Here is a 223,739-nt window from a genome sequence, read left to right on the forward strand (position 1 = left end):
CGCGCCCAGGCCGGAATCGCCCGGCGCGAACATGCGGCCGAGCATGCTGCCCCGGTGCTCCTGCGCCGCCACCAGCAGGTTGTCGCGCACGGTCATCTTGCCGAACACCTGCAAGGTCTGGAACGTGCGCCCGACGCCCTTGCGGTTGAGCGCCAGCGGCCCCAGCCGCGTCACGTCCTCGCCGTTGAGCTCGATGCGCCCGGCATCGGCCGTGATCTGGCCCAGCATGCTGTTGAACAGCGTGGTCTTGCCCGAACCGTTGGGACCGATGACACCGAAGATCTCTCCCGGAAAGACCTCGAAGTCCAGGCCGCCCACGGCCTGGATCGCGCCGTAGCGCTTCGCAAGTCCGCTGACCTTGAGCAGCGGCGTGCGCGCTGCGGCGGTGTTCTGCGTGCTCATGCATTCGCTCCCGAGGTGCGGGGCTCGACCGGCCCGCGCGCGGCAGCGGCGCGTGCGGCCGATGCCTCGCGCGACTGGCGGCGCGCCTTGATGCGGTCCGGCAGCGAGAGCAGGCCGTCGGGCAGCCAGATCATCAGCACCACCACCGCTGCGCCGAACACGCACAGGTACCAGGCCTGGGCGAAGCGCAGCCACTCTGGCAGGATGACGCCCACCGCGGCGCCGAGCACCGGACCGAAGAAGTAGCCAGGGCCGCCGACGACGACCATCAGGTACATCATGATCGAGGCCAGCACCGTGAACGGCGCCGGCTCGATGAACTGCACCAGGCTGGCGAACAGCGCGCCGGCCACGCCGGCGTAGGCGGCGCCGATGGCGAAGCTCAGCAGCGTGTAGCTGCGGATGTCCACGCCCAGGCTTTCGGCGCGGATCGGGTTGTCGCGCAGCGCGGTGAAGGCCTTGCCCCAGGGCGAGCGCAACAGGCCCCACAGCAGCACGGCCAGCAGCACGGCCACCGCCAGCACGAAGTGGTAGTAGGCCAGGTTGCTCTCCAGGCTGAAGCCGAACAGGCTGGGCCGCGCGATGTTGTTGATGCCGAAGGTGCCGCCGGTCAGCCATTCCTCGTTGCGCATGACGAGCCAGACCGCGGTGTTGAAGCCCAGCGTCGCGAAGGCGAGGTAGATGGTCTGCACGCGCAGCGCCGGAAAGCCCAGGATCAGGCCGACCACGAAGCAGACCGTGGCCGCCATCGGCAGGCCGATCCAGAAGCTGATGCCGGCCTTCATGAGGATCGCCACCGTGTAGGCGCCGATGCCGAAGAATGCGGCGTGGCCCAGCGACTTCTGGCCGGCGTAGCCCACCGTGAGGTTCAGCCCCATGGTGGCGATGATGTAGACCAGCCAGGACGTCAGCAGATAGATGCCGTAGCTGCGCAGGAAGTGCGGCGTCAGCAACAGGGCGAGCGCCACGGCAGCGGCAATGGCGAGCTTCTTCATACCTTGCGCTCCACTTGTCTGCCCAGCAGGCCTTGCGGCTTGAACAGGATCACGACCATGAAGATCACCAGCGCGACGGCATCCTTGTACGCCGGCGAGATGTAGGCCGCGGCCAGGTTCTCGCAGACGCCGACGATGAGCCCGCCCAGCAGGGCGCCGCGGCTGTTGTTGAAGCCGCCGATGATGGCGGCGAAGAAGGCCTTGGTTCCCAGGCTCTCGCCCATGTCGAACTTGGCCAGGTAGGTGGGTGTGACCAGCAGCGCGGCCGCCGTGGCGAGCACCGCATTGATCGCGAAGGTGTAGAAGATCATGCGCGGCACGTTGATGCCCAGCACCGAGGCGCTCTCGGTGTTCTGCGCGACGGCCTGCATGGCCCGGCCCGTGACGGTCCTGGCCAGGAAGGCCTGGACCACCAGGACCAGCGCCAGCGCAAATGCGAAGGTGCCGATGTCAGTGGCAGAGACCGAGACACCGAAGACATTGAACACGGTATCGGGGAACAGGCCGGGAAATGCATGCGCCTCGGCGCTGTAACCCGCCCGCACCCCGTTGCGCATGGCGATCGACAGGCCGATGGTCGCGACCACGATGGGCATCATCCCGAACTTGAACAGGGGGTCGACGATGCCGCGCTTGAAGGCCCAGCCGAGCACGAAGATCGCCACAAAGCACGACAGCACGAACCCCAGCCAGAGCGGGACGCCCGCCGCCAGGAAGACCAGCATGGTGAACGCCGGCAGCATGACGAACTCGCCCTGCGCGAAGTTGATGGTGCCGCTGGCCTGCCAGAGCAAGGTGAAGCCGAGCGCAGCCAGGGCGTAGATCGCGCCCGTGGACAGGCCACTGAAGAAGAGTTGGATGAAGTCGGTCATGTGGGTTGAAGCCCGCCAGTGCGCGCGCTGCGGCCTGGCCCGGTCGGGCGAGCGGGCGCGGAGGAGATGCTGTGCAGGAAGCGGCGCCCAGGAGCGGCGCCGAACGGAAAGCGGGCGGATCCCGCCCTACCTGGCTGGCTTGAGCGTCTCGATGACCTGCGTCTTGCCGTTCGCAACACGCACGAAGAAGCTCTCGCGGTCCAGGTCGCCCTTGTCGTCGTAGGTGACGTCGAAGAGCACGCCGGGGTATTTGTCGGCCGAGATCGAGATGCCGTGCATGGTCTTCGCGAAGGCCTTGGGGTCGATCTTGCCGACCTTCTCGAAGCCGGCGCGGGCCACGTGCATGCCGATGTAGCCCTTCATGGCGTTGTGGTCGGCCTTGATCTTGTACTCGGCCTGGTAGCGCTGCGCGAACGCCTGGACCGTGGGGTTGGGCGCATCGGCCGTCAGGCCCACATGCGCGATCACGCCGTTGGCAGCCTCGCCGGCCAGTTCGATCACCTTGTCGTTGGCCAGCGTGGTCTCGCCGACGATGGGCTTGTCGTAGCCCTGCTTGCGCAACTCCTTCAACAGGCGCGCGGACTCTTCTTCGTTCGAGTAGACGAACAGCGCGTCCGCGTTGGACTGCCTGGCCTTGAGCACGGCGCTGGAAAAGTCCACCTGGCCCTGGTCGGTCGAAATGTCCGCGGCCACCTTGATGCCCTTGGCGTCCACCGCCTTGCCGATCATGTCCCGGCCGCCCTTGCCGAAGTCGTTGTTGACGTAGATGACCGCCAGCGTCTTGACCTTCAGGCTCTCGCTCAGGTAGCGCGCCACCTTGGGCATCGCCGCGGCCTGGGTGAACGAAGCGCGGAACACGTAGGGGTTGCCCTGCTGGGTGATGGCCGCGGCTTCGCCGCCGATGATGTTCGGCACCTCGGCACGCCGCGTCTCGTTCATCGACACCAGGATGGAGCCGGAGAAGACAGGCCCGATCACGAGCGGAACGTCCTGGTCGACGGCCTTGGCCGCCAGGCCCTTGGCGACGCCAGGCTGGGTCTGCGAGTCGAGTGCGGTGTACTGGATCTTCTTGCCCAGGATGCCACCGGCTGCGTTGATCTCCTTGACGGCCAGCTTCACGCCGTTGTCGAAGTTCACGCCCGCCGTGGCGCCGGGGCCCGACAGTTCGACGATGCCGACGATGGGCACGGTCTGCGCCACGGCCATCGCACCGATGCCCGCCATCGCCATTGCGGCGGCCATCTTCTTCACGCGCTTGTTCATGGTGTCTCCTGGTTGCTCGCGGCGACTCTAGGAGAACGGGCCACATTTGAAAATTGGCGCACGGACATAGCGCCCATGTGAGGAGAACATAGTGGGTGCAGGGCAAACCTGGGTCGTTCTGCCCTGCGCATGTCGATTCGTGATGAGGCCCATGCCGCGCACGGCATGGACATGCCCTTGCGGCCGTTCCCACAATCGGGAACGGGCCGCCCGGCCCGGCTTGCCGACGACTTCCGAGGAGACACCTTGCGCAACATCGCGTACCGCCACTGCCTGTACGAGACCGAGGGTCCGCTGCTGGTCCTGACCTTGAACCGACCCCAGGTGCTGAACGCCTTGCACCCTGACGCCCACCGCGAGTTGGCCGACGCTTTCGACCGCTATGCAGCCGACCCCGGACTGCGCGTGTGCATCGTCACCGGCGCAGGCGACCGGGCGTTCTGCGTCGGCACCGATCTCAAGGAACTGGCGGCGACGGGCGACCATGCCAAGCCCTCGACCGGCTTCGCGGGGATCACCCACCGCTTCGACCTGTGGAAGCCGCTGATCGCGGCCATCAACGGCCACTGCCTGGGCGGAGGCATGGAAATCCTCGCCGCCTGCGACATCGGCGTGGCGTCCCGCAGCGCGAAGTTCGGCTTGCCGGAGCCGCGTGTCGGGCTGGCGGCATTGGGCGGTGGCCTGCTGCAACGGCTGCCACGCCAGATCGGCACCAAGGACGCCATGGCGCTCGTGTTGACCGGCGCCTCGATCAGCGCCGACGAGGCCAAGCGGATCGGCTTGCTCAACGACGTGGTGCCCGCCGAGTCCGTCATGGCGCGGGCCAGGCAGTACGCGGCGGACATCCTGGCCTGCGCGCCGCTGGCGGTGCAGGCGTCCAAGCAGATCATGCTGCAGAGCCTCGCCGTCGCGAACCTGCAGGAGACCATGCACGAGAACTACCCGGCGGCCGCGCGCATGCTGGGCAGCGACGACGCCATCGAAGGACCGCTGGCGTTTGCAGAAAAACGCCGACCGAACTGGTCGGGGCAGTGAAGCTGCGACCTGCTGGCCCAGCGGGTGGAAGCGGTGCGCCTACCTGTGGCAGCAGCAGCTCTTGAACACGCCAGCTCCCCGCTGAGAGCCCGCACCCGAAAAGCACCGGGTTTTCAAGGCTGCCCGTGCGATGCCAGCACCGGGTAGGCCTCGGCCAACGGTGTCACCGCCCCCGCGGCCGCCGGGTCGTAGCCAGGCAGCGCGGCCAGCAGTTGCCGGAAGGCCGGATCGTGCAAGGCCTGCAGCACCGCCTGCAGCGCGGGCGTGGCCATGACGCCGCTGCGGCACAGCAGGAAATAACGCTCGGTCGCCACCGGAACGAAATCGAGCTTGAACTGGCGGGCGGGTGGCTCCAGACCGAAGCCCGCATCGGCCATGCCGCTGGCCACGTGCGCGGCCACGGCCGCATGGGTGTACTCGCCTTGCTCGAAGCCGGCAATCGCCGTCGACGCGAGCTGCTGGCCTGCCAGCAGCTGCTCCAGCAGGAAACGCGTGCCCGAGCCGGGTTGGCGGTTGACGAAGCGCACGCCGGGACGCGCGAGATCGGCCAGGGCGAACAGTTCCTTGGGATTGCCCGCACGCACCATGAGCCCCTGGCGGCGCACGGCAATGTCGACCAGCTGCAGGTCCTGCCCGCGCAGCCAGCGCCCGTAGTGCGCCAAGGCCGCCGCCTGCGTCGCTCCGATGGGAATGTGCAGGCCGGCCACGTCGCAGTCGCCGTCGCGCAGCGCCGCGGCGGCGGCCGAGCTGCTCGCGTACGAGAACGCGAGCGGGAGCCCGTCCGCGGCCAGCCGGTCGATCAGGCGCTCGATGGCGAAGCCGTGGCTGGCATGGATGCGCAGCGCCGCCGGCGCTTCCGCCAACGCGCCGCGCAGCTCCTGCGCCAGTTCGGACGACAGTGTCTCCAGCACCGGCCGCAGCCGGGCCTGGATGCGCCGGTCGGCCCAGGCGATGCGTGCGCCCAGCTCGGTCAGCGTCGAGCCCTTGCCGCGCGCCATGCGCATGAGTGGTGCCTGGAACAGCGCCTCGCCCTGCCGCACCAGCGCCCAGGCATGGCGGTACGACAGGCCCAGCACGCGGGCGGCGCTCTGCAGGCTGCCGGTCTCCGCCACCTGGACCAGCAGGTCGATGAGGCGCGCCGGCAGCGGCGCGCCCTGCGCGCCCTGGATGGTCCAGACCGGAACGATGGAGACCTGCTGCATCTGCGCTTGCCCTTTATGAACTCGACTTCCTATGCACCGGAGGCGTTGCCTCATATTGCCGCGCCGAGCGTTCGGCGCGAGGATGGCCGCCCGCACTCGGCCTGCGGCATTGTCGGTGCCGCCGCGGGCGGCGCTGGCACCACCGGGCCCACCACCCAATGAGCGAACAGAAGATCGAGTTCTACAAGGGCCCCGCCGGCGGCTGGGGCGCCCTGAACAGCGTGAAGAACGCGCTGCTGCGGCAGGACATCCCGATCAAGGGTGCCAGGACGCTGCTGTCGGCCAACCAGCCCGATGGCTTCGACTGCCCGGGCTGCGCCTGGCCCGACCGCAACCATGCCTCGACCTTCGAGTTCTGCGAGAACGGCGTGAAGGCCGTGGCGGCCGAGGCCACGGCCCGGCGCGCCGGCCCTGAACTGTTCGCGCGCCACACGGTGGCCGAGCTGCTGCAGCAAAGCGACTTCTGGCTCGAGGACCAGGGGCGGCTCACCCACCCCATGGTCTACGACGCCGCCAGCGACAAGTACCAGCCGATCGAATGGGACGCGGCCTTCGCGCTGATCGCACGCCACCTGAACGCCCTGCCCGACCCCGATCAGGCCATCTTCTACACCTCCGGCCGGGCCAGCAATGAGGCCGCCTTCCTGTACCAGCTGTTCGTGCGCGAGTACGGCACCAACAACTTCCCCGACTGCTCCAACATGTGCCACGAGCCCAGCGGCAGCGGCATGAAGCCACAGATCGGCGTGGGCAAGGGCACGGTGACACTCGACGACTTCGAGCAGGCCGACGCGATCTTCATCTTCGGCCAGAACCCGGGCACCAACCACCCGCGCATGCTGGGCGAGCTGCGCCACGCCTCCAGGCGCGGCGCACGCATCGTGAGCTTCAACCCGCTGCGCGAGCGCGGGCTGGAGCGCTTCCAGGATCCGCAGAGCAAGATCGAGATGGCGACGCTGGGCTCCACGCCGATCAGCTCGCACTACTTCCAGCTGCAGAGCGGCGGCGACTTCGCCACCATCAAGGGCATGCTCAAGCGGCTCATCGAACGGCAGGATGCGGGTGAGGATGTGCTGGACAGCCGCTTCATCGCCGAGCACACCGTGGGCTTCGAAGCCCTGGCCGCAGACGTGCGCGCCGAGTCCTGGGACGTGATCGTCCAGGAGGCCGGGCTCACGCTGGCCCAGATCCACCAGGCTGCCGACATCTACATCGCCGCCGAGAGCGCGATCTTCTGCTGGGGCATGGGCATCACCCAGCACCAGAACTCCGTGGCCACCATCCAGATGATGGGCAACCTGCTCATGGCGCGCGGCAACGTGGGCCGGCCCGGCGCCGGCTTCTGCCCCGTGCGCGGCCACAGCAACGTGCAGGGCGACCGCACCATGGGCATCTGGGAGAAGCCGCCGGCCGCGCTGCTGGACCGCCTGGGCCAGGTGTTCGGTTTCGAGCCGCCGCGCCGCAACGGCTACGACACGGTGGAAGCCATCCGGGCCATGCTCGCTGGCCAAGGCAAGGTGTTCTTCGCACTCGGCGGCAACTTCGCGGCCGCCACGCCCGACACCTACGCCACCTGGCGCGGCCTGCGCCAGTGCGCGCTGACCGTGCACGTGACCACCAAGCTCAACCGCAGCCATGTGGTGCACGGCAAGGAGGCGCTGATCCTGCCCTGCCTGGGCCGCACCGAGATCGACATGCAGGCCGCAGGCCCGCAGGGCGTGACCGTGGAAGACTCGATGAGCATGGTGCACATCTCCATGGGCATCAACCCGCCGGCCTCCGAGCAGCTGCTGTCCGAGCCGGCCATCGTGGCACGCTTGGCCGCGGCCACGCTGGCCGGGCGCAGCAGCACGCCCTGGCTCTGGTTGCTGGAGGACTACGCGCGCATCCGCGACAAGATCGAAGCCGTGTTCGACGACTTCAAGGACTTCAACCAGCGTGTGGCGCACCCGGGCGGCTTCCGCCTGCGCAACACGGCCAGCGAGCGGGTGTGGAACACGCCCACGGGCAAGGCCACCTTCTTCCCGCACGCCGTGCCGCGGGACACGCCCGTGCACCGCGCACGCCGCAGCGAGAAGGCGCGTGACACCATCGTCTTCACGCTGCTGACCACGCGCTCGCACGACCAGTACAACACCACCATCTACGGCATGGACGACCGCTACCGCGGCGTCTTCGGCCAGCGCCGCGTGGTGTTCATCCACGCCGAGGACATCCGCGCGCTGGGCTTCCAGGACGGCGACTGGGTCGACATCCACACGGTGTGGGACGACGGCAAGGAGCGCCGCGCCGACAAGTTCAAGCTGGTGGCCTACGACATCCCGCGCGGCACGCTCGCGGCCTACTACCCCGAGACCAACCCGCTGGTGCCGCTGTCGGCCACGGCCATCGTGGCCGGCACGCCGACCTCCAAGGCCATTCCGGTGCTGCTGACGCCGCATGCGCTGGCCGAGGCCGAACTGGCCGGCGCCACAACCGCCGCAGCCTGATGCACGACGACGCACCGCTGTCCACCCGCATCCTGCAGGAACTGGCCACCGCGCCCGAGGGCGGCGGCATGTCGCTGCCGCGCCTGGGAAAGCGCCTGGGCCTGGGCGCCAGCGTGCTGATGCGCGAACTCACGCTGATGGGCGACGCCACCATCGGCGGCGTGCGCGGTCCCGGCTGGGCCCGCGTGGTGCAGTTGGACGAGCGCTGGGTCGCTTACATCACGCCCGTGGGGCGCGAGCAACTCAGCGCAGACCCGCGTTGATCCTGTCCAGGGCCTTGGCGCCGGGGCACAGGTCCAGCGCGTCGAGCCGGTTCAAGGGGGTCTGGCTGGTCTGCAGCATGGCGTGCAGGTCCTCGGCCTCGCGGTCCACATAGAGCAGCCCGGTCAGCAGCTCGCCGCGCGCCTGCTGCGCGACCACGTGCTGCAACGCCGCGGCGCGGTCGCCCGGGTCGTGGTCGTCGCGCAGCTTGCGCAGGCGCAGCACCGACCCATCGGCCTGCGGCAGCGTGAGCAGCTCCCCGGGGCCAGGCTCGGCCTGGATCTCGTCGGCCAGGCGGATGAAGTCGATGCGGTTCACGGCCTCGTTGTGGCCACGCACGTAGTCGTAGCTCTTGGTGCTGCCGGCGTGGTTGTTGAAGGCCACGCAAGGGCTCACCACGTCGATGAAGGCCGCGCCGCGGTGGCCGATGGCGCCACGGATCAGCGGCACCAGCTGCGCCTTGTCGCCCGAGAAGCCGCGCGCCACGTAGCTTGCACCCAGCTGCAGCGCCAGGCCCACGAGGTCGATCGGGCTGTCGTGGTTGACCGCACCCTTCTTGCTCTTCGATCCCTGGTCGGCCGTGGCCGAGAACTGCCCCTTGGTCAGGCCGTAGACGCCGTTGTTCTCGACGATGTAGACCATGTTCACGCCGCGCCGCATGGCGTGCGCGAACTGGCCCAGGCCGATGGACGCCGAATCGCCGTCGCCCGACACGCCCAGGTACAGCAGCTCGCGGTTGGCCAGCTGCGCGCCGGTCAGCACCGAGGGCATGCGGCCGTGCACGGTGTTGAAACCGTGCGAGGCGCCCAGGAAATAGTCCGGCGTCTTGGAGCTGCAGCCGATGCCCGAGAGCTTGGCCACGCGGTGCGGCTCCACGTCGAGCTCCCAGCAGGCCTGGATGATCGCGGCCGAGATCGAGTCGTGGCCGCAGCCGGCGCACAGCGTGGAGATCTTGCCTTCGTAGTCGCGCCGCGTGTAGCCGACCTTGTTGGGGGCCAGCGAGGGATGGTGCAGGCGGGGCTTGGCCAGGTAGGTCATGCGGAGGTCTCCGGCTGGCGGTTCAGGGCGTTCTGGATGGCACCGGCAATGAAGCGCGCCGTGATCGGCGTGCCGTCGAAATGCAGCACGCGCACCAGGCGTGCAGGGTCGGCGTCGAGCTCGTTGACGAGCAGGCTGCGCATCTGCGCGTCGCGGTTCTGCTCGACCACGAACACGCGTTCATGCGCGGCGATGAAGCGGCGGACTGCGGCCGGGAACGGGAAGGCGCGCAGGCGCATCGCGTCCACGTGCACGCCGGCGGCAGCCAGCTGCTGCAGGGCCTCGTCCATGGCCGGGCTGGTGGAGCCGAAGTAGATGACGCCGAGCTTTGTCGCCTGTGCGGCCGCGCGCTCCACGGGCGCGGGCACGAGGTCGGCCGCCGTGGCGAACTTGCGCAGCAGCCGCTCGACGTTGTAGACGTAATCCGGCCCGCGCTCGGAGTAGCGCGCGTAGGCGTCGCGCGTGGTGCCGCGCGTGAAGTAGGCGCCTTTGCTTTCGTGCGTGCCCGGCAGCGTGCGCCAGGGAATGCCGTCGCCATCCACATCCTTGTAGCGGCCGAAGTCACGGCCGGCCTCCAGCATCTCGGCCGTCATGATCTTGCCGCGGTCGTAGCTGCGGCCCTCCTCCCATGCGAAGGGTTCGCACAGGCGCTGGTTCATGCCGATGTCCAGGTCGGTCATCACGAAAACGGGCGTCTGCAGCCGGTCCGCCAGGTCCAGCGCGGCGGCCGCGTGCTCGAAGCACTCGCGCGGGTCTTCGGGCAGCAGCAGCACATGCTTGGTGTCGCCGTGCGAGGCGTAGGCGCAGGCCAGGATGTCGGCCTGCTGCGTGCGTGTCGGCATGCCGGTGGAGGGGCCGCCGCGCTGCACGTTGACGATGGTGACGGGGATCTCGGCGAAGTAGGCCAGGCCGATGAACTCGGTCATCAGCGAGACACCGGGCCCCGAGGTGGCCGTGAACGCGCGCGCGCCGTTCCAGCCCGCGCCCACCACCATGCCGATGGAGGCGATCTCGTCCTCGGCCTGCACGATGGCGTAACTGCGTTCGCCGGTTTCCTTGTCCTCGCGGAACTTCGTGCAGTAGGACTGGAAGGCCTCGGCCACCGAGGACGAAGGCGTGATCGGGTACCAGGCCGCCACCGTGGCGCCGCCGTACACGCAGCCCAGCGCGGCGGCGCTGTTGCCGTCCACGAAGATGCGCTGGCCCACCTTGTCGGCCCGGCGCACGCGGATCGGCAGCGGCGCCTGCAGGTGCTCCTGCGCGAAGTCGCGGCCCAGGTGCAGCGCACGCACGTTGGAGGCCAGCAGCTTCTCCTTGCCCTTGTACTGCTCGCCGAACAGGTCGACGATGGCCTGGGCCTCGATGTCCAGCAGCACCGAGAGCGCGCCCACGTAGATGATGTTCTTGAACAGCTGGCGCTGGCGCGGGTCGCTGTAGACCGCATTGGCGATCTCGGTCAGCGGCATGCCGATCACCGTGATGTCGCTGCGCAGCTGCTCGGGCGGCACGGGCCGCGTGCTGTCGTAGAACAAATAGCCGCCCGGCTCGATCTCGGCCAGGTCGTCGGCCCAGGTCTGCGGGTTCATCGCGACCATCATGTCGATGCCGCCGCGCCGGCCCAGGTGGCTCTCCTCGCTGACGCGCACCTCGTACCAGGTCGGCAGGCCCTGGATGTTGCTCGGGAAGATGTTGCGCGGGCTCACGGGCACGCCCATGCGCAGGATGGCCTTGGCGAACAGCTCGTTGGCAGAGGCCGAGCCCGAGCCGTTGACGTTGGCGAACTTGACGACGAAGTCGTTGACGGCGGTGATCTGCGTCATGCATGCGCTCCCTGGCAGCCACCTGCCTGCGCGGTCTTGAACTGGAACTTCTGCATGTCCCAGGCCCCCGTCGGGCAGCGCTCCGCGCACAGGCCGCAGTGCAGGCACAGGTCCTCGTCCTTGGCCATCACGCGGCCGGTCTTGAGCGGGTCCGAGACGTAGAGGTCCTGGTCCGGGTGCAGGGCCGGTGCCTTGAGGCGCTCGCGCAGCTCGGCCTCCTCGCCCGGCGCCGTGAAGCTGATGCAGTCCATCGGGCAGATGTCCATGCAGGCGTCGCACTCGATGCAGGCCTCCTGCGCGAACACGGTCTGCACGTCGCAGTTCAGGCAGCGCTGGGCCTCCTTGAAGGCCGTGGCGGCGTCGAAGCCCAGCTCCACCTCCACGCGGATGCTGGCCAGCGCGACCTCGGCCTGCGCCCACGGCACCTTGAAGCGCGCCTCCGGCGCCACGGCGTTGTCGTAGCTCCACTCGTGGATGCCCATCTTGGTGGACATGAGGTTGCTGGTGGCGGCTGGGCGGGCCTGCACCGGCTCGCCCTGCAGGAAGCGGTCGATGGAAATGGCCGCCTCGTGGCCATGGGCGACGGCCGTGATGATGTTCTTGGGGCCGAAAGCCGCGTCGCCACCGAAGAACACCCGGGGCAGCGAGGACTGGAAGGTCTGCTGGTCGAGTTGGGGCAGGCCGTTCTCCTGGAAGGCGATGCCGCAGCTGCGCTCGATCCACGGGAAGGCGTTCTCCTGGCCGACCGCGATCAGCACCTCGTCGCAGGGCAGCAGCACCTCGGGCTCGCCGGTCGGCACCAGCTGGCGCCGGCCGCGCGCGTCGACCTCGGCACGCACGATCTGAAAGCGCATGCCGGTCAGTCGCCCGCCTTCGTGCACGAAGGCCACGGGCACGTGGTAGTTCAAGATCGGGATGCCCTCGTGCTGCGCGTCCTCCTTCTCCCAGGGCGAGGCCTTCATCTCCTCGAAGCCGCTGCGCACCACGACCTTGACCTCCTCGCCGCCCAGGCGCCGCGCCGAGCGGCAGCAGTCCATGGCCGTGTTGCCGCCGCCCAGCACCAGCACGCGCCGGCCCGTGCGCGTGACATGGCCGAACGAGACCGAGGCCAGCCAGTCGATGCCGATGTGGATGTGCGCTGCCGCTTCCTGGCGGCCCGGCAGGTCCAGGTCGCGGCCGCGCGGTGCGCCGCAGCCGACGAAGACCGCATCGAAGTCCTGCGCCAGCAGCGCGGCCATGGAGCCGATGCGCTCGCCGCCGCGGAATTCCACGCCCAGGTCCAGCACATAGCCGGTCTCCTCGTCGATGACCTCCTCGGGCAGGCGGAAGCGCGGAATCTGCGTGCGGATGAAGCCGCCGGCCTTGGCCTCGCCGTCGAACACCGCCACCGCATAGCCCAGCGGCGCCAGGTCGCGTGCCACGGTCAGTGCGGCCGGGCCGGCGCCGATACAGGCCACGCGCTTGCCGTTGCGCGGCGCCAGCTGCGGCATGCGGCCGCCCACCTCGCCCTTCATGTCGGCCGCCACGCGCTTCAAGCGGCAGATCGCCACCGGCTCAGGCTGCTCCTGGCTGGCCTCCTCGACGCGGCCGCGCCGGCAGGCCGGCTCGCAGGGCCGATCGCAGGTGCGGCCCAGGATGCCGGGGAACACGTTGGAAGCCCAGTTCACCATGTAGGCGTCGGCGTAGCGGCCTTGGCCAATCAGGCGGATGTACTCGGGAACGGGGGTGTGGGCGGGGCAGGCCCATTGGCAGTCGACGACCTTGTGGAAATAAGACGGACTGGCTACTTGCGTTGGCTGCAATCTTTGGTCTCCTTGCCCAGCGGTGCCGGTGGCCCACTGGTCATACCAGTCTAAGCGCGGGGCCAGCGGCGGGCCTACGGTGAATCCCGCACCCGTGTCACCTGTGCAAACGCACGCGCAGCGCGCCAATTCAGCCCGGCATTCGCTATAGTTGTGCACGGTAACGCCTTGAAACGCCAAGGCGCCGCCGCCCCAACCGTTCTGCACGAGGTTCACCATGACCGAGTCCCTGGCCCAGCTGTTTCGCATCCTCGCGGTCCTTGTGGCCTGTCTGGCCCCGGGCTGGGCCGCGGCACTGGACAAGCCTGCCGGCGAGGTGGTGCTGACCATCAGCGGCAAGGTCGCCCAGCCCAATGCCGGCCAGCGCGCCGTGTTCGACATGGCCATGCTGGAGAAGCTGCCGCAGCACAGCTTCTCGACCAGCACGCCCTGGCACTCCGGCCCTACGCGCTTCACCGGCCCGCTGCTGCGCGACGTGCTGGCCGCCGCTGGCGCCAACGGCAGCAAGCTCGTGGCCGTGGCGCTCAACGACTACAAGACCGACATCCCGTTCACCGACGCCGCCCGCTATGAGGTGATCGTCGCCCGGCTGCTCAACGACAAGCCCATGCCGGTGCGCGAGAAGGGCCCGCTGTTCATCGTCTACCCTTTCGACAGCAAGGCCGAACTCAAGGCCGAGACCTTCTACAACCGTTCGGCCTGGCAGCTGCACCAGTTGCAGGTGCAGTGACGCCGCCGAACGCTCCAGCGACCACCGGGCGCCGCCCGGCCCCTCGCCCCTCCGCATGCCGCGCAGCCAACGCCTCCTGCGCCTGTTGATCGCCAGCCTGGTGCTGGTCTACATCGCCATCGGTGTGCTGCAGTACCGGCAGTACCGGGCGCTGGACGACGTGATGCGCCGCGGCGACATCAATGCGCTGTGGACCTTCGCGCAGCTCAATGTCGAGTACGAGCGCCTGGACCATGCGCTGAACGCCCACCTGCTCGATGCGGCCGCCATGTCGCACAGCCAGCTGCAGCTGCGCTACGACGTGTTCATCAGCCGCGTCGGCGCGGTCGACAAGGGCACGGCCTACGAACTCATGCGCGCGGACCCCGCCTACCAGCAGGGCATGGACGAGCTGCGCCGCTTCATCACCGCGGGCGACCAGGTGCTGGGGCCGAACGCCGCGGCGAGCCAGCCACGCGCGGCACTGGAAGCGCTGCGCGAGCAGTACCTGGCGATCCGCTCGCCGGTGCGCGACATGTCGCTGGCCGCCACCCAGTCCTCGGGCGAGCTGACCGACCAGCGCAACCGCGAGGTGCAGGCCCAGACCCTGCAGACCGGCATCCTGACCGCCTTCCAGTGCGTGCTGACGCTGCTGCTGGCCGGCGCCATGGCACGCCAGTTCGCGGCCCGCCAGCGCGCCAGCGCCGAGGCGCTGAAGGCCCAGGGCGAACTCGTGGCCTCGCTCAAGCGCAGCGAGGAGGCGCTGGAACTGCGCGTGCAGGAGCGCACGGCCGCGCTGGGCGAGGCCAACGACAGCCTGCGCGCCCAGGAAGGCGCACTGCGCCAGGCCCAGGCGCGTGCCGAGCAGGCCTCGCAGATGAAGTCCGATTTCCTGGCCAACATGAGCCACGAGATCCGCACGCCGCTCAACGCCGTGATCGGCATGAGCCATCTGATGCTGCGCACCGAGCTCACGGCGCGCCAACGCGACTACGTGCGCAAGACCCAGCGCTCCGGCCAGCACCTGCTGGACCTCATCAACGACATCCTGGACTTCAGCAAGATCGAGGCCGGCAAGCTGGAGGTGGAGAGCGTCGATTTCGACCTGCAGAACGTGCTGGACGGCGTGGCCGACCTGGTCGGCGAGAAGGCCACGGCCAAGGGCCTGGAGCTGGTGTTCGACACCGAAGGCGCGCTGCTGCCGCGCCGGCTGCGCGGCGACCCGCTGCGCCTGGGCCAGATCCTCATCAACTACGCCAGCAACGCCATCAAGTTCACCGAGCAGGGCGAGGTCGTGGTGCGGGTGCGGCACAAGGTGCTGGCCGATGGCGCCGTGCTGCTGCGCGCCGAGGTGCAGGACACCGGCATCGGCATGAGCGAAGAGCAGAGCGCGCGGCTGTTCCAGTCCTTCCAGCAGGCCGACAGCTCGACCACGCGCAAGCACGGCGGCACCGGCCTGGGCCTGGCGATTTCCAAGAAGCTGGCCGAGCTCATGGGCGGCGAGGTGGGCGTGGAAAGCCGCGAGGGCCAGGGCAGCACCTTCTGGTTCACCGCCAGGCTGCTGTTCGGCCAGCAGACGGAGGCGCCGCGGCTGTCGGTTCCCGACCTGCGCGGCCGCCCCGTGCTCGTGGTGGACGACAGCCCGACCGCGCGCGAGATCCTGGGCACCATGCTCGAGCAGATGCACTGCAGCGTGGCGCAGGCCGCGGGCGGCGCCGAGGCGCTGTCCCTCGCGCACGCGGCGGAGCAGGCCGGCCGGCCGTTCGAGGTGGCCTTCCTGGATTGGCGCATGCCGGACATGGACGGCATCGAACTGGCCGAGAAGCTGGCCCTGCTCCCCTCCCCGCCCACGCCCGTGATCGTGACCGCCCATGGCCGCGAAGAGGTGCTGCAGGACGCGCAGCGCGTGGGCGTGGAGTTGCTGCTGGTCAAGCCGGTCAACCCCTCGCTGCTGTTCGAGACCGCGATGCGTGCGCTGGCGGTGACCCAGCCTGCCGCCGAACCCGTGCCGCGCGCGGCGCTGCAGTCCGACGCGCCCCACCTGGCGCCATTGCGCGGCGCGCTGGTGCTGCTGGTGGACGACAACGACCTCAACCGCCAGATCGGCACCGAGCTGCTGGAAGCCGTGGGCATCCAGGTCGAGGTGGCAGAAGACGGCCAGCAGGCGCTGGACCGGCTGGCCGCCAAGGACTACGAACTGGTGCTCATGGACATGCAGATGCCGGTCATGGACGGCCTGGAAGCCACGCGCGCGATCCGCCGCAACCCGCTGTGGCAGCAGCTGCCGGTGCTGGCCATGACGGCCAATGCCATGGCCATCGACCGCCAGCGCTGCCTGGACGCCGGCATGAACAGCCACATCGCCAAACCGATCAATCCCAACGAGCTCTACGCCCAGCTGCTGCAGTGGCTGCCCCGGCGCGAGCGCACGGCATCGGCGGTGCCGGCGGCTGCCGCTGCGGCCCCCCAGGAGACGGCACTCACCGACGGCGACGCGCTGTTGCGCATCCCCGGCCTGGATGCCGCCTCCGGCCTGCGCCGCGTGCTGCAGCGGCGCAGCACCTACGACGGCCTGCTGCGCCGTTTCGTCGACGGCCAGGCCCAGGCCGTCGCCACGGCGCGCACGGTGCTGGCCGCGGGCGACCGCACGCAGGCCCAACGCCTGCTGCACACGCTGAAGGGCACAGCGGCCACCATCGGTGCCGGCCCGCTGGCGCAGGCGGCACAGGCGGCCGAAACCATGTTCAGCCAGCCGCTGCGGGACGCAGCCGAGGAAGAGCGCCTGTTGGCCGCATGCGAGACGCTCTGCGGTCCGCTAGTGATGGCGCTGCGCCAGGTGCTGACGGCCAACGAGGCCGCTCCCGCCCCTGCCGCAGCCCAGGAAGTGGACTGGGCTGCCGTGCGCCCGCTGGCCGACCGGCTGCAGGCCCTGCTGGAGCAAGACGACGCCGATGCCATCGAGCTGTTCCAGAGCAATGCCGCTGTGTTGCGCCCGGCCCTGGGCGAGCGCTATGACAGCATCGCGAACGCCATCGGCGACTTCGACTTCGGCGGTGCCGCGCAGCAACTGCAGGGCGCCTTGCCCGTCGCCGTACGGACTTAGGACGGCAGCGCCAGCGCGGCCGCCACTTCGGGCGGCGCCTGCACCAGTTCGATCAGCACGCCCTCGCCCGCGATCGGGAAGGCCTCGTTGGCCTTGGGGTGCAGGAAGCAGATGTCGTAGCCGGCCGCGCCCTTGCGGATGCCGCCCGGCGCAAAGCGCACGCCCTGGGCCGTGAGCCATTCCACGGCCTTGGGCAGGTCGTCGATCCACAGGCCCACGTGGTTCAGCGGCGTGGTGTGCACGGCCGGCTTCTTCTCGGGGTCCAGCGGCTGCATGAGGTCGACCTCGACCTTGAACGGGCCGCTGCCGATGGCGCAGATGTCCTCGTCCACGTTCTCGCTCTCGCTGCGGAAGTTGCCGGTGACCGTGAGGCCCAGCATCTCGACCCAGAGCTTTTGCAGGCGCTGCTTGTCGGGGCCGCCGATGGCGATCTGCTGGATGCCCAGCACGCGGAAGGGGCGGTGGTTCGTGCTCATGCGTGTTCTCCCTGTGCGATGGAAATGGAGCGGGTGGCGTAGCCCAGCTTGTCCAGCAGCCGGCGGTCGGCATCCGCATCGGGGTTGCCGGTCACGAGCAGCTTGTCGCCGTAGAAGATGGAATTGGCGCCGGCCAGGAAGCACAGCGCCTGCACCGGCTCGCCCAGCTGCTGGCGGCCGGCCGACAGGCGCACGCGCGCGGTCGGCATGGTGATGCGCGCGACCGCGATCACGCGCACGAAGTCCAGCGGGTCGATGGGCGGCGCGTCGGCCAGCGGCGTGCCGGGCACGCGCACCAGGCTGTTGATGGGCACGGACTCGGGGTACGGGTCGAGGTTGGCCAGCTGCGCGATGAGGCCGGCGCGGTGCACGGGCGTCTCGCCCATGCCCACGATGCCGCCGCAGCACACTTTGACGCCAGCCGCGCGCACATGGGCCAGCGTGTCGAGCCGGTCCTGGTAGCTGCGCGTGTCGACGATGTCGGCGTAGTACTCGGGCGCCGTGTCCAGGTTGTGGTTGTAGTAGTCCAGCCCCGCGTCGCGCAGGGCCACGGCCTGGTGCTTCTCCAGCATGCCCAGCGTGGCGCAGGACTGCAGGCCCAGGTCCTTCACGGTGCGCACGAGTTCGGCCACCTTCTCGATGTCGCGGTCCTTGGGCGCGCGCCAGGCCGCGCCCATGCAAAAGCGCGTGGCGCCCGCGTCCTTGGCCGCCTGGGCCGCGTGGCGCACCTCGGCCACCGACATGAGCTTTTGCGCCTGCACGCCCGTGTCGAATTCGGCCGACTGCGGACAGTAGCCACAGTTCTCGGGGCAGCCGCCGGTCTTGACCGACAGCAGCGTCGCCAGTTCGATGTCGCCCGCGGGCCAGTGCGCGCGGTGCACGGTCTGGGCGCGGAACAGCAGTTCGTTGAACGGCAGATCCAGCAGGGCCTGCACGTCCTCGACGCGCCAGCGCTGCGGTGCCGGGGGCACCGCCCGGCGCGGCGGCGCGAAATGCAGGGGCTGCGCTTGCGCATCCGGAGCGGTGGGGGTCGACAGGGATTCTTGAGGCATCGCGTCCTTCCGGGTTTCAACGGGATCTGCAGCGATTGTGGGAGGCTGGCGCAGCGTCTGAGAAGCCTTGCGCCGTAGAAAGTCCGCCTGTTTTCCATGCCGCCAAGATCGTCCAACTCCGCCGCAGCGATGGCCGACGATGCACGGCGTTGCGCCCTCGTTTGCCGAACTTGGACGTTGGCAGTCCGGCGCCACATCGTTCTGCCGCGAACGTGCGGCGAACCGCACCGAATCCGGGGCAGCGGCCGCCGGACGATGGGTGCACTTGTGCGCGCCCACCGGCCCGGCTTCAGGCGAACTCGACGATGGGCTGGTCCACCGCCAGGCTTTCGCCCTTGGTGGCCAGCACCTTGCCGACCACGCCGTCGGCCGCGGCGAACAGCACGTTCTCCATCTTCATGGCCTCGATCACGGCCACGCGTTCGCCGGCCTGCACCTTCTGGCCCGGCTGCACCGCCACTTCGACCAGGAGGCCCGGCATGGGCGACAGCACAAAGCGGCTCATGTCCGGCGGCGCCTTGTAGGGCATCAGCGCGAACAGCTCGGCACCACGCGGCGACAGCACCAGCGCATCGAGTTGCGTGCCGTTGTGCGCCACGCGGATCGCCAGAGGGTTCTTGGGCGTGCCGCGTTCGACCTGGGCACTGAAGGGCTCGCCATTGCTGGTGCCGGCCAGCCGGATCGCACCGAGCCGGCTGTCGCTGACCAGCGCATAGCTGCGCGCGCCCACCTGCACGGTGCTGCTGCCGGTCTGGCCTTCGTAGCTGGTCACGCGCACGGGCGTGGCCTTGTGGTGGCCGTCCGCCCCCAGCGCCACGACCACGAAGTCCTGGCCCACCTTCACGCCGTGGCCGGCCATCTGGCCGCTGATGCCGCTCGCGCGGCCCAGGTAGCGCCGGTTGGCGAAGGCCGCCAGCGCGAGCAGGAACTCGGGCTCGTCGTGCGGCACGTCCTCGGCATGGAAGCCGTGGCCGTAGTGCTCGGCGATGAAGCCGGTGTTGAAATCGCCCGCGACGAACCTGGGGTGCGCCAGCAACGCGGCCTGGAACGGGATGTTGCTGCTGATGCCGCGGATGATGAAGCCGTTGAGCGCTTCGCGCATCTTGGCGATCGCCTCATTGCGGTCGCGCCCGTGCACGATGAGCTTGGCGATCATCGAGTCGTAGTACATCGGAATCTCGCCGCCGTCCTGCACGCCGGTGTCCACGCGCACGCCTTGCAGGTGCTCGGTGTCGGCCGAGAACATGGTCTCCTGCGGCGGCGCGAAGCGCACGAGGCGGCCGGTGGACGGCAGGAAGTTGCGGAACGGGTCCTCGGCGTTGATGCGGCACTCCATCGCCCAGCCGTCGCGCTTCACATCCGCCTGCGTGAGCGGCAGCTTCTCGCCGGCGGCCACGCGGATCATGAGTTCCACGAGGTCCAGGCCCGTGATGCACTCGGTCACCGGGTGCTCCACCTGCAGGCGCGTGTTCATCTCCAGGAAATAGAAGTCCTGGTTCTTGCCGACCACGAACTCCACCGTACCGGCGCTCTGGTACTTCACGGCCTTGGCCAGCTGCACGGCCTGCTCGCCCATGGCCTTGCGCGTGGCGTCGCTGATGAAGGGGGAAGGCGCCTCCTCGATGACCTTCTGGTGGCGGCGCTGGATCGAGCATTCGCGCTCGTTCAGGTAGATCACGTTGCCGTGGGCATCGCCCAGCACCTGGATCTCGATGTGGCGCGGCTGCTCGACGAACTTCTCGATGAAGATGCGGTCGTCGCCGAAGCTGTTGCGGGCCTCGTTCTGGCAGGCCGTGAAGCCCTCCAAGGCCTCCTTGTCGTTGAAGGCCACGCGCAGGCCCTTGCCGCCGCCGCCGGCGCTGGCCTTGATCATGACCGGGTAGCCGATGTCCCTGGCGATCTGCACCGCGCGCTCGGCCGATTCGATGGCGTCGTTCCAGCCCGGGATGGTGTTGACCTTGGCTTCGTTCGCCAGCTTCTTGGAGGCGATCTTGTCGCCCATGGCCGCGATGGAGTAGTGCTTGGGACCGATGAAGGCGATGCCCTCTTCTTCCACGCGCTTGGCGAAGGCCTCGTTCTCCGACAGGAAGCCATAGCCCGGGTGCACGGCCTCGGCGCCGGTCTGCTTGCAGGCTTCGATGATCTTGTCGGCCAGCAGGTAGCTCTCACGCGAGGGCGCGGGCCCCAGGCGCACGGCCTCGTCGGCCAGCTCCACGTGGCGCGCGTCCTTGTCGGCGTCGGAATAGACGGCGACGGTCGCGATGCCCATCTTCTTCGCGGTCTTGATCACCCGGCAGGCGATCTCACCACGGTTCGCAATCAGGATCTTCTTGAACATGCTTACCTCTTCTCGATGAATCAAAGCCGCTGCCATACCCGCGCCAGCGTTGCGCGCACGGTGCGCAGCGTCGCCTGCCGGATCGGCAGGCCAGTCAACAATTCAGGTTGCGGCTGCAGCACCTGCAGCCAGTGGTCGATGCAGGCCTGTGCGTCGCGGGGCTTGACGCCGCCACGCTGTGCCACTTGCATCAGCTCGGCGCGGCCCGGCACAGCGCCTTCACCCGCGACGCTGGTGCTGTGCTGGCCGCCCGGGCCGTGGCTGTAGCTCAGGTCGAACGCGGGCGACAGCCGCCAGCGGCCGTCCACCTCCATGCGGAAGGCGAAGTTCTTGGCGTGGTCGTCACGGTTGTGCGTGAGCACGTTGAACACGCAGCGCCCGAAGGCCTTGAGCGTCTCGCGGTAGTCACCGGTCAGCCGGGCAGTGGCCAGCAGCAAGGTTTCATAGTCGAGCGCAGGAAGGCGGTAGTCGGCATCGAGCAGTGCCGCCAGGCTCAGCAGCGGTACACGGTGTTCACCTGCATCGGTCGGCATGCGGTCGAAACGCTGCACGCCGAAGGCTGCGTGGCCCGGACCCAGCGGAAAGTAGGCCGCCTCGGGCATGTCCATGCCACCGGAACGCGCCAGACGGGCGTAGAAGGTCTCGAGCGCACAGACTTCGGCATGCTCGCCGCGCGCGGGAAATTTCAGCAGCCAGGGCTCGCCCGCTGTCGCACTGGCTGGCGCAAACAGGTTGGCATCACGCTGCCAGCGCAACAAGGCCTTGGGCCGTGCGCCCTGGGGCGAACCACCCAGCAGCAACAGGCGCCGCAGCTGCGCGCTGCTGCTGCGCTCCTGGTCGTCGGTGGCGACCGCCTGCACCTCGCGCGCCAGTTCTGCCATCTGCACAATGCCCGCCTGCTCGGCCTCCAGTGGATCGGCCGGCTCGAACGCGAGAGCACCGATGGCCGAATGGCCGACGATGGCCAACCGCTCCAGCACCGACACGGCCTGCGGATTGCGGCCCGCCTTGCGCAGCGCGCGGTCCATCAGCAGCATGCCCCAGCCGTCGGGCAGGCAGTCGGCGATGAAGCCGGGAAGGCCGTGGAAGTGCACCGGGCCGCTGTAAGCCTGCTGCACGGCACCGGGCCGGGGCAGCGGCACACGCAGGGGCGAAAACGCCAGGCCTTGTTCGATGGCCTGCGGCGAATATTCGAACAGCAGGCGGCCCTGCACTTCGGACAACAGGCCGAGCGGCCAGTCCTGGCCCCAGCCCAGGTAGCGGATGTTCAGGCGCGTGATGCCGGCCATGGACGTCATCCGCCCGAACGCTGCGCCACGCGCGGCTTGCGCGCGCGCTGGCGTGCTGACAACTGCACCGCGGCCTCGGCCTCGGCAATGCTGCGGGCGGGCAACGCGAACAGCGTCTGAAGCCCCTGCGCCGCGTGCAGTGCCTGCGCCACCTGCACCACGAGCTGCAGGCTGCCCTGCCCCGTGGCTTCCAGCCGCCGCACGGTGGACAGCGAGGCGCCACCCATGTCCGCCAGTTCCTGCTGCGAGAGATTGCGCGCCAGACGCAGCGCGCGGATGCGCTCGCCCAGCATGCGGCAGACGACCTGAGGGGATTGAAGCTCCAGCACTCAATGGCTCCAAAAAGAACAATTAAACACCGAAATCAGGTTTTATGGTTCAAATAAGAACGATTGATGGGTGGCATCAAAGTGGGATGTTGCCGTGCTTGCGCCACGGGTTCTCGAGCTTCTTGTCCTTGAGCATCACGAGCGAACGGCAGATGCGCTTGCGCGTCTCGTGCGGCAGGATCACGTCGTCGATGAAGCCGCGTGCGCCGGCCACGAAGGGGTTGGCGAAGCGGGCCTTGTACTCGGCCTCGCGTGCGGCCAGCTTCACGGGATCGCTCTTGTCCTCGCGGAAGATGATCTCGACCGCGCCCTTGGCGCCCATCACCGCGATCTCGGCATTGGGCCAGGCGAAGTTCACGTCGCCGCGCAGGTGCTTGGAGCTCATCACGTCGTAGGCGCCGCCGTAGGCCTTGCGCGTGATGACGGTGATCTTGGGCACCGTGCACTCCGCATACGCGTAGAGCAGCTTGGCACCGTGCTTGATGATGCCGCCGTACTCCTGGCTGGTGCCCGGCATGAAGCCCGGCACGTCGACGAAGGTGACCACGGGGATGTTGAAGGCATCGCAGAAGCGCACGAAGCGCGCGGCCTTGATCGAGCTCTTGATGTCCAGGCAGCCGGCCAGCACCAGCGGCTGGTTGGCGACGATGCCCACCGTCTGGCCTTCCATGCGCGCGAAACCCACCACGATGTTCTTGGCGTACTCGGGCTGGATCTCGAAGAAGTCGCCGTCGTCCACGGTCTTCGTGATCAGCTCCTTCATGTCGTAGGGCTTGTTCGGGTTCTCGGGCACCAGCGTATCCAGGCTCATGTCCTGGCGGTCGGCCGGGTCGTTGCTGGGCCGCACCGGCGGCTTCTCGCGGTTGTTGAGCGGCAGGTAGTTGTACAGGCGGCGCAGCATCATCAGCGCCTCCACGTCGTTCTCGAAGGCTAGGTCGGCCACGCCCGAACGCGTGGTGTGCGTGATGCCGCCGCCCAGTTCCTCGGCCGTGACCTCCTCGTGCGTGACGGTCTTCACCACCTCGGGGCCTGTCACGAACATGTAGCTCGAATCCTTGACCATGAAGATGAAGTCGGTCATGGCCGGCGAGTACACGGCGCCGCCGGCGCAGGGGCCCATGATCATGCTGATCTGCGGCACCACGCCCGAAGCCATCACGTTGCGCTGGAACACGTCGGCATAGCCACCCAGCGAGGCCACACCTTCCTGGATGCGCGCGCCGCCCGAATCGTTCAGGCCGATCACGGGTGCGCCGACCTTCATGGCCTGGTCCATGACCTTGCAGATCTTCTCGGCATGGGCCTCGGACAGCGCACCGCCGAACACCGTGAAGTCCTGGCTGAACACGAACACCAGGCGGCCGCTGATCATGCCGTAGCCCGTGACCACGCCGTCGCCCGGGATCTTGTTGTCCTGCATGCCGAAGTCGTGCGAGCGGTGCTCGACGAACATGTCCCATTCCTCGAAGGTGCCGTCGTCCAGCAGCAGCTCGATGCGTTCGCGCGCGGTCAGCTTGCCCTTCTTGTGCTGGGCGTCGATGCGCTTTTGCCCACCACCCAGGTGCGCCTGCGCGCGCTTCTTTTCCAGTTGTTCCAGGATGTCCTGCATGTCACTCCTCTAGCGGTTGTGTCTGTTCACGTCGATACGGATGCGCTGGCCAGCAGCTGGCGCGCGGCGGTGGATGCGGCGATGCGGCCTTCGCTGACGGCCTGCACCATGTCGGGCAGTTGCCCGCGCACGGCGGGGTGGGCGCGGAAGGCCTGCTTGAGGCCGGTCTCGATGCGTTCCCACATCCAGGCCAGGGCCTGCTTCTGGCGCCGCGTCTCCAGCCGGCCATTGGCGGTTTGCAGCGTGCGAAAGTGTTCGACCTTCTCCCAGAAGCGGTCGACGCCCTCGTTGCGCAGGGCGCTCAGCTGCATGGCCCGCGGGCGCCACTGGCTTTCGTCGTGGAGCGAATGGCCGGCATTGCCGTGCATGCCCAGCAGCCGCAGCGACGAGGTGATCTGCGCCTGCGCGCGCGTGGCGGCGTCGGGGTCGATGTCGGCCTTGTTGATGACCACCAGGTCGGCGATCTCCATCACGCCCTTCTTGATGGCCTGCAGTTCGTCGCCCGCGTTGGGCAGCTGCAGCAGCACGAACATGTCGGTCATGCCGGCCACGGCCGTCTCGCTCTGGCCCACGCCCACGGTCTCGACGATGACCACGTCGTAGCCGGCGGCCTCGCAGACCAGCATGGCCTCGCGCGTCTTCTCGGCCACGCCGCCCAGCGTGCCCGAGGACGGGCTGGGCCGGATGTAGGCGCGCTCGTGCACGGAGAGATGCTCCATGCGCGTCTTGTCGCCCAGGATGGAGCCGCCCGAGACGGTGGACGAAGGGTCGATGGTGAGCACGGCGACGCGGTGGCCCCGGCCGATCAGGAACAGGCCCAGGGCTTCGATGAAGGTGCTCTTGCCGACGCCGGGCACACCCGAGATGCCCAGGCGGAAGGCACGGCCGGTGTACGGCAGCAGCGCGGTCAGCAGATCGTCGGCCTGCGCGCGGTGGTCGGCACGGGTCGACTCCAGCAGCGTGATGGCCTTGGCGATGGCGCGGCGCTGGGCGGTGCCTTCGCCGCGCAGCAGCGGCTCGGCCCAGGGGATGGAAGGCATGTTCACAGGATCTCGAAGGCACGCCCGTCGGGCAGGCGGTAGCGGGAGAAGTCGCGCACGTCAGTGGTCATGATCCGGGTCACCCCGGTCTCGCCCGCCAGCCAGACCAAGGATGCATCGGCCAGGTCCATCTCGCTGCGCGGTGCAGTGGTGTAGCGCTGCATCAGCGGCACGAAATCCGTCAGTGCCTCCTGGCCGAACGGAAAGACGGCCACGGCCCCCTGCCCCAGCCACTGCAACAAGGTGTAGCGCTGCGGCGGCGAAACGAGGTAGCTGGCTTCGACGACGCAGGGCCAGGTGGTTGACAAAGCCCAGCGCTCGAGGGAAGCCAGTTGCAGCAGATCGTGGTAGCGCTCGGCATGCGGCTGCTGCCGGCCGAAGGCCGCCACCATCGCGCTGGCGTCAATCAGCGCTGAGGCCATGCTTGGCGCGGAGCTTGGCCACCAGTGCGGCGCGCGAGGCTTCCGTGTCGTAGGGCTGCTCGCTGCCTTCGAAGGCCTGGGCCACCGACAGGTACTCGGCGCGCTGCTCCTCCACCTTGAGCTGCTGCATCAAGGCGTAGGGGTCCTTTCGGTTCAGCGCGCGCTCGACCGCGTCGATGATGAACTGCGACTTGGTGATGCCCTGGCGCTTGGCGGCAAGCTCCAGTTCCTTTTCCAGCAAGGGGTCCATGCGGACAGATACGGCCATGGCAAACTCCGAAAATACGGTATTACCGTATCACAAAACAGCGGTTGTCGCCTTGCGGATCTGCTCCAGCACGTCCTTGGCGCTGGCCGGGATCGGCGTGCCGGGGCCATAGATGCCCTTCACGCCGGCCTCGTACAGCATCTCGTAGTCCTGCCGCGGAATCACGCCGCCGACGAACACGATGATGTCGTCCGCGCCCTGCTTCTTGAGCTCCTCGATGATGGCCGGCACCAGCGTCTTGTGGCCGGCCGCCAGCGTGGAGACGCCCACCGCGTGCACGTCGTTCTCGATGGCCTGGCGCGCGCATTCCTCGGGGGTCTGGAACAGCGGGCCCATGTCCACGTCGAAGCCCAGGTCGGCGAAGGCCGTGGCGACCACCTTGGCACCGCGGTCGTGGCCGTCCTGGCCGAGCTTGGAGATCATCACGCGCGGGCGGCGGCCCTGCTCTTCGGCGAAGGTGTCGATTTCCTTCTTGAGCGCGTCCCAGCCTTCGGCAGAGTCATAGGCCGCGGCGTAGACGCCCGTGACCTTCTGCGTGTCGGCGCGGTGGCGGCCGAAGGACTTCTCCAGCGCGTCGCTGATCTCGCCCACCGTGGCGCGTGCGCGCACGGCGTCGATCGACAGCGCCAGCAGGTTGCCGGTGTTGCTCTCGGCCGCCGCGGTCAGCGCGTCCAGCGCGGCCTGCACCTTGGCCGCATCGCGGGTGGCGCGGATCTTTTCCAGCCGCGCGATCTGGCCGTCGCGCACCTTCATGTTGTCGATGGACAGGCTGTCGATCGCGTCTTCGGTCTTGAGCTTGTACTTGTTGACGCCGACGATCACGTCCTTGCCCGAGTCGATGCGCGCCTGCTTGTCGGCCGCGGCGGCCTCGATCTTGAGCTTGGCCCAGCCCGAATCCACGGCGCGCGTCATGCCGCCCATGGCCTCGACCTCCTCGATGATCTTCCAGGCCGCGTCGGCCATGTCCTGGGTGAGCTTCTCCATCATGTAGCTGCCGGCCCAGGGGTCGATCACGCTGGTGATGTGGGTCTCTTCCTGGATGATGAGCTGGGTGTTGCGCGCGATGCGCGAACTGAACTCCGTGGGCAGCGCGATGGCTTCGTCCAGCGCATTGGTGTGCAGGCTCTGCGTGCCGCCGAACACCGCGGCCATGGCCTCGATGGTGGTGCGCACCACGTTGTTGTAGGGGTCCTGCTCCGTGAGGCTCCAGCCCGAGGTCTGGCAGTGCGTGCGCAGCATCAGGCTCTTGGGGTTCTTGGGCTCGAACTCCTTCATGATGCGGTGCCACAGCAGGCGCGCGGCGCGCATCTTGGCCACTTCCAGATAGAAGTTCATGCCGATGGCCCAGAAGAAGGAGAGCCGACCCGCGAAGTCGTCCACGTTCAGGCCCTTGGCCAGCGCGGTCTTCACGTATTCCTTGCCGTCGGCCAGCGTGAAGGCCAGCTCCAGCGCCTGGTTGGCGCCGGCTTCCTGCATGTGGTAACCGGAGATCGAGATCGAGTTGAACTTCGGCATGTGCTTGGCCGTGTACTCGATGATGTCGCCGATGATCCGCATGCTCGGCTCGGGCGGGAAGATGTAGGTGTTGCGGACCATGAACTCCTTGAGGATGTCGTTCTGGATGGTTCCGCTGAGCTTGTCCTGGCTCACGCCCTGCTCTTCCGCCGCCACCACGTAGCCGGCCAGCACCGGCAGCACGGCGCCGTTCATGGTCATGGACACGCTGACCTTGTCCAGCGGGATCTGGTCGAACAGGATCTTCATGTCCTCGACCGAATCGATGGCCACGCCGGCCTTGCCCACGTCGCCCGTCACGCGCGGATGGTCGCTGTCGTAGCCGCGGTGCGTGGCCAGGTCGAACGCCACCGACACGCCCTGCCCGCCGGCCGCCAGCGCCTTGCGGTAGAAGGCGTTGGATTCCTCGGCCGTGGAGAAGCCCGCGTACTGGCGGATGGTCCAGGGGCGCACGGCGTACATGGTGGCCTGCGGCCCGCGGATGTAGGGCGCGAAACCTGGCAAGGTGTCCGTGTACTGCAAACCTTGCAGGTCGGCCGCGGTGTAGAGCGGCTTGACGGTGATGCCGTCCGGCGTGAGCCAGTTCAGCGCGGCCAGATCGCCACCCGGCGCGGATTTGGCGGCCGCCTGTGCCCACTTTTGCAGATCGCCCGGATCCAGTGCCATGTTGCTTGTCCTCTCGTATTGCAGCCTCGCAATGTTCGCAAAACAACCACGCTTTCGCAAGCAGTGAAAGTGCAATCATTGCAAACATGACCTGCAATAGTGCAAACTTTGCAAACATGGCAAAAGCATTCATGGGTGTGCACCTGAAGACGCTGCGCGAGCAGCGCGGCCTCACGCAGGCCGCGCTGGCGCAGGCACTGAAGGTGTCGTCAAGCTACCTGAACCAGATCGAAAACAACCAGCGGCCGCTGACCGTCAACGTGCTGCTGCGCCTGCAATCGGCCTTCGGCATCGATTTGCAACTGTTCTCCGAGGACGCGCAGACGCGCCAGCTGGCCGAGCTGCGTGCCGTGCTGGCCGAGGGGCCGGACGCCGGCACCGTGCCGCAGGCCGAGGCGCAGATGCTGGCCCAGCAGCTGCCGGCCGTCTCCAAGGCCATCCTGGCGCTGCACAAGCGCGTGCGCTCGGCCGAGGAACGGCTGGGGCTGATCGCCGAGAGCAGCGGCAGCGAGGGCGCTGCGGCCGGCACGCCCCTGCAGCCCTATGAAGAGGTGCGCGAGTTCTTCTACGCGCGCCACGAGCCGCTGGCACAGCTGGACGAGCGCGCCGAGCAGGTCTACGCGCAGCTGCAGGACAGCTTCCCGCCACCGCGCACACCCAGCCCCGGCAACCTGTTCGCCGCACTGGAGCAACGCCTGCGCCGGCTGCATGGCATCGCGGTGCGCTGCGAATCGGGCTCGTCCATGGCCGAGCAGCCGCTGCGCAGCTACGACCCTGCCAGCCGCACGATCACGCTGGCGGCCGGCCTGGGTGCCGCGCAGCAGGCCTTCCAGCTCGGCGTGCAACTCGCGTTCTTCGAGATGGGGCCGACGATCGACACCTTCATCCAGGCCAGCGAGTTCAGCACCGGCGAGGCGCGCGCACTCGCGCGCATCGGCTTCGCCAACCACTTCGCCGGCGCGCTGGTGCTGCCCAACCGCATCTTCCAGGAGAGCGCCGAGGAGCTGCGCTACGACATCGACCTGCTCAGCGAGCGCTTCGGCGTGGGCTTCGAGACCGTCGGCCACCGCCTGTCCACCATGCGGCACCCGCATGCGCAGAGCATCCCGTTCTTCTTCGTGCGCGTGGACCGGGCCGGCAACATGTCCAAGCGCCAGTCCTCGGCCGACTTCCACTTCTCGCGCACGGGCGGCACCTGCCCGCTGTGGAACGTGTACGAGGCCTTCTCGCAGCCCGGCAAGATCCTCACGCAGCTCGCGCGCATGCCGGACGGCCGCACCTATTTGTGGATCGCGCGCACCGTGGAGCACCGGCGCGGCGGCTACGGCACGCCGCACCGCATCTTCTCGGTGGCGCTGGGCTGCGACGTGCGCCATGCCAGCCGCCTGGTCTACGGCGACGGCCTGACGGCGGACGCGGCCGACCGCGCCGTGCCGATCGGCTCGGGCTGCAAGGTCTGCGACCGCGAGAACTGCGTGCAGCGCGCGTTCCCGGCCATGGGCCGGCCGCTCAGCATCGACCCGAACGCACGGCGCTTCGCACCCTACGCACCGGCAGGCTGAAACGGCCGCCGCATCTGGCCCGGATGCGGGTTTTTCATAATTATGAATTCAGAATAATGTTTTCCAATCCCGCACAGACCATGTCCGCCGTCCTCTCGCCCCGCCCCCTGTACGAAGACGCCGCCGAGTTGTTGCGCCAGCGCATCCTGGGCGGCGACCTGCCGCCCGGCAGCTGGATCGACGAGTTGCGGCTGGCCGAGCAGTACGGCATCAGCCGCACGCCGCTGCGCGAGGCGCTCAAGGTGCTCGCGGCCGAAGGCTTGGTCACGATGAAGCCGCGCCGCGGCGCCTACGTGACCGAGGTGCCCGCCGCCGACCTCGACAAGCTGTTCCATCTGCTGGCGCTGCTGGAAGGCGATGCCGCGGCCGCCGTGGCGCGCCTGGCGACACCGGCCGAGCTCGACGAGCTGGATGCGCTGAACGCCGGGCTGGAGCAGGCGGTGGACGACGGTGCGGCCTTCTACACGCTGAACGTCCAGTTCCACGCCCGCCTGCTGGCCCTGACCGGCAACCCCTGGCAGACCCAGTTGGTCAACGACCTGCGCCGGCTGATCCAGCTGGCCCTGGTCGGCTCTCTCGGCACGGCGGGTCGCATCCAGGATTCGCTGCGCGAGCACCGCGCACTGCTGGCCGCCCTGCGCCAGCGCGACGCCGACGGCGCGACAGCGCTCATGCGTGACCACATGCGCGGTGCCCTCGCGGCGGCGCGCCAACGTTCCTCCCAATGAAAGAAGCCATGTCCCCTCCTTCGTTCCTCGGTGCCGACGAACTGCCGCTGCGCGGCATCAAGGTGCTCGAACTGTCCCACATGATCATGGGCCCGATCACCGGCATGGTGCTGGCCGACCTGGGCGCCGAGGTCATCAAGGTCGAGCCGCTGGAGGGCGACAACACGCGGCGCCTGAAGGGCTCGGGCATCGGCTACTTCCCGGTGTTCAACCGCAACAAGCAGAGCCTGGCCGTGGACCTCAAGTCCGCCGACGGCCAGGCCGTCGTGCGCCAACTCGCGCTGCAGGCCGACATGCTGCTGGAGAACTTCCGCGACGGCGGCCTCGCCCAGTACGGGCTGGACTACGCCGCGCTCGCAGCCGAGAACCCGGGCCTGATCTACGTCTCGCTCAAGGGTTTCCTGTCCGGCCCCTACAAGCAGCGCACGGCGCTCGACGAGGTGGTGCAGATGATGGGCGGCCTGGCCTACATCAACGGCGCACCGGGCCAGCCGCGCCGCGTCGCACCCTCGGCCAACGACATCCTGGGCGGCACCTTCGGCGTGGTCGGCGCGCTGGCCGCACTGCACGACCGTGCGCGCAGTGGCCGTGGCCGCCACATCCGCTCGGGCCTGTTCGAGAACAACCTGCTGCTGGTGGCCCAGTTCGTCGCGCAGTACCAGCTGACCGGCCAGGCGCCCCAGCCCCAGGGCGGGGAGCGCAAGCCGCCATGGGGCGTGTACGACATCTTCGACACCACCGACGGCCGCGTGTTCGTGGCCGCCGTCAGCGACGCGCAGTGGCGCGCCTTCGCCCGCCGCTTCATGCCGCCGCAATGGGGCGAGGACCAGCGCCTGGCCACGGCCGTAGGCCGCGAGGCCGCGCGCGCCTGGCTGGTGCCCGGCATCGCCGAAGTGCTCAAGGACTGGAACACGGCCGACCTGTGCCGTGCGCTGGAGGAAGCGCAGATCTCGTTTGGCCCCGTGCGCGCGCCGCACGACATGGTCGACGACGTGCACCTGCGCCAGGGCGGCGCCCTGCTGCCCACCGACCTGCCCGACGGCGGCCACATCGATGCCGCGGCGCTGCCGATCGAATTCGACGGCATGAAGGCCGGCAAGCGCCACGACCCACCCGGCATCGGCGCGCACACGCGCGCCGTGCTGCGCACGCTCGGCTACAACGAAAACCAGATCGAGGCCATGCTGGCCGCCGGCACCGTGCGCGGCTGAGCCCTGCTGAACCACCAACGGAAAAAGAGGAGACAAACCATGCAACGCCGTTCCCTGAACCTGCTCGCCACCGCCGCCGCACTGGCCACCGCGCTGGGCGCCGCCGCGCCCGCCATCGCGCAGACGCCCGGCTACCCGAGCAAGCCGATCCGCATGATCATCCCGTCCACGCCCGGCGGCGGCACCGACTTCATCGGCCGCCTGCTCTCCACCAAGCTGGCCGAGATGAACGGCTGGTCCGTGGTGCCGGACAACAAGCCCGGTGCCGGCACCGCGCTGGGCCTGGCCGAAGCCGCGCGCGCCAGCCCGGCCGGCTACGACCTTGTGGTCGGCCAAACCGACAACGTCTCGCTGATCCCGCTGCTGCTCAAGGTGGCCTACGACCCCATCAGGGACCTCACGCCGGTGGCTCTGGTCGCCACCACGCCCATGATGCTGGTCGTGCCCGAGAACTCGCCCTACAAGACCCTGAACGACCTCATCCAGGCCGCCAAGGCCGCGCCCGGCACCATCAGCTACGGCACCTCGGGCACGGGCGGCGGTGCCCACATCAGCATGGAGCTGCTGCAGGGTGCAGCCAACTTCAAGGTCCAGCACGTGCCGTACAAGGGTTCCACGCCGGCGCTGGCCGACGTGATGGGCGGCCACCTCGCGATGGCCGCCACCTCGATCTCCTCGGCCACCACGCTGCTCAAGTCCGGCAAGATGCGCGCGCTGGCCGTGACCTCGCCCAAGCGCGTGGCCGCCGTGCCCGAGGTGCCCACCGTCTCGGAGGCCGGCCTGCAGCACGCCGACTTCGTGACCTTCTACGGCATCTTCGCGCCGGCCGGGCTGCCCCAGCCGCTGCTGCAGCGCCTGAACGCCGACTTCAACAAGATCCTGGCCCTGCCCGACGTGCGCAGCGCACTGCAGGGCAACGGCCTGGAGCCGCAGCCCATCTCCGCCGAGGAGTTCGCGGCCATGGTCAAGGCCGACATCCAGAAGAACCGCGCCGTGATCCAGAGCGCCCACATCAAGGTCGAGTGAACACCATGGCAAACGACACCGTCACAGTCTGCGAAGTCGGCCCGCGCGATGGCCTGCAGATGGCACGCGACACCCTGCCCACCGCCGTCAAGCTGCGCTGGATCCGCCAGCTCGCACAGGCCGGCCTGCGCGAGATCGAGGTCGGCAGCTTCGTCTCGCCCAAGCTGGTGCCGCAGATGGCCGACACCGACGCCGTGGTGCGCGGCGCGCTGGAAATCGAGGGCCTCACGGTCTGCGCGCTGGCCGGCAACCTGCGCGGCGTGGTGGCGGCCCACGCGGCCGGCGCCCATGTGGTGGCGATCCCGATCTCGGTCAGCGACACGCACAGCCGCGCCAACGTCAACAAGGGCACGGACGCCCAGATCGAGATGGTGCGTTCGGCCGTGGACTGGGTGCGCGCGCAGGCGCGGCCCATGCGCATCGACGTGGCCGCCGCCACCGCGTTCGGCTGCTCCATGGAGGGCCATGTGCCCCTGCAGCGCGTGGTGGACGTGGCGGGCGCCCTGGCCGCAACCGGCGCCGACACGATCGCGCTGGCCGACACCGTGGGCTATGCCCAGCCGGCCCAGGTGCGCGCCACGGTGCGTGCCGTGCGTGCCGAGATCGGCGCGCGGCTGACCAAGCTGCACCTGCACGACACCATGGGGCTGGGCCTGGCCAACGCCCTGGCCGGCCTGGACGAGGGCATCCGCGCCTTCGACAGCTGCCTGGGCGGCCTGGGCGGCTGCCCGTTCGCGCCGGGCGCCTCGGGCAACATCGTGACGGAGGATCTGGTCTTCATGCTGGCCTCCATGGGCTACGGCACCGGCGTCGACCTGCCGCAGCTGATCGCGGCCCGCCGCCTGCTGGCCGAGTCCCTGCCTGGCGAAACGTTGCGCGGCGCGGTGGCCACGGCAGGCCTGCCCAGGAACTTCTGCGCGGCGTGACCGGGCCAGCCCCTGCCCAGGCCGGGCGCATGCTCTGAATCCGAACTAATCTTTCACCGTTTTAGCAACATCTGCGTACACTCAGCCGCCGGAGCAAGGGCGGCTGATGCGCTTTTGCGCCGCTGACGCGTCCGCGTCCCCACCGCTGCCGCCCCGCATCGCTGTCCAGGAGCGCTTGCATGCCAACCACGCGCAGTTCAGTTGCCGACGGCCATGCGCCGGTGCCGACCTGGCGAGGCGCGGCCAGCGGCGTCTGGCCGCTGGCCATGGTGGCCGCGGCGCTGCTGGCCGGGGCCGCGGCGCTGGCCTGCTGGCAGCTGCTGCAGCAGGCACGCGGTGGCGCCGCAGCTGCCTGGGCCGCAGCTGCCCTGGCCGGCGCGGCTGGAGCCCTGCTGGCCTGGCGCGACCGGCGCCAGCAACGCCTGATCGCGCGGCTGGGTGCCAGCGAAAGCAGCCTGCGCGAGATGAGCGACAGCCTGCCCTGCGCCGTCTGCCTGCTGCTGCAGCCTGCGCAGGGCGTGCCGCAGGTGATCTTCGCCGGCCAGCCCGTGCGCGACATCCTGGGCGTGGAGGTCGCCGAGCTTCTGGCCAACCATGCCGTGCACACGCGCCACGTGGTCACCGCCGACGTGGAGCGCGTGCGCCGCAGCCTGCGCGAGGCGGGGCGCTCGCACGGCCGGATCGCACTGGAGTACCGCGTGCACTGGGACGGCCGCGAGCGCTGGGTCAAGTTCGAAGCCGCATGCGCACCGCACGCGCAAGGCATGCTCTGGACCGGCTACTGGCTGGACATCACCGCGCAGCAGCTGGCGCTGCGCCGCATGGCGGACCAGCTCGAGTTCCAGGACAGGCTGATCGACGCCATGCCGAACCCCGTCTTCATCAAGGACGTGCAGGCGCGCTACATCACGGTCAACCGCGCATTCGAAGCCGCCTTCGGCAAGCGCCGCGCCGACCTCATCGGCAAGAGCCTGCTCGACGGCGGGCCGGTCCTGCCGGCGTTGCGCCAACAGGTGCATGACGAGCAGCTGCGCATCATCCAAAGCGGAGACACGCAGCACGAGCAGCACACCAGCATCTGGGCCGACGGCCAGGAGCACCAGGAGCTGTACTGGGGCTGCGGCATCCGCCTGGCCGATGGCACGCCCGCCGGCCTGGTGGGCGTGATCCTGGACGTGACGGAGCAGGCCATCGCCCAGAAGACGCTGCAGGAACGCGAGGGACAGCTGCGCACCATCCTCGAATCGGCGCCCGCGGCCTTGCTGGTCACCACGCCGGACGGCCGCATCGTGTTCCACAACCAACATGCTCTGGACGCCTTCCAGATCGATGCCGACGCACTGCACGCGCGCGGCATCAAGGCCATGTACGCGCACCCGGAGCAGCGCGCCGACATCCTCGCCACGCTGGAGCGCGACGGTGGCTTCCGCAACCGCGAGATCGAGTTCCTGCGCGGCGACGGCACGCCGTTCTGGGCCATGCTCTCGTCCAGCCGCGGCAGCTTCGGCAGCGAGCCGGCCTCGTTCGGCTGGTTCGACGACATCACCGCGCGCAAGCATGCGGCGCTGGCGCTGCAGCAGGCCAAGGACGCGGCCGAAGCCGCCACCCAGGCCAAGTCGGCCTTCCTGGCCAACATGAGCCACGAGATCCGCACGCCGATGAACGCCATCATCGGCCTGGCGCACCTGGCGCTGCGCACCCAGCTCGACGCCCAGCAGCGCGACTACGTGCAGAAGGTGCACGGCGCCGGCCAGGCCCTGCTGGGCATCCTCAACGACATCCTGGACTTCTCCAAGATCGAGGCCGGACGGCTGGAGATCGAGACCATCGACTTCGACCTGGACGAGATGCTGGCCCGCGTCACCACGCTGACCGGCGAGAAGGCCTGGGGCAAGGAGCTGGAGTTGCTGTTCGACGTGCCGGCCGGCATCCCGCGCCAGCTGCGCGGCGACCCGCTGCGCCTGGGCCAGGTGCTGACCAACCTGATCAACAACGCCGTCAAGTTCACCGAGCGCGGCCAGGTCGCGGTGCGCTGCCGCCAGCGCGCGCTGGACGGCGAGGCCTTCGAGCTGGCTTTCGAGGTGCAGGACACCGGCATCGGCATGACGCCCGAGCAGGCCGCGCGCCTGTTCACCGCGTTCAGCCAGGCCGACGAGTCCACCACGCGCCGCTTCGGCGGCACCGGGCTGGGCCTGTCGATCAGCAAGCGGCTGGTCGAGCTCATGGGCGGCAGCATCGGCGTGCGCAGCACACCCGGGGTCGGCTCGGTGTTCCACTTCACCTGGATCGGCGCGCCCGCCCGGCAGGACGCCAGACCGCGCACCCTGCCCGGCGCGCTGCACGCGCTGCGCGTGCTGGTGGTGGACGACAACGCCGATGCGCGCGAGATCCTGAGCCGGGCGCTGGCGCCCTTCGGCTGCCGCGTGGACACCGCCGCCAGCGGCGCCGAGGCGCTCACGGCCCTGCAGGATCGGGAAGGCCAGGGCCGCTACGGCGTGGTCTTCACCGACTGGAAGATGCCCGGCATGGACGGGCTGGAATTGGCCCGGCGCATCAAGCAGACGGGCGGCACCGCGACGCCGCCCGCCGTGGTGCTGGTCACCGCCTTCGGCCACGAGGAGGTGCGCCGCCTGGCCGGCACCTCACCCATCGACAGCCTGCTGCACAAGCCGGTCCACCAGTCCATGCTGGTCGACACCCTGGTCGGACTGTTCGCGCAGGACGTGCCGGCCGAGCTCGCGGCCTATGGCAGCAGCGAGCAGGTGCCGCGGCTGGACGGCCTGCGCGTGCTGCTCAACGAGGACAACGAGATCAACCAGCAGATCGCACTGGAACTGATGCAGGCCGCCGGCGTGGCAGTCGAGCTGGCGGGCAACGGCCGCATCGGCGTGGACAAGCTGCTGGCCGCCGGCCCCGGCGGCTACGACCTGGTCTTCATGGACCTGCAGATGCCGGTCATGGACGGCCACCAGGCCACCGCGCTGATCCGCGCCGACGCCCGCTTCGCCCACCTGCCCATCATCGCCATGACGGCGCATGCCATGGTCGAGGAGCGCGAGCGCTGCCTCGCCGAAGGCATGGACGACCACATCACCAAGCCCATCGATCCGGCGCTGCTCTACCAGAAGCTGCGCCAATGGGGTGGCGCCGCGCTGGCGGCCCGGCCACCGGCCCCTGCGGCACCTGCGGCCGACCAGCGCCCGCCCGTGCAGGCCATCGCCGCGGACGGCGCCGACGCAGCACGGCGCACGGCGCCAGCCACCCTGCCGCCCCTGCAGGCCGACGGCCTGGACAGCGCCGCCGGGCTGCGCCGCGTCAACGGCAACCGTCCGCTGTATGCCAGCCTGCTGCGCCGCTTCTGCGAGCACCAGGCGCAGGCACCGGCGCGCATCGCCGAACTGCTGGCCAGCGGCGCGCGGCACGAGGCCGAGATCATGGCCCACACGCTCAAGGGCGTCGCCGCCAACATCGGCGCCGAACGCGTTGCCGCCGCGGCCGGGCAACTCGAGCACGAGCTGCGCGCCGATGCCGGCGCCGCACAGGTGCAGGCCAGCCTCGCGCAGGTCGGGCAGGTGCTGCAGCCCCTGGTGCACCAGCTGGCGCAAGGGTTCGGCTCGGCCACCTCCGCGCGGCCGGTGCCTGCCGCTGCCGCGCCGCCGGCTGCGCTGCGCGCCGACCTGCAGCGCCTGGGCGCGCTGCTGGAGGCCATGGATGGCGACACCCAGGAGCTGCTGGACCGCCTGCAGCCCGACCTGGCCACGCTGATGCCCGCCGACACGCTGGCCACGCTGGGCGCACATGTGGACCGGTACGACTTCGACGAGGCGCTCTCCCTGCTGCGTGCCTCTGCCGCGTGGACCTGGGCCACGCAGGGCGCGCAAGCAGCGCCGGTGCGCTGACACCGCCGCGCAGCCCCCGCCGGCGGACCGGCACAGGCGTCTGCTACAAACGGTGCCACCCGCAGGCTGCGCGGTCGCCGTGTGCACAAGGCCTTGAGGCAAGATGGCGTCCACGCACAGGCCGGCCTCGGGCATCCTGTCCCTCGCCTGCCATTGGAGCTGCAGCATGCCGCCACCGCCCGGGCCAGCGCCCGCCGACGCACCGCCCCCCCTGCGGCCGATCCGCCTGTGGACGGCTGCTGCAGCGCTGGCCTGGCTGCTGGCGACGGGCCTGGCCGGGCACCTGCTGTCCGACCGCATCGTCACGGCCCAGGTGGACTCGCTGGCCGACGGTGCGCGGCTGGACGCCAGCGCCACGGGCCGGCTGATCGACCGCATGTTCGTGGAGCTCGGCGCCGTGTCCAACATGGCAGCGCATCAGGTGGACGTGATCGAGGCATCGCGCCGCTTCGTCGTCAACACGCCGATCGAGACCGCCCAGACGCCGGCCGAACGCGCGGCCACGCTGTCGCAGGATCCGCAGGTGCGCAACGTGGGCAACTACCTGCGCCGGCTGATCCAGGACCTGAGCTACGACCAGATGTTCGTCGTCAACCGCTCCGGCACCGTGATCGCCAGCGGCGACTGGACCGAGCCCAGCGGCCTGCTCGGCGACAGCTACGGCGACCGCGACTACTTCTACCAGGTGCTGCTCGAAGGCGTGGGACGCCGCTTCGACATGGGCAGCGACGGCCGGCACCCCGGCTTCTACGTGGCCAGCCGCGTCGACTCGAACGATGGCACCTTCGGCGCCGTGGTCGTGCGGCTGGACACCAGCACCATGAACGAGATGCTGGCCGGCCAGCGCGTGGCCGCCGTCATCGACGGCGACGGCATGGTGCTGGCCTCGTCGCGGCCGGACTTCGTGCTGCACCGGGTCGGCCCATTGGCCGGCGAGGCGGCCGACACGCAGGCGGCACCTGCGTCCAGCTCCGCGCCCGCAGCCCTGGCGGTGCACCGGCCGCCGCAGCTGCTGCACGCCAACCACTGGCTGGTCGGCGACACGCCCTACGTGGTCGAGCGGGCCGACCTCTCCGAGCCCGGCTACCGGCTGCTCACGCTCAGCGCGCTGGACGCGGTCGCGCCCATGCGCCAGCTGCACCGCACGGTCACCGGCATCGTGGCGGCACTGGGCCTGCTGCTGATCCTGCTGGGCAGCCGCATCCTGGTCCAGAAGGCGCGACACCGCCACGCGGCCCAGCGCAGCGGTGCCGAGCAGACGGCCTTCCTGCAGTCGGTGCTCGATGCCGTGCCCATGCCCATGTTCTACAAGGACGCGCAGGCGCGCTTCCTGGGCATCAACACGGCATTCGGCCAGGCCTTCGGTGCCGACCCGGCGCAGCTGCTGAGCCAGGACGGATTGGCGCTCGGCGCCATGGACGAGGACCGCGCCCGCCAGCTGCAGCAGGAACAGCTGGCGTTCGTGCACGGCCGCGGCACCTTCCAGCGCGAGGAGGAGTTCCGCTTCGCCGACGGCAAGCTGCACCCCACGCTCTACTCGGCCAGTGCCATCGCGCGGCCGGACGGCTCGTCTGCCGGCATGGTGGGCGTGGTGGTCGACATGATGGACCAGAACAAGACCCAGGAAGCCTTGCACAAGGCCAGTGCCCGGCTCAACGTGGCACAGGACGCAGGTGGCATCGGCCTGTTCGACCTGGATCTCGTCACCAACGAACACTACTGGAGCCCGCAGCTCGAGCGCCTGTGGGGCCTGGAAGGCACGACCGACCGCAGCTACTGGAACTGGAACAAGCGCCTGGTCGAGCAGGACCAGGAGCGCACCGGCAAGAGCTTCTTCGGCGCGCTGAACGACCCCGCGGCTTCGACCCACCGCGACGAGTTCAGCATCCTGCTGCCCGACGGCAGCATCCGTGTCCTGCAGACCCACAGCCGCATCGAGCGCGACGCCCAGGGCCGCGCCATCCGCATGACCGGCGCGCAGATGGACGTGACCGCCCTGGTGCGCGCGCGCGACGACGCCGGCGCCGCCAGCCGCGCCAAGAGCGACTTCCTGGCCAACATGAGCCACGAGATCCGCACGCCGATGAACGCCATCATCGGCATGTCGCACCTGGCGCTGCGCACCGAGCTGACACCGCGCCAGCGCGACTACGTCGCCAAGATCCAGCAGTCGGGCCAGCACCTGCTGGGCATCCTCAACGACATCCTGGACTTCTCCAAGGTCGAGGCCGGCAAGCTGGACGTGGAGTCCACGCCTTTCGACCTGGACGGCATGATGGCCACCGTCTCCGGCGTGGTGGCCGACAAGGCCACGGCCAAGAACCTGGAGCTGGTGTTCGACGTGGCGCCCGACGTGCCGCAGCAGCTCATTGGCGACCCCTTGCGGCTGGGCCAGATCCTCATCAACTACGTCAACAACGCCATCAAGTTCACCGAACAGGGCGAGGTCGGCATCGTGGTGCGCGTGGACAGCCTGCACAGCGCGCAGGGCGGCACCGGGCCGCAGGCGGTGCTGCGCTTCGAGGTGCGCGACACCGGCATCGGCCTGTCGGAAGAACAGATGGCCCGCCTGTTTCGCAGTTTCGAGCAGGCCGACACCTCCACCACCCGCCGCTACGGCGGCACCGGCCTGGGCCTGGCCATCAGCAAGCAGCTGGCTGTGCTGATGGGCGGCGAGGTCGGCGTGCGCAGCGAACTGGGCCAGGGTTCGGTGTTCTGGTTCACGGCCAGGCTGGGCCTGGGCGAGCGCCGCGCGGCGGCGGCGCCGCCGCTGGTCGATCTGCGTGGCCAGCGCGCGCTCGTGGTGGACGACAACGAGCATGCCGCCGCCGTGCTGGGCGAGATGCTCGAGCACATGTCGCTCAAGGTCACCACCGCGCACTCGGGCGCACAGGCCGTTCTGGCCGCGCGCGACGCGGCCGATGCCGGCCAGCCCTTCGACTTCGCCATGCTGGACTGGCGCATGCCCGGCATGGACGGCCTGCAGACCGCCGAGGCCATCCGCGCGCTGGCGCTCAGCCGCCAGCCCGAGTTCATGATCGTGACCGCCTACGGCCGCGAGGAAATCATCCAGGGCGCCCAGCAGGCCGGCATCCGGCACCTGGTGCACAAGCCGGTCAGCGCGTCCGTGCTGCTGGACACCATGATGCGTGCCAGCCGTGGCGCCGCGCTCCCCGCCGCCAGCCCGGTGGCCGCCAGCCGCAGCAGCGCGCTCGACGCACTGCGCGGCATGCGCGGCGCACGCATCCTGCTGGTGGAGGACAACGACCTCAACCAGCAGGTCGCAGGCGAACTGCTGCGCGACGCCGGCTTCGTCGTCGACATCGCCGACAACGGCCGCGTGGCCCTGGACATGGTGCAGGCCCAGGCCGCGCGCACGCCGCCCTACGACCTCGTGCTCATGGACATGCAGATGCCGGTCATGGACGGCGTGACCGCCACGCGGCTGCTGCGCGAGGATCCAGGCCACGACGGCATGCCGGTCCTGGCCATGACGGCCAACGCCATGCAGGCCGACCGCGACCGCTGCCTGCAGGCGGGCATGCAGGACTTCATCGCCAAGCCCATCGAACCCGATGCCATGTGGCTGGCGCTGGCGCGCTGGCTCAAGCCGCGCGCCGGGCTGGGCCGCGATGCCGCCGCCGGCCCCGCGCCCGTCCCCACGCCCTCCGCCGAGCCACCCGGCCTGCCCGTGGTCGCCGGACTGGATGTCGCATCGGGCCTGCGCCGCGTGATGGGCAAGCAGGCGCTGTACCGCCAACTGCTGGAAAAGTTCGCTGCGGGCCAGGCCCTGGTGCCCGAGGCCATCGTGCAAGCGCTGCAGGACGACGACCCGGCCACGGCCGAGCGCCTGGCGCACACGCTCAAGGGCGTGGCCGGCAACATCGGCGCGCACGACCTGCAGCAGCATGCCGCCGCGCTCGAGGAGGCACTGCGCGAGCGCCAGCCGCGTCCCGCCGTCGACGCCACGCTCGCGGCGGCCGCCGCCAGCCTGCACGCGCTGCTCGACGCGCTGCGCCCGCACCTGGTGCCGGTCGCGGTGTCCGGCGCCGACCTGCCCGCGCCCGCTGCGGGCGCCGATCAGCAAGCGTTGCTGCAGCGCCTGGCCCAACTGCTGGAGCAGGACGATGCCGAGGCGGCCGAGTTGCTGGCCGAGCACCAGGCCGCGCTGGGTGCAGCGCTCGGGCCGCACTACGCCGCGGTGTCCCAGGCCGTGGCCGACTACGACTTCGAGGCCGCGCTGGCCGCGCTGCGCCAGGCCACCGGGTAGCGCCGCCTTCAGTCGGCCGGCTGGGCCCGCGGCCCCTTGTTCACATAGCTGGCGTTGCCCAGGCCGGTGCCGATGGTCAGCACGGCCCAGCGCTTCACATCGCGCATGAACGGCAGTTCCGACAGGCCCTGCACCACGGCGTCGTTGTGCATGAGCACCTGGGTCGCTTCCTTGCCGACCACGGGCAGCTTCTCGCGCAACGCGGTGGGCAGGTGAAAGGTGTCGGCCGCCCAGTTGCCGGGCAGGTTCTGCGCGCCGCGCGCGATGCTGCCGTCCTCGCGGATCAGGCCGGGGCAGGCGATGCCGACGAAGGGCGCGAGCCGGATGCGCCGGCGCCCGGCCCAGGCGATCATGTCCGTGAGCATGGCCACCAGCCCGTCGACGAGCGCCGTACGGCTGGGCTCGTCGTCCGCATGGCGCCACTTGGCACGGCGCACGACCTTGGCACGCGAGAGGTCCGCCGCCTTGTCGCGCCGGAACTTCACGATGCCGCAGCGCACGTTGGTTCCGCCGATGTCCAGTGCCAGCAGCGCATCGGCGTGCTGGACAAAATGCGGCGGCGCCAGGTGCACCCAGCCGATCAGACCGCCATCGTCAGGCTCGTGGCGCAGGCGCGCCAACTCCACCGGGATCTCGGCCACCTGGCACAGCGCTGCCGCCTGCAGGATCGCGAGCTCACCGACCTCGCTCTCGGGAAAGCCGCCGCCGATCACGATGCGCTGCACGCCGCTCCAGGCCTTCTGGCGCATGAAGCGCTCGATCACGTCCGTCAGTTCGACCGCGAACTCCTCGATCGCACCGCGCACGATGTCGCCGGCCTCCGAGGCCGCCGGGCCATGCAGGGCGCGGTCGAGCGTCTTCTTGCTGAGCTGGGCCGAAGGCAGCTTGCCGAGCGGATCGTCGCGGCCCTTGTCGCGGCAACGCTTGCGCCACACGTCCAGCAGCTTGCGGAAGGCGGTCTGGCTCGCGCGGTCGCCCACGAAGCCGTCCTCGTCCGACACCTCCAGGTTGTAGCCCGCGATGTCGAGCGCCTCCAGGCTCGCCGTGCCATGGTGGGCCCCCACCACGCTGGGCATGTGGCGTTTCTTGGGCTTTCCAGCGGGCTTGGGCTTGCGGGTCTCCTTCTTGCTCATGGATGCGGTTCCTTGTCTATACCTTGTGGATGCGGCGCGCCACGATCTTGCAGCGCACCAGCAAGCGCGGCCGCGGGAAGGCGCGCGCGCCGCACATGGGCCGGGCGCGCATTCGTGCGTAGGACGCGCGCCCATGACGCGCACGAGGTCCACCACTACACTGGCCCGATGCCTGCTGCACGCCGCGTGTTCTCTGCTGTCTGGGTCGTGCTGGTGTTGCTCTTCGCATCCAGCGCAGCGTCCGCCACCGACGAAGGCGCACTGCGCGTCGGCTCCAAACGCTTCACCGAGTCCTACATCCTGGCCGAGATCCTGGCGCAGACGGCCGCGCCGCAACTGCGCAGCGCGCCCACCGTGCGCCAGGGCCTGGGCAACACCGCCATCGTCTACGAGGCACTGCGCTCGGGCGCCATCGACCTCTACGCCGAGTACACCGGCACTATCTCGGCGGAAATCCTGCGCAGCCCCAAGCCGCTCGCGCGCGAGGCCATGCAGGCCGCGCTGGCGCCGCTGGGCCTGGGCGTGGCCATCCCGCTCGGCTTCAACGACGGCTACGCGTTCGCCATGCGCGCCAGCGAGGCCGAGCGCCTGGGCATCCGCCGGCTCAGCGACCTGGCGCGCCACCCGGCGCTGAAGTTCGGGCTGTCCAACGAGTTCATCGGCCGTGCCGACGGCTGGCGCGGCGTGGCGAAGCACTACGCGTTGCCGCAGCAGCCCACGGGACTGGACCACGGGCTGGCCTACGACGCCGTGACGGCCGGCCAGGTCGACGTGATCGACATCTACACCACCGACGCCAAGATCGACCACCTGGGCCTTCGGGTGCTGGAGGACGACCGCGGCTACTTCCCGCGCTACGACGCGGTGGTGCTGTACCGGCTCGACGTGCCGCAGCGCCTGCCGCAGGCCTGGGCCGCGCTGCAGACCCTGGAAGGCCGCATCGACGAGCGCGCGATGATCGCGATGAACGCGCGCGCCGAGCTGCAGGGCCAGGCCTTCGACCGCATCGCGCGCGATTTCCTCGCCGGCGGCGCGGCGGCAGCGGACCACGCCAGCGGCTTCATGGCCCGCCTGTTCGGCCCCGACCTGGCCCGCCTCGCGCGCCAGCACCTGGTGCTCGTGGCCGTGTCGGTCGGCCTGGCGACCTTGATCGGCGTGCCGGTCGCCATCTGGGTGTTCCCGCACCTGCGGCTGCGCGCGCTGGTGCTGGGTGCGGCCGGCCTCTTGCAGACCGTGCCCTCGCTTGCGCTGCTGGCCGTGCTGATCTCGGCGATCGGCGCCATCGGCACGCTGCCCGCGCTGATCGCGCTGACCCTGTACTCGCTGCTGCCCATCATGCGCAACGCCGTGACGGGGCTGGCGGACGTGTCCGACGGGCTCAAGCAGGCCGGCACGGCCCTGGGCATGACGCCAGGGCAGAACCTGCGGCTGGTGCAGTTGCCGCTGGCCCTGCCCACCCTGGTCGCGGGCGTGCGCACCGCCACCACGATCGCCATCGGCACCGCCACCATCGCTGCCTTCATCGGCGCAGGCGGTTTCGGCGAGCGCATCGTGACGGGCCTGGCGCTCAACGACAAGCAGCTGCTGCTGGCCGGCGCCCTGCCCGCCGCGGGGCTGGCGCTGCTGAGCGAGGCGGTGTTCGAGCTGCTGGAGTGGGTGCTGCGCCGCTGGCGGCGCTGAGCCTGCATCCGATGGTCCGGCCCCGCGCGGGCCCGTGACGGCAAGCACACCGAACGCACACCACAGCACGCTTCTTCGCAAAGCTATACACGCGCCACACAGGGGCAGCACACCGGCTGCCCAGAATGCGGCGCTCGCCGTTCCGACGGTTCTTTGCGCGCCTGCCTCATCCCATGAGATCTCTTTCCGGCCTCCCTTGCCTCGGGGCCTTGCTGCTGCTGTGCGGCCTGGGCCTGCCACCCGCCCTGGCCGGCGACAACACGGTCACCCTGGACTTCACCGACGCCGACATCGCCGGCGTGGCGCGCACGCTGAGCGTGATCACCGGGCGCAACATCGTGGTGGACGCGCGCGTCCAGGGCACGCTGTCGCTGCATTCGGAAACATCGGTCACGCCGGCCCGGGCCTGGGAGCAGTTCCAGGCCGCCGTGCGCCTGCGCGGCTACACCGTGGTGGAGGCGGCAGGCCTGTACAAGATCGTCCCCGAGGCCGAGGGCAAGCTGCAGTCCGCCGCGGTCCAGGTGGGGGCGGGCCCGCTGCGCGGCGACCAGATCGTGACCGAGGTCTTCCGGCTCAGCCATGAGAACGCGAACAACCTGGTCCCGACCCTGCGGCCACTCATCAGCCCGAACAATGTGCTGAGCGTCAACGCCGGCAACAACGCGCTGGTGGTCACCGACTACGCCAGCAACCTGGCACGGCTGCGCACCCTCATCGCTGCGCTGGACACGCCCAGCGCCACCGATGTGGAAGTCATGCCCCTGCAGCATGCGGTGGCGGCCGACCTGGCGGCCACCGTGCAACGCCTGACCGAGACCGCCGGCACCGCGGCCAGTGCGAACGCCACCGCCACGGGCACGGCGGTGGCCACGCCTGCCAGTGCGGGCGGATCCGCAGGCGCAGGCACCGGCGCGTCCATCCTTGCCGATCCCCAGAGCAACAGCCTGTTGGTGCGCGCGTCCAACCCGGTGCAGCTGGCCTTCATCCGCGCGCTGGTGGCGCGGCTCGACCACCCGCGCAAGAACGCCAACGTCCACGTGGTCTACCTGAAGAACACCGACGCCACCCGCCTGGCCCAGGTGCTGCGGGCGGCATTCCCGGCGGACACCGGGGGCGGCAACCGCGCCAGCGCGTCGACCGCGCCGGCGGCGGCGACCAGGACCACCGCCAGCATCCCGGCCAGCAGCACCGAGGGCAGCACCGGCACATCGCAGTCCACGGCCGCGGTGACCGCCACCGCCCAGCCGTCCACCGGCGGCGAGGTCCAGGCCGACCCCGCCAGCAACGCGCTGATCATCAGCGCGCCCGAGCCCCGCTTCCAGGAGATGCGCCTGGTCATCGAACAGCTGGACGCGCGCCGCGCCCAGCTCTACGTGGAGTCGCTGGTGGTGGAGGTGGACGCCAGCAGGAGCGTGGACCTGGGCGTGCAGTGGAGCAAGCTCTTCGACATCAGCAGCAGCACCTCGCTGACGCTGGGGACGGTGGCGGTCGCGCTGGAGTCGATGGCGGGCACCAACATCCTGTCCACCGCCAACCTGGTCACGCTGGACAACGAGGAAGCCAAGATCGTGGTGGGCCAGAACGTGCCCTTCGTCACGGGCTCGTACACCAGCACCAGCAGCAGCAACCCGTTCCAGACCGTGGAGCGCAAGGACGTGGGCATCACGCTGCGCATCCGGCCGCAGATCGGGCAGAACGGCAACATCCGCATGGCGATCTACCAGGAGTCCTCGTCGGTGGTGTCCACCAGCAGCACGCTCGGGCCAACCACCAACAAGCGCTCCATCGAATCCAACGTGGTGGTCAACAACGGCAAGATCATCGTGCTGGGCGGCCTGATCGAGGACAGCACCACCGACAGCGCTGCACAGGTACCCGCGGTGGCCGACATCCCGGTGCTCGGTGCCCTGTTCCGCAGCATCAGCCGCTCGCGCAAGAAGACCAACCTGATCGTCTTCCTGCGGCCGATCGTGATGGCCGACGCGGGCGCCGCCAGCGCGCTGTCGCTGGACCGCTACGACTACATCCGCGCCCAGCAGCAGGCCTTGCCGGCGGACATCCACCTGTTGCCCCAGGAGTCCGGCCCGCCATTGCTGCCGCGCGCGCCCAGCAACTGACGCTGGTGGCGCCCGCCAGTGTCGCCCTTGAACCAGGCAAAGGCAGGACCGGTGGTTTGAACCATCACCGGCACTTTCTGTGCCATCGGCATTGGCGCGCTTGCCAGCTTGTTCTCCGTACACTTTGGCATCGGCAGCCCCCCAATGAACCCGCTTCAGGTACCGGCATGGAACCCACCACCCCGTCACGCGAGCGCCTCGACGCCCGGCAACTCACCACCTTCGCCCACGACCTGCTGGTCCGCGCCGGAATGCCGCACGACAAGGCAGATGCCGTCGCCACCGTGCTGGTGGATGGCGATCTCATGGGCCACACCACGCATGGCCTGCAACTGCTCGCGCCGTATCTGGCCGAGATCGAGAAGGGCAGCATGCGCCTGGAGGGCGAGCCCAGGGTCCTGTCGTCGCACCCTGCCGCCCAACTGTGGGACGGGCTTCGACTGCCGGGGCCCTGGCTCGTGCTGCAGGCACTGGAGCACGCCGCACGGACAGCCAGGGCGCAGGGCACCGGCACGGTCGTCATCCGGCGCAGCCACCACATCGCCAGCCTGGCGAGCTACCACCGCCGCGCCGCAGAACAGGGCCTGGTGCTGGTGCTGACCTGTTCCGATCCGAACTCGGCCAGCGTGGCGCCGTTCGGCGGCCTGGACCCGGTGTTCACGCCGAACCCGATCTCGGCGGGCTTTCCGACCGGCGGCACGCCCGTCTCGGTGGACATCTCCACCTCCACCACCACGAACGGCCTCACGAACCGCTTGCACCAGGAAGGCGGCAAGCTGCCAGCCCCCTGGCTGCTGGACGGGCACGGCCAAGCGTCCGACGACCCCGGCGTGCTGTTCACCGAACCCAAGGGCACCATCCTGCCGCTGGGTGGCCTGGACTCGGGCCACAAGGGCTACGGACTGTCGCTGCTGGTCGAGGCCCTGACCGGCGGCCTGGCTGGCCATGGCCGGGCCGATCCGCGCGAGGGCTGGGGCGCCACCGTCTTCCTGCAGGTCATCGACCCCGCGGCATTCGCCGGGCAGGCCGCGTTCACGCAGCAGATGGACGAGGTCGCGCGCCAATGCCGGGCGTCCAGGCCAGCCGATGCGCAGCGGCCGGTGCGCCTGCCCGGCGAACGCGCCTACCGGCTGGCGCAGAGCCACGTGGAACAAGGCGTGGTGCTGCAGGAAAGCATCCTGCCCGCGCTCGTGCCCTGGGCGGCGAAGTACGGCGTTGCGCTGCCGAGCAGCTGAGCACCGAGCGGCAAGCAGCCGCGCCGTGCATGCGCAGGCGGGGGATCAGGCCAGCGTGTAGGCCGTCTTCACCGTGGTGAAGAACTCCTGCGCGTACTTGCCCTGCTCGCGCGGGCCGTAGCTCGAACCCTTGCGCCCGCCGAACGGCACGTGGTAGTCCACACCCGCCGTCGGCAGGTTCACCATCACCATGCCGGCCTGGCTGTGGCGCTTGAAGTGCGTGGCGTACTTCAGGCTGGTGGTGGCGATGCCGGCCGACAGACCGAACTCGGTGTCGTTGGCCGTGGCCAGCGCCTCCTCGTAGTCCTTCACGCGGATCACGCTGGCCACCGGGCCGAAGATCTCTTCCTTGTTGATGCGCATGGTCTTGGCGCTTTCGCTGAACAGCGCGGGGCTCATGTAGAAGCCGTCGGTGGAAAGCTTCAGGCGTTCGCCGCCGGCTGCCAAGGTTGCGCCTTCGCCCTTGCCGATCTGGATGTACTCCAGGTCCTGGTCGAGCTGGCTCTGGCTGGAGACCGGGCCGATGTCGGTGCCCTGCGCCAGCGCGTCGCCGACCTTGATCTTGGCCATGCGCAGCTTCATCGCCTCGATGAACCTGGGGTAGATGCCGTCGGTGACGATCAACCGGCTCGATGCCGTGCAGCGCTGGCCGGTGGAGTAGAACGCGCTTTGCACGCTGAGTTCGACGGCCTGGTCCAGGTCGGCATCGTCCAGCACGACCTGCGGGTTCTTGCCGCCCATCTCCAGCTGCACCTTCTTGCCGCTCTTGACGCATTCCAGCGCAATGGCGCGGCCCACGCCGGTGGAGCCCGTGAAGCTGATGGCATGGATGCCGGCATGGCCGACCAGCGCATTGCCGATCACGCTGCCGCGGCCCATGACCAGGTTGAACACGCCCGCCGGGATGCCCGAGCGGCTGATGATCTCCGCGAGCGCCCAGGCGCAGCCCGGCACCAGGTCGGCGGGCTTGAGCACCACGCAGTTGCCGAAGGCCAGGGCCGGGGCGATCTTCCAGGCCGGGATGGCGATGGGGAAGTTCCACGGCGTGATGAGGCCGACCACGCCGACCGGCTCGCGCGTGATCTCCACGCCGATGCCGGGACGCACCGAGGGCAGCGTCTCGCCAGCCAGGCGCAGGCATTCGCCGGCGAAGAACTTGAAGATCTGGCCGGCGCGGGCGGCCTCGCCCATGCCTTCGGCCTTGGTCTTGCCCTCCTCGCGCGCCAGCAACGTACCCAGCTCTTCCTTGCGCGCCAGGATCTCGGTGCCGATCTTGTCCAGCGCGTCGCTGCGGGCCTGCACCGAGCCGGTGGCCCAGGCCGGGAAGGCTGCGGTGGCGGCGGCCACGGCCGCGTCCACCTGCGCCGCGTCGCCCTGGGTGTACTGGCCCAGCACGTCGGCCAGGTTGCTGGGGTTCAGGTTGGGGCTGTAGCTCTTGCCCGCAACCCATTCGCCGTTGATCAGGTTGTCGAACTGCTGCACGGTGCGCCTCACTTCTTCATGTCGATGGTGCCCGCGATCTGCCGCAGCGCGGCGCTTTCGCGGGCCATGCTGGCCTGGAAGGCCGCGGCATCCTCGTAGGTGTCGGTCGTGAAGTACTGCTTCTCCATGGTTTCGCGCAGCGCGGGCTCCTGCATGGCCTTGGCCGTCGCGGCCTTGAGCACGTCCACCGCCTCGGGCGGCGTGCCGCGCGGCACCGCCAGCCCGCGCCAGGTGCCCAGCACCAGGTCGATGTTGCGCTCGCGCAGCGTGGGTACCTGCTCGAAGCCCTTGATGCGCTTCTCGGACATCACGCCCAGCGCGCGCAGCTTGCCCGCCAGCACGTTCGGCGTCACCTCCGGCGCGCTGGCGATCACCGCGTCGATGTGCCCACCCAGCAGCGCCAGGATGGCCGGCGCGCCACCGGCGAAGGGAATGTGGTTGAAGCTGGCGCCACCCTTGTCGGCGAGGGCCGCGGCCGCGAGGTTCCACATCGAGCCCTGGCCGGCGTTGCCGATGCGCGTGTTGGCGTCCGCCGCGCGTGCCGCGGCCAGGAAGTCCTCGACCGTGCGGTAAGGCGCGTCGGCGCGCACCACGAGCACGGCAGGGTCGGCGTTGAGCTTGGCGATCGGCACCAGGCTCTCGTGGTTGAACTTTGCCAGGCCCAGGTACTGCAGGAAGGTGATCTCCACGGTGGTCAGTGCCATCTTGTAGCCATCGGGCTTGGCGCCGATCACGTCGGTCCAGCCCACCACACCGGCGGCGCCGGCCTTGTTCAGCACGATCACGCTCTGCGGCAGGTGGCGTGCCACGGCGTGCGCATAGGCGCGCGCCATCACGTCGGCACCGCCGCCGGCCTGGTAGGGCACGATCAGCTCGATGGGCCGCTGGGGATAGCCCGCGGCCTGCGCTGTCGCGGCCGCCAGGCCCATGGCGGCCATGCCTGCGAGCAGGGTTCTGCGGTGGATGGTCATGCAAAGTCTCCTTGTGGGTCGTTGAAAAAGGAAGGGGATCGGTCGGCCGGCAGCAGCACGCTGTGGTCGACCTCGCGGATGTCGGTGCGCCCGCAGAAGGCCATGCTCAGGTCGAGCTCCTTGTGGATGATCTGCAGCGCCTGCTGCACGCCGCGTTCGCCCAGCGCGCCCAGCCCGTACAGCATGGAGCGGCCGATGTAGGTACCGCGCGCGCCGAGCGCCAAGGCCTTGAGCACGTCCTGGCCGGAGCGGATGCCGCCGTCCATGTGCACCTCCATGCGCCCGCCCACGGCCTGCACGATGGCCGGCAGCGCGCGGATCGACGAGGGTGCGCCGTCGAGCTGCCGCCCGCCGTGGTTGGACACGACCAGGGCGTCGGCCCCGGAGGCCAGCGCATGGCGCGCGTCCTCGGCGTCCTGGATGCCCTTGAGCACGAGCTTGCGGTCCCACAGGCGCCGGATCCAGGCCACGTCGTCCCAGCTCAGCGTGGGGTCGTACTGCTGCGCCGTCCACTCCGCCAGCGACTGCATGTTCTCCACGCCCTGCACGTGGCCGACGATGTTGCCGAAGGTGCGGCGCCGCGTGCCCAGCATGCCCAGGCCCCAGCGCGGCTTGGTCGCCATGTCCAGCAGGTTGCGCAAGGTCAGCCGTGGTGGCGCGGACAGGCCGTTCTTGAGGTCCTTGTGCCGCTGCCCGCTGATCTGCAGGTCCAGTGTCAGCACCAGCGCCGAGCAGTTGGCCTCGTACGCGCGGCGCACGAGCCGCTCGACGAAGCCGCGGTCGCGCATCACGTAGAGCTGGAACCAGAACGGGTGCCCCTGCGTGCCTTCGGCCACGTCCTCGATCGAGCAGATGCTCACCGTGGAGAGCGTGAACGGCACGCCGAAGGCCTTGGCCGCGCGCGCCGCCAGGATCTCGCCGTCGGCGCACTGCATGCCCGTCAGGCCTGTCGGCGCGATCGCCACGGGCATGGCCACCTCCTGGCCCAGCATGGTGCTGCGCGTGCTGCGCTGCGCCAGGTTCACGGCCACGCGCTGGCGCAGCAGGATGCGCTGGAAGTCGCGCTCGTTGGCGCGGTAGGTGCCCTCGGTCCACGAGCCCACGTCGACGTAGTCGTAGAACATGCGGGGCACGCGCTTGCGCGCCAGGATGCGCAGGTCTTCGATGCAGGTGATCACGGTCATGGCAAGGGGGCGTCCGGCGGGGTGCTGCGGTACATCGCGATGAGGGAGGTGGAGTCGGCCATGGCGCCACCGGCCGCCACGTAGGCGGCATAGCGCTCGGCAGCCTCCTCCACGAGTGGCAGCGCGCAGCCATGTGCGTGCGCGAAGGAACGCACCATCTGCAGGTCCTTGGACAGCTGGCGCGCGTAGCCGATGGGCGGATCGAAGGCGCGCGCGTGGATGCGCGGGTAGATCTTCTGCAGCAGCACGCTGTCCGCCAGCCCGCCCGCCAGGCAGGCCGGCAGGCGCGCCGCATCGATGCCAGCCGCCTCGGCGAGCAAGACCACCTCGCTCATCAGCGCAAACCCAGCACCGACGATGGCCTGGTTCAGCACCTTGGCCGTCTGCCCGGCGCCCACAGGCCCCATGTGCGTGACGTTGTGCCCCAGGCTGCGCAGGAGGGGCAGCGCGCGGCCCACGTCGGCGTCCGCGCCGCCCACCATGATGGCCAGGCCGCCTTCGCGCGCAGCGGTCGGCCCACCGGAAACCGGCGCGTCGACCCAGCACAGCCCTGGCGCACGGCCGGCCAGTGCGCGCGTATCGGCCGGCGGGATGGTGGACAGGTCGACCAGCAGGCGGCTGGCACCAACCGCTTGCGCGACGCCACGCGGACCGAACACGCAGTCCTCGACCGCCTGCGCGTCCAGCACGCACAGCAGCACCACATCGCTGGCGGTCGCCACCTCCGCGGGCGAGGCCGCCGCGACCGCACCGAAGGACAGCACGGTTTCCAGGCGTTCGGGCTCGCGGTTCCACACGGTGACGGCGTGGCCCTGGTCGAGCAGACGCAGCACCATGGCCTCGCCCATGAGGCCGATGCCGATGAAGCCGATCCGCAGCGCAGGCATGCCGGTGGTCCTCATGCGACCGCCTCGGCCGCAGGCCGGACGCTGGACGGCACGCCGAGCAGGCCACGCGCCGCCAGGTTGCCCATCAGCGCGCCGATGCCGAAGCGCCAAGGCGGCACCTGGTCGCTGCGGCCCACGCGGTTGACCAGGCCACCCAGCCGCGCGCTGCGGATCGCCACGCGGTCGCCCTCGTGGTGGGTGAAGCCCTGGCCGGGCGCACCGCGGTCCTGCGTGGGCGCGAACATGGTGCCGCAGAACAGCATGATGCCGTCGGGGTACTGGTGGTGCGCACCCATGGCGTGCGCCACCAGTTCGCTCGGGCTTCGGCTGATCCGGGCCATGGAACTGCTGCCGGCCAGCACGAAGCCGTCCGCACCGTCCACGCGCAGCTCCACCACCGCGGACGCGACATCCTGCAAGCCGTAGTGCGCGTCGAACAGGCGCACGAACGGCCCGACCGCGCAGGAGGCGTTGTTGTCCTTGGCCTTGCCCAATAGCAGCGCACTGCGGCCTTCGAAGTCGCGCAGGTTGACGTCGTTGCCAAGCGCTGCGCCGACGATCTCGCCCGCGGGCGTGACCACCAGCACGACCTCGGGTTCGGGGTTGTTCCAGTGCGACCCGGGATGCAGGCCCACGCCCACACCCGTGCCGACCGAGGCCAGCGGCGCGGCCTTGGTGAAGATCTCGGCGTCCGGCCCGATGCCCACTTCCAGGTACTGCGACCACAGGCCCTGCGCCACGAGCACGCGTCGCAGTTCCTGCGCCTGCGCCGAGCCCGGCCGCACCGCGGCCAGGTCCGCACCGATGACGGTGGTGATCGATGCGCGGACCGCATGTGCGCGCATGGCATCGCCGCGCGCCTGCTCCTCGATCAGGCGCTCCAGCATGCTGGCCGCGAACGTGACCCCGGCCGCCTTGACGACCTGCAGGTCGCACGGCGCCAGCAGGTGGCGCTGCGCTGCATCAGGCCCGTGGGTCTCGGTGCTCGCCAACCATTCGGCGAGCGGCCCCAGCGCCGGGCCCTGCGCTTCACGCGCCAGCGCGAGCCGGTCGGGCCGCGCCACCAGCGCCGCCATCGTCGGCACATGGGCCGTGATGTCGACCAGTTGCGCGCCGCGCACCGCGACGACACAGGGTCCGCCCTGCGGGCCAGGCAGCCAGGCCCGGCCGACCAGGGTCGCGTCCGCGGCGTCCTCGGGCAGCGTCTGCGCCAACGTCAATCCAAGCACGGGCGCCATCACTTCGCTCCGGGATGCAGGCCCAGCACGTTGGCGCCGATGGCCGGGTCCACGAAGCGCTCCAGCCGCGACGGATGCAGCAGCACCGTGATCTCGCACGAACCGGTGCCCACGGTCAGGCCCAGCAGGTGCCCACCGGCGCCGTTGAAGGTGGCGTCGGTCACGATGCCGTGGGCATGGATGGACGGCTTGCCCCCCTTCCAGGCGATGCTGCCCGTCAGGTTGGCCAGTTCCACGTCCTTGAAGGTCTTGGGGTCGAAGGCCTTCTTGGCGAAGTCGTAGAAGCCGAAGGTCGCCTCGCGCATGAAGCCGATGCCCACGATGCTCGCGCTCGGGATCTGTTCGACCACGGCCAGCCGCTCCAGATGGGCGAGCACGTCGTCGCCATGGCGCAGCACCATCAGGTAGCCGGTGGGCGTGCGCGTGTACTTGCCGGTGAGGTCCTGCGCCGGAGCCGCGCAGGCGAAGCCGGCCAGCAGCGCGGACACGATCAATGCGTTCTTCTTGAACATGGGTCTGTCTCCATTTCTTCGAGGGAATGCGCGGCGAACGCCGCAAGGTGGCCGTCGGCGTGCCGGCCGGCCAGGTGAATGCGTCAAGCCGCGGCGCTGGCCTGCACCTTGGCGCGCAGCCGCTCGACATCGACGACGAAGCGGCTGTGCGTGCCACTCGCGACCTCACGGCCACCTTCGCGCACACTGAAGTCGAAGTGCACGCTGCGTCCGTCGACGCCGGCCACGCGGGCCTCGATCTCGACCTGCCGACCCAGCAGCGTGGCGCCGCCGTGCCGCAGCGCGACCGCCGAGCCCACCGAGTTCTCGCCCTCTTCCACGTGGGCCAGCAGGAAGTCCAGGCAGGTCTGCTCCACGTCGCGCACCAGCTCCGGGGTCGCGTAAATGCGCAGCGCTTCGCCGAGAAAATCGATGGTGCGCGCGCGGTCCACCGTGAGCGTTCGGCGGGTTGCGGCACCAGGTTCCAAGTCGTTCTTCATGCAGGCCTTCCAGGGCGTTGACGTTGCGAAAGCGCGCAAGTCTAGGAAGGCGTCCACGCGCCGGCAAACGAGTATTTCTAGGGCGACTGCGGAGAAAAACTTGAAGCACTTTCCCGCATACTCGGCCCGGTCCGGACCACAGTGCACAGCCTACAGGAGACACGGTGTCACGCCCCATTCCGCCGCTGAACGCCTTGCGCGCCTTCGAGGTCGCCGCGCGGCATCTGAGCTTCACGCGCGCAGCCGACGAACTGTTCGTCACGCCCTCGGCCGTCAGCCACCAGATCAAGACCCTGGAAGAGAACCTGGGCATGCCGCTGTTCCTGCGCGATTCGAAGTCGCTGACGCTCACGGCAGCGGGCAAGGCCTACCTGCCCGGCGTGCAGGAGGCGTTCAAGCAGCTCGTGTTCGCCACGCACCAGCTGCACCAGTCGCAGGGCGTGCCCTCGCTCAAGATCAACCTGCCGCCGACCTTCGCGGTCAAGTGGCTCACGCCGCGCATGCAGCGCTTCATGCAGGCGCACCCCGACATCGACCTCAAGATCTCCACCGCCAAGGAGATGGTGGACTTCACGCGCGAGGACTTCGACATGGCCGTGCGCTACGGCCGCGGCACCTATCCAGGCCTGTACTCCGAACTGTGCCTGCCGGTCGAGGTGTTCCCTGTGTGCAGCCCTGCACTGCTGCAAGACCCTGCGCGGCCCCTCAAAACGCCTCAGGACCTGCGCCGGCACACGCTGCTGCACGACGAAAGCACCTACCCGGACGTCAGCAACCCGAACTGGGCGATGTGGCTGGAACAGGTTGGCGCCACGGACGTGGACAGCACCCGCGGCCCTTCGTTCTGGCCCAGCCACCTGGTGATCGGCGCGGCACTGGACGGGCTGGGCGTTGCCCTGGCCAAGAAGCACTGGGTGGTCGACGACATCGCCAGGGGCCGACTCGTTCGGCCGTTCGAAGGCAGCATGCAGGTCGAGTTCGCCTACTACCTCATCTTTCCCGAGGACCGCGCGGCAGACCCGCGCATCAACGCCTTTCTGGCGTGGGTGCGCGAGGAGCTGGCACGGGACGCCGCGGCTCAGGCCGCGCCGACGGACGGCGCGAGCCGGTAGCAGCGCACGGCGTTGTCGTGCAGCAGCGCCCGGCGCTCGTGCGCTGGGCGGTCGGCGATGGCGGCGCGAAAGCCCGCGATCAGCGTGCCGTAGTCCGCCACCAGGCTGTCCACCGGAAAGTTGCTCGCGAACATGCAGCGCGCGGGGCCGAAGATCGCGATGGCGTCCCGCATCAGCTGCACGTTCTCCTGCACTGGCCAGCCACGCCCGCGCAGGCCAAGTCCCGAGATCTTGACCGCCGTGTTGGGCTGCGCGGCCAAAACCGACAGTGCCGTCCGCCAGCCGCGCAGGCCGGCCTCGCTGCGGTCCGCGGGCAGGCCGGTGTGGTTGAGCACCAGCAGGGTCCGCGGGAAATCGCACGCCAGCTCGGCCGCCTGGTCCAGGTTCCACCACGGCGCCTGCAGGTCGAACGACAGGCCATGCGCCTGCAGCAGCGCGTAACCGCGTCGCCAGAGCGCGTCGTCCATCGATCCGGGCAGCCCGCGCCGAGCCTCGGCGGCCGACGCCGCAGTCACGGGCTTGTGCCGGATGCCGCGCACGAGCGCGAAGGACGCCTGGCCCGCGAGCACCTCTGCCACGTCCTCCCGGTCCAGCGCCGCATGCGCCACGATGGCCGTGGGGCGCCCGCGCGCCTGCGCCAGGGCGCTGAGCCAGCGCGTCTCGGCCACGGGATCAGCGCGGTCCCACTCGGCCTCGATGTGGACCGAGGCGACCGGCGCGTCCGCGCCCGTGTCGCGCAGGAAATCATCCACCAGGTAGTCGCGCTGCAGCGCCGAGTAGTCGCCGTAGCGGAAGCCGGGCACCGTCTCGCCCTGCAACCAGGGGTAGGAATTGGCGCGCAGGTCCCAGAAATGGTGGTGCGCGTCGACGAAGGGTTCGGCGGGGAAGGTCATGTTCGGATGATGGCCGGCTTCAGCTGGTCAGCTTCAGCCGGCCGGCCAGGTCCTTGAAGAATGCGCTCTCGCGCGCCATCGCATCGGCGAGCACGCTGTCGTTGGCATAGGTGTCGGTGCTGAAGTGCAACTTGCGCAGCGAGTCGAGCCAGGCCGGCTCGCGCACGGCCTTGGCCACGGCGGCCTTGAGTACGGCCATCACCTCGTCCGGCGTCTCGCGCGGGGCCGACAGGCCGCGCCAGATGCCGATGGACAGGTCCACACCGCGCTCCTTGAGCGTGGGCACGCGCTCGAACCCATCGGACACGCGCTGGTCGGCCATCACCGCCAGCGCCTTGAGCTTGCCCGCCGCGATGTGGCCGGAGACCTCGGCCGTGCTCACGGTCACCGCGTCGATGTGCCCGCCGAGCAGCGCCAGCACGGCGGGCGCTCCACCGGGATAGGGGATATGGTTGAACGGTGCACCGGTCTTCTCGGACAGCGCCGCCGCCGCCATGTGCCAGGTCGAGCCATGGCCTGCGTTGCCCACGCGGATGTTGGCGTCGGGCTTGCGTGCGGCGTCCAGGAACTGCTCGAGCGTGGCGTAGGGCGCGTCGGCGCGGACCACCACCGCGGCCGGGTCGGCGTTCAGCCGGGCGATGGGCCGCAGGTCCCGGTACGAGAACTTGGCCAGGCCCAGGTGGTTCAGGAACGTCAGCTCGGTCGACGACAGCACGATCCTGTAGCCGTCGGCCCTGGCGTTGACCACCTCGCCCAGGCCCAGCGCGCCGCTGGCACCCGGCCGGTTGACCACGACGACCGGCTGCGGCAGGTGCCGGGCAACGGCAGCGCCGAACGCGCGGCCGACCACGTCGGCGCCGCCACCGGCCTGCCAGGGCACGACCAGTTCGATCGGCCGGGACGGATAGGGGCCGGCCTGGCTCCAGGCCGGCAGGGCCAGCGCGGCGGTGCCGGCGATCGCGCCGCGCAGTACCTGGCGGCGGCCTGTGCTCAAGGATGCTGGGGTCATGGTTTGTCTCCTGTCGTGCTTCAGATGAAATCAGGCGGCCGGCGCTGCCGTGGCCTGCACCGTGCCGAAGGCGCCGGCCTGGCGCAAGGCGTCGACCGTCTCCGCGCTCATGCCGATCTCGTGCATCACCTCGTCGGTGTGCTGGCCCAGCAGCGGCGCGGGATGCCGCACCTGCTGCGGCGTGCTGCCAAGCTTGACCGGAAAGCCCAAAGCCCGGGTCTCGCCTTCGACCGGATGCTGGATCTTCAGCACCATGTTGCGCGCCACCGCCTGTTCGCTGGACAGCGCTTCGGCGTAGTCGTAGATGGGCGCGGCGGGCACCCCCGCTGCCAGCAGCGCGTCGACCCATTCGGCGGCGGTGCGTTGCGCGAACGCGCGCTCGAGTTCGGCGATCAGCGCCTCGCGGTTGCGGATGCGTAGCACGTTGTCGGAGAAGCGCGGATCCTCGAGCAGGTCGGGCCGCTCCACCACGCCGCACAAGGCCTTCCAGAGCTTGGGGTTGGCCGCGCCGATGACGAAGTTGCGGTCGGACGCTCGCACGGCCTGGTACGGCGCGCTCATGCGGTTGGCGCTGCCGATGGGCACCGGCACCTGCCCCGTTCCCCAGTACTCGGCCGACTCCCAAACCGACAGGCCCAGCGCGGTTTCGAACAGCGAGGCATCGACGAACTGGCCTTCGCCCGTGATGCCGCGGCCGATCACCGCACTCAGGATGCCGTAGGCGGCGAACAGGCCCGCGCCCAGGTCGGCGATCGGCACGCTGGCCTTGACCGGCGCCTGCCCGGGATGCCCCATGACGCTCATCACGCCGCTCATGGCCTGGGCGATCAGGTCCAGGCCCGGCCGCCTGGACCACGGGCCGGTCTGGCCGAAGCCGGAGATGCTGGCGTAGACCAGCCGCGGGTTGATCTCGCGCAGCGTGGCGTAGTCGATCTTCAGCCGCGCGGCCACGCCGGGGCGGTTGTTCTCGACCAGCACGTCCGCCTCCTTCACGAGCGCGTAGAAGGCCTGCAGGCCGGCCGGACTCTTCAGGTCGATCTCCACGCTGCGCTTGTTGCGGTTCAGCGCCAGGAAGCCGCCGCTGTCGGCGCCCTTCAGGCGAAAGCCCATGGACTTGCGGGTCTGGTCGCCGATGCCGGGCGTCTCGACCTTGATCACGTCCGCGCCCATGTCGCCGAGCAGCATGCAGCAGAAGGGGCCGGCCATGATCTGGCTGACGTCGAGGACCTTGATGCGGGAAAGGGGCAGTGTCACCTGGTGGCTCCGTCGTGTTGCTTGGATGCGGGCACGCTCAGCGGCCCGTGAAGACCGGCTTGGCCTTGGCCAGGAAGGCCTGGAAGCCGATGCGGAAGTCCTCGGTGTCGAAGCAGGCGTAGGCCTCGTCCTCCTCCTGCGCCGTGAGCGGTGCGGGCTGGGCCAGGCGGCGCACGAAGGCCTTGTGCCAGCGCGCCACCAGGGGCGCGCCCGCGGCGATGCGGCGTGCCGTGGCCTCGCCGTGCGCCAGCACCTCGGCGTCGTCGACGACGCGGTTCACCAGGCCCTTGGCCAGCGCCTCCTGCGCGTCGAACACGCGCCCTTCGAGCACGATCTCCAGCGCCACCGGGCCGCCGACCAGGTCGACCAGGCCGCCCAGCTCGCCGTACGACATGACCAGGCCGAGCTTGTTGACAGGCACGCCGAAGCGGCTGGAACTGCCGCAGATGCGCATGTCGCAGACCGACGCGACCTCCAGCCCGCCGCCCACGCAGGCGCCCTCGATCACGGCCAGCGTCGGATGCCGGCTGTCGCGGATGGCCTGCATCGCCCGGCCGGTGATTTGCGCGTAGTCGCGCGCCTGCGCGGCGTTGGCGCGCAGGCGGGTGAATTCCTCGATGTCCGCGCCAGCCGAGAAGGCCTTTCCGCCCGCGCCGCGCAGCACCACGCAGCGCAGGCTGTCGTCGGCCGAGGTCTGCGCCAGCAGCTCGGTGATCCCCTGCCACATGCCGAAGTCCATGGCGTTCATCTTGGCGGGGTTGTTCAGCGTGATGGTGGCGATGTTCTGGTCGCGCTCTAGCAGCAGGAAGGGGCTCATGGCGGCTTGTCTCTTTCGTCGGGATGGAGCCGCGGCAACGGCGCAGCGGCGGTGGATCGGGGAGGAAAACGCTGCGCAGTCTAGGTTTCGGGCCCCACCAGGCCAAGCGAGAAAAACTGGTCCTGTCTTCAAGAAAAAATCAGCGTCGGCCTTGTGAAATTTTCTCGTCGCGGCTTCAAGTAAATCCACGTTGTTGCGGCCGGACACGCTTCCTAGACTTGCGCCCCACATCGGCAAGCCGCCGCCCGGCGGCCACCCGGTCGATGCACCGACAGGCACGACAACGGAGACCCCATGGCCCTCATCCAGTACATCACCCAGATCCAGATCGACTTCGGCGCAGTCGCCCTGCTCGCGCAGGAGTGCGATCGCATCGGCATCCGCCGACCACTGCTGGTCACCGACGCGGGCGTGCGCGCGGCGGGCCTGCTCGACCGCGTCAGCGCGCAGCTCGGCGACCGCGCATTCGCCGTGTTCGACGGCACCCCGTCCAACCCGACCGAGGCCGCGCTGCGTGCCGCCGTCGCCGTCTACCAGGAGAACGGCTGCGACGGCATCGTCGCGGTCGGCGGCGGCTCGCCGATCGACCTGGCCAAGGGCGTGGCGGTGTGCGCCACGCACGAGGGCCCGCTCAGGTCGTTCGCGGCCATCGAGGGCGGGGTGGCACGCATCACGGCCGCCACCGCGCCCGTGATCGCCGTGCCGACCACGGCCGGCACTGGCAGCGAAGTCGGCCGCGGCGCCGTGCTGATCCTGGACGACGGCCGCAAGGTCGGCGTGCTCTCGCCCTTCCTGGTGCCGCGCGTGGCGCTGTGCGATCCGGAGCTCACGCTGGGCCTGCCCTCCTCCCTGACCGCCGCGACCGGCATGGACGCCATCGCGCATTGCATGGAGACCTTCATGGCGCCGGCCTTCAACCCGCCGGCCGACGGCATCGCGCTGGACGGCTTGCGCCGCGCCTGGCGGAACATCGAGGCCGCCACCGCCACGCCGGGCGACCGCGAGGCGCGTCTGAACATGATGAGCGCGTCCATGCAGGGCGCGCTGGCATTCCAGAAGGGCCTGGGCTGCGTGCACAGCCTGAGCCACGCGCTGGGCGGCCTGCTGCCGCGGCTGCACCACGGCACGCTCAACGCCATCCTGCTGCCCGCGGTGATCCGCTTCAATGCCGACGCGCCGTCCATGCGCAAGAACGAGCGGCTCGCGCGCATGGCGCAGGCCATGGGCCTGGACGGCGCGGACGACGTGGCGCCAGCCGTCGCCGCCATGAGCCGCCGGCTCGGCCTGCCCGGCGGGCTGGGCGCGCTCGACGTGGGCCCGGAGATCTTCCCGCGCGTCATCGCCGGTGCACTGAACGACCACTGCCACAAGACCAACCCGCGCGAGGCCAGCGCGTCGGACTACGACGCCATGCTGCGCGCGTCCCTCTGATCCCGAAACCCACAAAAGGAGACAAGACACCATGCAAAGACGCCACTTCATTGCCTGCGGCATCGCGGCCTGCAGCCTGCCGCTGGTCCACGCACAGGCACCGCTGCCCACCGGGCCGGTGCGCATCGTCGTGGGCTTCTCGCCCGGCGGCGGCACCGACGTGATGGCCCGCGTGATCGCGCAGAAGCTCGCGACCCTGTGGGGTGTGCCCGTCACGGTCGAGAACAAGGCCGGCGCGGGCGGCGTGATCGCCGCCGACTACGTGGCCAAGCAGCCCGGCGACGGCAGCACGCTGCTGATGACCAACATCAGCAACCACGCCATCGCGCCTGCGCTCTACCCGTCCCTGCCCTACGTGGTGGAGCGCGACTTCACGCCGCTGATGCTGGTCGGCGTGACACCCAACCTGCTGATCTGCAACACCAGCCAGCCCGCGCGCACGCTGCCCGACATCGTCGCGCTGTGCCGGGCCAAGCCGGGCGCGGTGACCTTCGGGTCGGCCGGCGCCGGGGCTTCGCAGCACATGGCCACGGAGCTGTTCAAGCTGCGCGCCAACGTCGACGCGCTGCACATCCCCTACAAGGGCTCAGCGCCCATGCTGACCGACCTGATCGGCGGCCAGATCCACTACAGCTTCGAGACCATGACCTCGGCCACGCCGCACGTGGCCAGCGGCAAGCTGGTCGCCATCGCGCAGACGCGGCCGCAGCGCTCCAGGGCCCAGCCCAACGTGCCGACCGTCGCCGAGCTGGGCTACCCGGGATTCGACGCCAGCACCTGGTACGGCCTGGTCGGCCCCGCGCGCATGCCGGCCGCCACCGTGCAGCGCATGAACGAGGACTTCAACAAGGTGCTCGCCATGCCCGACGTGGCGGAAAAGCTGGCCAGCTACGGTGCCGAGGACGGCGGTGGCACGGCCGCGAAGTTCGCCGAGTTCATCGCCACCGAGAAGGACAAGTGGGCCAAGGTGGTGAAGGACGCCAAGGTCACCGTCTGAACAGCGCGCAGGCCGGCGCCGCCACCGGCCGGAATCGACAACAGGAGACAACACATGCACACGCACATCCACCGCATCGCGGCCGGCACGCTGGCCGCGCTGCTCGCCCTGGGCAGCGGCGCAGCCGCTGCCCAGCAGGCCGTCAAGCTGCGCTTCAGCCACACCGTGCCGGAGAGCGATTCGCAGCACAAGGCCGCGCTGGAGTTCAGCAAACGGGTCAAGGAACGCACCCAGGGCGGCGTCGAGATCCAGGTCTTCGCCAACAGCCAGCTCGGCAACGACACCACGCTGGTGACCGGCGTGCGCAGCGGCACCATCGACATCGGCGCCACCGGCAACCCCTTCGTCACCGGCCTGGCGCCCAAGCTCAATGCGCTGGACCTGCCCTACCAGTTCGCCGATGCGCAGCAGGCCTACCGCACGCTGGACGGCCCGGTCGGCCGGTCGCTGCTCGACGAGCTGGGCGCGCACCAGATCAAGGGCCTGGCGTTCTGGGAGATCGGCTTTCGCAGCCTGGGCAACAACAAGCGGCCGATCAACACGGCTGTCGACATCAAGGGCCTGAAGATCCGCACCACGCCCAACCCCTCGCACCTGAAGGCCTTCCAGCTGCTGGGCGCGAACCCACAGCCGATGCCGTTCGCCGAGGTCTTCGGCGCGCTGGAGTCGGGTGCCGTCGACGGGCAGGAGAACCCACCCACGCTGATGCTGTCGTCCAAGATGTACGAGGTGCAGAAGCACCTCTCGCTGACACGGCACGCCTACACGCCGCTCGTGGTGATCATGAACAAGGCGCGCTTCGAGTCGCTCAAGCCCGCGTTCCAGAAGGTGGTTCTCGAAGAGGCCGCGGCGGCCGCGAACTTCCAGCGCAAGCTCAACAACGAAGGCGAGAAGGACGCCATCGCGCAGCTGCGCGCCAAGGGCATGCAGATCAACGAGACGCCCGACGTGGACAGCATCCGCCGCGTCGTGCGCGAGGAGACGCGCAAGCTGTACATCGAGAAGAACGGCGACGCCGTGCTCAAGGCCATGGACGCGCTGCTTTGACGGCACCGGACACGGGCATGCTGCCGACCGCGATCGTCGACGCGCACCACCACCTCTGGCAGCTGTCGGAGGGCAGCTTCCCCTGGCTGCAGGAAGGGTACGACGCCAGCGCCTTCTTCCTGGGCGACTACGGCAGCCTGCGCCAGGACTTCGGCGCCGCCGCCTACCGCGCCGCCACGCAGGGCCTGCCCATCGTGGCGACCGTGCACGTGGAGGCCGAGCGCGCACGCGCCGAAGCACTGGCCGAGACGCGCTGGCTGCACGCCGTGCACGCCCAGGAGGGCTTTCCGAACGCGGTGGTGGCGCATGTGGACCTTCTCGCCCCCGATGCAGACGCGCAGCTGCGCGCGCACGCCGCATGGCCGCTGGTGCGCGGCGTGCGCTGCAAGCCGCGCACCGCGCGCAGCCCCGCCGACAGCGTGCGCGGCCAGCCGGGCAGCCTGCAGGACCCGCGCTGGCTGGCCGGGCTTGGCCTGCTCCCGGCCCACGGCTTGCTGTGGGATGCACGCGTGCCCTACTGGCACCTGCACGAGCTGGCCGAGGCCATCACCGGTGTCGCCGGCCTGCAGGTGGTGCTGGAGCACACGGGCCTGCCCTGGGACCGCAGCGAAGCGGGCCTGGCGCACTGGCGCAGCGGCATGGCCGCACTCGCCGCGTTGCCCGGCGTGCACGTGAAGCTCTCTGAGTTCGGCCTGCCCGGCGCGCCCTGGGACGCGGCCAGCAACGTGCGCGTCATGCGCGAGGCGCTGGAACTGTTCGGTTGGCAGCGCTGCATGTTCGCCAGCAACCTGCCGGTCTCCGGCCTGCGCGCGCCGATCGCCGAGGTGGTGCGCACCGTGGCCGAAGCGCTGGCGCCGCTCGATGCGCCGGCACGCGACGCGGTCTGGCAGGGCAACGCGTCGCGCGTGTACCGGCTGGCCCCCACGGTCGGCTGAAGCCGACCTCCCCTTTCCCGTTTCCAAAGGAAACCCCATGTCTTCCCGCCTCTTCGAGCGTGCGGCCAACCTGTCGATGGTCGCGATGATGGCCACCATGGTCGTGCTCGTGTTCGGCAATGTCGTGCTGCGCTATGCCTTCAACTCCGGCATCGTCTTTTCCGAGGAAGCCTCGCGCTTCGTCTTCATGTGGCTCACGCTGGTCGGGGCCTTGCTCGTGATGAAGGACAACATGCACCTGGGCATGTCGACCATCGTCGCGCGGCTGGGCGAGGCCGGGCAGCGCTTTTGCCGTGGCGTGGCGGACCTGGGCGCGCTCGGCTGCTGCCTGCTGCTCGTGCACGGCAGCTGGAAGCTGGTCGTGATCGGCATGGACGACCGGGCTCCGGTGACGGGCGTGCCGATCGGCCTGGTCTATGCATGTCTGCTGGTGAGCAGCGCGGGCATGTCGCTGCTCCTCGTGCACGCGCTGTGGCGGCTGTTCAGCGGCCGCATGGGACGCGACGAACTGGTCCGCGACACCGGCGGCGCGGGCGAATGAGCGCCATGGGAACTTCGGGAGACAACGCATGACCATCTTCGTCTTCATCTCGTCGCTGCTGGGGGCCATGGCCTTCGGCATGCCCATCGCGTTCGCGCTGCTGGTCTGCGGCGTCGCGCTGATGGTGCACCTGGGCAACTTCGACACGCAGATCCTCGCGCAGAACATGCTCGAGGGCGTCAACAACTACCCCCTCATGGCGGTGCCCTTCTTCATGCTGGCCGGGGAGCTGATGAATGCCGGCGGGCTGTCGGCGCGCATCGTCAAGGTCGCCGACGCCCTGGTCGGCCACGTGCGCGGCGGACTGGGCTACGTGGCCATCATCGCGGCCACGGTGGTGGCGAGCATCTCGGGCTCGGCCGTGGCCGACACGGCAGCGGTCGCGGCACTGCTCATCCCGATGATGCGCAAGGCCGGCTACAACGTGCCGCGCGCGGCCGGCCTCATCGCCTCGGGCGGCATCATCGCGCCGGTCATCCCGCCGTCCATCGCCATCGTGGTGTTCGGCGTGGTGGCGCAGGTGTCCATCACCAAGCTGTTCCTGGCCGGACTGTTCCCCGGGATCATGATGGCGCTGACATTGACCGCCACCTGGTGGCTCTGCGCGAAGAAGGAAACCAATGTCGCCAAGCGCCAGTTCAGCAGGCGCGAACTGGGCCGCGCGCTGTTCGACGGCCTGTGGGCGCTGGTGCTGCCGTTCGTGATCATCGGCGGCATGAAGTTCGGCGTGTTCACACCGACCGAAGCGGCGGTGGTGGCCGTGGTCTATGCCCTCGGCGTCGGCCGCTTCGTCTACGGCGAACTGGCGATCGCGCGCCTGCCCGCCCTGGTGCTGAGCGCGGCCAAGACCTCCAGCACCGTGCTCTTCCTGGTGGCCTGCGCATTGGTGTCGGCCTGGCTGATCACCATCGCCAACATTCCCGCGCAGGTGGCCGATCTGCTGGAGCCCTTCATCGACCGACCGATCCTGCTGATGTTCGTGATCATGGTGCTGGTGGTCATCGTGGGCACGGCGCTGGACCTGATGCCGACAGTGCTCATCATGACGCCCATCCTGATGCCGGTGGTCACCAAGGCCGGCATCGACCCGGTGTACTTCGGCGTCATGTTCATCATGAACAACGCCATCGGTCTGCTGACGCCCCCGGTGGGCACCGTGCTCAACGTGGTCGCGGGCACAGCCAAGGTGAGCCTGGACAGCGTCATCCAGGGCGTGTGGCCGTTCCTGCTGTCGCTGACCGGGCTGATGTTCCTGTTCGTGCTGTTCCCGCAGCTGGTGCTGGTGCCGGCCGGGTGGTTGCGCTGAGGCGGGCCACCCTGTCGTCGCCGTTCCCGTCTCGCGCGCTCAGGCCAGCGTGTAGGCCGTCTTCACCGTGGTGAAGAACTCCTGCGCGTACTTGCCCTGCTCGCGCGGGCCGTAGCTCGAACCCTTACGGCCACCAAAGGGCACGTGGTAGTCCACACCCGCCGTCGGCAGGTTCACCATCACCATGCCGGCCTGGCTGTGGCGCTTGAAGTGCGTGGCGTACTTCAGGCTGGTGGTGGCAATGCCCGCGGACAGGCCGAACTCGGTGTCGTTGGCCGTGGCCAGGGCCTCCTCGTAGTCCTTCACGCGGATCACGCTGGCCACCGGGCCGAAGATCTCTTCCTGGTTGATGCGCATGGTCTTGGCGCTTTCGCTGAACAGCGCGGGGCTCATGTAGAAGCCGTCGGTGGAAAGCTTCAGGCGTTCGCCGCCGGCTGCCAGCGTGGCGCCTTCGCCCTTGCCGATCGCGATGTACTCCAGGTCCTGGTCGAGCTGGCTCTGGCTGGAGACCGGGCCGATGTCCGTGCCCTGCGCCAGCGCGTCGCCGACCTTGATCTTGGCCATGCGCAGCTTCATCGCCTCGATGAACCTGGGGTAGATGCCGTCGGTGACGATCAACCGGCTCGATGCGGTGCAGCGCTGGCCGGTGGAGTAGAACGCGCTCTGCACGCTCAGTTCGACGGCCTGGTTCAGGTCGGCATCGTCCAGCACGACCTGCGGGTTCTTGCCGCCCATCTCCAGCTGCACCTTCTTGCCAGCCTTCACGCACTCCAGCGCGATGTTGCGGCCCACGCCGGTGGAGCCCGTGAAGCTGATGGCATGGATGCCGGCATGGCCGACCAGCGCATTGCCGATCACGCTGCCGCGGCCCATGACCAGGTTGAACACGCCGGCCGGAATGCCCGAGCGGCTGATGATCTCCGCGAGCGCCCAGGCGCAGCCCGGCACCAGGTCGGCGGGCTTGAGCACCACGCAGTTGCCGAAGGCCAGGGCCGGGGCGATCTTCCAGGCCGGGATGGCGATGGGGAAGTTCCACGGCGTGATGAGGCCGACCACGCCGACCGGCTCGCGCGTGATCTCCACGCCGATGCCGGGGCGCACCGAGGGCAGCGTCTCGCCAGCCAGGCGCAGGCATTCGCCGGCGAAGAACTTGAAGATCTGGCCGGCGCGGGCGGCCTCGCCCATGCCTTCGGCCTTGGTCTTGCCCTCCTCGCGCGCCAGCAACGTACCCAGCTCTTCCTTGCGGGCCAGGATCTCGGTGCCGATCTTGTCCAGCGCGTCGCTGCGGGCCTGCACCGAGCCGGTGGCCCAGGTCGGGAAGGCTGCGGTGGCGGCGGCCACGGCCGCGTCCACCTGGGCCGCATCGCCCTGGGTGTACTGGCCCAGCACATCGGCCAGGTTGCTGGGGTTCAGGTTGGGGCTGTAGCTCTTGCCCGCGACCCATTCTCCGTTGATCAGGTTGTCATGGTTTTGCATCGATTGACTCCAGGTTCAGCGGACCATGCAGGGCCGCTTGTTGTCGAACTTCCAGTTCGGGATCAGGTACTGCATGGCCACGCCGTCGTCGCGCGACCCGAGGCCGTGCTGCAGGTACAGCTGGTGCGCCTTCTCCACCTCGGCCATGTCCAGCTCCACGCCCAGGCCCGGCTTCTTGGGAACCTGCACGTAGCCGCCTTCGATCTTGAAGGGCTCCTTCGTGAGGCGCTGGCCGTCCTGCCAGATCCAGTGCGTGTCGATGGCCGTGACCTTGCCAGGAGCTGCCGCGCCCACGTGCGTGAACATGGCCAGCGAGACGTCGAAGTGGTTGTTGCTGTGCGAGCCCCAGGTCAGGCCGAAGGCCTGGCACAGCTGGGCCACGCGCACCGAGCCGGCCATGGTCCAGAAGTGCGGGTCCGCGAGCGGGATGTCGACCGACTGCAGCGACAGGCTGTGCGCCATCTCGCGCCAGTCGGTGGCGACCATGTTGGTGGCCGTGGGCAGGCCGGTGGCGCGGCGGAACTCGGCCATGACTTCGCGGCCGCTGAACACGCCTTCGGCGCCGCAGGGGTCTTCCGCATACGCGACGACGCCGCGCATGCGCTGGCCCAGGCGGATCGCGTCCTTGAGCAGCCAGCCGCCGTTGGGGTCCAGCGTGACGCGGGCCTCGGGGAAGCGTTCGTGCAGAGCGACGACGGCCTCGACCTCCTCGTCGCCGCGCAACACTCCTCCTTTGAGCTTGAAGTCCTGAAAGCCGTAGCGCTCCTGGGCCGCTTCGGCCAAACGCACGATGGCCTCGGGCGTCATGGCCTTCTCGTGGCGCAGGCGGAACCAGGCGTTGTCGGCCTCGGGCTCACGGCGGTAGGCGAGATCGGTCTTGTCGCGGTCGCCCACGTAGAACAGATAGCCCAGCATCTGCACGGCATCGCGCTGCTGGCCTTCGCCGAGCAGGGCCGCGACCGGCACCTCCAGGTGCTGGCCCAGCAGGTCGAGCAAGGCGGACTCGGCAGCGGTGACGGCGTGGATGGCCACGCGCAGGTCGAAGGTCTGCAGGCCACGCCCGCCGCTGTCGCGCTCGGCGAACTGCGTGCGCATGGCGTTCAGCACGGCCTGGTAGTTGCCGATGGGCTGGCCGACGATGAGCGCGCGGGCGTCTTCCAGCGTCTGGCGGATCTTCTCGCCGCCGGGCACTTCGCCCACGCCGGTGTGGCCGGCGTTGTCGGTCAGGATCAACAGGTTGCGCGTGAAGTACGGGCCGTGCGCGCCCGACAGGTTCATGAGCATGTCGTCGTGGCCCGCCACGGGCACGACACGCAGGTCTTTGACGATGGGGGTGGACACGAGGGTCTCCTGAAAGGGCGCGGGGCCCGTCACTGTGGCGGGCCCCGGGAGGCTCCGAGCTTACTGCGGGCCGAGCTTCTTGATCAGCGCAGCCAGCTCTTCCATCTCGTTCGGCTTCAGATCGGACAGCGGAGCGCGCACCGGGCCGCCGTCGTGGCCGACGATCCTGGCGCCGGCCTTGATGATGGAGACGCCGTAGCCTTCCACGCGGTTGCGGATGGCCAGGTAGGGCATGAAGAACTCCTTGAGCAGCTTGTGCTGCGTGGGCAGGTCGTCGGCCGCCACGGCCTTGTAAAAGTCCATCGCCGTCTTCGGGATGAAGTTGAAGACAGCAGACGAATAGACGGGCGTGCCCAGCGCCTTGTAGGCCGCGGCATAGACCTCGGCCGTCGGCAGGCCACCCAGGTAGGAGAAGCGGTCGCCCATGGCCATGAAGATGGAGGACATGGTCTCGATGTTGCCCACGCCGTCCTTGAAGCCGATGAGGTTGGGGCAGCGGTCGGCCAGGATGCGCAGCGATTGCGGCGTGAGCTTGGTGCGGTCGCGGTTGTAGACGATGACGCCGAAGTCCACGCTGTTGCAGACCTGGGCCACGTGCTCGATCAGGCCTTCCTGGCCGGCTTCGGTCAGGTAGTGCGGCAGCAGCAGGATGCCGTGGGCGCCCAGGCGCTCGGCTTCCTGGGCATGGGCGATGGCGGTGCGGGTCGGGCCGCCGGCGCCAGCGATGATGGGCACCTTGCCGCGGCAGGTGTCCACGGCCGTCTTGATGACCTGGCTGTATTCCTCGCCGGCCAGCGAGAAGTACTCGCCCGTGCCACCGGCCGCGAACAGCGCGCTGGCGCCGTAGGGGGTCAGCCATTCCAGGCGCTCGATGTAGGTCTTGGGGCGGAAGTTGCCCTGCTCGTCGAAGTCCGTGATCGGGAACGACAGCAGGCCGGAGCCCATGATGGATTTGAGTTCTTGCGGGTTCATGTCGGTGTCCTCGTTGTCGGGTGGGTCAAAAAATCAGTCGAGCTTGATGTTGGCGGCCTGCACCACGGTGGCCCAGCGGGCGCGTTCCTTGGCGAAGAACTGCTCTTCCTCGGCCGGGGCCATGGTCACCACCTCGGCGCCCTGCCCGGCCAGGCGCGAGCGGATGTCGGCCGAGCGGATCACGGTGATCAGTTCCTTGTTCAGGCGCTGCACGATGGCGTCCGGCGTGCCCTTGGCCACGCGGATGCCCTGCCAGGTGCCCGATTCGTAGCCCGGCACGCCCTGCTCGGCAATCGTCGGCGTCTCGCCCACCAGCGGCATGCGCGTGCCCTTGGACACGGCCAAGAGCTTGAGCTTGCCGCTCTGCACATGCGGCAGCGTGGCCAGCATGCCGTTCATGAGCACCTGGGTCTGGCCGCCAACGGTGTCCTGGATCGCCTGCACGCCGCCCTTGTAGGGCACGTAGACCCACTTGGCGCCGGTGGCGCGCTCCAGCGCCACGCCGGCCAGGTGCGGCGCGCTGCCGGTGGCGGTGACGGCGAAGTTCAGGTCCGTGGTCTTGGACAGCGCCACGAGTTCCTTGAGGTTGTTGGCCTTCACGGACGGGTGCACCACCAGCAGGTGCGGCGAGTAGGCCAGCATGGTCACGCCACGCAGGTCTTTGGACGGATCGAACGCGAGCTTGGTGTAGACCGAGGGGCTGATCGCCAGCGCACCCACGTCGCACAGCAGCAGCGTGTAGCCGTCGGGTTGGGACTTGGCGACGAAGTCGGCGCCCAGGTTGCCGTTGGCGCCGGCCTTGTTCTCCACGATCACCGTTTGCTTGAGCGCGTCGGCCAGCGGCACGCTGATGGCGCGCGCGATGATGTCCGACGACCCACCCGGCGGGTAGGGCACGACGATGCGGATTGGCTTGCTCGGCCAGTTGTCCTTGCCCTGGCCGAAGCTCGGCAGGGCGACGGAGGCGGCAGCGGCGGCCAACAGTTCACGGCGTTTCAGTTGCATCAAAGGTCTCCTCGGGATCGGGCGGGTGCGATGAAGTCAGTCATCGTACAACCAAAGACGAGCCACTGCCAAGTTTTTTATTGCAAGGGCTCAGGCCGGTGCGCCGGCCGAGCGCTGGGCAGCTTCCTGCGCCAGGCGCAGCCGCTCGCGGCTGTTGGTCAGGTGGATGCGCATGGCGGCGCGCGCCGCATCGGGATCGCGGCGGGCGATGGCGGCGTAGATCTCCTCGTGCTCGCGGTTCACGCGCACCAGGTATTCGCCACGCCGGTCGTGGTTGCGGATCGCGCTCACGCGGGTGCGCGGAATCAGCGTGGTGCCCAGATGGCCCATGATGTCGGCGAAGTACGGATTGCCCGTGGCCTGGGCGATCTGCAGGTGGAAGCTGAAGTCGTGCTGGACGGTGTCGCCGCCGGCCACCACGTTGGTCTCGAACGCGTCGAGCGCCTCGCGCAGCCCGCGCAGCTGCTCCTCGGTGCGGCGCAGCGCGGCCAGCCCCGCCGACTCGGTCTCCAGGCTGATGCGCAGCTCCAGCACGGCCAGCACATCGACCGTGGTGGCGATGTCCGAACCCTCCAGCCGGAACATGCCGGCCGCGCGCGGCGGCAGCACGAAGGTGCCCACGCCGTGGTGCGTCTCCACGAGGCCGGAGGCCTGCAGCTTGGACAGCGCCTCGCGCACCACGGTGCGGCTCACGCCATAGGCCTGCATGATGGCCGACTCGGTCGGCAGCTTGTCGCCGGTGCGCAGCTGCTGGCTGCGGATCTTCTCCGAGAGATCGTCCACCAGGCCATGGGCCAGGCCGCGGCCGCGGCGGCGCACCACCGGCGCCGCGAACGGCGCTGCGGTGGCAGTGTCGGGCGCAGCGGTCGGCCCGGTTGACAGCGTGGACATGGGCGCATCATAGTTCGTCTGAATGTTGTACGACAACAGACCATGGGTGGACCCGCATTTCCCGCGACCGCCCTTCTGTGGCATGGTTCGCGCCCTGCGTCACTTCCCGGTCGATCCATCCATGACAGTCCCGCGCAAGCGCGCCGCCACCATCCGCGACGTGGCCGAGGCAGCCCAGGTCTCCACCGCCACGGTCTCCAAGTTCGTCAACGGCAACCAGCGCTTCACGGCCGAGGTGGAGGCCCGCATCGCCCAGGCCGTGCGCCAGCTGGGCTATTCGCTGAACCCGATGGCGCGCGGCATGATCACGGGCCAGACCGGCAACGTCGGCATCGTGATCCTGGACATCCGCAACCCCTACTTCACCAGCCTCGTGAAGGGCGCCGCGCGCCAGGCCGCCAGCGCCGGGCTCAACCTGATCATCGCGGACGCGGAGGAAAGCACCTCGCCCGAACTCGGTGTGCTGCAGTCGCTGCGCCGGCGCGTGGACGGCCTCATCGTCAGCGCGCGGCTGCCGGCGCCGGCCATCGAGTCGCTGTTCGACAGCGGCACGCCCGTGGTGTTCTACGGCCGGCCCTCGCCCTACGAGAAGAACCACAACGTGGGCTGCGACAACTATGCCGCCGCGCTGATGCTGGGCCGCCATCTGCGCGAGCTGGGCCACCGCCGCATCAGCTACCTGGGCTTCTCGGGCGCGCGCTGGAGCTTCGAGCGCGAGCGCGGGCTCAAGGACGCCTTCAAGGGCGTGGACGCGCACTTCCGCACCTTCGACGCCACGGCGCCATCGGCCGAGGAAGGCGAGCGCCTGGCCTCCACGGTGCTGCTGTCGCAGGAGCTGGACGACGCCATCGTCACCTACAACGACCTCCTGGCCATGGGCCTGCTGGTGGAGGCCAAGTCGCTGGGCATCCGCGTGCCCGAGCAGGTCTCGGTGGCCGGCTTCGACAACCTGGCCTACGGTCGGCTCGTGAGCCCGGCCCTCACGAGCGTGGACATGATGGGCGAGGCCACGGGCGAGCTGGCCATGCGCAAGCTGGTCGGCGTGATCAAGGGGCAGCCCTCCTTGCATGAGGACGACGTGCTGCAGAGCCGCATCGTCGCGCGCGAGTCCACCGGGCCACGACGGACTAGGGTAAACGATTAGCTTGCAGGGATTGACGGCATCGCACCGCTGCAGGACGATCACCCTCATTCGCCTATTGGCGTATTTTTTTCAAGACTAGTTAAACGTTTACCTTTCTTATCGTGTTTCCCTGCCCTGGTGCAACACGAAACTTCTGGAAAGCCCGCTCTGGTCGCCCGCTGAATCCACGTCCCATCTTTTGCTGTCATGCCCACTTCGACCTCTTCCGATGCGCCCCGCCTCCCGCGCCTGCTCCTGACCGGGGCCGCCGGCGGCCTGGGCAAGGTGCTGCGCGAGCGCCTGGTGCGCTATGCGCAGGTGCTGCGCGTGTCCGACATCGCCGCCCTCGGCGAGGCCCGCGGTGCGCACGAGGAAGTCGTGCCCTGCGACCTGGCCGACAAGCAGGCCGTCGATGCGCTGCTGGCCGGCTGTGACGCCATCGTGCACCTGGGCGGTGTGTCGGTGGAGCGGCCGTTCGAGGAGATCCTGGAGGCCAACATCAAGGGCATCTTCAACGTCTACGAGGCGGCCCGCCGCCATGGCGTCCGCCGCGTGGTGTTCGCCAGTTCCAACCACGTGATCGGCTTTTACAAGCAGACCGATCCGCTGGACGCCAACGTGCTGCGCCGGCCCGACGGCTATTACGGCCTGTCCAAGTCCTTCGGCGAGGACATGGCGCAGTTCTACTTCGACCGCTACGGCATCGAGACCGTCAGCATCCGCATCGGCTCCTCGTTCCCCGAGCCGCTGAACCGCCGCATGATGAGCACCTGGCTCAGCTACGACGACCTCACGGCCCTGGTCGAGAAGGCCTTGTTCACGCCGGGCGTGGGCCACACCGTGGTCTACGGCGCCTCGGCCAACAAGGAAGTCTGGTGGGACAACCACGCCGCCGCCAAGCTCGGCTGGACGCCCAAGGACAGCTCGGAGCCCTTCCGCGCCAAGGTGGAAGCCCAGCCGCCCGTGGCCGCGAACGACCCCAACGCCATCTACCAGGGCGGCGCGTTCACGGCCCAGGGCCCGTTCGGTGATTGAGATGGCAGAGTTGATCCTCGACGCCCGCAACGGCACCGGCGAAAGCCCGGTCTGGCACGTGGGCGAGCAGACGCTGTACTGGGTCGACATCCCGGGCAAGGCCATCCACCGCTGGTCGCCGTCGCAAGGCCACCGCCACTGGGCCACGGCCGAGATGCCGGCCTGCATCGCCGCCACGGCCACGCCGGGCCGCTGGCTCGCGGGCATGGAGACCGGCCTGTTCGCACTGCAGCTGCAGGACGACGGCCAGGTCCGCGCCGAACGCCTGGCCGCCGTGCAGCACGGCGCCCCCGCCATGCGCTTCAACGACGGCCGCTGCGACCGCCAGGGCCGCTTCTGGGCCGGCACCATGTGCCTGGACATGGCGGCCGCCATCCGCGCCGGCGCCTGGTACCGCTACGGCACCGGCGACACCGCCCTGCCCGCCCAGCTGACCGACTTCATCGTGCCCAACGGCCTGGCCTTCAGCCCCGACGGCAGGACCATGTACCTGTCGGACTCGCATCCCCAGGTACAAAGCATCTGGGCCTTCGACTACGACACCGCCAGTGGCACGCCTTCCAACCGCCGCCTGTTCGTCGACATGACCGCACTGCCGGGCCGCCCGGACGGCGCCGCCATCGACGTGGACGGCTGCTACTGGATCTGCGGCAACGACGCCGGCCTCGTGCACCGCTTCACGCCCAACGGCCGGCTCGACAAGTCGCTCGCTGTGCCGGTCAAGAAGCCTGCGATGTGCGCCTTCGGCGGCCCGCGGCTGGACACCTTGTATGTGACCTCGATCCGGCCGGGTGGCGACCTGTCGGACCAGCCGCTGGCCGGCGGCGTGTTCGCGTTGACCCCGGGCACCCAGGGCATCGCGGAACCGGCTTTCGCCACCTGATCCCCTTCCCCTTCACCACCACCACAGAGGACGACAAATGACCCGCACCAAAACCCTTCTCGCGCTGGCCGCCAGCGCCTTCGCCCTGTCGGCCCAGGCCGTCGAGTTCCGCTCGGCCGACGTGCACAACAGCGACGACTACCCCACCGTGGCGGCCGTCAAGCACATGAGCCAGGTGCTGGCCAAGGAAAGCGGCGGCAAGTACACCATCAAGGTCTTCAACAAGAGCGCACTGGGCTCGGAGAAGGAGACGCTGGACCAGGTCAAGATCGGCGCGCTGGAGATGAACCGCGTCAACATCAGCTCGCTGAACTCGATCTGCCCGAAGACGCTGGTGCCCACCATGCCCTTCCTGTTCGACTCGATCGCCCACATGCGCAAGACGCTGGACGGCCCCATCGGCGAAGAAATCCTCAAGGGCTGCGAGAGCCAGGGCCTGGTCGGCCTGGCCTTCTACGACTCGGGCGCGCGCTCCATCTACGCCAAGAAGCCCGTCAAGACCCTGGCAGACGCCAAGGGCCTGAAGATCCGCGTGCAGCAGTCCGACCTGTGGGTCGCCCTGGTCGGCGCCATGGGTGCCAACGCCACGCCCATGCCCACCGGCGAGGTCTACACCGCGCTGAAGACCGGCCTGATCGATGCGGCCGAGAACAACATCCCCTCGTACGAAGGCTTCAAGCACTACGAGGCGGTCAAGTTCTACTCGCACACCGAGCACTCCATGGCGCCTGAGATGCTGGTCATCTCCAAGGCCATCTTCGACAAGATGAGCCCGGCCGACCAGGCCCTGTTCCGCAAGGCCGCCAAGGAATCCGTGACCTTCCAGCGCCAGAAGTGGGACGAGCAGGAAGCCAAGGCGCTGGACATCGTCGTCAAGGCCGGCTCCACCATTGTCAAGGACGTGGACAAGGCCTCCTTCAAGGCCGCCATGCAGCCCGTCTACGCCAAGTTCATCACCACGCCCGATCTGCAGCGCCTGGTGAAGGCCGTGCAGGACAACAAGTAAGACGCGCCGCGTGCCGCCACTGCATCCCGTGCAGTGGCGGCACGCCCCTCACCGGAAGCTGCCATGAACACCCCCCTGCCGTCGGCCACCGCCGCCGCCACCAGCGCGGCCGCCGCGCCGGTCGCCCTCGCCATCGACCCCACGCACGACCGTCCGCCGTCCACCCACTGGTACTCGCGCCTGTGCGGCGCGCTCAGCAAGGCCAGCCTGGTCCTGGCCATCTTCGGCCTGGTCGGCATCATCGTCAGCGTGCAGGTCCAGGTGGTCGGCCGCTACGTCTTCAACGACACGCCGACCTGGGCCGAAGCGCTGGCGCTGCAGCTCGTGCTGTACGTGACCGCGCTGGGCGTGGCCGTGGGCGTGCGCGACGCCGGCCACATCGGCCTGGAGTCGCTGGTCTCGCTGCTGCCCGAAGGCTTGCGGCTCAAGATCGAGATCCTGATCCACGCGCTCGTGGCGCTGTTCGGCGGCATCATGGTGCAGAGCGGCTGGCTCTGGACCCGCCTCAAGTGGGACGAGCTCGATCCCATGCTGCAGATGCCCGTGGGCATCGACTACCTCTCGCTGGTCATCGCCGGCGTGCTGATCGTGATGTTCAGCATCGAACACATCGTCGCGCTGTTGCGCCACGAAGAAGTCGTGCCGTCCTGGTACTGACCGAAAGAACAACATGGAACTGACCGTTCTCTCCATCGTCTTCGCGGTGCTGCTCGTGCTGGGCGTGCCCGTGGCCTTCTCCATCGGCCTGGCCTCGGTGGCCACCGTGCTGTATTCGGGCATGCCGATTGCCATCGTCTTCCAGAAGATGGTGGGCGGCATGCAGATCTTCTCGTTCCTGGCGATCCCGTTCTTCGTGTTCGCCGGCGAACTGATGCTGTACGGCGGCATCGCCGACCGCATCGTGCGCTTCGCCAACAGCCTGGTCGGCCATGTGCGCGGCGGCCTGGGCATGAGCAACGTGCTGGGCTGCACGCTGTTCGGCGGCGTCGCCGGCTCGCCGCTGGCGGACGTCTCGGCCATGGGCTCGGTGATGATCCCGCTCATGAAGAAGGAAGGCTACGACGCCGACTACGCGGTGAACGTGACCACCCACGCCGCCCTCGTCGGCGCGCTGATGCCGACCTCGCACAACCTGATCATCTTCACGCTGGCGACCACGGGCATCGCCTCGGTCAGCGTGTTCAGCCTGATCCTGGCGGGCGTGATCCCGGCGCTGCTGCTGACCATCTGCAACCTGATCGCTGCCTACTACGTGGCCGTCAAGCGCGGCTACCCCACGCGCGGCAAGTTCCCGGGCTGGAAGGAAGTGATCGTGTCCTTCCTGGGCGCCATGCCGGGCCTCTTGATCGTCGTGATCATCCTGGCCGGCATCCTGTCGGGCATCTTCACGGCCACCGAATCGGCCGCCACGGCCGTGCTGTGGGCACTGCTGGTCACGGTGCTGGTCTACCGCTCGCTGTCGTGGAAGGACTTCCTCAAGGCCTGCGCCAAGGCCTGCAAGACCACCGGCGTGGTGCTGCTCCTGATCGGCATCAGCTCGGCCTTCGGCTACTTCATGGCGCTGTACGAGGTGCCGCAGAAGACCGGCGAGCTGATGCAGTCGGTCACCACCAGCCCGTGGATGATCTTCCTGATGATCAACGTGCTGCTGTTCGTGCTGGGCACCTTCCTGGACATGGCCGCCACCATCCTGATCTGCACGCCGATCTTCCTGCCCATCGCCCAGCATTTCGGCATGGACCCGGTGCAGTTCGGCATCGTGATGCTGATCAACTGCGCGCTCGGCCTGAACACGCCACCCGTGGGGGTCACACAGTTCGTGGGGTGTGCCATCGGCGGGGTATCGGTAGGGCAGGTGATGAAGTCCATCCTGCCCTTCTACGGCGCGTTGACGGCCTGCCTGATGCTGGTCACCTACGTGCCCGCGTTCTCGCTGTGGCTGCCCAACCTGCTGAACGCACCGAAGTAAGCCACGGCCGGCAGCGCAACGGCCACCAGGACACCCAGCTGCCAGCCGCACCATGAACACCTGCAGAGACAAGGAACCGCATGCAAGACCTCAAAGGCAAGACCGCGCTCGTGACGGGCGCCAGCACCGGCATCGGCGCCGCCGTGGCGGCTGCGCTCGGCGCGCAGGGCTGCAAGGTGGTGGTGCACTACAACCAGAGCGAAGGGCCGGCGCAGGCCGTGGTCGCACAGATCGTGCAGGGCGGCGGCCAGGCCGTGGCGCTGCGCGCCGACGTGCGCGACAGCGCGGCCATCCAGGCCTGCGTGGCGGCCACGGTGCAGGCCTTCGGCGGTATCGACATCCTCGTCAACAACGCAGGCAGCCTGGTGCAGCGCGCGCCCATCGCCGAGTTCACCGATGCGCTGTTCGACGAGGTGCTGCACGTCAACGCGCTGTCGGCGCTGGTGTTCTGCCGCGAGGTGGTGCCGCTGATGCGCCAGCAGGGCCGCGGCGGCAGCATCATCAACGTGACATCGGTGGCCGCGCGCAATGGCGGCGGGCCCGGCGCCTACCTGTACGCCGGCTCCAAGGGCTTCATCAGCACCGCCACGCGTGGCCTGGCCAAGGAATTGGTGCCCGACCGCATCCGCGTCAACGCGGTCGCGCCGGGCGTGATCGCCACGCCGTTCCAGGACCGCTTCTCCACGGCCCAGATGCTGGAGAACTTCAAGGCCAGCATTCCCATGGGCCGGCTCGGCACGGCCGAGGAATGCGTCGGCGCCTTCCTGTACCTCGCTTCGGAACAACTCTCGGGCTACGTGACCGGCCAGATCCTGGAAGTCAACGGCGGCCAGTACATGCCGTGATGCGCATCGCCGTGATCGGCGCGGGCGTGGCCGCGCCACCGCATCTGCGCAGCCTGCACGACCTGCGCGGCGAAGCTGAGGTGGCCTGGGTCTGGGGCCGCGACCTGGCGCGCCTGGCTGCTGCCGGGCTGCCGGCCAGCGCGCGCACCACCACGCGCCTGGACGACGTGCTGGCCGACACCAGCGTGCAGGCGGCGCTGGTGCTGACACCGCCGCACACGCACCTGGCCATCGTCGAGCAGCTCGCCGCAGCGGGCAAGCATGTGCTGGTCGAAAAGCCGCTGGAACTCACGCTGGCGCAGTCCGAACGCCTGGTCGCCATCTGCGCGCACCACAGCGTGCAGCTGGCCGTGATGCTGCAGCACCGTGCCAGCCCGGCGGCGCGCCATCTGGCCGCGATGCTGCAGGCCGGGGAACTGGGCACGCTGCTGGGCGCATCGGCCTCCATCCGCTGGTGGCGCCCGCAAAGCTACTACGACGTGCCCGGCCGCGGCACGCTGGCGCGCGACGGCGGCGGCGTGCTGATGACGCAGGCCATCCACACGCTGGACCTGCTGCTGCACCTGACCGGCCTGCCCGCGCGCGTGACCGGCCTGGTCGGCACACGCCTGCACCGCATGGAGACCGAGGACACGGCGGGCGCGCTGCTGCAATGGGCCGGCGGCGCCATCGGCGTGATCGACGCGACCACGGCGGCCTACCCCGGCTACCCCGAACGCATCGCGCTGAACTGCACCCGCGGCACCGCCACGCTGGAAGCGGGCGGGCTGCGTGTGGAGCGGGCCGGCGCCGAGCCGCTGCTGGTCGGCCAGGCCCAGGCATCGGGCGCGGGCGCCAACCTCATGGGCTTCGACCACGCGGGCCACCGCGCAGTGATCCAGGACTTCCTGGCCGCGATCGCCGCGCAGCGCACGCCGCTGACGGACGGCGCCTCGGCCCTGGAGGTGCACCGGCTGATCGACGCCGTGCTGCGCTCCTCGCACGCGGGCGCGCCGGTCACGCTGTAGGGCGTCATTCCTGCGGGGCATGGCGGTGTTGCCGCAATGCCATTGGTCAACGGGGCCTGCGGTGCCTAGAGTCGCCGCATCTGCCACCCACCGACCCGGATGCCCCGCCCCATGCGACGCCAACGCCACGGAAAAATCATTGCCACGCTCGGTCCCGCCAGCTCGGACCGCGCCACCATCGCCGCGCTGTTCGAGGCCGGGGCCGATGTGTTCCGCCTCAACTTCAGCCACGGCAGCCACACCGACCACCAGGCGCGCTACGACCAGATCCGCGCCGTCGAGCGCGAGGTCGGCCGGCCCATCGCCGTGCTGCTGGACCTGCAAGGCCCCAAGCTGCGCGTCGGCCGCTTCGCCGCCGGGCCGGTCACGCTGGCCGAAGGCGCGCGCTTCCGGCTCGACCTGGACCCCACGCCCGGCGACGCCACGCGCGCCCCGCTGCCCCACCCCGAGATCTTCGCGGCCTTGCAGACCGGTCACGACCTGCTGCTGGACGACGGCAAGCTGCGCCTGCGCGTGCTGGCCTGCGGCGCCGACTTCGCCGAAACCGAGGTCATCGCGGGCGGTGCGCTGTCCGAGCGCAAGGGCGTCAACGTGCCCTCGGTGCTGCTGCCGATCTCGGCGCTCACGGCCAAGGACCGCGCCGACCTGGCCTTCGGCCTGGAGCTGGGCGTGGACTGGGTTGCGCTGTCCTTCGTGCAGCGGCCCGAGGACGTGCAGGAGCTGCGCACGCTGGTGCAGGGCCGCGCCGCCATCCTGTCCAAGCTGGAGAAGCCCGCCGCCATCGATGGGCTGGACGCCATCGTCGCGCTGTCCGACGCCGTGATGGTCGCGCGCGGCGACCTCGGCGTGGAGATGCCGGCCGAGCAGGTGCCGCCCATCCAGAAGCGCATCGTGCGCAGCTGCCGCCAGGCCGGCAAGCCCGTGGTCGTGGCCACACAGATGCTCGAATCCATGGTCAGCGCGCCCGTGCCCACGCGGGCCGAGGCCTCGGACGTGGCGACCGCGGTCTACGACGGCGCCGACGCCGTGATGCTCTCGGCCGAGTCGGCCTCGGGCCGCTACCCGCGCGAGGCCGTGGCCGTGATGGACGCCATCATCCGCGCGGCCGAGGCCGACCCGCATTGCCGCACCGTGGTCGAGGCCTCGGGCTTCGCGCCTCAGCCCACCATGGGCGACGCGATCTGCGCCGCGCTGCAGCAGTCGGCCGAGCTGCTGGGCGCGGCCGCCATCGTGACCTTCACGCGCTCCGGCTTCACGAGCCTGCGCGCCGCGCGCGAACGGCCGCACGCCTCCATCGTGAGCGTGACGCCCGACCTGGCCACGGCCCGGCGCCTGGCGCTGGCCTGGGGCGTGCATTCGGTGCATGTGCCCCACGACGTGGACGACGTGCCCGGCATGGTGCAGGCCGCCTGCACGCTTGCGCGCGCCGAAGGCTTTGCGCAGCCTGGCGACACCATCGTGATCGCGGCCGGCATGCCCTTCGGCAAGGCCGGCACCACGAATCTTCTGCACATTGCCCAGGCTTGAGGAACCACGCATGTCCACCATCACCCAAGTCCAGGCCCTGGAGATCATCGACTCGCGCGGCAACCCCACGGTGGCGGCGCGCGTGCGGCTGGCCGACGGCAGCTACGGCAGCGCCGCCGCGCCCTCGGGCGCCTCGACCGGCTCGCGCGAGGCCGTGGAACTGCGCGACGGCGACACCGCGCGCTACAAGGGCAAGGGCGTGCGCCGCGCCGTCGCCCATGTGAACGGCGAGATCGCCCAGGCGCTGGCCGGCCAGGATGCGCTGGACCAGGCCGCGCTCGACCACACCCTCTGCGCGCTGGACGGCACGCCCGACAAGTCGCGCCTGGGCGCCAACGCGCTGCTGGCCGTGTCGCTGGCCGCAGCGCAGGCCGCTGCCGCATCGCAGGGCAAGCCCCTGTACCGCCACCTCGCTCCCGCGGGTCCGCTCACGCTGCCCGTGCCCATGATGAACATCATCAACGGCGGCGCCCATGCCGACAACAACGTCGACATCCAGGAGTTCATGGTGCTGCCCATCGGCGCTCCGAGCTTCGGCGAGGCGCTGCGCTACGGTGTCGAGATCTTCCACGCGCTCAAGTCCCTGCTCAAGGCGCGCGGCCTGGCGACTGCGGTCGGCGACGAAGGCGGCTTCGCGCCCGACCTGCCGTCCAACGAAGCCGCGCTGGACACCATCGTGCGCGCCATCGAACTGGCCGGCTTCGCGCCGGGCCGCGAGATCTTCCTGGGCATCGACGCGGCGAGTTCGGAATTCCACGAAGGCGGCCGCTACACGCTGGCGTCCGAGAACCGCGCCTTCGACAGCGCCGGCTTCGTCGACTACCTCGCGCGCTGGGTCGACGCCTACCCCATCGTCTCCATCGAGGACGGGCTGGACGAGAGCGACTGGGCCGGCTGGAAGCTGCTGACCGAGCGCCTGGGCCGGCGCGTGCAGCTCGTCGGCGACGACCTGTTCGTGACCAACACGGAGATCCTGCGCCGCGGCATCGAAGGCAGCATCGCCAACGCCATCCTTGTCAAGCCCAACCAGATCGGCACGCTGACCGAGACCCTGGCCGCCATCGACATGGCGGCGGCGGCCGGCTACGCGGCCGTGGTCTCGCACCGATCCGGCGAGACCGAGGACTGCTGCATCGCCGACCTGGCCGCCGCCACGCGCGCCACGCAGATCAAGACCGGCTCGCTGTGCCGCTCGGACCGCATGGCCAAGTACAACCGGCTGCTGTGGATCGAGGCCGAACTGGGCCGCGATGCGGTCTACGCGGGCCGCGACGCCTTCCCGCTGCTGCGCCACGGCACCTGAGGCCTGCCATGCAGATCCTGATCGCCCCCGATTCGTTCAAGGAAAGCCTCAGCGCGCTCGAAGTGGCGCAGGCCGTCGCCGCCGGCTTCAGCGAGGTCTTCCCCGAGGCGCACTACCGCCTCTTGCCCATGGCCGATGGCGGCGAGGGCACGGTGCAGGCGCTCGTCGACGCCACGGGCGGCGCGCTGCGCGAAGTCATGGTGACGGGCGCCACGGGCCGGCGCATCGCGGCCCGCTACGGCCTGGCTGCGGACCACAGCCTGGCCGTGGTCGAGATGGCCGCCGCCAGCGGGCTCGAAGCCGTGCCGCCGGCCGAGCGCGACCCGCGCAGCGCCACCAGCTACGGCACGGGCGAGCTGATCGCCGATGCGCTGGCCGCGGGCGCCCGGCGCTTCGTGATCGGCCTGGGCGGCAGCGCCACCAACGACGGCGGCGCCGGCATGCTGCAGGCCCTGGGCGTGCGCCTGCTCGATGCCGATGGCCAGGACCTGCCGCGCGGCGGCGCCGCGCTCGCACGGCTGCAGCGCATCGACGCCAGCGGCCTGGACGCGCGCATCGCGCAATGCCGCATCGACGTGGCCTGCGACGTGACCAACCCGCTGCTGGGCCCGCGCGGCGCCTCGGCCGTGTTCGGCCCGCAGAAGGGCGCCACGCCGGCCATGGTGGCCGAGCTGGACGCCTGCCTGCAGCGCCTGGCCGAGCGGCTGCAGGGCGACCTGGGCCAGGACGTGGCCGCGGTGCCCGGCACCGGCGCGGCCGGCGGCATGGGCGCGGCGCTGCTCGCCGTGCTGGGCGCGCAGCTGCGCCCGGGCAGCGAGGTGGTGGCCGACGCGCTGGGACTGGATGCAGCGGTGCGCGAGGCCGACCTCGTCATCACGGGCGAAGGCCGCACCGACGGCCAGACCATCCACGGCAAGGCGCCCATCGGCGTGGCCCGCGTGGCGGCGCGCCATGGCGTGCCCGTGATCGGCCTGTCGGGCGCGCTGACGCCCGATTCCAGCGCCGTGCACGCGCACGGCATCGCGGCCCTGTTCAGCGCCGTTCGCAGCGTCTGCAGCGTGGAAGAAGCGCTGCGCGATGCCGCCGCCAATGTGCGCGCCACGGCGCGCAACATCGCCATGGCGCTGCAACTGGGCCAGCGCCTGGCTAGGCTTGCACCGCCGCCGGCCACACGCTGAACACGCGCTCGCGCAGCGCGGCCTGCAGGGGCCGCGCCGCGTCCTCGGCCCGCATGAGCAGCGACAGCGGGCAGGCGATGCGCTCGCCGTCCCAGGCCACGAGGCGGCCGGACGCCAGCAACTCCTGCACGCGCCGTTCGCGCGCCAGGCACAGGCCCACGCCGGCTTGCACCAGGTCGAGCATGGAGGACTCCTGGTCGGCCTCGGCCACGGTCTGGCGCGACAGGCCGCGCTGGCGCAGCAGCCGCTCCATGATGGCGGTCTGCGAACTGCCGCGCACCGTGCCGATCCAGGGCAACGCCGCTAGTGCCGCCCAGTCCTGCCCCATCACGCGCGGCGCCCAGACCGGCGGCAGCACCACGGCATAGGACTCCAGGCCGAGCGTGATGGCCGAGACGTCGGCCTCGTCCACCTCACCCAGGAAGAAGCAGGCATCGAGCTCGCCCGCCTTGAGCTGCTGCAGCACCGAGCCAGAGATGCCGTGCGCCAGCCGCACGTCCACCTGAGGGCAGTGCTGCTGCATCTCGCTGAGCAGCTCGCCCAGCCGGATCGAGGCCGGATCGACGATGGTGCCCAGCCGCAAGGTGCCCGACAGCTGGCCCTGCAGCTGCCGCGCGGCCTGGGCAAGTTCGGCCGCGGCGTCCAGCGTGCGCTGGGCCAGCGGCAGCAGGCGCCGGCCGATGGCGCTGGGCGCCATGCCGGTCGTGGTACGGTCGAACAGCGGGCCGCCCAGCTCCTCTTCGAGCGCCTTGAGCTGCTTGGACACCGCCGATTGCGTCAAATGCAGTTGCTCGGCCGCCCGAGTCACATGGCCGACACGGGCGACAGCGACGAAGGCGCGCAGTTGGTAGATTTCCATGTTCCGGGGTCTCGGCTTGCCGCGGCAGTTTGACACACGGCCCCCGCTCTTTCCCATCCATTCCACACAAGGAGTTCGCTGATGAACGGCGCCCACAGTCTCGTCCACACCTTGCTCGCCGCCGGCGTCGACACCTGCTTCGCCAACCCCGGCACCAGCGAGATGCACTTCGTCGCCGCGCTGGACCAGATCCCCGGCATGGACTGCGTGCTGGGCCTGCAGGAGAACGTGGTCACCGGCATGGCCGACGGTTACTGGCGCATCGCGCGCAAGCCGGCCTGCACGCTGCTGCACTGCGGCCCGGGCCTGGCCAATGGCCTGGCCAACCTGCACAACGCGCGCCGCGCGCATGCCGGCATCGTCAACATCGTGGGCGACCAGGCGACCTACCACCGGCCGCACGACGCGCCGCTGACGGCCGATACCGAGGCGCTGGCCCGCACCGTCTCGGCCTGGGTGCGCACCAGCACACGCGCCGAGGACGTGGGCCGCGACGCGGCCGCCGCCGTGCAGGCCGCGCGCAGCGGGCCGGGCCAGGTGGCCACGCTGATCCTGCCCTCCGATGCCTCGTGGAACGAGGGCGCCGCCGCGGCCGAGGCGCTGGCCGTGCCCGCGCTGGCCCCGCTGGACCCGTTCGCCATCGACAACGCCGCGCGCGTGCTGCGCACGGCCGGCCGCGACACGCTGATCCTCTTGGCCGACAGCGCCGTGCGCGGCCCGGCCCAGGCCCTGGCCTGGCGCGTGGCCCAGGCCACGGGCGCCACGCTGCTGGCCGACTTCATGAACGCCCATGTGGAGCGCGGCCGCGGCCGCCTGCCGCTCGAACGCGTGCCCTATGTCACCGACCTGGCCATCAAGACGCTGGCGCGCTTCCGGCACATCGTGCTGGTCGGCGCCAAGCCGCCCGTGGGCTTCTTCGCCTACCCGGGCAAGCCGTCGACGCAGTACGCGCCCGAGGCGCAGCTGCACCGGCTCTCGCGCCTGGACCAGGATCCCACGGCCGCGCTGCGCGCGCTGGTGGAGGCGCTGAACGCGCCCGAGGTGGCGCTGCCCGACCCCGGCCCGCGGCCCGAACCCGCGCATGGCAAGCCCACGCCCGAGGGCCTGGCGCAGACCGTGGCCGCGCTGATGCCCGAGCACGCCATCGTCTCCGACGAGAGCGTGTCCTTCGGCCGCGGCTTCTACGCCCACACGCAGGCCGCGCCCGCGCACGACTGGCTGCACCTGGCCGGCGGCGCCATCGGCGACGGCCTGCCCGTGGCCACGGGCGCGGCCATCGCCGGCAAGCGCCAGCGCCGCGTGATCAGCCTGCAGGCCGACGGCTCGGCCATGTACTCGCTGCAATCGCTGTGGACGCAGGCGCGCGAGCAACTGCCCTGCACCACCATCGTGCTGTCCAACCGCAAGTACAACATCCTGATCGGCGAGTACGCGGGGGTGGGCGCCACGCCGGGCGCCACCGCCATGCGCATGCTGGACCTGGGCAATCCCGACATCGACTGGGTGCGTCTGGCCGGCGGCATGGGCGTGGAGGCCGCGCGCGCCGAGACGCTGGAGCAGTGCGCCGACCTGCTGCGCGCGAGCTTTTCGCGCAAGGGGCCGTTCCTGATCGAGCTGGTGATCTGAGGCTCACAGCGTGGCGAACATCGCCACCACCGTGACGCCCATCACCGCCGTGGTCAGCCAGCCGGTCGCGCGCAGACGCGGGCCGATCGCGTAGGGGCCCATCACGGACGGGCGCGCGGCCAGCACCATCATCACGGCCATGATGGGCACGGAGATCACGCCGTTGAGCACGGCCGACCAGAACAGCTCGCGCACCGGGTCCATGGGCGTGAAGCACAGCAGCACGCCGCCCAGCGTGGCCGCGGCGATCACGCCGTAGAAGCCGCGGCCCTCGCCGCGGTCCAGCCGCGCGCTCAGCGTGCCGTGCCAGCCCGCGGCCTCGGCCACCGCATAGCCGGCCGAGCCGGCCAGCACCGGCACGGCCAGCATGCCGGTGCCGATGATGCCCAGGCTGAACAACCCGAAGGTGAACTCGCCCGCCAGCGGCCGCAGCGCCTCGGCGGCCTGGGCCGAGGTCTGGATGTCGGTCACGCCGGCCGCGTGCAGGGTGGCCGCCGTGCTCAGGATGATGAAGAAGGCGATCAGGTTGGAAAAGCCCATGCCCACCAGCGTGTCGAGCTTGAGGCGGCGCAGGTGCCGGCGCACATCGGCCGCGCCATGCGGCGGGCCGTCGCGCCGGTCTTCCATCTCCTGCGCGGCCTGCCAGAAGAACAGGTAGGGGCTGATGGTGGTGCCGAACAAGGCCACCACCATCAGCAGCAGGTCATGGTTCAGCGCCAGCTGGGGCCGCACGGCGCTGCGCAGCACGGCCCACCAGTCCAGGTGCAGCGAGAAGGCCACGGCCACGTAGGCCAGCAGCGCCAGCGTGAGCCACTTGAGCCAGCGCACGTAGGTCTGGTAGGGCAGGAACACCTGCAGCACCAGGCTGGCCAGCCCGAAGGTCACGGCGTAGACGTGGGCCGATCCGCCCAGCAGCAGGCGCAGCGCCTCGCCCATGGCCGCGATGTCGGCCGCGATGTTGAGCGTGTTGGCCGCCACGAGCAGGCCGACCACCAGCAACAGCACCCAACGCGGGAAGGCATCGCGGATGTTGGCCGCCAGCCCGCGCCGCGTGACATAGCCGATGCGCGCGCTGACCACCTGCACGGCCGCCATGAGCGGCAGCGTGACCACGGCCGTCCACAGCATGCCGTAACCGAACTGGGCGCCGGCCTGCGAGTAGGTGGCGATGCCGCTCGGGTCGTCGTCGGCCGCGCCCGTGATCAGGCCTGGGCCGAGCTGGCGCAGGCCGCGCAGCGTTTTCTCGCGCATCGGCGGCCTTGCGCGAACGTCAGAACGCGACCTGTACGCCGGCCGTGGCCTGGCCCACATTGGCCTTGCCGTCGAAGGCGTCGGTGAAGTGGTAACGGTCGTAGCCCACGCGCAGCGCCACGGTCTGGTTCAGGTCGTACTGCACGCCCAGGCCCAGCTTGAGCGCGGGGCTGGAGTCGTTGCCATCGGACGTGCGGAAGCGCACGTCGGCCACGCCGGCGCTGCCGTAGACCGACAGCTGCGGCGCCACCGCGATGCTGCCCACGCCGTCCACGTACACGCCCTGGCCCTTGACCGTGCCGTCGATGTCCTTGCTGCGGGCCAGGTTCACGTAGCCGCCCTCGACCGCGAAGTTGGGCGTGAACTTGTAGCCGCCGTAGAGCTTGACGCCGGCGTCGTGGCCGCCGCCATCGCCGCCCATGCCGTTGATCTGGTTGCTGTAGTTGGGCGCGGAAATGGCGCCGCCGACATAGGTGTTCGCGGCCTGGGCGCCGCCATTCAGACCGAACAGGGCCACCAGACCGACGGCGGCGAGGGGGGAAAGCATCTTGCGCATGGCGCACTCCTTGTGCCGCAAGCGGGGGCCTGCGGCCGGTTGGTTCCGCGCTGCCCTTGCAGTGCGGATGCGCCAGTGTTGGGCGCCACTGTTGCGCCAGCGTTCGCGCGACGCCCGTGCGTGTTACCGCTGCAACGCGCGGCGCAACATGCGGTCCAATAGCGCGACCTCTTCGCCAACGCTGGACGCCATGCACCACGACCTCTCCAGCCAGCCTCAGCCGGCCGACACCCTCCCCATCATCGACGTGTCGGCCCTGGTTGCCGGCACGGCGCAGCGCGACCAGGCCGCTGCCGCCATCGGCCAGGCCTGCCGCGCGCACGGCTTCTTCTACGCCACCGGCCATGGCGTGGACCCGGCGCTGACGCAGCGGCTCGAAACCTTGAGCCGCCGCTTCTTCGCGCTGCCCGAGGCCACCAAGCTGCGCTGGCGCATGGAGCTGGGCGGCCGTGCCTGGCGTGGCTACTTCCCGCTGGCCGGCGAGCTGACCTCGGGCCGGCCGGACTGGAAGGAGGGCCTGTACCTGGGCACCGAGCTGGACGAGGCGCACCCGCGCGTGCAGGCCCGCACGCCGGTGCACGGGCGCAACCTGTTCCCCGAGGTCGCGGGCCTGCGCGAGACCATCCTCGACTACATGGCCGCCACCACGCAGCTGGGCCACCGGCTCATGGAAGGCATCGCGCTGAGCCTCGCCTTGGCGCCGGACTACTTCCACGCGCGCTACACGGCCGATCCGCTGGTGCTGTTCCGCATCTTCAACTACCCGACCCAGCCCGTGCCGGCCGGCTCGGATGTGCAATGGGGCGTGGGCGAGCACACCGACTACGGCCTGCTGACCATCCTGCGCCAGGACAACATCGGCGGTCTGCAGGTGCGCACGGCCGAGGGCTGGATCGACGCCGTGCCCGTGCCCGACGCCTTCGTGATCAACATCGGCGACATGCTGGACCGCATGACCGGCGGCCTGTACCGCAGCACGCCGCACCGCGTGGTGCGCAACACCTCGGGGCGCGACCGGCTGTCCTTCCCGTTGTTCTTCGACCCCGATTTCGAGGCCCGCGTGCAGAAGATCGAGGGCCTGCCGGCGCCCGCCGTGGTCGACGACAGCGCCACGCGCTGGGACCAGGCCAACGTGCACGCCTTCCACGGCCGCTACGGCGACTACCTGCTCCAGAAGGTGTCCAAGGTGTTCCCGCAGCTGGTGCAGGAGGTGCTCTGAGCGCCGGGCGGCTGCGCCGGTCCGCCAGGCGCTTCACCGAATTTGAACCGTCAAGACAAATTCATTGAAACTTTGCGCACGGTCGGCGCTCTAGATTCGTGGTCGGCGCGCTTGCCCCTGCCCGATGAAACCAAAGCCCACAAGAAAACACACGCCAGCATGCCGCATTCCACCCACGCTCCGACACGCTACACCGCCACGGCCATCGCCCTGCACTGGTTGCTGGCCCTTGCCCTGGTCGGCATCTTCGCGGTCGGCCTGTACATGACCAGCCTGCCGTTCTCGCCAGCGCGGCTCAAGCTCTACAACTGGCACAAATGGGCGGGCGTGACGATCCTGGCGCTGTCGGCCTTGCGGCTGCTGTGGCGCCTCACGCACCGCCCCCCGGCGCTGCCGGCCGCCGTGCAGGCCGCCATGCCGCGCTGGCAGCAGATCGCCCACCACGGCACGCACCACCTGCTTTACCTGCTGTTCTTCGCCGTGCCGCTGATCGGCTGGGCCTACAGCTCGGCGGCGGGCTTTCCCATCGTGTTCCTGGGCCTGGTGCCGCTGCCCGATTTCGTGCCCGTCGATGCCGATCTGGCCGAACTGATCAAGCCCTGGCACGAGATCAGCGCCTACGCGCTGGCCGCACTGGTCGTGCTGCACGTGGCGGCTGCGCTCAAGCACCATGTCATCGACCGCGACGGCCTGCTCGCGCGTATGCTGCCCGGCCGCGGCTGAACCACCCTCTTTTTCTCGGAGTTGCCATGAAGTTCGTCACCACCTTCGCCAGCCTCATGCTGGCCGCCACCGCCGCGCTGGCGCAGCAGGCCCTGGTACCCGCGCAGAGCGAGATCGCCTTCGTGAGCAAGCAGATGGGCGTGCCCGTCGAGGGCCGCTTCAAGAAGTTCGACGCCCAGGTCGCGTTCGACCCGGCCAAACTGGCCACCAGCAAGGTCGCCTTCACGGTGGACATGGGCAGCGCCTCGCTGAGCAAGGAGGCCGATGCCGAACTGGTCAAGCCGGTCTGGTTCAACACGCCCAAGTTTCCGCAGGCCAAGTTCCAGTCCAGCGCCATCAAGGCGCTGGGCGGCGGCAAGTACGAGGTGGCCGGCAAGCTGGACATCAAGGGCAATGCCCAGGATGTGGTCGTACCCGTCACGCTCACGCAAAGCGGTGCCAACACCGTGGCAACGGGCGCGTTCACGATCAAGCGCCTGGCCTTCAAGATCGGCGAGAACGAATGGACCGACACGTCCATGGTCGCCGACGACGTGCAGATCAAGCTCAAGCTCGCGCTGACCGGCGTGCCCAAACTCTGATTCCCCCAACCCCCGACCCTTGTTCACCTCAACTGGAGATTCCTGGATGCAACGCATTGCCCTGACCGCCCTGGCCACCGCCGCCGCTTCGATCCTGCTGGCCGCAGGCTCTGCCCATGCGCAGAGCGCCACCTACGTGGTCGAGCCGACGCACACCTTCGCCACCTTCGAGATCAGCCACTTCGGCGCTGCCGTGAACCGCGGCCGTTTCGAGAAGAAGGAAGGCCAGATCACGCTGGACAAGGCAGCCAAGACCGGCAAGGTCGAGATCACGTTCCAGATCGCCTCCATCAGCACCGGCACCCCGCCGTTCGACAAGCACCTGCAAAGCGCCGACATCTTCGACGCCGCCCAGTTCCCCACGGCCACCTTCGTGGGCGACAAGTTCACGTTCAACGGCGACAAGGTCAGCGAAGTGGCCGGCACGCTCACGCTCAAGGGCAAGGCCCAGCCCGTGACCTTCAAGGCCAAGCAGTTCAACTGCTACGAAAGCCCCATGCTCAAGCGCGAAGTCTGCGGCGGCGACTTCGAGACCACCATCGACCGCACCGCCTTCGGCGTGGACTACGGCATCAAGTTCGGCATGCCGAAGGAAGTGCGCATCGTGGCGCAGATCGAGGCCATCAAGCAGTAAGCACCGCCCCCTACACTCCCCCACCCAGAACCGATCACAACAGGGGGAGTGAACATGCGATACATCCTGCCGCGCTTCGTCGCGGCTTTTCTGCTGGTCTGCACGCTCGGCACCCAGGCCGCCGACAACGACAAGCCCTCGCCGCAGCAGGCCGAACTCGCTGCGGCGTACAAGGCCGCGCAGGACACGCACCAGGCCGGCCCTGCTGCCATCGCCCTGCGCAACCAGGCCCATCTGCAACTGCCCGCGGGCTACCTCTGGATTCCGCAACCGGCGGCCGGGCAGCTGATGCAGGCCATGGGCAACCGGACCGATGACAGCCTGATCGGCACCATCTATCCGGCAGGCGAAGGCGAATGGTTCGTGGTCGTCAAGTTCGTCGACGAGGGCTACATCAAGGACGACGACGCCAAGGACTGGAACGCCGACGAGTTGCTGACCAGCCTGCGCGAAGGCACGGAAGCCGCCAACGAGGAACGCGCCAAGCGCGGCATCGCCGCCATCGAGGTGGTCGGCTGGGCCCAGAAGCCCCAATACGACACGGCGACGCACCGGCTGGCCTGGTCGGCCCTCACGCGCGACAAGGGTGACACCGGTGGCGAGCAGGGCGTGAACTACAACACCTACGCGCTAGGCCGCGAGGGCTACATCAGCCTGAACATGGTGACGGCGGCCAACGCGCTGGAGAAGCACAAGCCCGAGGCCATGACGCTGCTCGGCGCGCTGCAGTACGACGAGGGCAAGCGCTACGCCGATTTCAACAGCAGCACGGACAAGGTTGCCGCCTACGGGCTGACGGCCCTGGTCGCGGGCGCTGCGGCCAAGAAGCTGGGCCTGCTGGCCGTGATCGCGGCTTTCCTCGCCAAGTTCGCCAAGGTGGCGATCGTGGCCGGTGGTGCGGCGATCTGGGGCTTCGCCAAGCTGTTCGGCAAGAAGAAGCCCGAGGCCCCGAAGGCCTGAGGTGAAGCTGTTGTTGCTGCGGCCGCTCAGCGCCGGCAAGCTGCTGACAACCGGCGGGACCATGTGGGTGTGCGTGGTGGCCTGTGCCTTCGTGTTCGGCTGGCGCGATGCGGCAGGCTTCGTCCGCCGCATCATCGTGCACGAGATGCTGGGTGCGCTGCGCTGACGCGGTTCACACCGCCGGCACCGTGGTCAACCACGGCCAGCGCGCCCGGTAGCTTGCGGCCTTGCGCGCAAACAGCGCCGGCGCCGGATGCCAGGGGTTCATGCGCAGGAGCCCGGCCTCGAGTTCGGCCAGTCCGTGCGGCGCATACAGCGCGCCGCCGGCCAGTTCCAGGCCCACACAGGTGCAGGCCACGAGGTAGCGGTCGATGCCGTCGCGCGTGCTCCTGAGCTGCGGATAGTCCATGCCGAAGCGCTGGCGGTACCACAGGTGCACGCGCGCCTGGTTTTTGACTTCGACTTCCACGCCCAGGTCGGCCGTGGCCGCGTGCACGGCGCGGATCACGGCATCCTCGGCCTCCCAGGACAGGTCGCGCGCGTCGAAGTAGAAGACGTCGTAATCCTTGACACCCCAGCCAGGCGCGTGGCCGCCCTGCCGGTTCCAGACCGACTGGTACAAGCAGCCGGCGACCAGGAAACCCTGCGGCAGGTCCATCGGCGCGAGGCGCTCGACCAGCGCCGCGTTGACCGGGTTGGCAAGCGCGCCCGCGACCAGGCCTTGCGGCGTGAGCGGCATGCTCACTTGATCAGCGCATGCACGGCCTTGAACTCGGGATGCTCGGCTGTCTCCAGCCACTCGAACAGCACCATCTCGGTGGTCACCAGTTCGGCGCCGGCACCGGCCAGGCGGTCGAAGGCGGCGTCGCGGTTGCGCTCGGTGCGCGAGCCGCAGGCGTCGGTGACGACCCAGACCTCCATCTCGTCCTCCAGCAGTTCGAGCGCGGTCTGCAGCAGGCAGACATGGGCCTCGCAGCCAGCGATCACGATGCTGCCGCGCTCGGCCTCGGCCGGCTTTTGCAGGTGTTTGGGCAGGCTGCGCGCGTTGCCGGCGGCCGGCTTGGCGGGCGGCTGCAGCCATTCGCCCAGGCCTTCGGCCACGGCGCTGAAGTGCATCTTGGCCAGCGTGCGCTGGCACAGCGCGCGCAGCTCGGGCAGGTTGGGCCCGAGCCTGGAGGGGTTCTGCTCCGTGCCCCAGACCGGCACCTGCAGCAGCTGCGCGGCCTGGGCCAGCTTGAGCGCATTGGCCGCCACCTCGGCATGGCCGGCGATGGCCGGCATGAGCTTTTGCTGGTAGTCGACCAGCACGAGTTGGGAGGTGGAGGCTTGCAGCAGCATGGGATCTGTCGGTCTTGGGAAAGCCGCCCATGATAGGTGGGCCGCCGTGGCCCCTGCGCCGTCCGGACGTAAAAAAGCCCCGCGTGGGCAGGGCTCCGGGGTGAACGCGGACAGGAGCTTCAGCTGCCGCGACGCTGGCCTGAGCGGCCACGGCGCCGCGCCGCGCCCAAGGCGGCCAACGCCAGGCCGGCCAGGGCCAGCGTGCCCGGTTCCGGCACATCGTTGCGTGACTGGAACCGGTAGCCGGCGATGGCCAGCTCGTCGAAGCCAGGATCCATGTCGCGCAGCGACATCTGGATCACGATGGAATCGCTCGGCAAGAAGCCACCGCTGTACAGGTCGAAGGTCGGGAACACCGCGAAATAGTCGGGCTTGCCACTGCCGTTGGTGGTCCAGGAGTAGGTGTTGGCACTGGGCGTGAGGATGTTGCAATCACCGAGCGGCAGGTCCGGACTGGCGCCCACCGTGGGATGACCGCAGGAGGTCACGCGGGCATTGACGTCGTAGGTCCCGTTCGCCACCGTGTCCAGCGCGAACTCCTGCAGCAGGTCGCCGCCACGGTAGACCGCCACGCGGCCGGAGATCAGCAGGTTGGGGCTCTGCTGGTTCTCGTTGTGGTCGAACACGAACAAGGGCTGGTAGGCCGTGCCGCCGATGGTCAACAGCGTGCGCAGCGCATCGATGGTGCCTGCCGCGCCGATGCCCCATGTGCCGTCGAAACTGCCCGTCTGGCCTGCGTCCATCGGCGCCGCGAACGGTGAAGGATTCGCCACGCCGTTGTTCGAATACACGATGACACCCAACGTGCCGGAGCCGACCGCGAAGTCGAACACGCTGTTGTTGCCAGGCATAAGGCCAGCCGCCTGCTGCTGGGCCAGCAAGGACGAGGAATAGACCAGGGCTTGGTCGAACTGCTGCGGGCCGATGCCGTCGATCGGCGAGGTCGGCAAGGTGATGGTGGCCACGGCGTGGGCCGAGTGCACAGCGCCGATCGCCAGTGCAGCTGCGATGAAACCTGAGCGAATCGTGCGGGACATGTTGCCTCCGTTCTTTGTTGGATGTGGGGACACCACAATCTGCATAAAACGGGCCATGCGCATGCGATGCGCCAACTTTTCCTCTGAACAAGATATGCAAACTAGATCATAAGTCACACACAACCCGTTTCTTTTGACAGGTTTATCGACACCACCTCCAGCGGGTAAGTGCGCGGTTTTTCAGCGAATCAGGGTGCGTCCGGCAGCAGCCGCAGCAGCTGGCCGTTGCTGGCATCGGTCAGCACATAGAGCAGGCCGTCGGGCCCCTGGCGCACGTCGCGGATGCGCTGGCCCACTTCCGCCAGCAAGGGTTGCTCGCGCACCACCCGGCCGTCGGCGCCCAGTTCCAGCCGGTGGAGCCGGCCGAACTTGAGCGAGCCCACGAACAGGCTGCCCTGCCAGGCCTTGCCATAGCGCTCGCTCGTCAGGAAGGCCATGCCCGAGGGCGCGATCGAAGGGACCCAATGGTGCAGCGGCTGCTCCATGCCGGCCTTCTCGGTCAGGCCCTCGCCGATGGGCGCGCCGCCATAGTTCACGCCGTGTGTGATGACCGGCCAGCCGTGGTTGCGGCCGGGCTGGGGCACATTGATCTCGTCACCGCCCTGGGCACCGTGCTCGTGCGTCCAGAGCCGGCCGTCGGGCGCCAGCGCGGCACCCTGCAGGTTGCGGTGGCCGTAGCTCCAGATCTCGGGCAGCGCGCCAGTGCGGCCGGCGAAGGGGTTGTCCCGGGGCACGCTGCCGTCCTTGCCCACGCGCACGATCTTGCCGAGGTGGTTGTCCAGGGTCTGCGCATCGGCCATGCGGCTGTAGCGGTCGCCCAGCGTGAGGAACAGCGTGCCGTCGGGCTTGCCGCCGACCCGGCGCTCGACGATGCGGCAGCCGAAATGCGCGCTGCTGGACACCTTGGGCTTCTGGCTGAAGACCACGCGCAGGTCTTCCAGGCGGCTGCGGTCGTCCGACAGCCTGGCGCGGGCCAGGGCCGTGCTGTTGCCGCGTCCGCCCTCGGCCGGCTCGCTGTAGCAGAAGTAGAGCGTGCGGTTGTCGGCGAAGCCGCTGTCCAGCACCACGTCGAGCAGGCCGCCCTGGCCGCCGGCCGCGATCTCGGGCAGCCCGGCCAGCGGCGCGCCGAGCTGGCCGTCGGCCTCGACCACGCGCATGCGGCCGGGTCGCTCGGTCACGAGGAAGCGGCCGTCGGGCAGGAAGGCCAGGCTCCATGGGTTCTGCAATCCGGCGGCCACGGGTTGCACGCGCGCTGGCGCCTGGGCGCTCGCGGGCCCGGCGAGGACAAGGCCCAGGCCCGCCAGCAGAAGGCCGATCCGGCGCGAGAACGGGAACAAGGGCATGCGTCACATCCTGGAAATGGGGGGTGCATGCCAGGCAACTTGCCAGCATTCGCACGCCGCTTGGAGCAATGCGCCTCGCGATTCGTTCGGCACCAATTTCATCCGTTTGTAGGAGCCCAGACCTTGTTTTTGTCCGACAAAGTCAGGTGGTGTTACAAATTTAATTTGTAAATCATTATGAATCAACTACTTACAATGATATCCTCGCTTGACGCCTGAATAGCGCAGGCCTTACTCTCCCGCCCCATGCCTCGCTGGACCGCCGTTCTCATCCTCGCCTGCTGCGTCGCCAGCGCCGCCCAAGCCGCCCCCCCTGAGCCATCGCTGCCGGCCGCATCGCCCGAGATGCCGGCCGACATGCAGCGCGTGCTGGCCGAGCGTGGTCTGGTCCGGCAGACCCTGGGCCACATCGAGCAGGTCGGCCAGACCGTGCGCGACACCACCTCCGACCTGGTCGGCACGGCCATGGGTTTCCTGGGCGTGCCCTACCGGCGTGGCGGCAATTCAGCGGAATCGGGCTTCGACTGCAGCGGTTTCGTGCGGGCCGTGTATTCGCAGACCGTGGGCCTGGTGCTGCCGCGCCGCGCCAACGAGCAGGCCGCCGCCACCGACACCATCGAGAAGCGCGACCTGCAACCCGGCGACCTGGTGTTCTTCAACACCATGCGCCGCGCCTTCAGCCATGTGGGCATCTACGTGGGCGACGGCAAGTTCGTGCACGCCCCGCGCAGCGGCGCCAAGGTGCGCGTGGAAGACATGGACAGCAGCTACTGGAAGCGCCGTTTCGACGGCGCCCGCCGTGTCGAGACCGACACGCCGCTGGACGCCAGTGCGCTGACCAAGCTGGGCGCAGGCGGCAACTGAGCCGCCTGCCTCCTCACCTCCCCCCGAACTCCCGCGCCGCGAGCTGGCGCATGCGCTGCACGGCGGGCTTGCCGCTGCCCGGCCGGTAGGCCAGGGCCAGCGCGACCAAGGCCTGGTCGGCCAGCTCGCGCAGCGGCCGGAACACCAGCTGCGGATTCGGCTGCTCGGCCACCATGGACGGCACCAGCGCGATGCCCAGGCCGGTCTGCACCAGGGCCAGCACGGTCTGGATCTGGATCGCCTCCTGCGTGGCGCGCGGCACGAAGCCGGCGCGCTGGCACAGCAGCATGCAGACGCTGCGCATGCCCTCGGCCTGGGTGCGGTCGTAGAAGATGAAGTTCTCGTCGCGCAGGTCCGCCAGCTGCAGGCTGCGCCGGCGTGCCAGTGCATGGCCCTGCGGCAAGGCCGCCACCAGCGTCTGGGGCTCCAGCGTCAGGAACTCCGCTCCCATGGCGTCGAGCACGGGCGTCCAGAGCAGGCCGATGTCGATGCTCTCGTCGGCCAGGCCGCGCAGGATCTGCATCGAGGAGCTGTCGCGCAGCAGCAGCTCGACCTGCGGATGCTCGGCGCGAAAGCGCGGGATCAGCCGCTGCAGCAGACCCAGCGTGGCCGAGCCGACGAAGCCCACGCGCAGCAGCCCGGCCATGCCGCTCTGCGCCAGTGCCGCCATCTCGGAGAAGGAGGCTGCGTGTTGCAGCATCTGGCGCGCATCGTCCAGCGCGGCCTCGCCGCTGGGCGTGAGGCGCACGCCCTTGGCACTGCGCTCGAACAGGCGCACGCCCAGTTCCTTCTCCAGCTTCTGGATCGACACCGTGAGCGGCGGCTGCGTCATGTGCAGCAGCTGCGCGGCGCGGTGGAAGTTCAGCGTCTCGGCCAGCACCACGAAGTGGCGGATGCGGCGCAGGTCGACGCTGCGCGAGGAGGTCGTCATGCGAGCCGGTCAACCCGTGCGTGGAAGATGTAGCCCGCGCCGCGCTCGGTGCGGATCAGGCGCGGCGTGGCCGGGTCGGCCTCGATCTTGCGCCGCAGCCGCAGGATCGACACGTCGATCGAGCGGTCGTAGACCTCGGCGCCGTGCAGACGCGAGAGTTCCAGCAGCTGCTCGCGCGACAGCACGCGCTGCGGCGCCTCGCACAGGGCCTGCAGCAGGTTGAACTCGCCGTTGCTCAAGGCGATCTCCCGGCCCTGCGGATCGGCCAGGCGGCGCGCCTGCACGTTGAGCTCCCAGCCCTCGAAGCGGTAGGCCCGCGCGCGTTGCAGGGCCTGTTCGGGCGCGGCCGGGGCCTGGGCCTGCGTGCGCCGCAGCACGGCACGGATGCGCGCGAGGATCTCGCGGTTGCTGAAGGGCTTGGTCACGTAGTCGTCCGCGGCCAGCTCCAGGCCCATCACGCGGTCGGCCTCCTCGTCACGGCCGGTCAGGATGATGACCGGGATGGCGCTGCGCTCGCGCAGCTCGCGCGCCAGCTGCATGCCGTCCTCGCCGTCCAGCCGCAGGTCCATGAGCACGAGGTCGATGACCTCGCGCCCCAGCACGGCGCGCATCGCGGCGCCCGAGGCCGCGCCGCTCACGCGCAGCGCGTGAGAGCCCAGGTAGTCGGCGAGCAGTTCACGGATGGCGGGGTCGTCGTCGACGACGAGAATGTGCGGGGAGTGCGCCATGGTGGCGGCATGCGTCGTTGGAGAGTACGGAAATTCGGCCCGAGGCCCGTTGTTTCAACTGTAGCCGGGGCCGGACCCCATGAAGTCCGGCGTGCGGCTGCGCCGCGGCATCGTGGCCGGCGGCCTGGTGCTGGTCGCGGCCTTCGCGGGCTCGGCCGCCTGGGACGGCTGGCGGCTGCACCAGCAGGTGCTGGACCTCAACGCGCGCGAGATGGGCAACCTGGCCCGTGCGCTGGCCGGCGAGGCCGCACGCAACCTGCAGGCCGTGGACGTGCTGCTGCGCGACACCGCGATCTGGTACGAGGCCCTGCCCCGCCCGGCGGATGTGGCGGCCGTCAACGCCGGCCTGGACGCGCGCGCGGCCGGTGCGCCGCAGGTCAGCGTGCTGGCCATCGTCGCGGCCGACGGGCAGCAGACGCACCGTTCGCGCGCCGCCGGCCGGCCGCTGACCGACACCTCGGCGCGCGCCTACTTCCGCCGCCAGCGCGACGACCCGCAGGCGGGCCTGGTCATCGACGGCCCCCTGCTCGCGCGCACCGAAGGCCAGTCGGCCGTCGTGGTGTCGCGCCGGCTGGCGCGAACGGACAGCGGTTTCGACGGCGTGGTGGCGGCCACCGTGAACCTCGATGCCTTGCAGGCCGCCTATGCGGCGATCGCCCTCGGCGCGGGCAGCCGGCTGCTGCTGGCCCAATCCGATGGCAGCGTGCTGGTGCAGCTGCCAGCGGGCGCCGCCATGGCCCACATGCCGGACACGCTGGCGCGGCTGCAGGGTCCTGCGGTCCAGCCCTGGACCGATCCGGCCGACGGCCGCGTGCAGCTGGCCGCCGTGGTACCGGTCGGCGCGCTGCCTTTGAGCCTGGCCATCACGCGCGAACGCGACACGGCACTGCAGCCCTGGCATGAGGAAATGCGCAGCGCTGCGGCGCGCGTGCTGGCCCTGGCCATGCTGGTCGCCCTGGCCATCGCCGTGCTGCTGCGCCAGCTGCGCGAACGTGAGCGTCTTGAACGGCGGTTGCAGGAGACCGCGCGCATGGAGTCCCTGGGCCGGCTGGCCGGCGGCATCGCGCACGACTTCAACAACATCCTGGGCGCCATCCTGGGATTCGGCGACATGGCGCAGCAGGAGGCACCGCCCGGCAGCGCACTGCGCCGCCACATCGACCGCGCGGTCGAGGGCGGGCAGCGCGCGCGCCAGCTCGTGCAGGGCATCCTGGACTTCAGCCGCAGCGGCACCGCCGAGCCACGCCCCGTGCATGTGCAAAGCCTGCTGGCCGAACTGGCCGCGCTGCTGGCCGAGACCGCGCCACCCGGCGTGCAGCTCGCGCCGCGGCTGGAAGCCGGCGACAGCGCCGTGCTGGGCGACGCCACGCAGCTCTACCGCGTGGCCATGAACCTGGCCACCAACGCCATCCAGGCAGTGGGCGAAACCGGCACCGTGGCGCTCACGCTGGAGCGGCTGGACCTGCCGCAGGCGCGCGAACTTTCGCACGGCGAACTGCGTGCCGGCCCCCATGTGCGCCTGACGGTGCGGGACGACGGTCCGGGCATCCCGGCAACCGTGCAGGCGCGCATGTTCGAGCCCTTCTTCACGACCAAGCGGCCCGGCCAGGGCACGGGCCTGGGCATGGCCGTCGCGCATGGCATCGTGCTGGGCATGGGCGGCGCGATCGATGTGCAGTCGGCGCCCGGCGCCGGCACGCGCATCGCGGTCTGGTTGCCGCGCCACGGCGATTGCGCGGCGCCGGCTCCAGCGCCCGCCCTGGAGCCGGCCGACGGCCAGGGCCGCTGCATCCTGGTCGTCGACGACGAGCGCGCGCTGGTCGAACTGACCGAGGAAACGCTGGCCGAGCTGGGCTACGAGCCGGTCGGCTACACCAGCGCCGAGCAGGCGCTCGCAGCCTTCGCGGCCGCGCCTGAGCGCTTCGACGCGGTGCTCAGCGACGAAACGCTGCCCGGCCTGTCGGGCAGCGCGCTGGCCCGGCGCCTGCGCACGCAGCGGCCCGGCCTGCCCGTGCTGCTCATGAGCGGCCAGGCCGACGCCGCACTGGCCCAGCGCGCACGCCTGGCCGGTGTGCACGCCGTGCTGCCCAAGCCGGTGGCGCGGCACGCGCTGGCAACGGCGCTGGCCGACGCATTGCGCGCGGGAGACCGGTCGTCCGTGCCGGACACCAGGCGCCAGTGAAAGCCGGCTACGGCGCCGCCGCCGCTGCGGGCGCGACCCGCCCCGAGCCCGGTGGCGCCAGGCGCGCAGCCAGCTGGCGCGCGCTGCGGGCGGTCACCCCCTTGCCCGTGATCGCCAGCGCAGGCGCATGGGCCAGCATGCGTTCGAAGACGGCGCGCACCTCGTCCGCGCCGATGTCCTCGACCATGGCCAGCGCCTGGGCCATGGGCAGCACGGTTCCGCTGGCCTGCAGTTCTTCCACGGCCTGCTCCATCGTGGCGTAGGTACGTTCCGCGGCGCGCACGCGCGACACGGTCAGCTGGTTCTTGGCCCGCTCCAGGTGCACAGGGTCGACCGCAGCCGCCTGTGCACGCAGCAGATCGCCCGTGGCCGCGACCAGTGCGTCCAGCTTGTCGGGTGTGGTCACGGCGTTCACGACGAAGTTGGCCCAGACGTCCCCCTTGTCGATCGTGGCATCGGCCGTGTAGGCCAGGCCGAGCTTCTCCCGGATGGTGTCGACCAGCGGCGACGACATCCCGCCGCCGAACAGGTTGGCGGCCACCGCAGCCACCAGGCGCCAGCGCTGCTGCACCACCGCATCCAGCGGCGCAGGCACGACCGGATAGGCGATGTTCAGGAACACCTGCGAGACCTGCGTGAAGCGCCGCGCCAGGGCCTGGCCGACATAGGCGGCGGGCGCCGGCGGCCTGGCCGCCGAGGGACCGTGCGCCGACGGCATCGCACCGAACAGCGTCCCGGCGAGCGCCATCCAGGCCGCGACGTCGAAGTTGCCGGCCGCAGCGACGACCGTCTTCTCAGCGACGTAGTGCGATTGCACGTGGCGCACCAGGTCGCTGCGCGAAAAGCCTTCGATGTTGGCGATGGTGCCGATCACGGGCATGCCCATGGAGGCCTCGCCCCAGATGGCACGGTCGAGCAGGTCGTCGGCGCTGTCCTGCGGGTCCTCGTCGTACTCGATGGCCTCCTGGCGGATCACCTCCAGCTCGCGCTGCAACTCGTGCGCGGGAAAGCTGCTGTTCAGCACGATGTCGGCCGTCATGCGCAGCAGCTGGTCGGCATGCCGGCCCAGGCCCGTCATGAAATAGGCCGTGGCGTCCTTGCCGGTGAACGCGTTGACTTCGGCGCCCAGCCGTTCGGCATCCAGGTTGATCGCCTGCACGGAGCGTGTCGCGGTGCCCTTGAACGCCATGTGCTCCAGCACATGGCTGATGCCGTTGGTGGCCGGCGTCTCGTCGCGGGAGCCGACCCGCAGGAAGACGCCCACGCTGACGCTTTGCACATGCGGCATCGGCACCGCGAGCAGGCGCACGCCATTGGCGAGCGTGCGCAGCACCGCGGCGCCTGCCGCATTCGCATCGCGCAGCACGGCTCAGCGCTCCTGCGGCCGGACCGCCACGCCATAGAGCGCCAGCAGGCCGACCATGTGCCCGATGGACACGCCGGGCTCGCCCGCCTCGACGCGGCCGATGGTCTGCACATGCACGCCCAGGCGCGCTGCCGCAGCGGCCTGGCCTTCGCCCGCCGCCAGCCGCGCCGCCTTGGCGGCCGCGCCCAGGGCGCGGATGCTCTGCAAGGCGTCGTCGCCGATGTCTGTGGAAATGCGCTTGCCTTGGGTCATCCAAGGATTGTCGCCGCGCGACGCCGGCCGGCTTCGAACGCGGGTGCTCGCCGGCCCGACGGTTACAGCTGAAATCCAGGCCCCCACGCTGAAATCCGGCCGAAACCCCGCCCATCGAACATCCCGACCGCGACAGCGCCCGCTCGAACGGGCCCGCCCCCCACCATGGCCTGGCCGCACCGCGTGCGCCACAGGCCGGCATCGATTCCCGTCAACACCGGCCAGGCAGGCCGCTGCGGTTCCGACGCTCTGGCGGGCGCGGCCCGCCTCGGCGCGCGCACCCACGACGAGAACGCCAGGAGCAGCATGCACCATTCCCTTCCCGCGCCCTGCGGCCATGCGCCAGCATGCACCGCGCATCCCCACCGCCCCCAGCCCGAGGGACGCCGCGCATGCCGCTGAACCAGACCGCAGCCGCCCTGTTGCTGGCGCTGGCCGGTGCCTCGGCCATTGCCGCCGACACCGCGCCCGCCACCACGCTGGTCGAGCGCGGCCGCCAGCTGGCCATCGCGGCCGACTGCGTGGCCTGCCACACCGCCCCCAAGGGCGGCGCGCCGTTCGCGGGCGGCTACGCCATCGATTCGCCGCTGGGCGCGATCTACGCGACCAACATCACGCCGTCCAAGACGCACGGCATCGGCAACTACACGCTGGCGCAGTTCAGCGCCGCGCTGCGCCAGGGCGTGCGCGCCGACGGCGCCCACCTGTATCCGGCCATGCCCTACACGGCCTACACGCAGATCAGCGACGAAGACACCCAGGCGCTCTACAGCTACTTCATGGAAGGTGTGAAGCCGGTGGATACCGCCACGCCGGCCACGCAGCTGCCCTTTCCGTTCAGCGTGCGCGCCTCGATGGCCGCCTGGAACGCGCTGTTCCTCAAGGACCAGCGCTTCACGCCCGACGCGGCCAAAACCACCGAAGTCAACCGCGGCGCCTACCTGGCCGAGGCCCTGGCCCACTGCTCCACCTGCCACACGCCGCGCAACGCGCTGATGGCCGAGCGGATCGGCGACCGGCATCTGGCCGGTGGCGCGGTCGGCCCCTGGTACGCGCCCAACATCACGTCGGACCCGCAGCACGGCATCGGCGGCTGGACCGAGGCCGAACTCGTGCAATACCTGCGCACCGGCCACATCGACCACAAGGCCCAGGCCGCCGGTCCCATGGCCGAGGCCATCGAGCACAGCCTGCAGCACCTGCCCGCGTCGGACCTGAAGGCCATCGCGGCCTACCTCAAACAGACGCCGCCCGTCGGCGCCGAGCAGGCCGGCGCGCCCACGCGCTTCGACCGCGGCCAGGCTTCGCGCAGCGAGTTCGACCAGCGCGGCCAGGCCACGGTCGACGCCGGCTGGCGCATCTTCAGCGGCAGCTGCGCGGCCTGCCACCAGGCCAACGGCCAGGGCACGGGCAACGGCGCCTACCCCGCGCTGTTCCACAACTCGGTGACGGGCGCGGACCGCGCCGACAACCTGATCGCCACCGTGCTGCACGGCGTGAGCCGCACCGTGGACGGCAGGCCGCAGTTCATGCCGGCCTTCGGCGACACGGCCTCCTTCACCGACCGCCTCAGTGACCAGGAGATCGCCGACCTCAGCAACTACGTGCTGGCGCAGTACGGCGGCAGCGCCGTGCGCGTGGATGCCACGCAGGTGCGCGTGGCGCGCGCGGGCGGCGCCAAGCCGCTGATCGTGCAGGCCCAGCCCTTCGTGCTACCCGGCCTCGTGGTGCTGGCGGCGCTGGTGCTGCTGGCCGTGGTGCTGGTGCTGCGCCGCCGCGCCAGCCGTTGAGAACAAGGAGCCCCATGACCAAAGAACACATCCTCCACGGCCCGCTGCTGTCGCGGCGCGCCCTGCTCGAGACCGCTGCCGCGGCCGGCGCCGCGCTGGGCCTTGCGGCCCTGTCCGTTCCCGCCGCCGTGCAGGCCCAGGGATCCGCGACCGGCCTGGCCGCGGCCGACTTCCAGCGCCTGTCGCAGTTCCTGACCGGCGGCCAGCCGCTGGACGCGGCCCTGGCTGCCCGCTACCAGGCCGTCCTGGTCAAGCGCGACCCGGCCTTCGACGCGGCCGCACAGGACCTGCTGCGCCTGGTGGACAGCAGCCAGGCCGCCCACGTGGACGCGCTGCTGGAGCAGCCGGCTCTGGCCGACGGCCCGCTGCGCGGCACCTTGCAGCGCATCGTCTCGGCCTGGTACTTGGGCATCGTCGGCGACGACAAGAGCACCGAACTGGTGGCCTACGCCAACGCACTGATGTACCGCCCCACGCGCGGCATCCTGGACATCCCGAGCTACGGCTCCGGCCCCGACACCTGGGGAAAAAAGCCGCAGACCGAAAGCAAGACATGAACAACAGCAGCCAATTCGACGCCGACGTGATCGTGATCGGCTCCGGCGTCTGCGGCGGCATCGTCGCCGCGCGCCTGGCCAAGGCCGGCAAGTCGGTCATCATCCTGGAAGCCGGTCCCCGTGTGAAGCGCGCCGAGATCGTCGAGACCTACCGCAACGCGCCGGTCAAGCTCTCGCTGGCCAACATGAAGGCCCAGGGCAGCGGCTCGCCGTTCCCGAACCCGCCGCACATCCCGTCCACCTACGGCGACTACCTGCAGCAGGTGGGCCCCGTGAAGTACCCGACCAAGTATTTGCGCGTGGTCGGCGGCACGACCTGGCACTTCGGCTCGGCGCTGTGGCGCATGATCCCGAACGACTTCAAGCTGCGCACGCTGTACGGCCGCGGCCGCGACTGGCCGATCGGCTACGACGAGCTGGAGCACTACTACAACGAGGCCGAGTTCGAGCTCGGCGTCTCGGGCGTGGACGGCCAGGACGAGAGCGGGCATGGCGGCGCGGCGCACCCGCCGCGCTCCAAGCCCTTCCCGATGAAGGGCCTGAACGAGCCCTACTTCATGCAGCGCGTGGCCGAGATGCTGAGGCCCGGCGGCTACAACCCCGTGATCGAACCGCACGGCCGCGCCAGCCGCCCCTGGAACAACCGCCCGGTCTGCGCCGGCAACAACAACTGCAACCCGGTCTGCCCGATCGGCGCCAAGTACGACGGCTCCATGCACATCGACGAGGCCGAGCGCGCTGGCGCCCAGCTGCGCGAGAACGCCGTGGTCGACAAGATCGAGGCCGGCGACGACGGCAGGATCACGGCCGTGCAGTACAAGAAGCCCGACGGCAGTTCGCACCGGCTCACGGCACGCCAGTTCGTGCTGGCCGCCTACGGCATCGAGAGCCCCAAGCTGCTGCTGATGTCGACCTCGGAAAAGTACCCGAACGGCATCGCCAACTCCTCCGACCAGGTCGGCCGCAACCTGATGGGCCACACCGGCATCAGCATGAACATCATGATGGGCGAGGACGTGTGGCCGGGCCAGGGCCCGACCGAGCTGCTGGTCTACCTCAACTGGCGCGACGGCCCGTTCCGCAAGGACATCCCGAGCTACAAGACCAAGTTCCGCAACACCGTGCCGACCTCGCAGATCGCCGCCGGCCTGATCGACAAGGGCGTGTTCGGCAGCAAGCTGGACGCCGAGATCCGCCGCCAGTCGGCGCGCTCGCTGAACGTGGCCGTGGACTTCGAGACCGAGCCGCTGCCGCAGAACCGCGTCGTGCCGAGCAGAACGAAGCGCGACGCGATCGGCCTGCCCGTGCCCGAGATCTACTACAGCGTCAACGACTACTGGAACGCCGGCCGCGACTTCGCCGTGCCCGACCTGCAGCGCATGGCCGGGCTCATGAACGCCGAGATCCTCAAGATGGACCTGGGCCACCAGGACCGCCAGCACATCATGGGCACGACCATCATGGGCAACGACCCCAAGGACTCGGTGGTGGACCGCGACTGCCGCACGCACGACCACCCCAACCTGTTCATCGCCGGCACCAGCGTGATGTCGTCGGCCTCGTGCATGAACCCCACGCTGACGGGCGCCGCGCTCAGCGTGCGCATCGCCGACCAGTTGCTCAAGGAGATCTGAGCGGCTCACCGGTCTGATTCGATCCCCGTATCAGACTGACCCAAATCGGTATTGGACGCCCTATCGGAGCGGCGCTATGGTCTTGTCCCATCAACAACGATGGAGACAAGTGCATGCCGCACCGCCGCGCCCTGTTGGGCCTCGCTGCCGCCCTGACCTGCCTGGCCAGCGTGCCCGCCCAGGCCCAGGACTTCCCGCACAAGCCGATCAAGCTCGTCGTGCCCTTCCCGCCCGGCAGCGGCACTGACACCTCGGCCCGCTACTTCGGCAAGAAGCTCTCTGAGCTGACGGGCCAGCCCGTGGTGGTGGAGAACAAGGCCGGCGCCAACGGCTTCATTGCCGTGCAAGCTGTGCTGGCGGCACCGGCCGACGGCTACACGGTGTTCGTGGGCAGCAACTCCACGCTGGCCGTCAACGTGGCGCTGTTCAAGTCCCTGCCCTACGACCCGGTCACCGACTTCGCGCCGCTCAGCATGATGATGCGCTCGCCCGCGCTGCTGATCGTGCCGGGCAGCTCGCCGCACAAGAGCCTGGCGGACCTGACCGCCGCGGCCAAGGCCAGGCCCACGGCACTGAACTACGGCGCAGGCTCGGCCGGCTACCAGCTCATGGCCGAGCTGTTCAACGACGCGGCCAGGGTGCAGACCACGCACGTGCCCTTCAAGGGCGCCAACGAGGCCGTGGCGGCCGTGGCCGGCGGCACCGTGGACCTGGCTTTCGCCGAGATGACGAGCGCGCAGGAGATGGTCAAGAGCGGCCGCATCCGCGCGCTGGCCGTGGCCTCCGACAAGCGCACCGTGGCCTTGCCCGAGGTCACGACCGCGACCGAGGCCGGCCTGCCGGGCTTCACGGCCTACACCTGGGTCGGCGCCATGGTGTCGGCCAAGACGCCCAAGGCCGAGGCCGACAAGCTGGCCGCGCTGCTGACGCAGATCGAACGCCTGCCCGAGACGCGCGCCTTCTACGAGCGCATCGGCGCCGAGGTCATGCAGGGCGGGCCGCAGGAAATGCGCGCCTTCCAGGCCGAGGAGATCCGGCTGTGGAAGCGCATCGCGGCACAGGCCAAGGTCGAGCTGCAATGACGCAGGCGCAAGGCGCCCTCGCCGGCATCCGCGTGCTGGACCTCTCGCGCGTGCTGGCCGGCCCCTGGGCCGCACAGCTGCTCGGCGACCTGGGCGCCGAGGTCGTCAAGGTCGAGCGCCCAGGCAGCGGCGACGACACGCGCACCTGGGGCCCGCCCTTCGTGCGCAACGGCCAGGGCGAGCCGACCACGGACGCGGCCTACTACCTCTGCACCAACCGCAACAAGCGCTCGATCACGGTGGACATGCAGACGCCCGCGGGCCAGCGGCTGCTGCAGGAGCTTGCGCAACACAGCGACGTGCTGGTCGAGAACTTCAAGACCGGCAGCCTGGCCCAATACGGGCTGGACTGGGCCACGCTGTCGGCGCTGAACCCGCGCCTGGTCTACTGCTCCATCACGGGCTTCGGCCAGACCGGCCCCTATGCGCAGCGCGCGGGCTACGACTTCCTGATCCAGGGCATGGGCGGGCTCATGAGCATCACGGGCCAGCCCGACGGCGCGCCCGGCGCCGGCCCCATGAAGGTGGGCGTGGCGCTGACCGACATCCTGACCGGCCTGTACGCGGCCAACGCCATCCAGGCCGCGCTGCACGCGCGTGCGCGCACGGGCCGCGGGCAGTACATCGACCTCGCGCTGCTCGACGTGGGCGTAGCCTGCCTTGGCAACCAGGCCATGAACTACCTGCACAGCGGCCAGCCGCCACAGCGCATGGGCAACGCCCATCCCAACACCGTGCCCTACCAGGACTTCCCGACGGCCGACGGCCACATGATCCTGGCCACGGGCAACGACGGCCAGTACGCGCGCTTCTGCGCCGCGGCCGGCCACCCCGAATGGGCGAGCGACCCGCGTTTCGTGCACAACACCGACCGGCTGCAACACCGCGAGGCGTTGATCACGCTGCTGCGCTCGGCGACCGTGCAGCGCACCACGGCCGACTGGATCGCGCTGCTGGAGAAGGCTGGCGTGCCCTGCGGCCCGATCAACAGCATCGCCGACGTGTTCGCCGATCCGCAGGTGCGCGCACGCGGCCTGCAGATGGCCATGCCGCACGCGGCCGGCGCCGAGGTGGCGCTGGTCGCCAACCCCATCAGGATGTCAGACACCCCGGTGCAGTACCGCGAGGCCCCGCCGCAGTTGGGCCAGCACACACGCGCGGTGCTGCACGACATCCTGAAGATGAACGACGAGGACATCGATGCACTGCACAGCAAAGGAGCGTTGGGATGAGCGCACTTGATTCCCTGGCCCTGACAGAAATCCCACCCGAAGACGAGGCCCTGCGCGCCCCCGTGCGCGCCTTCCTGGCCGAGGCCCTGAAGGACGTGCCGGCCCATGTGCGCGCCAAGTCCTGGAGCGGCTACGACCCGGAATTCAGCCGCAAGCTGGGCGCCCAGGGATGGCTCGGCATCACGCTGCCGCCGGCCTACGGCGGTGGCGGGCGCAGCGCCTTCGCGCGCTACGTGCTGGTCGAAGAGTTCCTGAACTGGGGCGCGCCCGTGGGCTCGCACTGGATCGCCGACCGCCAGAGCGCGCCGCTGATCCTGCGCTACGGCACCGAGGCACAGAAGCAGCGCTACGTGCCGCCGATCTGCCGCGGCGAGTCCTACTTCTGCATCGGCATGAGCGAGCCCGGCGCGGGCTCGGACCTGGCCAGCGTGCGCACGCGCGCCACGCCCAACGAGGGCGGCTGGCTGCTCAACGGCCAGAAGATCTGGACCACCAACGCCCACCACTGCAGCCACATGATCGCGCTGGTGCGCACCTCGGGCACCGCAGAGGACCGGCAGAAGGGCCTGTCGCAACTGATCGTGGACCTCAAGGCGCCGGGCGTGCGTGTACGGCCCATCACCGACCAATCAGGCGACGCGCATTTCTGCGAGGTGTTCTTCGACGACGTGCAGCTGGACCATGGTGCGCTGGTCGGCGCCGAAGGCAAGGGCTGGGAGCAGGTCAATGCCGAGCTGGCCTTCGAGCGCAGCGGGCCCGAGCGGCTGTTCTCCAGCATCGTGCTGTTCGACCAGTGGGCGGCCTGGGTGCGCCAGGCCGGCCGCACGCCCGAGGCCGAGCGCCTGGCCGGCCGCATCGTCTGCGCACTGGCACCGCTGCGCGCGATGTCGGTGGCCGTGACCGAGAAGCTCACGCGCGGCGAGAGCCCGCTGGTCGAGGCCGCCCTGGTCAAGGACCTGGGCACAGGCGTGGAGCAGTTGATCCCGGCGGCCATCGCCGACGACCTGTTCTCACGCCCCGAGGGCAGCGTGCCGCTGGGCCTGCTGCACACGCTGGATTACGTCACCCAGGTCGCACCCTCGTTCTCGCTGCGCGGCGGCACGCGCGAGATCCTGCGCGGCATGATCGCGCGCGGCCTGGGCCTGCGCTGAAAAAGGACCAGACACCATGGACGATCTGTTTTCCGACGCGGTCGCGCAGCTGCTGCGCGACCTATCCACCCCCGACGCCGTGCGCGCCATCGAGGCCGGCGGCGACCACCACACGCTCTGGCAGGCCATCGAGGACGCCGGCTTCGCCGACGCGCTCGTGCCCGAGGCCCAGGGCGGCGCAGGCCTTGCGCTGCAAGAGGTGTTCGGCGTGCTGCGCCTGTGCGGCACGCACGCTCTGCCCGTCCCGCTGGGCGAGACCGTGCTCGCGCGCGGCTGGCTGGCGCGCGCCGGTGTCGCCGTGCCGCGCGGCAGCTGCGTGTTCGCCGAGGCCGAAGTCGGCGGCGGTGAGGTGGTCTGCCCGCTCGTGCGCACGGGCCGCGTGGCAGACCAGGTGCTGGTCGCGCGCGGCGCTGCGCTGCGCCTGCTGCCCGTGGCCACCGCCCAGGCCTTGCCTGCCGGCTTCGTGCTCGACGTGGCGCTGCGCTGGCCTGCGCAGGCCTGGGAAGCCGGCACGCCCGTCCAGGGCGACACCAGGGAACTGCGCCTGCTGCAAGCCGCCCTCTACGCCGCCCAGCTGGCCGGTGCCCTGCGCGCGGCTTTCGACCGCACGCTGGCCTACGCCAACGAACGCCAGCAGTTCGGCCGGCCCATCGGCAAGTTCCAGGCGATCCAGCACCAACTGGCAGTCATGGCCGAGCACGTGTTCGCCGCGCGCACGGCCGCACAGCTGGGCTGCCGCGCCAACAAACTGGTGCCCGAAGCGCTGCACGTCGCCATCGCCAAGGCGCGCACCAGCGAAGCCGCGCTGGAAGTGGCCGGCATGGCCCACGCCATCCACGGCGCCATCGGCTTCACGGCCGAGTTCGATCTGCAACTCTTCACGCGCCGTCTGCACGCCTGGCGCCAGGCGGCTGGCAGCGAGTCGTACTGGCACGGCGTGGCCGGCCGTCACCACCTGGACAGCGGCAACGCCCTCGTGCTCGATACGATCCGCGCCGCCACCACCGCCCACTGAACCGCGAGACCACCATGAGCTTCCTGACCACCGAGCGCGATGGCGCCATCCTGACCCTGACCATGAACCAGCCGGAAACGCGCAACGCGCTGACCGGCAACACCGCCGTCGACGAGTTCGTGCAGGCCTGCGACGCGATCCGCCGCGACCCCTCGGTGCGCGTCGTGGTCATCACGGGCACCGGCCCCGTGTTCAGCTCGGGCGGCAACGTCAAGGACATGCAGCGCTTCTTCGGCGACACCTTGTCGCCCGAGGTGATCCGCGAGGAATACCGCAACGGCATCCAGCGCATCCCCAAGGCGCTCTACAACCTGGACGTGCCGACCATCTGCGCCGTCAACGGCCCGGCCATCGGCGCCGGGCTGGACCTGAGCTGCATGTGCGACATCCGCATCGCCTCGGAAAACGCCACCTTCGCCGAGAGCTTCGTGAAGGTCGGCATCGTGCCGGGCGACGGCGGCGCCTGGCTGCTGCCGCGCGCGGTCGGCATGTCCAAGGCGGCCGAGATGGCGTTCACGGGCGAGGCGCTCAATGCGCAGCAGGCGCTGGCCTGCGGGCTGGTGTCGCGCGTGGTGCCGGCCGAGGCACTCATGGCCGAGGCGCGCGCGCTGGCGGCCAAGATCGCGGCCAACCCGGGCGGCGTGCTGCGCATGACCAAGCGGCTGCTGCGCGAAGGCCAGAACAGCACGCTGGAGTCCTTGCTGGAGATGTCGGCCGGCTACCAGGCCATCGCGCACAAGACGGCAGACCACGAGGAAGCCGTGCGCGCCTTCATGGAAAAGCGCGCGCCGAAGTTCAGCTGATCAGTCGAACAGGCCGGGCGCGCCGAACGCGGCGTGCTCGGCCAACAGCATGCGCAGCTTGGTGTCCACGCCGCCGGGCGCCGAGAAGCCGCCCGAGCGCGTGCCGGCCGCGAGGATGCGGTGGCAGGGCACGATGGGCGCGAAGGGATTGAGGCCCAGGGCCTGGCCGACCGCGCGCGCGGCACCGGGCTCGCCGATGTCGGCCGCGAGTTCGCCGTAGGTGATGGTGCGGCCCGGCGGGATCGCGCGGGCGCGCGCGTAGACGCGCTGGTGGAAGGGTGCGACGCCTTCCATGTCGAGCACGATGTCCAGCAGGTCGTCCGATGCACCGGCCAGCAGCGCGGTGGTGCGCTCGGCGGCGATGCGCACGGCCTCGGGCGGCAGCGCGATCGGGGCATCGGGCAGGCGCTGGCGCAGCCGGGCCAGCAGGCGCGCTTCGCTGCGGTCGGGCAACTGGACAGAGGCGATGCCACGCAGACCCCAGCCGATGCCGCAGCGGCCGATGGCCGTGTCGAACAGGTACAGGCCAGCGGTGGCCATCGCCAAGGGCTCAGGCCAGATTGGGCACGGCATCCGCCGTGGCAGCAGTGCCGAGCCGTGTGACGGTCCAGCCCGCGCCGGCACGGTCGAAGCGCAAGGGTGTGGCGTTGGCGAGCAGCGCCGCATCCAGCACCACGCCCAGCGCGCAGGCCAGCACATGCAGCGTGCCGCCATGGGCCACGACGACCACGGGCGCGGGATGGGCCACGGCCTCGGCCAGGGCCGCCAGGGTGCGGTCGACGAACTGGTCCAGGGTCTCACCGCCTTCGGGCGCGCAATCCCAGTCGATGTTGGCCGACGAGCTGCCGATCAGCGCGCCGAAATGGCGCTCGCGCAGACCCGCATGCAGGCGCTCTTCACGCGCGAGCTGGCGCGCGACCGTGCGTGCCGTGCTCAAAGCGCGCGGCGCATCGCTGCAGACGATGTGCACGCCATCGCTGTCGGCCAGTTCCTCGGCCAGCAGGACGGCGGCCTGCTCGGCTTGGGCCAGGCCGGTGGCGTTGAGCGGCTCGTCGATGCTCTGAAAGATGCGCAACGCGTTGCGTGCCGTCTGCCCGTGCCGCAGGAAGTAAAAGCACTGCAGCCCGTCGGGCAGTTGGCAGCCCGCCGCGGCGCACAGCACCGGCAGGCGTTCCAGACCACGGCTCACATGCAGGGGGGCGGTCGCCGACATGCCGCGGCCTACTTGTCGGCCTTGGTGTCGTTGAAGCGGCCGTAGCTCTGCAGCCGCTCGTAGCGCCGGTCCACCAGTTCCTTGACCTTGAGGTCGCTGACCTGGCGGAACGCGTCGTTGAGCCCGCGCTTGAGAAACGCCGCCATCTGCTTGTGGTCGCGGTGCGCGCCGCCCACAGGCTCGTTGACGATCTTGTCGATCAGGCCCAGGGCCTTGAGCCGGTGCGCCGTGATGCCCAGCGCATCGGCGGCATCCTGCGCGCGGTCGGAGGTCTTCCAGAGGATGGACGCACAACCTTCGGGGCTGATCACCGAGTAGATCGAGTACTGCAGCATCAGCACCTGGTCGGCGACCGCGATGGCCAGCGCACCGCCGGAGCCGCCCTCGCCGATGATGGTGGTGATGATGGGCACCTCGAGCTGCGCCATCTCGAAGATGTTGCGGCCGATGGCCTCGGACTGGCCGCGCTCCTCGGCGTCGATGCCCGGGTAGGCGCCCGGTGTGTCGACGAAGGTGAACACGGGCAGCTTGAACTTCTCGGCCGTCTTCATGAGCCGCAAGGCCTTGCGGTAACCCTCGGGCTTGGTCATGCCGAAGTTGCGCAACGCACGTTCCTTGGTGTCGCGGCCCTTCTGGTGGCCCAGCACCATGCAGGCGTGGCCGTTGAAACGCGCCAGCCCACCGACGATGGACAGGTCGTCGGCGAAGTGCCGGTCGCCGTGCATCTCGACGAAGTCGGTGAAGATCTCGCCCACGTAGTCGAGCGTGTAGGGCCGCTCGGCATGGCGCGCGATCTTGGTGATCTGCCACGGAGACAGCACGCCGTAGATGTCCTTGGTGAGCTGCAGGCTCTTCTTGCCGAGCTGGTCGATCTCGGCCGAGATGTCGACCGCGGACTCGGTCTGCACATAGCGCAACTCTTCGATCTTGGCTTCGAGGTCCGCAATGGGCTGTTCGAAATCGAGGAAGGTTCTTTTGGGCAAAGCCGCTCCTTCAGTGTTCTTCAGTACCCGACCGGCAGCGGGTCGAGTGATCGCCAAATATACCAAGTGGCCACGCTGGCAAAGGGGGCCCAGGCGGCCGCCACTTCACGCAGATCGCTGCGGCTCACCGGGTCTCCGGAAAAGTAGTTCTGGCTCACGCCGTTGATGAGTCCGATGTCGTCCAGTGGCAGCACGTTGGGCCGCATCAGGTGGAAGATCAGGAACATCTCGGCGGTCCAGCGGCCGATGCCGCGGATCGCGACGAGCTCGGCGATGATGGCTTCGTCCTCCATCGCATGCCAGTCGCGCACGTGCAGCGCACCGGATTCGAAGTGCAGGGCCAGGTCGACCAGGTATTCGACCTTGCGCACCGACAGGCCGGCCGCGCGCATGTCGTCGACCTTGAGCATGAGCACGCTGGCCGGCGTCAGCTCACGCGGCAGCAGCGCGAAGCGGTCCCACACGGTCTGCGCGGCCTTGACCGAGATCTGCTGGCCGATGATGCTGCGCGCCAGCGTGATGAAGGCGTCGCCGCGGGTCTCCAGACAGGCGTCGCCGAACTGCGGGATCAAGCGCTTCATGACGCGGTCCTTGCGCACCAGGTGGCGGCAGGCGTCCTGCCAGTACTCCGGCGTGTAGACCTGCACCACGGGCATGTCGGCCATCTTGCGTGCCCTAGCTGCCATGGGCCATCCTCGCCGCGCCAGCGCGCGGCGTCTGGGGAGCTTGCATCACTGCGCGGCCTCCCAGGTGGTGCCGGTCGGGCTGTCCTTGAGCACGATGCCCTGTTCCAGCAGGCTCTTGCGGATGCGGTCGGCTTCGGCGAAATCCCGGGCCGCCTTGGCGGCGGCGCGGGCGGCAATGGCGGCTTCGATCGCGTCGGGCGACAGGCCTGCGGCTGCGCCGGCGCCGGCATCGGCTGCGCGCCACTGCTTGAACGCCACGGGGTCGCCTTGCAGCAGACCCAGTGTGCCAGCCAGGACTTTGAGCAGGCCTGCGGTGTCGGCGGAGCCCGTGCGGTTGACCTCGGCGGCGAGGTCGAACAGCACGGCCACGGCCTCGGGCGTCCCGAAGTCCTCGTCCATCGCGGCCTTGAAGCGGGCCGCCTGCGGCTGCGCCCAATCGATCGCCACGTCAGCCGGTGCTACGGACTCCAGTGCGGTGTACAGGCGCCGCAGCGCGCTGCGTGCGTCGTCCAGATGCGCGTCGCTGTAGTTGAGCGGGCTGCGGTAGTGCGTGCGCACCATGAAGAAGCGCAGCGTCTCGGCGTCGTACTTCTTGAGGACCTCGCGGATCGTGAAGAAGTTGCCCAGGCTCTTGGACATCTTCTCGTTGTCCACGCGCACGAAGCCGTTGTGCACCCAGAAGCGCGCGAGCGGCTTGCCGCTGGCGCCTTCGCTCTGGGCGATCTCGTTCTCGTGGTGCGGGAACTGCAGGTCGGCACCGCCGCCGTGCAGGTCGAAGCTCTCGCCCAACAGCGCGCAGCTCATGGCCGAGCATTCGATGTGCCAGCCGGGGCGGCCGCGGCCGAAGGGGCTGTCCCATTGCGCATCGGCCGGCTCCTCGGGCTTGGCGGCTTTCCAGAGCACGAAGTCCAGCGGATCGTCCTTGCCATCGAGCACAGCCACGCGCTCGCCGGCGCGCAGTTCGTCCAGCGACTTGCCCGACAGCTTGCCGTAGCCCGGGAACTTGCGCACGGCGAAGTTCACGTCACCGCTGTTCGCGCGGTAGGCCAGGGCCTTGCCCTCCAGCGTCTCGATCAGGCCCAGCATCTGCGCCACGTACTCGGTGGCGCGCGGCTCGTGCGTGGGCGGCTCGATGCCCAGGGCGCCGATGTCGGCATGCATGGCGGCCGTCATCTCGTCGGTCAAGGCACGGATGGTGATGCCGCGCTCGACGGCGCGGCGGATGATCTTGTCGTCGATGTCGGTGATGTTGCGCACATAGGTCACGCGCAAGCCGCTGCACTTCAACCAGCGCTGCACCACGTCGAAGGCCATCATCATGCGGGCGTGGCCCACATGGCACAGGTCGTAGATGGTCATGCCGCAGACGTACATGCGGACATGGCCGGGCTCGATCGGCGAAAAAACGTCCAACGCACGCGTCAGCGTGTTGTAGATGCGCAAGCTCATGGAATCCGGGAAAACACAGGACCGTTCGATGACGTCCTGGGGGAGTCGACAGGGCCGTCAAGGCCCGCTTTCACGGGAGTGGCTGCACTGGCGCTGCGCCGGGCCGCACACCCCCCTCGGCTAGAATCGCCGGCATTCTATAGCCGCGTGCGCAGGCTGTCTTTACGTATCGAGCAAGAGGTTCTATGAAGCAAGCGCTGTCCCGCATCCTGCCTTTCGCTCTGCATTTGGCGCGCGCCATCGCCATCGCCAGCGCGGCATGGGTCGGCCAGGCGGCCATCGCACAAGCCGACCCGTATGCCGAAGTGGGCCAGCTGGTGCGCACCGGCAAGCTGGCCGAGGCCAGCGCCAAGGTCGAGCAGTACCTGGCCGGCAAGCCACGCGACCCGCAGATGCGCTTCCTGAAGAGCGTGGTACAGACCGAGCAGGGCAAGCCCGACGAAGCGGTCGAGACACTCACACAGATCACCCAGGAATTCCCCGAACTGCCCGAGCCGTACAACAACCTGGCCGTGCTGTACGCAGGCCAGAACCAGTACGACAAGGCGCGCACGGCCCTGGAGATGGCGATCCGCTTGAACCCGAACTACGCCACCGCGCACGAGAACCTGGGCGATGTGTACGCCAAGCTGGCCAGCCAGTCCTACGGCCGCTCGCTGCAACTGCAGGCCAACAACCCGCAAGCCACGCAGAAGGTCGCCGCGCTGGCGACCATGCTGGCACCCCAGGCCACCAAGCCGCGCGCGCCCGGCAAGTAAGTTCGCGCTCCACCGCTCCGGGCCGCAGGCCTGCGGCGTGCTCTCTTTTTCCAACCACCCAGTCGCCCCATGACCGCTCGCCTGTTTCCGTTGTCGCGCCGCGCCCTCGTGCTGTGCGCCGGCCTCGCTCTTGCTCCGCTGACCCAGGCCGCCGATGCGCCGCGCGTACTGTTCAAGACCAGCCTGGGCAGCTTCACGGTCGAGGTCTACCCCGACAAGGCGCCCAAGACGGTGGAGAACTTCCTGCAGTACGTGCGCGACAAGCACTATGACGGCACCATCTTCCACCGCGTGATCCCGAACTTCATGGCCCAGGGCGGCGGCTACGACCAGAACTACAAGGAAAAGCCGACGCGCGCGCCGATCCCCAACGAAGCCAGCAACGGCCTGAAGAACGACACCTACACCATCGCGATGGCGCGCACGGGCGAGCCGCATTCGGCCACTTCGCAGTTCTTCATCAACGTCAACGACAACGCCTTCCTCAACCACACCGCGCCCACGCCCCGGGGTTGGGGTTACACCGTGTTCGGCAAGGTGGTCGCCGGCATGGACGTGGTACAAAAGATCAAGGCCGCGCCGACCGGCCCGGGCGGCCCCTTCCCCACGGATGTGCCACAGACGCCCATCCTCATCCAATCCGCAACCCTGGTGAAATGACATGAGCCAACCCCAAGTCGAACTGCACATTGCCAACTACGGCGTCATCACGATCGAACTGGACGCCGAGAAGGCACCCAAGTCGGCCGAGAACTTCCTGGCCTACGTCAAGAAGGGCCACTACGACAACACGATCTTCCACCGCGTGATCCCGGGCTTCATGGTCCAGGGCGGTGGTTTCGAGCCTGGCATGCAGCAAAAGGGCACGGACGCACCGATCAACAACGAGGCCAACAACGGCCTGAAGAACGACAAGTACACCTTGGCCATGGCGCGGACCAACGACCCGCACTCGGCCACGGCCCAGTTCTTCATCAACGTGGTCGACAACGCCTTCCTGAACCACACCGCGCCCTCGGCGCAGGGCTGGGGCTATGCCGTGTTCGGCAAGGTCGTGGGCGGCACCGACATCGTCGACAAGCTCAAGGCCGTGAAGACCGGCCGCAAGGGCTTCCACGACGACGTGCCGGTCGAAGACCTGGTCATCGAAAAGGCCGTCGCACTCTAATGCAGCCGCGGCCGGCCCTGCCGACATTCGCCGAGCTCGTCGCGCCCGGCGACTGGCGCAGCATCGAACTGCTGTCCGATGTGCACCTGCGCCCGGAAGAGCCGGCCACGTTCGCGGCCTGGCAGCAGGCCGTCACGCAGAGCCGAGCCGATGCGCTGTTTATGCTCGGCGATCTGTTCGAGGTCTGGGTCGGCGACGATGCACTGGACCCGGCGGCGGGCGACGACAGCCCGCTCGGGCAGTTCGAGCGCCAGTGCGCCGAGGTGATCCGTTCCGTGGCAGCGCAGCGCCCCGTGTACTTCATGCACGGCAACCGCGACTTCCTGTTCGGCGCCGCGGGCCTGGCCGCCACCGGCATGCAGTTGCTGCACGATCCCACGGTGCTGGTCTTCGGCGGCCGCCGCTGGCTGCTGAGCCACGGTGACGCACTGTGCCTGGACGATGTGGCCTACCAGCAGTTCCGCCTGCAGGTGCAGAACCCGGCTTGGCAAAAGGCCTCGCTGCAGCACCCACTGGCCATGCGCCGGCAGATGGCGCGCCAGATCCGCCAAGCCAGCGAACAGCGCAAGGACCAGGGACTGGGCTATGCCGACGTCGATGCCGAAGCGGCCCGCGCCTGGCTGCGCGCCGCGCAGAGCGACACGCTCATCCACGGCCACACCCACTTGCCGGCCGACCATGACCTGGGTGAAGGCCTCACGCGCATCGTCATGAGCGACTGGGAGGCCACCGCCCAGCCGCCGCGGCTGGAGTTGCTGCGCCTGGCCATCGACGCCGCGCCCCGGCGCATCGCCGTCACGCCCGCCGCATGAGCGGTGGCTGGCGTCGGCTGCTGCGCTGGTGGCAGCGCGCGCCGCGGACCATCCCCGATCCGCTCTGGCAGGCCGTGCTGGCCGACCACGGTTTCCTGCAGGCCCTCTCCCTCAACGAGCAACAGAGCCTGCGCGCGCTGAGCGCCGAGTTCCTCGCCCAAAAGGAATTCCACGGTGCCGGCGGCCTGCAGGTCACCGACCCCATGGCCATCGCCATCGCGGCACAGGCCTGCCTTCCCTTGCTGCACCTCACAGCCCGCCCGGATGGCGGTGCGCCGGGCCGCGGCTCGGTGCTGCGCTGGTATGCCGACTTCGTCGGCATCGTGGTGCAGCCCGGTGAGGTCGTCGCGCGCCGCGAATCCGTCGATGAGACTGGCGTTGTCCATGCCTACGACGAGGTGCTTGCTGGCGAGGCCATGGACCAAGGGCCGGTGATGCTGAGCTGGCAAGCCGTGCGCGAAGCCAGCGACAGTGCGGACGCGGGCTACAACGTGGTCATCCACGAGTTCGCGCACAAATTGGACATGGCCGATGGCGCACCCGATGGCTGCCCTCCGCTGCCGCCCGGCTTCATGGGTGCACGCAGCGCCGCGCAGGCACGTCGGCAGTGGCTCAAGGTCTGGGAGGACGCCTACGCCCAGTTCTGCGACCAAGTGGTGGTCGCCGAGCGCTTCGGTGGGGAGATGCCCTGGCTGGACAGCTATGGAAGCCAGAGCCTGGATGAATTCTTCGCGGTGGCCTGCGAGGCCTACTTCGTGAACCGGCCGCGCTTCAGTGCGGACTTCGCCAATTTGCTGCCCGTGCTGGACGCGTTCTTCCGCCCAGGTTGATCAGCGTTCCCACAGGGGCGTGTTGCCCAGGCGCTGGGTCAGAAAATCGAGCAGCGTGCGCAGGCTCGCTGGCTGGTGGCGGCGCGAGATGTAGAACGCATAGATGCCCAGTTCGTCGGCATGCCAGTCCGGCAACACGCTGACCAGCTCACCATCGCGCAGCATCGGCGCCACCACGTAGTTCGGCAGCACGGCCAGGCCACCACCGGCGCGCACCGCCTCCACCAAACTCATGGTGTCGTTGGCGCTGAAGCTGCCCGAGACCTGCACCAGGCATTCCTCGCCCTGGCGCGAAAAGCTCCATTGGCTCTTCTCCACACGCGAATGGGACAGGCAGTTGTGCTGGGTGAGATCGTCCGGCGTCTTGGGCGCGTCGTTCTTTTCCAGGTAGGCCGGCGTGCAGCAGAGCACGGCGCGGCAGGTGCTCAGCTTCTTGGCGATCAGCGCCGGATCCAGCTCGTTGGTCATGCGGATCGCCAGGTCGATGCGCTCATCGACAAGATTGAGCGGCTGGTCGCTGAGCACCAGATCGACCTTGGTGCGCGGGTACCTGGCCAGATAGTCGACCAGGATGGCGGACAGGTAGGCCTGCCCGAATGCCGGGCTGCACTGCACGCGGATCTGGCCGTGCGGCTCGGTGTCGCGCTGGCCGACCACCTGCTCCACATCGTTGACGAGCTCGAGCAACTGGCGGCTGCGCACTACGCAGGCTTCGCCCGCCTCGGTGAGCGACAGGCGGCGCGTGGAACGCTGCAACAGGCGCGCGCCCAGCCATCGCTCCAGTTCGCCGATGTGCCGGGTCACCATGGCCCGGGACATGCCCAAGGTGTTGGCGGCCGCCGTGAAGCTGCCACGCGTTACCACTTCACTGAACACACGCATCGCGGAAATTCGGTCCATCGCACACCTGTAGGAAACAACTTGCTCGGCTCAGCTCGGAAGACCCGATTCGGCACCAGAATGAGCAAATCTTAAAGGGCAAGCTGCAACGCAGTACACAAAAAAATCACGTTTCCGGGTGAATACACCCGGTTTTGTGACTAAACAAAAAGATATCACCCTTTTTATGTATGCAATTATATGCAAATCCCTAGGTATGCAGAGCTAGTCAACTCGGCTGATTGCGGAGCCAGCGATCCAGTCGCTCAGCCCCTTGCACCAATCGATGTGGGTCGCGGGATGCAAAGCACCACCGCAGCCAGCCCTGAGCCTGCGGCGCGAAGGCGGAACCTGGCGCCAGGCCCAAGCCAGCCTCGCGCACCAGGCGCTTGGCCACCGCCAGGGAGTCGTCAGCACCTGCCAGGCGGAAGAAGGCGTACATCCCACCCTGCGCCGCCGATACACGCACTTGCGGCATCGCGGCCAGCAGCGGCACCAGCGTGTCGCGGCACTGGCGCAGATGCGCCACCACGCGCGGCGTGACCTCGCTGCGGCCCGCCAACGCGGCCATGGCCGCGCGCTGCGTGAACACGCTGGCACAAGAAGTGTTGAACTCGATCAGCTTGCCCATCGCCTGCGTCAGCGTGGCGGGCACGACCACCCAGCCAAGCCGCCAACCGGTCATCAGGAAGCTCTTGGAGAAGCTGTGCACCACCACCAGCCGGTCTTCGGGCTGCGCCTGGTCGAGGAAGCTCGGCGCACAGGCATGTGGCGATGGCGCGTAGTACAGGCGCTCGTAGACCTCGTCGGCCAGGATCCAGGTGCCGGTGCGGCGGCAATGCGTGAGCAATGCAGCCTGCTCCTCGGCGCTCAGCGTCCAGCCCGTGGGGTTGTTGGGGGCGTTGACGATGAGCAGCCGGGTGGTCGGCGTGATGGCGGCCAGCAGCGCATCCAGATCCAGCGTCCATCGGCCATCCACCGGCCGCAACGGCACGCAGCGCAGGCGCGCGCCCAGGATGACGGGCTGGGCCGTCAGGTTGGGCCACACGGGCGTCACGGCGACCACCTCGTCGCCTGGATCGACCAGGCATTGGACGGCCAGCATCAAGGCATTGACACCGCCCGAAGTGACGGCGATGCGGTCCGCCGCCACCGGTCCGTGCAATTCCGACATGTAGCCGGCGATGGCCTCGCGCAGCTCGGGCAGGCCCAGGTTGTGGGCGTAGAAGGTCTCGCCCCGCTGCAGCGATGCGATGGCAGCTTCGCGGATGAACGCGGGCGTGACCTCGTCGCTCTCGCCGAACCAGAACGGCAGCACGTCGTCGCGGCCGATGCCGGCATTGGCCACCTCGCGGATCTGCGATTCGGCGAGGTCTTGGATGGCTTTTCTCATGGGATTGGGCAATGGTTCACGCAGCGGGCCATGGTAGCGAGCACTGGGCTGCAAGACACTGCACAGGCCCTGGGAGAAACCATCATGCACATGTCCACCCCGCTGTCCGCGGCCTGCCTGGCGCTGGGCCTGTTGACCACTCTGCCGACCGCGGCCGCCAAGGCCGAGAACGGCGCGACATCGAAGAGGAAAGCGGCAGCGCCCAAGTTCATCCCCAACAGCACGCAAGAGAGTGCCCGCGAACGCGAACGCCGGCTGCTGCGCGAATGCAAGGGCCGGCCCAACGCCGGCGCCTGCGCCGGCTACACCAGCTGAGCTTCAAGCCGCCGGCCGTCCCATCTGGCAGCTGGTCGGCATCTCGGCGCGACCCGCCGCCACCTGCTTGATCACGCGGAAGCCGTAGCCCGAGCCTTCCACGTCGAACTTGACGCCCGGCGCCCCCTGACGGTCCATCACACCCACGACCAGGGTCTGCTGGAACTGGTGGTCGGATGCCCGCATGCGACCGGTCTGCCCGTGCAGAGTCACGTTGGCCTGCTCCAGCGCCACGCCCACCTTCGCAGCATCCAGGCTGTCTGCCTTTTCGATGGCCTGGGCCAGGGCTTCGACCATGAGCTGCATGCGCATGTGGACATAGTCGTCCGCCGGCTTGGGATAGCGTTGGCGGAAGGCCTGGTAGAAGGCCTCGCTCTGGGCGCCTGGCAAGTTCGGCAGCCAGTCGGCCACCGCGATGACCTTGCCGATGCCGGCATCGCCGAGCGCCGCCGGCGCGCCCAGTGCATTGCCGTAGAAGGTGTAGAACTTGCCGTCGAAACCGGATTCGCGCGCGGCCTTGACGAGAAGCGTGAGGTCGTTGCCCCAGTTGCCCGTGATGACAGCGCCAGCGCCGCTGGCCTTGATCTTGGCGGCGTAGGGCAGGAAGTCCTTCACGCGGCCCATGGGATGCAGTTCGTCGCCGACGATGGCCACGTCGGGCCGCTGCGCCTGCAGCTGCCGCCGCGCCTCGCGCAGCACGGCCTGACCGAAGCTGTAATCCTGACCGATCAGGTAGGCGCTCTTGACCGCCTCGTCCTCGCGCAGCACCTCCATGAGCGCGGCCATGCGCATGTCGGCATGGGCGTCGAAGCGGAAGTGCCAGAAGCTGCAGCGCTCGTTGGTCAGGATGGGGTCGACGGCCGAATAGTTGAGGTACAGCGCGCGGCGCTTGGGCTCGCGCTCGTTGTGCTTGTTCAATGCATCGAGCAGGGCCGCGGCTGTTGCGGACGAGTTGCCCTGGGCCACGAAACCCACGCCGTCGTCTATGGCCGAGCGCAGTGCGCTCAGCGCTTCCTCGTTCTGGCCCTTGCTGTCGTAGCGCGTGATGGCCAGCGGACGCGCGCCGCCGGACAGCCGGAGGCCACCGCGCGCGTTCACGCGCTCGGCCGCCCACACGAGGTTGCGGAACACCGCCTCGCCGGTGTTGGCGAACGGGCCGCTCAAGGTCTCGATCATGGCCAGGCGCACCGGCGCCGGCTGTGCGGCCACGAACGGACAGGCCGTCACAGATAGCGCTGCCGCAGCGCTTTTCAAGACCCGTCGACGCGGTACGTGCATTCAAAAAATCCTCTTGAAAATCAAAGCGGTGCACACAGATTGGAAGCATGCGGCGCTCACGGTGAGAGCCGCGGAGTGTAAAGAGACCAGGAGTTCCCCATGTTCTTCGCCCCCGTCATCCGTCAGGCCAACTACAGCCCCGCCCTGCGCTCGCTGGACCGCAGCTTCGAGCGCTTCTTCAACGACGTCGCCTATGTGCGCCAGAGTGGCACCAAGGGCCATAGCCTGAGCCAGGACGACAGCAGCTGGACGCTGTCGGTCGACCTGCCCGGCGTGGCCAAGGACCAGCTCAACATCGGCATCGAAGGCGCCGTGGTGCGTATCGAAAGCACCGAGGCAGCCAGCCGCAAGGTCAAGGCCGCCTACGAGCTGCCGCTGGAGATCGATGCCACCGCGAGCACGGCCGCGCTGGAAAACGGTGTGCTGACGCTCAAGCTGGCCAAGAAGCTGCCGCAGAGCAACGTCACCACGCTGTCCATCCAGTAAACCGCTCCGCGCTCCGCACCGCCCGGCGCCGTCTGCTCGTCAGATGGCGTCGAGCGGCCAGCGCGGCTTCACGTCGAAGGCGTAGCGCCTGTCGGCCTGTTGCACGCCCGCCTGCATGCGCATGGCAGCGGCCATGGCGATCATGGCGCCGTTGTCGGTGCACAGCGCCAGCTCCGGGTAATGCACCCGCACCTTCCTCTTCGCGCATGCGGCATCGAGCTGCGCACGCAGTTCCCGGTTCGCGCCCACCCCGCCCGCCACGACCAGGCGCTGCAGCCCGCTCTCCTTGAGCGCCGCCAGCGACTTGCGCACCAGCACGTCGACGATGGCCGCCTGGGTGGAGGCCGCCAGATCGGCGCTGCGCGCGGCAAGCGTGTCACCCAGCTTCTTGGCCTGGGTCAGCACGGCCGTCTTCAAGCCCGCGAACGAAAAATCCAGGTCGCCGCTGTGCAACAGCGGCCGCGGCAGCGCGAAGGCTTTGGCATCGCCCTGCTCGGCCAGGCGCGCCAGTGCCGGCCCGCCCGGATAGCCCAGGCCCAGCAGCTTGGCCGACTTGTCGAAGGCTTCGCCGGCCGCGTCGTCGATGGTCTCGCCCAGCATGGCGTAGCGGCCCACGCCGTCCACGCGCATGAGTTGCGTGTGCCCGCCGGACACCAGGAGCACCACGAACGGAAACTCCGGCGGATCGGCGCTCATGAAGGGCGACAGCAGATGTCCCTCCAGGTGGTGCACGCCGAGCACGGGCTTGTCCAGCGCCGCGCCCAACGCGCAGGCCACGCCCGCGCCCACCAGCAGCGCCCCGGCCAGGCCCGGGCCACGCGTGTAGGCCACGACATCGACCTCTGCGACACTGCGGCCCGCCTCGCGCAACACGGTCTCGGCCAGCGGCAGCGCACGGCGGATGTGGTCGCGGCTGGCCAGTTCGGGTACCACACCGCCATAGTCGGCGTGCATGCGCACCTGGCTGTGCAGCGCATGCGCCAGCAGCCGGGGCAGTTGCGTGCCGCCAGACTGCACCAGCGCCACACCCGTTTCGTCGCAGGAAGACTCGAATCCCAATACCAGCATGGGGCGCGAGTGTAGTGAGCCCGCAGGCACGGCACGGTTGTTGCTCGGAATTCCATGGCCCCTACGATGAAATCTGGACTGCATTTTTTGATCGCCGCGCGCGAATGCGAGATCGGCGACCTCGAACAGCTCGCGCTCACCGGCGCGCTGGTGGGTGTGATCGGCCAGCTGGTGCACGCGCTGCAGCGCGAGCGCGGGCTGTCCAACCTCTTCCTCGGTTCGCGCGGCACCCGCTTCGCACAGGCGCGCGAAGACCAGCTGCGCCAATGCGATGCCGCCGCCGGGCAACTGCGCCGGCATTTCGACGCGATGGACACGCAGGGCACGGCGGTGCGCAATGGCGCACGGCTGTTCGGCCGCATCGCCACGGTGCTGCAGGCGTTGGACGGATTGCCCGCACTGCGCGAGGACATCGCGGCACTGACAGTCACACCGCACGCGGCCACGGCCGCCTTCGTGCGGCTCGTGGCCGGTTTGCTGCAGGTGGTGTTCGAGGCCGCCGACAGCGCCACCGACCCGCAGATCTCGCGCGCGCTCGTGGCCTTGTTCAACTTCATGCAGGGCAAGGAATTCGCCGGCCAGGAACGTGCCTTCGGCGGCGCCTGCTTCGCCGAAGGCCAAATGGAGAGCGGCCGCGCCCAGCAGTGGCTGGAGCTCATCGAATCGCAGGAGCGGTGCTTTCGCATCGCGCTCGACTTCTCCGACACGGCTGTGCAGGCCGCTTGGCGCACGGCCGTGGACACGCGCACCCAGGCCGAACTCGAACGGCTGCGCCGCATCGGCTGCACGCCACGCGCCGACGGCCTGCTCGACCCGGAGCTGGCCCAAGGCTGGTATGACTGCTGCACCCTGCGCATCGACGCGATGCGTGGCGTCGAGGAACTGTTGGCGACCCAGTTGCCGCAGCTGTGCGCTTCGCGCATCGCCAAGGCGCGCGACGAGCTGCGCAACCACGAGGCGATCCGCGACGCGCTGGTGCGCGCAGCCGGGAGCGCCGACGCGGGCGAGCCGGCACCCAACTACGGCCCGCACCTGGAACGCTCCATCCTCGACCTGGTGCAGGACCAGGCACGCCGGCTGCAGCAGATGACCGACGAGCTGGACACCGTGCGCGCCTCGCTCAACGAGCGCAAGATCATCGAACGCGCCAAGGGCCTGCTGATGGCCACACGCAAGCTCAGCGAAGCCGACGCGCACAAGATGCTGCGCCAGACCGCGATGAACCAGAACCGCAAGCTGCTGGACGTGGCGCAGTCGGTGCTGGCGCTGTCCGACTACCTCTGAGCATCGCGTGCTGCGGCGCACAAGTCTTGTGCCCAGCGCGCGCCGCGCACCATCTTTGCGCATGCGCCTGGCCGGCCTGGCGTTGGCCAAATCCCGCACAAGTCTTTGATTCGTATGAAGAACATGTGCTGAGCAGCAACGCTGGCCAGGCTGGCACGCGACCTGCATAGCACCAGCAAACCCCGGCCAAAGGCGGCCAGGGTTCCAGGCTTCAGAGCCAAAAGGACAACGGCGTCCATTTCTCTTGACCGCGATCGTTCGCGGCCAGGGAAATGGGCGCCGTTTTTGTTTTTCAGCTTCCCTTCTCTTCGATCCCAGGAGTTCGCATGACCCCACACGCCCCCTCCCGCCCGGCACCGGCACGGCGCGACTTCATCCGCAAAGCCGGCGCCGTCGCGACCACCGCGCTGCTGGGCGACCTTGTCACGCGCGGCGCCTGGGCCGCCGGCTCCGACGCGCCGGAGAAGAAGGAAGTGAAGATCGGCTTCATCCCGCTGACCGACTGCGCCAGCGTGGTCATGGCCTCGGTGCTGGGCATCGACCAGAAGTACGGCGTGAAGATCGTCCCGAGCAAGGAGGCCAGTTGGGCCGGCGTGCGCGACAAACTGGTCAACGGCGAACTCGACATGGCCCATGTGCTGTACGGCCTGGTGTATGGCGTGCACGTGGGGGTGGGCGGCCCCAAGAAGGACATGGCGGTGCTGATGGGCCTGAACCGCAACGGCCAGGCCATCACGCTGTCCAAGCAACTGGCCGACAAGGGCGCTGTCGATGCGCCCTCGCTCGCCAAGCTCATGGCCACGGAGAAGCGCACCTACACCTTCGCAGGCACCTTCCCCACCAGCACCCACACGATGTGGCTGAACTACTGGATGGCCTCGGCCGGCATCAACCCCGTGAACGACGCCAAGGTCATCGTGGTGCCGCCACCGCAGATGGTGGCCAACATGCGCGTGGGCAACATGGACGGCTTCTGCGTCGGCGAGCCCTGGAACCAGCGCGCCATCATGGACAAGATCGGCGTGACCGCCATCACCACGCAGGACATCTGGCGCGATCACCCCGAAAAGGTTCTCGGCACCCAGGCCGACTTCGTCAAGGCCAATCCCAACACCTGCCGTGCCGTGATGATGGCCGTGCTGGAGGCCAGCAAGTGGATCGACGCCAACCTCGCCAACAAGGCCAAGATGGCCGGCACGGTGGCCGAGAAGAGCTACATCAACACCAGTGCCGACGCCATCAACCAGCGCATCCTGGGCCGCTACGAGAACGGCATGGGCAAGACCTGGGACGACCCCAACCACATGAAGTTCTTCGACGATGGCGCCGTGAACTTTCCCTACCTGTCCGACGGCATGTGGTTCCTCACGCAGCACAAGCGCTGGGGCTTGCTCAAGGAACATCCAGACTACCTGGCCGTGGCCAAGCAGATCAACCAGATCGATCTGTACAAGGAAGTGGCCAGCGCTGCCAAGGTCAGCGTGCCCAAGGACGTGATGCGCAGCAGCAAGCTGCTGGACGGCGTGGTCTGGGACGGCAAGGACCCCGCCAAGTACGCCGACGGTTTCAAGGTCAAGGCCTGAGGAGCACACCCATGGTTTCCGCAGTCTTCCATTCTCCGGTCGAGGCCGCGTTGCCCGACACCCCGGCACGCGATCTCAAGGTCGTGCCCAGGGCCGCCGCCAACGACGCGCCCACGGCTGTCGCCCCCGCCTCCGTGCGCAAGCCGCCCTTCGACTGGCGCGGCCTGTGGCTGCGCGTGCTGCCGCCGCTGGCCGGACTGGGTCTGCTGGTCGTGCTGTGGGAGATCGTGTCGGTCGCCACGGCCGGCAGCATCCCGACGCCGCGCGACACCTGGGCGCAGGCGGTGGACGTGTTCAGCGACCCGTTCTACAGCAAGGGCCCGAACGACCAGGGCGTGGGTTGGAACGTGCTGTCCTCGCTGCAGCGCGTGGCGCTGGGCTTCGGCCTGGCGGCACTGGTCGGCATCCCGGCGGGCTTTGCGATCGGGCGCTTCACCTTCCTGTCGCGCATGTTCAACCCGCTGATCAGCCTGCTGCGCCCGGTGTCGCCGCTGGCCTGGCTGCCGATCGGCCTGCTGGTGTTCAAGGGCGCCAACCCGGCCGCCATCTGGACCATCTTCATCTGCTCGATCTGGCCCATGGTCATCAACACCGCGGTGGGCGTGCAGCGCGTTCCGCAGGACTATATGAACGTGGCCCGCGTGCTGAATCTCTCCGAATGGAAGATCCTCACCAAGATCCTGTTCCCAGCCGTGCTGCCCTACATGCTGACCGGTGTGCGCCTCGCGGTGGGCACGGCCTGGCTCGTGATCGTGGCGGCCGAGATGCTGACCGGCGGCGTGGGCATCGGCTTCTGGGTCTGGGACGAGTGGAACAACCTGAACGTCAAGAACATCATCATCGCCATCTTCGTGATCGGCATCGTCGGCCTGCTGCTCGAGTACGCACTCATCAAGCTGGCATCGGCATTCACTTTCGAAGAGGTGCGGTCATGAGCGAAGACAAGTTCATCGAGATCCAGGGCGTCGAACAGGCCTTCAACACACCGCGCGGGCGCTTCATCGCACTGCAGGGCATCAACCTCACGGTGGCCAAGGGCGAGTTCGTCGCGCTGATCGGCCACTCGGGCTGTGGCAAGTCCACGCTGCTGAACCTCATCGCCGGTCTCACGCGGCCGACGCAGGGCACGCTGCTGTGCGCCAACAAGGAGGTCGCAGGCCCGGGCCCCGAGCGCGCCGTGGTGTTCCAGAACCATTCGCTGCTGCCCTGGCTCACCTGCTTCGAGAACATCCACCTGGGCGTCGAGCGCGTGTTCGGCGCCAAGGAGACCAAGGCGCAGCTCAAGGAACGCACCGAGGCGGCGCTGGCCTTGGTCGGCCTCACCCCCGCCACGCACAAGCGCCCGGGAGAAATCTCCGGCGGCATGAAGCAGCGCGTAGGCATCGCCCGCGCGCTGGCCATGGAGCCCAAGGTGCTGCTCATGGACGAGCCTTTCGGCGCGCTGGACGCGCTCACGCGCGCCAAGCTGCAGGACGAACTGCTGGCCATCGTGCAGAAGACGCAGAGCACGGTGGTGATGGTCACCCACGACGTGGACGAGGCCGTGCTGCTCTCGGACAAGATCGTGATGCTGACCAACGGCCCGGCCGCCACCATCGGCGAGGTGCTCGCCGTGGCCTTGCCGCGCCCACGCAACCGCGTGGAGCTGGCCGAAGACCGCGACTACGTGATGTACCGCAAGGCCGTGATCGACTTCCTCTACACGCGCCAGGGCCACGTGGAAAAGGCCGCCTGAGCAAAGCAGCGCCGCGAAGTGAAGCCATGCAGAAGATGAAACTCGTGATGGTGGGCAACGGCATGGCCGGCGTGCGCACGCTGGAGGAGCTGCTCAGGATTGCACCGGGCCTGTACGACATCACGGTGTTCGGTGCCGAGCCGCACCCCAACTACAACCGCATCATGCTGTCACCGGTGCTGGCCGGCGAGCAGACCATCGCGCAGATCGTGTTGAACCCCTGGGAGTGGTACAGCGCCAACGGCATCACGCTGCACGCGGGCAAGAAGGTGGTGGAGGTCGATCGCCGACGGCGCACCGTGCGCGCCGAGGATGGCACCGAGGCCGCCTACGACCGGCTGCTGCTGGCCACGGGCTCCAACCCCTTCATGCTGCCGTTGCCCGGCAAGGATCTGGAAGGCGTGATCGCCTACCGCGACATCGCCGACACGCAGACCATGATCGAGGCCGCCACGACGCACCGGCATGCGGTGGTGATCGGCGGTGGCCTGCTGGGCCTGGAGGCCGCCAACGGCCTGGCCTTGCGCGGCATGCAGGTCAGCGTGGTGCACCACGGCGACTGGCTCATGGAGCGCCAGCTCGACAAGGTGGCCGGCGAACTGCTGCGCAGCGCGCTGGAGCAGCGTGGGCTGCAGTTCCTGCTCAACGCCCACACGGCCGCGCTGCTGGGCAACGCGGCTGGCCGCGTGCGCGCGGTGCGCTTCAAGAACGGCCACGAGGTGCCGGCCGACCTGGTCGTCATGGCCGTGGGCATCCGCCCCAACATCGCGCTGGCGCAGCAGATGCGGCTGCACTGCGAGCGTGCCATCGTCGTCCACGACACCCTGCAGACCGTGACCGATGCGCGCATCTATGCGGTGGGCGAGTGCGCGCAGCACCGCGGCATCGCCTACGGCCTGGTGGCGCCGCTGTTCGAGCAGGGCAAGGTGGCAGCCAACCACCTGGCCCACCACGGCATCGGCCGCTACCGAGGCTCGCTGACCTCGACCAAGCTCAAGGTCACGGGCATCGACCTGTTCTCGGCCGGCAACTTCCAGGGCGGTGAGGGCACGGAGGAGATCGTCATGAGCGACGCCCTGGGCGGCGTGTACAAGAAGCTCGTGATCCAGGGCGACAAGCTGGTCGGAGCCTGCCTGTACGGCGATACGGTGGATGGCAACTGGTACCTGCAGTTGCTGCGCGAGGGCCGCAGCGTGCAAGCCATCCGCGACCAGCTCATGTTCGGCGAGCCTGCTGCAACGCCATGACCACCGAGACGCGCTCCACCTGCCCCTACTGCGGCGTCGGCTGCGGCGTGGTCATCGAGGCCCAGGCCGGCCAGATCACCGGCGTGCGCGGCGATCCGGACCACCCCGCCAACTTCGGCCGCCTGTGCACCAAGGGCTCGACGCTGCACCTGACGGCCGCGCCCGAGGTCACGCGCCAGACCCGTCTGCTGCAGCCCATGCAGCGCGCAGCGCGCGGTACGGCCCTGCAGCCGCTGGACTGGGACGCCGCCCTGGACAGCGCGGCCGAGCGTTTCGCCCGCGTGATCGCCGCGCACGGGCCGGATGCCGTGGGCTTCTACCTGTCGGGCCAGCTGCTGACCGAGGACTACTACGTCTTCAACAAGCTGGCCAAGGGCCTGATCGGCACCAACAACCTGGACACCAACTCGCGCCTGTGCATGAGCAGCGCGGTCGCCGGCTACAAACAGACCTTGGGCGCGGACGCGCCGCCGGCCTGCTACGACGACCTGAAGCACGCCGGCTGCCTGTTCATCGTGGGCAGCAACACGGCCTGGGCCCACCCCATCCTGTTCCGCCGCATCGAGGACGCGAAGCGCGCGAACCCGGCCCTGCAGATCGTGGTGGTGGACCCGCGCCGCACCGACACCTGCGAGATCGCCGACCTGCATGTGGCGCTGCAGCCCGGCACCGACGTGATGCTGTTCCACGGCATGCTGCACCTGATGCTGCGCGAAGGCTGGACACAGCCTGGCTACATCGCAGCCCACACCAGCGGCTTCGACGAACTTGCAGCCCTGGTGCGCGACTGCACGCCCGAGGCCGTGGCCCAGATCTGTGGCATCACACAGGATGCGCTGGCGCAGGCCACGCGCCTGTTCGCCACCTCGCCGGCCACGCTGAGCCTGTACTGCATGGGCATGAACCAGTCGTCCAGCGGCACGGCCAAGAACGCGGCGCTGATCAACCTGCACCTGGCCACGGCCCAGATCGGCCGCCCCGGCGCGGGCCCGTTCTCGCTGACCGGCCAGCCGAACGCCATGGGCGGTCGTGAAGTCGGCGGCCTGTCCAACCTGCTGCCGGCGCACCGCGACATGGCCAATGCCGCGCACCGCGCCGAGGTGGCGGCGTTCTGGGGCGTGGACAGCATCCCGGCCCTGCCGGGCAAGAGCGCCATCGAGATGTTCCAGGCCGCGGCCGACGGCGAGATCCGCGCGCTGTGGATCGCCTGCACCAACCCGGCCCAGTCCATGCCCGACCAGGCCATGGTGCGCCGCGCGCTGGAGCGCACCGAGTTCGTCGTGGTGCAGGAGGCCTTTGCTGGCACCGCCACCTGCGCCTTCGCCGACCTGCTGCTGCCAGCCACCACCTGGGGCGAGAAGGAAGGCACGGTCACCAACAGCGAGCGGCGCATCTCGCGCGTGCGCGCGGCCGTGCCGCCATCGGGCGCGGCGCGGCATGACTGGCACATCGCGGCCGATTTCGCGCGCCGGCTGGCTGGCCGGCTCGGGCGCGGCGCCGCGCTGTTCCCCTACCAGACGCCCGAGTCGGTCTGGAACGAGCACCGCGAGACCACGCGCGGCCGCGACCTGGACATCACCGGCATGGACTACGCGATGCTGGAGGCCGCGCCGCAGCAGTGGCCGCTGCCGGCAGGGGCCACGCAGGGCAGGCCGCGCCTGTACGAGGACGGCCGCTTCGCCACGGCCGACGGCCGCGCGCGCTTTGCCGCCACGCCCTACCGGCCCGTGGCCGAGCCGCGCGACGGGCGCTTCCCCTTCTCGCTGAACACCGGCCGCCTGCGCGACCAATGGCATGGCATGAGCCGCACGGGCACGCTGGGCAGGCTCTTCGGCCACGTGCCCGAACCCGTGGTGCAGATGCATGCGCAGGACATGGTGCGCCACCAGTTGGCCGATGGCGACCTGGTCTACGTGACCTCGCGGCGCGGCAGCATCGTGTTGCCGGTGGCAGCCAGCGCCGACCTGGGTGCCACGCAAGCCTTCATCGCCATGCACTGGGGGCCGGAGTACCTGGGCGGGCGCAGCAGCACCGGCACGGCCCTGGCCGGCGTGAACGCGCTGACCACACCCCAGCACTGTCCCATCTCCAAGCAGCCCGAGCTCAAGCACACGCCGGTCAAGATCCTCAAAGCCGAGCTGCCCTGGTCGCTGCTGGCCATGGCCTGGCTGCCCGACGGCGAGGCGTTGCGGGTGCGCACGCAGTTGCGCACGCTGGTCGAGGCCCTGCCCTTCGTCAGCTGCGTGCCATTCGGAGCCGCAGGCACCGGCACGGGACGCACCGGCGTGCTGCTGCGGGCCGCTGCCCACGAAGCACCGGACGGCAGCCTGCTGGCGCAGATCGAGCAACTGCTGGGCCTGTCGGGCCTGGACACCCTGCGCTACACCGATCCACGGCGCGGCCAGCGCCGTGCCGTGCGGCTGCAGCGCGACGGCGCAGCCGCCCACGTGGTGGGCGTGTTGCTGGCCGGCGACACGCGCGCCGAGGCCTGGATCCGTGCGCTGCTGCAGGACCAGTTGCCGGCGCAGGACTTCGGCCGCCAGTTGCTGTCGTTCCAGGCCAAGGCGCCGGCCGGTGTCCAGTCGCGTGGCAAGGTCGTGTGCAGTTGCTTCGGCGTCAGCGAGTCGGCCATCCGCGACAAGCTCGCGCAATGCAGCGGCAGCGGCGAGCAACGCCTGGCCGCGCTGCAGGGCGCGCTGCAGTGCGGCACCAACTGCGGCTCCTGCGTGCCCGAGCTCAAGCGCATGGTGCGCGCAACCGAAGTGGCGGCATGAACGCCCTACCTGGCGCCGATGGCATAAGCCGACTCACGATCCGGCATAAGCCCTGCGGGACAATCGCCCCACCCATGGGAAGCATTGCGCACTACATCAAGGAAATCGGCCGCGGCGCACGCGGCGCGAAGCCGCTCGCACGCGAGCAGGCGGCGGATCTGTTCGGCCAGGTCCTGGACGGGGGCGTCACCGATCTGGAGATCGGCGCCTTCTGCCTGGCCATGCGCGTCAAGGGGGAGACCACCTCCGAGATGGCCGGCTTCCTGGACGCCACGCACGCCCGTGTCGCCAGGCTGCCGGCCAGCGACCGTCCGGTCGTCGTGCTGCCCAGCTACAACGGTGCGCGCAAGCTGCCGGTGCTGACGCCGCTGCTGGCGCTGCTGCTCGCGCGCGAGGGCCTGCCGGTGCTGGTGCATGGCAGTGCCACCGAATCGAGCCGGGTGCTGGCCAGCGAGGTGCTGGCCCTGCTCGAGCGGCCGGCCTGGGCCGGCATCCGCCAGATCGGCAACGGTGAGGTGGCGGTGGTCGGCACCGAACTGCTCCACCCCGGCCTCAAGCGCCTGCTCGATGTGCGCCGCGTGGTCGGCCTGCGCAACGCCGGGCACAGCGTCGTCAAGCTCATGCAGCCGGTGGATGGCCCGGCTGTGGTGGTCGGCAGCTACACCCACCCGGCGTTCGCCGCCGTCATGACCGAATTGTTCGAATTGCTTGGCATGACGGCCCTGCTCTCGCGCGGGCTGGAAGGCGAGGTCGTCAGCGACCCACGCCGCACGCCGCAGCTGGACGGCTTCGTCCGCGGCAGGCCAGTCCCCCTGCAGGCCCAGCAACCCGGCACGCAGTCCGAGGTGCCTGGCCTGCCCGCCTCCATCGCTGCAGCCGACACCGCCGAGTACACGCGCAGCGTGCTGGCCGGCCGCCTCCCCGTACCGCCGGCCATCGCAGCCCAGGTCGACCACATCCTCCAATTGACGTCCCACGCATGAACACGACCACCACCCCGCCGCTGGGCACCTGCACGCTGGTCGGCGCAGGCCCGGGCGACCCCGAACTGCTGACGCTCAAGGCCGTCAAGGCCATCCAGGCCGCGACCGTGCTGCTGGTCGACGACCTGGTCAACGACGAGGTGCTGACCTGGGCCAGGCCCGGGGCCCGCATCGTCCATGTGGGCAAGCGCGGCGGCTGCAGGAGCACGCCGCAGGCCTTCATCGAAAAGCTCATGGTCACGGCCGTGCGCGAAGGCGAGCACGTGGTGCGCCTCAAGGGCGGCGACCCCTTCATCTTCGGCCGCGGTGGCGAAGAGGTGGAGCACCTGCGCGCCGAAGGCATTGCCTGCCAGGTCGTCAATGGCATCACGGCGGGGCTGGCGGCGGTGAGCGCGCTCGGCGTGCCGCTCACACACCGTGACCACGCGCATGGCGTGGTGTTCATGACAGGCCACGCCAAGCCGGGCCATGCCGCCATGGATTGGCGTGCGGTCGGCGCCAGCGCCCACGCGCTGGGCCTGACCTTGGTCGTGTACATGGGCGTCGGTGCCGCAGATCAGATCGCCGCAGGCCTGCTGCAGGCCATGCCGGCCGACACCCTGGTCGCCATCATCGAGAACGCGAGCAGGCCGGAACAGCGCCATGCCACGACCAGGCTGGACCAGCTCATCAGCACCTTGACCAGCAGCGGGCTCGGCAGTCCGGCCGTGATCGTCGTGGGCGACGTGCTGCGCGCCATGGCCTCGCGGGATTTCGCGGCCGCGGCCGCCGAGCTGGCGGCTCCGCAAGAAAAACGCCGCCTGGGCTGAAAGCCACAGGCGGCGTCGACGATTCACAACCGGGTGTCAGGCCGCCCGGTACAGCAGCGCCAGGTGGGTGCGGCATTCGGCCGCGGTCCACGACTTGCCGGTCTTGACGAAGGTCGCCTTGCCCAACGCACCGAGGAACAAGCCCTTCGCGTCGTCCATCGAGATGTAGTAGGAGCGGCCGAACGCTTCAGCGTTCAGGTAGGCGCACAGGCCTGCCAGCACGACATCGACGTCCTCCACCGGGTACATGGAGTGGTCCGCGCCGTTGAGGATCTCGTCGCAGGTGGCGGAGGTCCAGCCGGCGTCATAGCAGCGGTTGTTGGCGCGCATGCGCTTGCCCGAGGTGGAGGCGTTGCGGCCCGTGCCTCGTTCCGTCTTGCCCTTGTAGTCCACACCCATACATTGCACGAACTTGCGTGTTTGTCCCTTGTAGTAGTTCTTCCAGTGGCTACAGGAATGGCCTACTTCGTAGCAATCTGTATCTTCGTGCTTGTGGGACATGTTTCCCGACTGGGCGCCCGTCGTGGTGCACGAATAGTTCCCGGCCAATGCATTCTTGGCGGTGATGGACGCGAGCACCACGGGGGTGGCAGCAGCGCCACGCGCCAGACGACGCCGAGAAGGGTTCTGAGGACTGTCTTGTTTGGCCATGGTAGTACGGGCGTGAATTTATGTAACAAATGCACATCCCGTGCCTGCGCAAGAATTGCGTTGTAAATCAGCAGTCTTTGGCGCGGTTCTTGAAACACCCGGCTTACTTGTAAAGTGAGCCGACATCGCCGCCTACGGCGGGGCACGCCGGGCCATAGCCTGATGGGTCAAGTGCGGGACCAGCAGGCGAAGCGGCATCCGCAGCCAGTGGCTGCGCACGTAAAGGGCCGATTCGGCAAGGGAGGCCCCTGGCGCACGCATGCTGTGGTGGGCCGTGGACAGGGCGCGCATGAACACCGGATCCATCCAGCGGTGGCGGGCCAGGGCCGGCAAGGATCCGGTCAGGCCGGTCGGCAGCGCCGTGGCGAACACGGTGCTCGCAGACCGCACGGCATAGGCAAAGGGCCGCAGCAGATTCAGGGCCTCGGCCCGTCCCACAAGGGCCGCGCCCGAGCCGCCCTCGGCCCGGTAGGCACCGAGCATCAGGTGCAGGTCGTGCAGATCACGCAGTCCGTGCCCCCATTCACCCTCGTGAAAGAGGTGGCATGCCGAATGCAGTATCTGGTCGGCCAGCGTGGGCACCCGGACGTCGGGCCAGTCTGGCAGCGCGAGCGCCTCGGCCATGACCAGGTCAGGCCGCGTCTGGATGCGGGCCGTCTCCGGCAGCAGGTTGTGGTGCACGTCCAGCGTGGTGCGGCGCTGCAGATGGACCATGGGAGGCAGTTCGTGCATCCAGTGGCGGTAATAGCGCTCGTCGTACGCGTCGTCTGCCGCCACCATCCAGCCGTGCACATGCAGGGCATGCTCCACATCCGCCAGCCGCGCTTTCGGCACCAGAATGTCCACATCGTTGAAGGTACGGCCGGCCGCCGCCGGGCCGCGGCTGGCGGCGTAGGCGGCGCCCTTGAGCAGCGTCGCGCAGACGCCGGTGCCTTGCAGCGCGCGCGCGATCTGGCTCACCTCCCAGCGCACGGCGTTGTGCTGACGGGACACGATGCAGGCCGCGGCCGTGAAATGCCGTTGCGCCCCGTCTGGCAACTGCAAGCCTGGCGCACAAGCCTGCGCCAGCAAGCCCAGGCGCCCCAACAGGCCGGCATTGCGCGCCTGGCGGATCGCCAGGTCCCACTGCGGCACGGTGAAGGCCCGCATCGCAGCAGCGTCGCGCAAAGCCTGCACAAGGGGTGCATCGAGCCAGCTCATTGCACCAGACGTTCGAAGAGAGCGATGGCGTCGGGCAGCCGCGCGTAGCGGAAGTCCAGGCATTCGCAGCGGTCGACCAATGCCCCCACGAGGTCGAACCCGGTGCTGCCGAGCACTTCGTAGTTGAACGCGTGCGTGGCAGTGTGCATGAAGGCGTCGGCCTTGGGCCGGGGCGTGAGCGTGCACGCGGCGTCGGCCGACCAGCGTGGGTAGACGATGAAGGCTGGCTGCGCGCGCTGCGCCACCTGGCGCACGCTGGCCGCAGGCGGTTTGAGGTGCGCCACGGTGCCCTTGTGGGTATCGTGTGCCGGGTCGCCGAACACGGCCTCGGCCGAGAACGCACGCACGATGTCGATCGAGTCGTTCTTGAGGTTGACCGGGCGCGCCAGCCCCACGAGCATGCCGTCGCTGCGGTCGACCAGGGTCAGCTCGTCGGACAGCAGCCGCCAGCCGCTCAAGGCCAGCGCCGCGGTCAGCGTGCTCTTGCCGGCGCCTGGGTCCCCCGGCAGGATGACCGCACGCCCATTGCGCTCGAGCACGGCCGCGTGGATCAGCAGGTAGTGGTGCGCCTGCCCGCCGATGCACCAATTCATGCCCCATTCCAGCAGGGCATAGGCATGGTCTGCCGGCAAAGGATTGAAGGGTTCGTAGCCGTCGAAACGGAAATTGATCTGCGGGCGCCAGACAGCACGCGGCCCGCTGACGCGGTTCACCTCCACCGCGTAGTCGGCAAACGCCGGATCGGCCAGCTCGAAATCGGCATAGAGTCGCCGCAGGCCGCGGAAGACCTCTTCGGTGCGGGAATGGATGCGGAACCGGAACGGCCCGGTCGCCACGACCAGGCCTTCATGCAGCGAGGAACGCAGCACCGCGTCGGACAGCTCGCCGAGCTTCACAGGCGCTCAGCGATGCCCAGACGAAGCATCTCCTCCAGCACTTGGTCGACATCGCCGCGGTCCAGGTCGATGCGCTCGGAAATCTCCTCCGGCGTCGCCTGCGCCGACTGCAACAGTTCGAGTATCTCGCCCACGGGCTGGGCCAGGCGGTGCGTGCTGCCCGAGGCGCCGTGGTACACCACCCATTCCTCACCCCAATGGCGCATGCGCAGCCGTGCATCGGGATGCACCCGCCACGCGCCTTGCACATCGGTTGAAGCATTGGGTTGTGCCACAGCCAGATAGCATAACCGCCTGATCCCATGAATCCATTCGACGTCGTCATCATCGGCGCTGGCGCCGCCGGCCTGTTCTGCGCAGGCATCGCAGGCCAGCGCGGCCTGCGGGTCCTGCTGCTGGACCACAGCGCCAAAGTCGCGGAGAAGATCCGCATCTCCGGCGGTGGCCGGGCCAACTTCACGAACCTGGATGTCGGCCCGCGCAACTTCCTTTCCGACAACCCCAACTTTTGCCGGGGCGCGCTGGCGCGCTTCACGCCCCGGCAATTCATCGCCCTGTTGCAACGCGACGGCATCGGTTTCCACGAGAAGCACCGCGGCCAGCTGTTCTGCGACCGCTCCGCCGAGGACCTGATCGACCTGCTGCTGCGCGAATGCGCGACCGGCCAGGTGACGCGCTGGCAGCCCTGCGCCGTGCACGCGGTCCGCGCCTCCGGCGATGCGTCCGCACGCTACGTGCTGGCGACCGACCGCGGCGAGGTGCAGGCGCATTCCGTGGTGGTCGCGACAGGCGGCCTGTCGATCCCCAAGATAGGCGCCAGCGACTACGGCTACCGCATCGCACGCCAGTTCGGCCTGCGCCTGGTCGAACAGCGGCCGGCGCTGGTGCCACTGACCTTCGACGAGCAGGCGTGGCAGCCTTTTGCACAGCTGGCCGGGTTGTCCCTCCCGGTGGACATTGCGACCGGCGAGAAGAAGGCCCGCACCGGCTTCTCGGAAGACCTGCTGTTCACGCACCGCGGCCTCAGCGGCCCCGCCGTGCTGCAGATCTCCAGCTACTGGAAGCCCGGAACGCCGATCGGCATCGACCTGTCGCCCCAGACAGCACTGCAGCCCACCCTGCAGGAGGCCAAGCTCAGCACGCGCCGCCTGCTCGCGAACGTGCTGGGCGAGCACCTGCCCGCGCGCCTGGCCGCCGCCTGGACCGGCGCGGATGCAGCCTGGCAGCGGCCGGTCAATGAGACGGCCGACAAGGCACTCGCCGCCCTGGCCAGCAGCCTGCATGCCTGGCAGTTGACGCCCACCGGCACCGAGGGCTACCGCAAGGCCGAGGTCACTGCCGGAGGGCTGGACACGCGCGACCTGTCATCCCAGACCATGGAGTCGCGCCAGCCAGGCCTGTATTTCATCGGCGAAGTGGTCGACGTGACCGGCTGGCTCGGGGGCTACAACTTCCAGTGGGCCTGGTCCAGCGCCTACAGTTGCGCACACGCGCTCGCAGCGCCGTGAATCCACGCTATAATGCTTGGCTAACTCCGGCCTACCCTCAGCGGGCCATATGCTTTTGAGTTGAGGAAACCCCGGCCACGGCTCCCGATCTTGCCCCGGCCAATCAGCCAACGAGATACATGACCACCATCCGCGTTAAAGAAAACGAGCCGTTCGACGTGGCACTGCGCCGCTTCAAGCGCACCATCGAAAAACTGGGCCTGCTGACCGATCTGCGTGCCCGCGAGTTCTACGAAAAGCCGACGGCCGAACGCAAGCGCAAGAAGGCTGCTGCCGTGAAGCGCCACTACAAGCGCGTGCGCAGCATGCAGCTGCCCAAGAAGCTGTACTGATCCAGCACCCGACCGGCTCACGGTTGAAGGCCCGCCCTGGTGCATCCAGCGCGGGCTTTTTTCATTCACAGGACTGCACCATGGACAACACCCCGACCCTCAAGGACCGCGTCACCCAGGACATGAAGGACGCCATGCGGGCCAAGGACGCCGAGCGCCTCGCCGCCATCCGCCTGCTGCTGGCCGCGATGAAGCAAAAGGAAGTGGACGAGCGCGTGACGCTGGACGACGTCGCCATCGTGGCCATCGTGGACAAGCTGATCAAGCAGCGCAAGGACTCCATCACCGCCTTCGAGCAGGCCGGCCGCCAGGACCTGGCCGACAAGGAGGCCGCCGAGCAGCGCGTGCTGCAGGCCTACCTGCCCGAGCGCATGGACGCCGAGGCCGTGCTGGCCGCCGTGCGCGCGCTGGTGGCGCGGCTCGAGGCCAAAGGCCCCGGTGACATGGGTCGCGTGATGGCCGCGGCCAAGGCCGAACTGGCCGGCAAGGCCGAGATGGCCCAGGTGTCTGCCGCCGTCAAGCAGGCCCTGGCCGGCTGAACTTGCCAAGGTTTACAGGTCTTTGCACACCCGCAGGCGAACCAAAACGCGCCCTCGCGCGTTCTAAGCTGGAAAGGAGGCCCGCCATGGCCGCAAGGATCTGGAGAATTTTGGCCACGGCCGCCACGCTGGCATGGGCCGCAGCCGTCAGCCTTCCGGCAGGTGCCCAGCAGGAACCGCCGGGCCGCGCAGCCCGGCTCTCGCAACCCGACGGGGGCGTGCAATGGTCCGGTGGCGACGGCAACTGGCAAGCCGCCGACCCCAACTGGCCGTTCACGGCTGGCGACAGCATCCGCGTGGCAGCGGGCAGCCGCGCGGAACTGCATGCCGGCGCCCACGCCCTGCGCCTGCAAGGTCCGGCCGAACTGGGCATCGACGCGCTCGACGACAACGACCTGCGCCTGACGTTGCGCCAGGGCAGCCTCAACCTGCGCGTGCGCGACATGGCGTCCGACGAGCGCATCGAGGTCAACACCCAGAACCTGGCCATGCTGGTGGACCGGCCGGGTGAATTCCGTCTCGACCTGGAACCCGGCAGCACGCGCGTGCTGGCACGCGCCGGCACCGCCACGCTGTTTGGCGAGAACGGCGAATCCGCCACGCTCGCCCCCGCCCAGCAGGCCCGCTACGTGGGCCGCAACCTCAGTGCCATCGCCGTCCAGGGCGCCGGCCCGCGCGACGCGCTGGACCAATGGGCGGCGGACCGCAGCCTGGCAGAGGACCGCTCACCCAGCGCCCAGTACCTGTCGCGCGAAGTGCTGGGCTACCAGGAACTGGACACGCACGGCGAATGGAGCAGCACCGCGGAGTACGGCACCGTCTGGTATCCGCGCACCACGATCGCGAACTGGGAGCCCTACCGCCACGGCCAGTGGCGCTGGGTCGACCCCTGGGGCTGGACCTGGTTCGACGACGCGCGCTGGGGCTTTGCGCCCTTCCACTATGGCCGCTGGGTGCAGATCGGCCCGCGCTGGGCCTGGGTACCCGGGCCACGTGGACCACGGCAGCTCTATGCGCCTGCACTGGTCGGCTTTGCCGGCACGCCGGCACCGCGGCCGCCGAACTTCAACCGCCACCGCACGCCGGGCACGGACTGGTTCCCGCTGGCCCCTGGCCAGCCCTGGCGCCCCGGTTTCGGCGGCGGTCCGCGCGACCCGGGCCGCGGCAACCTGGGCCTGCCGCCACCAGCACCCCTGCGCAACACCCAGCGCGAGCGCCTCCCAGGACCGACCATCGCCACGCCAGCACCCGGCTTCCAAGGCGGGCACGCCGACCAGGAGCGCCGCGACCGCTGGCAGCGCGACCACCAAGAGTGGCAGCAGCAACGGCGCCAGCAGCAGCAGGACCAGAACCGCAACGAGATGCACCAGCGCCATGAGCAGGTCCGCCAGGAGCAGTTGCAACGCCAGGACCAGATGCAACAGCAGCAACGCGCCTTGCAGGAGCAGCAGATGCGCCAGATGCAGCAACTGCGCCAGCAGCAGGACCAGCAACAGCGTCAGCTGCAGGAGCCGCAACGCCAGCAAGAGCGCTTCATGCGTGATCAGCGCGATCAACGTGATCGCTCGGAGCGCCGCGATCAGCGCGACCAGCGCGAGCAGCGCCAGGACCGGCCGCAGCCGCCGCGCGCCGCACCGCCACAGGACCTGCGCCAGCCGTCCGGCGAACGTGGCGGCCGCGTCGGCAACCGCGATTAACTGCCGGCCACCTTCATGCGCTCGACCAGCACCGAGCCCACCGTCTTGGCGCCGTAGTTGTAGGCATCGGCGCCCACGGCCACGATGCCCTGGAACATGTCCTTGAGGTTGCCGGCGATGGTGATTTCCTCGACCGGGAAGGCGATCTCGCCGTTCTCCACCCAGAAGCCGCTGGCGCCGCGCGAGTAGTCGCCCGTCACGTAGTTCACGCCCTGGCCCATGAGCTCGGTCACGAACAGGCCGCGGCCCAGCTTGCGCAGCATCGCCACCAGATCGTCGCCCGGCCGCGTCAGGCGCGAATGCAGCACCAGGTTGTGCGAGCCGCCCGCGTTGCCGGTGGTGCGCATGCCCAGCTTGCGCGCCGAGTAGGTCGACAGGAAATAGCCCTGCACGCGGCCCGCCTCCACCACCTTGCGCGGCGCCACGCGCACGCCCTCCTCGTCGAACGGCGAGCTGCCCTTGCCGCGCGCCACGAACGGGTCTTCCAGCAGGTCGATGTGCTTGGGAAACACCGCCTTGCCCAGCGCGTCGACCAGAAAGCTGCTGCGCCGGTACAGCGCACCGCCGCTGACGGCCTGCACGAAGCCGCCGACCAGCCCGGCCGCCAGCGGCGACTCGAACAGCACCGGGCATTCCACGGTCGGGATCTTGCGGCCCTTGAGCCGCGACAGCGCGCGCTCCGCGGCGTAGCGGCCCACGGCCTCGGGCGAGGCCAGCTCGTCCGCATTGCGCATGGAGCTGTACCAGGCGTCGCGCTGCATCTGCGCGCCGCGGCCGGCGATGGGCGCCACCGACAGCGAATGGCGCGAACTGGCATAGCCGCCGCGAAAGCCCGAGCTGTGGCCCGTGAAGAAATGCGACTGCTGGGCCGAAACGCCCGCCCCCTCGCTGTTGGTGATGCGCTTGTCGGTTGCGAAGGCCGCGGCCTCGCAGCGCAGCGCCAGTGCGGCAGCGCCTTCGGAGTCGATGTTCCAGGGATGGAACAGGTCCAGGTCAGGCTGCTCGGTCGCCATGTCCTGCGCATCGGGCAGGCCGGCCGCCGGGTCTTCCGCCGTGAAGCGCGCGATGTCGAACGCGGCCTGCACGGTCTGGCGGATCGCCGCAGGCGAGAAGTCCGAGGTGCTGGCATTGCCGCGGCGCTTGCCGGCATAGACCGTCACGCCCAGCGACTTGTCGCGGTTGCGCTCCACGTTCTCGAGCTCGCCCTTGCGCACCGAGACCGACAGGCCGCAACCCTCGGAGGCCTCGGCCCCGGCGTCGGTGGCGCCGATCTTCTTGGCATGGGCCAAGGCCTGCTCCACGAGTTCCTGGAAGAACGGGCGGCTGTAGCTGAAGCCGGCCGCGGCTGCTTGGGAAGATGCATTCATGTTGCCGGCTATGATACCGGCCGCACCGGCCTGGCCCGGCCGCCCGGGCATTGTCCAAGCCCCCACCCTTCCCCACTGTTTTCCCGATGTCGCGCAAACCCAAAAAAGGCTACTTCGTGCGGGGCCAGTTCGTCGCCGAAGGCAGCGAACTCGACCTCGAGCTCAAGGCCGAGCTCAAAGGCACGGACGGCGCCAGCCGCACCGACATGAAGCGCGAGAGCGACGCGCTGCAGGAGTTGGGCGAAGAGCTGCTGACCCTGCGCGCCGACCGGCTCGCGCAGCTGGGTCTGCCTGACAAGCTGACCGAAGCCCTGGCCGAACTGCGCCGCATCACCAACTTCGAGGGCCGGCGCCGCCAGGCCCAGTTCGTCGGCAAACTCATGCGCAAGCTCGACGAAGACGCCGTGAACCAGGCCCGTGCGGCACTGACCGAGCAGCGCCGTGGCCCCGCACGCGAGGCGGCCCTGCTGCACCACACCGAGCAATGGCGCACGCTGCTGCTGGAAGGCGACGACGCCCTGGCGCGCTGGATGACGCAGTACCCCACCACCGACGCCCAGCAACTGCGCGCCCTGGTGCGCCAGGCGCGCAAGGACGCGGTGCCCGAGAAGCCGGGCCTAGCGCCACGCCATGGCCGTGCCTACCGCGAGATCTTCCAGCTGCTGCGCGAGCAACTGAACCAGCCGGAAGAAGCGGAGCCGCAAGGAGAAGACGATGGCGCATGAAGCCGCCTGCATCGGCCTGGTCTCCATCAGCGACCGCGCCTCGGCCGGCGTCTACGAGGACAAGGGCCTGCCCGCGCTGCGCGACTGGCTGGGCCGCGCGCTACGCAACCCGCTCGCCTTCGAGGAGCGCCTGATCCCCGACGAGCAGGCCGGCATCAGCGCCACGCTGATCGAGCTCGTCAACGCCGGCTGCTGCCTGGTGCTGACCACGGGCGGCACCGGCCCCGCGCCGCGCGACGTGACGCCCGAGGCCACGCTGGCCGTGGCCGAGAAGGAGTTGCCGGGCTTTGGCGAACAGATGCGCCAGATCGGCCTGCGCTTCGTGCCCACGTCCATCCTGTCGCGCCAAGTCGCCGTGGTGCGCGGGCGCTGCCTGATCGTCAACCTGCCGGGCCAGCCCAAGGCGATCCAGGAAACGCTGGAGGGCCTCAAGGACGCGCAAGGTCAGCAACTGGTGCCCGGCATTTTCGCGGCCGTGCCCTACTGCGTCGACCTGATCGGCGGCCCCTACCTGGAAACGGACGATGCCGTCTGCGCGGCGTTCCGTCCCAAGTCGGCACGGCGCCCGCCGGCCTGACGGTTCATTTGCCGACCAGCTGCGCCAGTTTCTCGGCCTCGAAGCACTCGGCGCGTGCCGCGTCCTGCGGCACGCAATCGCCCTGCTTCTGTTGCCGCGACAACTGCTCGATGGCCTTCCACAGCAGCGCGATCTGGTGGTCCTGCGCGGCCGTGCTGTCGATCAGGCCGCGCATGGCCTGGCTCAGTGGATCGTCCTCGGGCGTGACGCCGTAGGCCGAGAAGCGCGGCGTGGACATCGCCGCATCGCCCGTGGCCTCGCCCTTGGGCATGATGATGCGCGCCGGAATGCCCACCGCCGTGGCGCCGGCCGGCACGGGCTTGATGACCACCGCGTTCGAGCCGATCTTGGCCCCGTCGCCCACGACAAAACCGCCCAGCACCTTGGCGCCGGCGCTGACCACCACGTCGCGGCCCAGCGTGGGGTGGCGCTTGGCCCCCTTGTACAGCGAGGTGCCGCCCAGCGTCACGCCCTGGTAGATGGTGCAGCCGTCGCCGATCTCGGCCGTCTCGCCTACCACCACGCCCATGGCATGGTCGAAGAACACGCGTTCGCCGACCTTGGCACCCGGATGGATCTCGATGCCCGTGAGCCAGCGCGACAACTGCGAGGTGGCCCGGCCCAGCCACTTGAAGCCGTGGTTCCAGAACCAGTGCGCACGCCGGTGCAGGATCAGCGCATGGATGCCCGGATAACAGGTCAGCACTTCCCAGCCACTGCGCGCAGCAGGATCGCGCTCGAGGATGCAACGGATGTCGGTGCGCAGGCGGGCGAAAAGCATCGGGCGAGTCTAGCGATTTGCCCGTTCGGCTGCTTTCAGCATGGCCTTGGCGACACCGCGCAGGATATGGATTTCCTCCTGGCTGGGCTGGGCGCGGTTGAACAACTGGTTCAGCCGCGGCATGAGTTTCTTGGGCGCCTCGGGGTCCAGGTAGTCGAGCGCGACCAGGGCCTCGCGCCAGTGCTCCAGCATGCCATTCAGCTGGCGCGCATCGGCCGGCTGGTGCTCGGCCGTGCTGGACTGCACCGCGTAGCCACCCAGCGCCAGGCGCCATTCGTAGGCCACGACCTGGATCGCAGCGCCCAAGTTCAGCGAACCGAAGGATGGGTTGGTCGGGATGCTCATGGCCACATGGCAGCGGTACACGTCCTCGTTGGCCATGCCGAAGCGCTCGGAGCCGAACAGGAAGGCCACGCCGCCAGGACGCGGCGCATCGGGCGCGAGCAGTGTCTCGAAGTGCGGCCGCGGCGCGCGCGTGGGCGGGCCGAAGTCGCGCGGCGTCATGGCCGTGGCGCACAGATGGTCCATGCCGTCCAGCGCCTCGTCCAGCGTCTCGACGATGCGCGCCTTCTCCAGCACGTCCAATGCGCCGCTTGCGCGCTGGATGGTTTCCTGGCGCCGCAGCACATTGGGCCAGCGCGGCGCGACCAGCACCAGGTCGTCGAAACCCATGACCTTGATGGCGCGTGCGGCGGCGCCCACATTGCCGGCATGGCTGGTGCGGATCAGGACAAAACGGGTGCGCATGGCGTCAATGGCTGGAGCATCGGTAAAATCCCCGATTCTCGCCGGCCTGATCGCAGACCGCCCCGCTTCGCTCCTCTTCACAAACCATGTCGTTCAACCAGCACCCCATGCTCAACGTGGCCGTCAAGGCCGCTCGCGCCGCCGGCGCCATCATCAACCGCGCCGCGCTCGACGTCGAGGCCGTGCGGATCTCGCAGAAGCAGGTGAACGACTTCGTGACGGAGGTCGACCAGGCCAGCGAAGCCATCATCATCCAGACGCTGCTGGAGGCCTATCCTGGTCACGGCATCCTGGCCGAGGAATCGGGCTCCGAGCACGGCGCCAAGGATTCCGAGTTCGTCTGGATCATCGATCCGCTGGACGGCACCACCAACTTCATCCACGGCTTCCCGTTCTACTGCGTCAGCATCGCGCTGGCCGTCAAGGGCCGCATCGAGCAGGCCGTGGTCTACGACCCCACGCGCAACGACCTGTTCACCGCCACGCGCGGCCGCGGCGCCTACCTGAACGACCGCCGCCTGCGCGTCTCGCGCCGCACGCGCCTGGGCGAGTGCCTGGTCTCCACGGGCTTCCCGTTCCGCCCAGGCGACAACTTCAAGGAATACATGGCCATGATGGGCGACGTGATGCAGCGCACCGCCGGCATCCGCCGTCCCGGCGCCGCGGCACTGGACCTGGCCTATGTGGCGGCCGGCTACACCGATGGCTTCTTCGAGAAGGGCCTGTCGCCCTGGGATGCGGCTGCGGGCTCGCTGCTCGTGACCGAGGCCGGCGGCCTGATCGGCAACCTGTCGGGCGAGGCCGACTTCCTGGACCAGAAGGAATGCCTGGCCGCCAACCCCAAGATCTACGGCCTGCTGATCGGCCTGGTCGGCAAGTACAGCAAGTTCGCCAGTGCCGGGGAGAAGGCCGGCGTGCGCCAGAAGCTCACGCTGTCGGACAGCGCGCCAGCCAACGACAAGGCGGGCACAACGGACGGCGAGGCCGCCGACGACAAGGGCGAAGCCTAAGAACGACTGACAAAACGGCTCAAGAGCCCGCAAACAGATGACGCAGCATGCCAAGGATGCTGCTGAAGGGCAGGCGATCCGCGGGCCGCAAGAGATGCCATCCGTCTTGCTTCCTCGGCATCGACACAGACCTTGAACGACGGTGCGGCGTGCTTGTTGACGGGGTGCCTTTTTCCCGCTCAAGCGCCTTGGGCGATTGCCGATACGGCTGCCATTGCCGCGGGAGTTGACGCAAACCGCAAACTGGTCAGCCAATCAGGCGCAACCGGGGGAAATCGGGATCGACCGAAAACCAAAAAGCCTCGTAAATCATCGACTTACGAGGCTTTCAATTGGTGGGCGGTGCAGGCTTCGAACCTGCGACCCCTGCCGTGTGAAGGCAGTGCTCTACCCCTGAGCTAACCGCCCTGAATCTTGTTCAGGAAAGCCTGTGATTATGCCATAGATTTTTCGGCCGTCCGCCAAATTGTTTTTCCACCGGTCGATTTGTCGAGCTGAGCGAGCACGGCTTCGTGCGCGGCGAGCTCCTCCTCGCTCGCGACCAACACCGGCAGCACGATGCTGGACAGGTCGATGCGCGGCGCTTCATTGGTGGTGACGGCCTCGTCGGTGGTCTCGACCTCGATCAACAGCGCATCCTGCCCGCGCGTCATGTTGATGTAGACGTCGGCCAGCAACTCGGCGTCGAGCAAGGCGCCGTGCAGGGTGCGGCCCGAGTTGTCGACCTCCAGGCGGCCGCACAGCGCGTCGAGCGAGTTGCGCTTGCCCGGGAACATCTCCTTGGCCATCACCAGCGAATCGACCACGTTGTCGACGATGCCCGAGATCGGGCCGCGGCCCAGCAACTCGAGCTCCTTGTTCAGGAAGCCCACGTCGAACGGTGCGTTGTGGATGATGATCTCGGCGCCCTGCAGATAGTCCAGCAGTTCGTCGGCGACCTCGGCGAACTTGGGTTTGTCGCGCAGGAACTCGTTGCTGATGCCATGGACCTTGAGCGCGTCCTCGTGGCTGTCGCGCTCGGGGTTCAGGTAGAAATGCTTGTTGTTGCCTGTGAGCTTGCGGTTGAGCAGCTCCACGCAGCCGATCTCGATGATGCGGTCGCCGGTAGCGGCCGACAGGCCCGTGGTTTCGGTGTCGAGGACGATCTGGCGCATCAGTGGTTCTCGCGTGCGTGGTTGATCGTGTACTTCGGAATTTCCACGGTCAAGTCGTCCTTGCCCAGCATGACCTGGCAGGACAGGCGCGACTGCGGCTCCAGGCCCCAGGCCTTGTCGAGCAGGTCTTCTTCCTCTTCCTGCGGCTCCTCTAGCGTGTTGAAGCCCTGGCGCACGATCACGTGGCAGGTGGTGCAGGCGCAGCTCATGTCGCAGGCATGCTCGATGGCGATGCCGTTGTCCAGCAGGGCTTCGCAGACGCTGGTGCCGGGCGCGGCGCGCAGCTCGGCGCCAGCGGGACAGAACTCGGGATGGGGCAGGACCTTGATGACGGGCATGGGGATCAGACGGACTCGATGTTCTTGCCGGACAGGGCGTTGCGGATGCCGGCGTTCATGCGCAGGGCGGCGAAGGCCTCCGTGCCCTTGGCCAGGTTTTCGGTGGCGGCGGTCATGGCTTGGAGCTGGTCGGCTGCACGCGCCTGCTGCGCGCTGGCCACCAGCGCGTCGATCGCGGCGCGTTCCGGTACTGGCAACAGATCGCCATCGGCATCCAGCGCACTGCGCGTGGCCAGCAGCATGCGGTCGAGCTCGACGCGGGCCTCGACCAGCGCACGGGCCTGCATGTCCTGGCCGGCGGTGCTGAAGCTGTCCTGCAGCATGCGCGCGATCTCGTCGTCGCTGAGGCCGTACGAGGGCTTCACGTCCACGCTGGCCTCCACGCCGCTGCCCTGCTCGCGCGCGCTGACGGTCAGGAGGCCGTCGGCATCGACCGTGAAGGTGACGCGGATGCGCGCCGCACCGGCCGCCATCGGCGGGATGCCGCGCAACACGAAGCGCGCCAGGCTGCGGCAGTCGGCCACGAGGTCGCGCTCGCCCTGCACCACGTGCAGCGCCAGCGCGGTCTGGCCGTCCTGGTAGGTCGTGAAGTCCTGCGCCATCGCGGTCGGGATGGTCTGGTTGCGCGGCACGATGCGCTCGACCAGGCCACCCATGGTCTCGATGCCCAGCGACAGCGGGATCACGTCCAGCAGCAGTAGGTCGGCCGCACCGCTGTTGCCGGCGAGCTGGTCGGCCTGGATGGCGGCGCCCAGCGCGACGACCTCGTCGGGATTCAGGTTGGTCAGCGGCGGCTTGCCGAAGAAGGCCTCGACCGCGCGGCGCACCTGCGGCATGCGCGTGGCGCCGCCAACCAGCACCGTGCCCTGCACGTCGGCTGGCGTGAGCCTGGCGTCGCGCAGGGCCTTGCGCACGGCGGCCATGGTGCGGGCCGTCAGCGCGGCCGTGCTGGCTTCGAAGTCGGCGCGAGCCACATCCACGGCGAGTTCGCGCTCGCCGAGCTGCACGCGCAGCGTGGTGCGCTCCTGGTCCGTGAGCTGCTCCTTCGCCGCGCGCGCAGCACGGCGCAGCGCCACCTGCTGCTGCGCGCCGTCGGCCTGCACGCCGCTGGCCTGCTGGGCCCAGTCGGCCAACGCGTGGTCGTAGTCGTCGCCGCCCAGCGCGGAATCGCCACCGGCCGCGATGACCTCGAACACGCCGCGCGACAGGCGCAGGATGGAGATGTCGAAGGTGCCGCCGCCCAGGTCGTAGACGGCGTAAACGCCTTCGGAAGCGTTGTCCAGCCCGTAGGCGATGGCCGCGGCCGTCGGCTCGTTGATCAGGCGCAGCACGTGGATGCCGGCCAGTTGGGCCGCGTCCTTGGTCGCCTGGCGCTGGGCATCGTCGAAGTAGGCCGGCACCGTGATCACGGCGCCGTGCAGGTCATCGGCAAAGCTGTCCTCTGCGCGGAAACGCAGCGTGGCCAGGATCTCGGCACTGACCTCGACCGGCGTCTTGGGACCGGCTGCGGTCTCGATGCGCAGCATGCCGGCGCCTTCGCCGGCCACAAGGCGGTACGGCAAGCCGGCAGCGGCCGCATCGGCCGTGCCGCGGCCCATGAGCCTCTTGACGGACGCAATCGTGTTGGCGGGATCGGATGTCTGCGCTGCCAACGCCTCGTGGCCGATCTGCCGGCCGGAACCACCGGCGGAGGCTGTGAGGTAGCGCACCACGGAGGGCAGGATCACGCGGCCCTGTCCATCGGGCAGACATTCGGCCACGCCGTTGCGCACTGCCGCCACGAGTGAATGCGTGGTGCCCAGGTCGATGCCGACGGCGATGCGGCGCTGGTGGGGATCGGGCGAAAAGCCGGGTTCGGAAATCTGTAGAAGCGCCATGGTTTCATTGTCCCCCGGAAGCAGCGCCCCCTTCGGTCGCACTGGCATCGCGCTTGTCGTCCACGCTGGCCTGCAGGCGCTCGACGAACATCAGTGCGCGCACCTCGGCCGCGGCTGCGGCGTAGTCGCCCGCCTCGTCCAGCAGTTGCGCGCAGCGCGCCAGGCCATGGGCGTGCGTGGCGGCGAGCTCACGGTCGAGCGCATCGAAATCCTGCGGGCCGCGCGCCTCGTCCAACTGCTCATGCCACTCCATCTGCTGCATGAGAAAGGCCGGCGGCATCTTGGTGTTGCCGTGCACGTCGACCGGCGCGCCATTCAACTCGCACAGGTAGGCCGCACGCCGCAGCGGATCGCGCAGGCGCTGCCAGGCCTCGTTGATGCGCACCGACCATTGCATGGCCACGCGCTGCGCCGCCCCGCCCTGGCTGCTGAAGCGGTCGGGATGGGCTTCGCGCTGCAAGGCCTTCCAGCGTTGCTGCAAGGCATCGAGGTCCTGCGCGAAGCGGGCCGGCACGTCGAACAGTTCGAAATCGGTGGACTGCAGGTTCATGGTCACAGTACGCGCAGGCGGCGCACCCAAGAAAAAACCGCCATCACGCAGTGCGCCATGGCGGTTGACGTCAGGAAAGGCGGATCAGACGCGGAAGCTCTCGCCGCAACCGCACTTGTCGCGCTCGTTCGGGTTTTCGAAGCGAAAGCCCTCGTTCAGCCCTTCACGCACGAAGTCGAGCTTGGTGCCGTCCAGGTAGGCCAGGCTCTTGGGATCGACCAGCACCTTGATGCCGTGCTCTTCGAACACCACGTCTTCGGGCGCGGCTTCGTCCACGTATTCGAGCTTGTAGGCAAGGCCCGAGCAGCCCGTGGTCTTGACGCCCAGGCGCACACCGACCCCTTTGCCGCGCTTGCTCAGGTAGCGGTTGACATGGCGGGCCGCCGCCTCGGTCAAGGTCACGGCCATGGTCAGTGCGTGCGCTTCTTGCGGTAGTCGTCCACTGCCGCCTTGATCGCGTCTTCGGCCAGGATGGAGCAGTGGATCTTGACCGGCGGCAGTGCGAGCTCTTCGGCGATCTGGCTGTTCTTGAGCGAAGCGGCTTCGTCCAGCGTCTTGCCCTTGACCCACTCGGTCACAAGCGAAGACGAGGCAATGGCCGAGCCACAGCCATAGGTCTTGAAGCGCGCATCCTCGATCACGCCGGTCTGCGGGTTGACCTTGATCTGCAGCTTCATCACGTCGCCGCAGGCCGGTGCGCCGACCATGCCGGTGCCGATGGAATCGTCGCCCTTGTCGAAGGAGCCGACGTTGCGCGGGTTCTCGTAGTGGTCTACAACCTTGTCGGAATAAGCCATGGTTCTCTCACTCAGTGTGTTGTGCGCTCAGTGCGCGGTGTTCAGTGCGCAGTCCATTGGATGGACGAAATGTCGACACCGTCCTGGTACATCTCCCAGAGCGGGCTCAGTTCGCGCAGCTTGTCCACGTTCTGGCGGATGGTCTGCACCGCATAGTCGATGTCGGCCTCGGTGGTCCAGCGGCCGATGGTCATGCGCAGGCTGCTGTGCGCCAGCTCATCGCTGCGGCCCAGCGCGCGCAGCACGTAGCTGGGCTCCAGGCTGGCCGAGGTGCAGGCCGAGCCGCTGGACACGGCCAAGCCCTTGATGCCCATGATCAGCGACTCGCCTTCGACGAAGTTGAAGCTCATGTTCAGGTTGTGCGGCACGCGCTGGGTGGCATGGCCGTTGATGAACACCTGCTCGATGTCCTGCAAGCCCTTGAGCATGCGGTCGTGCAGCGCCTGGATGCGCTGGTTCTCGGTCGCCATTTCTTCCCTGGCGATGCGGTAGGCCTCGCCCATGCCGACGATCTGGTGCGTGGGCAGCGTACCCGAGCGCATGCCACGCTCATGACCGCCACCGTGCATCTGCGCCTCGATGCGGATGCGGGGCTTGCGGCGCACGTACAGCGCACCGATGCCCTTGGGGCCGTAGGTCTTGTGCGAGGTCAGGCTCATGAGGTCGACCTTGAGCGTGGCCAGGTCGATCGCGACACGGCCGGTGGCCTGTGCCGCATCGACGTGGAAGACCACGCCCTTGGCGCGGCAAATCTCGCCGATGGCCGCAATGTCCTGTACCACGCCGATCTCGTTGTTCACGAACATCACGCTGGCCAGAATGGTGTCGGGGCGAATCGCCGCCTCGAACGCTGCCAGGTCCAGCAGCCCGTCGGGCTGCACGTCCATGTAGGTCACTTCGAAGCCCTGGCGCTCCAGTTCGCGGCAGGTGTCCAGCACGGCCTTGTGCTCGGTCTTGACCGTGATGATGTGCTTGCCCTTGCCCTTGTAGAACTGGGCAGCGCCCTTGATGGCCAGGTTGTCGGACTCCGTGGCACCCGACGTCCAGATGATCTCGCGCGGGTCGGCGCCGATCAGCGCGGCCACCTGCTCGCGCGCCTTCTCGACGGCGGCCTCGGCTTCCCAGCCCCAGGCGTGGCTGCGCGATGCGGGATTGCCGAAATGCTCCCGCAGCCACGGAATCATGGCGTCCACCACCCGCTCGTCGCAGGGGTTGGTGGCGCTGTAGTCCATGTAGATCGGGAAATGGGGCGTGCTTGACATTGGCTAGCTTTCAGTCGCGGCTGGCTGGAGGTGGCGGGCGCAGAGACTCGAGATGGTTCAGGATTTGGCGAAGACGTTGCCCAGCGCGAACACTGAATTGGGCGCGTTCACGCGGATCGGCTTGACCACTGGCTGCGGCGAAATCGCGCGCTTGAGCATGGGCTTGCTCTCGACCTGCACGCCCTTGGCGATCTGGTCGTCAACGAGTTTTTGCAGCGTCACGGAATCGAGGAACTCGACCATGCGCTGGTTCAGCGCGGCCCACAGCTCGTGCGTCATGCAACGGCCCGCCTCGCCCAGGCAGTTTTCCTTGCCGCCGCAATGGGTGGCATCGATGGGCTCGTCGACCGAGACGATGATGTCGGCCACCGTGATGTCGGTCGCCTTGCGGCCCAGCGTATACCCGCCGCCCGGGCCGCGCGTGGATTCCACGAGATCGTGCCGGCGCAGCTTGCCGAACAGTTGCTCCAGGTACGACAGGGAAATTTGCTGGCGCTGGCTGATGGCCGCCAGCGTGACCGGACCGTTGTTCTGGCGCAATGCCAGATCGATCATGGCCGTGACCGCAAAACGGCCCTTGGTTGTCAGTCGCATCGCAAGCTCCTTCTCAATTGCTTGACCTACCGTTGAAGCCGGAACGGGGTCTCACCCAGCCCGACGCGCTTTGCACCAGCTCTTCACTCGTTGACGATGTGGAAGCGGTTTGGAGCCCTCAGCGATGGACTTCTTCGATGCGCTTTTTGTTCCCGATCAATTAACTCAAGTATAGCAGAATTCCCTATTGAATCTGTCGGATTAAGGGGTCAGACGCCCTGGACGTGGTCATCGCCCGCGGCCCCGAAGGCCTGGGCCTTGAGTTGTGCCAGTTGGTCGCGCACGCGGGCGGCCTTCTCGAACTCCAGGTTTCGGGCGTGTTCCAGCATCTGCTTTTCCAGCCGCTTGATCTCGCGCGCCACGTCCTTCTCGCTCATGTCCTCGACCTTGGCGCGCTGCAGCGCGGCCTGCTCGATGCGTTCGGCCTCCTTGCCGCTCTTTTCGCTGTAGACGCCGTCGATCAGGTCGCGCACCTTCTTGACGATGGCGCGCGGCGTGATGCCCTGGGCCGTGTTGTGCGCCGTCTGCTTGGCGCGCCGGCGTTCGGTCTCATCGATGGCACGGCGCATGGAATCGGTGATGCGGTCCGCGTAGAGGATGGCCCGGCCTTGCAGGTTGCGCGCGGCGCGGCCGATGGTCTGGATCAGCGAGCGCTCCGAACGCAGAAAGCCCTCTTTGTCGGCATCGAGAATGGCGACCAGCGAGACCTCGGGAATGTCCAGCCCCTCGCGCAGCAGGTTGATGCCGACCAGCACGTCGAAGCTGCCCAGGCGCAGGTCGCGCAGGATCTCCACGCGCTCCACTGTGTCGATGTCCGAGTGCAGGTAGCGCACCTTGACGCCGTTGTCGGCCAGGTAGTCGGTCAGCTGCTCGGCCATGCGCTTGGTCAGTGTGGTGATCAACACGCGCTCGTTGCGCTCCACGCGCAGGCGGATTTCCTGCAGCACATCGTCGACCTGTGTCGCGGCCGGGCGTACCTCGACCTCAGGGTCGACCAGGCCGGTTGGCCGCACCACCTGCTCCACCACCTGGCCGGCATGGGTCTTCTCGTAGTCGGCCGGCGTGGCCGAGACAAAGATCGCCTGGCGCATGCGCCGCTCGAACTCCTCGAACTTGAGCGGCCGGTTGTCCAGAGCGCTCGGCAGGCGAAAGCCGTACTCCACCAGCGTGGTCTTGCGCGAGCGGTCGCCGTTGTACATGGCGCCCAGCTGGCCGATCAACACATGGCTTTCGTCCAGGAACATCACCGCGTCCTTGGGCAGGTAGTCGGTCAGCGTGGACGGTGGATCGCCCGGCGCCGCGCCCGACAGGTGCCGCGTGTAGTTCTCGATGCCCTTGCAGTGGCCGACCTCGCTGAGCATCTCCAAGTCGAAGCGCGTGCGCTGCTCCAGGCGCTGAGCCTCGACCAGCTTGCCGGCCGCCACCAGCTCCTTGAGCCGTTCGCTCAATTCGAGCTTGATCGTCTCCACGGCCGTGAGCACCTTGTCGCGCGGCGTCACGTAGTGGCTGCTCGGGTACACCGTGAAGCGTGGGATCTTCTGCTTGATGCGGCCGGTCAGCGGATCGAACAGTTGCAGCGTCTCGATCTCGTCGTCGAACAGCTCGATACGGATGGCCAGTTCGGAGTGCTCGGCCGGGAACACGTCGATGGTGTCGCCGCGCACGCGGAACTTGCCGCGCTGGAAGTCCTGGTCGTTGCGCTGGTACTGCATGCGGATCAGCTGCGCGATCACGTCGCGCTGGCCCATCTTGTCGCCCGCGCGCAGCGTCATGATCATGCGGTGGTAGCTCTCGGGTTCGCCGATGCCGTAGATGGCCGACACCGTGGCCACGATCAGCACGTCGCGCCGCTCCAGGATGCTCTTGGTGCACGACAGCCGCATCTGCTCGATGTGCTCGTTGATCGCCGAGTCCTTCTCGATGAACAGGTCGCGCTGCGGCACATAGGCCTCGGGCTGGTAGTAGTCGTAGTAGCTGACGAAGTACTCCACGGCGTTCTTCGGGAAGAACTCGCGGAACTCGCTGTACAGCTGCGCGGCCAACGTCTTGTTGGGCGCGAACACGATGGCCGGCCGGCCCAGCCGCGCCACCACGTTGGCCATGGTGTAGGTCTTGCCCGAACCCGTCACGCCCAGCAGGGTCTGGAACACCTCGCCGTCGCGCACGCCTTCGACCAATTGGTCGATCGCCTCGGGCTGGTCGCCGGCCGGGGGATAGGGTTGGAACAGCTCGAACGGCGAACCAGGGAAATGGACGAACTCGCCCTTCTTCTCTTCAGCAGGTGGTTCTAGAACTTCTGACATCAGGGAATCCGATCGTGACAGGAATGCTTAAAATTGGTGCACGGCCGTCGCCGGCTTCCTCGCACAGCTCAAGCGAGGGGCAACCCGATAGGCTAGCGCAGCACGGCCCTCCCCGCTAGCGACAACCCTCTGCAGGAACTTCAATGTCTTTGTTCTCCGCCGTCGAGATGGCACCGCGCGACCCGATCCTGGGTCTGAACGAGCAGTTTGCCGCCGACACCAACCCCAACAAGGTCAACCTGGGCGTCGGTGTCTACTACGACGACAACGGCAAGCTGCCGCTGCTGGCCTGCGTGCAGAAAGCCGAACAGGCCATGATGCAGGCGCCCAAGGCACGCGGTTACCTGCCAATCGACGGCATCGCCGCCTATGACAGCGCAGTCAAGAACCTGGTATTTGGGGCCGACAGCGAGCCTGTCAAGAGCGGCCGCGTCGCCACCGTGCAGGGCCTGGGCGGCACCGGTGGCCTGAAGATCGGTGCCGATTTCCTGAAGCGCCTCAATCCCAATGCCAAAGTGCTGATCAGCGACCCGAGCTGGGAGAACCACCGCGCGCTGTTCACGCAGGCCGGCTTCGAGGTGCAGAGCCACCGCTACTACGACGCTGCCAAGCGCGGTGTCGATTTCGACGGCATGCTGGCCGACCTGAAGGCCGCCGCGCCCGGCACCGTGGTCGTGTTGCACGCCTGCTGCCACAACCCGACCGGCTACGACCTCACGTCCGCCCAGTGGGACCAGGTCATCGCCACGGTCAAGGCCGGCCAGCTCGTGCCCTTCCTGGACATGGCCTACCAAGGCTTCGGCGAAGGCATTGCCGAAGACGGTGTGGCGGTGGCCAAGGCCCTGGCCGCCGGCCTGTCGTTCTTCGTCTCGACCTCGTTCAGCAAGAGCTTCAGCCTGTACGGCGAGCGCGTCGGCGCGCTGTCGGTGCTGTGCCAGGACAAGGCCGAGGCCGACCGCGTGTTGAGCCAGCTCAAGATCATGATCCGCACCAACTACAGCAACCCGCCCACGCACGGCGGCAGCGTGGTGGCTGCGGTGCTGAACACGCCCGAGCTGCGCGCCCTGTGGGAAGAGGAACTGGCCGGCATGCGCGTGCGCATCAAGGAAATGCGCGTGGCCCTGGTCGAGAAGCTCAAGGCCGCCGGCGTCAAGCAGGACATGGGCTTCATCACGACCCAGGTCGGCATGTTCAGCTACTCCGGCCTGTCCAAGGACCAGATGGTGCGCCTGCGCAACGAGTTCGGCGTCTACGGTACAGACACAGGCCGCATGTGCGTGGCCGCGCTGAACAGCAAGAACATCGACTACGTCTGCGCCAGCATCGCCAAGGTCGTCTGACCCACCACCAATGCCCTTGAAGACGCCGCGCACCGCGCGGCGTTTTTCATTGGGGCAGCTTCAGCCAAAGAACCAGTAGCAGACGCCGATCGAGGCCAGGATGCCCGCCACATCGGCCAACACGGCGCAGGCCACCGCATGGCGGGCGCGCTGGATGCCGACGGCGCCGAAGTACACGGCCAGCACGTAGAACGTGGTCTCGGTGCTGCCCTGCACCGTGGCGGCCAGCAGCGCGGCGAAGCTGTCCACGCCCTGGCTCTGCATGGTCTCCAGCAGCAACGCACGCGCGGCGCTGCCCGAGAAGGGCTTGACCAGCGCGGTCGGCATGGCATCGACGAAGCGCGTGTCCCAGCCCGCCAGCGCCACCAGACCGCGCAAGCCGCCCAGCGCCAGGTCGAGCGCGCCCGAGGCGCGCAGCACGCCCACCGCGCACAGCATCGCGACCAGGTAGGGCAGCAGGTTCTTCGCCACGTCGAAGCCTTCCTTGGCGCCATCGACGAAGGCCTCGTAGACCGGCACGCGGCGCAGCGCGCCCGCCAGCAGGAACAGCAGCACGATGGCGAACATCGTCAGGTTGCCCAGCAGGGAGGACAGCGCCGCCAATGCCGCGGCCGACAGGCCCGCCAGCAGCGCCATGAAACCGCCCATCAGCAAGGCGCCAGGCACCAGGTAGGCCAGCACCACTGGGTCCCACAACCGCAGACGCTGCACGGCGGCCACGGCCAGCAGCGCGACCAGCGTGCCGGCCGCGTTGGCCAGCAGGATGGGCAGGAACACCAGCGTCGGGTCGGCCGCCCCCTGCTGGGCGCGGTACATGAAGATGCTGACCGGCAACAGCGTCAGCGCCGACGCGTTCAGGACGAGGAACAGGATCTGGGCGTTGCTGGCCACCGTGGCGCTCGGGTTGAGTTCCTGCAACGAGCGCATGGCCTTGAGTCCGATCGGTGTGGCCGCATTGTCCAGGCCCAGCGCGTTGGCGGCGAAGTTCAGCGTGATCAGGCCCAGCGACGGATGGCCGGGCGGCACCTGCGGCATCAGCCTGCACAGCAGCGGCGACAGCAGCCGCGCCAGCCAGTTGACCAGCCCCGCCTGTTCGGCGACGCGCAGGAAGCCGAGCCACAGCGTCAGCGTGCCGAACAGCAGCACCATGACCTCCACCGCCAGCTTGGCCATGGCGAACAGCGCCTGCACCATCGCGGCGAAGACCTCTGCCTCCCCTCCCGCCAACCAGCGCCAACCGGCGCTGGCGGCCGCGGTCAGAAAGAAACCCAGCCACAACCCATTCAGCATGGCGGGCAGTGTAGTGGCGCGCAGTCACCGCTTTCGGCGCACCGATGGCGTGCATAAATGGAATGCAACAGCGTGCGCAAATGGCGCATTGCGCACTGCATTGGTGTTTCCCGTCATGCACGGCAGCTTGACAACTGCTATATTGCTGCAGTGCAGCAAGACTTTGCTGTACATCCCCCTCCTCTCTTCCCTTCCCGCGATGCTGTACCAGATCTACGAAGCCCAGCGCTCCCTCATGGAGCCATTTGCCGAATTTGCAAATGCCGCCTCCAAGCTGTTCGGCAACCCGGCGTCGCCGCTGGGCCAGAACCCCTTCGCCCAGCGCGTGGCCGCGGGCTACGACCTGCTGTACCGCCTGGGCAAAGACTACGAAAAGCCGGTGTTCGGCCTGCAGACGGTGACCGTGGGCGGGGTCAATGTCGCCATCCACGAACGCGTGGAGGTCAACAAGCCTTTTTGCGAACTGCGCCGCTTCAAGCGCTTCACCGACGACGGCGGCACCCTGGCCACCCTCAAGGGCCAGCCCGCGGTTCTGATCGTCGCCCCGCTGTCGGGCCACTACGCCACCTTGCTGCGCGACACCGTCAAGTCCATGCTGGGCGGCCACAAGGTCTACATCACCGACTGGAAGAACGCCCGTACCGTGCCGCTGTCCGAGGGCGAGTTTCATCTGGACGACTACGTCAACTACGTGCAGGAATTCATCCGCCACCTGCAGTCCGTCTACGGCGACTGCCATGTGATGAGCGTTTGCCAGCCCACCGTGCCGGTGCTGGCTGCCGTCTCGCTGATGGCGTCGCGCGGCGAGCGGCTGCCGCTGTCCATGACCATGATGGGCGGCCCCATCGACGCGCGCAAGTCGCCGACGGCCGTGAACAACCTGGCCATGAACAAGAGCTTCGAGTGGTTCGAGAACAACGTGATCTACCGCGTGCCGCAGACCTTCCCGGGCGCGGGCCGGCGCGTCTACCCCGGCTTCCTGCAACATGCAGGCTTCGTGGCCATGAACCCCGACCACCACGCCAAGAGCCACTACGACTATTTCGAGCATCTGCTGCAGGGCGATGACGTCGGCGCCGAAAGCCACCGCAAGTTTTACGACGAGTACAACGCGGTGCTGGACATGGACGCCGACTACTACCTGGAAACCATCGCCACGGTGTTCCAGGACTTCAAGCTCGTCAACGGCACCTGGCATGTCCGCAACGCCAAGGGCTTGTCCGAACTGGTTCAGCCGCAGGACATCCAGGGCTGCGCACTGCTGACCGTCGAAGGCGAGCTCGACGACATCTCCGGCTCGGGCCAGACCGCCGCAGCGCACGGGTTGTGCAGCGGCATCGCCGCAGACCAGCGCGAGCATTTCGAGGTCAAGGGCGCAGGCCACTACGGCATCTTCAGCGGCCGGCGCTGGCGCGAGAGCGTCTACCCCAAGGTGCGTGACTTCATCCTCGCACACAGCCAGGGCGCCAAGTCCAGTACGCCGCGTGGCGGCACCGTGGCACGCACTGCCGCTGTGCGCGTTGCGGCCAAGAAGACGAGCGCCGCCTGACGACGTCCACCCTGGCCCAGCGCGTGCTGGCCGAGCTGCCGCAGACGCAGTGCACGCGCTGCGGCTACCCCGATTGCGCGGCCTACGCGCAGGCCATCGCCGACGAACAAGCGCCGATCAATCGCTGCCCGCCAGGCGGCGCCGAGGGCGTGGAGCGCCTGGCCCGGCTGACCGGCCTGGCCGCCCTGCCCCTTGATCCGGCCTACGGAACCGAGGGGCCGCGCCAGATGGCCTTCATCGACGAGGACTGGTGCATCGGTTGCACGCTGTGTCTCAAAGCCTGCCCTGTCGACGCGATCATCGGCGCCAGCAAGGCCATGCACACGGTGCTGGAAGCGCATTGCACGGGCTGTGAACTCTGCATCCCGGTCTGCCCGGTCGACTGCATTCACCTCGAACCCATCAGCGGCAACCTGACCGGCTGGGCCGCTTGGTCGCAGAGCCAAGCGATGGCAGCGCGCAAGCGGTATGCGCTGCACGCGGCGCGGCCACCTGCCGATGCGCTCTCACCTGTGCCGCCCCCTGAAGAAGTGCCGGCCGCTGCCCAGGCCGATCCCCGGCGCGCCATCGTCGAGGCCGCCCTGGCGCGCGCCCGGGCCCGCCGCACGCAAAGCTGAGCCTCAGGCGCGTTCATGGCACCCCAAAAGACAAACGGGTCACGCAATTGCTTGCGTAACCCGTTGCGGTTGTGGCGGAGTGGACGGGACTCGAACCCGCGACCCCCGGCGTGACAGGCCGGTATTCTAACCAACTGAACTACCACTCCTGGTAGGTAGCTTCGGTGCCTTGCGGCGACCCAAGCGCTACGAACTTGGCGACCCTACGGGGATTCGAACCCCGGTACTCACCGTGAAAGGGTGATGTCCTAGGCCTCTAGACGATAGGGTCAAGGACCAATCGACGATGGTTCACGTGGTGGAGGTAAGCGGGATCGAACCGCTGACCTCTTGCATGCCATGCAAGCGCTCTCCCAGCTGAGCTATACCCCCCCGGGTGAACCATCAGTCTTCAAAATAAAACGGGCCTCAACATCTCTGCTGCAAGCCCGTTCATCTCCCGAAGGAAATTTGGCGGAGTGGACGGGACTCGAACCCGCGACCCCCGGCGTGACAGGCCGGTATTCTAACCAACTGAACTACCACTCCTGGTAGGTGGCTTCGGCGCCTTGCGGCAACCCAAGCACTGCAAAAACCTGGCGACCCTACGGGGATTCGAACCCCGGTACTCACCGTGAAAGGGTGATGTCCTAGGCCTCTAGACGATAGGGTCAAAACCTTTGGACTGAATCCGTTCGACAGCGATGACAACTTACTTGGTGGAGGTAAGCGGGATCGAACCGCTGACCTCTTGCATGCCATGCAAGCGCTCTCCCAGCTGAGCTATACCCCCTTGGGTAGTTGTCAATGTTTGACGTTTTGCAAGCTTTTAACTCGCATACTCGTCATCTATCGAGCCTCAAATTATAGAACGCTTTTTAGGCCGCTCGCAACCGCTCGATCACATTTTTTTTCGTGGACAAGGCGAGCACGGCATCAAGCGACGGTGTCTGCGCCGTGCCCATGACCAGCACACGCACGGGCATGGCCAATTGCGGCATCTTGAGGCCGTGCGCCCCCAGCACTTCCTTGAGCGCGGCGGCGATGGCCGGCTTGTCCCACGCCGTGGTTTCCAGCTTGTCGGCCAGCGCAGCGATCGCCGGACGCACGGTGTCGGTCACATGCTGCGCCAGTTCCTCCGGCTTGGGCTGCACGCCGCGGTAGAAGGCCGCGGCCCAGTCGGCCAGCGCCACCGTGGTGTCGCAACGGTCCTTGAACAGGCCGCAGATGGCAGGCAGGCGTTCGTCGGCGGCGATTCCCTGCTTCTGAAGCTGTTCGGCCACCAGGGGCGCGAGCACCTCGTCGGCCGCGGCCTTCAGGTGCTGGGCATTCACCCAGCGAAGCTTGGCCTCGTCGAACTGCGCGGCACTGCGGCCCAGGTGGTCCAGGTCGAACCACTCCAGGAACTGCGCACGGCTGAAGATCTCGTCGTCGCCGTGGCTCCAGCCCAGGCGCGCGAGGTAGTTGACCATGGCGTCGGGCAGGTAGCCCTCGTCGCGGTACTGCGTGACGGGCTTGGCGCCGTAACGCTTGGACATCTTCTCGACGCGCTTCTCGCCCTGCTCGTCCACCACCTCGTTCAGCACGGTGGGCAGGTGGGCGTAGACCGGCGGCTCCTTGCCGAGCGCGCGGAAGATGTTGATCTGGCGCGGCGTGTTGTTGACATGGTCGTCGCCACGGATCACGTGCGTGATCGCCATGTCGATGTCGTCGACGACCACGCAGAAGTTGTAGGTCGGCGTGCCGTCGGGCCGCGCGATCACGAGGTCGTCGAGTTCGTCGTTGCGGATCTCGATGCGGCCCTTGACCTTGTCCTCCCAGACCACCGAACCGCCCTGCGGGTTCTTGAAGCGCAGCACGGGCTGCACCCCTTCGGGGACGGCCGGCAACACCTTGCCCGGTTCGGGCCGCCAGGTGCCGTCGTACCGCGGCTTTTCCTTGTTGGCCATCTGGCGCTCACGCAAAGCGTCGAGTTCGGCCACGCCCATGTAGCAGGGGTACACCAGATCCTGCGCCTGCATCTGGGCCAGCACTTCCTTGTAGCGGGCGATGCGCTGCATCTGGTAGAACGGCCCTTCGTCGTGGTCCAGGCCCAGCCAGCGCATGCTTTCGATGATCACGTCGACGGCGGCCTGCGAGGAGCGCTCCAGGTCGGTGTCTTCGATGCGCAGCACGAAGACGCCGCCGCTGGCGCGCGCGAACGCCCAGGGGTACAGCGCCGAGCGGATGTTGCCCAGGTGGATGAAGCCAGTCGGTGACGGCGCGAAACGGGTACGGACGGGAGTGGTCGGCATGTCGGGCATGGAAATCAGGCGGCTTCGGCGTTCGGCAGGGCCAGGCGCGAGCTGTCGGCATCGTCCTCGCTGCCGCCCACGCGGCGCTCGTTGAGGCGGGCGATGTCGCCATCGGAGATGTCGCCGGTCACGTAGACACCGTCGAAGCACGAGGCATCGAAGCCGGCGATGGCCGGGTTCAGCGAGCCCACGGCCTTCTTCATGCCGTCCACGTCCTGGTAGATCAGCGCATCGCAGCCGATGATGGCGCGGATCTCCTCAACCGTGCGGCCGTGCGCGACCAGCTCGTCCTTGGTCGGCATGTCGATGCCGTAGACGTTGGGGTAGCGCACCGGCGGTGCGGCACTGGCCAGGTAGACCTTGCGGGCGCCGGCATCACGCGCCATCTGCACGATCTCACGGCTGGTGGTGCCACGCACGATGGAGTCGTCGACCAGCAGCACGTTGCGGTCCTTGAACTCGCTGGCGATCGCGTTGAGCTTCTGGCGCACGGACTTCTTGCGCACGCCCTGCCCCGGCATGATGAAGGTACGGCCCACGTAACGGTTCTTGACGAAGCCCTCGCGGTACGGGATGCCCAGCAGTTGCGCCAGCTGCATCGCGCTCGGACGGCTGGATTCCGGGATGGGGATCACCACGTCGACACCGCTCGGCGGCAGCGTCGACACCAGGCGCTTGGCCAGCGCTTCGCCGAGGTTCAGCCGGGCCTGGTAGACCGAGATGCCGTCCATGACCGAATCGGGCCGCGCGAGGTAGACGTATTCGAAGATGCAGGGGTTCAGCCGCGGCGACTCCGCGCACTGCTCGGCGTGCACCTTGCCCTGCAGGTCGATGAACACGGCCTCGCCTGGCTCCACGTTGCGCTCGAAATCGTGTCCCGTGCCCTCCAGCGTGACCGACTCGCTGGCCACCATGACGGTGTCGCCACTCCGGCCCATCACGAGCGGGCGGATGCCATAGGGATCGCGGAAAGCCAGCAAGCCGTAGCCCGCGATCAGTGCGACCACCGCATAAGAACCGCGCACGCGCTTGTGCACGGCCCGCACGGCGGCGAACACCTCGGAGGCGTTGAGTGGCACGCCGCGCGTCGAGCGCTCCAATTCGTGCGCCAGCACGTTGAGCAGCACCTCGGAATCGCTCTCGGTGTTGGTGTGGCGGTGGTCGGTGCTGAACAGCTCGGCCTTGAGCGCGTGGGCATTCGTGAGGTTGCCGTTGTGCACCAGCACGATGCCAAAGGGCGCGTTCACGTAGAAGGGCTGGGCCTCTTCCTCGCTATAGGCATTGCCGGCCGTGGGATAGCGCGCCTGGCCCAGCCCGCAGTTGCCCGGCAGCGCGCGCATGTTGCGCGTGCGGAACACGTCACGCACCATGCCCTTGGCCTTGTGCATGAAGAACTTGCGCTCCTGCTGCGTCACGATACCGGCCGCATCCTGGCCGCGGTGCTGCAGCAGCAGCAGCGCGTCATAGATCAGCTGGTTGACAGGGGCATTGCTGACGACGCCGACGATTCCGCACATGGTTGATCCCGCAGGTAGATGGGTGCGGCCAGGCTCAGGCCGCGAAACTCAGGGTAGATACTCGGCAAGCCCGCTCGGCAGCGCTTGCTTGAACGCATGCAGCACCGACACCGTGATGCCCGCCCCATGGGACTGGCGCCACCAGGGCTCGCGCTGCAGCGGTGTATTGGAGATGATGACGCCGGCCGCCAGAATCAAGATGGCGCCGCGCAACAGGCCGAACACCATGCCCAGCACGCGGTCCACCGGCCGCAGGCCCACGGCCTGCACCAGCCGCTTGAACAAGGCCGCCAGCAGCCCGCAGGCGAACGCGCCCAGCACAAACACCAGCGCAAAGGCGGCCACGTAGCGCACCGTCTCGGCCGCCCCGCCCATGGGCAGGTGCGGCGCCACGTCGGGCGCCAGCCATTGCGCCAGCACGAATGCCGCGATCCAACCCAGCACCGACAGCACCTCGAACACCAGCCCGCGCCAAGCCCCCAGCAGCAGCGAGCAGACCAGCACGGCCAACAGGATCCAGTCGAGGACGGGCATGCACGGATGTCAGAGCGTGAGCACGGAAGCCGGCAGACTCAGCGCCTTGATGCGCTCGGCCACCTTGTCGGCCTCGGCGCGCACGCCGTAGGGGCCGACGCGCACGCGGATGCGGGCACCTTCCTTGGTCTGCACTTCCTGGGTGTACGTCTTGAGGCCGGCGCGCTCCAGGCGCTGGCGCGCCTCGCGCGCCTTGTCGGCGTCGGCAAACGCGCCGACCTGCACCACGAAGCGGCCGGACTGCTCGGCCGCACTGGCGGGGGCCGCAGCAGGCGTCGCGGCAGAGGCCGCAGTCTTGCCGTCCAGCAACGCACGCGCACGGGCACCGCTGTCGGTGGCCGACACAGGCGCGGGACTGGGCGCCGACGCCTTGGCCTCCGCCTTGGGTTCGTGGCGGGGTTCGCTCTTCGGCTCGCCCCTGGGTTCGGCTTTCGGTTCGGCCTTGGCCTCGCTGCGGGCTGGCGGTGGCGCAGCAGGAGGCAGCACCTCTTCCTTGGCGTTCAGGCTGGCATCGGCTGCCACGCTGCTCGGGGCGTGCGCAGCTTCGGGCGCGGCCTGGGCCAGCTTGCCACCGGCGCTGGCGCCCGGCGGCTGGGCCTTGTCGCGGTCAGGAATGTCGAAAGGAATGTCGACCTGGATCGGCCGCGGCTGCGAGTCGAACAGCAGAGGAAACCCCAGCACGCCGACCAACACCAGCACGGTGGCGCCGATCAGCCGATGGCGCGCACGGCGGCGCATGTCGTCGATGGTTTCCGCGGGGCTGGCCGGGTGCTCGTCGCCCATGGGGCCGCGCGCGCGAAACTTGAAAAAGGCCATGGAGTGAGTTCAGCGACCGAGGTGCTTGGCGTGCAATTTGGGGAGGCCTTGCTCCAGCACGCCACCTACGGTCAGGAATGACCCAAAGACAAGGATTCTATCAGCGGGGTCTGCCTCGCCCACGGCCGCCGCCAGGGCTTGCGTGGGTCCGGCGTGCCCGCTGGCGGATGTGTCCTTGCGCGTGTTGAGCGCCTGCCAGCGTTGCAGCAGTTCATCGGCCCGCGCCGCGCGCGCGCCCGGCAGGTCGCAGAAGTACCAACGGTCCACGACCGGGGCCATGCGGCGCAGGATGCCGTCCAGATCCTTGTCGGCCATGGCGCCAAAGACCGCATGCGTATTGGGGAAAAAACCCATGGCATCCAGGTTCGCCGCCAGCGCGGAGGCCGCGTGCGGGTTGTGCGCGACGTCCAACACCAGCGTGGGCTGGCCCGGCACGATCTGGAAGCGCCCGGGCAGTTCGACCAGGGCCAGCCCCGCGCGCACGGCCTGGGCCGGGATCGGCAGGCGTTCGCGCACGGCCGTCAGCGCGGCCAGCACGCCGGCCGCGTTGAGCAACTGGTTGGCGCCGCGCAGCGCCGGGTAGGCCAGGCCGCTGTAGCGCTTGCCACGGCCGGCCCAGGCCCATTGCTGCTGGTCGCCCGAGAAATTGAAGTCCACGCCGGACTGCCACAGGTCAGCGCCGATGGCCTGCGCATGGCGCGCGATGCTGGCCGGCGGCACCGGGTCGCTGACCACGGCCGGACGGCCCGGGCGCAGGATGCCGGCCTTCTCGAAACCGATGGATTCGCGGTCCGGGCCCAGGAACTCCATGTGGTCCAGGTCGATGCTGGTGATCACGGCGCAGTCGGCATCGACGATGTTGACGGCGTCCAGCCGCCCGCCCAGCCCCACCTCGAGCACGGCGAGGTCCAGCCTGGCATCGGCCAGGCAGCCCAGGATGGCCAGCGTGGTGAACTCGAAGTAACTCAGCGTGGTGTCGCCGCGCGCCGCCTCGACGCGCGCGAACTGCGGCAGCAGATCGGCCTCGGCGACCGCTTCGCCAGCGATGCGGCAGCGCTCCTCGAAATGCACGAGGTGCGGCGAGGTGTAGACGCCGGTGCGCCAGCCCGCCTGGCCGGCGATGGATTCCAGCATGGCGCAGGTCGAGCCTTTGCCATTGGTGCCCGCCACCGTGATGACGGTGCAGTCGAAGCGCAGCTGCATGCGCTCGGCCACCTGGCGCACGCGCTCCAGCCCCAGGTCAATCGGTCGGGTGTGCAGTTGCTCGCAGTGTGCGAGCCATTCAGCCAGGGTTTGCATAGGGCCGGATTGTCGCAAACGCGTTCGCCATAATCGCGCGCCATGACCACCTTGTACGGCATTCCCAACTGCGACACCGTCAAGAGGGCGCGCACCTGGCTCGATGCCCAAGGCATCGCCTACGCCTTCCACGATTTCAAGAAGGCCGGCGTGCCGCTGCAGCTGGACGCCTGGATCGCCGCGCTCGGCTGGGAGACCGTGCTGAACCGCAAGGGCACCACCTGGCGCAAGCTCGACGCCGCGCAGCAGGCCGCCGTCCAGGACGCAGCCAGCGCCGCCGCATTGCTGCGCGCGCAACCCAGCGCGATCAAGCGCCCCATCGTCGAATGGGACGACGGCACCGTGACCGCAGGCTTCGCGCCCGAGGCCTGGGCCGCCCGCCGCCACTGATTTTTTCACTCTGTCTTTTTGAGACCATGACCACCAGCAGCATCGCGGGCGTGACCGTCACGACCCAGGCCAATGTCTACTTCGACGGCAAGTGCGTGAGCCACGCCATCACCTTCCCCGACGGCACCAAGAAGAGCGTGGGCGTGGTCCTGCCGGCCGAGCTGAGCTTCGGCACGGCTGCGCCCGAGATCATGGAATGCGTGGGCGGCGCCTGCGAGTACCGCCTGGCCGGCACCGATGCCTGGGTGAAGTCCAGCGCGGGCGAGCAATTCAGTGTGCCGGGCAACACGAAGTTCGACATCCGCGTGACGGCCGAGACCGGGCCGTACCACTACATCTGCCACTACGGTTGATCACACGACCACCGGCTCCGGCTCCAGCCGGATGCCGAAACGCTCGTAGACGCTGGTCTGGATCGCCCTTGCCAGCGTCATGACCTCACCGCCCGTGGCGGGATTGTCCTTTCCGCCCCGGTTCACGAGCACCAGCGCCTGCTTCTCGTAGACGCCGGCATTGCCCACGCTCTTGCCCTTCCAGCCGCAGGCATCGATGAGCCAGCCCGCCGCCAGCTTGATGCTGCCGTCGGCCATCGGGTAATGCACCACGCGCGGATCGCGGCCGATGATGTCGGCGCACTGCTCGGGCGTCACGGTCGGGTTCTTGAAGAAGCTGCCGGCGTTGCCGATCACCTGCGGATCGGGCAGCTTGTGGCGGCGGATCTCGCAGATCCAGTCGAAGATCTGCCGGGCCGTGGGCGCGGCAATGCCGGTTTCGGCCTGCTTGCGCTCCAGGTCCAGGTAGCCCAGCACGGGCTTCCACGGCTTGGGCAGTCGCAGCCGCACTCGCGTGATGAGGGCGCGGCCCGCCAGGCCGAAGTCAGACAGCTCGGCCGCCGCATGCTTGAACACCGAATCGCGGTACCCGAAGGCGCATTGCGCGGCGGACAACGTGAAGGGCTTGCCCGTCGCCAGATCGACCGCGTCGAGCGATTCGAAGCGATCCTGCAGCTCCACCCCGTACGCACCGATGTTCTGTACCGGCGAGGCGCCCACGGTGCCGGGGATCAGCGCAAGGTTCTCCAGGCCCGGCAAGCCCTGCGCGAGCGTCCAGGCCACGAAGTCGTGCCAGTTCTCGCCGGCGCCGGCCTCGACGACCCAGGCGCGCTCGGTCTCCTCGACCACGCGCTGGCCCATGATCTCCACCTTGAGCACCAGCGCGCGCACGTCGCCGGTCAGTACGATGTTGCTGCCGCCGCCGAGCACGAACTTGGGTGCGGCCGCAAGCTCCGGATCGGCCAGCACAGCCGCCAGATCGGCTTCGGACCCCACGCGCACCAGCGTGTGCGCGCGCGCCACGATGCCGAAGGCGTTGTAGGCCCGCAGCGGGACATTCATCTCGACTAACATCTTGGAATTGTCGCATCGCATGCCGGCCCTGACGCCCGCGCTCACGGCCCGGCGCAACCTCCAGGAACCACACCCATGCCTTCTTTCGACACCGTTTGTGAAGCCGACCTCGTCAAGGTCCGCAACGCCGTGGACAACAGCGCCAAGGAAATCGGCACCCGCTTCGACTTCAAGGGCACCTCGGCCGCCATCGAGCTCAAGGACAAGGAGATCACCCTGATCGGCGATGCCGAGTTCCAGCTCGACCAGATTGCCGACGTGCTGCGCAACAAGCTGACCAAGCAGGAGGTCGACGTGCGCTTCCTGGACATGGGCGACGTGCAGAAGATGGGCGGCGACAAGGTCAAGCGCGTGATCAAGGTGCGCAACGGCATCGAGGCCGAGCTGGCCAAGAAGCTGCAGCGCCTCATCAAGGACAGCAAGCTCAAGGTGCAGGCCGCCATCCAGGGCGAGAGCGTGCGCGTGACGGGTGCCAAGCGCGATGACCTGCAGGCCGCGATGGCGCTGATCCGCAAGGACATCACCGACATCCCGCTGTCGTTCAACAACTTCCGCGACTGATGCGCATGCGCCCGGCTCCCACGCTGGCGGCCCTGCTGCTGGCGGCATGGCTGGGCCAGGCGCAGGCGCAGTCCGTGGCGCTGACGGGCGTGCTGGGCCAGCGCGCGCTGCTGGTGGTGGATGGCGCCGGGCCGCGCAGCGTGGCCATCGGCGAGAGCTGGCGCGGCGTCAAGCTGCTTGCCCTGCAGGGCGAGCAGGCCGAACTCGACATCGGCGGGCGCCGCACCAGCGTGCGCCTGGGCGGCTCGCCTGTCGCCATGGGTGTGCCGTCGGCCAACCGGCGCATCGTGCTGCAGGCCGACGGCCGCGGCCACTTCATGGGCCAGGGCCGCATCAACGGCCAGCTCGTGCAGTTCATGGTGGACACGGGCGCCAGCACCGTGGCGCTGGACACCGCCGAGGCGGAACGCCTGAAGCTGGACTTCCGCAAAGGGCGACAGGCCAACATGGGCACGGCCAACGGTGCCATCCAGGTCTGGGTGGTCCGGCTGGCTTCGCTGCGCATCGGCGAGACCGAACTCACGGACATCGAGGCCGCCGTCGTGCCCCAGCCCATGCCCTATGTGCTGCTGGGCAACAACGTGCTGGCACGTTTCCAGATGAGCCGCGGCCCGCAGCAGATGGTGCTGGAGCAGCGCTACTGATGGCCATGCAGCCCACCGCCGTCCCGCATCCGCAGGACGCCGAATACGAAGACCTGCTGGGCCTGTGGGCCGAATTGGAGGCCGGGCTGTCCACGCTGCTGCTGCGGCCGCGCCAGGTGGCCGGGTTCGCGCACAAGGTGCAGCAGTACGACCGCTGGATGCAGGATCTGCTCCAGCACGACATGGACACCGGCCTGTACCTGCTGTATCAGCTCGCGGCCAACCGCACGCTGGGCTACAGCAGCGCCCATGCGCTGGTGTGTGGCGTGCTGTGCCATGTGCTGGCGGCCGAGTTGGCGCTGCCACAGTCCGAGCGCGACAGCCTGGTGGGCGCCGCCCTGACCATGAATCTTTCGATGACGGCGCTGCAGAACCGCCTGGCCGAACAGGCCGAAGCCCCCAGCACCGAGCAGAAAGAACAGATCGACGCACATGCCGCGACCGGCAGCATGCTGCTGGGCCGCCTGGGCGTGGGCGACGCGGACTGGCTGCAGGTGGTCGCCCTGCACCACGAGAGTCTGCCCTCCGCCGCGCTGGACACGCTGGCGCCGGTGCAACGCCTGGCCCGCATCCTGCAGGTGGTGGACCGCTACGCCGCGATGATCAGCCCACGCAAGTCGCGCGCTGCGCGCAGCGTGATCGAGACCGTGCGCGCCATGCTGGGCCGTGGCGATGTCGCGCGCGAAGCCGCCGGCATGGCGCTGGTGCGCGCCGTGGGCCTGTGCCCGCCGGGCAGCTTCGTGCGGCTGGATTCTGGCGAGGTGGCCCTGGTGCTGCGCCGCGGCCGCCAGGCCAACCATCCGCTGGTGGCCACCGTGCTGGGCAAGAGCGGCGACAAGCTGGCCGGACCGCGCCTGCAGCGCATCGGCCAGGGCGGCCCGGCCATCCAGTCGGCGCTGACGCCCGAGCTGCTGCGCAACCGCGTGCGCATCAACCACCAGGCCCTGCTGCGCCAGGGCCTGCAGGCCGAGCGCGCACACGGCGCCTGAGCGCTACTTCTTCTTGCCGCCCAGGCGCGATTCCTTGCCCTGGGCCAGCCGGCCGATGTTCTCGCGGTGGCGCCAGAACAGCAGCAGGGCCATCACGCCCAGCGCCAGCGCGATGCGCTTGTCGGCATACCAGGCCAGGCCGTTGCCGAACAGGTAGTAGACCGGCGCGAAGACGGCAGCCACCAGCGAGGCCAGCGAGGAATAGCGGAAGAAGAAGGCAATGATGAGCCAGGTCAGCGCCACGGCCAGGCCGAGAACCCAGTCCACGCCGAACAGCACGCCAAGCGCCGTGGCCACGCCCTTGCCACCCTGGAAGCGGAAGAACACCGGGTACAGATGACCCAGGAACGCCGCCAGGCCCACCAGCGCCACCGTGCCCTCCTGCAGCCCGAAGCGCTCGCCATGCCAGACCACCAGCGCCACCGGCAGCCAGCCCTTCAGCGCGTCGAGCAGCAGCGTGGCGATGGCTGCGGGCTTGCTGCCAGAGCGCAGCACATTGGTCGCGCCGGGATTCTTGCTGCCGTAGCTGCGCGGGTCCGACAGGCCCATGGCGCGGCTGACGATCACGGCGAAGGACAAGGAGCCCAGCAGGTAGGCCGCCAGCGTGGCGAGGATGGAATTCATGGCGAGCAGTTGTCTCCGTCAAAAAGCGCGCGCATTGTGCCAGCGCGTGCCTTTACAGGGGGAGGCCACACTGCACCGGCTTGGCGTCCAGCAGCTGCACGCAGACCTGCGGATCGATGCCGACCAGGAAGCCGCGCCGCCCGCCGTTGATGGCGATGCGCGGCAACGCGAGGATGGTGTCCTCGATGTAGACCGGCATGCGCTTCCTCGTGCCGAACGGCGAGGTGCCGCCCACCAGGTAGCCGCTGTGCCGCATCGCCACCTCGGGCGCGCAGGCCTCGACCGATTTGGCGCCAATCTGGCGCGCCAGATTCTTGGTCGAGACCTTGCGGTTGCCGTGCATCAGCACCAGCAGCGGCTTGGCGTCCTGGTCCTGCATGACCAGGGTCTTGACCACCGTGAACGGATCCAGCCCCAGCACCTCGGCGCTGTGCTGGGCACCGCCGTGCTCCAGGTATTCGTAGGGGTGTTCGGTGAACGCGATCTTGTGGGCGCGCAGCAGCTGCGTGGCCGGCGTTTCCGAGACGTGCGGCTTGGCCATGCTCAGAGCGCCGGGTCGCCCAATTCCAGGTGCAGCGCGTCCAGCGCCGCCAGGATGTCGGGCGAAAGCTCGGTGGCGAAGGCCGCCACGTCTTCCTCGAGCTGCGCCACGCTGGTCACGCCCAGGATGGTGCTCGTCACCTGCCATTTGCTGCGGCAAAAGGCCAGCGCCAGCTGCGTGGGTGTGAGGCCCAGCTCGCGCGCCAGCGCGTTGTAACGGCGCGCGGCCGCCAGCGCCGCCTCGCGCCCCCAGCGCCCCGACCGCACCGAGGCGTAGCGCGCGATGCGCGCCTCGCCGGGGGCCGCCGGGCCGCTGGTGCCGCCCGTGTCGTACTTGCCGGTCAGCAAGCCGAAGCCCAGCGGCGAGTAGGCCAGCAGCCCCACATCCAGCCGGTGCAGGGTTTCGTCCAGCGCGTGTTCCACGCTGCGGTTGATCAGGCAGTAGGCGTTCTGCACCGAGGCCACACGCGCCAGGCCATGGGCCTCGGCCAGGCGCACGAACTCGTGCACGCCGTAGGGCGTCTCGTTGGACAGGCCGATGGCCCGCACCTTGCCCGAGCGCACCAGGCTGTCGAGCGCGCGCAGCTGCTCCTCGATGGCTGGCGCAGGCTTGTCCTGGGCCGGGTCGAAGTAGCGCGCGCCGAAGGCCGGCAGGTTGCGCGCCGGCCAGTGCAGCTGGTAGAGATCGATCACGTCGGTGCGCAGACGCTTGAGGCTCATCTCGCAGGACTCGACGATGTCGCTGGCCTTGAACTCGGCCCGGCCATGGCGGATCCAGGGCATGCCGCGCGGCGGGCCGGCGGCCTTGGTCGCCAACAGCACGCGCTGGCGCACACCGGGGCGCGCCGCGAACCAGTCTCCGAGGATGGTCTCGGTCGCGCCATAGGTCTCGGCACGTGCCGGCACGGCGTACATCTCGGCCGTGTCGATGAAGTTGATGCCCAGCGCCAGCGAACGGTCCAGGATGGCATGCGCCGTCGCGCTGTCGACCTGCTCGCCGAAGGTCATCGTGCCCAGGCAGAGCGGCGTCACGTGCAGGCCACTGCGGCCCAGGGGAACAGTGTGCATGGGGATGCTTGTCGGTACGGCCAAAAGAAGCGCGCGAGTGTCGCAGCTTTCCTGTCGCGCGGCTGACCGCGCCCGGCCCCGCCCCTGCCCTACCATCGCCGCCCATGTACCAGCCCCTCCGCCCCTCGCGCAGCGACATGATCCCCCTGCGCACGCTGCGCGCCCATGTCCGCCTGTGGGGCGAGCCGGCGCCGGGCCGCGTGCCGCTGGTGCTGGTGCACGGCTGGATGGACGTGTCGGCCTCCTGGCAGTTCGTGGTGGACGCGCTCGCGCAGGACCACTTCATCGTCGCGCCCGACTGGCGCGGCTACGGCCTGACGGAGGCCGCGCCGGTGGACAGCTACTGCTTCGCCGACTACCTGGGCGACCTGGACTTCCTGCTCGACCACTACGCGGGCGACCAGCCCGTGAACCTGGTCGGCCACAGCATGGGCGGCAACGTGGCCATGATGTATGCGGGCGTGCGGCCGGCCCGCATCCGCCGGCTCGTGAACCTGGAAGGCTTCGGCTCGCCCGACCACCGGCCCGAGGAGGCGCCGCGCCGCTATGCGCGCTGGATGGACGAACTCAAGCAGTTGCACCGCGGCGAGATGGGCCTGGCCCCCTACGACAGTGCCGACGGCGTGGCCCGCCGCCTCATGAAGACCAACCGCCGGCTGCCGCAGGACAAGGCCGACTGGCTGGCGCGCGCGTGGGCGCACGAGGCGCCGCGTGCCGACGGCACGACCGAATGGCGCATCCGCGGCGACGCCGCGCACAAGACCATCTTCGCCCAGGCCATGCGCGTGGACGAGGTGCTGGCGCTGTACCGCGCGATCACCGCGCCCGTGCTGGCCGTGGAAGCCTCCGACGACAGCCTCTCGCAATGGTGGAAGGGCCGCTACACGCTGGACGACTACCACCAGCGCCTGCGCGAGATCGCCGATTGCCGCGTGGCGCGCATCGAGGACGCCGGCCACATGCTGCAGCACGACCAGCCCCTGGCGGTGGCACAGGCCATAGAAAGCTTCATCGCCTGAACGAATCTTGTTACAAGGCGTTGCAGTTATCGTGCAATTGCCGTCCAATGCCTCCGGGAAACCCCGGAGACCCGCATGAAACTCAGCCTGAAGCTTCCCCTGGCCTTCGTCGCTGCGCTGGCCGCCCTGCTGTGTGCTGCCTTGTTTGGCATGTTCCAGCTCAACCAGGGCCTCGCCACCTATGAGACCACCGTGCGCACGCACACCGCGCAGGAGCGCGACGTGGCCCTGCTGCTGAACGACTTCAAGACCCAGGTCCAGGAGTGGAAGAACGTCCTGCTGCGCGGCAAGGACAGCGCCCAGCGCGAACGCTACTGGGCCGCCTTCCAGAAGAAAGAGGCCGACGTGGCCCGTGACGCCCAGCAGCTCGCCGCCGCGCTGGGCAACAGCGAGGCCGGGCAGTTGATCGTGCGCTTCCGCGCTGCGCACACCGCCATGGGCGCGGGCTACCGCAAGGGCTATGCGGCATTCGAGGCCGCGGCCTTCGACCCCAGCGCCGGCGACAAGGCGGTGCAGGGCATGGACCGCGAGCCGGCCCAGCTGCTGGACCAGGCTGGCGAGAAGATCGCGGCCAGGAGCCGCAGCATCGCCGAGGCCGCCGCCGCGCAGTCGCGCCACGCGCTGGCCATCAGCCTAGGCACCATGGCCGTGGTCTGCGTGCTGGCGGTCGGCGGCGCCATCGCCTTCAGCCGCTCCGTCGTGCGCCCGCTGGACCGGGCCGTGGCCGTGTCGCGCGCCGTGGCGGCTGGCGACCTCACCGCCGCCGCCCAGGTGCTGGGCCGGGACGAGGTGGCTGAACTGCTCAACGCGCTGCACGCCATGCAGGGCGCGCTGTCCTCCGTGGTCAGCAACGTGCGCCAGAACGCCGAGGGCGTGGCCACAGCCAGCGCCGAGATCGCGCTGGGCAACAACGACCTGTCGGCCCGCACCGAGCAGCAGGCCTCTGCGCTGGAGCAGACGGCTGCCTCCATGGAACAGCTCAGCGCCACCGTGCGCCAGAACGCCGACAACGCGCGCAGTGCCAACGGCTTGTCGCAGGAGGCCTCGCGCATCGCGGCCGAAGGTGGCGCGGCCGTGGGCCGCGTGGTGCAGACCATGCACGGCATTGCCGAGGCCTCGCGCCGCATCGCCGACATCATCGGCACCATCGATGGCATCGCCTTCCAGACCAACATCCTGGCGCTGAACGCCGCCGTGGAGGCCGCCCGTGCCGGCGAGCAGGGCCGCGGTTTCGCCGTGGTGGCCAGCGAGGTGCGCCACCTGGCCCAACGCAGCGCCGAGGCCGCGCGCGAGATCAAGGCGCTGATCGGCACCAGCGCCGCCCGCGTGGAGGAAGGCTCGGCCCAGGTCGATGCAGCCGGCACCACCATGCAGCAGGTTGTGGCCGCGATCCGGCGCGTGACCGATCTCATGGGCGAGATCAGCGCGGCCAGCCAGGAGCAGAGCTCGGGCGTGGCCCAGATCGGCGAGGCCGTCACGCAGATGGACCATGCCACCCAGCAGAACGCGGCGCTGGTCGAGGAAAGCGCCGCTGCGGCCAGCAGCCTGAAATCGCAGGCCCATGACCTGGTCCAGGCCGTGGCCGTGTTCCGGCTCGGCAGCGGCCAGCCGCGCCTGGCCCACACGCCGGCTTGAGAGCCCCTCCCCCGCCCGACGCAAGGGCACGGCGGGTGATGTGGTGCGCATGAGAAAATCGCACGTTTTGCCGCAAGGCACCACCGAACACAGCGAGAACACCATGGACGCAGAACACATCAACCAGATCGGCACCCAACTGACGGACCTGGCCGCGAGGACCCAGGAACTACGGGGGTATCTTTGACGCCGATGCCAAAGCCGAACGCCTGAGGACCGTCAACGCCGCGCTGGAAGACCCCGCGGTCTGGAACGAACCCAAGAAGGCCCAGGAACTCGCCAAGGAGAAGAAGGCGCTCGAAGACGTCGTCGTGACGCTGGAGCGGCTCGCGCGTGAGCTGGCCGACAACAGCGAGCTCTACGAGATGAGCAAGGACGATGGCGACGAGGCGGGCCTGGCCACCATCGAGGCCGAAGGCGCCAAGCTGGCGGCCGAAGTCGAGGCGCTGGAGTTCCGCCGCATGTTCAGCAACCCGGCCGACCCGCTGAACTGCTTCGTCGACATCCAGGCCGGCGCCGGCGGCACCGAGGCCTGCGACTGGGCCAGCATGCTGCTGCGCCAGTACCTCAAGTACGCCGAGCGCAAGGGCTTCAAGACCACGGTGGAAGACGAGTCGCCCGGCGACACGGCCGGCATCAAGGGCGCGACCATCAAGATCGAGGGCGAGTACGCCTTCGGCCTGCTGCGCACCGAGACCGGCGTGCACCGCCTGGTGCGCAAGTCGCCGTTCGACAGCTCGGGCGGGCGCCACACCAGCTTCGCCAGCATCTTCGTGTACCCGGAGATCGACGACTCCATCGAGATCGACATCAACCCGTCGGACGTGCGCACCGACACCTTCCGCGCCTCGGGCGCCGGCGGCCAGCACATCAACAAGACCGATTCGGCCGTGCGGCTCACGCACATCCCGACCGGCATCGTGGTGCAGTGCCAGGACGGCCGCAGCCAGCACAGCAACCGCGACGTGGCCTGGAAGCGCCTGCGTTCGCGCCTGTACGACCACGAGATGCGCAAGCGCCAGGAAGAGCAGCAGAAGCTGGAAGACAGCAAGACCGACGTGGGCTGGGGCCACCAGATCCGCAGCTACGTGCTGGACAACAGCCGCATCAAGGACCTGCGCACCAACGTGGAAATCTCGGCCACGCAGAAGGTGCTGGACGGCGACCTCGACCCCTTCATCGAAGCTTCGCTGAAGCAGGGCATCTGAGGATGAAGACCGAAGCCCTGATCTTCGACATGGACGGCACCATGGTCGACTCCATGCCCGCGCACGCCAAATCCTGGGTGGCGTTCTGCCGCAAGCACGGCATCCAGATGGACGCCGCCGAGATCCTGGCGCGCACCACCGGCCGCACCGGCGTGGAGTGCATGGCCGAGGTGTTCGGCCGCCCGCTGGCCGAGGCCGAGGCGCTGGCCTTCGTGCACGAGAAGGAACAGATCTACCGCGAACTGTTCGCGGCCACGTTCCGCGAGGTGGCCGGCTTCACCGCGTTCGCACGCCAGGCGGCGGCCCGCGGGCTCAAGCTGGCGGTGGGCACGGCGGGCGACAGGCACAACATTGAATTCGTGATGTCGCGCCTGGGCATGGAACCACCGCCGCTGGCCATCGTCGGCGGCGACGAGGGCCTCTCGGGCAAGCCCACGCCTGCCATCTTCCTGGAAGCCGCGCGCCGCATCGGCGTCGCGCCCGAGCGCTGCATCGTGTTCGAGGACGCGCCCTTCGGCATCGAGGCCGCGCGCCGTGGCGGCATGCGCGCCGTGGCCGTGTGCAGCACGCACAGCGCAGAAGAACTCGCCGGCCCGCATGTGATCGCGGCCGTGCACCACTACGACGAACTCGCCCCATCGAAATTTCTGGAGATGCTTGATGTTGCAATTGCGTGACGCGCAGAGCCAGCCCGTGGCCATCCACCGTGGCGACTACCAGGCACCGGCGTTCTGGATCGACACGGTCGACCTGTGCTTCGACCTGGACCCGGCCAAGACCCGGGTGCTCAACAAGATGGTGCTGCGCCGCAACCCCGAGGTGCCGGCACAGGCGCTGCGGCTGGACGGCGAGGAACTGAACCTGGCCCGCGTGCTGGTCAACGGCCAGGGTGCCTCGTTCCGCATCGAAGGCGGCCAGCTGGTGCTGGAGAACCTGCCCGCCGCCGAGGAAGGCGCGTTCGCGCTGGAGATCTTCACGACCTGCGCACCCGCCAAGAACACCAAGCTGATGGGCCTGTACGTCAGCAACGGCTCGTTCTTCACGCAGTGCGAGGCAGAAGGCTTTCGCCGCATCACCTACTTCCTGGACCGTCCCGACGTGATGGCCAGCTACACGGTGACGCTGCGGGCCGACAAGACGCTCTATCCGGTGCTGCTGTCCAACGGCAACCTGGTCGAGCACGGCCCTTTGCCCGGCGAGGGCAACGAGAACCGCCACTTCGCCAAGTGGGTGGACCCGCACAAGAAGCCCAGCTACCTGTTCGCGCTGGTGGCCGGCAAGCTCGTGGCGCGCGAGCAGCGCATCCGCTCGCGTCTGGGCGGCGACCACCTGCTGCAGGTCTACGTGCGCCCGGGCGATCTGGACAAGACCGAGCACGCCATGCAGTCGCTGATGGCCTCGGTGGCCTGGGACGAGGCCCGCTTCGGCCTGCCGCTGGACCTGGAACGCTTCATGATCGTGGCGACCAGCGACTTCAACATGGGGGCCATGGAGAACAAGGGCCTCAACATCTTCAACACCAAGTACGTGCTGGCCAATCAGGCCACGGCGACGGACGTGGATTTCGCCAACATCGAGTCGGTGGTGGGCCACGAGTACTTCCACAACTGGACCGGCAACCGCGTGACCTGCCGCGACTGGTTCCAGTTGAGCCTGAAGGAAGGCCTCACGGTGTTCCGCGACCAGGAGTTCAGCCAGGACCTGTGCGCCGAGCCCTCGGCCCGCGCCGTCAAGCGCATCGAGGACGTGCGCGTGCTGCGCACCGCCCAGTTCCCCGAGGATGCCGGCCCCATGGCACACCCGGTGCGGCCCGACAGCTACGTGGAGATCAACAACTTCTACACCGTCACGGTCTACGAAAAAGGCGCCGAGGTCGTGCGCATGATGCAGACCCTGGTGGGCCGCGACGGCTTTGCCGCCGGCATGAAGCTGTACTTCGAGCGCCACGACGGCCAGGCCGTGACCTGCGACGACTTCGCCCAGGCCATCGCGGACGCCAACCCAAGCTCCGAACTCGCGCGCTTGCTGCCGCAGTTCAAGCGCTGGTACAGCCAGGCCGGTACGCCACGCGTGCATGCCGCGGGCCAATGGGATGCCGCCGCAGGCCGCTACACGCTGACGCTCACGCAGAGCTGCGCGCCCACGCCGGGCCAGGCGCTCAAGGAGCCCTTCGTGATCCCGGTCGCCCTGGGCCTGTTGGGCGAAGGCGGCCAGGAACTGGCCACGCAGCAGCCCGCGCTGTTCGTGATGACCGAAGCGCAGCACCAGATCGTGTTCGAAGGCCTGGCCGCCGAGCCCGTGCCCTCGCTGTTGCGCGGTTTCTCCGCCCCGGTGATCCTGGACATCGACTACAGCGACGCCCAGTTGTTGGCCTTGCTCGCGCACGACAGCGACCCGTTCAACCGCTGGGAAGCGGGCCAGCGCCTGGCCCTGCGCCGTGCGTTGAAGGCCATCGCCGACGACGGCACCGCGGCAAGCCAGCCAGTGCTGGACGCTGCCTTCATCGATGCCATGCGCGAGGTGCTGCGCCACCCCGTGCTGGACGCGGCCTTCAAGGAGCTGGTGCTGACGCTACCGTCCGAGACCTACCTGGCCGAGCAGCTGGACGTGGTCGATCCGCAGCGCATCCACGCTGTGCGCGAAGCCATGCGCGCGCAGCTGGCCCTGGCGCTGTTCGACGACTGGCAATGGGCCTTTGAAGAGCACCGCGACAACGGCGCCTACCAGCCCGACCCGCGTTCCTCTGGCCGCCGCGCCCTGGCCGGCCTGGCCCTGGCCCAGCTGTGCCTGGCCGCACGCACGAGCGGCGACACGGTCTGGCCTGGCAAGGCCTACCAGCGCTTCAAGGATGCCGGCAACATGACCGACCGCTTCAACGCGCTGTCGGCCCTGGTGGCCAGCGCCCACGAACTCGCGGCGCCCGCCCTGCAGCGCTTCCACGCGCTGTTCAAGGACGAGGCCCTGGTGCTGGACAAATGGTTCGCGCTGCAGGCCGGCAGCCCCGACCGCAACGGCAACGTGCTGCCCGCCGTCAAGCAGCTCATGAGGCACGCCGACTTCAACCTGCGCAACCCCAACCGCGCGCGCAGCGTGATCTTCAGCTACTGCAATGCCAACCCGGGCGGCTTCCACCGCACGGACGCTGCCGGCTACGTGTTCTGGGCCGACCGCGTGATCGAGCTCGACGGCATCAACCCGCAGGTCGCCGCCCGCCTGGCGCGCGCGCTGGACCGCTGGAAGAAGCTGGCCGAGCCCTACCGCACGGCCGCCCGCGAGGCGCTGGCCCGCGTGGCCGCCAAGGCCGACCTGTCCAATGACGTGCGCGAGGTCGTGACCCGCGCCCTCGACTGATCATCCACTTCGAAAGAATCCCATGACCCAGAAAGTCTCATTGACCCGCTACCTGGTCGAGCAACAGCGCGTGGACGGGTTGATCCCGGCCCAACTGCGCCTGCTGCTGGAGGTGGTGGCGCGTGCCTGCAAGCGCATCAGCTTCGCTGTCAACAAGGGCGAACTCGGCGACGTGATGGGGGCTGCCGAGACCGAGAACGTCCAAGGGGAGGTGCAGAAGAAGCTCGACATCATCGCCAACGAGGTGCTGATCGAGGCCAACGAATGGGGCGGCCACCTGGCGGCCATGGCCTCCGAGGAAATGGAAGGCATCTACGTGGTGCCCAACCGCTATCCGCAGGGTGAATACCTGCTGCTGTTCGATCCCCTGGACGGCTCGTCCAACATCGACGTGAACGTCAGCATCGGCACCATCTTCAGCGTGCTCAAGAAGCCCGACGGCCACCCCGGCGTGCAGGAAGCCGACTTCCTGCAGGCTGGCGCCAAGCAGGTTGCGGCCGGCTACTGCATCTATGGCCCGCAGACCACGCTGGTGCTGACGGTCGGCGACGGCGTGGCCATGTTCACGCTGGACCGCGAACAAGGCTCCTTCGTGCTGACGCAGGAGAACCTGCGCATTCCTGAGGACACCAAGGAATTCGCGATCAACATGAGCAACATGCGCCACTGGGATGCCCCCGTGAAGCGCTACATCGACGAATGCCTGGCCGGCAAGGAAGGCCCGCGCGGCAAGGACTTCAACATGCGCTGGATCGCCAGCATGGTGGCCGACGTGCACCGCATCCTGATGCGTGGCGGCATCTTCATGTACCCCTGGGACAAGCGCGAACCCGAGAAGCCGGGCAAGCTGCGCCTGATGTACGAAGCCAATCCCATGGGATGGCTGGTCGAGCAGGCCGGCGGCGCCGCCACCAACGGCAAGGAGCGCATCCTGGACATCGAACCGACCAAGCTGCACCAGCGTGTGAGCGTGATCCTGGGTTCGAAGAACGAAGTCGAACGCGCTACTAGCTACCACACCGAAAAATGACGCTATAATCGCGGGCTACGCCGGTGTAGCTCAGTCGGTAGAGCAGCTCATTCGTAATGAGAAGGTCGAGGGTTCGATTCCTTTCTCCGGCACCAAAAAAATCAAAGGGTCAGTCTCCATCGGAGGCTGACCCTTTGTGCTTTCTGGCGGAGCCGGTTCGTCTGTCACGAAGCCGCGCCGAAACCATGCTCCGCGCAAGACGCCCGAGACACCGCGATCCGGACCGGTTTGCGGCTTTCGTCAACCACCAACGCGGTCCTCAGTTGCCTGTGCTCAATCGATAGGCACTGCGTCGCAGCCCGCGCCAAACAACGATCTCCGAAGATGCCAGCCCGGTTGTCCACAGCGTTGCCCACGTGGAGCAGGGACAAGTCAACACACAGTGCCGAGCCCGTCGACCGGACCCGGAACTGCCGCCGCGAACAGGATGCGATGGGCGGCGTCAGTGGACCTGACGGGATGCGGCGTTCTGCTGGCGTTCCTGGCTGATCTGCTCGAGCCGGGTGCCGGCAGCCAGTGCGCCACGGGCCAAATATGCGATGAGAGCGATGGCGGCAAGGACGGAGAGGGTCATGACAGTATCTCGAACCGTGTTCTGTGAAACGACTTGATACCAATATGTTCGTGCATTCGCCGCATTCTTGAACGAGTGCAAACCCTGTTTCGATCGATTTTTTTTGGCGATCAACCAGTGGCGCGCCCCGGTGCGCCTCAGGGTCTTCTTCTCTTGGCGATCAAGGCCATGGCAACAACCGTTGCGATCAGAGCCCAGCCGTCGTCGGCGAACCAACCGGCAGCGAACACCATGGGCTCCTGCGCGGAAGGGGGCACGTCGGAAAGAGGTCCGAAGGCCACGACGGCCGAGACGGATAGAACAGATGCGAGAGCGATCAGGAAACGCTTCATTGGCTTGCGGGATGGTGCGCTGTGCAGATGGGCATGGAGCGTCTGCTCACATACTGCGAAGGCAGGAGGATCGACCGGCGCGGCGCGCTGGTGCTTCCTGAATAGTGCACCAGTTCGTGCACAGCTTTGGCGACTTTCCGCACGGATCGGCCCGAGAGCTGGTCTGTCGATTCATGCCCTCCGAAACTGCGTCGCCCCAGAACGACACAACCGCCCAAGGGCGGTTCATCGCAGGACGCGAAGGCGCTCAGAGATCACCCAGGCAATCGGCTGCCCGATCCGTCCAGCGGATGTGTGTCGGTTCGTAAACGGTTGACCACGGCAGCCAACCGAGCGAACGCCGCATGCACACTACAGATCGGCCCCTGCCGTCGGTGCCGCGCCGCGTTGGTGACGCTGTGCAATGGTGGCGGGACTGTGACGGACCCAGAACCAGCGGACGCGCGATGAACCCAACACCCCATCTCCATCCCGAGGTTCACACCGCCATGCATCTGCTCAAGACCTCCGCCGCCCTTCTGCTCGCCCTCGCCCTGCTGCCCGGTTGTGGCGGCGGGGAGGAGGACGAAGCGCTCTACGCGCAAGAGGTTGCGATGGGCGATGGCGAGCCTCCCAGCCGTGGGCCGCAGTGGCTGCTGCCGCCGCCCGAAGAACTCGTCCTGGTGGCCGAATGAAACGCCCGGTGCCGCTCAGGCGGCGGCCTGCGCCGCATCGATGAAGGCACGCACGGGCTCCAGTTGCGACGCCACGTTGAGCGCTGGCGCATGGCCGCAATCTGGCACCTCGATCACCTGCAGGCATCCTGCCGCCCCAGGGCCGCGCCCGCGCATCGCAGCCACCGTCTCGGGCAGCACCAGGTCCGACTGCGCGCCCCGCAGGCACAGCACGGGTGCCACGACGGCATCGTAGGCATCCCACAGCAGGTAGTCGTCGGGATGGTCCACGAACTGCCCGACCATGGCCGGGTCGTAGTGTGGCGTGACGCGGCCGTCGGGCAGACGCCTGGTGGACGTTTCCGTCAGTCGGCGCCATTGCGCATCGCTGAGCCAGCCATAGGGCGCGTAGGCCTGGCGGAAGAAGGCCTCCAGTTCCGTCACGCGCGCGAACGTCGGCGGCTGGCCCGCGTACGCGCGGATGCGCGTGATGGCGGCGTCGGCCAGCTGCGGCGCGTTGTCGTTGAGCACCAGGCTCCGGACGCGTGCGCGCATGTCCGGCACCACCAGCCCGCCGGCACAGGCCATGCCGATGGCGCCACCCATCGACGTGCCGACCCAGTGCGCCTGCCCGATGCCCAGTGCGTCGAACAGTGCCTCGGCCAGCCGCGCGTAGAACGCGATGCAGTACTCCTCGCGCGGCGCCGGGCTCCACTGGCTCAGGCCACGGCCGATGGTGTCGGGGCAGATCACGCGGTAGCGATCGGCCAGGTGTGCGGCCAGCTCGTCCATATCGCGGCCGGTGCGCGCCAGGCCATGCCAGGCGACCACGACCGGGGCATCGGCTGCGCCCCAGGCGGTGTAGTGGATCTCGCGGCCGGCGCAGACCACGTAGTGCGAGCTGGGGGTCATGGCGGAACTCAGTCGGGAATGGTCAGCACGCCGGCGGCGTAGTCGATGCGGTCGGCGGCGCCCGGTGTGGCGGCGATGGCGGGCACGTTGGCCGCCGTGATGGCCGGCGCGGCGCCCGGCGTGCCGCCGCGCGGCACGGTCCGCACCACCTGGCTGGGCGGCAGTGCCGTGCCGTTGCGCAGGTTCGCCCAGACCGCGTCCAGCGCGTGGTTCAGGTAGACGTGCAGCGGGATGTAGCGGCTGTCGTAGCCGGGCAGCACGGCGGGCAGGCCGATGAAGCTGTCGAAGTGCTGGGCGTTGGTGACCTCGATGTAGCTGAGCTTGCTGGCCGCGCCCTCCACCTTGCGGTTCAGCGCCACGTAGGGCCGCGAGGTGTGCGACACCGGCAGCAGCGCATCGTCGCGGCCGTGCACGATCACGGCGGGCTTGCCGCGCAGGTTGCCATTGCGGCGTGTTTCGTCCACGCCGGTCTTCAGGCGCTGCGCCCAGGCGTCGTTGCCTTCGACCAGGTTGCGCAGGCACAGGGCGCCGTCCAGGTTCATGTCGAAGCTGCCAGTGGACGGCGAGCGCGAGAACACGTCACGCGCCGCACCACCGACCGCGTTCTCGTTGACCAGCTGCGCCATCCCCACCTGCGGAGGCACGCCATTGCCGGTGGCAAACATGGTGGCCACGACGGCCGCGCTGAGCGCCTCCGGAACCCCCGTCGCACCGGTGCCGGCGTAGCCATAGCCGCACAGCCGATCCCGCACGCTGGCACGCGACAGTCCGTTGGCAAAGGCCACCGAAACGGCAGGCGCCACTTCAAAGGCCGCAAGAGATGGATGCAGCACCTGAGCCTCGCGCTCCCAGCCATAGCCGAGAAGCTTGGCCAGCGCCTCCTCCGCCTGGGATGCCACGTCATTTGCCGTCAGCAGCCCCTTGGCCTTGAGCGACGCACAGCGGCCCGCCGCCGGGATTCCAAAGAAGCCGGTGTATGTCGTTTGGTACGGCGCCCCGGCCAGGCTGGGCGCCAGCGAAGCACAGGACTGGAACACCTGCGCATAGGTCGTGAAATCGATCAGCGTCTTTGCGCTGACCGGCACGGCCGTGGCGCCGCGCCGGATGCTCACGCCCGGGTCGGCAGGCAACTCGACGGCCGGCTCGGACACCGCCACTGCGTCGATCCAGCCCGCGTCGTCCAGCTCGGCCGCAGCCAGCGCAGCACCGCCCCCGTTGGAGATGCTGGACGCGATCACCAGCGTGTTGCCGCGCGTGAAGGTCTGCCGCCGCGTGCCGTCGGCCGCCCGCTCGCCCAGCCGCTCGTTGAGCACATAGAACGCGAACTGCACGGCTTGCAGCGTGAAGCGGCCCCAGTCCTTCTCGGGGTTCTGCTGCGAGTGCGCATGCTTGAACGCGAAGCGGTTGGGCGTGGCCGCGTTGAAGGCCGCCCGCTCGCTGTCCGTGAGCACGGCGCGGAACGCGGCCGAGGTCCCGGCCGCAGCCGACGCCGCGCGCGTGCCGTCGATCAGCGGCACCGTGTCGTTCTGCAGATCGTGCGGCGCCGCGCCCGTTCCCTTGTCGGTGTAAGCCACGGCGCAGCCGCGCTTGAGCGCCCACTCGCCGGCCGAGATCGCGCCATAGACGCCGCGCGAGCCCGAGGAGGTGGCGGTCACGATGCAGGCCTGCTTCGCATCGAAGCTGTTCGGCACCTGCACCATCAGCGTCACGTTGCGCCGGCCCGTACCGTCGTCGCTGTAGGCGATGTACTCCCCGCCGGCCACCTTGCCCTCGCCCAGCGAGGCCGTGCCGTCCAGCGCCACGTTGGGACCGTAGAGCACGCCGTAGCCGCCTGCGGCCGTCATGTCCAGCAGCGCGCGGTAGTTGTTGTAGATGGCGCTGCGGCGCAGCTCATCGGCCCGGGGCGCGGTGGCGTTGGCATAGACGGGTGCGGCGCCCGCCAGGCCGGTCTTGCCCAGGCCGGCGGTCAGCAGGTCGTCCTGGCTGCCGTCGTACTCCAGCATGGTCACCGTGCCGATGAAATCGGGCTTGGTGTTGGCCTGGGGGCCGTCGTCGCCGCCGCAGCCTGCCAACAGGGTCGCCGCCGCGACGGCCACAGCACAGAGCGGCATCCGCCGCAGCTTCTCGCATCGCATGTCTGTCTCCTCTGGTTGAACGAAGTCAGCGCCGTGCCAGCGCGCGCGCCCGCAGGCGCCCGACGATGCCGGTGGGAAAGTGGTAGACCGAGAGCACGAACAGCAAGCCCAGCCACAGCAGCCAGCGGTCCGGCGTGAACACGGCGGCCAGCCAGGGCACGCCGGCAACGGCCTCGTTCGCCAGGCGCAGCAGGTCCTGCAGATAGCTCTGCGCCACCACGAACAAGGTGGCGCCGATGGCCGCGCCGTAGACGGTGCCCATGCCACCGATCACGACGATCAGCAGGATGTCGACCATGATCTCGAACGACAGCGAGGTGTCCGGCCCGTTGTAGCGCAGCCAGATGGCCAGCATGGCGCCGGCCAGCGTGGCGAACAGGGCCGACAGCACGGCCGCGGTCGTGCGGTAGACCACCACGCGGTAGCCGATGGCCTCGGCGCGGAACTCGTTCTCGCGGATGGCCTGCAGCACCCGGCCGAACGGCGAGTTGACGATGCGCAGCAGCGCCAGCACCAGCACCACGGCCAGCACGAACAGCCCGTAGTAGCAGAGCAAGCGCCCATCCAGCGAGGCGCCCAGGAAAGGCTCCTCGGCGAACTCGAAGCTCGGCGAGATCAGCTCGGGCATCTTGAAGGTCAGCCCGTCCTCGCCGCCTGTGAAAGACGAGAGCTGCGAGGCCAGCGTCTGGAAGGCCGAGGCCACGGCCAGCGTGATCATCGCGAAGAAGATCGCGCGCACGCGCAGCGAGAACAGGCCGATGGCCAGCGACAGCACGAAGGACAGCGCGAGCGCCGCGCCGATGCCCACCGCGAGCGCATCCCAGCCCGCGCCCATGCGCGAGGACGCGATCGCCACGCCGTAGGCACCGATGCCGAAGAACATGGTGTGGGCGAAGCTCACGATGCCGGTGTAGCCCAAGAGCAGGTCGAAGCTGGCGACCAGCACCACGAACACCAGCACCTTGGCCGCGACGTTGAGCGCCTTGACGCCCGGGAACAGGAAGGGCGCGAGGGCCAGACCCAGCAGCAGCGCGACAAGGATCACGGCCAGCACGCGGCTGCGCGGCAGATCGTGCGACAGCAGACGGCTCATACCTTCACCACCGGATAGACGCCCTGCGGCCGCCACATCAACACGGCCACCATCAACGCGATGCTCGCGAACTGCGTGGCCACCGGCAGCACGAAGCCCACGTAGTTCACCAGCAGCCCCACCAGCAGCGCCCCGATCAACGCGCCCAGCGTGGAGCCCAGGCCCCCGATGATGATGACGATGAAGATCAGCACATTGACCTGCGCGCCCATCTGCGGGACCAGGTTCTGCTGGAACAGGCCCCACATCACGCCGCCCAGGCCCGCCAGCGCACTGCCGGCCACGAACACGCCGATGAACAGCCGGCCGATGCGGTAGCCCAGCGACTCGACCATTTCACGGTCCTGCACGCCGGCGCGGATCAGCAAGCCGATCTTGGTGCGCGCCAAGGTCCAGGCAAGCGCCACGAACACCACGGCGCCCACGGCCACGGCCAGCAGCCGGTATTTGCTGATGGCGGCCTCGCCGAAGAACAGGGAGCCGCGCAAGGCTTCGGGCAAGGGCAGCGGGATCTGCGCCGGCCCCCAGACCATCTTGATGAACTCCTCGCCGATGATCATGCCGCCCATGGTGATGAGGATCTGCTTCAAGTGCTGGCCGTAGACCGGCCGCACGATGAAGCGCTCGAAGGCCAGGCCGACGGCGGCCGCCACCGCCATGGCCACGAGCATGGCCGGGAACACGGCCACCAGGTTGCGCCAGAGTTCCTGCGAGCCGGTCCAGTCGCCCATCAGGCCCAGCACGCTGCTGGCGACGAAGGCGCCGATGGCGATGAACAGGCCGTGGCCGAAGTTCAGCACGTCCATGAGGCCGAACACCAGGGTCAGGCCCGAGGCGATGATGAAGACGATCATGCCCATGGCCAGGCCCGCGACCGTGAGCGTGAGCCAGGTCGAAGGCGAGCCGACCAGTGGCAAGGCCAGCAGCGCGAGCACCGGCACCAGGGCCAGGGGTTTCCAGTCAAAGTTGTTCATATGGCAAGTCCCAGCAAGGACTGCTGCAAGACCGCGTCGGCCGAGAACGCGGCCATGCCGCCGGCATGCACGACGCGGCCGTTGTCCATCACGGCCACGGTGTCGCCCAGCCGCCGCGCGAAGTTCAGGTTCTGCTCGACGAGCAGGATGGTCACACCCTGCCCCTTCAGCTCGGCGAAGGCATCGATCATGTTGTCGATGATGGCCGGCGCCAGGCCCTTGCTGGGCTCGTCCACGATCAGCAGCTGGCGCGGCTCGACGACGGCGCGCGCCACGGCCAGCATCTGCTTCTGCCCGCCCGACAACTTGCCCGCGGGGTGGTTCCAGAACTTCTCGACCGCCGGGAACATCTTGAAGATCCACTGCAGCCGCGCCGGGTCCATCTGCTCGGCACGCTTGGCCGCGCGCGCGGCCAGCAGCATGTTCTCCTTGACCGTGAGGTCCGCGAAGATGCCCATGTTCTCGGGCACATAGGCCACGCCCAGCGCGGCGATCTGCGGCGTATTGGTGGCCGTGATGTCCTGCCCCGCCAGCGCCACCCGGCCCTGCGACGCATGCCACAGGCCCATGACGGTGCGCAGCGTGGTCGACTTGCCGGCGCCGTTGCGGCCCAGCAGCATGGTGACCTGGCCCTTGGGCACCACGAGGTCCACGCCATGCAGGATGTGGTACGCGCCGATGTGCGTGTGCACGTCCTTCAGTTCCAACAGGTTCATGCCCTGGCCACTCCGAGGTAAGCCTCTTGCACGATCGGCGAGGCGATGACCTCCGCCGGGTCGCCATCGGCCACGAGCTGCCCGTTGTGCAGCACGATGATCCGGTCGGCCAGTTCGCGCACCACGTCCATCTTGTGCTCCACGAGCAGGATGGTTTTGCTGCGGTCGCGCTTGAGCTTGCGGATCAGGTCCAGGATCACGGGCGCCTCGGCCGCGTTCATGCCGGCCGTGGGTTCGTCGAACATGAAGACCTGGGGCTCCAGCGCCATCAGCAGCGCTACCTCCAGCTTGCGCTGGTCGCCGTGCGGCAGGCTGGCCACGGTGTCGTGTTCACGGGCTTTCAACGCCACCTCGGCGAGGATGGCGTCGGCGCGCGCCGTCAGGCCCTGGTGGTCGCTCCAGATGCTCCACAGGTTCAGGCCGCGCCGGTGCCGCCCTTCCTGCGTGGCCTGCACCGCCAGGCGCACGTTCTCCAGCACCGTGAGGTTGGGAAACAGGTTGGTGAGCTGGAAGGCCCGGCCCAGGCCCGCGCGCGTGCGTGCCGAGGGCGGCAGGCCCGAGAGTTCGCGGCCATTCAGCGCCACCGTGCCCGCGCTGGCCTTGAGCTGACCAGAGATCAGGTTGAAGTAGGTGGTCTTGCCCGCGCCGTTGGGGCCGACGATGGCCGTCAGCGTGCCCGGCGCGAAGCTGCAGCTGACGGCATTCACCGCGACGTGTCCGCCGAAGCGGACCGTCAGGTCTCGGGTTTCCAGCACGCCGCGATCAACGCTTGTTGCGGACCGGAACCTGCATTTCCTCAGGCTTGATCTCGCGCACCAGTTCCGGCACGCCCCAGGCGAAGGCCGGGTCCTGCTTGATGCGGAAGTGGTACATGCTCTGCATGGCCTGGTGGTCTTCCTTGCGGAAGGTCATCGTGCCCTTGGGTGTATCGAAGCTCATGCCCTCCATGGCCGCGATGAGCTTGTTCGTGTTGGTCTCGCCGCCCGTCTTCTTGAGGGCAGTGACCACCGCCATCGCGGCGGAGAAGCCACCGGCCGTGAAGAAGTCCGGCGGCGTCTTGAACTCCTTGTAGTGGGCCGCGACCATGGCCTCGTTGACCGGGTTCTTGGGCAGGCCGAAGTAGTAGTAGGTGGCGCCTTCCATGCCCGGGAAGCGCTTGTAGGCCGTCATGGCCGGCAGGATGTTGCCGCCCGTGGCCACCTCGATGCCGAAGCGCTTTTGCAGGTCGGCGTCGGCCAGCGCGTTGAACGGCGTGGTGGCACCGGCCCAGACCACCCAGACCACCTTGCGGCCCGGCTTGTCCTTGAGCTGGTCGACGATGCGCTGGATGCCGGCCGTGAAGTCGGTGGTGGTCGGCGGCAGGTATTCCTCGTGGCCGACCTTGGCCTTCTTGACCGCGTCCTTGAAGGCCTTCACGCCATCGCGGCCGAAGGCCCAGTCCTGCGCCAGCGTGACGATGGTGGTGCCCTCCTTGTCCAGCGCCACGGCGTTGCTGATGGCGTCCTGGCTGGAGTTGCGGCCGGTGCGGAAGATGTACTTGTTCCACTTGTCGCCCGTGATCGAGTCGGCCACGGCCGGCTCGACGATGAGCACCTTCTTGTACTCCTCGGCCACCGGCAGCATGGCCAGCGCCACGCCCGATCCCGTGGTGCCCACGGCCAGGTCAGCCTTGTCGTCGGCATAGGCCGTGGCCAGCAGCGACTTGCCCAGGTCGGGCTTGCCCTGGTCGTCCTTCTCCAGGACCACCAGCTTCTTGCCGTTGACGGCCATGGTGCCGCCCGTGGCGTAGTCCAGGCCCATCATGAAGCCGGTCTGCGTCTGCTTGCCATAAGCCTCCAGCGCGCCGGTCTTGCCGTAGACGTGGGCGATGCGGATTTCCTTGGACTGGGCGAAGCTCGCGGTGGCGCACAGTGCGAGTGCGGCAATGGCTGACAGGCGTGCCAGACGGCGACGGTTCATGGCGTAGTCTCCAAATGTGTGGTGCCTGGAAATTGCACAGTCCATGCCACCCAGAACAATCCTTTTTTTTCAATGACTTGCAATGTTTCTTTCGTGGCATCAACTGACAATTCAGACAACACAATTGCCTGAATTTCAGACAATTGCACGCCATTTCTACAGGGTTTTCCTGAGGAATGCGGTGCCACCGGCCTGTAGGCCGGCATCCCGCTCCGGGACTTTGCCGCTGCGGCGGAACTAGCATTCATCCCGCCCTTTCGGGCTGATGGAGCTACCAAGGAACCGCCATGCACAACACGCACAACAACCGCTTTCGCACCCTCGCCGGCACCGCCCTGCTGACCGCCTGCAGCCTCGCCTTCGTCGGCTGCACGACCACCAAACCGGGCACGGCCAGCACGCCTTCGTCGGCGCGACATGCCATCGATGCCGACGTCGACGCGGCCCTGTCCAAGCTCTACAACACCGTGCCGGGCTCGCGCGAACTCGTGGCGCGCTCGGCCGCCACGCTGGTGTTCCCGTCCGTGATCAGCGCCAGCCTGGGGCTGGGCGCCGAATACGGCCGCGGCGCATTGCGCGAAGGCAGCCGCACGGTGGGCTACTACAGCACCACGGCCGGCTCGGTCGGCTGGCAGGCCGGCGCCCAGTCGCGCGCCGTGATCTATGTGTTCAGCACGCGCGATGCGCTGGAGAAGTTCCGCGCCAGCAAGGGCTGGACCGTGGGTGCCGACGCCACCGTGGCCCTGGCCACCGTGGGTGCCAACGGCCAGATCGACAGCAACACCATCCGCCAGCCCGTGGTCGGCTACGTGCTGACCAATGCCGGCCTGGAAGCCGGCGTGGCACTGCAGGGCGCCAAGATCAGTCCTGTCATGCCGTGAGGCATTGCCCCAGGCTGGCCCATGTCCGCCCGGGGATGCCCCAACTTGGGGCCCAGCGTGCACCATGCGCGCTGACGCGCTGCCAGCGCTCCTGCGCAAGTCGTTGATTCCATTGAAACAGCGACTGGCACGTCAATTGCAACAACTGCCTTGCCCCTCGGCGCCGTAGCCGGGGGACAGGGCGGTTCCATTTCCGCCCGACTCTCCGCCAACGGTGGCGGAACCTCTGCCTGCTGGCAGCCCGACCGGGCTGCGCGCAGGCGGTGTTCCATCCAACCGGCGGAGCGCACAAGCGCCACCCGCCAGGGCTGGCCGAAGCGCTACCTGCGCCGCGACCCGTCCGCAGCCAGGAGCGCAAGCGCATGAAGATCGTCGTCGTCGGCCACGGAATGGTGGGCCACAAATTCCTCGAGAGCCTGGCCGAGAGCGGCCAGCCCGACCTGCAGGTCACCGTGCTCTGCGAGGAGCCGCGCGCGGCCTACGACCGCGTGCACCTTTCGGAGTTCTTCAGCGGCAAGACCGCCGACGCGCTTTCGCTGGTGGAGCCCGGCTTCTTCGAGAAGACCGGCTTCACACTGCGTCTGGCCGCCCGCGCAGCGGCCGTGGAACGCCGCAACAAGACCGTGACCACCGCCGACGGCGAAGTCGTCCCCTACGACAAGCTGGTGCTGGCCACCGGTTCCAACCCCTTCGTGCCCGGCGTGCCAGGCCGCGACCGCCCCGGCTGCCACGTCTACCGCACCATCGAGGACCTGGAGGCCATGCAGGCCTCCGGCGCCAGGTCGGCCAGCGGCGTGGTCATCGGCGGCGGCCTGCTGGGCCTGGAGTGCGCCAAGGCGCTGCGCGACATGGGTTTGCAGACGCATGTGGTGGAGTTCGCCCCGCGACTCATGACCGTGCAGGTGGACGAAGGCGGCGGCCGCACCTTGCGCAAGAAGATCGAGGCGCTGGGCGTGCAGGTGCACACGGGCCGCAACACCACCGAGATCGTCGACGGCGCCACGGCGCGCCACCGCCTGGTCTTCGCCGACGGCACACACCTGGAGACCGACATGATCGTGTTCTCCGCCGGCATCCGCCCGCGCGACGACCTGGCGCGCCAGTGCGTGCTGGCCATCGGCCCGCGTGGTGGCGTGGTCATCGACAACCACTGCCGCACCAGCGACCACGACGTCTACGCCATCGGCGAATGCGCGTCGTGGAACGAGCAGGTGTTCGGCCTGGTCGCGCCGGGCTACGACATGGCCCGCGTGGCTGCACGCCATGTGCTGGGCGATGCTACGGCGGCCTTCACCGGCGCCGACATGAGCACCAAGCTCAAGCTCATGGGCGTGGACGTGGCCAGCATCGGCGACGCGCAGGGCAAGACGCCGGGTGCCTGCTCCTACCACTTCGTCGACGAGCGCAAGCAGATCTACAAGAAGATCGTCGTCAGCGAGGACGGCAAGAAGCTGCTGGGCGCGGTGCTGGTGGGCAATGCCGACGAATACGGCACGCTGCTGCAGACCGCGCTCAACGGCCTGGCCCTGCCCGACGATCCCGAGTTCATGATCCTGCCCTCCAGCGACGGCAAGGCCAAGCCCGGCCTGGGCGTGGAAGCCCTGCCCGACACGGCGCAGATCTGCTCGTGCAACAGCGTCAGCAAGGGCCAGATCTGCGCGGCCGTCGGCGAAGGCGCCTGCACCGTGGCGGACCTGAAAGCCTGCACCAAGGCCGGCGCCACCTGCGGCGGCTGCGTGCCGCTGGTCACCCAGGTCATGAAGTTCGAGATGGCGCGCCGCGGCATGGCCGTCAACAACCATGTCTGCGAACACTTCGCCTACTCGCGCCAGGAGATCTACCACCTGGTGCGCGTGGGCCAGATCAAGACCTTCGACGAGCTGCTCGCCAAGCACGGCAAGGGCCTGGGCTGCGACATCTGCAAGCCCGTGGCCGCCAGCGTGCTGGCCTCCATCTGGAACGAGTTCGTGCTGAAGCCCCAGCTCGCCAAGCTGCAGGACAGCAACGACTACTTCCTCGGCAACATCCAGAAGGACGGCACCTACTCCGTGGTGCCGCGCATGCCGGGCGGCGAGGTCACGCCCGACGGCCTGATCGCCGTGGGCCAGGTGGCCAAGAAGTACGGCCTCTACACCAAGGTCACGGGCGGCGCGCGCGTGGACATGTTCGGCGCGCGGCTGGAGCAGTTGCCGCTGATCTGGGAGGAACTGATCGCCGCCGGCTTCGAGAGCGGCCACGCCTACGGCAAGAGCCTGCGCACCGTGAAGAGCTGCGTGGGCAGCACCTGGTGCCGCTACGGCGTGGACGATTCCGTGGGCCTGGCCGTGCAGATCGAGAACCGCTACAAGGGCCTGCGCGCGCCGCACAAGATCAAGTTCGGCGTCTCGGGCTGCACGCGCGAATGCGCCGAGGCCCAGGGCAAGGACGTGGGCATCATCGCCACCGACAAGGGCTGGAACCTGTATGTCTGCGGCAACGGCGGCATGAAGCCGCGCCATGCCGAACTGATCGCGAGCGACCTGAGCAAGGACGCGCTGATCGCGCTGGTCGACCGCTTCCTGATGTTCTACGTGCGCACGGCCGACCGGCTGCAGCGCACCAGCACCTGGCGCGAGAGCCTGGAGGGCGGGCTGGACTACCTGAAGCAGGTGCTGATCGAGGACTCGCTCGGCATCGGCGCCGAACTCGAGGCGCAGATGCAGCACGTGGTCGACACCTACCAGTGCGAGTGGAAGAGCGCCGTGACCGACCCGGCCGTGCGCCAGCGCTTCAAGAGTTTTGTGAACAGCGACCAGCCCGACCAGCGCATCGTGTTCGTGAAGGAGCGCGGCCAGATCCGGCCGGCGCGCCAGGATGAACGCGACACCGCCGAGACCATTTGAGGAGCACCACCATGCTGACCAAGACCCTGAACTGGACCGCCGTCTGCAAGGCAGACGACATCGTGCCCCACACCGGCGTCTGCGCGCTCGTCGAAGACCGCCACGTGGCCGTGTTCCGCCTCGGCGAGGACCGCTTCTTCGCCATCGACAACATCGACCCCAAGTCGGGCGCCAGCGTGCTCGCCCGCGGGCTGATCGGCAGCCTGGGCGAGCGCATCGTCGTCGCCTCGCCGCTCTACAAGAACCACTTCGACCTGGCCACCGGCGAATGCCTGGAGGCGCCCGAGCACTCCGTCGGCGTGCACGCCGTACGCGTCGACAACGGCCGCGTGTTCGTGGCCCTGAACTGAAACACACAAGGAAACGCCATGGCCTACCTCGCCCCCACCGAATTCGTGACCAAGATGGTCGACGCCGGTGAATCCAAGCTGCTGATGTCCACGCGCGACACGCTGATCCGCTCCTACATGGCCGGTGCCATCCTGGCGCTGGCGGCGGCCTTCGCCGTCAGCGTGACGGTCAACACCGGCAACCCGCTGCTGGGCGCCGTGCTGTTCCCGGTCGGCTTCATCATGCTGTACCTGATGGGCTTCGACCTGCTGACCGGCGTGTTCACGCTGGCCCCGCTGGCCGTGCTCGACAAGCGCCCGGGCGCCACCTGGAAGGGCGTGCTGCGCAATTGGGGCCTGGTGTTCTGCGGCAACTTCGCCGGTGCGCTGACGGTGGCCGTGTTCATGGCCATCATCTTCACCTTCGGCTTCTCGGAAGCACCCAACGCCATCGGCGAGAAGCTGGGCCACATCGGCGAGGGCCGCACTGTGGGCTACTCGGCGCACGGCGCGGCCGGCATGCTCACGCTGTTCGTGCGTGCGGTCATGTGCAACTGGATGGTGTCCACCGGCGTGGTTGCGGCCATGATGTCCACCAGCGTCTCGGGCAAGGCCATCGGCATGTGGATGCCCATCATGGTGTTCTTCTACATGGGCTTCGAGCACAGCATCGTCAACATGTTCCTGTTCCCCACCGGCCTGATGCTGGGCGGCAAGTTCACGATGATGGACTACATCGTCTGGAACGAGATCCCCACCGTGCTGGGCAACCTGGTGGGCGGCCTGACCTTCGTCGGCGCGACGCTGTACTCCACGCACTACAAGACCGGTGCCAAGCGCCGCATCGCTTGAGGTCACGCTCGGCCAGCATTCGCTGGCAGGTAGCGATGGGCTGAACCAGGACTTCCACGGCGCCGTCGTCCCCACGGGCTCGGCGCTGCACACCAAGGGCATCGCCGTGGCGCTGGCCGACGGCATCGGCTCCAGCACCGTGAGCCAGCTGGCCAGTGCCGCCGCCGTGCGCGGCTTCCTCGACGACTACTACGCCTGCTCGGAAGCCTGGTCGGTGCGCCGCGCCGCGCAATGCGTGCTGGGCGCCACCAACGCCTGGCTGCATGCGCAGAACCAGCGCGGCGATGCGCGATTCGACAAGGACCGCGGCCACTGCTGCACCTTCAGCGCCATCGTGCTCAAGGGTCGCGAACTGCACGTGCTCCACGTGGGCGACACGCGCATCTACCGCGTGCACGCGCAGGCGCTGGAGCAGCTCACCGAGGACCACCGCGTGCACCTGGGTCATGCGGGAGACCAGCAGTCCTACCTGGGCCGGGCGCTGGGCGCCACAGCGCATGTGGAGATCGACCACCTGCGCCTGGAGGCCGAACCGGGCGCGCTCTACCTGCTGGCCAGCGACGGCGCCTACGAGCGCCTGGACGCGGCCGCCGTGCATGCCGCGCTGGACCGTTGGCCCCAGGACTTCGACGCCGCGGCCCGCACCCTGGCCGAGACGGCACGCGCCCGCGGCAGCCGCGACGATGCCACCGTGCAGTTGCTGCGCATCGACACCCTGCCCCCGCACGACGCCCAGCCCTGGCAGGCCCGGCGCGCGCAGCTGCGGCTGCCGCCACCGCTGGCGCCGCGCATGGTGTTCGAGGGCTGCACGCTGGTGCGCGAGCTGCATGCGAGCGCGCGCAGCCAGGTCTTCCTCGCGCGCGACGAACAGACCGGCCAGCCGCTCGTCATCAAGGTGCCGGCCGTGGACCTGCGCGAGGACGCCGACGCGCTGGACCGCTTCCTGCTGGAGGAATGGGTGGCGCGGCGCATGCACAGCCCGCATGTGCTGCAGGCCGCCCCCGGCGAGCGCGCGCGCGAGCACCTGTACGTGGCGATGGAATACATCGAAGGCCAGACCCTGGCGCAATGGATGACCGACCATCCGCGGCCCGACCTGGACAGCGTGCGCGGCCTGGTCGCGCAATTGGCCAAGGGCCTGCAGGCCTTGCACGGCAAGGAGATGCTGCACCAGGACCTGCGGCCCGAGAACGTGATGGTCGACCGCAGCGGCACCGTGAAGATCATCGATCTCGCCTCGGCCCATGTGGCCGGGCTGGCCGAGGCGGCGCCGACGCGGGAGGCCACGCGCATCGTCGGCTCCTTGCAGTACACCGCGCCCGAGTACTTCGTCGGCGGCCAGCCCACGGCCGCCGCCGACCTGTTCGCGCTGGCCGTTCTGAGCTACCAGATGCTCAGCGGCCAGCTGCCCTATGGCCTGCAGGTCACCCAGTTGCGCACGCCCGCGGACTTGAAACGCCTGCGCTACGTGCCGCTGCGCCACCACCGCCCGGAGCTGCCGGCCTGGCTGGACGCGGTGCTGCACAAGGCCTTGCAGGGCGACCCGGCCCGGCGACAGGAGGCGGTGTCGGAGTTCGTGCACGACCTGCACCGGCCGGGCGCGGCGCTGCTGCGCACGCGCGCGATGCCGCTGGCCGAGCGCGATCCGGTGCTGTTCTGGCAGGTCTGCACGGTGGTGCTGGGCCTGGCGACGGTGGTGCTGGTGGGGCTGCGCGCGCTGGGGCATTGAGGGCGCAAAGACTTCCGCACGCTGGACCGGACCGCCGCTCAGGCACAGCAGGCGGGCTTGGCGCCCGACGCGTTGCTGGTCGATGAAACCTGACTGCCTGGTCGTTGACGCCAAGGCGCTGGTCAGCGCCGCGCAGGCCAGCGCCGCGGGGCCGGGCTCGGCATCAGAGATGCCTGACCGCTCAAAGGTCCATCTCCGCGCCTCGCATACGGAGCCACTCCTTGCGCTTCCGGTAGTCCGGCAACACCTTGTCCACCTCGTTCCAGAACGCCTCGCCATGGTCGCGGTGGCGCAGATGGCACAGCTCGTGCACCACGATGTAGTCGATGATCTTTGGCGGTGCCATCAGGCACTTCCAGTGGAATAGCAGCCCGCCACCCGGCAGGCTGGTGGCCCAGCGGTAGCCTAGTTCGCGCACCTGCAGCGGCCCCGGCTCGACATCGACGCGCGGCGAAAAGTACGCCACGCGCTGCGCGATGCGCGCCTGTCCGGCCGTGCTGTAGAACCCTCTGAACGCCTCCTGCGCCGCCGCCTTGCCGCCCGTATCCACCACGCTGCGCAGCAGGCAGAAGCGTCCGTCCTTGAGCTTGAGCGGCGCGTTCTGCTCGGCCACCAGCAGCAGGCGGTAGGCGCTGCCCAGGTACAGAAAGCTCTCGCCATTGACCCACTCACGCACCACGCGCGTGGCGTTCAGGTCGCGCCACTCGGCCAGGTTGCGGTAGATCCACAGGCGCCGGCTCAGCACCGTGTGGTCCACCTGCTCGGGCGTCATGCGCGCGGGCGGCCGCACGGTGACGGCGCCATCGCGCTCGATCACGATGTCGGTGGTGCGCCGCGCCGTGCCCGGCAGCAGCCGGTACTCGATGTCGTGCACCCGACGCAGGGTGGCGGTGGCTTCAGGACCCATCACGCCCCGCCTGCAACAGGCCGTCGTGCCGATTCCGCGCCAGCTTCAGCACCTCCACCGCCAGACGCTCGCGCTGGGCGACTGCCGCCTGGGGACCGGTGCGGCTGATCGCCTGCTTGATCTCGCCGCGCAGGCGCTTCTGCTTGTCTGCGTTGTGCCAGAAGTCGATGCTGCCGATGGTCTGCTGCAGCAGCTCCACCAGTTGCTCGACCAGCCGCTTGAACGCCGGCAGATCGCCCTCGGGCACCGGCGCATCGCCAAAGGCCACCTGCACCAGGTGCTCGAAGAAGCTGCTGGCCTCGCGCCCCAGGCCGTGCACGCCCTCCCGGCGCCCAGCCACGGCCTCGCTGCGCAGCGCGTCGAGCTGCTCCACCAGCGCGTCCCACGCGCCCTGGTGCCGTTCGATCAGTGCGTCCACCTTCTCCGACAGCCGCTGGTAGAAAGCCGGGTCTTCGTCGTGGTGCACCGTGCAGTGCTTGCGGATGGCGTGCTCCATCTCGCTGGCCTTGGCCTCGTCGTTGCCTTCGGCATGCTGCTGCAGGCGCTGCAGAAAGTCCTGCGCCAGCAGCTCCACCGGCGGCAGCTTGGGGTTGATACCCAGGCTGACCAGGTGTTCGTTGATCAGCGCCTTGACCTTCTCGCCGGCATCGCCCAGGTCCAGGCTGTCGTCCTTGTAGCGCTCCTTGGCCACCTGCAGGAGGTAGCCGAAGCGCCTGGCCGGCACGCGGAACGGCTGGGCCGAGGCATGGGGCAGCACGATGTCCAGGCTCATCAAAAACTTCTTCAGGTAGACCTCGAAGTCGGCGCGGTAACGCTCGTCGGCAAGTGCCTTTACGGCCGCGTGCACCACGGCAGCATCTTGCGCCTGGCTGGGCAGCGCCCCGGTGACGAAGGCGCGGATGTCCGCCACGCCCTTGGCCTCGAAGTGCTGCAGCAGCCGCTGGCAGCGCTCCTCCAGCACCGGCAGCTCGGTGTCGATGTTTTTCAGCCCCTGCTGCAGTTCCTGCAGTTCGTCACTCGCGGTGTAGAGCGTCAACGCTTCGGCCAGGTGGTTGGCCAGGCCGATGTAGTCCACCACATAGCCGCGCCGCTTGCCGCGCTTCACCCGATTGGTGCGGGCGATGGCCTGGAGCAGCGTGTGCTCGCGCAGGCGCTTGTCGATGTACATGACCTGCTCGATGGGCGCGTCGAAGCCGGTCAGCAGCATGTCGCAGACGATCAGGAACGCGATGCCGGTGTTGGCCTGGTCCGGATCGTCCAGGTCGAAGCCCTTGCAGAAGTTCTGCACGGCGTTCAGCCGCGCCGCCTCCTTGCGCGCGTGGGTGATGAAAGCCGCCTCGTTGGTGCCGTCGGACGAGACCACCACCACGGCTTGCAGGAAGCCCAGTTGGCGGACCAGCGCCGCGTCCGGCGCGGGTTTCGCCTGCTCCTGAGCCAGCCGGTCGGCGATGGCCGCACGAATGCCGTTGCGGTAGCGCACGCAAGCCAGCTTGGAATGGCACACCACCTGCGCCTTGAAGCCGTTGGGCAGGATGTTGTCCACATAGTGCGCCACCAGGTCGCGCGCGATGGCATTGATGCGTGCCTCGGCCTCCAGGATGTCACCCGTGGCGCCGTATTTCTTGCGGATGGCGGCCAGCTCGTCCTCGCTGCGGTCCCTGAACAGGTCTTCGAACTTCTGGTCGAAGGCGTGTTTCTCGTTCAGCGCGCTGTCGGCCGTGCGGCCCTCGTACAGGATCTGCAGCGTGGCGCCATCGTCCACCGCGTCCATCAGCCTGTAGGTGTCGATGTACTCGCCGAAGCGCTTGACCGTCTTGCGCTCGCCATGGCGCTCGGTCAGCAGCGGTGTGCCGGTGAAAGCCAGCCGCACCGCGTTGGGAAAGGCTTCGAACAGGTTCTCGCCCAGGTCCGAGCCCTGGGTGCGGTGGGCCTCGTCGATCATCAGCACGATGCGTTCCGACCGGTTCACCACGCCGAAGGTCTTGCCCGCAGGCATGGCCAGGTAGGTGCCCAGCGCCTCGGCCACCATGGGGCTCAGGGCCTGCTCGCGCTCCTGGAACTTGTGGACCATCACCATGTTGATGTCCGAGCTGTCGCTGGCCAGGTGCTGGCGCAGTGCCTGCGTGCTGCCGATGGTGTTGACGCGCCCACCGATCAGCGTGGCCGTCTGGCCCAGCTGCTCTTCCAGGTCCTGCCGGTCGTTGACCAGCACGATCTTGAAATCGTTCAGGTCGTGGCTGGCGCGCAGCATGCGCGCCACGAACACCATGGTCAGCGACTTGCCCGAGCCCTGCGTGTGCCAGACCACGCCGCTGCGCTCAGCCGGCGTCTGCCCGCTGCGCAGGCGCTGCACGATCCTGCCCGCCGCGCGGAACTGCTGGTAGCGGCACACCACCTTCACGCGGGTGCCGGCGTCCGTGTCCATGAACACGGTGCAGGTGCGTGCGATCTGCAGCAGGTTGGGGGGCGCCAACATGCCGGACACCAGGCGTTGCTGCGGGCTCAAGGCGTCGGCGCCCGCATCGTCGGCCGGGTACAGCGTCTTCCAGGCATAGAAATGTTCCGCACCCGAGCTGATGCTGCCGTAATCCGCTTCCGCCCCGCTGCTGCGCACCAGGAGCAGGTTGCTGTGGAACAGCCGGGGCTCACCCTCCTTCAGGCCGGCGGCCTCGGTTTCGGGCCGGCGGCGCATGTAGCGCTGCAGTTGCACAAAGGCTTCCTGCATCGGGTTGGCGCAGGTGGCCGAACCCTTCTTGCACTCCACCACCACCAGCGGAATGCCATTCACGAACAGCACGATGTCGGGCACCATGAAGCCGCGCACGCAACCCGGCGTGTCGATGCGGAACTGGTTGATGGCGTGGAAGCGGTTGCGCTCCGGGTGCTGGAAGTCGATCAGCCGCACCACCGGGTCCACCTCGCCGGTGGCCTCGTTCACATCCACCTGGGCCTTGATCAGCATCTCGTGCACGGCCTGGTTGGCCTCCAGCAGCGTGCGCTGGGGCTGGCGGAACAGCAGGGCTTCCAGTTCGTCGAGCTGGCGTTCGGCCAGCCACGGCCTGCCGTCGGGCAAGGTGTTGAGCGCGCGCACCGCCTCGCGGAACACACCGGGCAGCCACCACGGGCGAAAGCTGCTGCGCAGGCTGGGGCCGGCGGCCTGCGGCAACTGCGGGCCCTGGTCGATGACGGTCCAGCCCAGCGTGGCCAGCTGCGCCAGAAAGGGTTGTTCGACCTCGGTGTATTCGCTCATCGGGAAGCCCCCGTTGGCGCGGCGCTCACGCGCTGCCGGCCCAGCGCCGTCAGCCGGTAGCGCTGCATGCGGCTGGTGGGTTGATCGGGCAAGGTCATTTCCAGATAGCCCGCCTTCATGGCAGGCAGGAGATACCGATTGCGAAAATGCGGCGCATGCCGCAGGCCCAAGGCCTCCTGCAGGCTGCGCCGCGTGAGCTCGCCATGCGCCGCGACCACCAGCAAGCTCAGCACAGGGTCGGTGACCTCATCGGTGACTTGATCGGTGACTTGATCGGTGACTTGATCGGTGACTTGATCGGTGACTTGGTCGGTGACTTGATCGGTCACTTCCGGGGACGTCCCCTCCGTCGTGGTCGCCAGCGGATGCACCGGCAGCCGGATCACATAGGCCGCACGGTCGTCATCCGTCTCGAACAGCGGTGCAGGCGAGCCGTTGGCGAGCATGGCCTTCAGGATCTTCGGCACCCCGGTGCTGCGGCCTTCGGTCAGGTCCAGCTCCTTCAAGAACTCGCCGATGCGGCGGTTGCGGTAGCGCCGGCTCACGGCGCGGCCGGCGGCGAAGTCTTCCAGCCGGATCGAGCGGTCCGGCCCCGGGAAGCTCAGGATCACCAGTTCCTCGCGGCTGATGCGCACCTCGATGGGTTCGCGTTCGTCATACGCGCGGTGGTACACGGCATTGACCAGCGCTTCCTCGATCGCCACATAGGGAAAGTTCCATACCCGCGTGGCCTCGGCACGGTCGGGGTGTTTCAGCACCGTCTCGGTCAGGTAGTTGCGCTGGATGTAGCCCAGCGCCTCGCGCGTCATGCGCGCCAGCGGGCCCTTGAAGATCTTCTCGTCGAAGCGGTCGCCGCCCGCGCCCTCGGGGAACCACACCACATCGATCTGCGTGTAGGGGAAGAATCGGTCTGGCGCGTCGTTGAAGAACAGCAGGCCCACGTTCTTGGGCCAGGGCGCCTCGGTCGACCCGCCCACCACGTTCATCTGTCGGCCCAGCGCCTCCAGTGGCAGGGTGGCGGCCCCCTCGGCCAGCGCGCTGCCCACCTCGCGCAAGTACTCCAGCATCAGCGGGCGCGACAGGTCTTCCACGCGCGCCTGCTGCGCCAGCCGGTCGTCCCAGGGCACATTGGCGGTCAAGGTCAGCAGTTCCTGCTCGTCCGCGCCCTTGGCCTCCACCGTGCTGCTGTAGCGGCGGATGTAGTAGTGCCAGGTTTTGTGCTTGGCCTTCACCGACGCGGGCGCCTTGTAGGGCCGGTGCATGCCACCGGGCGCCTGCAGCACGATCAGCAGGCGGCCTTCCACCCGTTCCACGCTCAGCGCGGGGAAATACGGCGGCTGGATCAACTGGCAGGCGGCCAGCAGCTCCTGCTGGATGCGGTCGATCTGGTTCTCCGCCAGGCCCACGGGCGGGAACACCGGCCGGCCATCGGCGTCGCAGTCCTGCCCGATCACCACATAGCCGCCGCCCAGGTTCGCGAAGTCGTTGGCGAAGGCGCACAGCGTACGCAGGATGGGGTCGGGGTTCCAGCCGGCCTTGTATTCGATGCGCTCGCCCTCGACCGTGCGCTGGCGCAGCAGGTGGGGCAGGTTGAGGGGGAGCGGCATGGCGTCAGGCGGGGAGGGCGGGCTCGGGGACGGTGACCGGGACTTTGCCGGTGAGGAGGTCTTGCATGAGGCCGAGTTTTTGGGCGCGGAGTTTGGCCAACCCGTTTCGAAGTGCTTTGATTGGGCGATGCGCCGCCTCGTACCGGGCTGATATCGCCTGTTGCTCTTCGAGCGGCGGCAGCATCAACTTCAACGGCCGAAGGTCTTGCAAATTGATGTTCTTCTGCGCGCTCTGCGGCGCCATTGCCTCAAGTCTTGGTTTGCTCCGACGAATCGAAAGCTCCACGAACCGAACGTCCGCAGCGCCCGTCACTACGACACCTACAACGCTGTCTGGAAAATACATTGGGATGGACAAGATGGCCGTATCGGCGATGTTTGCCGCAATCGTGACCGCGATCGTTCCTGTGGGAAAGCAACTGCTCACAGCAGCACCGCTCGCACTGAGCGTTTGCGAATAGGTGTCGAGGTAGTCGCCTGCAGCTGCGGCAATGTCACCTGTCTGAATAAACGGAAAGGCTCCTCCGAGGAATCGCGGGTCGTTGCGCGGGCGGTGTGTGAACTTCCCGCGGCCAACCTGCGCAATGTCCTGAAGCTCGGCCTCTCGCCATGACTTCGGAACGATCCTGCCACCAAGCGAATGGTAAAGATCAGGCTCCGATGCGGGCTCCGGTCTGGCAACGCCGGTCGGCAGCACCCCACGCGTGAACAGATCCTGCATCAGCCCGGCCTTGATCTGCTGGTGCTTCTCGATCAGCGCTTCGGTGGCTTCGATAGCGTTGTCGAGACTGGTGAGGATCGCGGCGATGCGTTGCTGATGGACTTGCGTCGCGGGAAAAAAAACGCGGGTGGTCCGAACGTCGCCCCAGGAACAGCGCGGCATCTTCGTGCCTTCTTCGGTCTGGATGGCGCGCCGAAAAACTTCGTCTGACTGCGCTATGTAACCGGCGTAAGCAGCATCAATGCCTGGCCGCGCTCGCAGCACCAGCACATCGGTCGAGCAGTAGCCCGCTTGGTCAACGCGAACGCTCTTACGCAGCCGAGGGCGCAACTTGCCGAACAGAATGTCGCCCGCTGCGAATACGCCGTTCGTGCTAATTGAATCTCCGGCATTGCCCAAGGATCGGAGCGAAGTGCCACTCGACGGAATGTGCTCAAGCCCCACATATGGCTTCGACGCATCCTTTGCCGTGAGCGCTCGGTCAGTGACCTGCATGACCAAGTCTTCGAACGGTCGAATATTGCCTTCATGCATAACCAAGCTCCGCCAAATAACCCGCCAACTCGCTTGCAGCCTCCCGCTGCGCAGAGGACAACGCCTCCGCCGTAACCGCGTATTTCCCCCACAGGTTCTCAACCGCCGCCACACAAGCCCGCTGATCCGCCCGCAAATACTGCCGGTAGCTCTCCATCAACACCGCCTCCAGCCGCTGCAGGATCGCCACCCGCGCCTCCTCCGTGCTGATCTTTTTGCGCGCCTGCTCCACCAGTTCGTCGCGGCTCTTCTCCGTGCCCTTAATCAGCGCCTTGAGCCCCCTGGCTTCGTCCTCCAGCTTCTTGTGCGCGGCCAGCAGCGCCTCCAGCCGCTGTGCCTCGGCCTGGTGCGCCGTCCAGTCGCCGAAACTTCTGTCGCGCTTGGCCAGCTTCATCAGGCCCTTGGCCTCCTTGAGCTGGGCCTTCAGCTCCTTGACCTGCTCGGGTGGCAGCACGCCCGTGCCGTCCACATCCTCGAAGTCTTCCTCACCCGCCGCAGCGAACAGCGCCTGCAGCTCGGCCAACCGCGCCTGCTGCTGCTCCAGCTCGGCCAGCACCTGCGGAAACTGGCTTTGCAGGATGTCGTCGTCGGGAATCAGCTCCGGTCCCCAACCGCTGGCGGCAATCGACTTGAAGTCGGACTGCAGCAGCTTGTAGTAGTTGGCGAAGGCGCCGCGCACCTGGTAGCGCGTGAGCAGCGGCGCGGTGCCCGATGCGGGCACGAACTGGCGCTCAATGCCCTGCAGCAGGTCGATGCGCAACTGGTAGACATTGCGCGCCGTGGCATGCTGGTTGTCTGCATCCGGCGCCAGCGCATCGACCACCGGCAGATGCGCCTGCCACCAGGCCTGCAGTTGCTGCATGAACGCGGCATGCCGCTCGCGCACGCCGGGGTGGTCCGCCACATGGGCCGCGATGGCGCGCCGGTCCGCCAGCGCGGGGCTGAAGTCCAGGTAACGACCATCGGGCGACGCGGGGCGCGGCACGAAGCAGCTCTCGCGCAGGCCGGCGTACTGCGCCCAGAAGTGCGCCAGCGCATCCACCTCGGCCAACGGCACGCCGCCGTGCAGGTGCGCGCGCACGTCGTGCGGCTCGGGCGGCGGCGCGTTGTCCACGTAGCGGCGGATGTTGCAGTTGAAGTCCTCGGCCGCAATCTCGGCGTAGGGCACACGGCGGGCGTAGGCCGGCACGTCGGCGTTGGCACGGTAGACGTGCACGATCTTGTCGATGTCCTCGGGCCGCAGGTGGTTCTGCGCCTTGCCCTCGCGGTACTCGCGGTCGGCGTTGATGAAGAGCGCATGCCGCCGTTCAGCAGCGCCGGCCTTGTTCAGCACCAGGATGCAGGCTGGGATGCCGGTGCCGTAGAACAGGTTGGCGGGCAGGCCGATCACGGCCTCGAGCACACCACGCTCGACGAGCAGCCGGCGCACCTCGCGCTCTTCGCCGCCGCGGAACAACACGCCGTGCGGCATCACGGTGGCCAGCTTGCCGTCGGCCTTGAGCACGGCCAGCATGTGCTGCACGAACATCAGGTCGGCTTTCTTGCCCTTCTCGGGCAGCCACACCGGGAAGCGGCCCGGGTGCTTGATGTCCTTCCTGATGTAGTTCTGGCTGAAGGGTGGGTTGGCCAGCACGCGGTCGAAGCGCTTGAGCTGGCCGTCCTCATCGTGGTGCTGGGGCTCGCGCAGCGTGTCCTGCTGTTCGATGCTGGCATCGGGAATGCCGTGCAGCAGCATGTTCATCTTGCAGATGGACCAGGTGGTGCCCATCTTTTCCTGCCCGTACAGCGCCACGTTGCCGGCCTGGCGGCCGTGCTCGCGCAGGTAGTCGCGCACCTGGATCAGCATGCCGCCCGAGCCGCAGGTGGGGTCGTAGACGCGCATGTTTTCGCGCGGGTCGCAGACCTCCACGCACACGCGCACCACCTCGGCCGGCGTGTAGAACTCACCGGCCTTCTTGCCGGCCTGGTCGGCGAAGTCCTTCAGCAGGTATTCGTAGGCCGCGCCCAGCAGGTCGGGGAATTCGAAGTCTTCGTCCTTGAGCGGGATCTTGTCGAAGTTCTGAATGAAGTTGACGAGCGTGTCGTCGTCCAGCGTGGTCTGGCCGATCTTGCGGTTGAAGTTGATCGTGCCCTTGAGCACGTCCTGCAGCGCGTCGCTGTTGGCGTCTTCCAGGGCCTCCAGCGCCTTGTTGAGCATGGAGCCCACGTTCTCCTTGGTGTGCTTGAGGGCCGGGTGCAGCTCGCCGGTCTCGGGGTCGGTCCACGGCGTGCTCCAGCGGGCGCGCGGCGGCACATAGAAGTATTGGCCGGAATACTGGTCGGGGTCGGCCAGGTTGGCGACGATGGCGGCGGGGGACAGGCCGTCGCGCTCGCCTTGCTTGCTGATTTCTTCCTGGCGCTGGTCGAACAGGTCGCTGGCGCGCTTCAGGAACAGCATGCCAAAGACGTACTCCTTGTACTCGCTGGCATCCATGTTGCCGCGCAGGTCGTCGCAGGCGGTCAGCAGCAGTTGTTCGAGGCGGGCAAGGGTCAGGCGGGTGCGGGGCATCGGTTGCGGATACACGGGGATGGCAACCCAACATTGTGCGTCGGCCAGGACGCCGCTGTCCGACCGCGGCCCCACGGCGCTGCACTGCCCACCGCCGAAACGGCAAGGCCCGCATGCGCGAGCATGCGGGCCTAGCAGGGTTCACCCGACCCTCAGTGCGTCGCGACGGCAGGTGTCGGCTGCCCGCCCCCCTTGCGCAGCCTCCACACCGCCAGCCCCATCTGCCACACGATGAACGCGCCGACCAGACTGAACAGCGTGCCGGCGATCGGCCGGTGCGCCATCTCCACGAAGCTGCCACGCGTCAGCAACATGGCGCGGCGGAAGTTCTCCTCCAGCATCGGGCCCAGGATGAAGCCCAGCATCAGCGGCGCGGCGTCCAGACCCAGGCGCATGAACATGTAGCCCATGGCGCCGAAGGCGGCCGTGACGAAGATGTCGTCGACGTTGTTGTTCACGCTGAACGAGCCGATGCAGCAGAAGAACAGGATGGCCGGGAACAGCACGCTGTACGGGATCTTGAACAGCGTGAGCCACCACCGCACCAGTGGCACGTTCAGCAGCAGCAGGAAGCAGTTGCCCACCCACATGCTGGCCACCAGGCCCCAGAACAGGTCCGGGTGCTCGGGGATCAGGTTCGGGCCGGGCGTGACGCCCTTGATCATGAAGGCGCCCATCATCAGCGCCATGACCGCGTTCTCGGGAATGCCGATGCTCATGAGCGGGATGAAGCTGGTGCGCGCGGCCGATTCGTCGGCAGCGGCCTGGCCGGCCACGCCCTCGATGGCGCCGTCGCCGATCTCGTGCTTGTACTTGCTGACCTTCTTGTCCACGGCATAGGCCGCGAACTGGGCGATCACCGGGCCGCCACCGGGCAGGATGCCCAGGAAGGAGCCGATCACGCTGCCGCGCAGCGCGCTCGGGATGATGCGCTTGAACTCGGGCCAGGTCGGGATCAGCTTGATGGCGCCGCTGAAGGGCGTGCGCTCTTCCTTGGCGTCCAGGTTCTTGGTGATCTCGGCGATGCCGAAGCAGCCCAGCGCGATGCTGACCAGGCCGATGCCGTCGGCCAGGAAGGGCATGTCCATCGTGAAGCGGGCCACGCCGCTGTTCACGTCGGTGCCGATCTGGCCCAGCAGCACGCCGACCATGCACATGGCCAGGCCGTTGAGCAGGCTGCCCGTGGTGACGAAGCTCACGCAGACGAAGCCCACCATCATCAGTGCGCAGTAGTCGGCCGGGCCGAACAGGAAGGCCACCTGGCTCAGCGTGGGCGCCAGGAAGGCCAGCACCACGATGGAGATGGTGCCGCCGATGAAGCTGGAGAAACCCGCTGTGAACAGCGCCAGCCCGGTCTTGCCCTTGAGCGTCATCGCGTAGCCGTCGATGCAGGCCACGATGGAGCTGGCGTGCGGGATCTTCATCGTGATCGCGCTCACGCTGTCGCCGTACTGTGCGCCGTAGTAGATGCCGGCCAGCATGATCAGCGAGCCGTCCAGCGGCATCGAGTAGGTCAGCGGCAGCAGCAGGCTGATGGTGGCCAGCGGGCCCAGGCCCGGCAGCAGGCCGACCATGGTGCCCACGGTGCAGCCGAGGGCGCAGTACATCAGGTTGCTCAGCGTCAGCGCGTGGCCGAAGCCGAACATGAGGTTGTGGATCACGTCCATGGCAATGACCTCAGATCAGCGGCAGGGACAGGCCCAGCAGCTTCTGGAACGCGAAGGCCACGATGATCAGGCCGATGCTGATCTTGATGTTGCGCGAGACCGAGTAGGTGGTCGCGGCCTTGCCCGAGATGAACACCATGGCCACGATGCCGGCCAGCATGTTCACGTACAGCGAGAGCAGCGCGAACACGCACAGCGAGAACAGCAGCAGGCCGATGTTCTTGAGGTTCAGGTCCAGCGGCTCGCGCGCCGTGAAGCGCGAGCGCACGATGATCATCAATGCGATGGCCAGCAGGATGCCGCTGACGATCAGTGGAAAGAGCCCGGGGCCGGCCCGGCCGAGGGAACCGGTCTGGTATTGCAGCGAGAAGCCGCCGAACACCAGGGCGATCAGGGCCAGGAACAGCCCTCTCGCGAGATTGCGGTCGATCATCATGAACTTCCGATGGGTTTGTCTCCACGCCCGCGTGGCCGCAAGACGGCTGCGCTGACGCCTGTGGGCCACGCAGGCAGGAACCCGCTGACCGTGGCGGAATTTTTGGCGGCGCACGGGTGCGCCGCCCCATCGGGTACCACGTACGACAGCTTCGTGACAGCTTTGCGCGCGCGGCGCTTCAGTGGTCCGCGCGCGGCAGCCGCACGCGCACGCACAGGCCGCGGCCAGCCGGTCCGGCCAGCAGTGCGGCATCGCCTGCGTGCAGCTGCGCGATGTGCTGCACGATGGGCAGGCCCAGGCCGGTGCCGGGCCCGCTGGCCGAGCGGCCGCGGTGGAAGCGGTCCCAGGCGCGGGCCTGGTCGGCTGCGTCCATGCCGGGGCCGTCGTCTTCCACGTCCAGCAGCACGTGGCCGCCCTCGGTGCGCGTGCGCACCGTCACCTGCGCGCCGCGCCCGGCATGCTGCTGGGCGTTGTGCACGAGGTTGGCCAGCAATTCGCGCAGCAGCCAGGCCTCGCCCTGGACCGCGGCCGGCTGCAGGTCGAAGCCCAGGTCCTGCCCTGCGGCCAGGGCCGGCCGCACCCAGTCGGCGGCGGCCTCGGTCACGAGCTGGACCAGGTCGATGCGCGCGGCATCGCGCCGCTGCAGCACCGCGCCCTCGGCACGCGCCAGCGTCAGCAGCTGGTGCGACAGGTGCGCGCTGCGCTCGGCCGCCGCATGCAGGCGCTGCAGCCGCGCATGCAGTTCGGGCGGGTGCGGCTGCGCCAGCGCCTGGGCCGACTCGGACAGCAGCACCGCCAGCGGCGTGCGCAACTGGTGCGAGGCATCGTCCAGGAAGCTGCGCTGCGCGCCGACCGCCTGGCGCAGCCGCCCGAACAACTCGTTGATGGCCGCGCCGAGGAAGCCCACCTCGCGCGGCAGCTGCCGCAGCGGCAGCGGGTCCAGCTGCTGCAGCGAGCGCCGCTCCAGCTCCTGCGATGCCTGCTGCAACGGCCGCAGGCCGCGCCCTACCGCGACACGGGCCAGCAGCGCCAGGCACAGGGCCAGCAGCAGGCTCACGCCGGCCGCCGCCAGCCCCACGGCGCGCGCCGCGGCATCGCGCTTGCCCAGCGACTCGGCCACGAGGATGGGGCAGGTCTGGGCGCCGCAGGCCGCGCCATGGGCGACGATGCGCATGGCCTGGCCGCGCAGTTGGCCGTCGAAGAAGCGCCATCCGCCGCGCGCCAGGCGCGGATCCACCATCAACAAGGCCTGCTCGCCACCCAGCAAACGGCCCTGCGCATCGCCCACCGCGAACACCACCTCGTCGACGAGGTCGGCGCGCAGCGCATGCGCGGTCTGCGCGCTGAGCGGCAGCTGGGCCTGGCCACCGCGCTCTTCGAGGATCTGCGCCAGCGCCACCGCGGTGTCGGTCAGCGCGCGGTCCAGGCTGTCCATGGCCGGCTGCACCGCCAGCAGGTACAGCAAGGCCGTGGCCAGCGGCACCAGCACCACGAGCGGCGCCAGCAGCCAGACCAGCAGCGTGCGCCGCAGGCTGGCGGCGCGTGGCTCAGCCGCCATCGGCGGCTTCGAGCAGATAACCCAGGCCGCGCACCGTGCGCAGCCGCACGCCGCCCGGCTCAATCTTGGCGCGCAGCCGCGACACCTGCAGTTCCAGCGCGTTGTCGGACGTTCCCGCGGCCCAGCCGGGCACCAGGGCCATGAGCTGCTCGCGTGCGACGATCTGGCCGGCCCGCGTCATCAGGTACTGCAGCAGCGTGGACTCGCGGGCACTGAGTGGCAGCGGCTGCTCGCCGATGGCCGCGCGCATGCCCAGCGGATCGAAGCGCAGCGCCGCCAGCGCCAGCCGGCCTTCGCGCCGGTTCTCGTGCCGGCGCACCAGCGCGCGCAGCCGGGCCACGAGTTCGGCCGGCGCAAAAGGCTTGCACATGTAGTCGTCGGCACCAGCCTCCAGGCCGGCCACGCGGTCTTCCACGCTGTCCCGCGCGGTCAGCACCAGCACCGGCTGCAGCCAGCCGCTCTCGCGCACGCGGCGCAGCGTCTCCAGGCCGTCGATGCCGGGCAGGCCCAGGTCGAGCACCAGCAGGTCATAGGCGTCCTGCGCCAGCGAGCGCGGCACGGGCTCGCCGCGCGCGCTCACATCCACGCGCCAGCCCTGTGCCTGCAGCGCGCCGGCGACCGAGGTGGCCAGGGCTTCGTCGTCTTCAACGAGCAGGATGTGCATGGGGGTCCGAGGGTGCGCAGGCGCCGCACATTGTGCCCGCGGCCACAGGGCCGTTGCAGGGCCCTCGGCCATGACGCATCTCATCACGCTGGAAGTGCCCCGATCCGGCGTGCGCCACCCGATGGTGCCGGGCGATCGGCTCGACCGCATTGCGCCGCCTTCGACCGCGTCGATCCCGCGCAGGACAGGGTCTGGATGGCCGAGGCGTCCATCCCGGCCTGGAGCACCCGGGCGCGCATCGCCATCTCCCTGGCCGCCATCCGCCACTTCACCCTGGCGCTGCGCAGCGAAGGCCTGCCGCAGTTGGGTGCCCCACCAAAGGGACAGCACATGGCCGCTGCACCCTGTAACATCCTGCGTGGCCCAACGACAACACTTCGCCGACATGCCAGATGCGCTGCAATGCCGCAGCGCCGCACCATGATCGAAACGCTGCCGCCCGCCCCCGCCCCCTCTACGGACCCGGCCGTGGTGCAGCGACGCCACTACGTCACGCTGCTGTTCTCCGACCTGTCGCGTTCGACCGAACTGGCCGGCGCCATGGAAGCCGAGCAGTACGCCGCGCTGCTGTCCATGCTGCGCATCGCCTACCAGGAAACCGTGCCGCGCTGGGGCGGCAGCATCGTGCGCGTGCAGGGCGACGGCCTGCTGGCCATGTTCGGCCACCCGGTGCCGCACGAGGAAGCCGGGCGCCGCGCGGTCGAGGCCGCGCTGGCGCTGCACCGCGCCGTCGGCCGGCTGGCACCGCGGCTGCCGGCGGGTTTCGCACTGCAGCTGCACACCGGCATCCACGCCGGCCTGGTGCTGATCGGCGATGGCGACATCGAGCGCGGCCGCTTCGAACTCATGGGCACGGTACCCAACATCGCGGCACGGCTGTCGGATGCGGCCGGCCCGCACGAGATCGTGGTCAGCGACGAAACGCTGGGCCCGGCACGCCGCTTCTTCGGGGCCGGCGCACCCAGCATGCTCTTGGTCAAAGGCCGCGACGCGCCGATCCTGGTGTACCGCATCGGCACCCAGGCCGAGACGCTGGCCGGCGTGCAGGCGCGCAGCCGCAAGCAGGCGCCGCTGGTGGGCCGGCAGGCCGAATTCGAACGGCTGGCGCGCGGGCTGGACGCGGCCTGCGCCGGCACGCCGGCCGGTGTCGAGGTGGCCGGCCCGCCCGGCATCGGCAAGACGCGGCTGGTCGAGGAGTTCCTGCACCACGCCCACCAGCGCGACTGCCGCGTGCTGCGCGGCAGCTGCGACAGCGGCCTGGGCGCCGCGCCGCTGCAGCCGTTCCGCCAGATGATGCAATCGCTCGGCACCGCCGAGCTGCCGACGCGGCCGCATGCCTTCGCGGCCGCCTTCGAGCGGCTGGCGGCCGAGCAGCCGCTGGTGCTGTTCATCGACGACTGGCAGTGGGCCGACGACGCCTCGCACCAGGTGCTGGCCGGCATCCAGCGCCAGGACGGGCTGCGCCTGCTGGTGGTGCTGACGCGGCGTGTGGTCGGCAGCGCGGCCGCGCAGGCCACAGCCGGCTTCGACGCCGTCACGCTGGCGCCACTGGGCCAGGCCACGGCCGCCGAGGCAGTGGCCGCCTACCTGCCCGGCGCCGACCCCTTCGTGGTGGCGCAGATCTGTGCCCGTGCCGGTGGCAACCCGTTGTTCATCGAGGAGCTGTGCCATTCAGCCGCGCATGGCGACAGCGGCCGGCTGGCGCCGCCGCCCAGCCCGGCCGGCTGGATCAACCAGCTCATCGAGTCGCGCGTGCACGGCCTGGCCGCGCCGCTGGTGGACATGCTGCGCACCGCGGCCGTGATCGGCAACACCGTGCCGGCCTGGCTGCTCGCGCGCATCACCGGCCATGCGCCCGACAGCCCGCTGCTGCGCGAGCTGGCCGAGCAGGACTTCCTGTTCCCGGGCGAGCACGCCGGCACGCTGCGCTTCAAGCACGGCGTCACGCGCGACGTGGTGTACGCCTCGGTCGGCCTGCTGCAGCGCCAGTGGCTGCACCTGCGCATCGCCGTGGCGCTCATGCAGCAGGCCCAGGGCGGCGGCGCCGAGGACGCCGAGGCGCTGGCCCTGCACTTCGGTGCCGGTGGCGACCCGGCGCTGGAGGCGCACTATGCCGAACTGGCCGGCGACCGCGCGCTGGCCGTCTCGGCGCTGGACCGCGCGCGCGCGCACTTCCACGCCGCGCTGGCCGCGCTGGAGCGCGGCGAGCTGGTGGGCGAGCGCGCGCTGCGCTGGGTCGACATCGTCGAGCGGCTGGCCATGGTCTGCATGTTCGAACCCGAACGCGGCCAGATCGCGCTGGCCGAGCGTGCCGTGCTGCTGGCCCAGCGCCATGGCGATCTCGGCCGCGTGGCGCGCGCACGCCACTGGCTGGGCTGCGTGCACTACGCGCTGGGCGAGCCGCGCCTGGCCATCCGCCACGGCGAGCAGGCCCTGCGCGAAGCCGAGGCCGCTGGCGACGCGCCGCTGGCCACCCAGGTCGTGGCCTCGCTGGGAGAAGCCCACACCGCGGCCGGGCGCTACCAGCGCGCCGCGCGGCTGCTGGACCGCGCCATCGAGGTCAAGCGCAGCCACCGCAGCGGCCGCCGCACCAACGTCGGCCTGGCCTACTCGCTGGTCTGCCGCGGCGTGGTGCTGGGCGACCAGGGCCGCTTCGGCGCGGCGGCCGAGTGCTTCGACCAGGCGCAGGAGTGCATCGTGGGGCTCACGCACCAGATCGGCACCAGCATCGAAGGCTGGCGCGCGGCCGTGCTGCTGTGGCAGGGCCGCTGGGAGGCCGCGCACCAGGCCGCCGCCACTTCCGCCCGCATCGCCGAGACCACGCGCTCGCTGTGGCAGCTGTCGGTGGCGCGCGCCATCGGCGGCTACGCCGAATGGATGCTGCGGCGCGAGCCGGCGGCCATCGACGGCCTGGTGGCCGTGACCGACTGGGTTCTGCCGCGCGACAGCGGCCTGTTCCGCTCGCTCAACCACGGCTGGCTGGCCGAGGGCCTGCAGGCGCTGGGCCGCCCGGGCGAGGCGCGCCGGCACGCGCTGCTGGCCCTGCAGCGCGGCCGCCGGGAAGACCGCATCGGCCTGGCCATGGCCGCGCGTGCGATGGCGCGCGCGGCCCATGCGGCTGGCCAGCACGCGGCCGTGCAGCGTCAGCTGGCCTTCGCCTACCGCGTGGCCCAGGCGCGCGGCGCGGCGCATGAGCGTGCCGTGACGCAGCTGGCCGAGGCCGAACTGGCCGCCGCCAGCGGCGACGGCGGCCGCGCGCGCGCGCTGCTGGACCAGGCCGCGGCGGCCTTCGACACCATGGAGATGGCCTGGCACCTGGCGCAGGCGCAGCGGCTGCGCGCGCAGACCTGAAGCAGGCGGCTACCGTGCTGGTGGCGCTGCGCACCTTGCACATGTGCGATGTGGCGCCGGTCCGGCGCGACGGTCAGCCGTCGGCTGCCATCTGCGCATGAAGCGCCCGCACCGCCCGCACACCACGCACCCACAGAAACACTTGCGCACCCCAGAAAGCAGCCAGCAGGGCCGCAATACCGGCGGCCACGCGTTGCTGGAGCAGAACGGAGCGCAGGTAGGCACGCGGGTCGGACAGCAGCAGCTTGCACAACACCTCCACGTCGTATTGCGCGTACTGGGTGGTTTCGACGATGCGTTCCGGTTTCGCACAGTCGTCGCGGGTGAAGCGCAAGGCCTGCGGTGTGCCGCTCCACCGGAACTGCCAAGCCTTCTCGCCATCCACCAGGTACGGCGTGTCCGTCTTGATGACATTCAGCACCGGCGGCGCCAGCGCACCCATGAGCGTGGCAAACCCAGCGAGCAGCCACAGCAGGAGCCCGCACAGGAGGCCCCAGTTGGCCCAGCCGTGGCTGGGCCCGGCACGCAAACTCGGCCGGCGGACGTCGAGATAGCGGTGCGCCCGGCCCACCATGTCGATGTCCAGATCGTTGCGCCTGGACCACTGGATGATCCGCTCCGCGGCTGGCAGGGTCGGCGCGCTACGCACACCCGTCACGGCGCGGAAGTGCATGAGGTCGGTGCGTTCTTCCAGGAATTTCACGACCGACGACGCGTCGCTGCGCTTGCCGACCAGCCAACGCAGCAACAACATGATCAGCAGGTGGGTGGAACCCGTCCTCCACCACACCCACAGCAGGCTCAGCACCACGGCCAGGACGAGGCAGACCGTCTTCCACTCGCCGGCAAGCCAGGTTTCGACGGCGACGCCGGAAAGCAATGTGGTTGGATCGCCTGTGTTCATGCGCTGCGGCCCATGCCTTCCGCGTCGTGGCGGCAGGTGACGACAGAGCCCTTGCTGCAGGCCGCGTTGCCCAAGCGGCCCAGGCTGTCGTATCGGCCCCGCGCTAAACCAGCTTCCGCTGGCGGCGCGGGAACAGCCGGCACGACGGCCGCTGCCGCGCGCGCGCATGGGTCAATCATGCAGTACCCCCTGTAGATCATGGGCGAGCGTGTGCCGGCCTGTGCGCTGCGATTACAGCGCCGCAGCCTACGGCATGAAACTACCAAAAGTGCCAGGGTGCGGCATCACGGCGGATGCATCTGCCGAATGTCAGCGTGCCCGTGCCGGCGTCGGCCACCACGGTCTGCGGCACGTACTTGTTGGCCGCGTTGTAGCTGGTGGTGGAGAGCCGGCGGCCCAGCAGGTCGTACGTGCAGGCCACGTTGGTGGCCGAGCACGCCGTGCTCAGCGGCCGCGCGTGCTTGAGCGTGCTGCCCGAGCACGACCCCGGGGCCATTCCGCGCAACCAGCGCCAGCGCTTCGCGGTGGTCGCCGATCGGCCGGCGCCAGCGCACAGCGAACGCGACGTCGAGATCCGCGACCTCGGTGTCTACGACCAACTGCTTGACGCCGTGCGGGAGGCTGCGTGATGACGACAACGCGCACCCCGAAGATCGCCCAGGCGGTCATGGCGCCCTCGGCCATGACGACACCTGCGCAGCTCGAACGGCTGGGCGAGCACCTGCGCAAGCTGCGCCTGGAGGCGCTGCTGCAGCACACCGCCGCCCAGGAGCTGCCCTACGCCGAGTTCCTGGAGCAGGTGCTGGGCGAGGAAGTGGCGGCCACCCGCCGAACGCTCATTGCCACCAAGCTGCACACCTGTTCACCCCCCCATGCGCGTGATCTTGCCCAGCGCGTTGGTCACCTGCGTGCGGGGCGGCGAGAGCGTCGTACACGCTGCCACCGTGGCGGTCACGTCCGTGCGCGGGCCTTCGGCCAGCGTGGGGTTGCCCACGGCGTCGAAGGTGGCGCCCTTGTCCGGCCAAGGCGCGCTGCCCTTCCCTCCAACCAGAGAACCATGTCCTCATGGCATTCGGATTCGTCACCGCCAAACGCAGCTCATAGCCGGGAATAAACCTCAGGCCGAATTCGGGCCCGTAGAGGTTCGATGGCGCGGAAAATCTAGGGCAGGCAAAGGAGGCGAAAGGGTCAGTGCAAAGGCAAGCCCGATCCAGAAGGTACCGCCAGCGAGCGGCCGGCCGCCTCGACCTCAGCAATCAACATGTCGGCTTCCTGCTGTGTCAGCGCCTGCTGATCGACCAGCCAGTGAAAGCGGCTAATCTCCTTGTCTGGTTCGCCATTCGGATTGACGGTGCCATACCACCGCCTGAGCTGCTCCCGGCGCCGCTCCATGAGCTCGCGCACGATGGGGTCGTGCTGCTTCTCGCCCTGGATCACGAAGAGGTTGGCGCCGCTGGCCGCAAACACGCTGTAGCGCACACGCGTAAAGCGGTACACGCCCAGGCTCACGCAGCCTGCCAGCACCCAAAAACCACGCCCTGCCAGCGGATCGCCAGCAACGAGCGCCCACCCCAGCTGAAGGCAACCGAGCACGATCCAGAGATAGCCCAGGTTGCGCCACCATGCGTTGTCCTCGATACGCACCGAGGGCTTGAGCGCCACGTCTCCGTACGCGATCTCCACCTCGCCCGATCCACTGCGGTCCTTGTAGTGGAACTTCAAAGTTTCCGGCTGGAAATCGAACCGGTGGGTGTTCGAGAGCTTTTTCTGAATGAACTGCATGAGAACCTGTGGTTGGAATGGTCGTTTTGACCTGCAAAAGCATCGGCGAGCGAGCAACAGCCATCTTGGCTCCAAGATCTCAAATCACAGGGCCTCCTCAAAACCCGGGACGCTTCACTTCAGGCTTGAGAGCGCCGTTTCAATCTTCGCTGTTTACTAACAAACAAATCTGCCCCGATTTTTTTACAAGACTGATTGGCTTATGGGTCCCGCCACCATCAAGAGATATCTCCACCCGCATTTCTTGATTCTCGAAAGACTGCAACTCTTCGATCAGTTGTCGAATCGATTTTCCCGCGACAACCCACGCCGGTTGCGATATGTTTTTAGCGCTCAATTTAATCTCCGATGCGTTTCAAGTTGCGATCATAGGTCCCAGCCCTGGTTTCCTTGCTAGCTAAATTTTTCACCGAATCAGCCATCTTCCAAGCACCACCATTGTGACCATCCAGGTCTCTAGTAATAAAGTCTTTTCCTCTTAAATACCGCTTGACCACCGTGGACCGTCTCGTTGATCTTGGCTTTGTTGCGCAAATCGCCCCGCCTGACCGGCGCCCATAGACTCGCGGCGTGACGGAAGCGAAGAACAGGCAGCGGAGCAAGTACCGCACGACGAACTGGAAGGCGTACAACGCGGCGCTGAAGGCGCGAGGATCGTTGACGATGTGGCTGGATGAAGGCATGCAGTGGCTCGGCAAGCCGAACGGCAAGCGCGGGCGCAGCCTGACGTTCTCGGATGCATGCAGCCATCCAGTTCTGCTTGAGCATCAAGTGCCTGTTCGGCCAGCCCTTGCGTCAAGCCCTGGGCATGGTGGAGAGCTTGCTGCGGCTGGCCAAGCTGGACTGGCCGGTGCCCAACTTCAGCACGGTCTGCCGACGCCACAAGACCTTGCAGGTCCAGCTGAGCTACCAGCCGAGCAAGTCGCCGTTGCAGTTGCTGGTGGACAGCACGGGCATCAAGTTCCTGGGCGAAGGCGAATGGAAGCGCAAGAAGCATGGCGCCGAGTACCGGCGTGAATGGCGCAAGGTCCATCTGGGCATCGACGCGCAGACGCTGGAGATACGCGCCATCGAGGTGACCAGCAATGCCATCGGCGATGCGCCGATGCTGCCCGAGTTGCTGGCGCAGATCCCCGCCGACGAGCCCATCGAAAGCGTCTGCGCGGATGGCGCCTACGACACGCGAGGCTGCCTGGACGCCATCGCCGAACGACAAGCGACGGCGGTGATCCCGCCGCGCAAGAACGCCACGCACTGGAAGAAGGCGAGTGCGGCATCGGCGCAACGCAATGAGACCGTTCGGGCGTACAAGCGCTTGGGCCCGAGCATCTGCAAGAAGTGGAGCGGCTACCACCGGCGCAGCCTTGTGGAGACGAAGATGCACTGCTTCAAGCGACTGGGCGAGCGAGTGACAGCGCGCACGTTCGAGCGTCAGGTTGTGGAGCTGCATGTCCGCGTGGCCGTGCTGAACCGCTTCAGCCAGATCGGCCGTCCTGAAACCGTGCCGGTTGCTGCTGCGGCATAAGTCCGTCTGGGGAAGGGGTCATGCCGCCCGAAACCCGATTTGTGCAACAGAGCCGGCCGCCGTGTTGAGATTTTCAGCAATGAGCAAGACGCAGCCTCGCGAATGCATCTCGCAATTTCCGAAGCGATCTCGAATAAATTTCAGGGCAGCTTCGAAAAGCTTGAGAACCCAAACGACTCAAGGAACATGCACCGACTGTAGATGGTAAGAATAGCTTTTATTATTTTCATAGACTCTAACGCTGAGTACAAGATCGCTCGCGCCCTCTTCGATAGAAAATAGATCGATCATGGCATCCCAATAACCCTCCATCCATTGGCATGCCGAGGTAAGCCAACTCTCCTCCGGCAACTCCGCTAGTGCGACCCCATAATTTTTAATATTCTTCGTGATTGCAGAGGAAATTTCAAAAGGCACTGGAGAGACACCTTCGATCAAAGGAAACTCTTCAAATCTGTTGACCCTAATAAGATCAACCATTTTTTTAAATGGACCTCTCCACTCCGTTGGAATAGGTCTTTGATTTTTCTCGTCCTTGATTGCAAATATTACATCGATCATTCCTGTTCTCCAGAATGGATTTTTCTGTGACAGTCGAGACAAACCTCCGCGTGGTTTGATGGGATAGTACGACCGCCATCCGCGTGTCTAATTATATGATGCCCCGCAGAGTTCGCGTTATCAATAGTTGCTCCACACCCGTTTCCGCACAGGTGATCTTGCTCAACTCTTTTTGCAGCCCGACCAGAAGGAGTGAAGTAACGGACAGGATCACGCAATTCCCTAGGAACGGTGCCCGGCTTATTGGGAGACATTGGAAGCCTCCCGCCACCCCCTAGACCCGGTCCGATATTGGGAACGATCTGCAGGGGCGTAAAATCAACCCTTGGGGTAGTTCCTTGTGCAGTCCCTTGTGGCTTTGGCTGCTTTCTGGATAGTTCTTTGATGTTGGCACCAGCAATTTGCACGCCGTCGAACTCGTCGTCCGAGCCAACCAAGGTTCCGCCCGAACTATCGCCCGCTCCGCTGCTACTGCTACTTCCGCTGAGCTTGCCGATGTTGCCCAAGCTCACCCTGTCCACGCCTCCACCACCAGGACTGCGCGCCAGCCCCGCCGGATCGGTGAAGTTCAGCGGGTTGTTCCCCACATACGCATACAGGTTCATGTCATCCGCAGTGCCGATCGGATCGGTCTGCAGGAAGCGTCCCAGGCGCGGGTCGTAGAAGCGGGCCTTGTAGTACATGAGCCCCGTGTTGCCCAGCATCTGCTGGCCGGTGTAGCGGAACTTGGTGCCTCCGCTCAGCGTGTGCGGCTCGCCGAAGGGGCCGTACTTGTTGATGTCGGTCTTCGCGCCCGTGCTGCTGGCCGACGCCACGATGGAGCCCAGGTGGTCGGCGTACAGCCAGTTCTTGGTGGCAGCGCCCGTGCCGGTGTAGGTCACCAGCGGCTCGTCCACGCCAGGGCCGTGCACGTAGCGCGACAGCAGCACGCCGGAGATGTTGTACTCGGCCACCAGGTCGGTGCCGTCGTACATGCGCTGCGTGACCGAGCTGGCGCTGGTGCTGGTGTTGCGCATGCGCCCTTCGGCGTCGTAGGCCATGGTGATGGCCGTGGCCGGGCTGGCGCGGTTGGCGCTCTTCAGGCGGTTGTTCTGGTCGTAGGTGTACGTCCAGGTGCCGTCACCGGTCATGTTGCCGTTGGCATCGTGCGTGATGGCCGCGCCGATGGCCGCGGTGTACTGGTTGCGCCCGTTGGCCGTGAAGCTCTTGGTGCCGTTGGCCACCAGCCCCGTCACCGGCCACTGGTACAGGTCGTTGCTCCAGCTGTGCGTGACGATCTCGCGGGCCTGGTTGCGCGTGTAGGTGTAGCTCTGGTCGTTGGCGGTGCTGGCGAGGTCGTGCGCCAGGCTGCTGAGGTCGCCCTGCGTGTTGTAGCCGTAGCTCGTGGTGGTGCCGTTGCCCAGCGTGACCACGGTGCGACGGCTCAGGTCGTCGTAGGCGTAGCTGGCCAGGTTGGCCGTGCCCTTTTCGCTGAGCACCAGGGGGCGGTTCAATGCGTCGTACGTGGTGGTCACGAAGAACGCGGTGTCCGGCCAGGCCATGCGCGTGCGGTTGCCCGCCGCGTCGTACTGGTAGGCGATGGTCCGCGTGTTGGCCGTGGTGCTGCTCATGCGACCGGCGTTGTCGTAGACGTAGCTCACGTTGTCGGCCGCCGTAGCACCGGTGGCGGCCAGGCGCCGGCCCAGCAGGTCGTAGCTGTAGCTGACGTTGTCCGCCGTGGTCGGGTAGGTGCGGCTCAGCAGGCGGTTCAGGTTGTCGTAGGCCAGCGTGATGCTGGTGCCGCTGCGCTTGCGCAGGCTCGTGAGGTTGGCCGCAGCGTCGTAGCCGTACTGTTCGTAATCGGTGGCGGAGGCCGTGTTCACCGCCGTGGGATCGGGGAACTGGGTCTTGAGCTTGCGGTCGTGGCCGTCGTAGCTGTGCGCGGTCAAGTTGTTCTTGGCGTCTTTGACCGTGGCCACCAGACCGTTGTTGGTGTAGGTGTAGGCGGCGTAGGTCTGGGCCACGGCGCTGCCGACGGCGCGCTTGGTGCTTTGCACCGTGTCGTCCAGGTTGTAGACGGTCTCGCTCACGCGGTTGCCGCCTTCGGCTGCGGTGAGGTTCTCGGTGACGCGCACCAGGCGGTCCAGGTCGTCGTAGGCGTAGTCGGTCACGGGGACCGGTGCGGCCTGCGCGGGGCAGGTGGTGTCCGCCGCGGTGACCGCCGGGCCCCAGGCCTTGAGCAGCTTGCCGCTGGCGGTGTAGCTGCGGCAGCTGACCAGCCACTGCGTGCCGATCTGCGCGGCGCTGCGCACCAGGCGGCCATCGGCGTCATACGCCATGCGCGTGAGCTTGCCCAGCGCGTTGGTCACCTGCGTGGGGCGGCGCTCGGCGTCGTAGACGGTGGCCACCGTGTCGGTGACGTCCGCGCGCGGACCATCGGCCAGCGTGGGGTTGCCCACGGCGTCGAAGGTGAGCGTGCTGGTGATGTTCAGCTTGCCGGTGCCCGCGTCGGCCACCACGGTCTGCGGCACGTACTTGTTGGCCGCGTTGTAGGCGGTGGTGCTCAGCACCGTGTTCGTGGCGCTGGTCTTCTGGCTGACCGAGGTCTGCAGGTAAAAGGCCGGGAAGCCAGCTGCCGTGTAGGCGGTGTAGCCGTAGGTGGTAACGGGCTGCACGCCGGCGGCATCGGCCGGGCTGGTGACCGCCAGCGGCAGGCCCTGGGCCGTGTAGCTGTAGCTGGTGACCTTGCCGCGCGCGTCGGTGGACGTGGCGACCTTGTTGAACGCGCTCTCATAGGTGAAGCCCTGGGTCAGCGTGGCCAGGCCCGAGCCGGGCTTGGCCACCTGGCGGATCGTCTTGACGTTGTGCGTGCAGCGCTGCTGGGCGGCGCAGGGCGCATCGTCGTAGTCGTACTCCACCGCGTTGCCTTCGGGCAGCACGGTCTTGATGAGGCGCGTCTGGCCATCGTAAGTGTTGGCCGTGACCTTGCCCGTCGGGCTGATGGCCTTGAGGACGTTCAAGGAGCCATCGAAGTAGGTGACCTTGCTCTGGCTGTACGGCCCCAACTCTTCCGTGCGCGAGCCGGCGAAGTAGTAGGTCCAGAGTTTGCCCAAGGCATTGGTCTGCGTCTGCACACGGCCCAGCGGGTCGTAGACATTGGTCACCTGCGCCACCGTGGGGTTGGCGGGCAGGAAGAACTTCGTCATGCGGCCGGGCAGGTCGTACTGGAACGTGGTGGCCTTGGCCGTGGCGTCGGTGAAGGTGACCAGGTTGTTGTTGCCGTCGTAGGCATAGCCCACGCTGCGCGTGCCGTCGGAGACGTTGGTCACGCGGCCCGAGGTGTTCGTCAGCGTCAGCGTGCGGCCCAGGCTGTTCTTGACCTGCGTGAGATCGTTGCCGGTGTAGGTGAAGCTGACCTGCACGCCGCTGGGGTGCAGGTAGGTGCTGGCCTTGCCAGCGGCGTTGAAGTTCAGCCGCGCCTTGTTGGCCGCTTCGTAGGTGAAGGTGGCGTCGGCGTTGCGGATGAGCTTGGCGGAGCTGCCGGGAGGTGCGCTGTAGCTGCCATCGGGCAGCTTGACGAAGATCTCGCCATTCAGGCCATTGCGTACATTGACGGTGTTGCCCAGCAGTTGGTCGCCGGCCCAGCGCGCGCCCAGCGTGGCCACCACCATCTTGTTGAGCGGCATGGCGGCATCGCCGATCAGGTCCAGCGAGACCATGCGCTCGGCGATGATGCCCACCGCATCCAGGGCGGAATCTTCGCCCATGGCCTGCAGTCCGTCGTCACCGACGCTGACCGCACTGTCGTAGTTGTGCGTGAAGCCCCGGCCCAGCGGGCCGACCTGTGTGCGCCGCGTGGATGTGTAGAGCTTCGTGAAGCCGAGGCCGACGGGGAACTTGTCCACGCCGGTCACCAGATCCTCGTGGTTGTAGAGGAAGTGGCCGCGCGCCGTGTCGATGGGGTCGCCCGATACGTTCTTCGTACTTGGTGTGTTCTGGCTGAGCGAGATGGTGCTCGCAATAGCGCGGTCCGTCGTGATCTTTGGCGTGCTGCTGCTTGTCGGGTAGCCACCAGCGAGCCCACCATAGATGATGGCGCCGATGCCGCTGCCGCTCGCGCCGCTGATGATGGTGTAGTACCCCGTGCCCGTCCAGCTGCCCTCGCTGAGGTCGCAACGCTGCGGCAGGATCAGCCGCCGGCCCGCTCCGACTTGGCTGGAGAAGCTGGCCGTCG

199 protein-coding genes, 8 tRNA genes and 3 pseudogenes (2 of these 210 only partly in view) are annotated in these 223,739 nt (G+C 68.7%); 97 read left to right on the forward strand and 113 right to left on the reverse strand.

Annotated elements, in window-relative coordinates; all coding sequences use genetic code 11:
* The 4 genes from ACSQ4M_RS29065 to ACSQ4M_RS29080 form a co-directional block, all read right to left on the reverse strand.
* Positions 1-402 carry the 5' portion of an ABC transporter ATP-binding protein gene (locus tag ACSQ4M_RS29065; RefSeq protein ID WP_436192854.1) on the reverse strand. Its footprint begins 381 nt before the window's first position, so the window shows 402 of its 783 coding nt (coding positions 1-402); it begins with the start codon at positions 400-402; the stop codon falls past the left edge of the window.
* A complete protein-coding gene (locus tag ACSQ4M_RS29070; RefSeq protein WP_436192855.1) occupies positions 399-1,397 on the reverse strand; it encodes a branched-chain amino acid ABC transporter permease in 999 nt (332 codons plus the stop codon). The genes ACSQ4M_RS29065 and ACSQ4M_RS29070 overlap by 4 nt, the downstream gene beginning before the upstream one ends.
* The gene (locus tag ACSQ4M_RS29075; protein WP_436192856.1) at positions 1,394-2,269 is read right to left on the reverse strand and encodes a branched-chain amino acid ABC transporter permease; all 876 of its coding nucleotides are present in this window, start codon (positions 2,267-2,269) and stop codon (positions 1,394-1,396) included. Before ACSQ4M_RS29075 ends, ACSQ4M_RS29070 begins: the two co-directional genes overlap by 4 nt.
* Positions 2,270-2,395: 126 nt before the next feature.
* Positions 2,396-3,532: an ABC transporter substrate-binding protein gene (locus ACSQ4M_RS29080; protein WP_436192857.1), complete on the reverse strand. Its 1,137-nt coding sequence runs from the start codon at positions 3,530-3,532 to the stop codon at positions 2,396-2,398.
* A gap of 246 nt (positions 3,533-3,778) precedes the next feature.
* Between ACSQ4M_RS29080 and ACSQ4M_RS29085 the strand changes: the two genes are divergently transcribed.
* Positions 3,779-4,567: an enoyl-CoA hydratase-related protein gene (locus ACSQ4M_RS29085; protein ID WP_436192858.1), complete on the forward strand. Its 789-nt coding sequence runs from the start codon at positions 3,779-3,781 to the stop codon at positions 4,565-4,567.
* A 113-nt stretch (positions 4,568-4,680) separates the two neighbouring features.
* Here ACSQ4M_RS29085 and ACSQ4M_RS29090 read toward each other — a convergent pair whose 3' ends face one another.
* Complete coding sequence (locus ACSQ4M_RS29090; RefSeq protein WP_056667439.1) at positions 4,681-5,769, reverse strand: substrate-binding domain-containing protein; 1,089 nt, start codon at positions 5,767-5,769, stop codon at positions 4,681-4,683.
* A 158-nt stretch (positions 5,770-5,927) separates the two neighbouring features.
* On the opposite strand from ACSQ4M_RS29090, the gene ACSQ4M_RS29095 reads away from it, so the two are divergent.
* Positions 5,928-8,258: an FdhF/YdeP family oxidoreductase gene (locus ACSQ4M_RS29095; protein ID WP_436192859.1), complete on the forward strand. Its 2,331-nt coding sequence runs from the start codon at positions 5,928-5,930 to the stop codon at positions 8,256-8,258.
* On the forward strand, positions 8,258-8,521 hold the full coding sequence (locus ACSQ4M_RS29100; protein ID WP_436192860.1) for a hypothetical protein: 264 nt from the start codon (positions 8,258-8,260) through the stop codon (positions 8,519-8,521). Before ACSQ4M_RS29095 ends, ACSQ4M_RS29100 begins: the two co-directional genes overlap by 1 nt.
* Here ACSQ4M_RS29100 and ACSQ4M_RS29105 read toward each other — a convergent pair.
* The 3 genes from ACSQ4M_RS29105 to ACSQ4M_RS29115 are packed head-to-tail and all read right to left on the reverse strand — an operon-like array spanning position 8,502 to position 13,179.
* Complete coding sequence (locus ACSQ4M_RS29105; protein ID WP_436192861.1) at positions 8,502-9,557, reverse strand: 2-oxoacid:ferredoxin oxidoreductase subunit beta; 1,056 nt, start codon at positions 9,555-9,557, stop codon at positions 8,502-8,504. The genes ACSQ4M_RS29100 and ACSQ4M_RS29105 overlap by 20 nt on opposite strands.
* Positions 9,554-11,377, reverse strand: coding sequence for a 2-oxoacid:acceptor oxidoreductase subunit alpha (locus tag ACSQ4M_RS29110; RefSeq protein WP_436192862.1), 1,824 nt, complete (start codon positions 11,375-11,377; stop codon positions 9,554-9,556). The genes ACSQ4M_RS29105 and ACSQ4M_RS29110 overlap by 4 nt, the downstream gene beginning before the upstream one ends.
* Complete coding sequence (locus ACSQ4M_RS29115) at positions 11,374-13,179, reverse strand: FAD-dependent oxidoreductase (protein ID WP_436192863.1); 1,806 nt, start codon at positions 13,177-13,179, stop codon at positions 11,374-11,376. Before ACSQ4M_RS29115 ends, ACSQ4M_RS29110 begins: the two co-directional genes overlap by 4 nt.
* A 217-nt stretch (positions 13,180-13,396) precedes the next feature.
* Here ACSQ4M_RS29115 and ACSQ4M_RS29120 point away from each other — a divergent pair, with 217 nt between their 5' ends.
* Entirely contained in the window at positions 13,397-13,909 is a 513-nt protein-coding gene (locus tag ACSQ4M_RS29120) for a molybdopterin-dependent oxidoreductase (protein ID WP_436192864.1), read from the forward strand.
* A gap of 55 nt (positions 13,910-13,964) precedes the next feature.
* On the forward strand, positions 13,965-16,991 hold the full coding sequence (locus ACSQ4M_RS29125) for a response regulator (RefSeq protein WP_436192865.1): 3,027 nt from the start codon (positions 13,965-13,967) through the stop codon (positions 16,989-16,991).
* On the opposite strand, the gene ACSQ4M_RS29130 is transcribed toward ACSQ4M_RS29125, so the two are convergent.
* The 10 genes from ACSQ4M_RS29130 to scpA all read right to left on the reverse strand — a co-directional run bounded on the left by ACSQ4M_RS29130 (position 16,988) and on the right by scpA (position 27,995).
* Positions 16,988-17,467: a VOC family protein gene (locus ACSQ4M_RS29130; protein WP_436192866.1), complete on the reverse strand. Its 480-nt coding sequence runs from the start codon at positions 17,465-17,467 to the stop codon at positions 16,988-16,990. The genes ACSQ4M_RS29125 and ACSQ4M_RS29130 overlap by 4 nt on opposite strands.
* Positions 17,464-18,519: a biotin synthase BioB gene (gene bioB / locus ACSQ4M_RS29135; protein WP_436192867.1), complete on the reverse strand. Its 1,056-nt coding sequence runs from the start codon at positions 18,517-18,519 to the stop codon at positions 17,464-17,466. The genes ACSQ4M_RS29130 and bioB overlap by 4 nt, the downstream gene beginning before the upstream one ends.
* A 289-nt stretch (positions 18,520-18,808) precedes the next feature.
* Positions 18,809-20,857 carry an acetyl-CoA carboxylase biotin carboxylase subunit gene (locus tag ACSQ4M_RS29140; protein WP_436192868.1) on the reverse strand — a complete coding sequence of 683 codons (2,049 nt, stop codon included), beginning with the start codon at positions 20,855-20,857 and terminating at the stop codon, positions 18,809-18,811.
* A 20-nt stretch (positions 20,858-20,877) separates the two neighbouring features.
* Positions 20,878-22,146 (reverse strand): type II toxin-antitoxin system HipA family toxin, encoded by a 1,269-nt coding sequence (locus ACSQ4M_RS29145; RefSeq protein WP_436192869.1) that lies wholly within the window; start codon positions 22,144-22,146, stop codon positions 20,878-20,880.
* 5 nt (positions 22,147-22,151) lie between these two features.
* Complete coding sequence (locus tag ACSQ4M_RS29150) at positions 22,152-22,475, reverse strand: helix-turn-helix transcriptional regulator (RefSeq protein WP_436192870.1); 324 nt, start codon at positions 22,473-22,475, stop codon at positions 22,152-22,154.
* 76 nt (positions 22,476-22,551) lie between these two features.
* Entirely contained in the window at positions 22,552-24,084 is a 1,533-nt protein-coding gene (locus ACSQ4M_RS29155) for an acyl-CoA carboxylase subunit beta (protein ID WP_436192871.1), read from the reverse strand.
* Between the two features lie 26 nt (positions 24,085-24,110).
* Positions 24,111-25,124 carry a methylmalonyl Co-A mutase-associated GTPase MeaB gene (meaB, locus tag ACSQ4M_RS29160; RefSeq protein ID WP_436192872.1) on the reverse strand — a complete coding sequence of 338 codons (1,014 nt, stop codon included), beginning with the start codon at positions 25,122-25,124 and terminating at the stop codon, positions 24,111-24,113.
* Between the two features lie 2 nt (positions 25,125-25,126).
* Complete coding sequence (locus ACSQ4M_RS29165) at positions 25,127-25,546, reverse strand: PIN domain-containing protein (protein ID WP_436192873.1); 420 nt, start codon at positions 25,544-25,546, stop codon at positions 25,127-25,129.
* Entirely contained in the window at positions 25,527-25,814 is a 288-nt protein-coding gene (locus tag ACSQ4M_RS29170; protein WP_436192874.1) for a toxin-antitoxin system HicB family antitoxin, read from the reverse strand. The genes ACSQ4M_RS29165 and ACSQ4M_RS29170 overlap by 20 nt, the downstream gene beginning before the upstream one ends.
* A gap of 30 nt (positions 25,815-25,844) precedes the next feature.
* Positions 25,845-27,995, reverse strand: coding sequence for a methylmalonyl-CoA mutase (gene scpA / locus ACSQ4M_RS29175; protein WP_436192875.1), 2,151 nt, complete (start codon positions 27,993-27,995; stop codon positions 25,845-25,847).
* Positions 27,996-28,111: 116 nt separating this feature from the next.
* Between scpA and ACSQ4M_RS29180 the strand changes: the two genes are divergently transcribed.
* From ACSQ4M_RS29180 to ACSQ4M_RS29210, 7 genes are all read left to right on the forward strand, one after another.
* A complete protein-coding gene (locus ACSQ4M_RS29180) occupies positions 28,112-29,557 on the forward strand; it encodes a short-chain fatty acyl-CoA regulator family protein (RefSeq protein WP_436192876.1) in 1,446 nt (481 codons plus the stop codon).
* A gap of 80 nt (positions 29,558-29,637) precedes the next feature.
* Entirely contained in the window at positions 29,638-30,285 is a 648-nt protein-coding gene (locus tag ACSQ4M_RS29185; RefSeq protein ID WP_436192877.1) for a GntR family transcriptional regulator, read from the forward strand.
* An 8-nt stretch (positions 30,286-30,293) separates the two neighbouring features.
* A complete protein-coding gene (locus ACSQ4M_RS29190; protein ID WP_436192878.1) occupies positions 30,294-31,496 on the forward strand; it encodes a CaiB/BaiF CoA transferase family protein in 1,203 nt (400 codons plus the stop codon).
* Between the two features lie 39 nt (positions 31,497-31,535).
* Positions 31,536-32,522, forward strand: a complete 987-nt coding sequence (locus tag ACSQ4M_RS29195) for a Bug family tripartite tricarboxylate transporter substrate binding protein (protein WP_436192879.1) — start codon at positions 31,536-31,538, stop codon at positions 32,520-32,522.
* Between the two features lie 5 nt (positions 32,523-32,527).
* Positions 32,528-33,448, forward strand: coding sequence for a hydroxymethylglutaryl-CoA lyase (locus ACSQ4M_RS29200; RefSeq protein WP_436192880.1), 921 nt, complete (start codon positions 32,528-32,530; stop codon positions 33,446-33,448).
* 179 nt (positions 33,449-33,627) lie between these two features.
* The gene (locus tag ACSQ4M_RS29205) at positions 33,628-37,347 is read left to right on the forward strand and encodes a response regulator (protein ID WP_436192881.1); all 3,720 of its coding nucleotides are present in this window, start codon (positions 33,628-33,630) and stop codon (positions 37,345-37,347) included.
* Between the two features lie 166 nt (positions 37,348-37,513).
* A complete protein-coding gene (locus ACSQ4M_RS29210; protein ID WP_436192882.1) occupies positions 37,514-41,617 on the forward strand; it encodes a response regulator in 4,104 nt (1,367 codons plus the stop codon).
* Between the two features lie 8 nt (positions 41,618-41,625).
* Here ACSQ4M_RS29210 and ACSQ4M_RS29215 read toward each other — a convergent pair whose 3' ends face one another.
* Positions 41,626-42,750 (reverse strand): ROK family protein, encoded by a 1,125-nt coding sequence (locus ACSQ4M_RS29215; RefSeq protein ID WP_436192883.1) that lies wholly within the window; start codon positions 42,748-42,750, stop codon positions 41,626-41,628.
* A gap of 168 nt (positions 42,751-42,918) precedes the next feature.
* Between ACSQ4M_RS29215 and ACSQ4M_RS29220 the strand changes: the two genes are divergently transcribed.
* From ACSQ4M_RS29220 to ACSQ4M_RS29230, 3 genes are all read left to right on the forward strand, one after another.
* Positions 42,919-44,430 carry an ABC transporter permease/substrate-binding protein gene (locus tag ACSQ4M_RS29220; RefSeq protein ID WP_436192884.1) on the forward strand — a complete coding sequence of 504 codons (1,512 nt, stop codon included), beginning with the start codon at positions 42,919-42,921 and terminating at the stop codon, positions 44,428-44,430.
* A gap of 173 nt (positions 44,431-44,603) precedes the next feature.
* Positions 44,604-46,547 (forward strand): secretin N-terminal domain-containing protein, encoded by a 1,944-nt coding sequence (locus tag ACSQ4M_RS29225; RefSeq protein ID WP_436192885.1) that lies wholly within the window; start codon positions 44,604-44,606, stop codon positions 46,545-46,547.
* A gap of 167 nt (positions 46,548-46,714) precedes the next feature.
* Positions 46,715-47,782 carry an Ldh family oxidoreductase gene (locus ACSQ4M_RS29230; RefSeq protein WP_436192886.1) on the forward strand — a complete coding sequence of 356 codons (1,068 nt, stop codon included), beginning with the start codon at positions 46,715-46,717 and terminating at the stop codon, positions 47,780-47,782.
* 45 nt (positions 47,783-47,827) lie between these two features.
* Here ACSQ4M_RS29230 and ACSQ4M_RS29235 read toward each other — a convergent pair whose 3' ends face one another.
* The 7 genes from ACSQ4M_RS29235 to ACSQ4M_RS29265 form a co-directional block, all read right to left on the reverse strand.
* On the reverse strand, positions 47,828-49,264 hold the full coding sequence (locus ACSQ4M_RS29235) for an aldehyde dehydrogenase family protein (protein WP_436194084.1): 1,437 nt from the start codon (positions 49,262-49,264) through the stop codon (positions 47,828-47,830).
* Positions 49,265-49,272: 8 nt separating this feature from the next.
* Positions 49,273-50,235 (reverse strand): tripartite tricarboxylate transporter substrate binding protein, encoded by a 963-nt coding sequence (locus tag ACSQ4M_RS29240; protein WP_436192887.1) that lies wholly within the window; start codon positions 50,233-50,235, stop codon positions 49,273-49,275.
* On the reverse strand, positions 50,232-51,419 hold the full coding sequence (locus ACSQ4M_RS29245) for an alpha-hydroxy acid oxidase (RefSeq protein WP_436192888.1): 1,188 nt from the start codon (positions 51,417-51,419) through the stop codon (positions 50,232-50,234). The genes ACSQ4M_RS29240 and ACSQ4M_RS29245 overlap by 4 nt, the downstream gene beginning before the upstream one ends.
* Entirely contained in the window at positions 51,416-52,321 is a 906-nt protein-coding gene (locus ACSQ4M_RS29250; protein WP_436192889.1) for an NAD(P)-dependent oxidoreductase, read from the reverse strand. Before ACSQ4M_RS29250 ends, ACSQ4M_RS29245 begins: the two co-directional genes overlap by 4 nt.
* Complete coding sequence (locus ACSQ4M_RS29255) at positions 52,318-53,544, reverse strand: fumarylacetoacetate hydrolase family protein (RefSeq protein ID WP_436192890.1); 1,227 nt, start codon at positions 53,542-53,544, stop codon at positions 52,318-52,320. Before ACSQ4M_RS29255 ends, ACSQ4M_RS29250 begins: the two co-directional genes overlap by 4 nt.
* A complete protein-coding gene (locus tag ACSQ4M_RS29260; RefSeq protein WP_436192891.1) occupies positions 53,544-54,056 on the reverse strand; it encodes a PPC domain-containing DNA-binding protein in 513 nt (170 codons plus the stop codon). Before ACSQ4M_RS29260 ends, ACSQ4M_RS29255 begins: the two co-directional genes overlap by 1 nt.
* Before the next feature lie 83 nt (positions 54,057-54,139).
* Positions 54,140-54,535 (reverse strand): thioesterase family protein, encoded by a 396-nt coding sequence (locus ACSQ4M_RS29265; RefSeq protein ID WP_436192892.1) that lies wholly within the window; start codon positions 54,533-54,535, stop codon positions 54,140-54,142.
* A 164-nt stretch (positions 54,536-54,699) separates the two neighbouring features.
* Here ACSQ4M_RS29265 and ACSQ4M_RS29270 point away from each other — a divergent pair, with 164 nt between their 5' ends.
* A complete protein-coding gene (locus ACSQ4M_RS29270; protein WP_436192893.1) occupies positions 54,700-55,647 on the forward strand; it encodes a transcriptional regulator GcvA in 948 nt (315 codons plus the stop codon).
* Here ACSQ4M_RS29270 and ACSQ4M_RS29275 read toward each other — a convergent pair.
* Genes ACSQ4M_RS29275 through ACSQ4M_RS29290 form a run of 4 tightly spaced genes read right to left on the reverse strand, consistent with a single transcriptional unit; the run spans position 55,614 to position 59,620 of the window.
* Positions 55,614-56,540: an amidohydrolase family protein gene (locus ACSQ4M_RS29275; RefSeq protein ID WP_436192894.1), complete on the reverse strand. Its 927-nt coding sequence runs from the start codon at positions 56,538-56,540 to the stop codon at positions 55,614-55,616. The genes ACSQ4M_RS29270 and ACSQ4M_RS29275 overlap by 34 nt on opposite strands.
* A gap of 19 nt (positions 56,541-56,559) precedes the next feature.
* The gene (locus ACSQ4M_RS29280; RefSeq protein ID WP_436192895.1) at positions 56,560-57,549 is read right to left on the reverse strand and encodes a Bug family tripartite tricarboxylate transporter substrate binding protein; all 990 of its coding nucleotides are present in this window, start codon (positions 57,547-57,549) and stop codon (positions 56,560-56,562) included.
* Positions 57,550-57,579: 30 nt separating this feature from the next.
* A complete protein-coding gene (locus ACSQ4M_RS29285; protein WP_436192896.1) occupies positions 57,580-58,803 on the reverse strand; it encodes a CaiB/BaiF CoA transferase family protein in 1,224 nt (407 codons plus the stop codon).
* A 37-nt stretch (positions 58,804-58,840) separates the two neighbouring features.
* Positions 58,841-59,620 carry an enoyl-CoA hydratase-related protein gene (locus ACSQ4M_RS29290; protein WP_436192897.1) on the reverse strand — a complete coding sequence of 260 codons (780 nt, stop codon included), beginning with the start codon at positions 59,618-59,620 and terminating at the stop codon, positions 58,841-58,843.
* Between the two features lie 294 nt (positions 59,621-59,914).
* Between ACSQ4M_RS29290 and ACSQ4M_RS29295 the strand changes: the two genes are divergently transcribed.
* The 6 genes from ACSQ4M_RS29295 to ACSQ4M_RS29320 are packed head-to-tail and all read left to right on the forward strand — an operon-like array spanning position 59,915 to position 65,877.
* Positions 59,915-61,051, forward strand: coding sequence for an iron-containing alcohol dehydrogenase (locus ACSQ4M_RS29295; protein WP_436192898.1), 1,137 nt, complete (start codon positions 59,915-59,917; stop codon positions 61,049-61,051).
* A 31-nt stretch (positions 61,052-61,082) separates the two neighbouring features.
* Complete coding sequence (locus tag ACSQ4M_RS29300; protein ID WP_436192899.1) at positions 61,083-62,048, forward strand: Bug family tripartite tricarboxylate transporter substrate binding protein; 966 nt, start codon at positions 61,083-61,085, stop codon at positions 62,046-62,048.
* 54 nt (positions 62,049-62,102) lie between these two features.
* Positions 62,103-63,095 (forward strand): TRAP transporter substrate-binding protein, encoded by a 993-nt coding sequence (locus ACSQ4M_RS29305; protein ID WP_436192900.1) that lies wholly within the window; start codon positions 62,103-62,105, stop codon positions 63,093-63,095.
* A gap of 17 nt (positions 63,096-63,112) precedes the next feature.
* Positions 63,113-64,030: an amidohydrolase family protein gene (locus ACSQ4M_RS29310; protein ID WP_436192901.1), complete on the forward strand. Its 918-nt coding sequence runs from the start codon at positions 63,113-63,115 to the stop codon at positions 64,028-64,030.
* A gap of 37 nt (positions 64,031-64,067) precedes the next feature.
* Entirely contained in the window at positions 64,068-64,571 is a 504-nt protein-coding gene (locus ACSQ4M_RS29315; RefSeq protein WP_436192902.1) for a TRAP transporter small permease, read from the forward strand.
* A 28-nt stretch (positions 64,572-64,599) separates the two neighbouring features.
* Positions 64,600-65,877, forward strand: coding sequence for a TRAP transporter large permease subunit (locus ACSQ4M_RS29320; protein WP_436192903.1), 1,278 nt, complete (start codon positions 64,600-64,602; stop codon positions 65,875-65,877).
* A 39-nt stretch (positions 65,878-65,916) separates the two neighbouring features.
* Here the strand turns inward: ACSQ4M_RS29320 and ACSQ4M_RS29325 are convergent, their stop codons facing one another.
* From ACSQ4M_RS29325 to ACSQ4M_RS29345, 5 genes are all read right to left on the reverse strand, one after another.
* Positions 65,917-67,353, reverse strand: a complete 1,437-nt coding sequence (locus ACSQ4M_RS29325) for an aldehyde dehydrogenase family protein (RefSeq protein ID WP_436192904.1) — start codon at positions 67,351-67,353, stop codon at positions 65,917-65,919.
* Positions 67,354-67,368: 15 nt separating this feature from the next.
* Entirely contained in the window at positions 67,369-68,694 is a 1,326-nt protein-coding gene (gene gudD, locus ACSQ4M_RS29330; RefSeq protein ID WP_436192905.1) for a glucarate dehydratase, read from the reverse strand.
* A 60-nt stretch (positions 68,695-68,754) separates the two neighbouring features.
* On the reverse strand, positions 68,755-69,666 hold the full coding sequence (kdgD, locus tag ACSQ4M_RS29335; RefSeq protein ID WP_436192906.1) for a 5-dehydro-4-deoxyglucarate dehydratase: 912 nt from the start codon (positions 69,664-69,666) through the stop codon (positions 68,755-68,757).
* A gap of 33 nt (positions 69,667-69,699) precedes the next feature.
* Complete coding sequence (locus tag ACSQ4M_RS29340) at positions 69,700-70,671, reverse strand: Bug family tripartite tricarboxylate transporter substrate binding protein (protein WP_436192907.1); 972 nt, start codon at positions 70,669-70,671, stop codon at positions 69,700-69,702.
* A 90-nt stretch (positions 70,672-70,761) separates the two neighbouring features.
* On the reverse strand, positions 70,762-71,562 hold the full coding sequence (locus ACSQ4M_RS29345) for a FadR/GntR family transcriptional regulator (RefSeq protein ID WP_436192908.1): 801 nt from the start codon (positions 71,560-71,562) through the stop codon (positions 70,762-70,764).
* Between the two features lie 121 nt (positions 71,563-71,683).
* On the opposite strand from ACSQ4M_RS29345, the gene ACSQ4M_RS29350 reads away from it, so the two are divergent.
* The 11 genes from ACSQ4M_RS29350 to ACSQ4M_RS29400 all read left to right on the forward strand — a co-directional run bounded on the left by ACSQ4M_RS29350 (position 71,684) and on the right by ACSQ4M_RS29400 (position 83,438).
* A complete protein-coding gene (locus ACSQ4M_RS29350; protein WP_436192909.1) occupies positions 71,684-72,706 on the forward strand; it encodes a LacI family DNA-binding transcriptional regulator in 1,023 nt (340 codons plus the stop codon).
* Positions 72,707-72,892: 186 nt separating this feature from the next.
* The gene (locus ACSQ4M_RS29355; RefSeq protein WP_436192910.1) at positions 72,893-73,720 is read left to right on the forward strand and encodes an NAD-dependent epimerase/dehydratase family protein; all 828 of its coding nucleotides are present in this window, start codon (positions 72,893-72,895) and stop codon (positions 73,718-73,720) included.
* 1 nt (position 73,721) lies between these two features.
* Entirely contained in the window at positions 73,722-74,603 is an 882-nt protein-coding gene (locus ACSQ4M_RS29360; RefSeq protein ID WP_436192911.1) for an SMP-30/gluconolactonase/LRE family protein, read from the forward strand.
* A gap of 37 nt (positions 74,604-74,640) precedes the next feature.
* Positions 74,641-75,609: a TRAP transporter substrate-binding protein gene (locus ACSQ4M_RS29365; RefSeq protein ID WP_436192912.1), complete on the forward strand. Its 969-nt coding sequence runs from the start codon at positions 74,641-74,643 to the stop codon at positions 75,607-75,609.
* 63 nt (positions 75,610-75,672) lie between these two features.
* Positions 75,673-76,266, forward strand: coding sequence for a TRAP transporter small permease (locus ACSQ4M_RS29370; protein WP_436192913.1), 594 nt, complete (start codon positions 75,673-75,675; stop codon positions 76,264-76,266).
* Between the two features lie 13 nt (positions 76,267-76,279).
* A complete protein-coding gene (locus tag ACSQ4M_RS29375) occupies positions 76,280-77,578 on the forward strand; it encodes a TRAP transporter large permease (RefSeq protein ID WP_436192914.1) in 1,299 nt (432 codons plus the stop codon).
* An 80-nt stretch (positions 77,579-77,658) separates the two neighbouring features.
* Complete coding sequence (locus ACSQ4M_RS29380; protein ID WP_436192915.1) at positions 77,659-78,423, forward strand: SDR family NAD(P)-dependent oxidoreductase; 765 nt, start codon at positions 77,659-77,661, stop codon at positions 78,421-78,423.
* The gene (locus tag ACSQ4M_RS29385; RefSeq protein ID WP_436194085.1) at positions 78,423-79,430 is read left to right on the forward strand and encodes a Gfo/Idh/MocA family protein; all 1,008 of its coding nucleotides are present in this window, start codon (positions 78,423-78,425) and stop codon (positions 79,428-79,430) included. Before ACSQ4M_RS29380 ends, ACSQ4M_RS29385 begins: the two co-directional genes overlap by 1 nt.
* Positions 79,431-79,541: 111 nt before the next feature.
* Positions 79,542-80,957 (forward strand): pyruvate kinase, encoded by a 1,416-nt coding sequence (gene pyk, locus ACSQ4M_RS29390; RefSeq protein WP_436192916.1) that lies wholly within the window; start codon positions 79,542-79,544, stop codon positions 80,955-80,957.
* Positions 80,958-80,967: 10 nt separating this feature from the next.
* On the forward strand, positions 80,968-82,260 hold the full coding sequence (eno, locus tag ACSQ4M_RS29395) for a phosphopyruvate hydratase (RefSeq protein WP_436192917.1): 1,293 nt from the start codon (positions 80,968-80,970) through the stop codon (positions 82,258-82,260).
* Positions 82,261-82,268: 8 nt separating this feature from the next.
* Positions 82,269-83,438, forward strand: coding sequence for a glycerate kinase (locus tag ACSQ4M_RS29400; RefSeq protein WP_436192918.1), 1,170 nt, complete (start codon positions 82,269-82,271; stop codon positions 83,436-83,438).
* On the opposite strand, the gene ACSQ4M_RS29405 is transcribed toward ACSQ4M_RS29400, so the two are convergent.
* Positions 83,407-84,297: a LysR family transcriptional regulator gene (locus ACSQ4M_RS29405; protein WP_436192919.1), complete on the reverse strand. Its 891-nt coding sequence runs from the start codon at positions 84,295-84,297 to the stop codon at positions 83,407-83,409. The genes ACSQ4M_RS29400 and ACSQ4M_RS29405 overlap by 32 nt on opposite strands.
* Positions 84,298-84,378: 81 nt before the next feature.
* Here ACSQ4M_RS29405 and ACSQ4M_RS29410 point away from each other — a divergent pair, with 81 nt between their 5' ends.
* Positions 84,379-85,923 carry an acetolactate synthase large subunit gene (locus ACSQ4M_RS29410; protein ID WP_436192920.1) on the forward strand — a complete coding sequence of 515 codons (1,545 nt, stop codon included), beginning with the start codon at positions 84,379-84,381 and terminating at the stop codon, positions 85,921-85,923.
* Between the two features lie 3 nt (positions 85,924-85,926).
* Here ACSQ4M_RS29410 and ACSQ4M_RS29415 read toward each other — a convergent pair whose 3' ends face one another.
* Together ACSQ4M_RS29415 and ACSQ4M_RS29420 are read right to left on the reverse strand one after the other, a co-directional pair.
* Positions 85,927-87,174 (reverse strand): NRAMP family divalent metal transporter, encoded by a 1,248-nt coding sequence (locus ACSQ4M_RS29415; protein WP_436192921.1) that lies wholly within the window; start codon positions 87,172-87,174, stop codon positions 85,927-85,929.
* Between the two features lie 19 nt (positions 87,175-87,193).
* Positions 87,194-87,730 (reverse strand): outer membrane beta-barrel protein, encoded by a 537-nt coding sequence (locus ACSQ4M_RS29420; RefSeq protein WP_436192922.1) that lies wholly within the window; start codon positions 87,728-87,730, stop codon positions 87,194-87,196.
* A 190-nt stretch (positions 87,731-87,920) separates the two neighbouring features.
* Here ACSQ4M_RS29420 and ACSQ4M_RS29425 point away from each other — a divergent pair, with 190 nt between their 5' ends.
* From ACSQ4M_RS29425 to ACSQ4M_RS29450, 6 genes and pseudogenes are all read left to right on the forward strand, one after another.
* Entirely contained in the window at positions 87,921-88,949 is a 1,029-nt protein-coding gene (locus tag ACSQ4M_RS29425) for an isopenicillin N synthase family dioxygenase (RefSeq protein ID WP_436192923.1), read from the forward strand.
* Positions 88,950-89,108: 159 nt separating this feature from the next.
* On the forward strand, positions 89,109-89,672 hold the full coding sequence (locus ACSQ4M_RS29430) for a cytochrome b (protein WP_436192924.1): 564 nt from the start codon (positions 89,109-89,111) through the stop codon (positions 89,670-89,672).
* A gap of 26 nt (positions 89,673-89,698) precedes the next feature.
* Positions 89,699-90,253, forward strand: coding sequence for a YceI family protein (locus tag ACSQ4M_RS29435; RefSeq protein ID WP_436192925.1), 555 nt, complete (start codon positions 89,699-89,701; stop codon positions 90,251-90,253).
* 46 nt (positions 90,254-90,299) lie between these two features.
* Entirely contained in the window at positions 90,300-90,887 is a 588-nt protein-coding gene (locus tag ACSQ4M_RS29440; protein ID WP_436192926.1) for a YceI family protein, read from the forward strand.
* Positions 90,888-90,941: 54 nt separating this feature from the next.
* Positions 90,942-91,847 (forward strand): DUF2167 domain-containing protein, encoded by a 906-nt coding sequence (locus ACSQ4M_RS29445; protein ID WP_436192927.1) that lies wholly within the window; start codon positions 90,942-90,944, stop codon positions 91,845-91,847.
* 1 nt (position 91,848) lies between these two features.
* Positions 91,849-91,995, forward strand: a pseudogene (locus ACSQ4M_RS29450) (site-2 protease family protein); the annotation flags it as partial.
* A gap of 24 nt (positions 91,996-92,019) precedes the next feature.
* Here ACSQ4M_RS29450 and ACSQ4M_RS29455 read toward each other — a convergent pair.
* From ACSQ4M_RS29455 to ACSQ4M_RS29470, 4 genes are all read right to left on the reverse strand, one after another.
* The gene (locus tag ACSQ4M_RS29455; RefSeq protein WP_436194086.1) at positions 92,020-92,586 is read right to left on the reverse strand and encodes a nucleotidyltransferase family protein; all 567 of its coding nucleotides are present in this window, start codon (positions 92,584-92,586) and stop codon (positions 92,020-92,022) included.
* A gap of 2 nt (positions 92,587-92,588) precedes the next feature.
* Entirely contained in the window at positions 92,589-93,185 is a 597-nt protein-coding gene (locus tag ACSQ4M_RS29460) for an isochorismatase family protein (RefSeq protein WP_436192928.1), read from the reverse strand.
* Positions 93,186-93,304: 119 nt separating this feature from the next.
* Positions 93,305-94,222, reverse strand: coding sequence for a PEP-CTERM sorting domain-containing protein (locus tag ACSQ4M_RS29465; protein WP_436192929.1), 918 nt, complete (start codon positions 94,220-94,222; stop codon positions 93,305-93,307).
* A 188-nt stretch (positions 94,223-94,410) separates the two neighbouring features.
* Positions 94,411-95,565, reverse strand: a complete 1,155-nt coding sequence (locus tag ACSQ4M_RS29470; protein WP_436192930.1) for a PQQ-dependent sugar dehydrogenase — start codon at positions 95,563-95,565, stop codon at positions 94,411-94,413.
* Positions 95,566-95,811: 246 nt separating this feature from the next.
* Here ACSQ4M_RS29470 and ACSQ4M_RS29475 point away from each other — a divergent pair, with 246 nt between their 5' ends.
* On the forward strand, positions 95,812-96,429 hold the full coding sequence (locus ACSQ4M_RS29475) for a C40 family peptidase (RefSeq protein ID WP_436192931.1): 618 nt from the start codon (positions 95,812-95,814) through the stop codon (positions 96,427-96,429).
* Between the two features lie 13 nt (positions 96,430-96,442).
* On the opposite strand, the gene ACSQ4M_RS29480 is transcribed toward ACSQ4M_RS29475, so the two are convergent.
* Both ACSQ4M_RS29480 and ACSQ4M_RS29485 read right to left on the reverse strand, forming a co-directional pair.
* The gene (locus tag ACSQ4M_RS29480; protein ID WP_436192932.1) at positions 96,443-97,360 is read right to left on the reverse strand and encodes a LysR family transcriptional regulator; all 918 of its coding nucleotides are present in this window, start codon (positions 97,358-97,360) and stop codon (positions 96,443-96,445) included.
* Positions 97,357-98,088, reverse strand: coding sequence for a response regulator (locus tag ACSQ4M_RS29485; protein ID WP_436192933.1), 732 nt, complete (start codon positions 98,086-98,088; stop codon positions 97,357-97,359). The genes ACSQ4M_RS29480 and ACSQ4M_RS29485 overlap by 4 nt, the downstream gene beginning before the upstream one ends.
* 79 nt (positions 98,089-98,167) lie before the next feature.
* On the opposite strand from ACSQ4M_RS29485, the gene ACSQ4M_RS29490 reads away from it, so the two are divergent.
* The gene (locus tag ACSQ4M_RS29490; RefSeq protein WP_436192934.1) at positions 98,168-100,270 is read left to right on the forward strand and encodes an ATP-binding protein; all 2,103 of its coding nucleotides are present in this window, start codon (positions 98,168-98,170) and stop codon (positions 100,268-100,270) included.
* 7 nt (positions 100,271-100,277) lie between these two features.
* Here ACSQ4M_RS29490 and ACSQ4M_RS29495 read toward each other — a convergent pair whose 3' ends face one another.
* Positions 100,278-101,558 carry a M16 family metallopeptidase gene (locus tag ACSQ4M_RS29495; RefSeq protein ID WP_436194087.1) on the reverse strand — a complete coding sequence of 427 codons (1,281 nt, stop codon included), beginning with the start codon at positions 101,556-101,558 and terminating at the stop codon, positions 100,278-100,280.
* 81 nt (positions 101,559-101,639) lie between these two features.
* The gene (locus ACSQ4M_RS29500; protein WP_436192935.1) at positions 101,640-101,888 is read right to left on the reverse strand and encodes a helix-turn-helix domain-containing protein; all 249 of its coding nucleotides are present in this window, start codon (positions 101,886-101,888) and stop codon (positions 101,640-101,642) included.
* A 392-nt stretch (positions 101,889-102,280) separates the two neighbouring features.
* Between ACSQ4M_RS29500 and ACSQ4M_RS29505 the strand changes: the two genes are divergently transcribed.
* The 8 genes from ACSQ4M_RS29505 (at position 102,281) to ACSQ4M_RS29540 (ending at position 111,152) form a co-directional block, all read left to right on the forward strand.
* The gene (locus ACSQ4M_RS29505; protein WP_436192936.1) at positions 102,281-103,678 is read left to right on the forward strand and encodes a c-type cytochrome; all 1,398 of its coding nucleotides are present in this window, start codon (positions 102,281-102,283) and stop codon (positions 103,676-103,678) included.
* 14 nt (positions 103,679-103,692) lie between these two features.
* Positions 103,693-104,235, forward strand: a complete 543-nt coding sequence (locus ACSQ4M_RS29510) for a sugar dehydrogenase complex small subunit (RefSeq protein ID WP_436192937.1) — start codon at positions 103,693-103,695, stop codon at positions 104,233-104,235.
* Entirely contained in the window at positions 104,232-105,869 is a 1,638-nt protein-coding gene (locus ACSQ4M_RS29515; RefSeq protein ID WP_436192938.1) for a GMC family oxidoreductase, read from the forward strand. Before ACSQ4M_RS29510 ends, ACSQ4M_RS29515 begins: the two co-directional genes overlap by 4 nt.
* A 113-nt stretch (positions 105,870-105,982) precedes the next feature.
* Positions 105,983-106,951, forward strand: a complete 969-nt coding sequence (locus ACSQ4M_RS29520) for a Bug family tripartite tricarboxylate transporter substrate binding protein (protein WP_436192939.1) — start codon at positions 105,983-105,985, stop codon at positions 106,949-106,951.
* Positions 106,948-108,183: a CaiB/BaiF CoA transferase family protein gene (locus tag ACSQ4M_RS29525; RefSeq protein WP_436192940.1), complete on the forward strand. Its 1,236-nt coding sequence runs from the start codon at positions 106,948-106,950 to the stop codon at positions 108,181-108,183. The genes ACSQ4M_RS29520 and ACSQ4M_RS29525 overlap by 4 nt, the downstream gene beginning before the upstream one ends.
* Positions 108,180-109,334: an acyl-CoA dehydrogenase family protein gene (locus tag ACSQ4M_RS29530; RefSeq protein ID WP_436192941.1), complete on the forward strand. Its 1,155-nt coding sequence runs from the start codon at positions 108,180-108,182 to the stop codon at positions 109,332-109,334. The genes ACSQ4M_RS29525 and ACSQ4M_RS29530 overlap by 4 nt, the downstream gene beginning before the upstream one ends.
* 16 nt (positions 109,335-109,350) lie before the next feature.
* Entirely contained in the window at positions 109,351-110,349 is a 999-nt protein-coding gene (locus ACSQ4M_RS29535; protein ID WP_436192942.1) for an acyl-CoA dehydrogenase family protein, read from the forward strand.
* 14 nt (positions 110,350-110,363) lie between these two features.
* Positions 110,364-111,152 carry a crotonase/enoyl-CoA hydratase family protein gene (locus ACSQ4M_RS29540; RefSeq protein WP_436192943.1) on the forward strand — a complete coding sequence of 263 codons (789 nt, stop codon included), beginning with the start codon at positions 110,364-110,366 and terminating at the stop codon, positions 111,150-111,152.
* On the opposite strand, the gene ACSQ4M_RS29545 is transcribed toward ACSQ4M_RS29540, so the two are convergent.
* Genes ACSQ4M_RS29545 through cysS form a run of 5 tightly spaced genes read right to left on the reverse strand, consistent with a single transcriptional unit; the run spans position 111,153 to position 115,483 of the window.
* Positions 111,153-111,692, reverse strand: coding sequence for a methylated-DNA--[protein]-cysteine S-methyltransferase (locus ACSQ4M_RS29545; RefSeq protein ID WP_436192944.1), 540 nt, complete (start codon positions 111,690-111,692; stop codon positions 111,153-111,155).
* Between the two features lie 10 nt (positions 111,693-111,702).
* A complete protein-coding gene (locus ACSQ4M_RS29550; RefSeq protein WP_436192945.1) occupies positions 111,703-112,365 on the reverse strand; it encodes a histidine phosphatase family protein in 663 nt (220 codons plus the stop codon).
* An 8-nt stretch (positions 112,366-112,373) separates the two neighbouring features.
* Positions 112,374-113,348 (reverse strand): acetyl-CoA carboxylase carboxyltransferase subunit alpha, encoded by a 975-nt coding sequence (locus ACSQ4M_RS29555; protein ID WP_436192946.1) that lies wholly within the window; start codon positions 113,346-113,348, stop codon positions 112,374-112,376.
* A gap of 20 nt (positions 113,349-113,368) precedes the next feature.
* Complete coding sequence (locus ACSQ4M_RS29560; protein WP_436192947.1) at positions 113,369-114,034, reverse strand: DNA-3-methyladenine glycosylase family protein; 666 nt, start codon at positions 114,032-114,034, stop codon at positions 113,369-113,371.
* A gap of 45 nt (positions 114,035-114,079) precedes the next feature.
* Positions 114,080-115,483, reverse strand: a complete 1,404-nt coding sequence (gene cysS / locus ACSQ4M_RS29565) for a cysteine--tRNA ligase (protein WP_436192948.1) — start codon at positions 115,481-115,483, stop codon at positions 114,080-114,082.
* 185 nt (positions 115,484-115,668) lie between these two features.
* Between cysS and ACSQ4M_RS29570 the strand changes: the two genes are divergently transcribed.
* From ACSQ4M_RS29570 to ACSQ4M_RS29590, 5 genes are all read left to right on the forward strand, one after another.
* A complete protein-coding gene (locus ACSQ4M_RS29570) occupies positions 115,669-116,241 on the forward strand; it encodes a tetratricopeptide repeat protein (protein WP_436192949.1) in 573 nt (190 codons plus the stop codon).
* 69 nt (positions 116,242-116,310) lie between these two features.
* Positions 116,311-116,901, forward strand: a complete 591-nt coding sequence (locus ACSQ4M_RS29575) for a peptidylprolyl isomerase (RefSeq protein ID WP_436192950.1) — start codon at positions 116,311-116,313, stop codon at positions 116,899-116,901.
* 1 nt (position 116,902) lies between these two features.
* The gene (locus ACSQ4M_RS29580; RefSeq protein ID WP_436192951.1) at positions 116,903-117,409 is read left to right on the forward strand and encodes a peptidylprolyl isomerase; all 507 of its coding nucleotides are present in this window, start codon (positions 116,903-116,905) and stop codon (positions 117,407-117,409) included.
* Entirely contained in the window at positions 117,409-118,221 is an 813-nt protein-coding gene (locus tag ACSQ4M_RS29585; protein ID WP_436192952.1) for a UDP-2,3-diacylglucosamine diphosphatase, read from the forward strand. The genes ACSQ4M_RS29580 and ACSQ4M_RS29585 overlap by 1 nt, the downstream gene beginning before the upstream one ends.
* Positions 118,218-119,051, forward strand: coding sequence for a zinc-dependent peptidase (locus tag ACSQ4M_RS29590; protein WP_436192953.1), 834 nt, complete (start codon positions 118,218-118,220; stop codon positions 119,049-119,051). The genes ACSQ4M_RS29585 and ACSQ4M_RS29590 overlap by 4 nt, the downstream gene beginning before the upstream one ends.
* Here the strand turns inward: ACSQ4M_RS29590 and ACSQ4M_RS29595 are convergent, their stop codons facing one another.
* Both ACSQ4M_RS29595 and ACSQ4M_RS29600 read right to left on the reverse strand, forming a co-directional pair.
* On the reverse strand, positions 119,052-119,951 hold the full coding sequence (locus ACSQ4M_RS29595) for a LysR family transcriptional regulator (protein ID WP_436192954.1): 900 nt from the start codon (positions 119,949-119,951) through the stop codon (positions 119,052-119,054).
* Positions 119,952-120,159: 208 nt separating this feature from the next.
* Positions 120,160-121,323, reverse strand: coding sequence for a pyridoxal phosphate-dependent aminotransferase (locus tag ACSQ4M_RS29600; RefSeq protein WP_436192955.1), 1,164 nt, complete (start codon positions 121,321-121,323; stop codon positions 120,160-120,162).
* Positions 121,324-121,407: 84 nt separating this feature from the next.
* Here ACSQ4M_RS29600 and ACSQ4M_RS29605 point away from each other — a divergent pair, with 84 nt between their 5' ends.
* Positions 121,408-121,638: a hypothetical protein gene (locus ACSQ4M_RS29605; RefSeq protein WP_436192956.1), complete on the forward strand. Its 231-nt coding sequence runs from the start codon at positions 121,408-121,410 to the stop codon at positions 121,636-121,638.
* A 3-nt stretch (positions 121,639-121,641) separates the two neighbouring features.
* On the opposite strand, the gene ACSQ4M_RS29610 is transcribed toward ACSQ4M_RS29605, so the two are convergent.
* Positions 121,642-122,916 (reverse strand): branched-chain amino acid ABC transporter substrate-binding protein, encoded by a 1,275-nt coding sequence (locus tag ACSQ4M_RS29610; protein ID WP_436192957.1) that lies wholly within the window; start codon positions 122,914-122,916, stop codon positions 121,642-121,644.
* Positions 122,917-123,015: 99 nt separating this feature from the next.
* On the opposite strand from ACSQ4M_RS29610, the gene ACSQ4M_RS29615 reads away from it, so the two are divergent.
* A complete protein-coding gene (locus ACSQ4M_RS29615; protein WP_436192958.1) occupies positions 123,016-123,402 on the forward strand; it encodes an Hsp20/alpha crystallin family protein in 387 nt (128 codons plus the stop codon).
* A gap of 39 nt (positions 123,403-123,441) precedes the next feature.
* Here ACSQ4M_RS29615 and tsaD read toward each other — a convergent pair whose 3' ends face one another.
* Complete coding sequence (gene tsaD / locus ACSQ4M_RS29620) at positions 123,442-124,470, reverse strand: tRNA (adenosine(37)-N6)-threonylcarbamoyltransferase complex transferase subunit TsaD (protein ID WP_436192959.1); 1,029 nt, start codon at positions 124,468-124,470, stop codon at positions 123,442-123,444.
* 66 nt (positions 124,471-124,536) lie between these two features.
* Between tsaD and ACSQ4M_RS29625 the strand changes: the two genes are divergently transcribed.
* From ACSQ4M_RS29625 to cobA, 8 genes and pseudogenes are all read left to right on the forward strand, one after another.
* Entirely contained in the window at positions 124,537-125,754 is a 1,218-nt protein-coding gene (locus tag ACSQ4M_RS29625; RefSeq protein WP_436192960.1) for a nitrate- and nitrite sensing domain-containing protein, read from the forward strand.
* Between the two features lie 326 nt (positions 125,755-126,080).
* Positions 126,081-127,337 (forward strand): CmpA/NrtA family ABC transporter substrate-binding protein, encoded by a 1,257-nt coding sequence (locus ACSQ4M_RS29630; protein ID WP_436192961.1) that lies wholly within the window; start codon positions 126,081-126,083, stop codon positions 127,335-127,337.
* An 11-nt stretch (positions 127,338-127,348) separates the two neighbouring features.
* Positions 127,349-128,272, forward strand: coding sequence for a nitrate ABC transporter permease (gene ntrB / locus ACSQ4M_RS29635; protein ID WP_436192962.1), 924 nt, complete (start codon positions 127,349-127,351; stop codon positions 128,270-128,272).
* Positions 128,269-129,072: an ABC transporter ATP-binding protein gene (locus ACSQ4M_RS29640; RefSeq protein WP_436192963.1), complete on the forward strand. Its 804-nt coding sequence runs from the start codon at positions 128,269-128,271 to the stop codon at positions 129,070-129,072. The genes ntrB and ACSQ4M_RS29640 overlap by 4 nt, the downstream gene beginning before the upstream one ends.
* A gap of 26 nt (positions 129,073-129,098) precedes the next feature.
* Positions 129,099-130,301 (forward strand): annotated as a pseudogene (locus ACSQ4M_RS29645) (NAD(P)/FAD-dependent oxidoreductase); the annotation flags it as partial.
* Between the two features lie 14 nt (positions 130,302-130,315).
* Positions 130,316-133,093 (forward strand): nitrate reductase, encoded by a 2,778-nt coding sequence (locus ACSQ4M_RS29650; protein ID WP_436192964.1) that lies wholly within the window; start codon positions 130,316-130,318, stop codon positions 133,091-133,093.
* 74 nt (positions 133,094-133,167) lie between these two features.
* Complete coding sequence (gene ybiB / locus ACSQ4M_RS29655; protein WP_436192965.1) at positions 133,168-134,076, forward strand: DNA-binding protein YbiB; 909 nt, start codon at positions 133,168-133,170, stop codon at positions 134,074-134,076.
* Positions 134,073-134,885: a uroporphyrinogen-III C-methyltransferase gene (gene cobA / locus ACSQ4M_RS29660; protein WP_436192966.1), complete on the forward strand. Its 813-nt coding sequence runs from the start codon at positions 134,073-134,075 to the stop codon at positions 134,883-134,885. Before ybiB ends, cobA begins: the two co-directional genes overlap by 4 nt.
* A 36-nt stretch (positions 134,886-134,921) precedes the next feature.
* Here the strand turns inward: cobA and ACSQ4M_RS29665 are convergent, their stop codons facing one another.
* The 4 genes from ACSQ4M_RS29665 to ACSQ4M_RS29680 all read right to left on the reverse strand — a co-directional run bounded on the left by ACSQ4M_RS29665 (position 134,922) and on the right by ACSQ4M_RS29680 (position 137,862).
* A complete protein-coding gene (locus ACSQ4M_RS29665; protein WP_436192967.1) occupies positions 134,922-135,536 on the reverse strand; it encodes a hypothetical protein in 615 nt (204 codons plus the stop codon).
* 132 nt (positions 135,537-135,668) lie between these two features.
* Positions 135,669-136,736: a nucleotidyltransferase domain-containing protein gene (locus ACSQ4M_RS29670; RefSeq protein WP_436192968.1), complete on the reverse strand. Its 1,068-nt coding sequence runs from the start codon at positions 136,734-136,736 to the stop codon at positions 135,669-135,671.
* Positions 136,733-137,632, reverse strand: a complete 900-nt coding sequence (locus ACSQ4M_RS29675; RefSeq protein ID WP_436192969.1) for an HprK-related kinase A — start codon at positions 137,630-137,632, stop codon at positions 136,733-136,735. Before ACSQ4M_RS29675 ends, ACSQ4M_RS29670 begins: the two co-directional genes overlap by 4 nt.
* Positions 137,629-137,862 (reverse strand): HPr-rel-A system PqqD family peptide chaperone, encoded by a 234-nt coding sequence (locus ACSQ4M_RS29680; RefSeq protein WP_436192970.1) that lies wholly within the window; start codon positions 137,860-137,862, stop codon positions 137,629-137,631. Before ACSQ4M_RS29680 ends, ACSQ4M_RS29675 begins: the two co-directional genes overlap by 4 nt.
* A gap of 72 nt (positions 137,863-137,934) precedes the next feature.
* Between ACSQ4M_RS29680 and ACSQ4M_RS29685 the strand changes: the two genes are divergently transcribed.
* The 4 genes from ACSQ4M_RS29685 to ACSQ4M_RS29700 all read left to right on the forward strand — a co-directional run bounded on the left by ACSQ4M_RS29685 (position 137,935) and on the right by ACSQ4M_RS29700 (position 141,708).
* Complete coding sequence (locus ACSQ4M_RS29685) at positions 137,935-139,140, forward strand: NAD(P)/FAD-dependent oxidoreductase (protein ID WP_436192971.1); 1,206 nt, start codon at positions 137,935-137,937, stop codon at positions 139,138-139,140.
* A gap of 119 nt (positions 139,141-139,259) precedes the next feature.
* Positions 139,260-139,472, forward strand: coding sequence for a 30S ribosomal protein S21 (gene rpsU, locus ACSQ4M_RS29690; RefSeq protein WP_007833691.1), 213 nt, complete (start codon positions 139,260-139,262; stop codon positions 139,470-139,472).
* Positions 139,473-139,552: 80 nt separating this feature from the next.
* A complete protein-coding gene (locus tag ACSQ4M_RS29695; protein WP_436192972.1) occupies positions 139,553-140,011 on the forward strand; it encodes a GatB/YqeY domain-containing protein in 459 nt (152 codons plus the stop codon).
* 86 nt (positions 140,012-140,097) lie between these two features.
* The gene (locus ACSQ4M_RS29700; RefSeq protein WP_436192973.1) at positions 140,098-141,708 is read left to right on the forward strand and encodes a DUF6600 domain-containing protein; all 1,611 of its coding nucleotides are present in this window, start codon (positions 140,098-140,100) and stop codon (positions 141,706-141,708) included.
* Here the strand turns inward: ACSQ4M_RS29700 and pmbA are convergent.
* Complete coding sequence (pmbA, locus tag ACSQ4M_RS29705) at positions 141,705-143,075, reverse strand: metalloprotease PmbA (protein WP_436192974.1); 1,371 nt, start codon at positions 143,073-143,075, stop codon at positions 141,705-141,707. The two genes, ACSQ4M_RS29700 and pmbA, sit on opposite strands and share 4 nt — an antisense overlap.
* 86 nt (positions 143,076-143,161) lie before the next feature.
* On the opposite strand from pmbA, the gene yjgA reads away from it, so the two are divergent.
* Both yjgA and mog read left to right on the forward strand, forming a co-directional pair.
* A complete protein-coding gene (gene yjgA / locus ACSQ4M_RS29710) occupies positions 143,162-143,800 on the forward strand; it encodes a ribosome biogenesis factor YjgA (RefSeq protein ID WP_436192975.1) in 639 nt (212 codons plus the stop codon).
* A complete protein-coding gene (mog, locus tag ACSQ4M_RS29715; protein WP_436192976.1) occupies positions 143,790-144,377 on the forward strand; it encodes a molybdopterin adenylyltransferase in 588 nt (195 codons plus the stop codon). Before yjgA ends, mog begins: the two co-directional genes overlap by 11 nt.
* A gap of 4 nt (positions 144,378-144,381) precedes the next feature.
* On the opposite strand, the gene cysE is transcribed toward mog, so the two are convergent.
* Positions 144,382-145,158, reverse strand: a complete 777-nt coding sequence (gene cysE / locus ACSQ4M_RS29720) for a serine O-acetyltransferase (RefSeq protein ID WP_436192977.1) — start codon at positions 145,156-145,158, stop codon at positions 144,382-144,384.
* Positions 145,159-145,167: 9 nt separating this feature from the next.
* On the reverse strand, positions 145,168-145,905 hold the full coding sequence (locus ACSQ4M_RS29725) for an RNA methyltransferase (protein WP_436192978.1): 738 nt from the start codon (positions 145,903-145,905) through the stop codon (positions 145,168-145,170).
* 86 nt (positions 145,906-145,991) lie between these two features.
* Here ACSQ4M_RS29725 and ACSQ4M_RS29730 point away from each other — a divergent pair, with 86 nt between their 5' ends.
* A complete protein-coding gene (locus ACSQ4M_RS29730) occupies positions 145,992-146,915 on the forward strand; it encodes an inositol monophosphatase family protein (protein ID WP_436192979.1) in 924 nt (307 codons plus the stop codon).
* Positions 146,916-147,248: 333 nt separating this feature from the next.
* Here ACSQ4M_RS29730 and ACSQ4M_RS29735 read toward each other — a convergent pair.
* The 10 genes from ACSQ4M_RS29735 to uvrB all read right to left on the reverse strand — a co-directional run bounded on the left by ACSQ4M_RS29735 (position 147,249) and on the right by uvrB (position 155,790).
* A tRNA-Val gene (locus tag ACSQ4M_RS29735) sits at positions 147,249-147,323 on the reverse strand.
* A gap of 26 nt (positions 147,324-147,349) precedes the next feature.
* The gene (gene dnaQ, locus ACSQ4M_RS29740) at positions 147,350-148,072 is read right to left on the reverse strand and encodes a DNA polymerase III subunit epsilon (RefSeq protein ID WP_436194088.1); all 723 of its coding nucleotides are present in this window, start codon (positions 148,070-148,072) and stop codon (positions 147,350-147,352) included.
* The gene (fdx, locus tag ACSQ4M_RS29745; RefSeq protein ID WP_114465416.1) at positions 148,069-148,407 is read right to left on the reverse strand and encodes an ISC system 2Fe-2S type ferredoxin; all 339 of its coding nucleotides are present in this window, start codon (positions 148,405-148,407) and stop codon (positions 148,069-148,071) included. Before fdx ends, dnaQ begins: the two co-directional genes overlap by 4 nt.
* Before the next feature lie 5 nt (positions 148,408-148,412).
* Entirely contained in the window at positions 148,413-150,284 is a 1,872-nt protein-coding gene (gene hscA / locus ACSQ4M_RS29750; protein WP_436192980.1) for a Fe-S protein assembly chaperone HscA, read from the reverse strand.
* A 4-nt stretch (positions 150,285-150,288) separates the two neighbouring features.
* Positions 150,289-150,834: a Fe-S protein assembly co-chaperone HscB gene (gene hscB / locus ACSQ4M_RS29755; protein ID WP_436192981.1), complete on the reverse strand. Its 546-nt coding sequence runs from the start codon at positions 150,832-150,834 to the stop codon at positions 150,289-150,291.
* An 84-nt stretch (positions 150,835-150,918) separates the two neighbouring features.
* Positions 150,919-151,242: an iron-sulfur cluster assembly protein IscA gene (gene iscA / locus ACSQ4M_RS29760; RefSeq protein ID WP_436192982.1), complete on the reverse strand. Its 324-nt coding sequence runs from the start codon at positions 151,240-151,242 to the stop codon at positions 150,919-150,921.
* 2 nt (positions 151,243-151,244) lie between these two features.
* A complete protein-coding gene (iscU, locus tag ACSQ4M_RS29765) occupies positions 151,245-151,631 on the reverse strand; it encodes a Fe-S cluster assembly scaffold IscU (protein WP_436192983.1) in 387 nt (128 codons plus the stop codon).
* 41 nt (positions 151,632-151,672) lie between these two features.
* Entirely contained in the window at positions 151,673-152,893 is a 1,221-nt protein-coding gene (locus tag ACSQ4M_RS29770; protein WP_436192984.1) for an IscS subfamily cysteine desulfurase, read from the reverse strand.
* A 57-nt stretch (positions 152,894-152,950) separates the two neighbouring features.
* Positions 152,951-153,487 (reverse strand): Fe-S cluster assembly transcriptional regulator IscR, encoded by a 537-nt coding sequence (gene iscR / locus ACSQ4M_RS29775; protein ID WP_436192985.1) that lies wholly within the window; start codon positions 153,485-153,487, stop codon positions 152,951-152,953.
* A gap of 209 nt (positions 153,488-153,696) precedes the next feature.
* Positions 153,697-155,790: an excinuclease ABC subunit UvrB gene (uvrB, locus tag ACSQ4M_RS29780; protein WP_436192986.1), complete on the reverse strand. Its 2,094-nt coding sequence runs from the start codon at positions 155,788-155,790 to the stop codon at positions 153,697-153,699.
* Between the two features lie 143 nt (positions 155,791-155,933).
* Here uvrB and ACSQ4M_RS29785 point away from each other — a divergent pair, with 143 nt between their 5' ends.
* Positions 155,934-157,130: an amino acid aminotransferase gene (locus ACSQ4M_RS29785; RefSeq protein WP_436192987.1), complete on the forward strand. Its 1,197-nt coding sequence runs from the start codon at positions 155,934-155,936 to the stop codon at positions 157,128-157,130.
* Between the two features lie 60 nt (positions 157,131-157,190).
* On the opposite strand, the gene ACSQ4M_RS29790 is transcribed toward ACSQ4M_RS29785, so the two are convergent.
* Complete coding sequence (locus ACSQ4M_RS29790; RefSeq protein ID WP_436192988.1) at positions 157,191-158,420, reverse strand: nucleoside recognition domain-containing protein; 1,230 nt, start codon at positions 158,418-158,420, stop codon at positions 157,191-157,193.
* A 199-nt stretch (positions 158,421-158,619) separates the two neighbouring features.
* Between ACSQ4M_RS29790 and ACSQ4M_RS29795 the strand changes: the two genes are divergently transcribed.
* Positions 158,620-159,969, forward strand: coding sequence for a polyhydroxyalkanoate depolymerase (locus ACSQ4M_RS29795; RefSeq protein WP_436192989.1), 1,350 nt, complete (start codon positions 158,620-158,622; stop codon positions 159,967-159,969).
* A gap of 23 nt (positions 159,970-159,992) precedes the next feature.
* Positions 159,993-160,586, forward strand: coding sequence for an RnfABCDGE type electron transport complex subunit B (locus ACSQ4M_RS29800; RefSeq protein ID WP_436192990.1), 594 nt, complete (start codon positions 159,993-159,995; stop codon positions 160,584-160,586).
* A 72-nt stretch (positions 160,587-160,658) separates the two neighbouring features.
* Here the strand turns inward: ACSQ4M_RS29800 and ACSQ4M_RS29805 are convergent.
* The 11 genes from ACSQ4M_RS29805 to folC form a co-directional block, all read right to left on the reverse strand.
* A tRNA-Asp gene (locus ACSQ4M_RS29805) sits at positions 160,659-160,735 on the reverse strand.
* A gap of 46 nt (positions 160,736-160,781) precedes the next feature.
* Positions 160,782-160,857: transfer RNA gene (locus tag ACSQ4M_RS29810), tRNA-Glu, on the reverse strand.
* A gap of 25 nt (positions 160,858-160,882) precedes the next feature.
* Positions 160,883-160,958 (reverse strand) — tRNA-Ala (locus ACSQ4M_RS29815).
* A gap of 79 nt (positions 160,959-161,037) precedes the next feature.
* Positions 161,038-161,114: transfer RNA gene (locus ACSQ4M_RS29820), tRNA-Asp, on the reverse strand.
* A 48-nt stretch (positions 161,115-161,162) separates the two neighbouring features.
* Positions 161,163-161,238 (reverse strand) — tRNA-Glu (locus ACSQ4M_RS29825).
* A gap of 44 nt (positions 161,239-161,282) precedes the next feature.
* Positions 161,283-161,358: transfer RNA gene (locus ACSQ4M_RS29830), tRNA-Ala, on the reverse strand.
* A gap of 85 nt (positions 161,359-161,443) precedes the next feature.
* Positions 161,444-162,868, reverse strand: coding sequence for a glutamate--tRNA ligase (gene gltX, locus ACSQ4M_RS29835; RefSeq protein ID WP_436192991.1), 1,425 nt, complete (start codon positions 162,866-162,868; stop codon positions 161,444-161,446).
* A 5-nt stretch (positions 162,869-162,873) separates the two neighbouring features.
* A complete protein-coding gene (gene purF / locus ACSQ4M_RS29840) occupies positions 162,874-164,376 on the reverse strand; it encodes an amidophosphoribosyltransferase (RefSeq protein ID WP_436192992.1) in 1,503 nt (500 codons plus the stop codon).
* Positions 164,377-164,424: 48 nt separating this feature from the next.
* The gene (locus ACSQ4M_RS29845; RefSeq protein WP_436192993.1) at positions 164,425-164,910 is read right to left on the reverse strand and encodes a CvpA family protein; all 486 of its coding nucleotides are present in this window, start codon (positions 164,908-164,910) and stop codon (positions 164,425-164,427) included.
* Positions 164,911-164,919: 9 nt separating this feature from the next.
* Positions 164,920-165,726 (reverse strand): SPOR domain-containing protein, encoded by an 807-nt coding sequence (locus ACSQ4M_RS29850; protein WP_436192994.1) that lies wholly within the window; start codon positions 165,724-165,726, stop codon positions 164,920-164,922.
* 9 nt (positions 165,727-165,735) lie between these two features.
* Complete coding sequence (folC, locus tag ACSQ4M_RS29855; RefSeq protein WP_436192995.1) at positions 165,736-167,025, reverse strand: bifunctional tetrahydrofolate synthase/dihydrofolate synthase; 1,290 nt, start codon at positions 167,023-167,025, stop codon at positions 165,736-165,738.
* Between the two features lie 42 nt (positions 167,026-167,067).
* On the opposite strand from folC, the gene ACSQ4M_RS29860 reads away from it, so the two are divergent.
* Both ACSQ4M_RS29860 and ACSQ4M_RS29865 read left to right on the forward strand, forming a co-directional pair.
* Positions 167,068-167,415, forward strand: a complete 348-nt coding sequence (locus ACSQ4M_RS29860; protein WP_436192996.1) for an ArsC family reductase — start codon at positions 167,068-167,070, stop codon at positions 167,413-167,415.
* Positions 167,416-167,441: 26 nt separating this feature from the next.
* Positions 167,442-167,768: a pyrimidine/purine nucleoside phosphorylase gene (locus tag ACSQ4M_RS29865; RefSeq protein WP_436192997.1), complete on the forward strand. Its 327-nt coding sequence runs from the start codon at positions 167,442-167,444 to the stop codon at positions 167,766-167,768.
* Here ACSQ4M_RS29865 and murB read toward each other — a convergent pair whose 3' ends face one another.
* A complete protein-coding gene (murB, locus tag ACSQ4M_RS29870; protein WP_436192998.1) occupies positions 167,769-168,821 on the reverse strand; it encodes a UDP-N-acetylmuramate dehydrogenase in 1,053 nt (350 codons plus the stop codon).
* A 75-nt stretch (positions 168,822-168,896) separates the two neighbouring features.
* Here murB and ACSQ4M_RS29875 point away from each other — a divergent pair, with 75 nt between their 5' ends.
* From ACSQ4M_RS29875 to ACSQ4M_RS29885, 3 genes are read left to right on the forward strand one after another with little or no spacing between them, the layout of a single operon-like run.
* Positions 168,897-169,382, forward strand: coding sequence for a YajQ family cyclic di-GMP-binding protein (locus tag ACSQ4M_RS29875; protein WP_436192999.1), 486 nt, complete (start codon positions 168,897-168,899; stop codon positions 169,380-169,382).
* A gap of 5 nt (positions 169,383-169,387) precedes the next feature.
* Positions 169,388-170,026 (forward strand): retropepsin-like aspartic protease family protein, encoded by a 639-nt coding sequence (locus ACSQ4M_RS29880; RefSeq protein ID WP_436193000.1) that lies wholly within the window; start codon positions 169,388-169,390, stop codon positions 170,024-170,026.
* A complete protein-coding gene (locus ACSQ4M_RS29885) occupies positions 170,026-171,015 on the forward strand; it encodes an HD-GYP domain-containing protein (protein ID WP_436193001.1) in 990 nt (329 codons plus the stop codon). The genes ACSQ4M_RS29880 and ACSQ4M_RS29885 overlap by 1 nt, the downstream gene beginning before the upstream one ends.
* A 3-nt stretch (positions 171,016-171,018) precedes the next feature.
* Here the strand turns inward: ACSQ4M_RS29885 and plsY are convergent, their stop codons facing one another.
* The 3 genes from plsY to ACSQ4M_RS29900 are packed head-to-tail and all read right to left on the reverse strand — an operon-like array spanning position 171,019 to position 173,247.
* Positions 171,019-171,639, reverse strand: coding sequence for a glycerol-3-phosphate 1-O-acyltransferase PlsY (gene plsY, locus ACSQ4M_RS29890; protein ID WP_436193002.1), 621 nt, complete (start codon positions 171,637-171,639; stop codon positions 171,019-171,021).
* 52 nt (positions 171,640-171,691) lie between these two features.
* A complete protein-coding gene (locus tag ACSQ4M_RS29895; protein ID WP_436193003.1) occupies positions 171,692-172,180 on the reverse strand; it encodes an aminoacyl-tRNA deacylase in 489 nt (162 codons plus the stop codon).
* Between the two features lie 2 nt (positions 172,181-172,182).
* Positions 172,183-173,247 (reverse strand): aldo/keto reductase, encoded by a 1,065-nt coding sequence (locus ACSQ4M_RS29900; RefSeq protein WP_436193004.1) that lies wholly within the window; start codon positions 173,245-173,247, stop codon positions 172,183-172,185.
* Positions 173,248-173,351: 104 nt separating this feature from the next.
* Here ACSQ4M_RS29900 and ACSQ4M_RS29905 point away from each other — a divergent pair, with 104 nt between their 5' ends.
* The 7 genes from ACSQ4M_RS29905 to ACSQ4M_RS29935 all read left to right on the forward strand — a co-directional run bounded on the left by ACSQ4M_RS29905 (position 173,352) and on the right by ACSQ4M_RS29935 (position 181,585).
* Positions 173,352-174,266, forward strand: a complete 915-nt coding sequence (locus ACSQ4M_RS29905; protein WP_436193005.1) for an alpha/beta fold hydrolase — start codon at positions 173,352-173,354, stop codon at positions 174,264-174,266.
* 75 nt (positions 174,267-174,341) lie between these two features.
* Complete coding sequence (locus ACSQ4M_RS29910; RefSeq protein WP_436193006.1) at positions 174,342-175,901, forward strand: methyl-accepting chemotaxis protein; 1,560 nt, start codon at positions 174,342-174,344, stop codon at positions 175,899-175,901.
* Positions 175,902-176,004: 103 nt separating this feature from the next.
* Positions 176,005-177,109 (forward strand): peptide chain release factor 2 gene (prfB, locus tag ACSQ4M_RS29915; RefSeq protein WP_114466789.1). Its coding sequence is split into 2 segments (ribosomal slippage): positions 176,005-176,085 and positions 176,087-177,109, totalling 1,104 coding nucleotides; the frame shifts between segments, so codons are not numbered across the junction.
* 2 nt (positions 177,110-177,111) lie between these two features.
* Positions 177,112-177,786 (forward strand): HAD family hydrolase, encoded by a 675-nt coding sequence (locus ACSQ4M_RS29920; RefSeq protein WP_436193007.1) that lies wholly within the window; start codon positions 177,112-177,114, stop codon positions 177,784-177,786.
* A complete protein-coding gene (gene pepN / locus ACSQ4M_RS29925; protein ID WP_436193008.1) occupies positions 177,770-180,460 on the forward strand; it encodes an aminopeptidase N in 2,691 nt (896 codons plus the stop codon). The genes ACSQ4M_RS29920 and pepN overlap by 17 nt, the downstream gene beginning before the upstream one ends.
* Before the next feature lie 22 nt (positions 180,461-180,482).
* Positions 180,483-181,490, forward strand: coding sequence for a class 1 fructose-bisphosphatase (locus ACSQ4M_RS29930; protein WP_436193009.1), 1,008 nt, complete (start codon positions 180,483-180,485; stop codon positions 181,488-181,490).
* A 19-nt stretch (positions 181,491-181,509) separates the two neighbouring features.
* Positions 181,510-181,585: transfer RNA gene (locus ACSQ4M_RS29935), tRNA-Thr, on the forward strand.
* 347 nt (positions 181,586-181,932) lie between these two features.
* Here the strand turns inward: ACSQ4M_RS29935 and ACSQ4M_RS29940 are convergent.
* Both ACSQ4M_RS29940 and ACSQ4M_RS29945 read right to left on the reverse strand, forming a co-directional pair.
* Complete coding sequence (locus tag ACSQ4M_RS29940) at positions 181,933-182,064, reverse strand: hypothetical protein (protein ID WP_436193010.1); 132 nt, start codon at positions 182,062-182,064, stop codon at positions 181,933-181,935.
* 137 nt (positions 182,065-182,201) lie between these two features.
* The gene (locus tag ACSQ4M_RS29945; protein WP_436193011.1) at positions 182,202-182,396 is read right to left on the reverse strand and encodes a hypothetical protein; all 195 of its coding nucleotides are present in this window, start codon (positions 182,394-182,396) and stop codon (positions 182,202-182,204) included.
* Between the two features lie 488 nt (positions 182,397-182,884).
* Here ACSQ4M_RS29945 and ACSQ4M_RS29950 point away from each other — a divergent pair, with 488 nt between their 5' ends.
* Positions 182,885-183,070, forward strand: coding sequence for a hypothetical protein (locus ACSQ4M_RS29950; protein WP_436193012.1), 186 nt, complete (start codon positions 182,885-182,887; stop codon positions 183,068-183,070).
* A 15-nt stretch (positions 183,071-183,085) separates the two neighbouring features.
* On the opposite strand, the gene ACSQ4M_RS29955 is transcribed toward ACSQ4M_RS29950, so the two are convergent.
* Genes ACSQ4M_RS29955 through ACSQ4M_RS29990 form a run of 8 tightly spaced genes read right to left on the reverse strand, consistent with a single transcriptional unit; the run spans position 183,086 to position 190,987 of the window.
* Positions 183,086-183,961 carry an alpha/beta fold hydrolase gene (locus ACSQ4M_RS29955; RefSeq protein ID WP_436193013.1) on the reverse strand — a complete coding sequence of 292 codons (876 nt, stop codon included), beginning with the start codon at positions 183,959-183,961 and terminating at the stop codon, positions 183,086-183,088.
* 8 nt (positions 183,962-183,969) lie between these two features.
* A complete protein-coding gene (locus ACSQ4M_RS29960; protein WP_436193014.1) occupies positions 183,970-186,096 on the reverse strand; it encodes a D-(-)-3-hydroxybutyrate oligomer hydrolase in 2,127 nt (708 codons plus the stop codon).
* 25 nt (positions 186,097-186,121) lie between these two features.
* A complete protein-coding gene (locus ACSQ4M_RS29965) occupies positions 186,122-187,189 on the reverse strand; it encodes a branched-chain amino acid ABC transporter permease (protein ID WP_436193015.1) in 1,068 nt (355 codons plus the stop codon).
* Entirely contained in the window at positions 187,186-188,163 is a 978-nt protein-coding gene (locus ACSQ4M_RS29970; RefSeq protein ID WP_436193016.1) for a branched-chain amino acid ABC transporter permease, read from the reverse strand. The genes ACSQ4M_RS29965 and ACSQ4M_RS29970 overlap by 4 nt, the downstream gene beginning before the upstream one ends.
* On the reverse strand, positions 188,160-188,879 hold the full coding sequence (locus ACSQ4M_RS29975; RefSeq protein ID WP_436193017.1) for an ABC transporter ATP-binding protein: 720 nt from the start codon (positions 188,877-188,879) through the stop codon (positions 188,160-188,162). The genes ACSQ4M_RS29970 and ACSQ4M_RS29975 overlap by 4 nt, the downstream gene beginning before the upstream one ends.
* On the reverse strand, positions 188,876-189,634 hold the full coding sequence (locus tag ACSQ4M_RS29980; protein ID WP_436193018.1) for an ABC transporter ATP-binding protein: 759 nt from the start codon (positions 189,632-189,634) through the stop codon (positions 188,876-188,878). Before ACSQ4M_RS29980 ends, ACSQ4M_RS29975 begins: the two co-directional genes overlap by 4 nt.
* A 7-nt stretch (positions 189,635-189,641) precedes the next feature.
* Positions 189,642-190,838, reverse strand: coding sequence for a substrate-binding domain-containing protein (locus ACSQ4M_RS29985; RefSeq protein ID WP_436193019.1), 1,197 nt, complete (start codon positions 190,836-190,838; stop codon positions 189,642-189,644).
* Positions 190,835-190,987, reverse strand: coding sequence for a hypothetical protein (locus ACSQ4M_RS29990; RefSeq protein WP_436193020.1), 153 nt, complete (start codon positions 190,985-190,987; stop codon positions 190,835-190,837). Before ACSQ4M_RS29990 ends, ACSQ4M_RS29985 begins: the two co-directional genes overlap by 4 nt.
* 138 nt (positions 190,988-191,125) lie before the next feature.
* Between ACSQ4M_RS29990 and ACSQ4M_RS29995 the strand changes: the two genes are divergently transcribed.
* The 5 genes from ACSQ4M_RS29995 to ACSQ4M_RS30015 all read left to right on the forward strand — a co-directional run bounded on the left by ACSQ4M_RS29995 (position 191,126) and on the right by ACSQ4M_RS30015 (position 197,511).
* On the forward strand, positions 191,126-191,719 hold the full coding sequence (locus ACSQ4M_RS29995; protein ID WP_436193021.1) for a BPSL1445 family SYLF domain-containing lipoprotein: 594 nt from the start codon (positions 191,126-191,128) through the stop codon (positions 191,717-191,719).
* A 362-nt stretch (positions 191,720-192,081) separates the two neighbouring features.
* Positions 192,082-194,601, forward strand: coding sequence for a nitrite reductase large subunit NirB (gene nirB, locus ACSQ4M_RS30000; protein ID WP_436193022.1), 2,520 nt, complete (start codon positions 192,082-192,084; stop codon positions 194,599-194,601).
* Between the two features lie 11 nt (positions 194,602-194,612).
* On the forward strand, positions 194,613-194,951 hold the full coding sequence (gene nirD / locus ACSQ4M_RS30005; protein ID WP_436193023.1) for a nitrite reductase small subunit NirD: 339 nt from the start codon (positions 194,613-194,615) through the stop codon (positions 194,949-194,951).
* Positions 194,952-194,969: 18 nt separating this feature from the next.
* Positions 194,970-195,782, forward strand: a complete 813-nt coding sequence (locus ACSQ4M_RS30010) for a formate/nitrite transporter family protein (RefSeq protein WP_436193024.1) — start codon at positions 194,970-194,972, stop codon at positions 195,780-195,782.
* Positions 195,760-197,511, forward strand: coding sequence for a protein kinase domain-containing protein (locus tag ACSQ4M_RS30015; protein ID WP_436193025.1), 1,752 nt, complete (start codon positions 195,760-195,762; stop codon positions 197,509-197,511). Before ACSQ4M_RS30010 ends, ACSQ4M_RS30015 begins: the two co-directional genes overlap by 23 nt.
* A 181-nt stretch (positions 197,512-197,692) precedes the next feature.
* On the opposite strand, the gene ACSQ4M_RS30020 is transcribed toward ACSQ4M_RS30015, so the two are convergent.
* The 9 genes from ACSQ4M_RS30020 to ACSQ4M_RS30060 all read right to left on the reverse strand — a co-directional run bounded on the left by ACSQ4M_RS30020 (position 197,693) and on the right by ACSQ4M_RS30060 (position 211,403).
* Positions 197,693-198,418: a M48 family metallopeptidase gene (locus ACSQ4M_RS30020; protein WP_436193026.1), complete on the reverse strand. Its 726-nt coding sequence runs from the start codon at positions 198,416-198,418 to the stop codon at positions 197,693-197,695.
* Positions 198,408-201,668: a type I restriction endonuclease subunit R gene (locus ACSQ4M_RS30025; protein WP_436193027.1), complete on the reverse strand. Its 3,261-nt coding sequence runs from the start codon at positions 201,666-201,668 to the stop codon at positions 198,408-198,410. The genes ACSQ4M_RS30020 and ACSQ4M_RS30025 overlap by 11 nt, the downstream gene beginning before the upstream one ends.
* Complete coding sequence (locus ACSQ4M_RS30030) at positions 201,665-203,275, reverse strand: Fic family protein (RefSeq protein ID WP_436193028.1); 1,611 nt, start codon at positions 203,273-203,275, stop codon at positions 201,665-201,667. The genes ACSQ4M_RS30025 and ACSQ4M_RS30030 overlap by 4 nt, the downstream gene beginning before the upstream one ends.
* A gap of 4 nt (positions 203,276-203,279) precedes the next feature.
* Positions 203,280-204,530: a restriction endonuclease subunit S gene (locus tag ACSQ4M_RS30035; protein WP_436193029.1), complete on the reverse strand. Its 1,251-nt coding sequence runs from the start codon at positions 204,528-204,530 to the stop codon at positions 203,280-203,282.
* Positions 204,523-207,078, reverse strand: a complete 2,556-nt coding sequence (locus ACSQ4M_RS30040; RefSeq protein ID WP_436193030.1) for an N-6 DNA methylase — start codon at positions 207,076-207,078, stop codon at positions 204,523-204,525. The genes ACSQ4M_RS30035 and ACSQ4M_RS30040 overlap by 8 nt, the downstream gene beginning before the upstream one ends.
* Before the next feature lie 152 nt (positions 207,079-207,230).
* A complete protein-coding gene (locus ACSQ4M_RS30045) occupies positions 207,231-208,745 on the reverse strand; it encodes a tripartite tricarboxylate transporter permease (protein ID WP_436193031.1) in 1,515 nt (504 codons plus the stop codon).
* A 10-nt stretch (positions 208,746-208,755) separates the two neighbouring features.
* Complete coding sequence (locus ACSQ4M_RS30050) at positions 208,756-209,178, reverse strand: tripartite tricarboxylate transporter TctB family protein (RefSeq protein WP_436193032.1); 423 nt, start codon at positions 209,176-209,178, stop codon at positions 208,756-208,758.
* A 181-nt stretch (positions 209,179-209,359) separates the two neighbouring features.
* Complete coding sequence (locus ACSQ4M_RS30055; protein ID WP_436193033.1) at positions 209,360-210,739, reverse strand: sensor histidine kinase; 1,380 nt, start codon at positions 210,737-210,739, stop codon at positions 209,360-209,362.
* Positions 210,729-211,403, reverse strand: coding sequence for a response regulator (locus tag ACSQ4M_RS30060; RefSeq protein ID WP_436193034.1), 675 nt, complete (start codon positions 211,401-211,403; stop codon positions 210,729-210,731). The genes ACSQ4M_RS30055 and ACSQ4M_RS30060 overlap by 11 nt, the downstream gene beginning before the upstream one ends.
* Before the next feature lie 420 nt (positions 211,404-211,823).
* Between ACSQ4M_RS30060 and ACSQ4M_RS30065 the strand changes: the two genes are divergently transcribed.
* Positions 211,824-214,754 carry an AAA family ATPase gene (locus ACSQ4M_RS30065; RefSeq protein WP_436193035.1) on the forward strand — a complete coding sequence of 977 codons (2,931 nt, stop codon included), beginning with the start codon at positions 211,824-211,826 and terminating at the stop codon, positions 214,752-214,754.
* A 73-nt stretch (positions 214,755-214,827) separates the two neighbouring features.
* Here the strand turns inward: ACSQ4M_RS30065 and ACSQ4M_RS30070 are convergent, their stop codons facing one another.
* Together ACSQ4M_RS30070 and ACSQ4M_RS30075 are read right to left on the reverse strand one after the other, a co-directional pair.
* Complete coding sequence (locus ACSQ4M_RS30070) at positions 214,828-215,658, reverse strand: DUF6216 family protein (protein ID WP_436193036.1); 831 nt, start codon at positions 215,656-215,658, stop codon at positions 214,828-214,830.
* A gap of 259 nt (positions 215,659-215,917) precedes the next feature.
* Positions 215,918-216,079 (reverse strand): hypothetical protein, encoded by a 162-nt coding sequence (locus ACSQ4M_RS30075; RefSeq protein WP_436193037.1) that lies wholly within the window; start codon positions 216,077-216,079, stop codon positions 215,918-215,920.
* On the opposite strand from ACSQ4M_RS30075, the gene ACSQ4M_RS30080 reads away from it, so the two are divergent.
* Entirely contained in the window at positions 216,069-216,287 is a 219-nt protein-coding gene (locus ACSQ4M_RS30080; RefSeq protein ID WP_436193038.1) for a hypothetical protein, read from the forward strand. The genes ACSQ4M_RS30075 and ACSQ4M_RS30080 overlap by 11 nt on opposite strands.
* Positions 216,287-216,772 (forward strand): hypothetical protein, encoded by a 486-nt coding sequence (locus ACSQ4M_RS30085; RefSeq protein WP_436193039.1) that lies wholly within the window; start codon positions 216,287-216,289, stop codon positions 216,770-216,772. The genes ACSQ4M_RS30080 and ACSQ4M_RS30085 overlap by 1 nt, the downstream gene beginning before the upstream one ends.
* Positions 216,773-216,846: 74 nt before the next feature.
* Here ACSQ4M_RS30085 and ACSQ4M_RS30090 read toward each other — a convergent pair whose 3' ends face one another.
* Both ACSQ4M_RS30090 and ACSQ4M_RS30095 read right to left on the reverse strand, forming a co-directional pair.
* Positions 216,847-217,440, reverse strand: coding sequence for a hypothetical protein (locus ACSQ4M_RS30090; RefSeq protein ID WP_436193040.1), 594 nt, complete (start codon positions 217,438-217,440; stop codon positions 216,847-216,849).
* Between the two features lie 338 nt (positions 217,441-217,778).
* On the reverse strand, positions 217,779-218,123 hold the full coding sequence (locus ACSQ4M_RS30095; protein WP_436193041.1) for a toxin C-terminal domain-containing protein: 345 nt from the start codon (positions 218,121-218,123) through the stop codon (positions 217,779-217,781).
* On the opposite strand from ACSQ4M_RS30095, the pseudogene ACSQ4M_RS30100 reads away from it, so the two are divergent.
* Positions 218,011-218,965: pseudogene (locus ACSQ4M_RS30100) on the forward strand (IS5 family transposase). The gene ACSQ4M_RS30095 and the pseudogene ACSQ4M_RS30100 overlap by 113 nt on opposite strands.
* Before the next feature lie 177 nt (positions 218,966-219,142).
* On the opposite strand, the gene ACSQ4M_RS30105 reads toward ACSQ4M_RS30100, so the two are convergent.
* Together ACSQ4M_RS30105 and ACSQ4M_RS30110 are read right to left on the reverse strand one after the other, a co-directional pair.
* Complete coding sequence (locus ACSQ4M_RS30105; RefSeq protein WP_436193042.1) at positions 219,143-219,526, reverse strand: DUF7668 domain-containing protein; 384 nt, start codon at positions 219,524-219,526, stop codon at positions 219,143-219,145.
* Positions 219,523-223,739, reverse strand: partial view of an RHS repeat-associated core domain-containing protein gene (locus ACSQ4M_RS30110; protein ID WP_436193043.1) — the 3' portion only. Its footprint extends 1,843 nt past the window's final position; 4,217 of the gene's 6,060 nt are visible here — the last part of the coding sequence; the start codon falls outside the window, past its right edge — the gene reads right to left on this strand; it ends in the stop codon at positions 219,523-219,525. Before ACSQ4M_RS30110 ends, ACSQ4M_RS30105 begins: the two co-directional genes overlap by 4 nt.

Origin of the sequence: Pseudorhodoferax sp. LjRoot39, assembly GCF_964253035.1 — a bacterium.
Lineage (GTDB): Bacteria > Pseudomonadota > Gammaproteobacteria > Burkholderiales > Burkholderiaceae_C > Pseudorhodoferax.

Excerpts from the sequence above, each read along its gene's own strand:
- ACSQ4M_RS29070 (WP_436192855.1), bottom strand. The coding sequence starts at position 1,397 with ATGAAGAAGCTCGCCATTGCCGCTGCCGTGGCGCTCGCCCTGTTGCTG.
- ACSQ4M_RS29075 (WP_436192856.1), bottom strand. The coding sequence starts at position 2,269 with ATGACCGACTTCATCCAACTCTTCTTCAGTGGCCTGTCCACGGGCGCG.
- ACSQ4M_RS29080 (WP_436192857.1), bottom strand. The coding sequence starts at position 3,532 with ATGAACAAGCGCGTGAAGAAGATGGCCGCCGCAATGGCGATGGCGGGC.
- ACSQ4M_RS29090 (WP_056667439.1), bottom strand. The coding sequence starts at position 5,769 with ATGCAGCAGGTCTCCATCGTTCCGGTCTGGACCATCCAGGGCGCGCAG.
- ACSQ4M_RS29095 (WP_436192859.1), top strand. The coding sequence starts at position 5,928 with ATGAGCGAACAGAAGATCGAGTTCTACAAGGGCCCCGCCGGCGGCTGG.
- ACSQ4M_RS29100 (WP_436192860.1), top strand. The coding sequence starts at position 8,258 with ATGCACGACGACGCACCGCTGTCCACCCGCATCCTGCAGGAACTGGCC.
- ACSQ4M_RS29105 (WP_436192861.1), bottom strand. The coding sequence starts at position 9,557 with ATGACCTACCTGGCCAAGCCCCGCCTGCACCATCCCTCGCTGGCCCCC.
- ACSQ4M_RS29110 (WP_436192862.1), bottom strand. The coding sequence starts at position 11,377 with ATGACGCAGATCACCGCCGTCAACGACTTCGTCGTCAAGTTCGCCAAC.
- ACSQ4M_RS29120 (WP_436192864.1), top strand. The coding sequence starts at position 13,397 with ATGACCGAGTCCCTGGCCCAGCTGTTTCGCATCCTCGCGGTCCTTGTG.
- ACSQ4M_RS29125 (WP_436192865.1), top strand. The coding sequence starts at position 13,965 with ATGCCGCGCAGCCAACGCCTCCTGCGCCTGTTGATCGCCAGCCTGGTG.
- ACSQ4M_RS29130 (WP_436192866.1), bottom strand. The coding sequence starts at position 17,467 with ATGAGCACGAACCACCGCCCCTTCCGCGTGCTGGGCATCCAGCAGATC.
- bioB (WP_436192867.1), bottom strand. The coding sequence starts at position 18,519 with ATGCCTCAAGAATCCCTGTCGACCCCCACCGCTCCGGATGCGCAAGCG.
- ACSQ4M_RS29140 (WP_436192868.1), bottom strand. The coding sequence starts at position 20,857 with ATGTTCAAGAAGATCCTGATTGCGAACCGTGGTGAGATCGCCTGCCGG.
- ACSQ4M_RS29145 (WP_436192869.1), bottom strand. The coding sequence starts at position 22,146 with ATGGCCGGCATCACGCGCCTGAACATCCGCTACCTGGGCTGGGGCCAG.
- ACSQ4M_RS29155 (WP_436192871.1), bottom strand. The coding sequence starts at position 24,084 with ATGCAGGACATCCTGGAACAACTGGAAAAGAAGCGCGCGCAGGCGCAC.
- meaB (WP_436192872.1), bottom strand. The coding sequence starts at position 25,124 with ATGCCTTCCATCCCCTGGGCCGAGCCGCTGCTGCGCGGCGAAGGCACC.
- ACSQ4M_RS29165 (WP_436192873.1), bottom strand. The coding sequence starts at position 25,546 with ATGGCCTCAGCGCTGATTGACGCCAGCGCGATGGTGGCGGCCTTCGGC.
- ACSQ4M_RS29170 (WP_436192874.1), bottom strand. The coding sequence starts at position 25,814 with ATGGCCGTATCTGTCCGCATGGACCCCTTGCTGGAAAAGGAACTGGAG.
- scpA (WP_436192875.1), bottom strand. The coding sequence starts at position 27,995 with ATGGCACTGGATCCGGGCGATCTGCAAAAGTGGGCACAGGCGGCCGCC.
- ACSQ4M_RS29180 (WP_436192876.1), top strand. The coding sequence starts at position 28,112 with ATGGCAAAAGCATTCATGGGTGTGCACCTGAAGACGCTGCGCGAGCAG.
- ACSQ4M_RS29185 (WP_436192877.1), top strand. The coding sequence starts at position 29,638 with ATGTCCGCCGTCCTCTCGCCCCGCCCCCTGTACGAAGACGCCGCCGAG.
- ACSQ4M_RS29190 (WP_436192878.1), top strand. The coding sequence starts at position 30,294 with ATGTCCCCTCCTTCGTTCCTCGGTGCCGACGAACTGCCGCTGCGCGGC.
- ACSQ4M_RS29195 (WP_436192879.1), top strand. The coding sequence starts at position 31,536 with ATGCAACGCCGTTCCCTGAACCTGCTCGCCACCGCCGCCGCACTGGCC.
- ACSQ4M_RS29200 (WP_436192880.1), top strand. The coding sequence starts at position 32,528 with ATGGCAAACGACACCGTCACAGTCTGCGAAGTCGGCCCGCGCGATGGC.
- ACSQ4M_RS29205 (WP_436192881.1), top strand. The coding sequence starts at position 33,628 with ATGCCAACCACGCGCAGTTCAGTTGCCGACGGCCATGCGCCGGTGCCG.
- ACSQ4M_RS29210 (WP_436192882.1), top strand. The coding sequence starts at position 37,514 with ATGCCGCCACCGCCCGGGCCAGCGCCCGCCGACGCACCGCCCCCCCTG.
- ACSQ4M_RS29215 (WP_436192883.1), bottom strand. The coding sequence starts at position 42,750 with ATGAGCAAGAAGGAGACCCGCAAGCCCAAGCCCGCTGGAAAGCCCAAG.
- ACSQ4M_RS29220 (WP_436192884.1), top strand. The coding sequence starts at position 42,919 with ATGCCTGCTGCACGCCGCGTGTTCTCTGCTGTCTGGGTCGTGCTGGTG.
- ACSQ4M_RS29225 (WP_436192885.1), top strand. The coding sequence starts at position 44,604 with ATGAGATCTCTTTCCGGCCTCCCTTGCCTCGGGGCCTTGCTGCTGCTG.
- ACSQ4M_RS29230 (WP_436192886.1), top strand. The coding sequence starts at position 46,715 with ATGGAACCCACCACCCCGTCACGCGAGCGCCTCGACGCCCGGCAACTC.
- ACSQ4M_RS29240 (WP_436192887.1), bottom strand. The coding sequence starts at position 50,235 with ATGACCATCCACCGCAGAACCCTGCTCGCAGGCATGGCCGCCATGGGC.
- ACSQ4M_RS29245 (WP_436192888.1), bottom strand. The coding sequence starts at position 51,419 with ATGACCGTGATCACCTGCATCGAAGACCTGCGCATCCTGGCGCGCAAG.
- ACSQ4M_RS29250 (WP_436192889.1), bottom strand. The coding sequence starts at position 52,321 with ATGAGGACCACCGGCATGCCTGCGCTGCGGATCGGCTTCATCGGCATC.
- ACSQ4M_RS29255 (WP_436192890.1), bottom strand. The coding sequence starts at position 53,544 with ATGGCGCCCGTGCTTGGATTGACGTTGGCGCAGACGCTGCCCGAGGAC.
- ACSQ4M_RS29260 (WP_436192891.1), bottom strand. The coding sequence starts at position 54,056 with ATGTTCAAGAAGAACGCATTGATCGTGTCCGCGCTGCTGGCCGGCTTC.
- ACSQ4M_RS29265 (WP_436192892.1), bottom strand. The coding sequence starts at position 54,535 with ATGAAGAACGACTTGGAACCTGGTGCCGCAACCCGCCGAACGCTCACG.
- ACSQ4M_RS29275 (WP_436192894.1), bottom strand. The coding sequence starts at position 56,540 with ATGACCTTCCCCGCCGAACCCTTCGTCGACGCGCACCACCATTTCTGG.
- ACSQ4M_RS29280 (WP_436192895.1), bottom strand. The coding sequence starts at position 57,549 with ATGACCCCAGCATCCTTGAGCACAGGCCGCCGCCAGGTACTGCGCGGC.
- ACSQ4M_RS29290 (WP_436192897.1), bottom strand. The coding sequence starts at position 59,620 with ATGAGCCCCTTCCTGCTGCTAGAGCGCGACCAGAACATCGCCACCATC.
- ACSQ4M_RS29295 (WP_436192898.1), top strand. The coding sequence starts at position 59,915 with ATGGCCCTCATCCAGTACATCACCCAGATCCAGATCGACTTCGGCGCA.
- ACSQ4M_RS29300 (WP_436192899.1), top strand. The coding sequence starts at position 61,083 with ATGCAAAGACGCCACTTCATTGCCTGCGGCATCGCGGCCTGCAGCCTG.
- ACSQ4M_RS29305 (WP_436192900.1), top strand. The coding sequence starts at position 62,103 with ATGCACACGCACATCCACCGCATCGCGGCCGGCACGCTGGCCGCGCTG.
- ACSQ4M_RS29310 (WP_436192901.1), top strand. The coding sequence starts at position 63,113 with ATGCTGCCGACCGCGATCGTCGACGCGCACCACCACCTCTGGCAGCTG.
- ACSQ4M_RS29315 (WP_436192902.1), top strand. The coding sequence starts at position 64,068 with ATGTCTTCCCGCCTCTTCGAGCGTGCGGCCAACCTGTCGATGGTCGCG.
- ACSQ4M_RS29320 (WP_436192903.1), top strand. The coding sequence starts at position 64,600 with ATGACCATCTTCGTCTTCATCTCGTCGCTGCTGGGGGCCATGGCCTTC.
- ACSQ4M_RS29325 (WP_436192904.1), bottom strand. The coding sequence starts at position 67,353 with ATGCAAAACCATGACAACCTGATCAACGGAGAATGGGTCGCGGGCAAG.
- kdgD (WP_436192906.1), bottom strand. The coding sequence starts at position 69,666 with ATGAACCCGCAAGAACTCAAATCCATCATGGGCTCCGGCCTGCTGTCG.
- ACSQ4M_RS29340 (WP_436192907.1), bottom strand. The coding sequence starts at position 70,671 with ATGCAACTGAAACGCCGTGAACTGTTGGCCGCCGCTGCCGCCTCCGTC.
- ACSQ4M_RS29345 (WP_436192908.1), bottom strand. The coding sequence starts at position 71,562 with ATGTCCACGCTGTCAACCGGGCCGACCGCTGCGCCCGACACTGCCACC.
- ACSQ4M_RS29350 (WP_436192909.1), top strand. The coding sequence starts at position 71,684 with ATGACAGTCCCGCGCAAGCGCGCCGCCACCATCCGCGACGTGGCCGAG.
- ACSQ4M_RS29355 (WP_436192910.1), top strand. The coding sequence starts at position 72,893 with ATGCCCACTTCGACCTCTTCCGATGCGCCCCGCCTCCCGCGCCTGCTC.
- ACSQ4M_RS29360 (WP_436192911.1), top strand. The coding sequence starts at position 73,722 with ATGGCAGAGTTGATCCTCGACGCCCGCAACGGCACCGGCGAAAGCCCG.
- ACSQ4M_RS29365 (WP_436192912.1), top strand. The coding sequence starts at position 74,641 with ATGACCCGCACCAAAACCCTTCTCGCGCTGGCCGCCAGCGCCTTCGCC.
- ACSQ4M_RS29370 (WP_436192913.1), top strand. The coding sequence starts at position 75,673 with ATGAACACCCCCCTGCCGTCGGCCACCGCCGCCGCCACCAGCGCGGCC.
- ACSQ4M_RS29375 (WP_436192914.1), top strand. The coding sequence starts at position 76,280 with ATGGAACTGACCGTTCTCTCCATCGTCTTCGCGGTGCTGCTCGTGCTG.
- ACSQ4M_RS29380 (WP_436192915.1), top strand. The coding sequence starts at position 77,659 with ATGCAAGACCTCAAAGGCAAGACCGCGCTCGTGACGGGCGCCAGCACC.
- ACSQ4M_RS29385 (WP_436194085.1), top strand. The coding sequence starts at position 78,423 with ATGCGCATCGCCGTGATCGGCGCGGGCGTGGCCGCGCCACCGCATCTG.
- pyk (WP_436192916.1), top strand. The coding sequence starts at position 79,542 with ATGCGACGCCAACGCCACGGAAAAATCATTGCCACGCTCGGTCCCGCC.
- eno (WP_436192917.1), top strand. The coding sequence starts at position 80,968 with ATGTCCACCATCACCCAAGTCCAGGCCCTGGAGATCATCGACTCGCGC.
- ACSQ4M_RS29400 (WP_436192918.1), top strand. The coding sequence starts at position 82,269 with ATGCAGATCCTGATCGCCCCCGATTCGTTCAAGGAAAGCCTCAGCGCG.
- ACSQ4M_RS29405 (WP_436192919.1), bottom strand. The coding sequence starts at position 84,297 with ATGGAAATCTACCAACTGCGCGCCTTCGTCGCTGTCGCCCGTGTCGGC.
- ACSQ4M_RS29410 (WP_436192920.1), top strand. The coding sequence starts at position 84,379 with ATGAACGGCGCCCACAGTCTCGTCCACACCTTGCTCGCCGCCGGCGTC.
- ACSQ4M_RS29415 (WP_436192921.1), bottom strand. The coding sequence starts at position 87,174 with ATGCGCGAGAAAACGCTGCGCGGCCTGCGCCAGCTCGGCCCAGGCCTG.
- ACSQ4M_RS29420 (WP_436192922.1), bottom strand. The coding sequence starts at position 87,730 with ATGCGCAAGATGCTTTCCCCCCTCGCCGCCGTCGGTCTGGTGGCCCTG.
- ACSQ4M_RS29425 (WP_436192923.1), top strand. The coding sequence starts at position 87,921 with ATGCACCACGACCTCTCCAGCCAGCCTCAGCCGGCCGACACCCTCCCC.
- ACSQ4M_RS29430 (WP_436192924.1), top strand. The coding sequence starts at position 89,109 with ATGCCGCATTCCACCCACGCTCCGACACGCTACACCGCCACGGCCATC.
- ACSQ4M_RS29435 (WP_436192925.1), top strand. The coding sequence starts at position 89,699 with ATGAAGTTCGTCACCACCTTCGCCAGCCTCATGCTGGCCGCCACCGCC.
- ACSQ4M_RS29440 (WP_436192926.1), top strand. The coding sequence starts at position 90,300 with ATGCAACGCATTGCCCTGACCGCCCTGGCCACCGCCGCCGCTTCGATC.
- ACSQ4M_RS29445 (WP_436192927.1), top strand. The coding sequence starts at position 90,942 with ATGCGATACATCCTGCCGCGCTTCGTCGCGGCTTTTCTGCTGGTCTGC.
- ACSQ4M_RS29455 (WP_436194086.1), bottom strand. The coding sequence starts at position 92,586 with ATGCCGCTCACGCCGCAAGGCCTGGTCGCGGGCGCGCTTGCCAACCCG.
- ACSQ4M_RS29460 (WP_436192928.1), bottom strand. The coding sequence starts at position 93,185 with ATGCTGCTGCAAGCCTCCACCTCCCAACTCGTGCTGGTCGACTACCAG.
- ACSQ4M_RS29465 (WP_436192929.1), bottom strand. The coding sequence starts at position 94,222 with ATGTCCCGCACGATTCGCTCAGGTTTCATCGCAGCTGCACTGGCGATC.
- ACSQ4M_RS29470 (WP_436192930.1), bottom strand. The coding sequence starts at position 95,565 with ATGCCCTTGTTCCCGTTCTCGCGCCGGATCGGCCTTCTGCTGGCGGGC.
- ACSQ4M_RS29475 (WP_436192931.1), top strand. The coding sequence starts at position 95,812 with ATGCCTCGCTGGACCGCCGTTCTCATCCTCGCCTGCTGCGTCGCCAGC.
- ACSQ4M_RS29480 (WP_436192932.1), bottom strand. The coding sequence starts at position 97,360 with ATGACGACCTCCTCGCGCAGCGTCGACCTGCGCCGCATCCGCCACTTC.
- ACSQ4M_RS29485 (WP_436192933.1), bottom strand. The coding sequence starts at position 98,088 with ATGGCGCACTCCCCGCACATTCTCGTCGTCGACGACGACCCCGCCATC.
- ACSQ4M_RS29490 (WP_436192934.1), top strand. The coding sequence starts at position 98,168 with ATGAAGTCCGGCGTGCGGCTGCGCCGCGGCATCGTGGCCGGCGGCCTG.
- ACSQ4M_RS29495 (WP_436194087.1), bottom strand. The coding sequence starts at position 101,558 with ATGCCGCATGTGCAAAGCGTCAGCGTGGGCGTCTTCCTGCGGGTCGGC.
- ACSQ4M_RS29500 (WP_436192935.1), bottom strand. The coding sequence starts at position 101,888 with ATGACCCAAGGCAAGCGCATTTCCACAGACATCGGCGACGACGCCTTG.
- ACSQ4M_RS29505 (WP_436192936.1), top strand. The coding sequence starts at position 102,281 with ATGCCGCTGAACCAGACCGCAGCCGCCCTGTTGCTGGCGCTGGCCGGT.
- ACSQ4M_RS29510 (WP_436192937.1), top strand. The coding sequence starts at position 103,693 with ATGACCAAAGAACACATCCTCCACGGCCCGCTGCTGTCGCGGCGCGCC.
- ACSQ4M_RS29515 (WP_436192938.1), top strand. The coding sequence starts at position 104,232 with ATGAACAACAGCAGCCAATTCGACGCCGACGTGATCGTGATCGGCTCC.
- ACSQ4M_RS29520 (WP_436192939.1), top strand. The coding sequence starts at position 105,983 with ATGCCGCACCGCCGCGCCCTGTTGGGCCTCGCTGCCGCCCTGACCTGC.
- ACSQ4M_RS29525 (WP_436192940.1), top strand. The coding sequence starts at position 106,948 with ATGACGCAGGCGCAAGGCGCCCTCGCCGGCATCCGCGTGCTGGACCTC.
- ACSQ4M_RS29530 (WP_436192941.1), top strand. The coding sequence starts at position 108,180 with ATGAGCGCACTTGATTCCCTGGCCCTGACAGAAATCCCACCCGAAGAC.
- ACSQ4M_RS29535 (WP_436192942.1), top strand. The coding sequence starts at position 109,351 with ATGGACGATCTGTTTTCCGACGCGGTCGCGCAGCTGCTGCGCGACCTA.
- ACSQ4M_RS29540 (WP_436192943.1), top strand. The coding sequence starts at position 110,364 with ATGAGCTTCCTGACCACCGAGCGCGATGGCGCCATCCTGACCCTGACC.
- ACSQ4M_RS29545 (WP_436192944.1), bottom strand. The coding sequence starts at position 111,692 with ATGGCCACCGCTGGCCTGTACCTGTTCGACACGGCCATCGGCCGCTGC.
- ACSQ4M_RS29550 (WP_436192945.1), bottom strand. The coding sequence starts at position 112,365 with ATGTCGGCGACCGCCCCCCTGCATGTGAGCCGTGGTCTGGAACGCCTG.
- ACSQ4M_RS29560 (WP_436192947.1), bottom strand. The coding sequence starts at position 114,034 with ATGGCAGCTAGGGCACGCAAGATGGCCGACATGCCCGTGGTGCAGGTC.
- cysS (WP_436192948.1), bottom strand. The coding sequence starts at position 115,483 with ATGAGCTTGCGCATCTACAACACGCTGACGCGTGCGTTGGACGTTTTT.
- ACSQ4M_RS29570 (WP_436192949.1), top strand. The coding sequence starts at position 115,669 with ATGAAGCAAGCGCTGTCCCGCATCCTGCCTTTCGCTCTGCATTTGGCG.
- ACSQ4M_RS29575 (WP_436192950.1), top strand. The coding sequence starts at position 116,311 with ATGACCGCTCGCCTGTTTCCGTTGTCGCGCCGCGCCCTCGTGCTGTGC.
- ACSQ4M_RS29580 (WP_436192951.1), top strand. The coding sequence starts at position 116,903 with ATGAGCCAACCCCAAGTCGAACTGCACATTGCCAACTACGGCGTCATC.
- ACSQ4M_RS29585 (WP_436192952.1), top strand. The coding sequence starts at position 117,409 with ATGCAGCCGCGGCCGGCCCTGCCGACATTCGCCGAGCTCGTCGCGCCC.
- ACSQ4M_RS29590 (WP_436192953.1), top strand. The coding sequence starts at position 118,218 with ATGAGCGGTGGCTGGCGTCGGCTGCTGCGCTGGTGGCAGCGCGCGCCG.
- ACSQ4M_RS29595 (WP_436192954.1), bottom strand. The coding sequence starts at position 119,951 with ATGGACCGAATTTCCGCGATGCGTGTGTTCAGTGAAGTGGTAACGCGT.
- ACSQ4M_RS29600 (WP_436192955.1), bottom strand. The coding sequence starts at position 121,323 with ATGAGAAAAGCCATCCAAGACCTCGCCGAATCGCAGATCCGCGAGGTG.
- ACSQ4M_RS29605 (WP_436192956.1), top strand. The coding sequence starts at position 121,408 with ATGCACATGTCCACCCCGCTGTCCGCGGCCTGCCTGGCGCTGGGCCTG.
- ACSQ4M_RS29610 (WP_436192957.1), bottom strand. The coding sequence starts at position 122,916 with ATGCACGTACCGCGTCGACGGGTCTTGAAAAGCGCTGCGGCAGCGCTA.
- ACSQ4M_RS29615 (WP_436192958.1), top strand. The coding sequence starts at position 123,016 with ATGTTCTTCGCCCCCGTCATCCGTCAGGCCAACTACAGCCCCGCCCTG.
- tsaD (WP_436192959.1), bottom strand. The coding sequence starts at position 124,470 with ATGCTGGTATTGGGATTCGAGTCTTCCTGCGACGAAACGGGTGTGGCG.
- ACSQ4M_RS29625 (WP_436192960.1), top strand. The coding sequence starts at position 124,537 with ATGAAATCTGGACTGCATTTTTTGATCGCCGCGCGCGAATGCGAGATC.
- ACSQ4M_RS29630 (WP_436192961.1), top strand. The coding sequence starts at position 126,081 with ATGACCCCACACGCCCCCTCCCGCCCGGCACCGGCACGGCGCGACTTC.
- ntrB (WP_436192962.1), top strand. The coding sequence starts at position 127,349 with ATGGTTTCCGCAGTCTTCCATTCTCCGGTCGAGGCCGCGTTGCCCGAC.
- ACSQ4M_RS29640 (WP_436192963.1), top strand. The coding sequence starts at position 128,269 with ATGAGCGAAGACAAGTTCATCGAGATCCAGGGCGTCGAACAGGCCTTC.
- ACSQ4M_RS29650 (WP_436192964.1), top strand. The coding sequence starts at position 130,316 with ATGACCACCGAGACGCGCTCCACCTGCCCCTACTGCGGCGTCGGCTGC.
- ybiB (WP_436192965.1), top strand. The coding sequence starts at position 133,168 with ATGGGAAGCATTGCGCACTACATCAAGGAAATCGGCCGCGGCGCACGC.
- cobA (WP_436192966.1), top strand. The coding sequence starts at position 134,073 with ATGAACACGACCACCACCCCGCCGCTGGGCACCTGCACGCTGGTCGGC.
- ACSQ4M_RS29665 (WP_436192967.1), bottom strand. The coding sequence starts at position 135,536 with ATGGCCAAACAAGACAGTCCTCAGAACCCTTCTCGGCGTCGTCTGGCG.
- ACSQ4M_RS29670 (WP_436192968.1), bottom strand. The coding sequence starts at position 136,736 with ATGAGCTGGCTCGATGCACCCCTTGTGCAGGCTTTGCGCGACGCTGCT.
- ACSQ4M_RS29685 (WP_436192971.1), top strand. The coding sequence starts at position 137,935 with ATGAATCCATTCGACGTCGTCATCATCGGCGCTGGCGCCGCCGGCCTG.
- rpsU (WP_007833691.1), top strand. The coding sequence starts at position 139,260 with ATGACCACCATCCGCGTTAAAGAAAACGAGCCGTTCGACGTGGCACTG.
- ACSQ4M_RS29695 (WP_436192972.1), top strand. The coding sequence starts at position 139,553 with ATGGACAACACCCCGACCCTCAAGGACCGCGTCACCCAGGACATGAAG.
- ACSQ4M_RS29700 (WP_436192973.1), top strand. The coding sequence starts at position 140,098 with ATGGCCGCAAGGATCTGGAGAATTTTGGCCACGGCCGCCACGCTGGCA.
- pmbA (WP_436192974.1), bottom strand. The coding sequence starts at position 143,075 with ATGAATGCATCTTCCCAAGCAGCCGCGGCCGGCTTCAGCTACAGCCGC.
- yjgA (WP_436192975.1), top strand. The coding sequence starts at position 143,162 with ATGTCGCGCAAACCCAAAAAAGGCTACTTCGTGCGGGGCCAGTTCGTC.
- mog (WP_436192976.1), top strand. The coding sequence starts at position 143,790 with ATGGCGCATGAAGCCGCCTGCATCGGCCTGGTCTCCATCAGCGACCGC.
- cysE (WP_436192977.1), bottom strand. The coding sequence starts at position 145,158 with ATGCTTTTCGCCCGCCTGCGCACCGACATCCGTTGCATCCTCGAGCGC.
- ACSQ4M_RS29725 (WP_436192978.1), bottom strand. The coding sequence starts at position 145,905 with ATGCGCACCCGTTTTGTCCTGATCCGCACCAGCCATGCCGGCAATGTG.
- ACSQ4M_RS29730 (WP_436192979.1), top strand. The coding sequence starts at position 145,992 with ATGTCGTTCAACCAGCACCCCATGCTCAACGTGGCCGTCAAGGCCGCT.
- fdx (WP_114465416.1), bottom strand. The coding sequence starts at position 148,407 with ATGCCCGTCATCAAGGTCCTGCCCCATCCCGAGTTCTGTCCCGCTGGC.
- hscA (WP_436192980.1), bottom strand. The coding sequence starts at position 150,284 with ATGGCGCTTCTACAGATTTCCGAACCCGGCTTTTCGCCCGATCCCCAC.
- hscB (WP_436192981.1), bottom strand. The coding sequence starts at position 150,834 with ATGAACCTGCAGTCCACCGATTTCGAACTGTTCGACGTGCCGGCCCGC.
- iscA (WP_436192982.1), bottom strand. The coding sequence starts at position 151,242 with ATGGCCGTGACCTTGACCGAGGCGGCGGCCCGCCATGTCAACCGCTAC.
- iscU (WP_436192983.1), bottom strand. The coding sequence starts at position 151,631 with ATGGCTTATTCCGACAAGGTTGTAGACCACTACGAGAACCCGCGCAAC.
- ACSQ4M_RS29770 (WP_436192984.1), bottom strand. The coding sequence starts at position 152,893 with ATGTCAAGCACGCCCCATTTCCCGATCTACATGGACTACAGCGCCACC.
- iscR (WP_436192985.1), bottom strand. The coding sequence starts at position 153,487 with ATGCGACTGACAACCAAGGGCCGTTTTGCGGTCACGGCCATGATCGAT.
- uvrB (WP_436192986.1), bottom strand. The coding sequence starts at position 155,790 with ATGTCAGAAGTTCTAGAACCACCTGCTGAAGAGAAGAAGGGCGAGTTC.
- ACSQ4M_RS29785 (WP_436192987.1), top strand. The coding sequence starts at position 155,934 with ATGTCTTTGTTCTCCGCCGTCGAGATGGCACCGCGCGACCCGATCCTG.
- ACSQ4M_RS29790 (WP_436192988.1), bottom strand. The coding sequence starts at position 158,420 with ATGCTGAATGGGTTGTGGCTGGGTTTCTTTCTGACCGCGGCCGCCAGC.
- ACSQ4M_RS29795 (WP_436192989.1), top strand. The coding sequence starts at position 158,620 with ATGCTGTACCAGATCTACGAAGCCCAGCGCTCCCTCATGGAGCCATTT.
- gltX (WP_436192991.1), bottom strand. The coding sequence starts at position 162,868 with ATGCCCGACATGCCGACCACTCCCGTCCGTACCCGTTTCGCGCCGTCA.
- purF (WP_436192992.1), bottom strand. The coding sequence starts at position 164,376 with ATGTGCGGAATCGTCGGCGTCGTCAGCAATGCCCCTGTCAACCAGCTG.
- ACSQ4M_RS29845 (WP_436192993.1), bottom strand. The coding sequence starts at position 164,910 with ATGCCCGTCCTCGACTGGATCCTGTTGGCCGTGCTGGTCTGCTCGCTG.
- ACSQ4M_RS29850 (WP_436192994.1), bottom strand. The coding sequence starts at position 165,726 with ATGGCCTTTTTCAAGTTTCGCGCGCGCGGCCCCATGGGCGACGAGCAC.
- folC (WP_436192995.1), bottom strand. The coding sequence starts at position 167,025 with ATGCAAACCCTGGCTGAATGGCTCGCACACTGCGAGCAACTGCACACC.
- ACSQ4M_RS29860 (WP_436192996.1), top strand. The coding sequence starts at position 167,068 with ATGACCACCTTGTACGGCATTCCCAACTGCGACACCGTCAAGAGGGCG.
- ACSQ4M_RS29865 (WP_436192997.1), top strand. The coding sequence starts at position 167,442 with ATGACCACCAGCAGCATCGCGGGCGTGACCGTCACGACCCAGGCCAAT.
- murB (WP_436192998.1), bottom strand. The coding sequence starts at position 168,821 with ATGTTAGTCGAGATGAATGTCCCGCTGCGGGCCTACAACGCCTTCGGC.
- ACSQ4M_RS29875 (WP_436192999.1), top strand. The coding sequence starts at position 168,897 with ATGCCTTCTTTCGACACCGTTTGTGAAGCCGACCTCGTCAAGGTCCGC.
- ACSQ4M_RS29880 (WP_436193000.1), top strand. The coding sequence starts at position 169,388 with ATGCGCCCGGCTCCCACGCTGGCGGCCCTGCTGCTGGCGGCATGGCTG.
- ACSQ4M_RS29885 (WP_436193001.1), top strand. The coding sequence starts at position 170,026 with ATGGCCATGCAGCCCACCGCCGTCCCGCATCCGCAGGACGCCGAATAC.
- plsY (WP_436193002.1), bottom strand. The coding sequence starts at position 171,639 with ATGAATTCCATCCTCGCCACGCTGGCGGCCTACCTGCTGGGCTCCTTG.
- ACSQ4M_RS29895 (WP_436193003.1), bottom strand. The coding sequence starts at position 172,180 with ATGGCCAAGCCGCACGTCTCGGAAACGCCGGCCACGCAGCTGCTGCGC.
- ACSQ4M_RS29900 (WP_436193004.1), bottom strand. The coding sequence starts at position 173,247 with ATGCACACTGTTCCCCTGGGCCGCAGTGGCCTGCACGTGACGCCGCTC.
- ACSQ4M_RS29905 (WP_436193005.1), top strand. The coding sequence starts at position 173,352 with ATGTACCAGCCCCTCCGCCCCTCGCGCAGCGACATGATCCCCCTGCGC.
- ACSQ4M_RS29910 (WP_436193006.1), top strand. The coding sequence starts at position 174,342 with ATGAAACTCAGCCTGAAGCTTCCCCTGGCCTTCGTCGCTGCGCTGGCC.
- ACSQ4M_RS29920 (WP_436193007.1), top strand. The coding sequence starts at position 177,112 with ATGAAGACCGAAGCCCTGATCTTCGACATGGACGGCACCATGGTCGAC.
- pepN (WP_436193008.1), top strand. The coding sequence starts at position 177,770 with ATGTTGCAATTGCGTGACGCGCAGAGCCAGCCCGTGGCCATCCACCGT.
- ACSQ4M_RS29930 (WP_436193009.1), top strand. The coding sequence starts at position 180,483 with ATGACCCAGAAAGTCTCATTGACCCGCTACCTGGTCGAGCAACAGCGC.
- ACSQ4M_RS29940 (WP_436193010.1), bottom strand. The coding sequence starts at position 182,064 with ATGACCCTCTCCGTCCTTGCCGCCATCGCTCTCATCGCATATTTGGCC.
- ACSQ4M_RS29945 (WP_436193011.1), bottom strand. The coding sequence starts at position 182,396 with ATGAAGCGTTTCCTGATCGCTCTCGCATCTGTTCTATCCGTCTCGGCC.
- ACSQ4M_RS29950 (WP_436193012.1), top strand. The coding sequence starts at position 182,885 with ATGCATCTGCTCAAGACCTCCGCCGCCCTTCTGCTCGCCCTCGCCCTG.
- ACSQ4M_RS29955 (WP_436193013.1), bottom strand. The coding sequence starts at position 183,961 with ATGACCCCCAGCTCGCACTACGTGGTCTGCGCCGGCCGCGAGATCCAC.
- ACSQ4M_RS29960 (WP_436193014.1), bottom strand. The coding sequence starts at position 186,096 with ATGCGATGCGAGAAGCTGCGGCGGATGCCGCTCTGTGCTGTGGCCGTC.
- ACSQ4M_RS29965 (WP_436193015.1), bottom strand. The coding sequence starts at position 187,189 with ATGAGCCGTCTGCTGTCGCACGATCTGCCGCGCAGCCGCGTGCTGGCC.
- ACSQ4M_RS29970 (WP_436193016.1), bottom strand. The coding sequence starts at position 188,163 with ATGAACAACTTTGACTGGAAACCCCTGGCCCTGGTGCCGGTGCTCGCG.
- ACSQ4M_RS29975 (WP_436193017.1), bottom strand. The coding sequence starts at position 188,879 with ATGAACCTGTTGGAACTGAAGGACGTGCACACGCACATCGGCGCGTAC.
- ACSQ4M_RS29985 (WP_436193019.1), bottom strand. The coding sequence starts at position 190,838 with ATGAACCGTCGCCGTCTGGCACGCCTGTCAGCCATTGCCGCACTCGCA.
- ACSQ4M_RS29995 (WP_436193021.1), top strand. The coding sequence starts at position 191,126 with ATGCACAACACGCACAACAACCGCTTTCGCACCCTCGCCGGCACCGCC.
- nirB (WP_436193022.1), top strand. The coding sequence starts at position 192,082 with ATGAAGATCGTCGTCGTCGGCCACGGAATGGTGGGCCACAAATTCCTC.
- nirD (WP_436193023.1), top strand. The coding sequence starts at position 194,613 with ATGCTGACCAAGACCCTGAACTGGACCGCCGTCTGCAAGGCAGACGAC.
- ACSQ4M_RS30010 (WP_436193024.1), top strand. The coding sequence starts at position 194,970 with ATGGCCTACCTCGCCCCCACCGAATTCGTGACCAAGATGGTCGACGCC.
- ACSQ4M_RS30020 (WP_436193026.1), bottom strand. The coding sequence starts at position 198,418 with ATGGGTCCTGAAGCCACCGCCACCCTGCGTCGGGTGCACGACATCGAG.
- ACSQ4M_RS30025 (WP_436193027.1), bottom strand. The coding sequence starts at position 201,668 with ATGAGCGAATACACCGAGGTCGAACAACCCTTTCTGGCGCAGCTGGCC.
- ACSQ4M_RS30030 (WP_436193028.1), bottom strand. The coding sequence starts at position 203,275 with ATGCCGCTCCCCCTCAACCTGCCCCACCTGCTGCGCCAGCGCACGGTC.
- ACSQ4M_RS30035 (WP_436193029.1), bottom strand. The coding sequence starts at position 204,530 with ATGCATGAAGGCAATATTCGACCGTTCGAAGACTTGGTCATGCAGGTC.
- ACSQ4M_RS30040 (WP_436193030.1), bottom strand. The coding sequence starts at position 207,078 with ATGCCCCGCACCCGCCTGACCCTTGCCCGCCTCGAACAACTGCTGCTG.
- ACSQ4M_RS30045 (WP_436193031.1), bottom strand. The coding sequence starts at position 208,745 with ATGGACGTGATCCACAACCTCATGTTCGGCTTCGGCCACGCGCTGACG.
- ACSQ4M_RS30050 (WP_436193032.1), bottom strand. The coding sequence starts at position 209,178 with ATGATCGACCGCAATCTCGCGAGAGGGCTGTTCCTGGCCCTGATCGCC.
- ACSQ4M_RS30055 (WP_436193033.1), bottom strand. The coding sequence starts at position 210,739 with ATGGCGGCTGAGCCACGCGCCGCCAGCCTGCGGCGCACGCTGCTGGTC.
- ACSQ4M_RS30060 (WP_436193034.1), bottom strand. The coding sequence starts at position 211,403 with ATGCACATCCTGCTCGTTGAAGACGACGAAGCCCTGGCCACCTCGGTC.
- ACSQ4M_RS30065 (WP_436193035.1), top strand. The coding sequence starts at position 211,824 with ATGATCGAAACGCTGCCGCCCGCCCCCGCCCCCTCTACGGACCCGGCC.
- ACSQ4M_RS30070 (WP_436193036.1), bottom strand. The coding sequence starts at position 215,658 with ATGAACACAGGCGATCCAACCACATTGCTTTCCGGCGTCGCCGTCGAA.
- ACSQ4M_RS30085 (WP_436193039.1), top strand. The coding sequence starts at position 216,287 with ATGACGACAACGCGCACCCCGAAGATCGCCCAGGCGGTCATGGCGCCC.
- ACSQ4M_RS30090 (WP_436193040.1), bottom strand. The coding sequence starts at position 217,440 with ATGCAGTTCATTCAGAAAAAGCTCTCGAACACCCACCGGTTCGATTTC.
- ACSQ4M_RS30095 (WP_436193041.1), bottom strand. The coding sequence starts at position 218,123 with ATGCCTTCATCCAGCCACATCGTCAACGATCCTCGCGCCTTCAGCGCC.
- ACSQ4M_RS30105 (WP_436193042.1), bottom strand. The coding sequence starts at position 219,526 with ATGATCGATGTAATATTTGCAATCAAGGACGAGAAAAATCAAAGACCT.